Origin of the sequence: Streptomyces sp. NPDC002032 (assembly GCF_042890765.1) — a bacterium.
GTDB lineage: Bacteria > Actinomycetota > Actinomycetes > Streptomycetales > Streptomycetaceae > Streptomyces.
The window spans coordinates 234601-465286 of the sequence record NZ_JBIASM010000001.1; the positions used below are offsets into that span (position 1 = coordinate 234601).

Consider the following 230686-nt stretch of genomic DNA (forward strand, 5'->3'; position numbering starts at 1 on the left):
CGTCTCGATTCTGTTCTTCGCCCGAAGCTGGACGCGGCCTGGAACCTGCATGAGCTGACTCGTGACCGGGACCTGGCGTTGTTCGTGCTCTTCTCTTCGGCGGCCGGGGTGTTCGGTTCTCCCGGGCAGGGCGGGTATGCGGCGGCGAACTCCTTCCTCGACGCTCTCGCACAGGAGCGGCGCATCCAGGGGCTGCCCGGGCATTCTTTGGCCTGGGGGTTGTGGGCCGATCGCAGTGCCATGACGGGTGCGCTGGGCACGGCCGATCTGGACCGTATGCGTCGGGCTGGTATCAGGCCGCTCGCCACGGAGGAGGGCCTGGCGCTCTTCGATGCCGCGGTGCGCCTGCCGTATCCGTCTACCGTTCCGGTCCGCCTGGATCTGGGCATGCTGCGCGAGCAGCGGCCCTTGGATCCGTTGTTCCGCGCTCTGGTGCGCACGACGGTCAAGCGGGCTGCGGCGAACACTGCGGTGGGTAGTGGTGGCGGGTTGCGTGAGCGGCTTGCCGCGTTGGCTCCGGCTGAGCGGGAGCGTGAGCTGACGGAGCTGGTGCGTGGCCAGGCCGCCCTCGTCCTGGGCCATGGGACTGCGGGCGCGGTGGAGGCCGGACGTGCTTTCCGTGACATGGGCTTCGACTCGCTCACCGCCGTCGAGCTGCGGAACCGGATCGGCTCTGCCACGGGACTGCGTCTGCCGGTGACGGCTGTCTTCGACCACCCGACCCCCGCCTCCCTCGCTGCGGAAGTCGCCGTCCGGCTCGGAGTGGACGCGGGCGTCGCGCCGGTGCGCATCCTCCCGGCCGCCGTGGCTTCGGCCTCGGACGACGACCCGATCGTCATCATCGGCATGAGCTGCCGCTTCCCCGGCGGTGTCGGCTCGCCCGAAGAACTGTGGCAGCTGCTCAGCGACGAGCGCGATGCCATGGGCGACTACCCCACCGACCGCGGCTGGGATGCGGACGCTGTGTTCGACCCTGACCCGGACGGCGTGGGCAGCTCCTACTCCCGTACCGCCGGATTCATCGACGGCGTGGCGGACTTCGACGCGGAGTTCTTCGGGATCTCGCCGCGCGAGGCCCTGGCCATGGACCCGCAGCAGCGGCTGCTCCTGGAGGCCACCTGGGAGGCGCTGGAGCGGGCCGGCATCGACCCCGGCACCCTGCGCGCCACCCCGACCGGCATCTTCATCGGCGGCGCCGTTTCCGGCTACAGCACCGACCTGTTCACCACGGAGGACGGTCTCGACGGGCACCTGCTCACCGGCAACGCGGCCAGCGTGGCTTCCGGCCGCGTCTCCTACACGTTCGGGTTCGAGGGTCCTGCGGTGACGGTGGACACGGCGTGTTCGTCGTCGCTGGTGGCCCTGCACCAGGCGGTGCAGGCTCTGCGGCAGGGCGAGTGCACCCTGGCCGTGGCCGGTGGCGTCGCCGTCATGCCCACTCCTCGACTCCTCGTCTCCTTCAGCAGGCAGCGTGGACTGTCCCAGGACGGCCGCTGCAAGGCGTTCTCCGCGGACGCGGACGGGACAGGCTTCTCCGAGGGCGTGGGCCTGCTGCTGGTGGAGCGGTTGTCGGACGCGCGCCGCAACGGGCACGAAGTGCTCGCCGTGGTGCGGGGCTCCGCGCTCAATCAGGACGGCGCGTCCAACGGCCTGACCGCGCCGAGCGGTCCCGCCCAGCAGCGCGTCATCCGTCAGGCGCTCGCCAACGCCGGGCTCACCCCCGCCGATGTCGACGCCGTCGAGGCGCACGGCACCGGGACCTCGCTCGGCGACCCGATCGAGGCGCAGGCGCTGCTCGCCACCTACGGCCAGGACCGCCCGGAGGACAAGCCGCTGCTGCTCGGCTCGGTGAAGTCCAACATCGGTCACACCCAGGCCGCTGCCGGTGTCGCGGGCGTCATCAAGATGGTCGAGGCGATGCGGCACGGTGTGGTGCCGAGGACGTTGCACGTGGATGAGCCGACGCCGCATGTGGACTGGTCGTCGGGTGCGGTGGAGCTGGTTACGGAGAGTCGTGTGTGGCCGGAGACGGGGCGTCCGCGTCGGGCGGCCGTTTCCTCGTTCGGTATCAGCGGGACGAACGCGCATGTGGTGCTGGAGCAGGCGCCGGCCGATCTGGCGGTTGTGCCCGCCGACGCTTCTGGCGTCGAGTCGACGGGTGCGGTCGTGCCCGTGCCGTGGATGCTGTCGGCGCGTTCTGCTGCGGGGCTGCGGGGGCAGGCCGCGCGGCTGCGGGAGTCCGCGGCCGTGGCGGAGGCGTCCGACGCGGATGTGGCCTGGTCGCTGTTCTCCGCACGGTCCGCCATGGAGCACCGCGCCGTCGTGCTCGGCGGAAACCGCGCCGAGTTCCTGGCGGGCCTTGAGGCCCTGGCCGCCGGAGAGCCGGCCGGGAACGTGGTGCGCGACGTCACCGGGGGTGTCCGTCGCCTGGCTCTGGTGTTTTCGGGTCAGGGGTCTCAGCGGGTCGGTATGGGGCGTGAGTTGGTGTCTCTGCCGGTGTTCGGTGAGGTGTTCGAGGAGGTGTGCGGTGCTTTTGACGGGTTGTTGGAGGTGCCGTTGCGTGAGGTGTTGTGGGCCGGGGAGGGTTCGGACGCTGCGGCTCTGATCGATGAGACGGTCTATACGCAGACGGGTTTGTTCGCTTTTGAGGTGGCGCTGTTCCGGTTGTTGGAGCGGTGTGGGGTGCGTCCTGATTTTGTGATGGGCCATTCGGTGGGTGAGTTGGCTGCCGCGTATGTGGCGGGTGTGTGGTCGCTTGAGGATGCGGTGCGGGTGGTGGCCGCTCGTGGGCGTTTGATGCAGGCGTTGCCCGTGGGTGGGGTGATGGCCTCGTTGGAGGCGTCCGAGGAGCAGGCTCTGGAGTGGATCGCCGGGGCCGGCGTGGGTGGTTCGGTGTCGGTGGGTGCGGTCAACGGCCCTTCTTCGGTGGTTGTTTCGGGCGCCGAGGCGGCTGTGGGGCGGGTGGAGGAGCTGGCGGGGGCTGCCGGGTGCCGTATCCGGAGGCTGCGGGTGAGTCAGGCGTTCCATTCGCCGTTGGTGGAGCCGGTGCTGGAGGAGTTCGCGGCGGTGCTGCGCACGGTGTCCTTCAGTGAGCCGGGCCTGCCGGTGGTGTCGAATGTGACCGGTTCGCTGGCGGAGGCGGGGGAGCTGGCTTCGGTCGATTACTGGGTGCGTCATGCCCGGGAGGCCGTGCGGTTCGGGGACGGTGTGGAGTGCCTGGTCGGCCGGGGTGTGACCGAGTTCGTTGAGGTGGGTCCCGAAGCGGTGCTTTCCGGTCTGGTGCAGGGTCGTGGCGAGGGTGTCGTCGCGATTCCCTCGGTACGGGTGGGGCAGGGTGAGCTGGTCTCGTTCGTTCAGGGCCTGGCACGGCTGCACACCCGGGGCATGGCGGTATCGTGGCCGGGGCTGCGTTCCGGACGCCGGGTCGCGCTGCCCACGTACGCCTTCAGCCGACAGCGCTACTGGCCCCGGCGCTCCGCACCGGCAGGTGTGGACGCGGCCATCGGGTCCGTGGGCCTCGAAACCACAGGACACCCGCTGCTCGGCGCCAGGGTCGGCCTGGCCGCTGGCGACGGCGTGCTCCTCACCGGCAGGCTCTCGCCGGCGGAGCTGCCCTGGCTGGCCGACCACGCGGTGCTCGGCACCGTGCTCTTCCCCGGCGCGGGCTTCGTCGAGATGGCGCTGCGGGCCGGCGACGAGGTCGGCTGCGCCGGCATCGAGGAACTGACGCTGCACGCCCCGCTGGTGCTTCCCGAAGGCGTCACCGCGCGGGTCCAGCTGACGGCGGACGACGCGGACGAGGAAGGACGTCGCCCCTTCGCGGTGTACGCGAGGACCGGCGACGCCGGAGCCTGGGTCACCCACGCCACCGGTGTGCTGTGCCCGGCCCAGGCGGCACCGGAGCCGCTCCCCGCATCCGGGGCGTGGCCGCCGGAGGGCGCCGTACCCGCCCAGGTGGACGGCCTCTACGACACGATGAGGGAGGGTGGCTTCGCCTACGGCCCCAGCTTCCAGGGGCTCACGGCGGCATGGCGCCGCGGCTCCGAGGTGTTCGCCGAGGTGCGGCTGCCCGAGGGCGGCGACGCCGGTGACGCGGGCGACTTCTGCCTGCACCCCGCGGTGCTCGACGCGGCCCTGCACGGCGTGTCCCTGCTGGAGGGCTCCGGCGACAGCGAGTCGCCGCGCGGCCTGCCGTTCGCCTGGGAAGGCGTGCGCCTGTACGCCACGGGTGCGTCCGCCGTACGTGTAAGTCTCGCCCCGGCGGGTGCCGGCGGTGTCACGGTCACCATGACCGACGGTGCCGGGCTGCTGCTGGCCTCCGTCGACAAACTCGTCCTGCGCCCGGTCACCGGCGGCCAGCTGCGCGCCGCGCGCGGTCACAACGACTGGCTGTACCGCACCGGTTGGGCCGAGCTGCCCCCGGTCGAAGGCGACACCGCCCGGCACCGCTGGGCCGTCATCGGTGACGCCGCCGCCGCGCTCACCCGCGCCGCGGACGTCGACAGCGAGGTGTACGGGAATCTCGCGGACCTCGCCGCGGCGATCGACGCGGGAACCGCCGTGCCGGATACCGTCGTCGTCGCCTGCCCCGACTCCTCGGCCGACGTACCGGAGGCCACGAAGGCTGCCACCGGCTGGGCGCTGGAGACGGCGCGGGCCTGGCTCGACGACGACAGGTTCGCCCCGTCCCGGCTGGTGCTGCTCACCCGCAACGCGGCGACCCTCGCGACGGCCACCGACGGACGGGGCCCCGACCCGGCGCATGCCGCGGCCCGCGGTCTGCTGCGCTCGGCCCAGTCCGAACACCCCGACCGCATGGTGCAGTTCGACTTTCCGGCCGGTCCCGCCGATTCCACCGATGGCGCGGCGGCGCTCCTGGTACCGGCTTTCCGGACCGCCCTCGCGGCGGGCGAACCCGAACTGGTCCTCCGCGACGGCGCGTTGTGGGCGCCCCGGCTCGCCCGCGTGGCCCCGGCTGCCCCCGCCGAGCCGACCGAGGACGAGGCGGCCCCGGCCTGGGACCCGAACGGGACCGTCCTCATCACCGGCGGTACCGGCGTCCTCGGCAGTGCCGTGGCCCGTCACCTGGCGGGCGAGCACGGCGTACGCCATCTGCTGCTGCTCGGCCGCCAGGGCCCGCGGGCCGCGGGTGCGCAGGAGCTGGTGGCCGAACTCGCCGCTCTCGGAGCCGAGGCCACGGTCACCGCCTGCGACGTGGCGGACCGGGACGGCCTGGCCGCCGTCCTCGGGGACATCCCTGCCGGGCGGCCACTGCGCGGCGTGGTCCACGCCGCGGGCGTCGTGGACGACGGGGTCATCTCCTCGCTGACCCCCGAGCGGGTCGACACCGTCCTGCGGCCCAAGTCGCAGGCCGCCTGGAACCTGCACGAACTCACTTCGGACCTGGATTTCTTCGTCCTGTTCTCCTCCGCCGCCGGCATCCTCGGCGCGGCCGGCCAGGCCAACTACGCCGCGGCCAACACCTTCCTCGACGCCCTGGCCGCGCACCGCAGGGCCCGAGGGCTCCCCGCGCACGCGCTGGCCTGGGGCCTGTGGGAGCAGCGCAGCACCATGTCGGGCGGCATGAGCGAGCAGGACCTCGCCCGCGCCTCCCGCGGCGGCATGTCGGCCCTGTCCGTCGAGGACGGCCTCGCGCTGTTCGACGCGGCCCTCGCCACGGGCGAACCGGCGCTCGTCCCGATGGCGTTCGACCCGGCCGCCGCCCGTGGTGACGCCGCTGGCATCCACCCGGTGATGCGCGGACTCGTCCGTGCCACCACCCGGCGGGCCACGGGCGCCGAACCCACCGGCGGGCTCCGCCACCGGCTGCGCGCACTGTCCGCCGCCGCCCGCGAAGAGGCGCTGTTGCAGCTGGTGCTGCGGCACGTCACTGCCGCACTCGGCTACGCGCCCGACAGCGGCCTGGACTCCGGCCGGGCCTTCTCCGAGCTCGGATTCGACTCGCTCACCGCGGTGGACCTGCGCAACCAGCTGGCCACGGCCACCGGGGTGCGGCTGCCCGCCACCCTCGTCTTCGACTACCCGACGCCGGTGGCGCTCGCCCGCCACCTGCGCGCCGAACTCCTCGGCGACGAAACCGACGCGGCGGCCCCGGCACCCGTGGCGCCGGTGGCGTCCGGCGAAGACGACCTGATCGCCATCATCGGCATGAGCTGCCGCTACCCCGGCGGCGTCCGCACCCCCGAGGAGCTGTGGCAGCTGGTCGCCGAGGGCAGGGACGGCGTCACGCCGTTCCCGGAGGACCGCGGCTGGGACGTGCGCGAGCTCGTCGACCGGGACGGCCGGCGCGCCAACACCAGCTATGTCGGCGAGGGCGGATTCCTGCACGACGCCGCCGATTTCGACCCCGAGTTCTTCGGGATCTCGCCGCGCGAGGCGCTCGCCATGGACCCGCAGCAGCGGCTCCTCCTGGAAACCACCTGGGAGGCGTTCGAGTACGCGCACATCGACCCCGCAGCCGTGCGCGGCAGCAGGGTCGGCGTGTTCGCCGGGCTCATGTACCACGACTACGCCGCCCGGCTGCACTCCGTCCCCGAGGAGCTCGCGGGCTTCCTCGGCAACGGCAACACCGGCAGCATCGCGACCGGCCGCATCTCCTACACGTTCGGCTTCGAGGGTCCTGCGGTGACGGTGGACACGGCGTGTTCGTCGTCGCTGGTGGCCCTGCACCAGGCGATGCAGGCGCTGCGGCAGGGCGAGTGCACCCTGGCGCTGGCCGGTGGCGTCGCCGTCATGGCGACCCCGGACTCGTTCGTCGAGTTCAGCCGCCAGCAGGGCCTGGCGCCCGACGGCCGCTGCAAGTCCTTCGCGGCCGGCGCCGACGGCACCACCTGGTCGGAGGGCGTGGGCCTGCTCCTGGTGGAGCGGTTGTCGGACGCGCGGCGCAACGGACACGAGGTGCTCGCCGTGGTGCGGGGCTCGGCGGTGAACCAGGACGGCGCGTCCAACGGACTGACCGCGCCCAACGGCCCCTCGCAGCAGCGGGTGATCCGTCAGGCACTGGCCAGTGCGGGCCTGACGGCTGCCGAGGTCGACGTCGTCGAGGCGCACGGCACCGGTACCACGCTCGGCGACCCGATCGAGGCCCAGGCGGTCCTCGCGACCTACGGCCAGGACCGGGCCAGCGAACAGCCGCTCCTGATGGGCTCGTTGAAGTCCAACGTCGGTCACACGCAGGCAGCCGCAGGTGTCGGCGGCATCATCAAGATGGTGCTCGCCCTGCGGCACGGTGTGGTGCCGAGGACGTTGCACGTGGATGAGCCGACGCCGCATGTGGACTGGTCGTCGGGTGCGGTGGAGCTGGTTACGGAGAGTCGTGCGTGGCCGGAGACGGGGCGTGCGCGGCGGGCGGCGGTTTCCTCGTTCGGTATCAGTGGGACGAACGCGCATGTGGTGCTGGAGCAGGCGCCGGCTGATCATCCGGCGGTGCCGGCGGATGTTTCCGCCGTGGAGCCGTCGGGGGAGTCCTCGGGTGCTGTGGTGCCCCTGGTGCCTTGGGTGCTGTCGGCGCGTTCTGCTGCGGGGCTGCGGGGGCAGGCCGCGCGGCTGCGGGAGTCCGCGGCCGTGGCGGAGGCGTCCGACGGGGACGTGGCCTGGTCGCTGCTCTCCGCACGGTCCGCCATGGAGCACCGCGCCGTGGTCATGGGCCACAGCCGCCAGGAGCTCCTGCGCGGCCTCGACGCCGTCATCTCCGGCGAGCCCGACCCGCACACCGTCCTGGACCGCGCGAAGTCGGGTCGATCCCTGGCTCTGGTGTTTTCGGGTCAGGGGTCTCAGCGGGTCGGTATGGGGCGTGAGTTGGTGTCTCTGCCGGTGTTCGGTGAGGTGTTCGAGGAGGTGTGTGGTGCTTTTGACGGGTTGTTGGAGGTGCCGTTGCGTGAGGTGTTGTGGGCCGGGGAGGGTTCGGACGCTGCGGCTCTGATCGATGAGACGGTCTATACGCAGACGGGTTTGTTCGCTTTTGAGGTGGCGCTGTTCCGGTTGTTGGAGCGGTGTGGGGTGCGTCCTGATTTTGTGATGGGCCATTCGGTGGGTGAGTTGGCTGCCGCGTATGTGGCGGGTGTGTGGTCGCTTGAGGATGCGGTGCGGGTGGTGGCCGCTCGTGGGCGTTTGATGCAGGCGTTGCCCGTGGGTGGGGTGATGGTCTCGCTGGAGGCGTCCGAGGAGCAGGCTCTGGAGTGGATCGCCGGGGCCGGGGTGGGTGGTTCGGTGTCGGTGGGTGCGGTCAACGGCCCTTCTTCGGTGGTTGTTTCGGGCGCCGAGGCGGCTGTGGGGCGGGTGGAGGAGCTGGCGGGGGCTGCCGGGTGCCGTATCCGGAGGCTGCGGGTGAGTCAGGCGTTCCATTCGCCGTTGGTGGAGCCGGTGCTGGAGGAGTTCGCGGCGGTGCTGCGCACGGTGTCTTTCAGTGAGCCGGGCCTGGCGGTGGTGTCGAATGTGACCGGTTCGCTGGCGGAGGCGGGGGAGCTGGCTTCGGTCGATTACTGGGTGCGTCATGCCCGGGAGGCCGTGCGGTTCGGGGACGGTGTGGAGTGCCTGGTCGGCCGGGGTGTGACCGAGTTCGTTGAGGTGGGTCCCGAAGCGGTGCTTTCCGGTCTGGTGCAGGGTCGTGGCGAGGGTGTTGTCGCGATTCCCTCGGTGCGGGTGGGGCAGGGTGAGCTGGTCTCGTTCGTTCAGGGCCTGGCACGGCTGCACACCCGGGGCATGGCGGTGTCGTGGCCGGGGCTGCGTTCCGGACGCCGGGTCGCGCTGCCCACGTACGCCTTCGACCGACAGCGCTACTGGCTGGACGCCCCCGCCCCCACCGGTGAGGAGCACACCTCGGAGCTCGACCAGGCCTTCTGGTCCGCGGTGGAGGGCGAGGACATCGAGGTCCTGGCCCGCACCCTTGGTGTCGGCGAGGGTGAGCGACAGGAGCCGCTGCGGGAGATCCTGCCGGTCCTCGCCGACTGGCGCCGCAGGTCCAAGGAGCGTGCGGACCTCGGCGCGCTCTGCTACGACGTGACCTGGCGTTCCCTCGCCGAACCGGCCGCACAGCCGACCGGCACCTGGCTGAAGATCACCGCGGGCGGCACGGCAGCCGCAGCGTGTGTGGCGACGCTGGAGCTGGGCGGCCTCGACGTCGTGACCGTGGACGTCTCCGACGACCTGGCGGGCGCCACGGACCCCGACGCCCTCGCCGAGCGGCTCCGCGCAGTGGTCGCGGACACCCCCGTGCGCGGAGTGCTGTCCCTCCTCGCGCTGGCGCAGGACCAGGACGACGCCTGGCTGCTGGCCGCCACCCACGCGCTGGTGCGCGCCCTGGGCGAGGCGGACGTGCCGGCACCCCTGTGGTGCGTCACCCAGGGCGCCGTCGCCGTCGCCGCAGAGGAGACCAGGCCGGGCCAGGCGCAGGTGTGGGGCCTCGGCCGGGTGGCCGCGCTGGAGCACCCGGAACGCTGGGGCGGTCTCATCGACCTGCCCGAGGAGTTCGGGGCGCGGGACACCGCACGGCTGGGCGCCGTCCTGGCCGGGACCACCGGCGAGGACCAGGTGGCGCTGCGCGTCGGCGGAATCCTCGCCCGGCGACTGCGGCGCGCTCCCCTCCCGGTCGCGGTGGACGGCGCGGACTGGACCCCGCGCGGCACTGCCCTGGTCACCGGCGGCACCGGCGCCCTGGGCGCCCACGTGGCCCGCTGGCTGGCGCGCTCGGGCGTGGAACACCTGGTGCTGACCAGCCGCAGGGGCCGCCAGGCTCCCGGGGCCGCAGCCCTGGAAGCCGAACTGACCGGTCTTGGAGCCGCGGTGACCATCGCCGCGTGCGACGTCGCCGACCGGGGCGCGCTGGACGCTCTGCTCGGCGAGCTCGCCGCCGACGGTGTGCGCGTGACGTCGGTGCTGCACACCGCGGGCGTCTCCCAGTCCAGCCGCATCGACGGGACGCGGGCGCACGAGGTGACCGCCATCAGCGCGGGCAAGACCGACGGCGCACGCCACCTCGACGAAGCCTTCGCCGGCACCGAGCTGGACGCGTTCGTACTGTTCTCCTCCACGGCCGGCGTCTGGGGTGGTGCCGGACAGGGCGCCTACGGCGCCGCCAACGCCTACCTCGACGCGCTCGCCGAACGGCGCAGGGCGCGCGGCGCCGTCGCCACCTCGGTGGCGTGGGGGCCGTGGAGCGAGGGCGGCATGGCGGCCCAGGGCGACGCCGAGGCGCAACTGCGCCGACGCGGCGTGCGGGCGCTCGCACCCGACACGGCGCTGGCCCTGCTCCGGCACGCGATCGGCCGGCGGGTGACATGCCTGACGGTGGCCGACGTCGAGTGGGAGAAGTTCGCCCCGTCGTACACCTCGACGAGGCCCAGCACCCTGCTGTCCGACATACCCGAGGCCGTGCGGGCGCAGGCACCTGCCGAGCCCGCCGAGGACGGCGCCGACGAGCTCGTCCGACGCCTCTCCGGGCTCTCCGGCGCCGAGCGGCAGCAGGCGCTGACCGAGCTGGTGCGCACCCATGCGGCGGTCGTGCTCGGACACACGGGGATCGCGGCGATCGAGGCGGACAAGCCGTTCCGCGACGTGGGCTTCGACTCGCTCGCGGCGGTCGAGTTCCGCAACCGGCTGACCGGGGCCACCGGGCTCGCCGTGTCGGCCACCTCGATCTTCGACTACCCCACCCCGGCCGAACTCGCGGAGCACCTGCGCTCCCAACTGGGCGAGGGCGAACTGTCGGAGAAGTCGGTGCTCGCCGAGATCGACCGTCTCGAGGGAAGGCTCGCCGCGGTCGCGGCCCAGGCCGCCCCCTCACCGGACGTCCTGGCCAGGCTGACGGCCCTGGCGGAGCGCTGGTCCCCAGAGGCGCCCCGCGAGGCGGCGGCCGAGCACCTGCGGTCCGCCTCGCGCGACGAGGTCTTCGACTTCATCGAGAACGAGCTCGGCCTGTGAACCACGGCAGTCCGGGAGACACGAGCGGGCTGGCGCACGACGGCGGGCCCCCGAGCACGAACGAGCCGGCGCACCCCGGCAGCACCGCGCGCACCCGTGGCGAGCGGCAAGGACCGATCCGGCGCGACACACGAATGGGATCCACCATGGATGAGGACAAGACTCTCGACTACCTCAAGCGGGTCAGCGCCGACCTGCACAAGGTCCGCGGCCGGCTGCGCGAGGTCGAGGACGCCGAGCGGGAGCCCATCGCCATCGTCGGGATGGGCTGCCGGTTCCCCGGCGGCGTCGGCTCCCCCGAGGAGCTGTGGCAGCTGGTGCTCCAAGGGGCCGACGGCGTCACCGAGTTCCCCACGGACCGCGGCTGGGACCTGGCCGCGCTCTTCGAGGGCGCTCCCGGTCAGGAGGCGGGATCGGCCACCCGCGCCGCCGCGTTCCTGCACGACGCCCCCGACTTCGACGCGGACTTCTTCGGGATCTCGCCGCGCGAGGCCCTGGCCATGGATCCGCAGCAGCGGCTCCTCCTGGAGACCGCCTGGGAGGCCATCGAGCGGGCCGGGCTCGACTCCAGGGCGCTGCGCGGCAGCAGGACCGGTGTGTTCGTCGGCACCAACGGGCAGGACTACGCCACCTTGATGCTCGGCAACAACCAGCCCGAGCTGGCCGGTTTCATGGGCATCGGCAACGCCGCGAGCGTCGCCTCCGGCCGAATCGCCTACACCTTCGGCTTCGAGGGCCCGGCGCTCACCGTCGACACGGCCTGCTCGTCCTCCCTGGTCGCGCTGCACCTGGCCGCGCACTCCCTGCGCAAGGGCGAGTGCACGATGGCCCTCGCGGGCGGCGTGACGATCATGTCGACACCCAGCATGTTCACCGAGTTCACCAAGCAGCAGGGCCTCGCCTCCGACGGCCGCGTCAAGGCCTTCGCGGCCGCGGCCGACGGCACCGCCTGGGGCGAGGGCGTCGGCGTGCTGCTCGTCGAGCGGCTCTCGGACGCCCGCCGCCTCGGCCACCGCGTCCTCGCCGTGCTGCGCGGCTCCGCCGTCAACCAGGACGGCGCGTCCAACGGACTGACCGCGCCCAACGGTCCCGCGCAGCAGCGCGTCATCCGCCAGGCGCTCGGCAACGCCCGTCTGGCGGCCGCCGAGGTCGACGTCGTCGAGGCGCACGGCACCGGTACCACGCTCGGCGACCCGATCGAGGCCCAGGCCCTGCTCGCCACGTACGGCCAGGACCGCCCCGAAGGCCGCCCGCTGCTGCTCGGTTCCGTGAAGTCCAACATCGGCCACACGGCGGCCGCCGCGGGCGTGGCCGGCGTCATCAAGACCGTGCTCGCCCTCCGGCACGGCATCGTGCCGCCCACCCTGAACGTGGACGAGCCCACGCCGCACGTCGACTGGAAAACGGGTGACGTCCGCCTCGTCACCGAGGTCACCGACTGGCCGAGCACCGGGCAGCCTCGCCGCGCCGGCATCTCCGCGTTCGGCGTGAGCGGCACCAACGCCCACGTGATCCTGGAGCAGTTCGAGGAGGAGGCCGTCGAGGCCGGTTCCGCCGCGACGCCCTCCGAGTCTCCGGCGTCCCCCGCGATTCCCACGCCGCTCGTCGGGCACGGCGCCACCGTGCCGTGGGTCGTCTCGGGCCACACCCCCGGTGCGCTGCGTGCACAGGCCTCCCGGCTGCGCGAGTTCGCCGCCGCCGACCCCGCCGCGGACATCCTCGGCACCGGCCGCGCGCTCGCCCTGCACCGCACCGCGCTCCGGCACCGTGCCGTCATCCTGTCGGGGGAGCGGGACGGGCTGCTCGCCGGTCTCGATGCCGTCGCCCGGCAGGAGACCTCCGCGCACCTCACGCTGGGCGAGGCCGCCTCGTCCGACGCGAAGGTGGTGTTCGTCTTCCCCGGCCAGGGCTCCCAGTGGGCGGGCATGGCCATCGAGCTCATGGGCGCATCCCCGGTGTTCGCCGGGGCCATGCGCGAGTGCGCCGACGCGCTGGCCCAGCACCTCGACTGGGACCCCGTCGAACTGCTGCGCAGCGGCGAGAAGCTGGAGCGCGACGACGTCGTCCAGCCCGTGCTGTGGTCCGTGATGGTCTCCCTCGCGCGGCTGTGGCGCTCCCTGGGCGTCGTGCCCGCCGCCGTCGTCGGCCACTCGCAGGGCGAGATCGCCGCCGCCTGCGCGGCCGGCGCGCTGTCGCTGGCGGACGGCGCCCGCCTCGTGGCCCTGCGCAGCCGGGTGTTCAACGAGCACCTGTCGGGCAAGGGCGCCATGTACGCGCTCTCCGCGACGCCCGAGCGGGCCGCCGCGCTCATCGGGGGCCGGGCCGGAGTGTGGATCGCCTCGGTCAACGGCCCCGAGTCCACCGTCGTGGCCGGCGACCTCGATGCGCTCGCCGAGGTGAACGCCGAGGCCGAGGCCGCCGGGCTGCGGCCGCGGAAGGTCGGCATCGAGTACGCGTCCCACACCCCGCACACCGAGCGGGTGCGCGAACAGCTCCTCGACCTCGCCGCGCCCGTCGCCCCGCGCGCCGGGGACACCCCGATGTACTCGACCGTCACCGCCGGACCCGTGCCCGGCGAGATGCTCGACGCCGAGTACTGGTACCGCAACCTGCGCGAGCCCGTCCGCTTCCAGGAGACCATCCAGCTGCTCCTGGACGAGGGCAACACCGCCTTCGTCGAGGTCAGCCCGCACCCGGTCCTGATGACGGCGGTCCAGGACACGGTCGCGAACCAGCCGGCGGGCGCCCGCGCCGCCACCGTCACCGCCACCCTGCGCAGGAACGACGGCGGCACCCGCAGGCTCCTGACCTCCCTGGCCCAGCTGTGGACCGGCGGCGTCCACGTCGACTGGGACGCGGTGTACGCCACCGGCGCCACCGGCGTGGTCGACCTGCCCACCTACGCCTTCCAGCGACGCCGCTACTGGCTCTCCGCGGGCACCGGCGGCGCGGCCGACGTCTCCGGCGCCGGGCTCTCCCTCGTGGGGCACCCGCTGCTGTCCGCGGGCGTCGAGGCCGCCGACGGCGACCGCTACGTACTCACCGGCAGGATCTCCACCCGCACCCATCCCTGGCTCGCCGACCACCAGGTCCTCGGCCGGGTCCTGGTGCCCGGTACCGCTCTGGTCGAACTGGCCCTGCGTGCGGGTGAGTACACGGGCTGCGACCAGGTCGCCGAACTCATCCTGGAGACTCCGCTGGCCCTGGCCGCCGAAGGGCCCGGCGTCGACGTCCAGGTCACCGTCGGCGAGGCCGACCAGGCCGGTGCCCGTCAGGTGCGGATCTTCTCCCGCCCCGCCGACGGCCACGCCGGCGCGCAGGAGTGGACGGGCCACGCCAGTGGCACCCTGACCGCGGAGCCCGCCGCCGCTGCCGTGGCCGAGCAGTCCGAGCAGTCCGAGCAGTCCGTCTGGCCGCCGGCCGACGCCACGCCGGTTCCGGTCGAGGGCCTGTACGAGCGGCTGACCGAGTGGGGCTTCGCCTACGGCCCCGTCTTCCAGGGGCTGCGCGCCCTGTGGCGGCGCGGCGACGAACTCTTCGCCGAGGTCGCCCTGGACGAGCGGGGCGGCGCGGACGCAGCCCGCTTCGGCGTGCACCCGGCGCTGTTCGACGCGGCCCTGCACAGCCAGATCGCCACCGCCCTCGGCCAGGACGGCGGCGTCGAGCCGAGGCTGCCGTTCTCCTTCGCCGGGGTGCGCCTGCACGCCACCGGAGCCACCGCGGCCCGCGTCCGGCTCACCCCGAACGCGGCCGGCTCCCTGTCCCTGACGATGACCGACTCCGCGGGTCTGCCCGTGCTCACCGTCGACGAGCTCACCTCGCGGCCCGTGGCCGGCGCCGACATCCGCGAACGGCCGCGCGTGGAAGACCTGTTCCGCCTCGATTGGGTCACCTTGCCCGAGGCCCCCGCACCGTCCCCGCAGAGCCCGGCCGTGCTCGGGAGCGCGGGCGATCTCGCCGCGGGCGCCGAGGGAGCCGTCCGGTTCGCCGACCTCGCCGCGCTCCGAGAGGCCGTACGCGCCGGCGGGGAACTGCCCGGCGTGGTGCTGCTGCCCGTACCCGCGGGAGGCGACGACACCTTGGCCGCCACCCGCGAGGTGACCGGCGCCGTCCTCGACGCGCTGCAGGCCTGGCTCGCCGCCGAGGAGACCGCGGCCGCCACCCTCGCGGTCGTCACCCGTGGCGGAGCCGCGGCCCTGCCCGGCGACAACATCGACCCGGTGCAGTCCGCGGTCCGCGGCCTGGTGCGCTCGGCCTGTTCCGAGCACCCCGGCAGGATCGTCCAGATCGACCTGGACGGCGACGCCCGCTCGGCCGCCGCCCTGTCCGCCGCCGTCACCGCCGCCGTGGCCGCGGGGGAGACGGAGAGCGTGGTGCGCGCGGGCGCCCCGCTGGTGCCCCGGCTCGCCCGCGTGGTGCCCGCCGACACCCTCACCCCGCCCGCCGGCGGCGCGTGGAGCCTCGACGTGGACGGCAGCGGCACCCTCGAAGGACTGCGACTCGTGTCGTGCCCGCAGGCCGAGGCGCCGCTGGCCGACGGCCAGGTACGCGTCGAGGTCCGGGCGACCGGCGTGAACTTCCGCGACGTCCTGCTCGCCCTCGGCGTCGTCGACGTCGCCAAGTCCTTCACCGAGATGGCCTTCGGCTCCGAGGGCGCGGGCTTCGTCGCCGAGGTCGGCCCCGGCGTCACCGGCCTGCGGGTCGGCGACCGGGTCATGGGCCTGTTGAACGGCTCGTACGCGGGACCGCTGGCCGTCACCGACGCCCGCACCATCGCGCCGATCCCCACCGGCTGGTCGTTCGCCCAGGCCGCCGCCGTGCCCACCGTGTTCCTCACCGCCTACTACGCGCTGCAGGACCTCGCCCGCGTCAAGGAGGGCGAGTCGCTGCTCGTCCACGCCGCGGCCGGCGGCGTCGGCATGGCCGCCGTCCAGCTCGCACGCCACTGGGGCATCGAGGTGTACGCCACCGCCAGCGAGCCCAAGTGGCCGACGGTTCGGGCCTGCGGCATCCCCGCCGAACGCCTCGCCTCCTCGCGCACCCTGGACTTCGCCGAGACCTTCCGCGCCGCGAGCGGCGGCCGGGGCGTCGACGTCGTCCTCAACTGCCTGGCACGGGAGTTCACCGACGCCTCGCTCGACCTCCTGGTCCCCGAGGGCCGGTTCATCGAGATGGGCAAGACCGACATCCGTGAGCCGGAGGCCGTGGGCGCCTCCTGGCCCGGCACGTTCTACCGCTCCTTCGACCTCGGTGAGGCCGGCGCCGAGCGCATCGGCGAAATGCTCACCCACCTCGCCCGGCTCTTCGAGGAGGGCGTCCTCTCCCCGCTGCCGGTGACCACCTGGGACGCCCGCCGGGCGCCCGAGGCCTTCCGCTACCTCAGCCAGGCCAAGCACGTCGGCAAGGTCGCCCTCACCATCCCCACGGCGACCCTGGACGGCACCGTCCTGGTCACCGGCGGCACCGGCTCCATCGGCGCCTCCGTGGCCCGGCACCTGGCCGAGCGGTACGGAGTCACGGACCTGGTGCTCACCAGCCGCCGCGGCCCCGAGGCGCCCGGCGCCGCCGCACTCGTCGAGGAGCTCGCCGCACTCGGCGCCACCACCCGCGTCGTGGCCTGCGATGTCGCCGAACGCGCCGACCTCGTCAGCCTGTTGGAGGGCATCGACGACCTGCGGGGCGTGGTGCACGCCGCGGGCGTCATCGACGACGGAGTGATCACGGCCCTGAACCGCGAGCGGTTCGACACGGTGCTGCGCCCCAAGGCCGACGCCGCCTGGCACCTGCACGAACTCACCCGGGGCAAGGACCTCGCCCTGTTCGCGCTGTTCTCCTCCGCCTCCGGAGTGTTCGGCGCGCCCGGCCAGGGCAACTACGCCGCGGCCAACGCCTTCCTGGACGGCCTCGCGCACCATCGCCGCCGCCTCGGACTGCCCGCCCAGTCCCTGTCCTGGGGGCTGTGGGCGCAGGCCGGCGGAATCACCGGCGAGCTCGGCCAAGCCGACCTCGACCGGATGGCACGTACCGGCGTACGCGCCCTGTCCACCGCCGACGGTCTCGCCCTCTTCGATGCCGCCACCGGCGACAACCACACCCACACCGTCCCCGTGCAGCTGGACCCCGCCAAGTTCACCGGCGACGTCGCGCCCCTACTGCGCGGCCTGGTCAAGGCCCCCGCCAAGCGGACGGCGTCCGCCGCCGCCGACACCGGGGCGGGCGGCGGATTCGCCGAGCGACTGGCGCGGCTGTCCCCGAAGGAGTGCGAGGAGCTGCTCACCGAGGAGGTGCGCCGGCAGGCCTCGGTGGTCCTCGGCCACGAGGACATCGAGACCGTGGGCGCCGAGCGGCCGTTCAAGAACCTCGGCTTCGACTCGCTCACCACCGTCGAGCTGCGCAACCGGCTCAACGCCGCCACCGGTCTGCGGCTCTCGGTCACCGTGCTGTTCGACCACCCCACGCCCGCGGCCGTCGCAGCCCACCTCAAGCAGCAACTGCTCCCGGAGATCGACCCGGCAGCGCTCGCCACGAGCCGGCTCACCGCCCTGGAGGAGCTCCTCGACGAGGTCGCCGAGGACGACCCGAGGCGCGCGGACCTCACCGTGCGGCTGCGGTCGGTCCTCACGAAGTGGACCGGGCGCGAGGCCGTGGGCGAACCGGTCAGCCTGACCGACGCGAGCGACGCGGAACTGTTCGAGCTCATGGACAACAAGCCATGGTCCAGCTGACCGGCAGGCGGGCCACCCCGCCGCCATGTGAACCCACCTGCTGACTGAATTTGCCGGACCGGAAGAGGACTGGATGTCGAACGAGCAGAAGCTCCGCGAGTACCTGAAGCAGGCGGTTGCCGACGCCCGCGACTCCTACGCACGGCTGCGCGCCGTCGAGGAGGCCGCCCGTGAGCCGCTCGCCGTCATCGGCATGAGCTGCCGGTTCCCCGGTGGGGTGCAGACCCCCGAGGACCTGTGGGAGCTGGTCGCCGAAGGGCGCGTGGGCATCGCGGACTTCCCCGCGGACCGCGGGTGGGACCTGGGGGCCCTCTACGACCCGGAGGGACTGCGCCCGCGCAGCTCGTACATCCGCAAGGGCGGATTCATCGACGGAGCCGCGGACTTCGACGCCGAGTTCTTCGAGATATCCCCGCGCGAGGCGCTCGCCATGGACCCGCAGCAGCGGGTCCTCATGGAGGCCTCCTGGGAGGCGTTCGAGCGGGCCGGGATCGACCCCGGCACGCTGCGCGGCGAGAGCGCGGGGGTCTTCGTCGGCGGCGTCCTGTCCGGCTACGGCTCGAACGTGGCCAGCACGCAGGACAGCGAGGGCTACCTGCTGACCGGCAGCGCCTCCAGCATCCTCTCCGGCCGCCTCTCCTACGCGTACGGGTTCGAGGGGCCCGCCGTCACCGTCGACACCGCCTGTTCTTCCTCGCTGACCGCGCTGCACCTCGCCGCGCAGTCGCTGCGCAACAAGGAGAGCTCGTTGGCCTTGGTGGGCGGCGTGATGGTGATGGCGACGCCGGACGCCTTCACCGAGTTCAGCAAGCAGCGCGGGCTCTCCCAGGACGGCCTCGTCAAGGCGTTCGCGGCCGCGGCCGACGGCACCGCCTGGGGCGAGGGCGTCGGCGTGCTGCTCGTCGAGCGGCTCTCGGACGCGCGCCGCAACGGCCACCGCGTCCTCGCCGTCATCCGCGGCTCCGCCGTCAACCAGGACGGCGCCTCGAACGGCCTGACCGCGCCCAACGGTCCCTCCCAGCAGCGGGTCATCCGCTCGGCCCTCGCCGGTGCGGGGCTCGCCGCCTCCGACATCGACGTCCTGGAGGCGCACGGCACCGGCACGACCCTGGGCGACCCGATCGAGGCGCAGGCGCTCCTCGCCACCTACGGCCAGGACCGCCCGGAAGGCCGCCCGCTGCTGCTCGGTTCGGTGAAGTCCAACATCGGCCACACGCAGTCGGCGGCTGGTGTCGCGGGCGTCATGAAGATGGTGCTCGCCCTCCAGCACGGCGTGGTGCCGCCCACCCTGAACGTGGACCGGCCCACCCCGCACGTCGACTGGTCGGCGGGCGCCGTCGAGCTGGTGACCGAGGCCGTCGCCTGGCCCGAGACGGTCCGGCCGCGGCGGGCAGCGGTGTCCTCGTTCGGCATCAGCGGAACCAACGCCCACGTCATCCTCGAACAGGCCCCCGAAGCCCCCGAAGCCCCCGAGGCCGAGGAGCCGCAGGCCGCAGAGCCGTCCGCGGGCGACGCGGCGGCCCCGGTGCTCACCGGCTTCCCCGCCCCCTGGCCGCTGTCCGCCAAGAACGCCGCCGCGCTCTACGACCAGGGCGGCAGGCTGCGCACCTTCCTCGCCGACGCGGGCGCCCCCGACGCGGACGCCGTGGCCGCCGCCCTGGTCCGCACCCGCGCCTCCTTCACCCACCGCGCCGTCGTCTTCGGCGACGAGCGCCCCGCGGCCCTCGCCTCGCTCGCCGACGGCACGGCGGACGCGCCCGGCCTGGTCCACGGCATCGCACGCCCCGGCGCCAAGGTCGCGTTCGTCTTCCCCGGCCAGGGCTCCCAGTGGACCGGCATGGCTACCGGACTCCTCAAGGCCTCGCCGGTCTTCGCCGAGGCGATGCGCGCGTGCGCCGACGCGCTGGCGCCGCACGCGGACTGGAACCTGCTCGACGTCCTCGGCGACGAACAGGCCCTGGAACGCGTCGATGTGGTGCAGGCCGCCCTGTGGGCCGTCATGGTCTCCCTCGCCAAGGTCTGGCAGGCCGCGGGCGTCACGCCCGATGCCGTGGTGGGGCACTCCCAGGGCGAGATCGCCGCCGCCTGCGCCGCCGGAATCCTCTCCCTCGATGACGGGGCCCGCCTGGTCGCGCTGCGCAGCCGCACCATCGCCGAGGACCTCGCGGGGCAGGGCGGCATGGTCTCCCTGGCGGCCTCCGCCGAACGCGCCGCCGAACTCCTCGCCGGACGCGACGGCGTGTGGGTGGCCGCCGTCAACGGCCCCGGCGCGACCGTCGTCGCCGGCGCCCCCGAAGCGCTCGCCGAGGTCTCCGAGGCCGCCGGGGCCGCGGGTGTCCGTGCCCGCACCATCCCGGTCGACTACGCGTCCCACACACCGCACGTCGAGAGCATCCGCGACCGGCTCCTCCAGGTCACCGGACCCATCGCGCCCCGCGCCGGGTCCGTACCGATGTACTCGTCGGTGACCGTGCAGCTACTCGCCGGGGACAGCGCCGACGCGCAGTACTGGTACCGGAACCTGCGCGAGCCCGTGCGGTTCGCCGAAACGGTCACCGCCCTCCTCGACCGCGGCATCGACACGTTCGTCGAGATCAGCCCGCACCCGGTGATCGCCCCCGCCATCGAGGACCTCGCGGCCGCGGCGGGCCGCGACGACGTGGTGGCCTCCGGGACGCTCCGCCGGGACCAGGACGAAAGCACGGCCCTGACCCGCGCCGCCGCCACCCTGTGGACCCGCGGCGCCGGCATCTCCTGGGACACCTTCCTGGAGGGCGCGGCCGCCACCGCGACCCCGGCCGGCCTGACCGACACGGCCACACTGCCGACGTACCCGTTCCAGCGGCGCCGGTTCTGGATCGAGGGCCCCGCCAACACCGGGGACGCCGCGGGCATCGGGCTCGACCCCGTCGCCCACCCGCTGCTCGCCGCCGCCACGATCCCCGCCGAGTCCGGCGCGGCCGTCTTCACCGGCAGGATCTCCCTGCCGACGCACCCCTGGCTGGCCGACCACGTCCTCCTGGGGACCGTGCTCCTTCCCGGCACCGCCTTCCTCGAACTCGCGCTCGCCGCAGGCCGGGAGAGCGGCTCCGGCCGAGTGCGGGAGCTCACCCTGGAGCGCCCCCTCACCCTGACCGCAGACGCCGGCGTCACCCTCCAGGTCCAGGTCGCCGAGGCCGACGAGTCCGGCGCGCGGACCGCCACGATCCACTCCAGGACCGGCACCGCCGACCAGGCGGAGCCCGCCGAGTGGATCCGGCACGCCACCGCCACCCTCACGGCCGAAGAGCCGCTGCACTCGCGGGAGTTCGGTGACCTCCAGGGCGCCTGGCCGCCCCCCCGCGCCACCCCCGTGGAGAAGGGCGACTTCTACGGCGCGCTGTTCGAGAGCGGCTACGAGTACGGCCCCGCCTTCCAGGGCCTGCAGTCCGTCTGGCGCCGCGGCGGTGAGGTCTTCGCCGAAGTGGCCCTGCCCGAGGAGGCGGCCGCCGCCGACTTCCTCGCCCACCCCGCTCTCCTCGACGCCGCCCTCCACGCCATGGGCCTCGGCGGCCTGTTCGGGGACGAGGGCGCCGTACGCCTCCCGTTCGCCTGGTCCGGCGTACAGACCTGGACCGACGGCGCCACCTCGCTGCGCGTCCGGCTGACCGCGGCCGGTGGCGACGGCGTACGCCTGCTGGCCACGGATGCCGTGGGCACGCCCGTCGCCTCCGTGGACGAGCTCGTGCTGCGCCCGCTCTCCGCCGCCGACGTGCGCGCGGCGGACCCCAGCCGGTCGCTGTACGTGCCGCGCTGGGACGCCTGGCAGCCCGCGACCGCGCTCGCTGCCGCGCCTCTCACCGTCCCCTGGCAGCCGGGCGCCGCGCTCGCCGAAGTCCTGGCCGACGATCCCGAGTTGGTGCTTCTCGACTGCGCCGTCCAGGACGCGACCGGCGGCGACGACGTACCGGCCGCCACCCACGCCTTGACCGGCGTCGTGCTGGCCCGGGCCCAGGAATGGCTCGCCCGGGAGGCGCCCGCCCGCGCCCGGCTCGTCGTGCTGACCCGCGGCGCCGTCGGCATCGAGCCCGAGGAGCTGCCCGACCCGGTGCAGGCCGCTGTGCGGGGGTTCTTGCGTTCGGTGCAGTCGGAGCATCCTGACCGGTTCGTGCTGGTGGATGCGGATGCGGATGCGGGTGCGGATGGCGGCGTGGCCGGTGTTGTTGCTGCGGCTGTTGCTGCGGGGGAGCCGGAGGTGGCTCTGCGGGGTGGGGATGTGTATGTGCCCAGGCTGGTTGTGGTCGGGGCGGATGCGGCCAGGGCTTCGGGTGGTGGTGTGCCGTGGTCGGGTGGCGGTGCGGTGTTGGTGACGGGTGGCACGGGTGTGGTGGGTGCTGCGGTGGCGCGGCATTTGGTGGCTGTGCATGGTGTGCGTGATCTGGTGCTGGTGAGCCGGCGTGGGTCGCAGGCGCCGGGTGCTGCCGAGTTGGTGGATGAGTTGGTGGGGCTGGGTGCCGTGGTGCGGTTGGTGGCCTGTGATGTGGCTGACCGTGGTGCGGTGGGGGAGTTGGTGGCGGGGGTTTCTGGCCTGCGTGGTGTGGTGCATGCGGCGGGTGCGGTGGATGACGGTGTGGTGACGGGGCTGACGGCGGAGCGGTTGGTGTCGGTGCTGCGGCCGAAGGTGGATGCGGCGTGGTATCTGCATGAGGCGACGCGTGGTCTTGGGCTGGAGTTGTTCGTGTTGTTCTCGTCGGCTGCGGGTGTGTTCGGCTCGCCCGGTCAGGCCAACTATGCGGCGGCCAACGTCTTCCTGGATGCGCTGGCGGTGCGCCGTCGTGCTGAAGGTCTTGCGGCCCAGTCTCTGTCGTGGGGTCTGTGGGAGGAGACCAGCGAACTCACCGCCACCCTCGGCGCAGCCGACAAGGCCCGGCTCGGCCGCGGCGGACTGCAGGCCCTCGGCACCGAGGAAGGCCTCGCCCTCTTCGACCGGTCGCTGGCCCTCGACGCCCCGCACCTGGTTCCCGTACGCCTCGACCTGTCCCGCGCACGCGCCGAAGGCCGGCAGGTGCCCCCGCTGTTGAGCGCCCTCGTCCGCACCCCCGCGCGCCGCGCCACCGGCACCCCCGGGGGCCGAGGCTGGCGTGCGCAGTACGAGGCGATGCCCGAGGACGGGCGGGAGAGCATGCTCGTCGACCTCGTCCGGGCCCAAGTGGCCTCCGTCCTCGGCCACTCCGGCACGGAAGCGGTCCCCGTCGAGCGCGGCTTCAAGGACCTCGGCTTCGACTCCCTGACCGCTGTGGAGCTGCGCAACCGGCTGAACGAACTCACCGGCAAGCGCCTGCCCGCGACCCTGGTGTTCGACTACCCGACACCGGCCGCGCTCGGCGCCCATCTGCACGGTCTCCTGGCCGGCACGGCCGCGCGGCGGCACAGCGAGGTGGCGCGGGTCGTGGCGGACGACGAGCCCATCGCGATCGTCGGCATGAGCTGCCGTTTTCCCGGCCACGTCGACTCGCCCGAGGAGCTGTGGCAGATGCTCGCGGACGGTCGGGAGGGCATCAGCGGCTTCCCGACGGACCGCGACTGGGCCCTCGACTCGTTCTTCGACCCCACCGGCGAGCGCCCCGGCACCTCCCTGGTGGACCAGGGCGGATTCCTGCACGACGCCGCCGACTTCGACGCCTCCTTCTTCGGGATCTCCCCGCGCGAGGCCGTGACCATGGACCCCCAGCACCGGATGCTCCTGGAGCTGTCCTGGGAGGCCATCGAGCGCGCGGGCGTCGACCCGACGGAGCTGCGCGGCAGCAGGACCGGCGTGTTCTCCGGCCTGATGTACCACGAGTACGCGGCACGCCTGCGCTCCGTGCCCGAGGACGTCGCCGGCTTCCTCAGCAACGGCAACGCGGGCAGCGTGGCCACCGGCCGGGTCTCGTACACCCTCGGCTTCGAGGGCCCCGCCGTGACCGTGGACACGGCCTGCTCCTCGTCGCTCGTCGCGCTGGACATGGCCGTCAGCGCCCTGCAGCGCGCCGAGTGCGACCTGGCACTTGCCGGCGGTGTCACCGTGATGTCGACCCCGACGATCTTCGCCGAGTTCACCCGGCAGCGCGGCCTCGCGCACGACGGCCGCTGCAAGGCGTTCTCCGACGCGGCCGACGGCATGGGTGTCGCCGAAGGCGCGGGCGTGGTCCTCGTCGAGCGGCTCTCGGACGCCCGGCGCAACGGCCACCGCGTCCTCGCCGTCATCAAGGGCTCGGCCGTCAACCAGGACGGTGCGTCGAACGGCCTGACGGCGCCGAACGGCCCGTCGCAGCAGCGGGTCATCCGGCAGGCGCTCGCCAACGCGGGTCTTGCCGCGTCCGACGTGGACGTGGTGGAGGCGCACGGTACGGGTACGTCCCTGGGCGACCCGATCGAGGCGCAGGCGCTGCTCGCCACGTACGGGCAGGAGCGGGGCGGCAACCAGCCGCTGCTGCTCGGCTCGGTGAAGTCCAACATCGGTCACACCCAGGCCGCCGCCGGCATCGCGGGCGTCATGAAGATGGTGCTCGCCCTGCGGCACGGCACCGTGCCCCGGACCCTGCACGCCGAGCGGCCCAGCGAGCACATCGACTGGACGGCGGGCGCCGTCGAGCTGGTGACCGAGGCCGTCGCCTGGCCCGAGACGGGCCGGCCGCGGCGGGCAGCGGTGTCCTCGTTCGGCATCAGCGGAACCAATGCCCACGTCATCCTCGAACAGGCCCCCGAGGCCGCGGAGGCCCCGGAGCCGGAGCCGGGTGCGGAGCGGCCCCAGCCCGTGCTCGCCGCCGCCACCGAAGGCGCCGTACTGCCGTGGCTCGTCTCGGCCAAGTCCCCCGCCGCGCTGCGCGGCCAGGCCGAGCGGCTGCGCGCCTTCGCAGCCGCAGGGGCCGAGCCCGCGGCGACGGCCGCCGCGCTCATCGGCGGCCGTACCGCCTTCGACGAGCGCGCGGTCGTCCTCGCCGCCGGCCCCGGGGGCTTCGCCGAAGGGCTCGCGGGCCTGGCCCGTCAGGACGCCGAGGTCCCCGGGCTGGTCTCCGGGACCGTGCGCCCCGGCGCCAAGGTCGCGTTCGTCTTCCCCGGCCAGGGCGCCCAGTGGACCGGCATGGCGCTCGGCCTGATGGAGTCGTCGCCGGTGTTCGCCGGGGCCCTGCGCGAATGCGCCGACGCGCTGGCGCCGCACGCGGACTGGAACCTGCTCGACGTCCTCGGCGACAAGCAGACCCTGGAGCGCGTCGATGTGGTGCAGCCCGCCCTGTGGGCCGTCATGGTCTCCCTCGCGAAGGTCTGGCAGCACTCCGGCATCACGCCCTCCGTGGTCGTCGGCCACTCCCAGGGGGAGATCGCCGCCGCCTGCGTGGCCGGTGCCCTGACCTTGGCCGAGGGCGCCCGCCTCGTGGCCCTGCGCAGCCGCGTCATAGCCGAGGAACTCGCCGGGCGCGGCGGCATGGCCTCACTGACCGTGCCCGCCGAGGAGGCCCAGGTCCTCATCGACCGGTACACGCACCCCGACGGCGCCGCCGAAGCCGCCACCGGCGTGGTCATCGCCGCCGTCAACGGCCCCGGCGCGGTCGTCGTCGCCGGTGACGAGGGACCGCTGCGACAGCTCCTGGACGGCTGCGAGGCCGACGGGATCCGCGCCCGCCGCATCCCCGTGGACTACCCCTCGCACGGCCCCCAGGTCGAGCTCATCAAGGACCGCCTCCTCAAAGAGCTCGGTGACATCAGCGCGGCGCGGCCCCAGGTGACCTGGCGCTCCACCGTGACCGGTGAGGACGTGCGGGACGGGGAGGCCGGCACGGAGTACTGGTACCGCAACCTCCGTCAGCCGGTGCGCTTCGCGCAGGTCGTCGCCGACCTCCTGGAAGGCGGCATCGACACCTTCGTCGAGATCAGCCCGCACCCGGTCACCACCGCGGCCGTGGAGGACGCCGCGCTCCGGGCCGGGGGCCGGGAGGTCGTCGTCACCGGCACCCTGCGCCGTGACGAGGACGAGCGGACCGCCCTGCTCCACAACGCCGCCGTCCTGTGGACCCGGGGCCTCGGCGTGGACTGGGCCGCTCTCACCCCGGCCCCGGACGAGCGGGCCGCCGCCGTCGACCTGCCGACCTACGCCTTCCAGCGGGAGCGCTACTGGCTCGACGCGCCGAACGACTTCGGGGACCCGGGCGGTGTCGGCCAGGAGGCCACCGGCCACCCGGTGCTCGCCGCAGCCGTCGTCCCCGCCGGGACCGACAGCATCCTGTTCACCGGCAGGCTCGCCGCCCCGGCCGCGGCCTCGCCCGCGGCCCACACCGTGCTCGACACGTCCGTACTGCCCGGGGGCGCCCTGCTCGACTGGGCGCTGTACGCCGCCGACCGCCTCGGCCTGCCCGGCGTCGCGCACCTGGAGCAGCACGAACCGCTGCTCCAGGCTCCCGACGGCGCCGTCCGCGTCCAGGTGATGGCCGCAGAGCCCGACGACTCCGGGCACCGTCGTCTCACCGTCCACGCGCAGCACGACGGTGACGCCACCGCGGAGTGGACCCTGCACGCCACCGCCGAGCTGCACCCCGGGGCCGAGGAGACCGACGAGGCGTACGCACGGCTCGCGGGCAGCTGGCCGCCGGCCGACGCCGTCCCGGCGGACACGGCCGGGCTCTACGGCGCACTCTTCGCCGCGGGACTGCAGTTCGGACCAGCCCTCCAGGGGCTGCGTGGCGCCTGGCGCACGGGCGACGACATCTACGCCGAGGTCGAGCTGCCCGAGCAGGCCGTCGAAGGGCTCGCGCCGCGCGCCGCGCTCCTGGAGTCCGTCTGCCACGCCTGGCGTCTGGCCGACGCGGACGGCCCCGGTACCGCCGGAGCCCTGCAGCCCGCCGTCTGGCAGGGCGTGCGGATGCGGGCCGGCGGCCTCGACGCCGCCACCGGCCGGGAGGCGGTCGACGGCGCCCGGATCGTACGGGTCCTGCTGTCCCCGGCCGGCGACGGAGCCCTGCGGGTGCGCGTCACCGATGCCGTGGGCATCCCGCTGCTCGGCGCCGACCGGGTCGAGCTGCGTCCCGTCACCGAGGCCCGGCTCCGCTCGGCAGGTGCCACCGCGGCGCGTTCGCTCTACGAAGTGAGCTGGGAGCGCCGTGCGTTCGATGAGCCCGCGCAGACGCCGCGTTCGATCCTGTGGGACGGCACCCGGTCGGTGGAGGAGATCGAGGCCGCCGTCGCCGACGGTGTGCGGCTCGTCCTTCTGGACGCGACCGCGCTCGACGCCCCCGGGCAGCGGGAGGGCGACGCCGAGCACCTGCCCCAGCGGGTCCGCGAGGCGCTGACCGCCGCCCTCGCGCGCGTGCAGCAGTGGCTCGCCGACGAGGCGCTGGCCGACGCACGGCTCGCCGTGGTCACCCATGGCGCCGTCGCCGTGCCGGGCACCGGCGCGGTGGACCTCACGCAGGCCGCTGTGCGGGGGTTCTTGCGTTCGGTGCAGTCGGAGCATCCTGACCGGTTCGTGTTGGTGGATACCGATGGTGGGGTGGTCGGTGTTCCGGCGTCCGTTGTTGCTGCGGCTGTTGCTGCGGGGGAGCCGGAGGTGGCTCTGCGGGGTGGGGATGTGTATGTGCCCAGGCTGGTTGTGGTCGGGGCGGGTGCGGCCAGGGCTTCGGGTGGTGGTGTGCCGTGGTCGGGTGGCGGTGCGGTGTTGGTGACGGGTGGCACGGGTGTGGTGGGTGCTGCGGTGGCGCGGCATTTGGTGGCTGTGCATGGTGTGCGTGATCTGGTGCTGGTGAGCCGGCGTGGGTCGCAGGCGCCGGGTGCTGCCGAGTTGGTGGATGAGTTGGTGGGGCTGGGTGCCGTGGTGCGGTTGGTGGCCTGTGATGTGGCTGACCGTGGTGCGGTGGGGGAGTTGGTGGCGGGGGTTTCTGGCCTGCGTGGTGTGGTGCATGCGGCGGGTGCGGTGGATGACGGTGTGGTGACGGGGCTGACGGCGGAGCGGTTGGTGTCGGTGCTGCGGCCGAAGGTGGATGCGGCGTGGTATCTGCATGAGGCGACGCGTGGTCTTGGGCTGGAGTTGTTCGTGTTGTTCTCGTCGGCTGCGGGTGTGTTCGGCTCGCCCGGTCAGGCCAACTATGCGGCGGCCAACGTCTTCCTGGATGCGCTGGCGGTGCGCCGTCGTGCTGAAGGTCTTGCGGCCCAGTCCCTGTCGTGGGGTCTGTGGGAGGAGACCAGCGAACTCACCGCCACCCTCGGCGCAGCCGGGCTGCGGCGGATGAATGCCGGCGGTGTCCTGCCGCTCAGCACGGAGGAAGGACTCGCCCTCTTCGACCGCGCGATCGCGAGCGGCCTGCCGCACTCCGCGCCGGTCCATCTGGACCGCGCCCTGCTGCGCGGCGGCGAGGACACGCCCGCTCTGCTGCGTGGCCTGGTGTACACCGCGCCGCGCCGCGCCACGGCGCCGGACGACGCGCAGGCGCTGCGCAGCCGCCTCTCGGCGCTGCCCGCGGCCGAGCGGCAGGAAGCCCTCCTGGAGACGGTGCGCGACCAGATCGCCGCCGTCCTCAAGTACGGCACGGGCGACCAGATCTCGGCCACCCGGCCGTTCACGGAGCTCGGCTTCGACTCGCTGACCGCCGTCGAACTCCGCAACCGCCTGGCCCGGACGGCCGGTACGAGGCTGCCCACCACGCTCGTCTTCGACTACCCCACGCCCGAGGCGCTCACCGGCCACCTCCTCACGATCCTGCTGCCCGGGACGGAGGCCGAGGAATGGGGCCGGGAGACCGTCGACCGTCTTGAAGCCATGCTCGACGACGAGCGCGACGAGGCCGAGGTCAACAAGCTGACGGCCCGTCTGGAGACCCTGCTGCTGCGCTGGCGGGAACGCTCCAGGACGCTGGCCGGCACCGCGCCGGGCGGCGGCCGGGCCCAGGACGCGGGGGCCGACGAGCTGAGCGAGGTAAGCGAGGAAGAGCTGCTGCGCTACATCGACGACGAGATCGGGCTGAGCTGATGCAGGTACGGCAGCACGCACGGCCCTTAAGCACGTTCTGCACGACGAGGGGTTTCGGACATGGCTGAGAAAGAGCAGATCGTCGAGTACCTGAAGCGGGTGACGGCGGACCTGAAGCGCACCCGGGGCCGAGTCCGAGACCTGGAGGAGGCCGAGCGCGAGCCCATTGCGATCGTCGGCATGGGCTGCCGGTTCCCGGGCGGGGCCGGTACACCCGAGGAGTTCTGGGACCTGCTGCACGACGGTGTCGACGCCATGAGCGACTTCCCCGACGACCGCGGCTGGCAGCAGTTCGAGGGCGGGACCCGTCCGCAGGGCGGCTTCCTCGACACGGCCACCGCATTCGACGCCTCCTTCTTCGGCATCTCCCCCCGCGAAGCCCTGGAGATGGACCCGCAGCAGCGGCTGCTCCTGGAGACGTCCTGGGAGACCTTCGAACGCGCGGGCATCGACGTCACCGGCATGCACGGCAGCAACGCCGGCGTGTTCATCGGCGTCAACGGAGCCGACTACCCCGGCATGCTCAACCAGGCGGGACACGAGTCCCTCGGTCACCTCCTGACCGGCAACGCCCCCAGCGTCGTCTCCGGCCGCATCGCCTACACCCTCGGCTTCGAGGGCCCTGCCGTGACGGTCGACACCGCCTGTTCGGCCTCCCTCGTGGCGCTGCACCTCGCGGCCCGCGCGCTGCGCGCCGGCGACTGCCCGCTGGCCTTGGTCGGCGGCATCACCGTGATGTCCACCCCCGGTGTGTTCGCGGAGTTCGGCAAGCAGGGTGGTCTTGCCGTCGACGCCCGGTGCAAGGCCTTCGCCGAGGGTGCGGACGGCACCGCGTGGGGCGAGGGCGCGGGGATGCTCCTGGTGGAGCGTCTTTCCGATGCCCGCCGTAACGGGCACCGTGTTCTTGCCGTGGTGCGGGGCACCGCGGTCAATCAGGACGGCGCGTCGAACGGCCTGACCGCGCCGAACGGCCCCTCGCAGCAGCGGGTCATCCGGCAGGCGCTCGCCAACGCGGGTCTTGCCGCGTCCGACGTGGACGTGGTGGAGGCGCACGGTACGGGTACGTCCTTGGGTGACCCGATCGAGGCGCAGGCGTTGCTCGCCACGTACGGGCAGGAGCGGGCCGGCAAGCAGCCGTTGCTGCTGGGCTCGGTGAAGTCGAACATCGGTCACACCCAGGCTGCGGCTGGTGTGGCGGGTGTCATCAAGATGGTGCTGGCGATGCGGCACGGGGTGGTGCCGCCGACGCTGCATGTGGATGAGCCGAGCAGTCATGTCGACTGGGCTTCGGGTGCAGTGGAGCTGGCGACCGAGCGGTTGGCGTGGCCCGGGCAGGGTGTGCGGCGTGCGGGGGTGTCCTCCTTCGGGATCAGTGGGACGAACGCCCACGTCATCCTGGAGGAGGCTCCGCGGGAAGTTTCCGTGGACGTGGCCGAGGAGGGGGGCTCGGCCGGGCGGGAGGCCGTGGGTGTGCTGCCGTGGGTGCTGTCGGCCAAGTCGCCGGTGGCGTTGCGGTCCCAGGCGGCGCGGTTGCGGCAGCACGCCGTGGCGCGGGATGCGGATCTGGCGGGGACGGCGGTCGCGCTGGCCACGGCCCGTACCGCCTTCGAGTACCGTGCTGTCGTCCTCGCCGAGGACGCCACCGGCTTCACCACCGCCCTCGACACCCTCGCCGCCGGGGGCGCCGCGGGCCGCCACCTCGTCCGTGGCACGGCGCGGCCCGGCGCCAAGACGGCCTTCGTCTTCGCGGGACAGGGCGCGCAGTGGGCGGGCATGGGGGCACAGTGGTACGAGCAGCTCCCCGTGTTCGCAGCGGCGTTCGACGCCGTCTGCGAAGCCGCCGACCCGCAGCTCGACGTACCGCTCGCGGCTGTGGTGCTCGCCGGCTCCGCGGGCCGCCCCGCGGACCACGCGGACCTGATCCATCGGACGCGCTACACCCAGATCGCCCTCTTCGCCGTCGAGGTCGCGCTGTTCCGCACCCTGGAGGCGTGGGGCGTACGCCCGGACGTCGTCCTCGGTCACTCCATCGGTGAGATCGCCGCCGCCCATGTGGCCGGAGTGCTCTCCCTTCAGGACGCGGTCACGCTGGCCGTGGCCCGCGGCGACCTCATGCAGCAACTCCCGCACGGCGGCGCCATGCTGGCCCTCGACGCCACCCGGGCACAGGCCGACGCATGGCTGCGCGCCCTGCCCGAGCAGCACCGGCGGCAGGTGACGATCGCCGCGGTCAACAGCCCCTCCGCCGTCGTCGTGTCCGGTGCGGCGGACGCCGTCGACCAGGTGGCCGAGGCCGCCTCCCGGGCCGGACGGCGGCATCGCAGGCTCCAGGTCAGCCACGCCTTCCACTCGCCGCTCATGGAGCCGATGCTCGACGCGTTCCGCTCCGTGCTCGCGCGCCTCACCTTCTCCCGCCCGGCTCTCCCGATGGTCTCCACCGTCACCGGCGAGTTCGCGGCGGACGACATCACCTCACCGGACTACTGGGTGCGGCACGCCCGCGAGGCCGTCCGCTTCGAGGACGCCGTGCGCGCCGCGGAGCCGCGCGTGGACGCCTTCCTGGAGATCGGCCCGCACACCGTGCTCTCCCGGCCGCTGGAGGAGAGCCTCTCCGCGGACCACACCGCCACCGTCACCTCAGTCGCCCACCGCGAACGGCCCCTGGTCGCGTCCCTGCTGAGGGCGGTCGGCGCCCTGTGGGCCGGTGGCGCCGACGTGGACTGGCGCGCGCTGCTGCCCGCCGTACCCGCAGGCCAGGACCTGCCCACGTACCCCTTCGAACGGCAGCGCTTCTGGCCCCGCGTCTCGCCGCACCGCGCGGGCGATGTGAGCGGCGCCGGACTCGCCGGACTCGACCACCCGCTGCTGGGAGCCGCCGTCAGCGTCGCCGACGGCAGCTCCGCCGGCGGCTCCGTGCTGACCGGCCGCCTCTCGCTCACCACCCACCCCTGGCTCGCCGACCACGCCGTCATGGGCGCCGTGCTCCTGCCGGGCACCGCCTTCGTCGAACTCGCCCTGCGCGCGGCCCAGAACGTGGGCTGCGGCCTGATCCGCGACCTCACCCTGGAGACCCCGCTCGTCCTCACCCCCGAGGACGCCGTGCAGATCCAGGTCGGCGTGGGCCCCGCCGACGACGAGGGTCACCGCCACGTCGTCGTGCACTCGCGCCTCGAACCGTCCGACGACGGGACGAGCGGCGTGGAGACCGGATGGGTCCGGCACGCCCAGGGCGTGGTCGCCCCCCTGGACCAGGACCCGAACGCCGACGACTTCGGCGCGGTCAGCGGCGCGGTGTGGCCGCCCCGCGGTGCGGCCCCGGTCGGGATCGAGGACTTCTACCCCGCCCTCGCCGAACAGGGCTACGCCTACGGCCCCACCTTCCAGGGGCTGCGCAGGGCCTGGCGGCGCGGCACCGACCTCTTCGCCGACGTGGAGCTGCCCGAGGCCGCGGCGGACGACGTCGCGGCATTCGGCGTCCACCCGGCCCTGCTGGACGCCGCCCTGCACGTCATCGGCCTCGGCGGCGCGGCCGACGGCGCCGAGAACACCTCGCGGGTGCCGTTCTCCTGGTGCGGCGTACGGCTGTGGGCGAGCGGCGCCCGCACCGTCCGCGTCTGTCTGACGACCGTGGGCACCGCCGCCGTCCGCGTACGGATCGCCGACGGCACCGGCGCCCCCGTCGCCGGCATCGACGAACTCGTGCTGCGGCCCGTCTCGGCGACCCCCATGAGCCCGAGGGCCGCCCTGCTCGCGGAGTCCCTGTTCACCGAGGCCTGGCACCCCCGCAAGGCGGGGCCACAGGACGCCGCCGGGGCAGCGGCTCCGCAGGTCTGGGGGCCGGACACCGGTCTCGAAGAGCTGACGGCCGCCGACACCGTGCTCCTGGACTGCGCGGAAGGCGGCGACACCGACACCCCCGAAGGGGTACGGGCCCACGTGGGCCACGCCCTGGCCCGCATCCGTGCCTGGCTCGCGCACGACGGCATCGCCCCGGCCCGGCGGCTGACCGTCCTGACCCGGGGCGCCGTCGAAGTGCATCCCGGAGAGGGCGCGGACCCGGTCCAGGCCGCGGTGCACGGCCTGGTGCGCTCGGCGTGCTCCGAGCACCCGGAGCGGTTCGCACTGCTCGACCTGGCCCCCGGCACCGGGCCCGCCGACGTCCCCTGGCCCGCTGTGCGCGCCGCGCTCGCCGACCAGGAGACCGAGATCGCCGTGCGCGGCGCAGGCGTCTTCGTACGGCGGCTGGTGCGCACCGCCACCGGCGCCGACGCTCCCGCCGCTTACACCGGGCAGGGCACCGTCCTGGTCACCGGCGGCACCGGCGTCATCGGGTCCGCCGTGGCCCGCCACCTGGTCACCGCCCACGGCGTCCGCGACCTGGTGCTCACCGGGCGGCGCGGCGCCGACGCGCCGGGAGCCACCGAACTCGCCGAGGAGCTGCGCGCGGCGGGCGCCGAGGTGCGCCTCGTCGCCTGCGACGTCTCGCAGCGGTCCGCGCTGGCCGAACTCGTCTCGTCCCTGCCCGAGTTGCGCGGCGTGGTGCACGCTGCGGGCGTCCTCGACGACGGCATGGTCACCGCGCAGACCGCCGAGCGTCTGGACACCGTACTGCGGCCCAAGGCGGATGCCGCGTGGTACCTGCACGAGCTCACCCGGGAGCGGAACCTCGACCTGTTCGTCCTGTTCTCCTCGGCCGCCGGCGTCTTCGGATCCCCGGGCCAGGCCAACTACGCGGCCGCCAACGCCTTCCTGGACGCGCTCGCCCGGCACCGCCGCGCGGCGGGGCTGCCCGCGCACTCGCTCGCGTGGGGCCTGTGGGCCGATCTCAGCACCATGACGGGGACGCTCACCGACACCGACATGGGCAGGCTCAACCGGGGCGGCCTGCGCGCCATGAGCGCCGACGAGGGTCTCGCCCTGTTCGACGCATCGGTGCGGCTCGAAGAGCCGGTCGTGGTTCCCGTACGCCTGGACCTGCGCGGCCAGGCCGACCCGCCCGCGCTGCTGCGCTCCCTGGTCAGGTCCGCCCCACGCCGTGCCTCCGATGCCCCTGCGGCCGCCTCCTCGGCATGGCACGAGAGGCTGCTCGGCCTGTCGGCGGCCGAGCGCTCCGCCGCCCTCGTGGACCTGGTGTGCGAGTACGTCGCCACCGTCCTCGGCCACACCACGGCCGAGGGCATCGCGCCCGACCGGTCGTTCAACGAGCTCGGCTTCGACTCGCTGACCGCCGTCGAACTCCGCAACCTCCTGGCCGAGTTCACCAAGGTGCAGCTGCCCACCACCCTCGTCTTCGACTACCCGAGTCCCGAGGCGCTCGCCGGCTTCCTGGGCGAGACCCTCGCGGAGCCCGCGGAGCGCTGCGCACGCGTCGTCGAGGTGCGGACCACCGACGACGACCCCATCGCGATCGTCGGCATGGCCTGCCGCTACCCCGGCGGCGTCGGCACGCCCGAAGAGCTGTGGGACCTGGTCGTGGACGGCCGCGAGGGCATCGGCGGCTTCCCCGCCGACCGCGGCTGGGACCTCCAGCGGCTTTACAGCCCCGAGCCCGGCCGCACCGGATCGACATATGTCCGGGAGAGCGGATTCCTTTACGACGCGGCCGAGTTCGACGCGGGATTCTTCGGCGTCTCGCCGCGCGAAGCCACCACGATGGACCCGCAGCACCGGCTGCTCCTCGAAACCTCCTGGGAGGCCATCGAGCGCGCGGGCATCGACCCGACGAGCCTGCGGCGCAGCAGGACCGGCGTGTACGCGGGCCTGATGCACCACGACTACGTGGCACGCCTCCAGGAGATACCCGAGGAGATCGCCGGGTATCTCAGCAACGGCACTGCGGGCAGCGTCGCCTCCGGCCGCATCGCCTACACCTTCGGCTTCGAAGGCCCCGCCGTGACGATCGACACCGCGTGCTCCTCGTCCCTCGTCGCCCTGGACATGGCCGTGTCCGCGCTGCGCAGCGGCGTGTGCGACCTGGCGCTCGCGGGCGGCGTGGCCGTGATGTCGACCCCCACCGTGTTCGCGGAGTTCGGCAAGCAGGGTGGTCTTGCCGTCGACGGCCGGTGCAAGGCGTTCGCCGAGGGTGCGGACGGCACTGCGTGGGGCGAGGGTGCGGGGATGCTTCTGGTGGAGCGTCTTTCCGATGCCCGTCGTAACGGGCACCGTGTTCTTGCCGTGGTGCGGGGCACCGCGGTCAATCAGGACGGCGCGTCGAACGGTATGACGGCGCCGAACGGCCCTTCGCAACAGCGCGTGATACGCGAGGCGTTGGCGATCGCGGGTGTGGATGCCGCCGATGTCGATGTGGTGGAGGCGCACGGTACGGGTACGTCCTTGGGTGACCCGATCGAGGCGCAGGCGTTGCTCGCCACGTACGGGCAGGAGCGGGCCGGCAAGCAGCCGTTGCTGCTCGGCTCGGTGAAGTCGAACATCGGTCACACCCAGGCTGCGGCTGGTGTGGCGGGTGTCATCAAGATGGTGCTGGCGATGCGGCACGGGGTGGTGCCGCCGACGCTGCATGTGGATGAGCCGAGCAGTCATGTCGACTGGGCTTCGGGTGCGGTGGAGCTGGCGACGGAGAAGGTTGCGTGGCCCGGGCAGGGTGTGCGGCGTGCGGGGGTGTCCTCCTTCGGGATCAGTGGGACGAACGCCCACGTCATCCTGGAGGAGGCCCCGCGGGAGGTTTCCGCGGTCGTGGCCGAGGACGGGGGCTCGGCCGGGCGGGAGGCCGTGGGTGTGCTGCCGTGGGTGCTGTCGGCCAAGTCGCCGGTGGCGTTGCGGTCCCAGGCGGCGCGGTTGCGGGAGCATGCCGTGGCGGGGGATGTGGATCTGGCGGGGACGGCGGTCGCGCTGGCCACGGCCCGTACCGCCTTCGAGTACCGTGCTGTCGTCCTCGCCGAGGACGCCACCGGCTTCACCACCGCCCTCGACACCCTCGCCGCCGGGGCCGTTCCCGGTGACGGCGCCGCGCGCGGCATGGCCCGTACATCGCTGAAGACCGCGTTCGTCTTCCCCGACCGGGCCGAAGGGCTGGCCGACGCGGCACGCGAACTCCTGGACAACTCGCCGGTGTTCGCCGCCGCCATGGCCGAGTGCGCCGCCGCCCTTGCCCCGCACGCCGGCTTCGCCCTCCTCGACGTCCTGCGCGACGAACCCGGCAGGCTCGCCGACCCGGCCGTCGCCCGCCCCGCCCTGTGGGCGGCCACGGTCTCGCTCGCCGCGATGTGGTCGGCCGTCGGCATCACCCCGGTCGCCGTCGTCGGCTTCGGCGGCGGCGAGATCGCCGCCGCCTGCGCCGCCGGCGTCCTGTCCCTCACTGACGGCGCGCTGCTCGCCGCCGGACAGGGACGCCTGCTCGCCGAGCACAAGCACGAGAACGAGAACGAGCAGATGAGGGCTCTGGCGGCCCGGGTCACCGCGGGCGACGGACGCGTACGGATGTACTCGGCCGTCACCGGGGCACGCCTCGCCGCCGGCGACCTGGACGCCGAGCACTGGTACCGCACCCTGCGCGAGCCGGCCGGCCCTGACGCCGCCGTGAAGGCGCTCCTCGGCGACGGCGTCGAGGCCATCGTCGAGCTGGGCACCCTCGTCTCCTCGGAGACGACCACCGCCGTCGAGGAGGCCACGGCGGCCGAAGGCCCCGACGTCCTGGTCACCGCCGCCCTGCGGCAGGGCCAGGCGGCGCGCACCGCACTGCTGGCGACCGCCGCGGCACTGTGGGCGCGCGGCGGCACCATCGACTGGGCGGCCCTGCTGGACTCGTCGGCGCGCCCCGCCGACGTACCCACGTACGCCTTCCAGAACCACCGCTACTGGCTGGACATCGCCCCGCCCGCGGGCGACGCGGGAACCGTGGGGCTCACCGCCGCCGGCCACCCGCTCCTCGCCGGCGTGGTCGAGCCCGCGGAGAGCGACACGGCCCTGCTCACCGGAAGGCTCGCGCCGGCCACCCACCCCTGGCTCGCCGACCACACGATCGCTGACACCGTCGTGCTACCCGGCAGCGTCCTGCTCGACTGGGCGCTGTACGCGGGAGACAGGCTCGGCTGCGCCCAGGTGGCCGAACTCGCCCTGGAAGCACCGCTCGTCCTGGATCCGGACGCCGCCGTGCACGTCCAGGTCCAGGTCGGTGCGGCGGACGAGGCGGGTCTGCGCGCCCTGACCGTGCACTCCAGGCCCGAACCCGCGACCGGCGAGGCGACGGGGGAGTGGACGCGCCACGCCCGCGCCGTCGTCGCGCCGGTCCTGCCGGGCCCCGTGGACACCTCGGAGTTCCGCGCACTGTCCGGTGCCTGGCCGCCGCCCGGCGCCCGGACCCTCGAACCCGCCGTCCTCTACGCCGCGTTGGAGGAACGGGGCCACGTCCACGGACCCGCCTTCCGCGGTCTGCGCTCCGCCTGGCGCAGCGGCGCCGACATCCTCGCGGAGGTGGCGCTGCCCGACGAGGCCTTCGCCGCGGGGCACGGCTTCGGCGGCCTGCACCCGGCCCTGCTCGACGCCGCGCTGCACGCGCGCACCGCCGAGCGGCCGATGGACACGAACACGGACGCGGATGCGGACGGCACGCAGGTGTGGCTGTCCGCCGCCTGGGGTGGGGTACGGGTCTTCGACGCCACCGGTACCACGAGCCTGCTCGTACGGCTGTCCGACGCGGGCGACGGCGCGCTGGCCCTGCACCTGGCCGACACCACGGGGCGGCCGGTCGCCGAGGCCCGCGAACTGACGCTTCGGGCGGTGCCCACCGCCGGCTTCCGGCGCGCCCGGGACGCCGAGGCCCCCACCCCGCGGGAGGCCGCCCGGCAGCCCGCCGCCCGCCCCGCGCGGTCGGGGCAGGGCGCCGTCGCCCGAATCTTCGCCGCCGAGCCCGACCAGCGGGCCCGGCTCGTCGAGGACCTCATCCGTACGGAGCTCGCCGCGGTCCTCGGGCACGGCGACGCCGAAGTCATCCACGTGGACGCCGAGTTCCTCGACATGGGCGTCGACTCGATGGCGGGCATCGACATACGCACCAGGCTCGGCTCGCTCCTGCGCGTGGAGCTCGCCGCGGCCACGCTCTTCGAGCACCCGACCACGGCACTCCTCGCCGCGCACCTCGTCGACCTCATCGGCACCGCGCCGGAGCCGGGCGACGCGGGCATCACCGGCACGACCGCCCCCGCCTCGCCGTCCGACAGCCTGGAGGCCCTCTACCGGCAGTCCCACGCCCTCGGCCGGGCGGGCTCGGCCGGCATGGACCTCATCCGGGCCGCGGGCCGGCTGCGGGCCGTCTTCGGCCACGAGAGCGCGGCGGAGCACCTACAGGAGCCCGTCCGTCTCGCCAGGGGCGACGAGGGCCGTGCGGCTCTCGTCTGCGTCCCGGCCATCACGGCGACCGCGGGACCGCTCCAGTACGTCGGGCTCGCCCAGCAGATCCAGGGCGAACGCGATGTGATGGTGCTGGTCAACCCGGGCTTCAGGGAAGGGGAGTTGCTGCCGGAGTCGTTCGAGGCGTACCTCGCCCTCCAGGTCGAGGCGCTGCGCTCGGCCGTGGGCTCGCGGCCCTTCGTACTCCTCGGGCACTCCGCGGGCGGCCTGATCGGCCACGCCCTGGCCGCGCAGGCCGAGCGGGAGGGGCTCGCCCCCTCGGGTACCGTCGTCCTGGACACCTTCCAAGCCGGTACGCAGTTCTCAGCCGAGCTGAGCCGCGCCATGCTGGAGGGCCTCTTCGCCCGCGAACACCTTTTCGGCAGCGGCGCGTTGAGCGGCGTACGCCTCAGCGCGATGGGGCACTACCACACGCTGATGGACGAGTGCGAGCTCACCGAAACCAAGGCTCCGACCCTCTTCGTGGGCGCCGAGAAGCCCCTGCCGCACCAGGCTGACGGCTTCGACGACGACAACTGGCGGGCCGCCTGGTCCCTTCCGCACACGCTCGTCACCACACCGGGCGACCACTTCACGCTCATGGAGGAGCACATCGCCACGACCACCGCCGCGATCCGTGGATGGCTCGCGGAACGGGACATCTGAACCACCGCGGGGCAGAGCGCAGCTCTGCCCCGCCCCTCCCACCGGCCATACCCCTCGGCCGCACCTATCGGCCACCCCATGACCAACGCGGTTCACAGAGATCCGTGTTCCAGAGGAGACAGCGCAGTGATAGTTCTTGGCTACAACGGTTTCTCCCGCGCCGCCGAGCTCTTCGGCAAGCTCTTCGGCTATACGCAGGACAGCGTCGACCGGCACAGCTTCCTCGGCCACGATGCGGCCGCGTCCCTGTTCATCGACGGCAAGCTGGTCGCCGCCGTCGAGGAAGAGCGCATGAACCGCCAGAAGAAGACCACCGCCTTCCCGATCAACGCCATGCGCTGGGTCCTGGACCAGGCGGGACTCGACTTCGCCGACGTCGACTACTACGCCTTCGGCTGGCGGTTCACCCCGGAGTTCGCCGACACCGCCATATCCAAGATCGCCGGTGCGCCGATTCCTCCCGAGTACAAGTTCCAGGCCATCTCCGACTTCGGCGAGCTCTACACCGGCATGCTCGGCAAGACCGCGATCCTCCAGGACTTCGCCCGCAACACCGGGTTCGAGCTGACCGAGGACAAGCTCATCACCGTCCCGCACCACCGCGCACACCTCGACTGCGGCCGCGCCTTCGCCGGCTTCGACGACGCCGCCTTCCTCATCAGCGACGGCCAGGGCGAGGCGGACAGCGCCATCATGGGCGAGGTCCGCGACGGCGAGGTCAAGGTTTTCGAGCAGTTCACGATCGACTCCCAGAACTCGATCGCCCAGCTCTTCGCCGAGATCACCCGATACCTCGGTTTCACCCCGAACAACGACGAGTACAAGGTCATGGGCCTCGGCGGATTCGGCGAGCCGCCGGCGCGGGAGGACAACCCGATCCTGAACCACGTCGTCACCCTCGACGGCCCCGGGCGCTACTCACTGGCCCTGGCCAACGACCCGCGTGGCCCCCGCGCCTACCTCGCCCTCTTCGACGAGATCTTCGGCGGCAACGACGACAACCGCGGTGAGTTCGAGTTCCAGGTCCGGGTCGCGAGCGCCGCCCAGCAGGCCCTCGAAGTGGTCACCGCGCACCAGCTCCGCGCCCTCGCCGACGTCACCGACCTGCGCAACCTCATCTACGAGGGCGGTGTGGCGCTCAACTGCGTCAACAACACCAAGCTCCTGGAGGACCTGCCGTTCGAGCGCGCCGACGTCAGTTTCGGTGCCAGCGACCCGGGCATCTCCATCGGCGCGGCCGCCCACGTCGTCCGCGAGCAGAACGTCCCGCTCGTGCCCGTGAAGACGCCCTACCTCGGCCCCGAGTACACCGCCGAGGAGGTCCTCGCCACTCTGGACGCCTATACCGACCGCGTCACCTGGGAGGAGCACACCGACGGCGCGATCGTCGAGAAGACCGCCGAACTGCTCAGCGGCAAGACCGTCATCGGCTGGTTCCAGGGCCGCACCGAGTACGGCCCGCGCGCACTCGGCAACCGCTCCATCCTGGCCAACCCGTCCCACGCGGACATGAAGGACATCATCAACACCCGGGTCAAGCACCGCGAGCCGTTCCGCCCCTTCGCCCCGATCGTCCTGGAGGAGAACGCGCCGAAGGTCTTCGAGATGGGCAAGAAGGAGCGCTCGCCGTACATGACCTTCGTGTTCCCGGTGAAGCCCGAGTACACGCAGACCATCGCGGCCGCCACGCACGTCGACGCCACCTCGCGCATCCAGACCGTGACGGACGACAGCAATCCCCGGCTGGCCGCTCTGCTGCGCGCCTTCACCGCGCGCACCGATGTGCCGTGCCTGGTCAACACCTCCTTCAACGTCGCGGGCGAGCCGGTCGTCAACTCCCCGAAGGACGCCGTCGAGTGCTTCCTCGGCACCGACATCGACTACCTGGTCCTCGGCGATTACCTGGTCACCAAGCGATGAGCGCACCCACCGGAACCGTCTGGCGCGCCCGTACGGCGCTCGTCCTGGAAGCGGCCGGGGCGGTGGCCACGGTCGGCCCCGTCCTCGCCGTCATCGAGGTGTGCAGGGAACTCCTCGACGGCGACCCCGACGGCGGCAGGATCGGCCGGCTCGTCCTCGCGGTCGCCGCCGCGGCGGTCGTCGGGTTCGCGGCCCAGCTGGTGGGCCGTGTCCTGAGCAAGGAAGCGGGGGCACGCACCCGGGACACGCTGCTCCTCGCGGTCACCGGCAGGCTGCGCGGCGCCCGCGCGGCCCGGCCGCTGCACGCAGCCTGGAAGGAGCACGGCACCACGCTGGGCCGTGACATCGTCTCCACGGGCGTCATGGTGGGCCGGGCCCAATCGGAACTCCTGTCGGCGTGCCTGGTGTTCGTCCTGTCGATCGGCTACCTGTTCTGGATCGACTGGTTGATGGCACTCATCACCCTGGCTCCGATCCTGATCGGCTTCGCCGTCTTCGGCTTCATCTCCGCGCGCTTCTTCCGCGAGATGGCGAGCGACTACGCGGCGAGCATCAGCGGCATCGACGCGGTACGCCCCACCGTGGGCCTGCCGCGCCGCATCAACCCGGCCGGCACGCGGGCCCGCACCGCCGCCGCGACCCGGCACTCCGCCGCCCGACTGGCCGATGTCACCGATGAGTTCAGCGAGTTCTTCCGGATCCGCATCGGCTCGCTGCTGGGCGGCCGGGCGCTGGCCGAGATCGCCTTCTCGCCCCTGACCGTGCTCGTCTTCGTCCTGTGCGGGGGAGCCCTGCTGACCCGCTCGGAGTGGCTGGCCCCCGCCGACCTGATCCCGTTCCTGCTGGTCGGCGCGGGACTGGCCGCCCCTCTGCTGGCCATCACCTACTTCGTCGAAGAAGTGGGGGAGGGAAAGAAGGCTGCGGCACGCCTGGGCCGGTTCGCGTCCGGGAGCGTGCCGCCGCCCGCGGCGGCCCCGGCGGGCTCCGTGGCCGAGGCGGCCACGTCCGCCGCCGCGGCCGGCGCGGGAGCATCCGGCACCGCAGCCGGTGTGGCACCGGAGGCCGGGCCGGTCCCGGGCCCCGGCCCCGCCTTGGAGCTACCCGAGCGCGGGGTGCTGACCGTCGTTGCCACCACCGACGCGGGCGCGGACTCGGTCATCGACCGGCTGCTCGCCGACACCCCCGCGGAGCGGCTCGCCGCGGTGGAGGCCGACCCGGCCGTCGTGATCGGCCCCATCGGCGCGTACATCACCGCCGACCGCACGGACGGCAGCACCGCGGAGGCCGAACGCGCCGCGCGCACCGCCGGCTGCCACGACACGATCGCCGCGCTGCCCCGGGGCTACGACACGATCGTGGGCTCCGAGGCGCCGCAGTCCTACCCCGAGCTCCAGCGGCTCGCGCTCGCCCGGCTGCTCGCCGGGGACCGCGAGGTCGTCCTGCTCGACGAGCGGGCCTTCCCCGGCTCCCCGGACACCGTCCGGACAGCGGTCGCCGAACTGCGCGGCCGGGCGGCCGTGGTGGTCGTCGCCACCGGCCCGCCCGCGGTCGTCGACGGCGCGCTCGTGGTGACCGAAGCCGGGAAGGTGGTGGCAGCGGGCACCCACGAGGAGCTGACCGGTCCCGGCAGCCCGTACGCCGGGTTCCTCGACGTCGGGGAGCCGCGCCGTGCTGCGGACCCCGTGGCCCTGTCCACCGGGTCCGCAGGGTCCCCCGCGTTCCAGGAGGTGCCCCGATGAGGACCGTGCTCGCTCGTTTCCTTCAGGTCTCCGGGAAACGGGGACTGACGTCGCTGTGCCTGTTCCTGCTCCTGGGCGCCGTCATCCAGGGTGTCGCCTTCACCTTCGTGGTGCCCATCACGGAGGACCTGCTCACCCCCGGTGCGCAGGCGCCCTGGGCCTGGATCGCCGCTCTCGCGATCGTCGGCCTGGTGTACGCCGTACTGCACTACCGCAGCGTCCCCCTCGGCAACGAGCTGGGCGCCGAACTGGTGACCACCCTCCACCGGGAGGTCGCCGAGCACACGGCGAAGCTGCCCAACCGTGAACTGGGAGTGAGCCGTTCCGACCGGCTGGCCGCGCTCGACGGCACCGCGGTCGTGGTCCTGATGGGGCTTCCCGCACATGTCATGCGGCCGATGGTGGCCGCGGCCGCCACCCCGCTGACCGTGATCGCCATCACCGCCTTCGTCAACCTGAAGATCGCTCTGACGCTGGCGGCGGGGCTGATCGTGCTGGCGCTGTGCTCCCTGCTCGTGGCCCGGCTGCTGTCCCGCAGCGAGGAGTCCGACGGGGCGGAGTGGCTCCGCAGGAGTTACGAGCAGCAGGGCGCGGGACGCCCCGGCGGCTTCCTGCCGAGCGCCACCGGCGAGGTGTTGCTGTGGCGGGCGGCCGAACTCGCCGCGTGCGCCGCTGTCGGCGCCTGCGCGGCGGCCGTCTCCGGCGACGGGCTCTCGGGGACCAGGGGCGTCGCGCTGATCGTGCTGTCGGTCCTCACGTACCGGCCCATGATGGAAGCCGTCCTGCTGACCAGCACCGTCATGAACGCACGGGAAGTGCTGGCCACCATAGGCAAGTTGCTGGACACCGGGCAGTCGCAGGAGGTCCGGCCGGGCGCCGACTGGCCCGTCGGCACCGACCTCGTCTTCGACGGCGTCAGCCTGCGGGTGGAGGGCACGACCGTGCTCGACACGGTCTCGTTCGAGATCCCGGGCGGTACGACCACGGCGCTCGTCGGAACCCCCGACGGCACCCGGCTCCTGCTCGGCGACCTGCTGACCGGCGACGTCACGCCCACGTCCGGGCAGGTGCGCATCGGCGGGGTGGACGTGACCGCCCTCGCCCCGTCCGTCGTGGAGCGGCACATCGCCCGGGTCTGCCCGCAGGACCCGGGGCACACGCGGGAGGAGGCGAGCCGGCTGCTCGACTCCTTCCCCGACCGGCTGGCGGACCGGCCCGGTGTCCAGGACGGGCTGAACCGGCTGCGCGCCGCGGTGGCCGAGCAGGACATCGCCTCCGAGTCGCTGACCGAGCCGCTCTCCTCGGAGGACCGCTGGCGGCTGGCGCTGTTGCGTGCCCTGGCCGGCGAGCCTTCCCTGGTGGTGGTGGACGCGACGGCCGGTACGGACCCGTTCGAGGCCGACCCCCAGCTGGCCGCGCTGTTCACCGGGCTCTCCCAGGACCGCACGTGCTGGCTCCTGACGGGCATCGGAGGCGAACTCCTCTCGTGCGACCGCCTGGTGGAGGTCTCTGGGTCCCGGTCCGGCGCACGCGTCGCAGTGTCGAGCTGAAAGGAAAGAGGGGGCCGGGCCACAGCCTTGACGGCTGTGGGCCGGTCCCCTCTTCGTGAAGCGGGGCGGGACTACGCGGCGTTCTGCCAGAGGCCGTGGTGGCGGCGGTACCAGTCGACCGTCGCCGCGAGGCCCTCGTCGAACGCCACCGCGGGCCGGTAGCCCAGGGTGTCCGAGATCTTGGAGATGTCCATCGCGTACCGCCGGTCGTGACCCTTGCGGTCAGCCACCCGTTCCACCATCGAGCCGCCCGCGCCGAGCAGTTCGAGCAGCCGCTCGGTCAGCGCGAGGTTGGTCAGTTCCGTGCCGCCGCCGACGTTGTAGATTTCCCCGGACTTTCCGCCCGCGGCCACCAGTGCAATGCCCCGGCAGTGGTCGTCGACATGCAGCCAGTCACGAATGTTCTCACCGTCCCCGTAGAGCGGAACCTTCCGGCCGGAGAGCAGACGGGAAACGAACAGCGGAACAATCTTTTCCGGGTACTGGTACGGGCCGTAGGTATTGGATCCCCGAGTGAGGCACACTGGCAGCCCGTGGGTGCGGTGGAAGGCGAGCACCATGAGGTCGGCGGACGCTTTCGACGCGGCATAGGGAGAATTCGGGGCGAGGGGCTCCTCTTCCGTCCACGGCTTTTCGTCGGCGCCCAGGGAGCCGTACACCTCATCGGTCGACACATGGACGAATTTACCGACCCCGGTGTCTGATGCGGCGCTCAGCAGCGCCTGCGTCCCCAGCACATTGGTCCGTACGAATTCCCCGGCCTCGGCTATGGAACGGTCGACATGGGACTCGGCGGCGAAATGCACGACGAGATCCATGCCCCGCATCGTTTCCGACATCAGCCGCGTGTCGCAGATATCGCCTTCGACGAAACGCAGGCGAGGGCTCGCGGACACCGGTGCGAGGTTTTCTCTTCTTCCCGCGTAGGTCAGTTTGTCGACCACCGTCACCTCGGATCCGGCCAGCTCCGGGTAATTATTCTGCACGGTCTGCCGGACGAAGTGGGAGCCGATGAACCCGGCACCCCCGGTGACAAGTATGCGCATGGGCCACCTCTCGGTATGGAGTCAGGAGGGGGGATGAGAAATCAGTTGGGGCGGGAAATCTCCATCAGATATGTCCCGTAGTCCGTCTTCGCCAGCTGACTGCCGAGTTCGTGACACGCCGCGGCGTCGATGAAGCCCATGCGGAAGGCGATCTCCTCCAGGCACGCGATCCGGACTCCCTGGCGCTGTTCCAGCGTCTGGACGAACTGGGAGGCCTGGAGCAGCGAGTCGTGGGTGCCGGTGTCCAGCCAGGCGAATCCGCGCCCGAGGTTGACCATCCTGGCCCTGCCCTGCTCCAGGTAGGCGCGGTTCACATCGGTGATCTCCAACTCGCCGCGGGGCGAGGGACGCACGTTCTTGGCCACGTCGACCACGTCGTTGTCGTACACGTACAGACCCGTGATGGCCAGGTCGGACCTGGGTGCGGCCGGCTTCTCCTGGAGGGAGATCAGCTGCCCGTCGGCATCCACCTCGCCGATGCCGTAGCGCTCGGGGTCACGGACCGAATAGCCGAACAGCACACAGCCGTCGAGATTCTGCATCTCCGCCTGGAGCAGTCTGCCGAACCCGGGGCCGTGGTAGATGTTGTCGCCCAGTACGAGCGTCACGGGATCGGATCCGATGAAATCGGCTCCGATGAGAAAGGCCTCGGCAATGCCGTTCGGCTCCGCCTGCTCGGCGTACTCGATATTGATCCCGAGCTGGCTGCCGTCTCCCAGCAGTTCCCGGAAGGCGCCTAAGTACTGGGGCGAGGAGATGATCAGGATGTCCCGGATCTTCCCCAGCATCAGTACCGAGAGTGGGTAATAGATCAACGGCTTGTTGTACACCGGAAGCATTTGCTTCGAGACGGCGTGTGTTAATGGATATAATCGGGTGCCGGTGCCTCCGGCCAGAACTATGCCCTTCATGCGACCACATTTCCGTAAGTGGCTGGAGTAATGAGGGTAGGGAAAGTCGGCCCAGTCCGCATGGGGTGCCGCAGCTGACGAAGTCTGTCAAGGCGGCGTAATATGCTCAGAGCGACTTGATCTTCCGTTGCTTGAATGCGAGCGTAGAGTTCCGGCTCGTCGCTGTCAACGTGACCTTGGACTCTTTCCCTGTGCCCCGTGCGGCGCCAATCGCGCCTAAATTTTCGGCAGTGTGACGGCGGTCACGATGAGGCCGTTGCGGACCAGCCAGCGTCCTGAAAAGCCCCTCAATTTCCGCCCGCCCACCACGGGCCCGGCGGGGACCAGCCGTGCGGAGAAGGCGCCCTTTTCGGGGTCCATCGTGATTTCTGCCTCCTCGAACTCCAACTCCAGCCCGGTCAGCGGATACCAGGCCTTGAACACGCTTTCCTTGGCGCTGAAGAGGAGCCGCTCCCAGACCACCCCGGGCTCACGGGCCCCCAGCTCGCGTATCCATTGCCGTTCCCGCGGCAGCGAGATGGACGGGAGGACCCCCGCCGGCAGCGGTCGGTGCGGCTCCGCGTCGATGCCGATGGCGAAGGTGTCGGTGGATCTGGCCACGGCCGCCGCCCGGTACCCGTCACAGTGCGTCATGCTGCCGAGGATGCCGTCCGGCCACTGAGGAGCCCCGCGCCTGTTGGGCACCACCGGCACGGCGGGCACGCCCAGCCGGGACAGGGCGCGTCGGGCGCATACGCGTACGGTCGCGAACTGCTGCTGCCGCAGGGGTGTGGCCAGGGCCACCACTTTCGCCTCCTCCGGGAACAGCCCCGCACCCGGCCCCAGTTGTTCGAGTACCCGGTCGTCGAAGGCCTCCGCCGAGACGACTCCGGCGGGAAGGATTTCCTCGATCACGGGTTCCCCGTCGTCCTCGGCTCCGTCCCCTGCTGCGGCTGCGGAAGGATGCGGCGCAGCGGACCGCGCGGTGGTCTGGGCCGCCACTCCCGGGGATAGCCGACGGAGACCTCCTCGAAGCGGACCCCGTCCTCCGAGGTGACCCGGGGAATGTGCAGATGCCCGTACACGACGGCGGCGGCCCGGAAACGTACGTGCCAGTCGGCGGTCAACTCGGTACCGCACCACTGCGCGAAGAGCGGATAGCGCAGGACGCGGGTGGGGAGGCGGGTCAACGGGAAGTGGTTGACGAGGACCGTCCGCACGGAGGGGTCGAGCGCGGCCAACCGCCGCTCCGTCGCCGCCACCCGGGCGCGGCACCAGTCGTCCCGCGTCGGATAGGGGTCGGGGTGCAGATGGAACTCGTCGGTGCAGACGATCCCGGCGTCGTGGGCCAGCCGCAGCGACTCTTCCTTGGTACGGGCACCCGGAACCCGGAACGAGTAGTCGTACAGCAGGAAGAGCGGAGCCACCGTCGCCGGGCCGCCCTCCCCGTGCCACACCGGGTACGGGTCCTCGGGTGTGGAGATGCCCAGTCCGCGACAGAGCTCCACGAGGTGCAGGTAGCGTTCCTCGCCGCGCAGATCGACCGGGTCCTCGGGATGAGTCCACAGCTCGTGGTTGCCCGGCGCCCAGATCACCTTCTCGAACCGGCTGCTGAGAAGCGTCAGTGCCCAGGCGACGTCCGCGTACTTCTCCGCGACATCGCCCGCGACGATCAGCCAGTCGCCCTCCGACCGGGGCCGTAGCGACTCGACGAGCGCGCGGTTTTCCTCGTAGGCGATGTGCAGGTCACTGACGGCGAGCAGCGTGCCGGTCTCCACATTTGACCCTCCGTCGACGGTTTCGTACGGCCAGCCTGCCTGCCCTCGCGGCGAATGGAAAGGGTTGCCTGGTGCGGGGTGTCATGATCACCCCCTCAAGATCCCGCAACGCCTCGATCGGGGGTTCCGGCACCTCGGGGCCGACCCAGGTGCTTCGTCGGGACAGGGTCGTGACGGCTCAGTCTGCGAGACGCTGTTCGATCAGGGCGAGGCCCGAACGCAGGCCCGTCAGAAGCCTGCTGCCGGCTTGGGGGACGGAGCTCCAGCCGGGCCCGGCCATCAGAAGCGTGGAACGGGACCTCGCCCCCCTGACCCCCCACCTCACTCCCTCGACCGCGTCCACCAGTTCCGTCGCGGCAGCGGGACGGGCCTGGGCCCACACCACTACCAGCGAAGGGCCGACCCGCCGTACCGCCTCGACCAAGGCTTCCGCCGGAAAGGCCGGACCGAACATCTTCACCGGCAGCCCGCGCTCAACGAGGGCCGCCCACAGAGCTTCCAGCGGAAGGCTGTGGAGTTCCTCCGGCGCGCAGGCCAGTACGATCGGCCGGACCCCCTCGCGGGTGGGCAGCCGAGGCTCGTACCGGCGCCGCAGCGTTGAGGAGACGAGCCACGACAGCAGGTGCTCGACCTCGATGTACCGTTCGCCGGCGGAGGCCCACTTGCGGCCGGCCGCGTGCAGTGCCGGGGCGATGATCTCCTCCCACGCCGCCACACAGCCGTGGTCCTCGATCGCCCGGTCCAGGAGGGCCTCCACCGCGTCCCCGTCAAGTCTCACCGCTGCCCGGGCGAGGCCGCGGCATTCGGCCCGGACCGGCCCCAGTGGCAGCGCCGCGGGTCCTCCAGGAGCCCGCCCCCCGGTTGCGGGCGCGTCCTCCTCCGCCCCCTCCTCGAACCTTCTTGCGGCCTTCGCCCAGGCGGCTCGCGCGGCCTCCGCCGGCGGTACCCCCTGTGCGGTCAGACGGCACATCTCCTCCAGACGCGCGATGTCCTGCGGCATCCATCGCCGATGCGTGCCCGCGATGTGGACGGCGGGCCCGATCGCATAACGCCGCTCCCACGAACGCAGCGTTCCCGCCGCCACTCCGAGACGCTGCGCCACGGCTCCCGTACTCATGCCGACCACCGGAGGGGACAGGGGTTGCTCGTCGGTCTTCACGGGTTCAGCTGCCAGATCGCCGCGTTGAGGACGGTCGCGAAGCACACCCACAACAGGTACGGGACGAGCAGGAGCGCGGCGGTGCGGCTCAGCCGTCGGAACAGGACGACCGTGGTGGCGAGCGCGGCGAGCAGCAGGACGATGTCCAGCAGGGCGAGCCCGTACCGGCGGGCCGCGAAGAAAAGCGGCGTCCAGGCGAGATTGAGGGTGACCTGCACGGACCACCACATGCGGGCCCGCCGCACGCGCAGACGATTCGGTTGGCGCTCGACCAGCCAGGCCGCGATCGCCATCATCCCGTACAGCACCGTCCAGACGGGCCCGAACAGCCAGGCCGGCGGGGCCCAGGCGGGCCGGGCCAGCGCCGCGTACACCTCACCCGCATCGGCGGAGGCCAGGGCTCCCAGTGCCGCGACGCCGTAACTCACGGCGAGGAAGCCCACGAGGGCCCGCCACCGCCTCGATCCGTGCGGGCGGGCCGGGGGCGGCATCGGTGCTGGTGTCGCGGAATGGGCCACGGCCGGCTCCCGGTGTACTCGATGGCTTCTGACGCGCAGCGCTACCTGCCTCCGCCGCGGCCGGCATCCTCTCCGCACGGCCCCGGCTCCGTTGCTGCCCGGCTCCTCTTCTCCTTCCGTGCCGCCGGCGGATGCGCAAGTCCGTCCCCCGGCAGCGGTGTGGGCGGGCATCACCACCCCCGCGTCCCCGGCGGGCCCTTGAAAGGCCCGTTGATCCCGGAGGTGATCCAGCCCCCGTAGAAGTCGCCCGGCTGCGCGACCACCTCCTCGTCCCCGACTCGGCAGCGGTCGACCCGGGAGGGGTAGAAGGCCAGGAATCCGGCGATCGCGGCGAACCCGGGGGACGGGTCCTCGTAGCTCCACGCCACGTCCGGGACACCGGCCCTGCCTCGGATGCACAGGTCCCAGTACGTGGCTGTGCCTTTCCACTCGCACCAGGTCCGGGCAGCGGACCGCCGGAACAGCTCTTGGCGCGTGTCGCCGGGTGGAATGTAGAAGACCGGGGGGTGGCTGGTCTCCAGCACCCGGACCGAGCGGCGGGTGTCGGCGATGCGGACCCCGGCGAACTCGACGACCACATGACGTCCGTCCGCTTCGAGTCGCGGCGGCCGGGGATAGTCCCAGACGGATTCGGCGGGTCGGCCCGAGGCCCCTGTCGCGTTCACGGCCACTCCTTGCAGTCACCGCGCGGGGGGAGCCGCGCCCTCGAGCTGGTCGACCAGGGCTCGTACGGCTGCGGCGGGATCGCCGCCCCGGGGGAGGGCGGGCGGCCGTCCGGCCACAGGCCGGTCGGAGAAACCCGTCTCCAGGTGGGGGAGACGGAAGTCGAACACCCTCAGCCGCCGCGCCCGCACCTCGCGGGTCACGACACCGAGCCAGCAGCTCAGGGCCGTTTTGGCCGCCGCGTAATCGGCCGTGCCCAGCATCGGTTGGCCAACGACGGCTCCCGTCACGGCGGCGAGGAACCCGCCGTCCGCCACGCGGGCGACCGCGCCGCGCAGTACTGCGGCCGGACACAGCACGTTGATGGCGAACAGGTGCTCGACGACTGCGTCGGGCACCTCCTCCACCCTGCCGAACCCGGCCACCCCCACCGTGACCAGAACACCGTCCAGACCCCCCAGTTCCCGCGCCGCCCACGCGGCGAGGGCGCCACAGCTGTCGAGGTCGTACGCGTCGAGCCGCCGGAACGGAGCCCCGCCGAGCTCGCCGGCCACGCCGGCCAGCCGGTCCGGATTCCTCCCGGCGAGTGCGACCACGGCGCCGCGGGCCTTCAGCTCACGAGCCGCGAGCCCGCCGAGGACGCCGCTGGCTCCTGCGACGAGCACGCGGCCCGTACCCGCTGCCGATCCAGCCGCTCCGCCGTCCCCGTCCACGTCGGTTCCCCTCTCTCGTCCTACAACCCGGCGATCCGTGCCACGAAGAAGCCCGCCACGAGGATGGCGCCGACCACGATCAGGCCCAGGAAGAACCACGGGTGCTCCCAGATGCCGCCGTCAGGTCGTTCCTGGTGCGCTTCGGCCGTGGAACCCTCCACCTGCGGTGTTTCCTGCGGCACAACAGGATGGGCGCTCATGGTGCCTCCTTCGCCGGACGAGGTCGTACCTTCTCTTCGAGCGTCCGCCGCCGGCCACCCGGCCGCATCTTGCAGCGTTCGTGCACCGTTTGAACCCCGCCCGCGCGATCAGAGGTCGGCGGCGGAAGCCAGTTCCGGCCCGTGCCCGGCCGGCTCCCCGCCGTCTTCCCAGGCCTCGGGTCAGGACATCAGCGCGCTCAATAGCCGAGCGGCTCGTCGTGGGCCTCGCAGACCCACGCTCCGGCGTAGATCTTCGAGGCGGCCGTGCCGGGGGATGTCCAGGAGGGCTGAGACCGCCCGGCCCGCTCTCTGGGGGTCCAGCTGGTGCGGGTCGAGGCAGAGGCCTGCGCCGGACCTTTCGGCGTCGTGGGCGACGGAGAACTGATCGCTGGAGAAGGGCAGCACGAGGGCGGGTACGCCGGCCGCCACACATTCGGTGAAGGAGTTGTTGCCTCCGTGATGGACCATGGCGTCGACCTGCCGGAGCAGCGCCTGCTGCGGTACGGTCGCGGCCACCGCGACCCGGGGGCCTGCCAGACCTGCCAGTGCCCCGGCCTGGTCCCCGGCTGCGAGGATCACCGAAGTATCCGGGCGCTCGGCGAGAATGCCCCGTGTCACCGACTCCAGTACGTCGCTCCGGGCCGAAAGGAACGTCCCCAGTGCGACTAGCACCAGATGCCGGCCGGCCCGGCGCAGCCGGCTCACTTCGGAGCTCCAGAAGGGGCCCGGATCGAGTGCGCCGGTGGGGGTGAGGTGCCCGCTGAACACGTAGGCGGGCCCTTCGGGGCGTGGAGGCAGCCAGTTCAAGCGGGGATAGTTCAGCACGACGGCGTGCGGAGAGCACAGGGCGAACGCCCGGCGGGGCACAGGCCGGTGTGGAGCGTGGCGGGCGATGAACCGTGCGAACAATGCCGTGAAGGAGAGGTCGTTCACCTGCGCCTCTCCACGTAGCGTCTGCAGGTCCGCGGCGGTCGGCCGGACCGCCTGGGGCCATGCGTAGGGAACTCCGAACAGGGCGCCCGGTTCGGAGGGCAGATAGCTGGGATGGCCGGGGCAGAAGGTCGCGTACGGCAGGTCCAGACAGTGCAGGGCCAGTGTCACGGCGTAGCTCAGCTGATCCACCACGTACCAGTCCGCCGGGCGCCGGGCATGCAGCACCCGCAGGTCCGCGAGGACCCGTTCCGGTTCGGCGAGCATGTCTGCCCGGCGGTGCCGAGCCTGGACCAACAGGGCGGCGATGGCGCCGGCCCGGGTCGCCTCCAGGAACTCCTCCAGGCGTCTGGCCTCACCGTCGGCCTGGGCCGTGTGCCGCGCGATTCCCGTGTTCGCGTTGCGGCCCACCCTGAGCGGTGTGAATTCCACCCCCGCGGTCTCGGCCAGGTGTGCGAAAGCCTCCGCGCAGGCGAACGTGACGTCGGACCCCGCCGCGCGAAGCTCGCCTGCCAACACGGACAAGGGAGCGGCGTGCGAATGGAACGGTGGAGCTATCACGGTGACGCGCGGCATGAGGGACCCACTTCCGGCAGAGGACTGTCACGTCTGCTTCGGCCGCGGCCCCGGATCCGGAGGCAATGGTGGAACGGACATCTGTCCGCATCCGAAGCCGTGGGCACGGCGGAAGGGGAGGTGACCATCTGCCCGAGCGAGAGCAGCGCCCCATGGACGCAAACACCCCGCAGGACGGGACCGACCCTTTCGTAGCGGCCCGTCAGAGCTTTTGGGCTCGCACGACAGCGCCAAGGATCTCCTTCGCCCCGGGCACTTTGTCGTCCTTCCTGCACGCCGAGTATTTTCCGGGGCGCCACGAGCATCCGGCCGTTCCCCTGACCGATCCCCGCGACAAGAGAATCGCTTCACTGCGCCGTGACCTGAGGCTCCGCAGGGCGCTCGTCCCCGAAGAACTCCTGGCCGCCTCGCTGAGCGGAGACCACCGCCTGCGCAGCACGGTCGCGGAGGCTTGGCCCCTGTCGCTGCCCCTCCATGACACCGAACGGGTCCGCCGCGGACTCCGCGACGAGATCCTGCGCTGTACGGACCCGGGCACCCTGGCCCACCTGATCGACCTGGCCACCGCTGGGCGCCTGCACGTGCTGGACCCGCTCCAATGGGCTGATATGGCCCGCAGGAAGCCCCTCGACACCAGGCAGGCCAGACTCGCCCTGTGGCGCCACATCGCGGGCCGCACCGACCTGCGCCATATTCTTCCGCCGCCCGAGACGGGCGACGACGCCTACGAACGCCTGCTGCTCGCGGCCGCCGGCGGCGGCCGATTGTTTGAATCCCCCTTCGCCCTTCCGAACGGCGACGGCCTGCTGGTGGTCCAGTCGATGCTGCTCGGCGAGTTGGACAGCCCGGGGGAGGGGAGCAGCGGAGGTCTGGGAGTCCTGCTCGCCGGCCTGGGCGACGCACTCGCGCGCACGCGGGGTATCGATGCGGTGATCACTCTGGTGACGAAGGACGCGCGGGAACTGGGTGAGGAGCCCGACCTCTTGCGCGGCCGGGGAGCCGGGCACTGGACGCTCACCCTGCCGACCGCCCCCCACGACAACGCCACCGCCGGGATTCCCGCCGGTACTGCCCTGACCTGGTGGACGAAAAGGGTTCTCGAGGGGTTGGGCCGACGACCGGACCTCGTCCACGTCAGGTACGCGGACGAAGGGTCCCTCGCGGTGGCCGAAGCCGCCCGGCAACTGGGCGCACGTCTGATCTTCACCGCGACACCCGATCCACACCGCCGCGTCAGCGAACGGCACGCCGGACGCGCGGCGGCCAACGAGACCGAAGCGGAGGAGCTGCGCCAAGACCTGCACCGCGTCTTCGCGGCGGACAGACTCGTCGACCGTGCCGATGACGTGGTCGGTATCCCCGGCCGGGGCGGCACGGACGAGTTGATCCGCTACTTCCCGCAGCTCGCCGCGGTCAGGGGTGGGGAAGGCCCCAGCGCACCTCAGGAGGGGATCACCGCCTACCGGTCGTCCGCCGACGAACCGGCGCGACGGAAGAGACTGCTGGAGGGCCTCTTCGCCGCCGGACTCCCGTCGGCGGTCGACCCGGCCGCGCGCGGTATGCCCCTTCTGCTCACCGTGGGACGCCTGCACCCTCTCAAGCAGCAGCACGTCCTGGTCCGCGCGTGGCTCGAATCCGGCCTGCACCTGCGCTCGTCGCTCGTCGTGGTGGGCGGGTCCGCCCGGGCGGAGGGGAGGGACCCGGGGGAGCGGGCGGTGCGTTCGGCCATCGCCGATCTGATCGGCGAGCATCCGGATGCCGCCGCACGCCTGGCACTGGTGCCGGCGATGCCCAACGACGCGGTCCGGTGCCTGGAGCGGGCGTTGGCGGGCCCGGGGAACACCGGTCGGGCTCATTACGTCTGCCCCAGCGCGAAGGAGGAGTTCGGCATTGCCGTGCTGGAGGCCATGGACGCGGGCCTGCCCGTCGCGGGCACCGGTCGAGGCGGCATTCCGCACTACGTGGAGGACGCGGTCAACGGAATCCTCCTGGACACCACGTCCTCGGAAACCCTGGCCGAAGGGCTGGAGCGGTTGTTGGGGCTGGATCCGGCGGTTGTCGATGCCATGACCCGCCGTGCCCGCGCCACGGTCCGGGCGCGCTATTCCATTGACGCGGCAGCCTCCGCGTTCGCCTCCGTCTACACCAGGCTGCCGCGGACCGGAACGGCGGCACGTCGTACGTGAGCCGAGCCGGTACGCCCAGGTCCGAATCGACCCCTCCTACCGTCGCACCCGGCCTTCACCACGCACTCCATCCCGGACGCGGCCGCCCCCGGCCCGCTGGAGGACCACACGCAGAACGGCACGGGACCACGCGCCGGAGCGGGCGGCGACGGAGCGCGGTGAGACCCGTAGCCGCAGGTGTCCGGGGAACGCGGTATCACGACGCGTTCCCCGGACGGTCACCGCGAGCTTTCGGCCGGGTCGAGACAGCTCGTCGTGGCCGCGGGTGAGGTGCGAGCGCGCGGCCCCCGACCTGCGAGAGCGGGGCGTGCCCGCGAGGACCGGCCTGTTTCCCGGTCCGTGTGGCGGCTCTGCCAATACGGGTTGTCGTGGGGGAGCTTGCTCGAGACGCGGCCGTACATCCCGAAGGTCATGATGATCAGCCCCATGACGAAGCTGAACATCACGTTGGTCATGCCGAAACCGAGGACGTTGGCGTCCTTGTCGAGCACGAAGATGTGCGCGAAGCCGCTGAGCAGGAACAGGGCTCCTACCGTGATGTTGAGGGTGGAGGCAAAGTTGCCGCCGACGAACGCGCCCGCGGCAAGTGCGAGACCGACCACCACGGAAATGGTGCTGAGGGTCGTGTTGGTGGTCATCCCCGCGATCGTCCTGCCGCGGGTGTCGAACGGGCTCAGGGCATCCGAGAAGCCCAGAATCCCGAAAACGATCAGGATCAGGCCGCAGAGCAGGGCACCGTACCGGTAGACGGTGGCGAGGTGGTGATCGACGGGTAGCTCGTCACTCAGCTTCATGTCGCCTCCTACGGGAGATCGTTTCGGTGCACCGGTCACTTTTCGTAGTGAGCGAGGGCCAGGCCGAGGCCGAAGAACGTGGGCGCCCACTCCCCGACGAAGATGCCCCACCGGTCAGCACGCTCGATGTCCTCGCGGCTGTTGGAGGCGAGCCACGATGCCAGCGACAGGCCGATGGACAAGGTGGCCGCCAGATAGGCGTGCTCGCTCTTTACGCCCGCGTCGTGCAGCTTCTTGACGATCATGACGAAGTCTCCTTCCGATCATCCCGGGAGAGGCGCCCGAGCCCCGAGAGGTATCTGACGGGCCGAACCTATGCGCGGTGCACCATGACGGCTATTTGCACCCTTTATGCATCACTTCGGGCTGCGTGTACTGCGTAACCCCTGTGGTGAGAGGAACGCGAGGGATTGACGTAGTGGCTCAGGATTTCGCCAGGTCGCAGGTGTAGGGCGTGCTTCCCGAGCCCTGGAAAGCATCCAGCTCGACGTAGTAGGTGCCGCTTCCCGTGGCTGTCCTGGTGAAGGTGAGGGACTCGTCCGCGCCCACGCCGTCGTTCACGGACCTGGCGACCGTGCTCCCCGCGGAGTCGAGGAGGTAGAGGTCTGCGTCGTAGGCGCCGTCAGGTATGGCGCAGCTGATGCTGATGCGTTCGTTCGCGGCGAAGGAGACGCGAAAGTAGTCGCGGTCACTGGTGGACTTCATGGTGCCGGTGAGTGTGAGGGGATGGGCCAGGGTGCTTGCGTCATCGGCGGTGGCGAGGGTGTCGTTGTTTTCGCTCTCGGCCAGGGCCGTGGTGTTTCCGGAGCTGCCGCAGGTGCTCTGGGGCGTCCCGGTGTACAGGTTGGTGTCGGGGACGCCGCCTGTGACGCTGCGGAGGTAGTAGCCGCAGGTGGGGCGGTTCTTGAAGTCGTAGCTCTGGCCGGGGCCGAGGCGCCAGATCTTGTATCCGGAGAAGGTCAGGGGCTTGCCCGCGGTGGCCTGCTCGGGCTGGTGGTCGCCGAGGACGACGAAGGCTTCCTTGCCGTAGAGGGTGGCCCGGCCGTTCTTGTCGAGGAGCAGCGAGCTGCCTTCTTCCACTCCGACGCCCCAGGCTTTGCCGCCTGAGGTCCGGCCGTCCCTGATGGCGCGGGCGATGAAGGCCATGGTGCGGCCCATCCGGTCCCGGGTGGTGAAGTGGGAATCGTTGATGACGCCGGCGTAGTTGGGCCAGTCGAACATGCCGGTGGTGAAGGTGATGTGGCTGTCGTACGGGTTGGCGAGGGCTTCCGGACTGGTGACGCTTCCGTTGCAGGCGTCGTAGACCACGGGGCTGTTGATGTGGTGGCCGGCGCTGCCGCCGCCCGAGCCGCCACCCTTGGCGACCACCGATTCCACGGATGCCTCTAGCGAGGTGCCCTTCCAGGCGGCGTAGCGGCATTGGTCACCGCCGGCGAAGTAGACGAATTCCGCGTTGCGGATGTCGGTGTTGACCTGGCTGTTGTTGCCGTCCGCCGCGGTGGTCAGGGTCCAGGTGGTGCAGGAGTTGACGCCAGGCAGCGCCATGGCGGCGTCACATTCGGGGGTGGCGCTGCCTGAGGTGGGGACGGAGCCGGCGAGGACGACGACATCCAGGCTGCCGGTGCCGCCGCGTATGGCGTCGATGGCGGCTGACATGGACCCGGGGACGATTTTGCCGTCGCCGTTCATGGTGAAGGCAGGGCCCTGCCAGGAGGCGCGGCTGACGTCCGAGGTGCTGCCCGCGCGGACTCGCGTGGCGGCTGCCTCGGCGCTTGCGGTCGCGGTGAGAGTGGCGGCAAGCGTGAGCAGGGTGACGGCAGCCGAGGCCAGGGAGGCATGCCTGAAGCGTGTGCTCATGGAACTCTCCGAGGGGTGGGGGAGACAGGTGCGCCGTCATGCGGGTGCGGCAGTAGCGGAACTTACAAGCCAACGAGGTGGAGCGGTAGATGTAGCGCAAAAGAGTGGGGAGTTGTGGGTGCGGTCAGATCGGAGTCCTGCTTGTGAGCCTCTCGCGATCAGGTGGGTGACCGTTACGGCAATGAAACATGCGATACATCTAGCCAAGTGATGGGCCGTTCTGTAATTTCCGTGTTGCAGTCGACGGCGAGCACCCCGTCGGCCCGAAGACCGGAGAGGCCCACGCCTGATGAACACCCCTCTGTCCCGAAACCTGATCGCGGCGCTGACGGCCGCAGCCGCGCTGGCCACACTCACTTCCTGTTCCGACTCCGCTGCCGACTCGTCGGCCAAGACCACCGGCGGGCAGCGGACCACCGTCGCAGGTGTGGTCATCACGAAGGACGACGGCCTGCACGCGGCGCTCCCCGACACGGTCAAGCAGTCGGGGACGGTACGCGTGGCCACGGACCTGCCCTACGCGCCGTTCGAGATGTTCGTGGCCGAAGGCAAGCCGGAGCTCACCGGGCTCGACTACGACCTGGGGCAGGCGCTGGGAGCCAAGCTGGGAGTGAAGTTCGCCTTCTCACCGCAGAAGTTCGACGGGATCGTGCCGGCCATTCAAGCCGGGAAGTTCGACGCGGCGATGTCGGCGATGACGGACAACAAGGAGCGCCAGGCCGTCGTCGACTTCGTCGACTACTCCGTCTCCGGTTCCGGGATCATGGTGGTCAAGGGCAACCCCGAGAAGATCACCACCCTCGATGACCTGTGCGGCAAGAAGGTCGCGGTCCAGGCGGCGACCAACCAGCTCGACCTCCTCAAGGAACACCAGGCCAAGTGCAAAGCCGCCGGGAGCGAGATCGACATCCAGACCTTCCCCAAGGACTCTGACGCGCAGCTCGCCCTGCGCTCCGGCAAGGTCGGTGCCCAGGTGCAGACCAAGCCCGCCGCGGGCTGGACCGCCAAGACCGCCGACGCCGGCAACGCCTTTCAGGTCGTGGACGATCCGGCTGCCGCGGGCGGCTACGGAGCCTCACCCAATGGAATCGCGGTCTCCAAGAAACTGCCCCAGCTCACCGACGCGATCCACAAAGCCTTGCAGGCCCTGATCGACGATGGAACCGCCGCCAAGATCTTCGACAAATACGGTGTCGCCTCCATCGCCGTCAAGGAGGCAACCAAGAACGCGGCGGTGAACTGAAAATGACCACCGCCACAGCCCCCGCCGACACGGACCGACCGGCCCCCGAGCAACTCACCGTCGTGCCGCTGCGCCACTACGGCCGCTGGATCTCAGCCGCCGTGGCTGTCTCCGCGCTCATTGGCGTCGCCGGATCACTGGCCAAGAACGGCAATCTCCACTGGGAGATCATCAGGCACTTCCTCTTCGCCGATCTGATCTTCACCGGACTCGTCACCACCCTGTGGCTCACCGTCGCGGCCATGGCGCTCGGACTGGTGCTGGGCACGCTGGTCGCGGTGATGCGCCTGTCGTCCAACCCCGTCCTCTACGGCATGTCCTCACTGTTCGTCTGGTTCTTCCGCGGCACTCCGCTGCTGGTCCAGATCATCTTCTGGGGATACGCCGCCGCCCTCTACCAGTACGTGAAGATCGGCATCCCGTTCACCACCGTCACCTTCTTCCAGATCGAGACGAACTCGCTCCTCACCCCGGCCGTCGCCGCCTTGCTGGCCCTCGGGCTCAACGAAGCCGCCTATGCCTCGGAGATCGTCCGCGCCGGCATCCAGTCGGTGGACCCCGGCCAGACCGAAGCCGCGCACTCCCTGGGCATGCGGCCCGCACAGACGATGCGCAGGATCGTCCTGCCCCAGGCCATGCGGGTGATCATCCCGCCGATGGGCAACGAGACGATCAACATGCTGAAGATGACCGCCCTGGTATCGATCATCTCCGCGCACGACCTGATGTCCAACATCCAGGACGTATACGCGCAGAACTACCAGGTCATCCCCATGCTCGTCGTCGCCAGCCTCTGGTACCTGGGTCTGGTCACCCTGCTCAGCGTCCCGCAGGCATGGCTGGAGCGCCGCTACGGCCGAGGTTCCGACCGCGGCGGCCGCGTCTCACCCCTGCGCCGCATGCTCACCGGCGCGCCGGCCCAGCCCGCCCGCAGGAAAGAGAAGACCAAGGAGGCGGCCGCGTGAACGTTCCCATGGTCCACGCCCAAGGCGTACGCAAGCACTTCGGCAAACTCGAAGTCCTCAAGGGCATCGACCTGACGGTCGAACGCGGCCAGGTGTGCTGCCTGCTGGGCCCTTCCGGCTCGGGCAAGTCGACCTTCTTGCGCTGCATCAACCACCTCGACCGAGTCGACGGCGGGAAACTCGCGGTCGACGGCGATCTGGTCGGCTACCGCCAGAGCGGATCGCGACTCCACGAACTGCGCGAAAAGGAAGTCGCAGCCCGACGACGCGACATCGGCATGGTCTTCCAGCGCTTCAACCTCTTCCCCCACATGACGGCCCTGGACAACGTCATGGAAGCCCCCGTGAATGTCTGCAAGACCGACAAGTCACAGGCCAGGGCCGAGGCCCACCAGCTGCTGGAGCAGGTGGGCCTCGGGGACCGGGCCGGCCACTACCCGGCCCAGCTCTCAGGGGGGCAGCAGCAGCGCGTCGCCATCGCGCGAGCCCTGGCGATGAAACCCAAGCTCATGCTCTTCGACGAGCCCACCTCCGCGCTCGACCCGGAACTGGTCGGAGACGTCCTGGACGTGATGCGCCGGCTCGCGGCGGATGGCATGACGATGGTCGTGGTGACCCACGAGATCGGCTTCGCCCGCGAGGTCGCGGACACGGCCGTCTTCATGGACGACGGCGTCGTCGTCGAATCCGGTGACCCGCGCCAGGTCCTTGTCGAGCCCCGGCAGGAACGCACCCGCGCGTTCCTCTCCAAGGTCCTGTGACCGCCCCCTCCCGGGAGCAGCTCCATACCGACTCGCTGCTTCCGCATGCCGAAGCCCGCCTGGAGGGCTACCTCGCGGACCTTGCCGACCTGGTCGCCATCGACTCGGGCTCCTACAGCCCCACCGGCGTCGACCAGATGGCCGCCTGGACACAGAACCGGCTGCTGCGCCTCGGCTTCGACGTCGAACGAGTCGCTCCCGAGCCCACCCACGGACATGCCGTCGGCGATGTGATCGTAGCCCGCAAAGCCGGATCCCTTCCCGTCGAACGGGGCGGACGCCGCCTCTTGCTCGTCGCCCATCTCGACACGGTCTTCGACGACGGAACAGCCGCGGCCAGGCCCTTCCACCTCGACGGCCACACAGCGCGCGGCCCCGGTGTCAGCGATGACAAGGCCGGCCTGCTGGCAGGCATCACCGCCCTGGAGATCCTTGAAGAGACCGGGGCGGGCCAGTACGCCGAAATCGCCTTTGTGGCCACTCCGGACGAGGAGATCGGTTCACCGGCGAGCCGCCCGATAACCGAAGCGGCAGCCCGAGGAGCCCATTTCGCGCTGGCCCTCGAGTGTGCCCGGGAAAACGGAGACCTGGTCATCGCCCGCAAAGGTGTCGCCGACTTCCGTGTGAGCGTGACCGGCCGGGCGGCGCACGCCGGCATCGAGCCGGAGCGCGGCGCGAACGCAGCTCTGGCCGCCGCCCACTTGGTCGTTGCCCTGCAGGCCCTCAACGGCCACTGGGACGACGTCACCGTCAACGTGGGCGTCCTACGGGCGGGCACCCGCACCAACATCGTCTGCCCCGAAGCCGAGCTGCGCGTCGAGGTCCGTTCGGCCACCGCCGCCGGACTCGCAGCAGCCCACCGCGCTATCGAGGCGGCCGCCGCCCGGCCCGCGGTGACCGGCACCACGGCGAGCGTCGAGCAGCTGGACCTGTGCCCGCCCATGGAGGACACACCCGCCTCACGCCGCATGTTCCACCGAGCAAGAGGCATCGCCGCAGGCCTGGGAATCAGCCTGGCAGGCGCGGCGACCGGCGGCGTCGGGGACGCCAACTTCATCGCGGGCCTCGGCGTGCCCACCCTGGACGGCCTCGGCCCGGTCGGCGGCGCCGACCACACCCCGGAGGAATGGCTCGACACCTCCACCGTCCCCGCCCGCGTCGCGCTCCTGGCCTCCCTCATCGTCGGCCTCGGCGACAGCCGCACCGGCTGAACCCCCACAGACGTCCCGTACCGGTTCGAACGCGCCATTGCCCGGTACGGGACCCCGGACCCGGCAGCCCCTGCGACCACGCACCGGGCTGCCGGCTCTAGCCGGGACCGCAGCGGCCACACGCTGCCGCGGTCCCGGCCATCACCCGCCCCCACCCAAAGGAGACATCCATGCGTGTCCCCACCGGAGCCCGCCGTACCGCACTGGCGGGCAGCACCGCTCTCCTCCTCGCCCTCTCCCTCGCCCCGGCCGCCCACGCCGGCGCCGCCACACCGGCCGGCGGCCGTGGCTCGCTCGTCCTGATCGGCGGCGGCCTGAAAGCAGACAACACACAGGTGTACGGCGAGATCATCAAGCGTGCGGGCGGATCGAAGGCCCGTATCGGTGTCCTCACCGCCGCCTCGACCCCCGCGAGCGCGGACCCTGACGCAGGCGACCCCGAGAACTGCAGCAACTCCGCCTGCAACGGCGCCTATTACGCCGGACTCTTCAAGCAGCACGGCGCCGCCGACGCCCAATGGATCCCCGTCGACCTCGACCACATCGGCAATGCCGACTCCGACGAGGCCGTACGGCAGGTCAACTCCATGACCGGCTTCTTCTTCGGAGGCGGTGACCAGTACCGTTACGTCACCACCCTGCTCCATGGATCCGCACACACCGACTCCAAGGTGCTGGCCGCCATCCGGGCGAAGCTCGCCACCGGCGCCGTCGTCTCCGGATCCAGCGCCGGAGCGCAGATCGCGGCCGGAGCCGACATGGTCACCGGAGGCGACTCCTACGAAGCACTGCGCGACGGCAGCAGCCCCGGCTACTTCGACGACCCGACCCGGCTCGGATACCTCCCCGAAGGCGGCTTCGCCTTCCTGCGCTCAGGCCTCATCGACACCCACACCGGCGCGAACGGACGCGAAGGCAGAGCCCTGCGCCTGGCCGCCGACACCGGACACGACCGCGTGTACGCGCTCGAAGAGAACACCGCACTCGTCGTCGACGACCCCGGCAGCCCCCGCGAGCGCATGCGCGTTCTCGGCCCGCAAGGCGTGGCCGTCCTCGACCTCCGCCAGAGCCGGACCAGCGGAAATCCACAGGGTGGATGGGCACTGACCGGCGCCCGCTACACCTACCTCTCCGACGGCGACCGCTACGACCCCAACCGCTGGCAGACCCTGCCCGCCGGCGGCAAGCGACCTCTGATCCCTTCGGCGGCCGCGACGATCCCCGCCAATCCAGACGTGTTCGACTCCCCGGCCGACCCCGCCGGCGCCCCCTACTCCTTCCTGAACACCGCGCGCGCCCTCGCCGCCGGCACCCGGCGCACCACCACCGCCGGCACATTCGAGAGCGGCCCCCGATTCACCGTCACCTTCAGCAAGCAGCCCGGATTCACCGCCTGGACCAGCGACGGCGCCACCGCGCAGACCGTCATCGGCCTGCGGATAGCCGTCGCCCCGGAGTGACTGCGCCCTGACGCGCTCCCGGCGACGGGGCCGGCCGGAATCGAAGGGTTCCGGCCGGCCTCACCGAGCCACGATCGACAGTAGGCTCGACCACTGACCTACCCGGCCCGCACACGAAGGAAGACGCAGCGCATGGCCCCTGGCACGCTCGCCGACGAGATCCGCCTCAAGCTGGGCGACGCCAGCCCCGCCGAACGCAAGGTCGCACGCGTGCTGCTCGCCGGCTACCCCGCGGCCGGCTTCGAAACCATGGCCGTCCTCGCGGAACGCGCCGCCGTCAGCACCCCCACTGTCCTGCGCTTCATCAACCGGCTCGGCTACCGCGGCTTCCCTGACTTCCAGACCGCGCTCCGCGCGGAGCTCGACGAACGCAACGCTTCTCCCCTCTCCCTCTACGAGGCGACCGACTACGGACGGAGCCAGGACGGCGTCGAGGACCTGTCCCTCCTCCAGCGCGGCAGCAACGTCTTCAGCGCCGCTGTGGCGCAGACCCTCGCCGAACTGCCGCCGCACGATTTCGAGCACGCGATCGCCCTGCTCTCGGACGGCAAACGCCGCATCACCCTGGTCGGCGGGCGGTTCACGAACCTGTTCGCCCAGTATCTCGGCCTGCACCTCATGCAGGTACGCGACGACGTACGGTTCCTGCCGGACCGGGACGTCGAACGGACCGCGCAGCTCGCAGCGGTGAACCGACGTGATGTCTTTGTGCTGTTCGACTACCGGCGCTACGAGCCGGACAAGGTTTCCATGGCCGAACTCGTCCAGGAACAGGGTGGCAAGGTCATCCTTTTCACCGACGTGTGGCTTTCACCGGCGGCCGCGCACGCTCAGGTGGTCCTGCCCAGTCAGGTAGCAGCACCATCCCCCTATGACAGCCTCGTCCCCACCCTCGCTGTCGTCGAAACCGTCGTGGCCGGTGTGCTCACCGCCCTGGGCGAGGGTGCCCACCAGCGGATGCAGCACGGGGAGAACACCGCTCGCCGAATGGGCCTGTACTGAGCCCGTGACCCGTGGGTGAAGAAAGGCAGTACCGGGGCTCCGGGGAGCCACGGGTTACCGCGCACGGCGCAAGCCGCCCGGCAGCCGCCCGCCTGGGCCTTCGGCCTCGTCCGGACCCCGCTGTACGCCACGATCGCCTGGGCGCGGGCCGACCCGTATCCGCCGCCCCGCTGACCCGTACCGGGTGAACCACCACGTCGGCCGGGCAGTGACACGGGTTGGCAGGGCGACGGGTCCGCACGTGCGTTCCGGGACTGCCGTCCGGCCGTGCCTGCCGCCGTCGGCTCGTTCCGTATTGGTTGGATGCGGGGATGAGCTCAGTGCACTGGTTGTTCGGAGACCAACTCGGTCCGCACTTCACGGCCACCGCCGCAGGCGGGACACCGAGGAACACCCGGTGGCTGCTGATCGAGTCCTTGGCCGTGCTGCGGCGGCGCCGGTTCCACCGCGCCAAGGCCCATCTGGTCCTCAGCGCCATGCGCCACCGGGCGGCCGAACTGGGCGATAGCGCCCAATACGTCACGGCTGAGACCTATCGGGAGGGACTGGCGCGGGCCGTGGGCGACTCGCCCGTTTCCGTGCACCACCCGACCTCCCGCGCGGCCCTCGCGCTGGTGACGTCGCTGCCACAGGTCACGGTCCACCCGGCTCGCGGGTTCGTGGTCGGACACCGGGAGTTCGCCGACTGGGCAGCACGGCAGAAGGGCCACCGGCTCCTGCAGGAGAACCTCTACCAGCACACGCGCCGCACCCACGACATCCTCATGGAGGGCGACCGGCCGATGGGAGGGCGGTGGAACCTCGACCAGGACAACCGGGAACCCCCGCCGCGCGGCTGCGCCACCCTGGGCGCGCCGCCGCCGTACCGGCCGCGCGAGGACGAGATCGACGACGGGGTCCGACGGGACCTGGACCGCTGGGAACGCGAGGAGGGCATCACCTTCGTGGGGCGCGACGGTCCGCGCCTCTTCCCCGCGAGCCGCCGTGAGGCGCTCGCCGCCCTCGACCACTTCGTCACCCACCGGCTCGCCGGGTTCGGCGCGCACGAGGACGCAGTGCTCGCCGCCGACCCCATCATGAGCCACAGCCTGCTGTCCTCCTCCCTCAACCTCGGCCTCCTCGACCCATGGGAGTGCGTGATCCGGGCGGAGGGAGCCTTCAAGGCCGGGCTGGTGCCGCTCAACAGCGCCGAGGGGTTCATCCGGCAGGTCTGCGGCTGGCGCGAGTACGTGTGGCACCTCTACTGGCACCTCGGCGAGGACTACCGGCACCGCAACGACCTCCGCCACACCGCACCGGTCCCCGCCTGGTTCGCCGAGCTGGACGCGGACGCGGTGGGGGCACGCTGCCTGTCCACGGTGCTGGCGCAGGTACGGGACACGGGATGGACGCACCACATCCCCCGCCTCATGGTCCTCGGCAGCCATGCACTCCAGCGCGGCTGGGACCCGGCGCAGGTCACGGACTGGTTCCACCGGAGCTTCGTGGACGGCTTCGACTGGGTCATGCTTCCCAACGTGGTGGGCATGTCCCAGTACGCGGACGGCGGCCTGATGACCACCAAGCCCTACACGTCGGGCGGGGCCTACATCCACCGGATGAGCGACCTCTGCGGGGGCTGCCGGTACCGGCCCACCGACCGCACCGGAGAACGGGCCTGCCCGTACACGGTCGGCTACTGGTCCTTCCTCGACCGGCACCGCCCGCGCCTGGCGGGCAACCCCCGCATGGCGCGCGCCGTACAGGGCCTGGACCGGATCGGCGACGCGGCCCAGGTCGCCCGCGCACACCGGGACGCGGGCGACACTCCGCCCTGAGAGCGGTTCGGTCAGCCGGTGCGGCCCCGCGACCGCGCCATCCGCCCACCCGCACGGTGAGCGCGGTGTGGTCCGTGACCGGTCCGGAACAGCCTGGCGCGCCCGGCCCTCCGGGGTGACGGAGGGCCGGGCCCAGGTCAGTTGTCCATGCCGAAGTAGCGGCTGAGGTAGTCGATGATCTCCGTGGAGTGGGGGAGGAGCTCGGGCAGCTGGGCGGCCAGGGCCGCGCGGGTGGCGGTGGCGAGGGCGCCGGTGCTGGTGGCGGCGGGGCGGACGTACGGTTCGAGGCGCTTGATCAGCTCGTAGTTGCTGTCGATGTTCTCGGCGCGCATCGCCTTCTCCAGGGGCGGCGCTCCGGGCGGCGGGACGGGTGCGAGCACCCGGCTGACGTAGGTGACGCGGTGCAGGATCCGCCAGCACGGGGGCTTGGCCGAGTTCTGGCGGGTCTGCCGCAGGGCGGCGGCGTCGGGGGCGTCGCTGCCCGACAGCCAGGTGGGGTCGACGACCTTGTGGTAGAAGTCGTCGAAGTTGGCGCTGTTCTCGCCGAGGTAGAAGGTGAGGAAGCGGTAGGCGTCGACCTTGCCCGGCACCAGAACGGGCTTGCCCGCCGTGTCGTAGACGGGCTTGCCGTCCTTGTCACGGCGCTGCAGGTCGCCCGGCGGCGCGCACTGGACGTCGAGGCCGAAGGAGCGGGAGGCGTCCTTGCCCTTGGCCCGGGTGACGCTGAAACCGCCGCCCACGGAGGCCTCGAGCTGGCCGTAGAAGTTCACACCTTTGAAGCCGAAGTTGCCCCCGTAGGTGCCGCCGATGCTGCCGCTGAGCGCGTAGGAGCCGGAGGTCGTCTCGCTGACGGCGTCGGTGGCCTCGGTGGTCTCGGCGAAGAAGCCTCCCTGGGCCGTCCAGACGTAGGTGTTGACCAGGTCCCGGTGCGAGAAGCCGGTGGCGGCGGCGCTGCCGGCGGTGCTGCGCCCGGTCTCCTGCTGCTCGACGGACATGCCCATCGAGCGCAGGAGCGCGTTGGCCTGTCCCTGGGTCGGGTCCGGGCGGTGGGTCTCGGTCGAGACCGATTCGTAGAAGGCGTGCAGCCGCTGCTGGTCGCGGGTGATCCGGCGCTTGAGCGCGTAGGCGTCCCGCGGCTTGAAGTAGCTGTACTCGCCGTAGCCGGTGGCGGTGGGGTAGTCGGGGTCGGTGACCTTGCCGCGGTCGTCGAAGCCGACCGCGCCGTCCAGGGTGCCCTGCTTGGTGTAGCGGGGGTTGATCGGGAAGTGGATGAGGTTCCAGTCCGGCGGGATGTCCGGGTTGGGCAGCATCCGGTAGGCGACCAAGGCGCCGGTGTGCGCCAGGCGCAGCGCGAAGACGTCGGCGGTCTGGGACTGCACCAGCGCCATGCCGGTGTTGGCGGGCACGTACCGGCGGCCGACGGCGGAGTTCAGCACCTTCGCGGCGTCCTCGGTGTAGCCGGTCAGGGCCAGCTTGGCCTTGCGGGCGGTGTTGGTGCCCTGGCTGACCTTGGTGTCCTCGCTCCAGCTGTTGGAGAACTCCAGGCGGCCCGTCAGGCCGACCTTCAACTGGGCGTCGGCGAGCGGGGAGGCGATGCCGAAGCCGGCCGGAGCGGTGATCGACAGGACGCTGGCATCGGTCTCGAAGCCCACCGCGAAGCCGAAGGCGGCGTTGACGCTGCGGGTCTTGCTGGAGGACAGGCTCCGCACCACCTGGTTGGCCTCGGCGAACTCCACCGAGGAGGCGGCGGCGTAGCCGTCGGCCTTGTCGGTGAGGTTCTCCGAGGGGACCGGCGGGGCGCCCTCGATGTAGCCCATGAGTTGCGGGTCGAACTGGGCCTGGCCGACCCATTCGGTGGTCAGGTCGCCCACCTTGTAGCCGGTGACCAGGTGCCAGCGGCCGTCGCGGACGAAGCCGTAGCAGCGCTTGAGCACACCGAGCGTCTCGCCCTTCGCGTCGTACTGGAGGTCGGCGTACTCGGTGGCGCCGGGGGCGCCGGCGATGGTGTCGTGGAAGGGGGTGCGGACGTCGGCGAGGGCCGAGCGCACCTGGGCGGTGTCGGTGGACACGGGGGCGGTGGAGAGCAGGACGCGGGGCCGCTTCGCGGAGAAGGCGAGGTTGTTGCCGCGCAGGCCCTCGTCGCGCACCGAGGTGGTGCCGGGTTCGGTGGAGTCCCGGTCGAAGGGCCAGTAGCCGAGCAGGTCCCGCTTGTTCTCGCGCAGGCGGGTGAACAGGTTGTCGCTGATCTGCTCCCGGGTGCGGACGGTGCGCCAGATCCGCACCTCCTCCAGCGTTCCGGTCAGCAGCTCCGTCGGTTTGCCCCCTTCCAGGCGGGCGCCCAGGGTGAGCTGGGCATCGCCCCAGGAGGCGGTGTCCTGGGCGGTGACGGGGGCCTCGGACAGCGGCTCGCCGTTGCGGTACAGCCGCAGCGGGCTGGCCGTGGGGTCGACGTCGCGGGTCCAGCGGGCGCCCCGCAGCTTGGCCGGGAAGGAGCCGGAGACGTCGACGGTGACGTTCCCGGCGTTCTCGTTGAAGGGCCAGCGGGCCAGCAGCCCCTTCTCACGCGCGGTGACCGGCTGCCCGAGCTGGACGGCCGGCCGTGCGGAGTTCCACAGCCGCACCTCGCACAGGACACCGTGCAGCCCACGGCCGATCTCCAGCTCGCTGGAGTTGGACTGTGCACCAGGGCCGCTGTACAGGTGACTGCCGGCGGCTGCGCCGTCCAGGTAGAAGCGGATGTCCTGCTCGGACTGGACGCTCGCGTTCGCCTGGGCGGCGGCGGAGGTGTCGGGCTTGCGGCGCTGGCGCACCACGGTCACCCGCTGGAAGGCCCCGGCCGTCACGGGCCGGTCGGAGGTGTAGCGGACGGCCTTGCCGTCGGCCTCGGCGAAGGCGAACTCCACCCGGCCGTCGGCCAGGATGCCCAACTGGTACGGGATGCCGTCCCGGCCGCCGTCGACCACCGTGCCCTTGGCGAGCAGGCCCATCGGGGCGCCGAGCTTGTCGATCCGGACGAACGCCTCGATGGTGAGGTCCTCCAAAACGTCCAGCGAGTTCTGCGGTGCCACCGACAGGCCCGCGCCGCCGTTCAGGCTCAGGGCCCAGGACTGGGTGAAGGTGGCGGCCAGGTGCGCCCATTCGTTGCACGGGAAACGCTCCGCCGAGCGCACCACCCGGTCGCTCACCCGCGCGACCACCTGGTAGCCCTTGATCGGCGAGGGCGGGCCGCTCGGCCCGTCGAAGGTCCAGTGGCCGAGCAGGCCCGGTTCGCGGCCGGAGAGCCGCTGGTGGCGCTCGGAGGAGATCTCGTGCTGGGTGCGGGCCCGGCCGAAGACGCGGACCTCGTCGATCCGGCCGTCGAGGTAGTCGCCGGTGAAGGGGAAGTGGCCCAGGATCAGCGGGCCGTTGCCGGTGTAGGCCCCGTTGGAGGTGCGGTGGGCGACCTCGACGCCGTCCCGGTAGAGGATCTGCTCGCGGGTGGCAGTCTTGTAGACCGCGGCCCAGTGGTGCCACTCCAGGTCCGGGTAGGCCTGGGTGGTCTTCAGGTCGTCGCCGTACAGCGAGAAGTAGAAGGTCTCGTCGGGGTGGACCCACAGGTGCAGGGACTGGTCGACCCGGCCGTCCGTCGCACCGTGGAACAGCAGCGGCTCGACGCGGCCCCGGGACTGGTTGCGCTTGGCCCACAGCTCGATGGTGAAGTCCCGGTTCGCCAGGTCGAGCGAGGGAGTCAACTGGGCCTTGGTGCCGCCGACGAACTGCCAGGCCGGCAGGGCGGCCGGGGCGAGCGCCAGGGAGTAGCCCGATCCGTCCGTCCTGGCGTGGACGATCCGGCCTCCTCCGGCCTCGGGGTTGACCCAGGCCTCCAGGCTCAGGTCACCGGTCGGGGCGATGTTCTGCTGCTGGCCGGCGGGCAGGGTCAGGTACTGCTCCTTGCCGTCGAACAGGAAGGCCCGGCCGGGCATCTCGGCCCGCCAGCGGCAGCCGCGGCCGGTGATGGTCGCCTTGGCCGTGCCGTTGGGGACGGAGTCGACGCCGCCCGCGGTGAGCCCGATCAGGCGGGATCCGGCGGACAGCAGGACCCCGGCCCGGGTGGACTCCGCCCGGGCCCAGTCGTAGCCGACCAGGCTGACCTTGTCGCCGGGCTTGATCGCGGTGCCCGCCGTCGTGAGGGTGAGCGTCTTGGCGCCGGTGGGGTTGTCGGCCTCCGCGGCGTAGCCGGTGCTGCCGATCACGAGGTGGGCCTTGGCCGGGACCGGCACGGTGGTGGCCCCGGTCAGCTCCACGTTTCTGCCCGTCACCCGGGCGACCGCGCCGACCGTCACCGGCCGGCCGGGGCTCCCGGCCAGGGCGGCGGTCATCAGGTCGGCCTTGCGCGGCAGCGACCGCCAGGTCTCGGTGTCGGAGCCGACGGTGACGGTCAGGTCGCAGCGGCCGGGCGCGTCGCCGTCGGCGACCTTGATGGTGGCGCTGTCCAGGGGAACGGCCGGGTCGCGGGCGACGAAGGTGAGCGTGCCGCCGTCCCCGGCGAGGGTCTGGGCGCCGCGGACGACGCCGGTGTCGTAGTACACGGCGAAGAACTGGTTCTCGGCGCCGCGGAAGTACAGCACGACGTTGCCGGTGCCGCTGTCCAGCAGTGCGGGCCGGTCGGTGCCCCGGGCGAATTCGAGCAGGCCGCCGGACAGGCTCAGACCGGTGGAGTCCACCGCCAGCAGCGGCATCGCCACCGTCAGGTCGTCGTCCCCCTGCAGGGCGGTCGACAGGCGGGCCAGCTGGTCCCGAGCGTCCTTGAGTTCGGCCTGCTTGGCGGCCAGCACGAGCTGCAGTTCGGCGACCCGCTGTTGGGCCGTGCGCGCCTCCTGGAGGAGCTGGCGCGCGGCGTCCAGCTTCTCCTTCGCCGCGAGGTACGCCACGTCCACACCCGAGCGCATGGACAGGCGCGTCATCTTGAACAGGCCCGAGTCCGCTGTGAGGCATTCGCTCGACTGGACCAGGTGGGGTAACTGGTACGTGGAGGGCGAACCGATCGCGAGCCGGCTGCCGCGGTTGACGATGCGGACGTACTCGCCCCCGGCGATCAGCTGGAACTGCGCGCTGACATTGCCCGGTTCGCGGACGATCGTGCTCAGCCGGGCGGTCTCGGACGTCGAGTTGCCGGTGACGCGCAGGTCCCGGTTGCGCTCGCGGGCGACCAGGAAGTAGCAGGGCCGGCCGTTCTGGCTCTGGCCGGTGTCGTCCAACCACCAGGTCGTCCGGGGGCCGTTGGGCGGGACGAACTGCACCCCGGCCTCGTACTCCGAGGTGAGGATGGCGAAGAGCGACTGCGCCAGGTGGCCGCTGGCCAGCTGGCGCGGTGTCTTGAGCTCCAGGTTGTAGGTCCAGGAGGTGACCAGGTCCTTCTCGGCGAGGTATCGCCGCTCCAGGTCGTCGAAGCCCGGCTTCAGCCGGTCGACTTCCGCCTGGTACTCGGCCACCCTGCCCGCGGTGCCGGCCAGCCGGGTCATCTCCGACTGAAGGGACGCGACCTCCGGCTCCAGCCGCTTGATCAGCTGCTGCAGGGCGCTGACCTGCTCCGAGTCCTGGCCCTTCGTCGGCCGCTTGAGCACCGCCGGGTCCAGCACGTCCGGCGCCTGGGCCAGCCGGCCGTCGCGGCCGACCGCGAAGTCCAGGCCCGCCAGGCACGGGTTCTGGCCGTACCTGGCGGCGAACGCCAGCAGCACCCGAGCCTGCCGCTTGGCGGGCTTGGGGTCGGGGCGGTACCCGGCGACCACGTTCTCCTGCTGGTGGTACAGCACGGCCGACAGGCCGGACACCACCGAGCGCCCCTTGAGGACGAAGCTGTCGCGCCGCACCCCGGGGTGGTCGCCGACCGGGGCCTCCGAGCCGGTCCACTTCACGCCGCCGCCGAGGGTGCCGTGCAGCGCCCGGTCGGTCTGGTCGTTCGCGGTGCTCCCCGTGCCCTCGTCGAACCGGTAGTAGGCCACCAATCCCGGCTCGTTGCCGATCAGCCGGTAGCTCATGTCCTCGGTGAGCTCGGCGGCGGAACGCACCCGGTCCCAAATCCGGAGCTCGTCGACGTCGCCCTTGAAAAGCTTGTCCGTACCGCCGGAGGAGCCCTTGCCGACCAGGGTGCTCACACCGGTGGCCGGGGTGAACGGCAGCGCCCCGCTGCCGGCCGGCCTGCCGTTGACGTACAGCTTCGCGGTGGTGCCGTCGAAGGTGGCGGCGATGTGGGTGTAGGCGTCCGTCGGCACCGACTCGGTGGACAGCAGCGGCGACGGCGCGCCCTGGTGGGTGAGGCTCACCAGGCCGGCGGCGTCCACCGCCAGCAGGTACTCCCCGCTCCTGGCCAGCACCGGACCGTCGAGGGCAGCGGGTTTGACCCAGGCCTCGATCGAGTACGCCTTGCCGCCGAACCGCAGCGCCGCCGGATCGCCCAGGTCGAGGTGGGCGTCGGTGCCGTCCAGCCGCAGGGCGGTCTCCGCACGCCCGTCGGCGCCCGTCACCGGTACCAGCTCGCGCCCGGTGAACGGGCAGCTGCCCGGGCTGCGCTCGAACACCGCGTCCCGGTAGAGCGGGTCGGGGCTGGTGTAGAAACGGGTGCCCCGGGTGTTGAACAGGCCCTGGGCGCCCTGCTCGACGCTGAAGGAGTCGACCCGCCCGGTGGCGTCGTTGTGGGCGAACAGCTGCCAGCGCTGCACGCCGCTGATCGCGGTGGGCACCAGCACGGCGGCGAACCGGCCCTGGGTCAGGTTCCGTACGAAGGACAGCTCCTGGGTCGGCTCGTGGAACGGGCGGCCCTCCATGTCCTCGGTGCCCGGGCTGTCCTTGGCCGACTCGGGACGGGTGGCGTGCCGGCTGCGCTTATAGCGGACCTCAAGCACCGGCTTGAGCTTGCCGTCCACCAGCAGGAACCGGTCGCACAGCAGGGTGTCGCGCACCAGCGGCACCTTCTTCGTACCGCTGAGCACGTAGTCCGTGCGGGACGCGCTGCCCGAACAGCCGCCGCCGGTCAGCTTGTACACCGCGTCGGAGTGCGTCTCGCCGACCGACTGCCGTAACACCACCACGTACGTGCCGTCGGAGACCACGTGGAACGGGGCGTCCGCCGTCAGCCGCGCGGTGGTGGACAGGAAGAGGTCGGTCTCCTGGGCCGTGGGCCGCTCGTCGACGGCCGCCTCGGCCCCGCCGCGCTTGACCGTCGGCATCGCCGTCGCGCCGACCACGGCGTACCCCACCTCGGCCAGCTCCCGGGGGAAGACCAGCTCGGCCGGGTTGTCGCTCCAGTACGCGGTGTCTGCCGCGCCCTTGGCTTGCGGGCCGGCCAGGTCCAACACCGAGTAGACGATCCGGCGGGACGCGTCCATCGCGAACGCGACGGTGGTGCCCTGGTGCCGCGCCATCGTCACGTGCCGGTACGACCGGTCTCCGTAGATCTTGAGCAGGGATTCCTGCGGTGCCACTGCTTCCCCTCCCGCGAGCATGGCCGCCGACCCCGGTCCCACACGCTCCGGAGCGGCGATGGACGTGCGGATCACTCCTGACGGAGCGTTGGCCAGTCTGCACCCACGGCTACGATCGCGGGGAAGTTGTGGAGCCACTCGCCCGGCGCACGGCTTGAACGCCACGCCGGGTGGCCGGACTTCGCCGTCCGGCGACCGTTGTCACGGCCGACATGCGCTCCAGGAGCATGGGGGCTGCCGGTGGGGCGCGCTGAGTTCCGGAGTTCCTACCGTAGCCACGTGGGGTGGGGGTGTGGATCGCGGAAACATCGCTAGTTCTGATGAACATGATGGTGCATCAGTTTGCCCATCGCTGACCTGATCATGATGTCGAGCGATATCCGTTCAGAGCAAAGGTGGTTTCCGAATGACCAGTGGCCAGACTCCCTCGGTCACCGAAGCGACGCTCACTGACATCGCCACCAACGGCATCTGGGGCCCCGGCCACAGCGTCAGCGAGGCCGTCGTCGACGTGTCCCGGGCGCTGCTCGCCTCCCTCCAGGGTGAGGAGGGCGTCGAGCTCCCGCCGGAGCTCGCGGAGCTGGTGGCCGCGGTGCGGCGGATCGCCACGATCGCGCTGCCCCGCATCACCACGCACGACGGTGTCCGGCTGTCGGCGTTCAGCATCAAGCTGAAGGACGACGCCCCGCGCCCCGTGGTGATCGTGCCCGCCGGGTGGAACCCGTACGGCTGGCTGCCGTTCCTCTACGCGTACCTCAAGCTGGCGCAGCGCGGCTACCACGTGCTCGCCTACTCCCCGCGCGGCATCGGCATCAAGGGCTGGCTGTCGACCTCCGAGGGCTTCGTCAACGTGGCCGGGCCCGACGACTGGGCCGACGGCTCGTCCGTGATCGACTACGCGCAGGAGGCCCTCGACCCCAGCCGGATCGGCTTCCTCGGCGAGTCCTACGGCTCCGGGATCAGCCAGCTGGTCGCCGCGCACGACCCGGCCGGCCGCGTCTCCACCGTGGTCGCGCTGAGCACCTGGGGCAACCTCGCCACCAGCCTGTACAACAACGGCACCCGGCACCTGGCGGCCGTGGAGGCACTGATCGCCTTCACCGGCGGCCCGCTGGAGGAGAAGTTCGACGAGGGCTCCCAGCAGCTCCTGAAGGACTTCCTGGCCGGCCGGAACCTCGACGCCGTGGTCGAGTGGGGCACCGAGCGCTCCCCGGAGACGTACGTCGACCAGACGAACGCGCGGGGCATCCCGACGTTCATCTCGAACACCTGGCACGAGACGCTGTTCCCGGTCAACCCGGTGCTCGACCACTTCGAGCGGCTCACCGTGCCGAAGCGGCTGAACCTGTGGATCGGCGACCACGGCGCCCCCGAGGGCCCCGGCCTGGCCGGGCTGGTGACCGGCCTGCCGTTCCCCGGGCTGGCGGAGCCGACGCGGGAGGCCTACGAGTGGCTGGACCACCACCTGCTCGGCGTCGACAACGACGTGCCGAACTGGTCGGTGGTGAAGAGCCAGAGCATGTTCACCTACAAGACGATCGCGATCCCGGGCGGCTCCAACCTGATCACCGTCCCGGCGCACCGCGAGACGCACGACTCCTGGTCCGAGGCCACCACCGGGAGCGAGTCGTGGTACCTCACCGGTACCGGCGGCTCCGGTGACGGCGCGCTGACCGACAAGCCGACCAACGGGTGGTCGCGGGACTTCCAGGCCGGCGCCCTGACCTCCTCCCACGCGGGCGAGCTGCTCAAGACCGGGCAGCGGGAGTGGTTCGGCAACCCCAACAAGTACACCCTCGCGGACTTCGAGCGCACTCAGCTGCTGGTCTGGACGACCGACCCGCTGACCGGCCCCGGTGAGGTGGCCCGCCGGATCCGGGGCGCCGCCACCGTGCGGCTGTCGGTGCGCAGCAGCGTCGATGCCGCCACCGTGATCGCGTACCTGTACGACGTCGCCCCGGACGGCGCCGCCCGGATCATCACCCACGAGCCGTACACGGCCACCGGCCTGGCCCCGAAGGCCGACACCACCATCACCTGGTCGCTCCAGGCCGCGTCCTACGACCTGCCGGTCGGGCACCGCCTCGCCTTGGTGGTCAACAGCCGCGACCCGCTGTACTCCTACGCGGGCTCGGACCTCCCGGCCCTCACCACCACCACGGTCGGCTCCGTGAGCGGGAGCGAGGCCCGGCTGGAACTGCCGCTGAGCTGACACCCAGGGCGCCACCGCCCGTGCGGCAGCCCGCCGATCGGCGTACCGCGGGCTGCCGTACGGGTGCGGTCGGGGCCGGGCGGGAACGGCAACGGCTCTGAGTGAGTTGACGTACCAGGCCAGGCTCACGGCCGACTGGGTGGCCGCCAGCCTCACTCCGGGCGGGGAGTCTGGTCCGTGACTGGTCCGGGAGGCGCGACTGAGCCGCTCCATCCCGCACTTGGCGTGGTGACTCCGTGCTGATGGGTGAGGCTCCGCGGCTGACTTCAGGAGGGTAATTTCCCTTCCTGGAGCTCGACTTGGTTCTCTAGAAGAACCCAACTGCCTTCGGGGAATAGCTGCAATAGATGTTCTTCGTCTGCTGGTAGTGCTCCAGCATCATCTTGTGCGTCTCGCGGCCGATGCCCGACTGCTTGTAGCCGCCGAAGGCGGCGTGCGCCGCGTAGGCGTGGTAGCAGTTCGTCCAGACGCGGCCCGCCTGGATGGCGCGGCCCGCGCGGTACGCCGTGTTGATGTCGCGGGTCCAGACGCCGGCGCCCAGACCGTACGCCGTGTCGTTGGCGATGCGGACCGCGTCGTCGAAGTCCTGGAAGGAGGTCACCGACACCACCGGGCCGAAGATCTCCTCCTGGAAGATCCGCATCCGGTTGTCCCCCTCGAAGACGGTCGGCTGGACGTAGAAGCCGCCCGCCAGGTCACCGCCGTGGTCGATGCGCCCGCCGCCCGTCAGCACCTTCGCGCCCTCCTGCCGGCCGATCTCCACGTACGACAGGACCTTCCGCAGCTGCTCCTCGGAGGCCTGGGCGCCGATCATCGTGTCCGTGTCCAGCGGGTGGCCCGGCACGATCAGTTCCGTGCGGGCGACGGCCGCGTCCAGGAACTCCCCGTACCGGCCGCGTTCGATCAGCGCGCGCGACGGGCTCGTACAGACCTCGCCCTGGTTCAGCGCGAACATCGTGAAGCCCTCCAGGGCCTTGTCGCGCAGGTCGTCGTCGGCCGTCCAGATGTCGTCGAAGAACAGGTTCGGGCTCTTGCCGCCGAGTTCCAGGGTGACCGGCTTCAGGTGCTCGGCCGCGTACTGCATGATCAGGCGCCCCGTGGCGGTCTCCCCGGTGAAGGCGACCTTCGCCACGCGCGGGCTCGACGCGAGGGGTTTGCCCGCCTCCTCGCCGAAGCCGTTGACGATGTTCAGCACGCCCGGCGGCAGCAGGTCGGACACCAGGCTCAGCCAGTAGTGCACCGAGGCCGGCGTCTGCTCGGCCGGCTTGAGGACCACCGCGTTGCCCGCGGCGAGCGCCGGGGCGAGCTTCCACACGGCCATCAGGATCGGGAAGTTCCACGGGATGATCTGGGCGACCACCCCCAGCGGCTCGTGGAAGTGATAGGCCACCGTGTCCTCGTCGAGCTGGCTGAGCGCCCCCTCCTGGGCGCGCAGCGCGCCCGCGAAGTAGCGGAACTGGTCGATCGCCAGCGGCAGGTCCGCGGCGAGGGTCTCGCGCACCGGCTTGCCGTTCTCCCAGGTCTCCGCGACCGCGAGGGCCTCCAGGTTCTGCTCCATCCGGTCCGCGATGCGCAGCAGGACGGTGGAACGCTCGCCCGCCGAGGTGCGCCCCCAGCCCGGGGCGGCCGCGTGCGCCGCGTCCAGGGCCCGTTCCACGTCCTCCGCCGTGCCCCGCGCGACCTCCGTGAACGGCCGGCCGGTGACGGGGGAGGGGTTCTCGAAGTACTGCCCCCGCGCCGGCGCGACGTACTCGCCGCCGATGAAGTGGTCGTAGCGGGACGCGTACGTCATCAGCGCGCCCTCCGTACCGGGCGCAGCGTAACGGGCCATGGTGTGCCTCCCCTTGCCGGGCGCCGGCCGCCGTCGGACAGCGCTCGGAGGAGGCTAGGAGCGGGTGGGTTGCGGATACGTTGCAACCGGCGCCGCCACCCCGCGCCCCGGCCCCCGCCCCGGCGCCGCCCCCGGCCCCGTGCCCAGCTCCGCGTCGAGGGCCCGTACGCGGGCCAGCGCGGCCGGCCGGTCCCGCGGCGGCAGGGCCGCGGCCAGCGCCCGCCACACCGCCGGGTCCTCCGCGCCCCACGGCCCGCACACCCAGTCGGCGAGCAGCCCGGCGTCCGCCCGCGCGATCACCGCCGCCCGCGCCTGGTCCTCGATCCGCCGCCGCAGCCGTACGATCCCGGGCGCGGCGGAGGCCGGCAGCAGGGGGCCCGGGTACCGGGTGAGGGCGGCCGACACGGCCCCCGCCGCCAAGTGCCGGGTCACGGCCGTGAAGTCGGCCTCCAGCGGGACGGCGGTCCGGTAGGGGCGGGAGAGCAGGATCCCGGCGCCCAGCAGGGAGCGCAGCCGGGACACCTCCGCCCGCAGGGTCACCGCGGAGACGGACTCGTCCTCGTACAGGGCGAAGGCGAGTTCGGCCCCCGACAGGCCCTCGGGATGGTGCGCGAGCAGGGCCATGATCTCGCTGTGCCGCCGCCCCAGCGGGATCCGGCGCCCGCCGAGCACGAGCAGCGCCTCATCACGGCCCAGGGCCGTCAGGGTGTTGCGCCCGGCGGACTCCTCGGGCGGTGCGAGCAGCGCCAGTTGGGCCTCCGCGGCCCGGGCCACCGCCTGGACGAAGGCCAGCGAGTGCGGGTGCGCCAGCCCGTCGCCGCCGGTGATGTCGACCGCCCCCAGCACCCGGCCCGTGGCGGGGTCGCGCACCGGGGCCGCCGCGCAGGTCCAGGGGTGCACGAGCCGGCTGAAGTGCTCGGCGCCGAAGACCTGCACGGGCTGCCCGAGCGCGACCGCCGTGCCCGGCGCATTGGTTCCCATCGCGGTCTCCGCCCAGCGCGCCCCCGGTACGAAGCCCAGCCGCTCGGCCCGCCGCAGCGTGGCCGACTCCCCCTCGACCCACAGCAGCCCGCCGCGCGCGTCGCACACCGCGAGCAGGTGCGCCCCCTGCGCGGCGAACGCCCCCACGAGGTCCCGGAAGAGCGGCATCACCCGGGACAGGGGATGCTGCTCGCGGTAACCCCGCAGGTCCGCCTCCGCCAGCGCCGGCCCGGGCGCGCACTCCGGGCTGACCCGCGCCCGCGCGCACCGCCGCCACGACTTCGCGATCACCGTCCGGACCGGCGGTCCGACCAGGCCGTCCCGGGTGAAGGCCTCGTGCGCCCGTCGCAGCACCCGCGTGCGTTCCACGGGGTCGGCCCCGCCCGGCAGCGCCAACGACGGGTCGCCCATGTCGCCCTCCCGGGGGGTCGTGGTGCCCCGGAACGCGGAGCGCCCCCATCGTGGTGCGGCCCCCGGCCCCGGGCAAGCGCTGTGTCGGCCACCCCGCGCCGAAACCCGCTCCGGGCCGGGCGGGGCAGCCGCTTCCGCAGTGGGGCGGGGTGAGGCGGGCTCCGGCGTGCTGCCCCGGCGTGGGGGCTATGGCCGGGGGTCCCGGCGGGCGGGTCCAGGGAGGCCGGCGCCGATGCCGGGTCCGGGGCCGACGGGCCCGCCAGGTGCCGGCGGCCCGGCTCGCGGCGCAGCGGCCACCAGCGGCCGTGCCGGTTCAGCCGCAGCCGGCCGTTGCCGTCCGGGGTCGTCCAGCGGGCCCGGACCCGGCGCAGCTCCGGAGCGGCCTCGTCCGGCCAGGCCGCCGCCAGGGCGGAGCGGGCCCGGGCCAGGGCCGCCCGGTCCGGCGTCCAGTCCTCCTCCAGCGCCTCCAGGGCGGCCGCCCCGCCGAAGCCCCAGGCCCCGTACGGCCCGTTCCATCGCCGCCCCGTCGCGACCGGCGGCCACCGACAGGCGGAACCGGACCCGGAAGTCACCGGCCTCCGCGGCGAGCCGTACGGCGTCTTCCGCCACGGTCAGGGCCGGCTCCGCGGCGCGCTCCGCATGGCCCGGAGCCAGCGCCAGCGCCCCCGCGAGCAGCCGGTACGCCTCGGACGCGGCCGCCTGCGCGAGGAACTCCACCGCGTCCACGTCCCGCCCCTCCGGCTCCGTGTCGGTGTCCAGCGAGGGCGGCCGGCCCGGCTCGTCCGGCCGCGAGGGCAGCGGCGGCAACCTCGGCAGGCCCCGCCGCGCCGCCGCGAACACCTCCGCGGCCGGCCTCCCCGGGTCCGCCGCGGCGGATTCCGCTTCCGGCTCGGCGCCCGCCGCGTCCCGCTCCTCCAGCGCGTCCAGCAGCCGCCGCCGCGTCCGCCCGCGCAGGAGCAGCAGCAGGAACGGGTCGCCGTCAGAGCGCCGCCGTGTGGGGGCAGTGGTCCCACTCGCCGCAGTCGCAGCGCGGGTCGAGGTCGCAGAGCCCGGGCAGCGCAGCAGCGGGCCGGACATCTCGGTGCGCGCGAGCTCCCTGGATTCGGGCTCGGGGGAACGGGGCGGCCGAGAGCAGCCCGCCCGACGGGCCCCCGGGCCCGTGGGGGCGCGGCGACCCGGATCACGTCACGGGCGACGTGGACGGCCACCCCGGTAGCCCCTCCGGTGGCCGGGAACGTACGCTCCGGACCGCACGTTGTGCAGATGACGGACGTGGTGACGCGTCGGAGAAGTCGGGGCAGTCGAAGAAGTCGAAGAAGGAGGTGTCCGCGGATGTCGAAGAACGCGAAGATCGCGGTCGGCGCTGTGGTGGCAGCCGTCGTGCTGTACTCCCTGCTCGGATTCTGGGCGGGACTGGCGGTTCTGATCGGGGTTCCGGTCGCGGCCTATCTGCTGCTGGACTCCTCCCAGAAGCGTCGCCTGCGGGGCATATCCAGGAAGCAGCTCGGCCGCTGAGGTCGGCAGGGGGGACGTTTCACATGAACAGCGCTCATGGGGGCACAGGGCGGATCGCCGCGGTCAGCAGCAACGGCGAGTACTCGTTCACCAAGCCCAACCGGCCGAGCATCACGCTGCTCGCCGGACTGGGTGTGGAGGGCGACGTGCACGCGGGCGTCACGGTCAAGCACCGCTCGCGGGTGGCGGCGGATCCGACCCAGCCGAACCTCCGGCAGGTGCACCTGATCCACCGCGAACTGTTCGACGAGGTGGCCTCGGCGGGCTTCAGCGTCGAACCGGGCGAGCTCGGGGAGAACGTGACGACGGAGGGCATAGACCTGCACGCCCTGCCGACGGGGACGCTGTTGCGCCTCGGCCGGGAGGCGGTGGTGGAGGTGACGGGCCTGCGCAACCCGTGCCCGCAGATCAACGCCTTCCAGGACGGGCTGCTCAAGCAGGTCGTCGGCCGGGACGAGCAGGGCCGGGTGGTCCGCAAGGCCGGGATCATGGGCGTGGTCCACCAGGGCGGCACCATCCGCCCCGGCGACACCATCGAAGTCACCCTGCCGGCGCCGCCGCACGTCCCGCTCGACCGTGTCTGACCCCGGCCGGATCCGGCCCGACCGCGCTCGACGCGGTTCGGGTCGCCAGGCGGCGTCCGACGCCGCTTGATGCCGCCCGGCGCCCTCAGACGGAGTCTGGCCAACGGCCCAGTGTCGGGAGGCCCGGAGCCGGAGGCCGCCCGGCGCCGGCAGCCCGTCCCGGGCCGGCGCGGCCCGGCGCGGGCTGCCGCTCGGGTTCAGGCCGGACGGATGGCGACGCGGTCCAGCGCCGCCAGCAGTTCCGGGAGCCCGGGGAAGTCCGCCGGTTCGGGACCGCCCGCGCGCGGGACGGCCAGGACCTCGCCGGGCTCCTCGTCCAGCAGCACGAAAGCCGCGTCGTCGGTCCGGGCCACCAGCGACCAGCCGGGCCCGTCGGCCCGGAGCGTCCGCGCGCCCTCACCCGCGAAGGCGGAGCGGACCCGGCCCGGCGGCGGCGCCTGGCGCGTGTACGCCGCGGCCTCCCGCAGCGCCCGCGCCAGCCCGGGATGCGCCGCGGCCGCCGCCCCGCCGTCCTCCGCGACGCGCTCGCGCCAGTCCGTCCACTCCCGGGCGATCTGGTCCGCGCCCAGGCGCCGCTGGACCGGCCCCCACACCCGCGCCGATGGCGGAGCCAGCGGCACCCGGCCGGTCCCGTCCGCGCCCTGCTCCGGATCGTGCGGCGCGGGCACGTCCGGCGCCGCCACCGTCAGCTCCAGCGGCCAGCCCGCCAGCGAGGCCACGACCGTCCGCTCGTCGGGAGACAGCTCGTACTCCATGCCGCAGTCCCAGGAGGCGATGGCCGTGGCCACGAGCGAGACGTCGTCCACGACGACCGTCCAGCGCGCGCCCTCCTCGTCCTGCCCGAGCACCAGCCCGTAGCCCTCGGCGGACGGCTGCACGCCCAGCAGGGCGCAGGCCTCGGGGAAGTCGTCGCCGAACACCGCCGGGAACTGCGTGGGGGTCAGCAGTACGGCGGTCAGCACGTACAGCGAGCCCCCGTCCTCCTCGTCGGACACGTGGCCTCCCGATCGCTCTGTCGTCGGCGCACCTTAACCAGCGGGTAACACGCACGTCGAGAGCCCGCGCGCACCGATTTCCAAGGCCGCCACCTGCACGTAGAGTTGGGCACCCGCCACAGAAAGGGACACCGGTGCAGCGTTACGACCGGCTCAGGGAGATCCTCCGCCTCGATCCCGACAAGGACTTCCTGGCCATCTACCGGCTCACCGCCACCTACGAGTTCCCCTGGGACTTCACCCGCGCCCTGGAGCTCGCCCTCTTCCGGACCTACGCGGTCCCCGCCATCGGCGGCCTGCTCGCCGAGACCGGCGAGTTCACCGAACGCACCCAGAAGCGCTACGACGACACCGCACTGCTCCTCGACGCGGTCGTCGAGCACGGTTTCGACAGCGATACGGCGCGCACCGCGATCCGCCGCGTCAACCAGATGCACCGCGGGTACGACATCTCGGACGACGACATGCGCTACGTCCTGTCCACGTTCGTGGTCATCCCCGCCCGCTGGATCGACGCCTACGGCTGGCGCCCGCTCACCCACCACGAGCGCCGGGCCTGCGCCGCCTACTACGCCACCCTCGGCCGGCACCTCGGCATCAAGGACGTCCCGGGATCGTTCGAAGAGTTCGAGACCACCCTGGACGCCTACGAGCGGGAGCACTTCGGCTGGGACGAGGGCGGCCGGAAGGTCGCCGACTCCACCCTCGACCTGATGGCGTCCTGGTACCCGGCCCCGCTGGCCCCCGCCGTGCGCCGGGCGAGCCTGGCCCTGCTCGACGAGCCGCTGCTGAGCGCCTTCCGCTACGAGTCCCCGCGCCCCGCCCTGCGCCGGCTGGTCCGCGGCGCCCTGTGGCTGCGCGGCCGCGCGGTGCGGCTGATGCCGCCCCGCGACACCCCGCACTACGCCCGTCAGAACCCGGAGATCAAGGGCTACCCCGACGGCTACGACGTCGGCGAGCTCGGTACGTTCCCCGTGGCCGGCGCGGGCGGCTGCCCCGTGCCGCACCCGCGCCGGCCGGCCGGAGCCGAGGCCCAGCCGCCCGCGTAGCCCCCGGGTGCCGCGGGATCCCGGCGCGCGGGCCGACGTACGAGGGGGAGACCTCAGGGGCGGCGGGCCGCCAGGACCAGGAAACGGTGGTCCTCATCGGCGTACGAGGTCATCTCCCAGCCCGAACCGGCCAGCAGGGGCCGGAGGTTGGGCTCGGCCCGCAGGTCGTCCGGGGTCAGCTCGCGGCCGTGGCGGGCGGCGAGCGCGGCCCGCCCGATCGGGTGGAAGAGCGCGAGCCGGCCGCCGGGTCGGACCACGCGGGCGAGCTCGCGCAGGTTCGACTCCGGGTCGGCCAGGTGCGCGATCAGCCCGGCGGCGAACACCGCGTCCAGGGCCCCGTCGCGCAGCGGCAGCCGGGCCACGTCCGCGCACAGCAGCGTGCCGTCGGCGTCCCGCCCGGCCTCCCGGGCGGCGGCCAGCATGCCTTCGGTGAGGTCCACGCCGAGGACGGTCCCGGACGGTCCGACCGCCGCGCGCAACGGGGTCAGCGCCCGGCCCGTCCCGCACCCCGCGTCGAGCACCCGATCGCCCGGACCCACGCCGAACTCGCCGACGGCGGTCGCGAAAGCGGGTCCGTCCCCGGGGAACTTGCGGTCCCAGTCGGCGGCGCGCGCTCCGAAGAACTCCTGCACGCGCGTGCGGTCCTCGTTCGTACGGTTCACAGTGCTCATGCCCCCATGATCCCGCACCGGCACCACCTGCGGGGCGTGTGCAAGGTGGTACGCGGTGTGATCGGAGATGAACGTAGCTCTGTCATATTCCAGCAGTTCCAGCGGCTTTCGAAATGCTTCCCGTGTTCGCGGCCTCACCCGGACTAGCGTCCCGTGGCCATGGGACACCTGGACCACGCCGCCTATGGCTGGCTGACACCCGCACTGTCGTACGTGATGGCGTCGATCGGCGCCGCCCTCGGCCTGAGCTGCACCGTCCGCGCGCTCGCCGCGACCGGGGCCTCCCGCCGCAACTGGCTCCTCACGGCGGCCTCCGCCATCGGCACCGGCATCTGGACGATGCACTTCGTCGCGATGCTCGGCTTCCACGTCACCGGCACCGACATCCGCTACGACGTGCCGCTGACCGTCCTCAGCCTGCTCGGCGCGATGCTCGTCGTGGGCGCCGGAGTCTTCGCCGTCGGTTACGGCAGGGCGCGCGGCCGCTCCCTCGTCATCGGCGGCCTCACCACCGGACTCGGGGTCGCGAGCATGCACTACCTCGGCATGGCCGCCCTGCGCCTGCACGGCGGGATCAGCTACGCGCCGGCCGCCGTCGGGCTCTCGGTGGTCATCGCCGTCGTCGCGGCGACCGTCGCCCTGTGGGCCGCCTTCACCATCAAGTCCCCGGCGGCCGTCACCGTCGCCTCGCTCGTGATGGGCCTGGCCGTCAGCAGCATGCACTACACCGGGATGCTGGCCGTCTCCGTCCACGTCACGCCTTCGGACCGGCCGCTGCCCGGAGCCACCACCCTGCAGTTCATCTTCCCGCTCGCGGTCGGGCTGGGCTCCTACCTGTTCATCACCGCCGCCTTCGTGGCGCTGTCGCCGACCGCCGACGAGCGGGCTGCGACGGCCGCGGCCGCCGCCTCGCGCCCCGCGCCGGGGGGCGCGCCAGGGGGCGCGGCGGTTGGCGCGCCGGGGTCTGGGGCGGTGCCCGGGGCGGTGCCCGGGGCGGCGTCACCTTCCGCCCCGGGCAGCCCGGGCCGGGGCACCGTGCCCGCCCACTGACCCCGCGCCTCCCGCCCGCCCCGCCCGCCCCGTCGTCCACCCTCACCCCACCCGCCATCCCCGCCCCACCCGTACCGCCCGGAACGAGGAGTCCATGCGCACACCCCGCAGAAGACCGGAAGCAGCGGTCCCGCAGCCGCCCCTGCCCCCGGCGCGCGGCCGTCGGGCGCACGCCGGTCCCCCCGCCGAGGAGCCGCCGGCCCCGGACCCGCGCCCCTCCCCGCCCGGGGGCGCTCCGGCCGCCGCGCGCCCCTGGCAGCGGCAGCGGCTGCGGGTTCGGCTGCGGCCCGGCACCGTCCGGGCGAAGATCCTCTCCCTGCTGATGGTCCCGGTCGTCTCCCTGCTCGCCCTCTGGGCCTTCGCCACCGTCAGCGCCGCCCAGGACGTCGCCCTCCTCAGCCGTGTCCGGCAGGCCGACGCCGAGATCCGCACCCCCGTCGCCGCCGCCCTCACCGAGCTCCAGGCCGAACGCCGCGCCGCCGTCCGCTTCCTGGCCGATCCGGCCTCCGACCAGGCGGCCGCCCTGGAACAGCAGGCCCGCCGCACCGACGAGGCCGTGCGGCGCCTGCGCCTCGGCGACCGGCACACCGTGGCCGAATCCGGCGACTACCGCCCCGACGTGGTCACCCGGCTCGGCGCCTTCGTCAGCGGAGCGGAAGGGCTCGCCGCCGCCCGCCGGGACGTCACCGACCGCCGTGCGACCCCGGAGGGCGCCTACGAGACCTACACCCGCCTCGCCGATTCCGCCCTCGCCGTCGAAGGCGCCCTGGACGGCGACCGGGAGGGGGCAGCCGCCGGTTCCGACGCCCGCGTCCTGCTGGAGTTCGCCCGCGCCGGCGAGATGCTGGCCCGCGAGGACGCGCTCCTCGCCCTCCCCGGACCGCGCACCGGCGACGCGCTGCGCCGCCTGACCGGTGCCGTCGAAACCCGTCGCGCGCTGACCGCCGCCACCGCGGGCGACCTGCCCGCCCCCCAGCGGGCCGCCTGGGCGGCGGTGGCGAAGGGCGCCGCCTACGCCGAGCTCACCAGCGCCGAGGACAGGGCACTGGCCCCCGCCGGCCCCGCCCCCGCGCCCGTCCTGGCCCTGGCCCAGGGGACGGCGCCCGCGAACTGGGAGGCCGCGTACACGAGCGTCAGCGGCTCGGTGCGCGAGATCGGGGAGGCCGCCCGGGCCGCGGCCGCGCCGCGCACTGACCCGCTCACCGACGCGCTGCTCAGTCCCGCCGGGGCCGCCGTGCTGCTGGGCCTGGCCGCCGTCGCCGCCTCGCTCGTCATCTCGGTCCGCATCGGCCGCGCCCTCGTGGTCGAACTGGTCTCGCTGCGCAACGCCGCCCTGGAGATCGCCCACCGCAAGCTCCCGCAGGCCATGGAACGGCTCCGGGCCGGGCAGGCCGTCGACGTCGAGGGCGAGGCCGGGTCCCCCACCGGGCCGCCCGCCGGGGACGAGGTCAGCCAGGTCGGCGACGCCCTGTCCACCGTCCACCGGGCCGCCCTCAGCGCCGCCGTCGAACGCGCCGAACTCGCCAGCGGGGTCAGCGGGGTCTTCGTCAACCTCGCCCGCCGCAGCCAGGTCCTGGTCCACAAGCAGCTCACCCTGCTGGACTCGATGGAGCGGCGCGCCGACGACCCCGGTGAGCTCGGCGACCTCTTCCGGCTCGACCACCTCACGACCCGCATGCGCCGTCACGCGGAGAGCCTGATCATCCTCTCGGGCGCCGCGCCCGGCCGGGCCTGGCGCATGCCGGTCCCGCTGACCAACGTGGTGCGCGCCGCCGTCTCCGAGATCGAGGACTATCCGCGCGTCGAGGTCCGCGGACTCGCCGAAGCCGCCGTCGTCGGCGCCTCGGTGGCCGACCTCACCCACCTCCTCGCCGAACTGATCGAGAACGCCGCCCAGTTCTCCCCGCCGCACACCAAGGTCCGCGTCAGCGGCGAGCCCGTCGGCGCCGGATACGTCCTGGAGGTCGAGGACCGCGGCCTCGGCATGGGGCGCGAAGCCCTCGGCGCGGCCAACCGTCGGATCGAGCACTCCGAGGACCTCGACCTGTTCGACAGCGACCGCCTCGGCCTCTTCGTCGTCAGCCGCCTCTCCGCCCGCCACGGGGTACGGGTCCACCTGCGCACCTCCCCCTACGGAGGCACCACGGCGGTCGTCCTGCTGCCCAACTCCCTCCTCCAGAGCGCCATCGAAGCCCCCGCCCCGGACGGGACCACGGCCCGGGCCGCCGGAGAGGAGCAGCCGCGCCGTTCCCCGGCCGACAGTCCTGTACGGGAGACCGTGCCCGGCGTCCCGTCGCCCGGCCGGCCATCCGTCCCGGCGTCCGTCCTCCCCCCGGCCCCCGTCCCGGCCGCGGAGCCCGCCCCCGTACGGCAACCGCCGTCCCCCGCCCCGGTGGCCCCCCTCCGGCCGCGCGGCCCCGGTGGCGCGGGCACCCGTACGCACCCGGCGCCCGCACCGGCGCCCGCCCCCGCCGCCCCCGCCGCCGGGTCGGTGACCGAACTGCCGCGCCGGGTCCGCCAGGCCAGCCTGGTCCCGCAGCTGCGCGAGGCGCCCGCCGCGAAGGTCGACCCCGACGGCAGCCGGCCCGAAGGCGCGCCCCGGGGCCGCAGCCCCGAGCAGGCGCGGGAACGGATGGCGGCCTTCCGGGACGGCTGGGCGCGCGGGGCCCGGGAGACCTCGAAGGCGCACGGCGGCGTCCCCCACGCAGGCAACGAAGGAGAAGTGTGATGATCGAACAGCACAGGACCGACCCGGGCCTCGACGGCCACCCAGAGCTCGACGCGGGCCGCCGGCCCGGCGAACCGGACTGGCTGCTGGACGACCTGGTGACGCGGGTCCGCGAGGTCCGGCATGCCGTGGTCCTGTCCAACGACGGTCTGGCCGTCGGCTCCTCGCACGCGCTGAGCCGGGAGGACGCCGAGCACCTGGCGGCCGTGGCCTCCGGCTTCCACAGCCTCGCCAAGGGCGCCGGCCGGCACTTCCACGCCGGGGGCGTGCGCCAGACGATGGTGGAGATGGACGAGGGCTTCCTGTTCGTCGCGGCCGCCGGTGACGGCTCCTGCCTGGCCGTCCTCAGCGAGGCGGGCGCCGACATCGGGCTGATCGCCTACGAGATGGCGCGGCTGGTCAAGCGGGTCGGCGAGCACCTGTACGCCCCGCCCCGGTTCGCGGCCCGGCCGCCGGCCGCCGGGTGAGGGCGGCGGTCCGGCGGATGGACGCCCAGCAGGCCGAGGGCCCGCAGGTGGAGCCCCCGCAGGCCGGGGACGCGCAGGTGAAGCCCGAGCCGCCGGGGGAGGCGCGGGCCGGGAACGCGCGGGCCGGGAACGCGCCCCCCGGGGATGCGCAGCCCGGGAACGCGCAGCCCGGGGACACTCAGCCCGGGGAGGGGCAGGTGAACGGCCGGCAGGCGGCGGGCCGGTGGTACGACGCCGAGGCGGGTCCGCTGGTGCGTCCGTACGCCGTGACCGGCGGCCGGACGAAGCCGGGACCGCACGGAGTGCGCTTCGACCTCATCGCACTGGTCGTGGTCGATCCGGCGGCGGGCCCGGGGGAGGAGTCGCTGCTCGGCCCGGAGCACCGGGCGCTGCTCGGACTCTGCCGGGACGAGACGCAGTCGGTGGCCGAGCTGGCCGCCGACGCCGACCTGCCGGTGGGGGTGGTGCGGGTGCTGCTGGGGGACCTGCTGGAGGCGGGGCACGTCAAGGTCAGCCGTCCGGTGCCGCCGGCCCAGCTGCCGGACGAACGGATTCTGCGGGAAGTCATCGAAGGATTGCGAGCGCTGTGATGGGACTGCACGACGACGGGGCGGACGGGGAACTGGCCGCGCTCGCCTTGAAGATCCTGGTGGCGGGCGGCTTCGGGGTCGGCAAGACCACGCTCGTGGGAGCGGTCAGCGAGATCCGGCCGCTGCGCACCGAGGAACTGCTGAGCGAGGCGGGCGAACGCGTCGACGACACGGACGGGGTCGGTCAGAAGACCACGACCACCGTCGCCATGGACTTCGGCCGGATCACCATCCGGTCCGGTCTGTCGCTGTACCTGTTCGGGACGCCGGGCCAGGACCGGTTCTGGTTCCTGTGGGACGAGCTCGCGCAGGGTGCGCTCGGAGCCGTCGTCCTCGCCGACACCCGGCGGCTGGAGGACTGCTTCCCCGCGGTGGACTACTTCGAGCGCCGGCGGATCCCCTTCGTGGTGGCCGTCAACTGTTTCGCCCATGCCCGCCGTTACGGCTCCGACGAGGTGGCGCGGGCCCTCGACCTGGAGCAGGGGACGCCGGTGGTGCTGTGCGACGCACGGGACAAGGACTCGGGGAAGGAAGTGCTGATCCGGCTCGTCGAGTACGCCGGGCGGGTGCACACCGCCCGGCTGCTCGATTCGGTCGGACCGCAGGCCGATCCCGTGTGAGGTGCCGTCAGCCTGCGCCGGGGCGAACGAGGGGCCGGGCAGGCGAGCGGCCGGGTGTCCGGCCGGGCGGTCAGTCGGCGATGCCGGCCACGGCGATCACCTTGTCGATGGGGACGCGGACGAGGAGTTCGCCCGGTACGGCGTTGCGGCGGCCGAAGGCCTCCCCGCGTTCCCCGCCCATGTAGCGGGCGCCGATCCGCGTCGCCCAGGGGAGCATCTCCTCCAGGTCGTCGCTGATCTCGGCGCGCCCCTGGAGGACGACGTAGGAGAAGGGTGGCCGGTCGTCGTCCACGCAGAGGGCGACCCGGCCGTCGCGGGCCAGATTCCGCCCCTTGACGGTGTTCCTCCCCGTGTTGAACACGAAGGAATCCCCGTCGAGAACGAACCAGATGGGAGCGATGTGAGGGCTTCCGTCCTCGCGGACCGTGGAGAGCTTTCCGGTGCGGGTGGAGTGCGAGACGAAGGCCCGCCATTCCTCTTGAGTCATCTTCTGTGCCATGGGCCCATCCTCCTTGCCGGAAAGGCCCTGGTGGGGAAGGCTTGCGCCACGACTACGCGGGGTGGGGCGCGGCCACGTCGGCCGCGTCGACGGGGAGGGGCTGGAAATGGCACTGGACAAGCAGCTCGACTGGTTGCTGGACGACCTCACGCGCAGGGTCCCACAGGTCCGCCACGCGGTGGTGCTGTCGAACGACGGGCTGGTCACGGCGGCCAGCGCCGGGCTGGCGCGGGAGGACGCGGAGCACCTCGCGGCCGTGGCTGCCGGGTTGCAGAGCCTCGCGAAGGGCTCCGGACGGCACTTCCGGGCGGGCGAGGTGCGCCAGACCATGGTCGAGTACGACGAGGGGTTCCTCTTCGTCGTCGCGGCGGGTTCGGGCAGCTGCCTGTGCGCGCTGAGCGCGGCCGAGGCGGACATCGTGCAGGTGGCGTACGAGATGACACTGCTGGTCAACCGGGTCGGTGAGCACCTCGGGGTGGCGGAGCGGCGGATCACCGGGGGCTGAGGACCGGCGGACCGGCGGACCGTGGCGGAAGTTATCCACAGGCCTCGCACGGGATCGTCGCGCTGAGTTACGGTCTTCACACAGAGTGATCGCCACTCGTGGGGGAGGACCGTGATGAAGGTGCAAGCGCTGGAGCGTGCGTCGGTATCGGCCGACGAGGAATTCCGGGAGGATCCCGGACCGGACCCCCGTCCGGAGCCACGGGGAGACGCGCGGCCGCAGGAACTGCTGGGCGGTCTGCGCGCGGCCGGGGAACTGGGCCTGCGTCGAGGTGAGTTCGCCCGGGCCGTCCAGCTGGGACTGGTGCGCGCCGGACCCCGGGCGCCGAGCGGCGCCGCCCGCTTCGCCCGCGCCGAACTGGAGCGGGTCAGGGCGCGGGAGGGCTTCCCGCAGGCCCTGCGGGAGCAGGTCGAGACCGTGGCCGGCGCCGACGCCGGAGCGGGAGTGCTGGGGATCGGACCGAGCCGCTTCACCCGGCTCGCGCGCTGCGGACACCTGATCCCCGTCGGGTACCGGGTCAACCGCTACCGGGCCGTCGTCTGGATCTATCTGACCGCGGAACTACGGGAGTTCGCCGCCAAGGAGCCGGGGACGCTGACCGGGGCGGCGCCCCCGCAGGACCGGGAGCTGGTGTTGGCCGGCGCGGATCTGCGGCCCCGCCGGTGGCGGGGGCGGCATGTGGGGCTGCTGCTGAGACGAACCGCCGACCCCTGGGAGCGGGCCGCCGTGCTGGCCTCCGTACTCCCCGGCTCCGAGGTGCGTCTGGCCGTTCCCGACCCGGCGGAGCGGATCGTGCTGGCCGCCCTCGCGCCACCCCCGCCCTACGGACACCCCCAGGCCCCGGCCGCCGCCGCCGTGGCGGACCGGCTGCTGCTGGCGGAGCCGCCGGACGAGGTCCACTGGTACCGCACCAGCCTGGACTTCGCCCTGACCGGGGCGCGGGGTCAGTCGAACTCGACGGGGGAGAGGGGGCCGACGTAGACCCAGGCCCCGTCCTCGCGGGAGAAGGCGCTGTGCTCGCGCAGCGAGCCCGTGTGGCCGCCCTCCCGGTAGTGCGCCCGGAACTCCACCGAACCCTCCGTCTCGAACATGCCGCCGCGCTCCGTGGCGAGGATCTCCAGGCGCTCCCAGAGCTGTTCCGGGTCCAGGTCGAGCCGGGCCGGGCGGGTCGAGGAGTGCCAGGACCGCAGGAGATAGGCGGTGTCACCGACGGCGAAGGCGCTGAAGCGCGAGCGCATCAGCAGTTCGGCGGTGGGTGCCTGGCGGCCGCCGGAGTGGAAGCGGCCGCAGCACGCCGGATAGGCGGCGGGCAGCCCGCAGGGGCAGGGGAGCTCGGGGGTGGGCATGTGCGCTCAGCTCTTCGGTATGCCGGGCCGGGGCTCTTCGGGCCGGGGCTCTTCGTGCCCCGGCGCTCGGGGCTCGGGCGGGGAGGGTGCGGAACTACTGCGGGGACACGGCAGGCCTGGCCGAAGCGGCCGGGTACGGGCGGAAGAGGCCCTCCTGGACCACGGAGACCAGCAGCCTGCCCTCCAGGTCGTAGATCCGGCCGCGGGCCAGACCGCGGCCGCCGTGCGCGATGGGTGCCTCCTGGTCGTACAGGAACCACTCGTCCGCCCGGAACGGCCGGTGGAACCACATGGCGTGGTCCAGCGAGGCCATGTCGAAACCGCGCATGCCCCACAGCGGTTCCACGGGGATGCGCACGGCGTCGAGGAGGGTCATGTCACTGGCGTAGGTGAGGGCGCAGGTGTGCACGAGCGGGTCGTCGCCCAGCGGGCCGACCGCCCGCATCCACACCGCGCTGCGCGGATCGGCGTCCTTGAGGTCCTCCGGGGTCCAGCGCAGCCGGTCCACGTACCGGATGTCGAAGGGCTGGCGGCGGGCCATCCGCTCCAGGGCCTCGGGCAGCGCGCCCAGGTGCTCTCGGATCTCGTCCGCGACCTTCGGGAGCGAGTCCGGGTGCGGGAAGTCGAGGCGGGGCGGCAGCTGGTGCTCGATGCCGCCCTCCTCCGGATGATGGAAGGAGGCGGTCAGATTGAAGATGGTCTTGCCCTGCTGGACCGCGGTGACCCGGCGCGTGGTGAAGGAACGCCCGTCGCGCACCCGCTCCACCTGGTACACGATCGGCACCCCGGGGATCCCGGGGCGCAGGAAGTACGCGTGCAGCGAGTGGACCGGCCGGTCGCTCTCGGTGGTGCGGCCGGCCGCCACCAGCGCCTGGCCGGCGACCTGCCCGCCGAACACGCGCTGGAGGGACTCCTGGGGGCTGGCCCCCCGGAAGATGTTGACCTCGATCTGCTCCAGGTCGAGCAGATCGACCAGTCTCTCGGCGGGGTTGGTCATCAGGGCTTCTCCACGGTCGGGTCCGGCGGGTGCGCCCCGGCCGGCGGTTGGCGGGGTGGGGTCAGAGTGCGCCGAGCTCACCGACCGAGGTGACCCGGATGACGGCCCGGCCCTCCTCGTCGGACGCGGCGAGGTCGACCTCGGCGCTGATGCCCCAGCCATGGTCGCCGTTCGGGTCCGCGAAGGTCTGGCGGACGCGCCACAGCCCGTGCGCCGCGTCCTCCTCGATCTGGAGCAGCTTGGGGCCGCGGGCATCGGGGCCGGTGCCGAGGTCGTCGTACTCGTCCCAGTAGCCGTCCATGGCGTCGCCCCAGGCGTCGGCGTTCCAGCCGGCGTCGCCGTCGAGCTCGCCCAGGACGTTGACGTGGTCCAGGGCCGCCAGCTCCACCCGGCGGAACATCGCGTTGCGGACCAGGACGCGGAAGGCGCGGGCGTTCGCCGTGACGGGCTTGACCTGGTCGGCCTTCTCCTGGGCCTGCTCCGCCGTCTCCACCTCGGGGTTCGCCAGCTGCTCCCACTCGTCGAGCAGGCTGGAGTCGACCTGGCGGACCAGCTCGCCCAGCCAGGCGATGAGGTCCTGGAGATCCTCGGACTTCAGGTCGTCGGGGATCGTGTGGTCCAGGGCCTTGAAGGCACCGGCCAGGTAGCGCAGCACGATGCCCTCGGTGCGGGCCAGCTCGTAGAAGGAGGTGAACTCGGTGAAGGTCATCGCGCGCTCGTACATGTCGCGGATGATCGACTTGGGGGAGACCGGGTGGTCCCGGACCCACGGGTGGCTCTTGCTGTACACGTCATAGGCGTGCAGCAGCAGTTCCTCCAGGGGCTTGGGATAGGTGACGTCCTGGAGCCGCTCCATGCGCTCCTCGTACTCGATCCCGTCGGCCTTCATCGCGCCGACCGCGATGCCCCGCTCCTTGTTCTGCTGGGCGGCCAGGATCTGGCGGGGGTCGTCCAGGGTGGACTCGACCACCGAGACCATGTCCAGGGCGTAGGAGGGGGACTCCGGGTCCAGCAGGTCGAAGGAGGCCAGCGCGAAGGTGGACAGCGGCTGGTTCAGCGCGAAGTCCTGCTGGAGGTCCACGGTGAGCCGGATGGTGCGGCCCTCGGCGTCCGGGGTGTCCAGCTTCTCCACGACACCCCCGTCGAGCAGCGAACGGTAGATCGCGATGGCCCGGCGGATGTGCCTCAGCTGTGCCTTGCGCGGCTCGTGGTTGTCCTCCAGCAGGTGACGCATCGCCTTGAAGGCGTCCCCCGGCCGGGCGATGACCGACAGCAGCATGATGTTGGTGACCTTGAAGCGCGAGGTCAGCGGCTCCGGGTCGGCGGCGATGAGCTTCTCGAAGGTGGTGTCCGACCATGCCACGAAACCCTCGGGGGCCTTCTTGCGGACCACCTTGCGGCGCTTCTTCGGGTCGTCCCCCGCCTTCGCGAGGGCCTTCTCGTTCTCGATGACGTGCTCGGGCGCCTGGGCCACCACATAGCCCGCCGTGTCGAAGCCGGCGCGGCCGGCCCGGCCGGCGATCTGGTGGAACTCGCGGGCGCGCAGCGTGCGGACCCGGGTGCCGTCGTACTTGGTCAGCGCGGTGAACAGCACCGTGCGGATCGGGACGTTGACGCCCACGCCGAGGGTGTCGGTGCCGCAGATGACCTTCAGCAGACCGGCCTGGGCCAGCTTCTCCACCAGGCGCCGGTACTTGGGCAGCATGCCCGCGTGGTGCACGCCGATGCCGTGGCGGACGTAGCGGGAGAGGTTCTGGCCGAACTTCGTGGTGAAACGGAAGTTGCCGATCAGCTCCGCGATCTTGTCCTTCTCCTCGCGGGTGCACATGTTGATGCTCATCAGCGACTGCGCTCGCTCGACCGCCTGGGCCTGCGTGAAGTGCACGATGTAGACCGGCGCCTGCCGGGTCTCCAGCAGCTCGGTGATGGTGTCCGTGATCGGCGTGGTCACGTATTCGTACGACAGCGGAACGGGCCGGCTCGCGGAGCGGACCACCGAGGTGGGGCGGCTCGTGCGCCGGGTCAGGTCCTCCTCGAACCGCTTCATGTCGCCGAGGGTCGCCGACATCAGGACGAACTGCGCCTGCGGCAGCTCCAGCAGCGGGATCTGCCAGGCCCAGCCGCGGTCCGGCTCCGCGTAGAAGTGGAACTCGTCCATCACGACCTGGCCGATGTCGGCGTACTTGCCGTCGCGCAGGGCGATGGAGGCCAGCACCTCGGCGGTGCAGCAGATCACGGGGGCGTCCGCGTTCACGGAGGCGTCCCCGGTGAGCATGCCGACGTTCTCGGTGCCGAAGAGCTTGCACAGGTCGAAGAACTTCTCCGACACCAGCGCCTTGATCGGCGCGGTGTAGAAGGTGACCTTGTCCTGGGCCAGCGCCGTGAAGTGCGCGCCCGCCGCCACGAGGCTCTTGCCGGAGCCGGTCGGCGTCGACAGGATCACGTTCGCACCGGAGACCACCTCGATCAGTGCTTCCTCCTGCGCCGGGTACAGGGTGATGCCCTGGTCCTCCGCCCACGAGGAGAAGGCCTCGAAGAGGGCGTCGGGGTCGGCGTTCGGCGGGAGCTGATCAATGAGGGTCACACCCCCCATCTTGCCTGGCTTCCGGCCGGAAGAGGGAACCGGCGGCCGGAAGGAAGATCATCACGGGTACGCTGTGCCGTCGACGCGGCCCGACCGAACCGACTCGACGGGGCCCGAGCACACAGCACCGGGGCGGGGAACAGACATGATGGGTCCGGCTCACTCACTGTCCGGGGCGGCCGCCTGGCTGGGGGTCGGCGCCGCGACCGCGGCCGCCGGGGAACCGATGCCGTGGCCCGTCCTCGTCGTCGGTGCGCTGATCTGCGCCGGGGCCGCCCTCGCCCCCGACCTCGACCACAAGTCGGCGACGATCTCGCGCGCCTTCGGCCCGCTGTCCCGGGGCCTGTGCGAGGTGGTCGACAAGATCTCGTACTCCGTCTACAAGGCCACCCGCGCGCCGCGCGACGCCCGCCGCAGCGGGGGCCACCGCACCCTCACCCACACCTGGCTCTGGGCGGTCCTGATAGGGGCCGGGTCCTCCGCGCTCGCCGTGACAGTCGGCCGCTGGGGCGTGCTCGCGCTGCTCTTCGTCCACCTGGTCCTGGCCGTCGAGGGGCTGTTGTGGCGGGCCGCCCGGATGTCCAGCGACGTCCTGGTCTGGCTGCTCGGCGCGACCAGCGCCTGGATCCTCGCCGGTGTGCTCGACCAGCCGGGCAACGGCGCGGGCTGGCTCTTCACCGGCCCCGGCCAGGAGTACCTGTGGCTCGGCCTGCCGATCGTGCTCGGCGCCCTCGTCCACGACATCGGCGACGCGCTGACCGTGTCCGGCTGCCCGATCCTGTGGCCGCTGCCCATCGCGGGCAAGCGCTGGTACCCGATCGGGCCGCCGAAGATGATGCGGTTCCGCGCCGGCAGCTGGGTGGAGCTCAAGGTGCTGATGCCGGTCTTCATGCTCCTCGGTGGCGTGGGCGGCGCGGCGGCCCTCGGCTTCATCTGACCGGCCGCCGGCCCGCCCACCCGCACACGGGCCGCCGGCCCGCCCCCGCAGACGGGCCGGCAGGCCGGCAGGCCGGCGGGCCGACCGGCGGCGCCGGCCGTCAGCCGTGCCAGGAGCGCCACAGGGCGGCGTAGGCACCGTCCGCCGCGACCAGTTCCTCGTGCGAACCCAGCTCGCTGATCCGGCCGGCCTCCACCACCGCGATCACGTCCGCGTCGTGCGCGGTGTGCAGCCGGTGGGCGATGGCGATGACCGTACGGCCGTCCAGCACCCGGGCCAGCGAACGCTCCAGGTGCCGGGCCGCCCGAGGGTCCAGCAGCGAGGTCGCCTCGTCGAGCACCAGCGTGTGCGGATCCGCCAGCACCAGCCGCGCCAGCGCGACCTGCTGGGCCTGCGCCGGAGTCAGGGCCGTCCCGCCCGAACCCACCTCCGTGTCCAGCCCCGCCTCCAGCGCCCGCGCCCAGCCCTCGGCGTCCACCGCGCCCAGCGCCTCCCACAGTTCGGCGTCCGCCGCACCCGCCCGCGCCAGCCGCAGGTTGTCCCGCAGCGAGCCGACGAACACGTGGTGCTCCTGGTTGACCAGCGCCACGTGCTCCCGCACCCGCTCCGCCGGCATCCGCGACAGCCGCGCCCCGCCGAGGGTGACCTCACCGGTCCGGGGCGCGTAGATGCCCGCCAGCAGCCGCCCCAGCGTCGACTTGCCCGCGCCCGAAGGGCCGACCAGCGCCATCCGGGTGCCCGGCGGCACCGACATCGACACCCGGTGCAGGACGTCCACGCCCTCCTTGTAACCGAAGTGGACCTCGTCGGCCCGCACCGCCCGGCCCCGTGGGGCGACCGTCGCGTCCCCCGCGTCCGGCTCGATCTCGTGCACGCCGACGAGCCGGGCCAGCGACACCTGCGCGACCTGGAGCTCGTCGTACCAGCGCAGGATCAGACCGATCGGATCGACCATCATCTGCGCCAGCAGCGCCCCCGTGGTCATCTGCCCGACCGACATCCAGCCGCGCAGCACGCAGTAGCCGCCGATCATCAGCACGGAGCCGAGGATCACGATGTACGTGACGTTCACGACGGGGAAGAGGACCGTCCGCAGGTAGAGCGTGTACCGCTCCCAGGCCGTCCACTCCTTGATCCGCTGCTCCGACAGCGAGATCCGGCGCCGCCCGAGGCGGTGCGCCTCCACCGTCCGGCCCGCGTCCACGGTCTCGGTCAGCGCCGCCGCGACCGCCGCGTACCCGGCAGCCTCCGAGCGGTAGGCCGACGGCGCCCGCCGGAAGTACCAGCGGCAGCCGATCACCAGCACCGGCAGCGCCAGCAGGGCCGCCAGCGCCAGCGGCGGGGCGGTCACCGCGAGCGCCCCGTACAGCAGCCCGGCCCACACCACGCCGATGGTCAGCTGCGGTACGGCCTCGCGCATGGCGTTGCCCAGCCGGTCGATGTCGGTCGTGATCCGCGAGAGCAGGTCGCCGGTGCCGGCGCGCTCCAGCACGCCCGGGGGCAGCCCGACGGAACGCACCAGGAAGTCCTCGCGCAGGTCCGCCAGCATCTCCTCGCCGAGCATCGCCCCGCGCAGCCGCACCAGACGCGTGAAGAACGTCTGGACGGCCAGTGCCAGCGCGAACAGCAGGGCCACGCGCCCCAGATGGAGCTCGCGGGCCCCCGAGGAGAGCTCGTCGACCACCCGGCCCAGCAGGGCGGGCCCGGCCATGGAGGCGATGACCGCGACCGCGTTGACCGCCACCAGCGCCACGAAGGCGCGCCGGTGGCGGCGCAGCAGGCCGCGCACGTAGCCCCGTACGGTCGCCGACGAGCCCACGGGCAGCGTCGCGGCCGTCTCGGGGGCCGCCGGATCGTGTTCCGGGGGCGCCAAGCCGATCATGCGGACTCCTCGATCTCTGTGAGTTCCCCGGCCGGAGCCGCCAGGCCGATCCCGGCGCGCCGCTGTTCCTCGTCCGTCTCGCGCGTGACGACCGCCCGGTAGCGCGGCTCGGCCCGCAGCAGCTCGCGGTGCGTGCCCGCCGGGAGGGCGCGGCCCTCGTGGACCAGGACGACCCGGTCGGCACGGTCCAGCAGCAGGGGCGAGGAGGCCAGCACCACCGTCGTCCGCCCGGCGCGCAGGGCCGCGATGCCCTCGGCGATCCGTGCCTCGGTGTGCGAATCGACCGCCGACGTCGGCTCGTCCAGGACCAGCACCTCCGGGTCCGTGACCAGGGACCTGGCCAGCGCCAGCCGCTGGCGCTGGCCGCCCGACAGCGAGCGGCCGCGCTCGGTGATCCGGGCGTCCATCGGGTCGTCCACCCCCTCGGGGGCCGATTGCAGCAGCGCGTCCAGGACGTCGTCGCACCGGGCGGCCGCCAGCGCCTCCCCGGCCGTGACGCAGCCGGAGGCCGGTACGTCGAACAGCTGGCGCAGCGTGCCGGACAGCAGCACTGGATCCTTGTCCTGTACGAGGACCAGCTCGCGCGCCGCGTCCAGCGGGAGTTCGTCCAGCGCCACCCCGCCCAGCAGGGCGGAACGGACCCCGGCGGCGGCGTCCATCGGATGGCCGCCCAGCCGCTCGGCCAGCCGGCCCGCGAGGTCGGAGTCCCCGCACACGACCGCCGTGAACCGGCCGGCCGGAGCCAGCACCCCGGTCTCGGCGTCGTACAGGTCCCCGCCCGGCGCGGGCGGGGAGACCACCGCACCGGAGCCGGCGGTGGTGGCGGTCTCGGAGTCGGAGTCGGTGCGGGTCAGCGACAGCACCCGGGCCGCGCGTGCGGCGGAGGGCCGGGAGAAGGAGTACGCCATCGCGATCTCCTGGAAGTGCCGCAGCGGGTACAGCATGGTGCTCACCGCGCTGAAGGCCGCGACCAGTTCACCGACCGCCAGCCGCTCGTCGAGCACCAGCACGGAGCCGTACCAGATCACCGTGATCAGCAGCGCGCCCGGCAGCAGCACCTGGACGGCGGCGATCAGAGCCCACATCCGCGCGCTGCGCACAGCGGCCCGGCGGACCTCCTGCGAGGCCTCGCGGTAGCGGCCCAGGAACAGTTCCTCCCCACCGATGCCGCGCAGGACGCGCAGGCCCGCCACGGTGTCGGAGGCCAGCTCCGTCGCCTTGCCCGCCTTCTCGCGCTGGAGGTCCGCGCGCCGGGTGGCGCGGGGCAGCAGCGGCAGGACGGACAGGGCCAGCACGGGGACGCCGACGGCGACGACCACACCGATGGCCGGGGCGTAGAACAGCAGGCCGACGCAGATCGCGACGACGGTCAGGGCGGCGGCGAGGAAGCGGGAGACCGCCTCGACGAACCAGCCGATCTTCTCGACGTCGCCCGTGGACACGGCCACCACCTCACCGGCCGCGACCCGGCGGGTGAGGGCGGAGCCCAGCTCGGCGGTCTTGCGGGCCAGCAGCTGCTGGACCCGGGCGGCGGCGGTGATCCAGTTGGTGACGGCGGTGCGGTGCAGCATGGCGTCACCGACGGAGATGGCCACGCCGAGGAGCAGGAGCAGCCCGCCGACCTGGAGCAGCCGGGCACCGTCGCGCCGGACGACCGCGTCCACGCCCAGTCCGACGGCGTAGGGCAGTCCGGCGACGCCGCCGAAGTGCACCAGGCCCCAGGCGAGACTGCGGGCCTGGCCGCCGAGCTGGCCGCGTCCGAGCCACCGCAGGAACGCCGGTCCTGAGCGTGCGTCGGGTCGTCCTGGGTCCGCATACGGAAGATCGCTGATCTGCATGACGCCCCATGACTGGTCGAGTAGCCGAACCACGCAAGGTTCGTCTTCCGGACCCGGCCCCGGCAATCGATTTTCCGGTGCGGCCGGGAGCGCGCCCGCGCGTAACGCGGGGCGCTCGGGGGCGTGCGGGATGCGTCCGGGCTGCTGGGGAGGCCGCCCGACGCGGGGTCAGGGCGTCGTGGGACGGGTGGCGCGTTCCAGCGCGAGCAGCGCCGAGGAGTAGGCGTGGCCGGTGGCCCGTTCCATGCCCACCTCGCACATCCGGTTCGCGGACAGGTGCGCCTCGTACGGCCGGGACGTCACCTCCGCCGCCTCGCGGGCCGTCGCCGCCGCCGTCAGTTCCGGGTGCAGCATCCCCCGGTCGCCGGCGAAGGCGCAGCAGCCCGCGTCGTGCGGGACGACCACCTCGTCGGCGCAGGCCCCGGCCACCGCCCGGAGCGCGGCGACGTCGTCCAGCCGGAGCATCGAGCAGGTGGGATGGAGGACCGCGGAGCCGACCGTGCGCAGGACCTCCAGCCGGGGCAGCAGTTCGTCCGCCGCCCAGACGACGGAGTCGACGACCCGCAGTCCGGCGTGGAGGGCGCGATTGTCCTCGGTCAGGTACGGGACCACCTCGTGGGCGATCCCCAGGGTGCAGGAGGAGGCGTCGACCACCAGCGGGAGCCGGCCCCCGGCCGTCCACCCCCAGGCGGCTTCCACGATCCGGTTGGCCATCACCCGGTTGCCGTCCTCGTACCCCTTGGAGTGCCAGATGGTGGCGCAGCAGGTGCCGGTGACGTCGCGGGGGATCCACACCGGCCTGCCGGCCCGCTGCGACACGGCGACCACGGCCTCCGGCAGGGAGGGCCCAAAGTCGCCGTGGGGGCCGCCGAAGATGCGGTTGACGCAGGCCGGGTAGTACACGGCGGCCGCGCCCGCCCGCCGGGTCGCGGGGAGCGTACGGGCGGCGGCGCCGGGGATCTGGGGCAGCCAGCGGGGCACGAGGTCGGGGTTCACGGCCTTGCGGGCGGCCGCGGTCACCGCGGTCAGGGGGCCGTCGCCGACGCGGGCGGTGATCGCGCCGGCCGCGGCCACGGCCAGCCGGGCGGCGGCCTCCACGCCGCGGAACCGCTTCGCGGCCAGGGCGGCGGCGCGTTCCTCGCGCGGCCCGTGGCGGCGGTGGCGGAAGTCCCTCATCAGGGCGCCGGTGTCGATGCCGACGGGGCAGGCGAGCGCGCAGACGGAGTCGCCGGCGCAGGTGTCGACGGCGTCGTAGCCGTAGGAGTCGAGCAGGCCGGCGAGGACGGGGGAGCCGGGCCGCTGGCGCACCATCTCGCGGCGCAGCGCGATCCGCTGGCGCGGAGTGGTCGTCAGGTCGCGGCTGGGACAGACCGGTTCGCAGAACCCGCATTCGATGCAGGGGTCGGCGACGGCCTCGATCCGGGGGATCGTCTTCAGCCCGCGCAGATGGGCCCGCGGATCGCGGTCGAGGAGGATCCGCGGGGCGAGGACGAGGTCCGGGTCGACGGTCCGCTTCGTGCGCCACATCAGCTCGGTGGCCCGGGGGCCCCATTCCAGTTCGAGGAAGGGGGCCATGTTGCGGCCCGTGGAGTGCTCGGCCTTCAGCGAGCCGTCGAACCGTTCGACGGTGAGCCGGCAGAAGGCCTCCATGAAGGCCGCGTACCGGTCGACGTCGGCGGGCACGGAGGCGTCGAAGGCGAGCAGGAAGTGCAGGTTGCCGTGGGCGGCGTGGCCGGCGACGGCCGCGTCGAAACCGTGCTCGGCCTGGAGGACGAGGAGCGCCGCGCAGGCCTCGGCCAGGCGTGAGGGGGGTACGGCGAAGTCCTCGGTGATCAGGGTGGTGCCGGGCGCGCGGGCGCCGCCGACGGCCGTGACGAAGGCCTTGCGGGCCTTCCAGTAGCCGGAGATGACCGCGGGGTCCCCGGTGAAGGCGTTGGTGACGGAGGCGACCGGGGCGACGAGCTCCAGCCCGGCCAGCACCCCGGCCGCCCGGCGCTCGCACCGCGCGCGGCCCGCCGCGTCCGGGGCCCGGAACTCCACCAGCAGCGCGGCCGTCTCCTTGGGCAGGTCCGCCCAGTCGGCGGGCACGCCCGCGACGCTGACCGAGGCGCGCAGGGTGTTGCCGTCCATCAGCTCCACGGCCAGGGCGCCCGCCTCGTTGAACAGCGGTACGGCGGCGGCAGCGGCGGTCAGGGAGGGGAAGAAGAGCAGGGCGGTGGTGAGTTCGCGGTCCAGGGGCAGGGTGTCGAAGACGACCTCGGAGATGAAGCCGAGGGTGCCCTCGGACCCGACCAGCAGGCCGCGCAGGATCTCCACGGGCGTGGTGCCGTCGAGGTAGGCGTCGAGGCGGTAGCCGGTGGTGTTCTTGATCTCGTACTTGGCGCGGATGCGGGCGACGAGTTCCGGGTCGGCCTCGATCTCCCGCTTGATCTCCAGCAGCCCCCGGCAGAGGGCCGGCTCGGCGCGGGCCAGTTCCTCGTCGGCGAGCGGGTCGGCGGTGTCGACCACGGTGCCGGTCGGCAGCACGAGGGTGAGGGAGGAGAGGGTGCGGTACGAGTTCCTCGTGGTCCCCGCCGTCATGCCCGAGGCGTTGTTCGCGACGACCCCGCCGAGGGTGCAGGCGAGGGCGCTGGCCGGGTCGGGCCCCAGGATCCGGCCGTGCCGGGCCAGGGCCGCGTTGGCCCGCAGCACGGTGGTGCCGGGCCGGATCCGGGCACGGCGGCCGCCGTCGAGGACCTCGATCCCGGCCCAGTGGCGGCGCACGTCGACCAGGATGTCCTCGCCCTGGGCCTGCCCGTTCAGCGAGGTCCCGGCGGCGCGGAAGACCACCTCTCGCTGCTTTCCGTGGGCGTACGAGAGCACGGCGGAGACGTCGTCGATGTCCTCGGCGACCACCACGACCTGCGGTACGAACCGGTACGGGGAGGCGTCGGTGGCGTAACGGACCAGGTCGGATACCTTCCACAGCACCTTCTCGGCGCCGAGCAGCTCGGTCAGGTCGGCCCGCAGCCCGGGCGGGGTGCCCGCCGCCAGCCGGTCGGGGACCCGGTCGGGGGCCGGGGCGCCGGGGCCCCGCGGGCGAAGGGCGTCCGGCCTCGGTTCCAGCAGCGGCATGTCGGGGCCCTCCTCGTCGCGGTCCGTCCGTCCGGACGCCGGTGGGGGCCCGGCCCGGCGCCCGTGGCCGCCTCAGCAGCCGCGTTCCGCCGGGATCCCCGCCGGGGCGTCCGCCAGCGCGTTCAGCAGGCCGCCGAGCACCTCGCGCTGTCCGGCGGTCAATGGAGCCAGGATCTCCTCCGCGGCGCCGGTCCGCGCGTTGCGCAGACGGCGCAGCGTGGCGCGACCGGTTTCGGTGAGCTCGATCCGGATGACGCGGCGGTTGGCGGGGTCCGGTACGCGGCGCACGCAGTCGGCCGTCTCCAGGCCGTCGACGAGGGTGGTCACGGCGCGGGGCACGACCTCAAGGCGCTTGGCGAGATCGGCCATTCGGGGCGGCTGTTCGCCGCCGTGGTGCGCGACGAGCCGGAGCAGCCGGCCCTGCGCCGGGGTGATCCCGAGCGGCTCCAGGTGGCGCTTCTGGATGCGGTGGAGCCGCCGCGTGAGGCGCAGCAGCTGCTCGGCGAGGACGCCGTCGGTGGAGTCGGGGGTGTCGGTCTCGGAACCGGTGCTCATACTGGGGAACAGTACCAGGACCGGATTCATTGTGAGTATAGGTAACAATGAGCTATGCTCACCGGAGTCTCGTCAGAAGGAGGCCCATGCGCCCCGAAGAACCGAAGTGGACCCCATCGAACGAAGCCCTCGACCCCAGCCGTCCGGCCCCCTCCGAGCGCCCGCGCGAGCTGCGGCGGATCCTCGGCCTGTTCCGTCCCTACCGCGGGCGTCTCGCGGTGGTCGGGGCACTGGTCGCCGCGTCCTCGCTGGTCGGCGTCGCCTCGCCGTTCCTCCTCAAGGAGATCCTGGACGTCGCGATCCCGCAGGGCCGCACCGGGCTGCTGAGCCTGCTCGCGCTCGGCATGATCCTGACCGCCGTCGTGACCAGCGTGTTCGGCGTCCTCCAGACCTTCATCTCCACCACCGTCGGCCAGCGCGTGATGCACGACCTGCGCACCGCCGTCTACGCCCAGCTCCAGCGGATGCCCCTGGCCTTCTTCACGCGCACGCGCACCGGTGAGGTGCAGTCCCGCATAGCCAACGACATCGGCGGCATGCAGGCCACCGTCACCTCGACCGCGACCTCGCTCGTGTCGAACCTGACCGCCGTCATCGCCTCCGTCGTCGCGATGCTCGCCCTCGACTGGCGGCTCACCCTCGTCTCCTTGCTCCTGCTGCCCCTCTTCGTGTGGATCAGCCGCCGCGTCGGCCGCGAGCGCAAGAAGATCACCACGCAGCGGCAGAAGCAGATGGCCGCGATGGCCGCCGAGGTCACCGAGTCCCTCTCCGTGAGCGGCATCCTGCTGGGCCGCACCATGGGCCGTTCCGAGTCGCTGACCAAGTCCTTCGCCGAGGAGTCCGAGAAGCTGGTCGGCCTGGAGGTGCGCTCCAGCATGGCCGGGCGCTGGCGGATGTCGACCATTGGCATCGTCATGGCCGCCATGCCCGCGCTCATCTACTGGGCCGCGGGCATCGCCCTGCAGACCGGTGCCCCCTCGCTCTCCGTCGGAACGCTCGTCGCCTTCGTCAGCCTCCAGCAGGGCCTGTTCCGGCCCGCCGTGAGCCTGCTGTCGACCGGTGTGCAGATCCAGACCTCGCTCGCGCTGTTCGCCCGCATCTTCGAGTACCTGGACCTGCCGGTGGACATCACCGAGCGCCCGGACCCCGTCCGGCTGGACCGGGCCAAGGGTGAGGTCCGCCTGGAGGACGTGCACTTCGCCTACGAGCCCCAGAACGGCCCGACGCTCACCGGCATCGACATCACCGTCCCCGCCGGCGGCTCCCTCGCCGTGGTCGGCCCGACCGGCTCCGGCAAGAGCACCCTCAGCTATCTCGTGCCGCGGCTCTACGACGTGACCGGCGGCCGGGTCGCCCTCGACGGGGTGGACGTGCGCGACCTCGACTTCGACTCGCTGGCCCGCTCCATAGGCGTGGTCTCCCAGGAGACCTACCTCTTCCACGCCTCGGTCGCCGACAACCTGCGCTTCGCCAAGCCCGACGCCACCGACGAGGAGATCACCGAGGCGGCCCGGGCGGCCCAGATCCACGACCACATCGAGTCCCTGCCCGACGGGTACGACACCCTGGTCGGCGAGCGCGGCTACCGCTTCTCCGGCGGCGAGAAGCAGCGCCTGGCCATCGCGCGCACGATCCTGCGCGATCCGCCGGTGCTCATCCTCGACGAGGCCACCAGCGCCCTGGACACCCGCACCGAGCACGCGGTGCAGCGGGCCATCGACAACCTCTCCCGGGGCCGCACCACCATCACCATCGCGCACCGCCTCTCCACCGTCCGGGATGCCGATCAGATCGTGGTCCTGGACGCGGGCCGCATAGCCGAGCGCGGGACGCACGAGGAGCTGCTGGGCGCCGGCGGGCGCTATGCGGCGCTGGTCCGCCGGGACCGGGACGCCGCAAAGGCCACCCCCGCCGTACGGGAGCAGGGGCCTTGGGAGGAGCCGCTGCCGACTCCCGTGAAAGTGTGATCGTATGACTTAAATGGGAGCGGTAAGGCATGTAATGCCGGAAATGCAAGGAAGTGCGGGCTAGCGTTCCCGCATGCGTCAAGAAGACCTGCCGTCATCGCGCCGCTCCCGGCTCACCCGCCGAGGCCGCCTGGCGCTCTTCCTCGGCATACTGCTCGCGCTCGGAACCGCCGTGCTGATCCCGCTCCTGCCCGGCGAGGCGCCGCCCGAGCAACCACGCCGGCTGCTGATCCCCGAGGGCTGGCGGGCTCCCCAGGTCTACGCCGCCGTCGACCGCGAACTGAAGCTCCCCGCCGGCACCACCCGGAAGGCCGCCGCCACGGCCGCGCTGCCCCTGCCGGCGGAGGCCAAGGGCAACCCGGAGGGCTACCTCTTCCCGGCGACGTACCCGGTGACCTCCAAGTCCACCCCGGTCGAGCTGCTCACGTACATGGTGGAGACGGCGAACCGGAAGCTCGCCACGAAGCCCGTCGCCGACGGCGGCAAGGCGCACGGCATGACCCCGTACCAGACGGCCACCCTCGCCAGCATCATCGAGGCGGAGGCCGACACCCCGGCGGACATGGGCAAGGTCGCGCGCGTGGTGCACAACCGGCTGGCGAAGTCGATGCCGCTCCAGATGGACTCCACCATCAACTACGCCCTGGGCCGCACCACGGTCGACACCACACTCAGCGACACCCGCATCGACCACCCCTTCAACACCTACGAACGCCAGGGCCTGCCCCCCACCCCGATCGACAGCCCGGGCCTGCGCGCCATGGCGGCGGCGGTCGCGCCGACCCCCGGCGACTGGCTGTTCTTCGTCACCGTGAAACCGGGTGACACGCGCTTCTCGGCGACCTACGAGGAACACAAGCGGAACGTGGCCGAGTTCAACCACCATCGCGCGGCCGCGGCTCCGCCCGCTCCCCGGACGCCCTAACCGCGGACGCCGGACGGGGTGCGGGCCAGGAAGCGGCGCAGTTCCCGGGCGGCGGCGGCGCCGGCCCGGTTGGCGCCGACCGTCGACGACGACGGGCCGTAGCCGACCAGGTGGACGCGCGCGTCCCGGACCGCCCTGGTCCCCTCGACCCGGATGCCGCCGCCCGGCTCGCGCAGCCGCAGGGGGGCCAGGTGGTCGACGGCGGCCCGGAAGCCGGTGGCCCACAGGACCACATCGGCCTCCACGCGGGAGCCGTCCGCCCAGGTGGCCCCCGTCGCGGTGAGGTGGTCGAAGGCGGGCCGCCGCTCCAGGACCCCCGAGGCCAGCCCCGCCCGTACCGCCTCGTTCAGCGGCAGGCCGGTCACACTGACCACGCTCTGCGGCGGCAGCCCGCGCCGGACCCGCTCCTCGACCAGCGCCACCGCCGCCCGGCCCTCGGCCTCGCCGAAGGTCCCCTCGCGGAACACGGGCGGCCGGCGGGTGACCCACGTGGTCTCCGCCGCCACCTCGGAGATCTCCAGCAGGTGCTGCACCGCCGAGGTGCCGCCGCCGACGACGATGACCCGGGACCCGGCGAACTGCTGCGGGCCCGGGTAGTTCGCCGTGTGCAGCTGGCGGCCCCGGAACAGCTCCTGGCCCGGGTAGCGCGGCCAGAACGGCCGGTCCCAGGTGCCGGTGGCGTTGACCAGCGCCCGCGCCGACCAGGTGCCCGACGAGGACTCCACGAGCAGCCGTCCGGCCGGCCCGCCCCCGCCGCTGTCGCCGCCGTCGCGTACCGCGCTCACGTCCACGGGCCGGCGTACGCGCAGGCCGAAGCGCTCCTCGTACGCCGCGAAGTACTCCCCGACCACCTCGGACGAGGGCCGCAGCGGATCCGCGCCGACCAGCTCCATGCCGGGCAGCGCGTGCATCCCGTGGACCTTGCCGTAGGTGAGCGAGGGCCAGCGGAACTGCCAGGCGCCGCCCGGCCGCGGCGAGTGGTCCAGCACCACGTGGTCGATCCCCGCCCGGGCCAGGTGGTAGGCGCTGGACAGGCCCGCCTGGCCCGCCCCGACGACCACCACGTCCACCTCTGCCACGTCCCGCGCCACTTCGTTCACGGTTCTGCCAACCCACGGGGAGCGCGGGATCTTCCCCCCCCCACGCTCCTGCGCGCCTACCCCCCTACGCCAGCAGGCCGCGCGCCGCCAGCTCCGGGGTCACGCCCTCCCCGAACCAGTACGCCTCCTCCAGGTGCGGGTACCCCGACAGGACGAAGTGCTCGATCCCGAGCGCGTGGTACTCCTCGATCCGGTCCGCCACGTCCCCGTGGCTGCCCACGAGCGCCGTCCCCGCACCGCCCCGGACCAGGCCCACGCCCGCCCACAGGTTCGGCGAGATCTCCAGCCCGTCCCGCGAGCCGCCGTGCAGGGCCAGCATCCGCTGCTGCCCCACCGACTCGCTCACGCCCAGCAGCGACTGCGCGGTGGCGATGTCCGCGTCGGACAGGTCCCCGAGCAGCCGGTCGGCCGCCCCCCACGCCTCCTTCGCGGAATCCCGCGAGATGGTGTGCAGCCGGATGCCGAACCGCACCGTGCGCCCCCGCTCCTCGGCCAGCCCACGGATCCAGTCGATCTTCTCCTTCACCTGCTGCGGCGGTTCGCCCCAGGTCAGGTACACATCGGCGTGCTCCGCCGCCACGGGCCCGGCCGCGGCCGAGGACCCGCCGAAGAAGATCTCCGGCAGCGGGTCGGGCGGCAGCGCCGTCAGCCCGCCCTCGACACGGTAGTGCTCGCCCTGGAAGTCGTAGGGCCGCCCGCCCCACACCCCCCGCACGACCGACAGGAACTCGGCGGTCCGTTCGTAACGCCGGTCGTGGCCGAGGTGGTCCCCGAACCGCCGCTGCTCCGCCCCGTCCCCGCCCGTCACCACGTTGAGCAGCAGACGCCCGCGGGTGATCCGCTGGTACGTCGCCGCCATCTGCGCGGCCAGCGTCGGCGAGATCACCCCGGGCCGGAAGGCGACCAGGAACTTCAGCCGCTCGGTGTGCTGCGCGAGGGCCACGGTGGTCAGCCAGGCGTCCTCGCACCAGGTCCCGGTCGGGGTCAGCACCGCCTCGAAACCGAGGCGCTCGGCGGCCTTCGCGATCTGGGCCAGGTACTCGATGTCGGGCGCGCGCACCCCGGCCGCCGCCGTGTTGTGGGCGTACGCGTGCCGGTCGACGAGGGTGCGGCCGTCGCCGCCGGTCGGCAGGAACCAGTGCAGCCGGACGGTCATCAGGAGTCCTTCCCGAACGCGCGGGGCGCGGTGGTGGAGGGCGGCAGGGAGCCGTTGAACCGGGTGTCGACGTAGTCCTTGAAGACGACCTTGCCGGGGATCAGCTTCAGCTCGGCGAAGGTGTCCGCGATCTTCTGCTCGGAGGCCACCGCCGCATCGTCCACCGCGACCGGCACCCGGGTCCCGGTGCTGCGCTTCACCGAGTCGAGGGCCACCTCGTACGGCAGACCGGTCTCCTTCGCCCAGGCCTTGGCCCACTCCTCCGGGTGCGTGAACACCCACTCCTGGGCCCGCTGGAGGCGCCGCACGTAGTCCGCGACGGCCTTGCCCTTCGCCGGGTCCTCCAGTGCGGACGGCGCCGCGACCTGGAAGCCCAGACCGTTGACGATCCCCTCACCGGAGGTGAGCACGCGCGCCCCGGCCCGCAGCACCTGCGAGGTGTACGGGTCCCAGACCGCCCAGGCGTCGACCTTGCCGCTGTTGAACGCGGCGAGCGCGTCCGCCGGCTGGAGCAGGGTGATCTGCACGTCGGAGGGGGTCAGGCCGGCCTGCTGGAGGCTCGCGATCAGCTGGAAGTGCGCCGAACTGCCCTGCGCCACGGCGATCTTCTTGCCGCGCAGGTCGGCGGGGGACTTCAGCGGGGAGTCCTTGGGCACGAGGATCGCCTCGCCCGCGGAGGAGCCGTGCGTGGCGGCCACCACCGCGATCTTCGACTTGGCGGCGGCGGCGAACACGGGCGGGGTGTTGCCCACCGCGCCGATGTCGACGGCCTTGGCGTTGACCGCCTCCAGCAGCGGCGGCCCGGAGGTGAAGGTGGACCACTTGATCGTGTAGTCGAGGTTCTCCAGCTCCCCGGCCGCCCGCAGCAGCGACTCGGAGCCGCCCTTCTGGTCCCCGACGCTGAGGGTGACCTTCGCACCGGCCGCCGTAGCCCCGTCCCGGGAGGAGCCCGGACCGCTGTCGGCGGCGGAGCTGCCGCCGCAGGCGGTCAGCGCCAGGGACAGCGGAACGAGGGTGGCGAGCAGGGACAGGGACAGGGAGTTGCGTCTCATGGCGTTCTCTTCGGTCTCTCGTGCGCGGTTATGCGGAAGGAAGGGGGAGGGGGAAGGATGGGGGAGGGGGAAGGAAGGGGGAGGGAGGAAGAAAGGGGGCGGGTCAGCCGACGCCGAGTTCGGCGAGCAGCAGCGCGCGCAGCCGCGCGAACCCCGCATCGCCGACCGCCCGCGGCCGCTCCAGCTCGACCTGCGTGTCGTGGGCGATCCTGCCCTCGTCCATCACCAGGATCCGGTCGGCCAGCAGCACCGCCTCGTCCACGTCGTGCGTGACCAGCAGGACCGCGCAGCCGCGCCGCTGCCACAGCTCGGCGACCAGCCGCTGGGCCTTGATCCGCGTCAGCGCGTCCAGCGCCCCGAACGGCTCGTCCAGCAGCAGCAGATCGGGTTCGCGGACCAGCGCCCGGGCCAGCGACGCGCGCTGGGCCTCGCCGCCCGACAGGGTCTTGGGCCAGGCTTCGCTCCGGTGTTCCAGCCCGACCTCGGCCAAGGCCCGCTCGGCACGCTCCCGTTCGGGGCGCCCGGGCAGTCCGAGCAGCACGTTGCGCCAGACCCGCTTCCACGGCATCAGCCGGGGCGCCTGGAACGCGACCGCCCGCCGCTCCGGGACCAGTACCTCGCCCTCGATCTCCCGGTCCAGGCCGGCCAGGATCCGCAGCAGCGTGGATTTGCCGCAGCCGCTGCGTCCCAGCAGGACCGTGAACTCGCCCGCGCGCAGGGTCAGGTCGAGCCCGTCGATGACGGCCCTGCCGCCGAAGGACCGGGTCAGCCCGGCCACGCGCACGGCGGCGGCGGTGGTGGGGGCCGGCGGGATCACTGCCCCTTGAAGGTCGGTCGCCATTGCAGAAGCAGCCTTTCGAGAGCGCGGACGAGGAGGTCGGCGGACAGGCCGAGGAAGGCGTAGACGACGAGGCAGACGACGATGACGTCGGTACGGAAGAACTCGCGGGCCTGGTTCATCAGGAACCCGATTCCGGCGTCGGCGTTGATGGACTCCCCGAACACGAGGGCCAGCCAGGCGGTCGCGAGCGAGTAGCGCAGCCCGGTCATGAACCCGGGCAGGGCGCCCGGCAGCACCACGTGCCGTACGAGGCCCCACCCGCCGAGCCCCAGCGAGCCGCCCGCCTCGATCAGCTGCTCGTCCACGCCGCGGATCCCGGCGTACACGTTCAAGTACAGGTGGAAGGCGGTGCCGAGCGCGATCAGGGCCACCTTGGGGGCCTCGCCGATGCCCATCCAGATGATGAACAGCGGAATGAGACCGACCCACGGAACGGTACGGAGCATCTGCACGCTCGCGTCGATCAGGTCCTCGCCGAGCCGCGACAGTCCCGAGAGCAGCGCGAGCGCGGTACCGGCGGTGCCGCCGATCAGCAGGCCGATCGCGACGCGCTGGAGGGAGATCCCCATCGCCGAGGGCAGGGTCCCGTCCCCGATCAGATCAGCGCCCGCCCGGGCGATCGTCGACGGCGGGGCGAGTGCGTCGACAGGCAGCATCCCGAAGGTGCTGGCCAGTTGCCAGAGGGCGAGCAGGAGCAGCGGGCCGGCGGTGCGCCGCGCCCAGCGCGGTACGGACCGGCGGCGCGCGGAGGCCGGTACGACGGGCACCAGGGCGGGCGCGGAGGCTGCGGCGGTCGTGGCAGTCGCGCCGGTCGTGGCGGTCGTAGCGGCGGGCGTGGCGGGGAACGGAGCGGCCGGTTCGGATCCCGCTATGGGGGATATGTCGGGCGGCGCATGGTCGATGCTCATGAGGGCTCCACGGAAACGGAGAGGGGGGAGAGGCAAGGAGGGAGGGGGAGGAGGCGTCAGCCCGGCCCACGGTCGCCCGTCCGCAACCGTGCCCTGCCGACCCGCCGATCGGCGGGCGCGGTCAAGGAAGACGCGTTCAAGGAAGGGGCGGGGGAGGGTGATTCAGGGTGCGCCGGAAACGAGCGCGCGGCGCTCGTGACGGGTGGAGAAGAAAGCGGGAGAGGGCGTCAGCAGCCGCGGCGACACGCGGCGGAGGCCACCCGCAGCAGGTCGATGTGACCGCGCGTGGTGAGAAGGGCTGAACGCAACATGCGGCAGAAGGTAGCCATCCGACCGGAGGCCGGTCAATGGTGTCTCGCCCACTGGACGGAGCGTCTTCGATACCGGGACGCGGCGGGAACGCGGAAGCCCCCGTCCGGCGACGGGGGTTTCCGCCGGGCGGGGGTCTCGCTTTCTGTGCCGGCCGGGCTCGGTCAGGCGGACTCCCTGATCCAGGCGGCCAGTTGCTCCGGGGTGGTGGACGGGTCGGCCACCAGGGTGGCGAGTTCGTCCTCCCGGAAGGTGGCCGTGGTGACGGCCGGGCAGCGGTGGCAGGCGGAGACGCCCGACTGCTGCCACCACTGGCACCGGGAACGCAGGTGGCACCGCGGGACCGCGCGGGCGTCCGCCGTGGCCGCGGGCAGGGTCAGGACCCGTTCCACCAGGGCGCAGTCGTCGCCCCGCCGGTTGACGCAGGCGGAGACGCAGTGCGAGGCGAAGCGCAGGACCCGGGTCGGTTCGATGCCCTCGGGAACGCTGCCGAGCACCTCGGCCGCCGGGACCGGATCGGCGAGGTAGACCACCTGGCCGTCCGTCGCCGAGCGGACGCCGAGGACCACGGACTCGGGGGCCCGGGCTTCGCCGCTCGGGCACCAGGTCGCCGGGGACGCCGGGGGCACCGGCGACGAAGCCGTCCGGTCGCCTGCCGTCCGGTCGCCTGCCGTCCGTTCGCTGGCCGTCTGGTCGCTTCCCACGGTGCTCACCCGGCCCGTCAGCCCTCTACGGCGTCGCTCGACGCCAGGACCTCACGGCCGACGGGGTCACCGAGGGTGCCCTGCAGGCCGAGGGCCTGCTCCTGCGCCACCGCCTGGGACAGGTTGTGGTGCAGCTGCTCCACCGAGGTGATGCGCGCGCCGCCCGGGGCCGCGTTCGCCGTGCCGACCGCCGTCATCGCGATCCCCGCCGCCATCACGACGGCGGCGCCGCCGGCCGCCAGCTTGTTCCTGTTCATGTCCATCAAGCCCTCTCCTGCGTCAGGGCGGCGTGCTCTCCCGCCGCCGCCGAGGCCCGAGCGTAGGAGCGTGAGCACCGCCAAGGGGGCAGTTCCCAGGGGCAGTTCAGGCCGATCTCGCGGCATCGCGAGCGCGCACGGGTGCCTCCGGGCTCAGGCGGTTTCGTGCGACAGCAGCCAGTCGTAGGCCGCGTCCGCGCTGAATTCGGCCTGTCCGCCCGCGAAGAGCAGGCCCGCCGCGGCGAAGGCAGGGTCGTCGGCGGTGTCCGTCACGTAGGGGATCGCCACGCAGTGCATCCCGGCGGCGAGTGCGGCCCGGGCGCCGGGCGCCGCGTCCTCGAGGACCACGCAGTCGGCCGGCGCGGCGTCGAGCCGGCGGGCCGCCTCCAGGAACACGTCGGGGGCGGGCTTGCCCCGCGCGACCTCCTCGGCCGATACGACCGTGCTCAGCAGCGCGTCCAGTCCGGTGCCCGCCAGGACGGCGTCGATCGCCTCGCGCGAGGAGCCGGAGGCCACCGCCATCGCCGTGCCCCGCGCGTGCAGCCGCTCGACGAACTTCCGCATCTCCGGGTAGGCCTCGGTACGGGTGCGGGCGAGCTCCAGATAGCTGGCGTTCTGCTCCGCGAGCAGTTGTCCGACGGGAGCCCGCAGGCCGTAGCGCTCCTTCAGGATCTCCAGCGTCTCCAGGGTGCCGATGCCGATGAAGCGGGAGTGCTGCTCCCACGTGAAATCGGTGACCCCGTGGCGCTCCAGGGTGAGGCGGCCCGACTCGTAGTAGTTCGGTTCGCTGTCCACGAGGGTGCCGTCGAGATCGAATATGACGGAAATCATCCGTTGTGCCCGTCCTGCCGGTCGTGTACGTGTCCCTACCATCCTGTCAGGGTTTGCGGGTCTCCCTTGCCGCCTGTGCCTCCCGTTCCTCCCGTGCCGCCCGCGTCGCCTGACCCGCCCGTGCCGCCGCGTCCCGGCCCACGGACTCCACCAGCGGCAGCAGCCGATGGGGCACCCGCTCGCGCAGGGCCACTTCGGTACGGGTGCGGACCACGCCCGGCAGCCGGATCAGCCGCTGGATCACGTCCTCCAGGTGGGCGTTGTCCCGGGCCGCCACCCGGGTCAGCAGGTCCCCGCCGCCGGTGATCGAGAAGGCCTCGATGATCTCGGGCACGGCGGCGAGGGCCTCGCCGGCCTCGTCCAGATGCCCCTGGGTGACCTCGATGTGGACGAAGGCGAGCACCGGGTGGCCCAGCGCCGCGGGGGAGAGCGCGGGGCCCGTCCCGGTGATCACTCCGGTCCGCTCCAGCCGGTCCAGCCGGGCCTGGAGGGTGCCGCGCGCCACCCCGAGGAGCCGGGCGTACTCGCGGACGCTGGTGCGGGGCCGCTCGATCAGCAGGCGCAGGATCAGGGTGTCGAGTTCGTCCACCGGCATGGCCGGACTGTACCAATGGCCCGGTTCACCCGCTTCCGGGGCGTCCGTCCCCCGCGCCGCTTCCGCCCCCGACGCCGCTCCGGGCGCCCCGGCCCGGCGGCCACGGCAGGAAACCGCTGGTCCGGGCCCGGTACGCGGCGTAGCCCGGCCGGCCGGCCATGTGCCGCTCCAGCAGGCGCTTCCCGCTGCCCGCGATCAGCAGGTACGACATCAGCAGCGGCGAGAGCACCGACACGGCGGCCGCCTCGACCGACCCGCAGGCGATCAGGAACAGCCCCCACCACACGCAGAAGTCGCCGAAGTAGTTGGGATGCCGGGTCCACGACCACAGCCCCCGGTTCATGATCATCCCCCGGTGGGCGGGATCCGCCTTGAACCGGGCCAGCTGGTGGTCGCCCACCGCCTCGAAGACGATCCCGCCGAGCCACAGCACGCCCCCCGCCACCACGAGCGCGCCCGCCGGACCCGCCGTGAGACCGCCGGGCCGGGCGACCGCGTACGTCCCCGCCACCACGGGCAGTGACACCAGCCACACCAGGGCCCCCTGGAGCAGGTACACCATCCGCAGGGCGTACAGGCTCCGCTTCCCGGGAGCCTTCGCCAGCATCCGCTCGTACCGCGGATCCTCGCCGTGCCCCCGCCCGCGCCACGCGATGTGCCCGGCCAGCCGCAGCCCCCACACCACGGTGAGCACCATCAGCAGCAGCCGGCGCCCCCCGCCCCCGCCCGAGAACCCGTACGTCGCCACCGCGACGGCCGCGAAGCCCAGCCCCCACGCCACGTCGACGCCCCGGTGGATGCCCCGCCGCACCCCCACCGCGAAGGCGAGCAGCATCACGGCGAGCGCCGCCCCCGCCGCGACCGCCAGTCCGGCCCCGAAGGCACCCCAGTTCACCGCCCGTCACCCCCGTCCCGCGTCAGCAGGAACTGGTGGACGTCCAGGTAGCCGGAGGCGAACCCGGCCTCGCAGTAGGCGAGGTAGAAGGTCCACATCCGCCGGAACCGCTCGTCGAAGCCGAGCTCGGCCACCCGCTCCGCCCGTTCCTCGAAGCGCTCGCGCCACAGCCGGAGCGTCTGCGCGTAGTGCGCCCCGTAGCCCTCGCAGCGCACCACCCGCAGCCGGCCGTGCGCCCGGGCCGTCTCCTCCACCGCCCGCACCGACGGGAGCATCCCGCCGGGGAAGATGTACTTCTGGATCCAGGTGTACGTGTCCTTCGTGGCCAGCATCCGCTCGTGCGGCATGGTGATCGCCTGGAGCGCCACCCGCCCGCCCGGCTCCAGCAGCCGGTCCAGCGTGCGGAAGTACACCGGCCAGTACTCGGCGCCGACCGCCTCGATCATCTCGACGCTGACGATCGCGTCGTACCAGCCGCGCGCCTCCCGGTAGTCGCAGAGCCGCACCTCCACCCGGTCCGCCAGGCCCGCCGCGGCGATCCGCTCGCGCGCCAGCTCCTGCTGCTCGCGCGAGAGCGTCAGGGTCACCACCCGGGCCCCGCGCCCGGCCGCCCGGATCGCCAGCTCTCCCCAGCCGGTGCCGATCTCCAGCAGCCGGACGTCCGGCCCCACCCCGGCCAGGTCCAGCAGCATGTCGATCTTGCGGTGCTGGGCCGCCGCGAGATCCGCCGGCCGCGCGGGAAGGGCCCGGAACACCGCCGAGGAGTAGCTCATCGTCGGGTCCAGGAACTCGGCGAACAGCTCGTTGGACAGGTCGTAGTGCCGCTCGATGTTGCTGCGCGAACCGCTGCGGGTGTTGCGCTGCTCCACCGGCTGCCGGGCCGCCCACAACCCCCGCAGCCGCTGGAGCGGGGCCGGCACCAGCGCCGAGACGTGCCCGGCCAGGACGGTCAGCACCGCCACCGGATCGCGGGCGTCCCACTCCCCGGCGACGTACGACTCGCCGAAGCCGATCAGCCCCTCGGCCGCGATCCGGCGTTCGAAGGCGGCCGGATCGTGCACGGCCATCGCCGGGCCGCCCCGGCCCAGCACCCCGTCGGGTCCCATCCGGACCTGTAGGGGCAGCCGGTCCAGGGCCCGGCGGATGATCAGCCGCCCGACGGCCGCCCTCGTCCGGGAAATGGGCGGTACGGCCGGAAGCGTCGTCAGCGTCACTTCACACCCTCCTGGGGTACGTGCTCCGGCCGCGGCTGCACGGGCAGCCCGCGCAGCCACAGCCGGATGCCGTGGAAACGGATGCCCACCGACACGGCGGCGGTGGACCAGGGATGGCGCAGTGCGGCGCGCAGCAGTCCGCGCGCGCCCCCGGGGCGGCGCCGGCCCCGTACGGTCGCGGTCAGCCGGGCCCCGTCGGCCCCGCCCGCCAGCCGGACCGTCAGATCGAGCCGCTCGCCGGGCTCCGGCAGCCGCATCAGGTAGTCCCCGTCCACCTCCAGGAAGGGGGAGACGTGGAACTCCTTCGGGACGCGTCCCTCGCGGGCGGCCTCCGGTCCGAGGAGGTAGCAGTGCCGCTCCCCGTACGTGTTGTGCACCTCGGCGACGATCTGCCGCAGGGCCCCGTCCGGGCCGTGGCACCAGTACACCGAGAGCGGGTTGAAGACGTACCCGAACACCCGCGCGTGCGCCAGCATCAGCACCCGCGACCCGGCGGGCAGCGCCGCCCCGCGCGCCGCGAGGAACCCGTCCAGGCCCGCCCGGATCGTCGGCAGGCCACCGCCGAAGTGGTCCCGGGCCTCGAACCGGGCCAGCACCCGCAGCGGGGCCGGCAGCCGCGGCGGCGCGTCCAGGTCCACCAGCCACATGTACGTGCGGTGGCGCAGGGAGTACCGGTGCCCTCCGCCGCGCCCGTGCCGGACGTCGGCCTCGTACAGGGCGCCGCCCGCCGCCGGCCAGGCCCCGCGCGGGCCGCCGGCCCTCACCAGACCACCCCCAGCGCGGCCGCCGCCGCCACGCCCGAACGGCAGCCGTCCTCGTGGAACCCCCAGCCGTGGTACGCCCCCGCGAAGGCCGTCACCGGCCCCGAAAGCCCGGGCAGCCGCTGCTGGGCCGCCACCGACTCCGGCGTGTACAGCGGGTGTTCGTACACCATCTCGGCCAGCACCCGCTCCGGCCGCACCCGGCCCGCCGCCGCGTTCAGCGTCACCACGTACGCCTCCGGCCCCGACAGCCCCTGGAGCCGGTTCATGTCGTAGCTGACCTCCACCGGCGCCCCGGCCGGCCGGCACCCGGACAGCCGGTGGTTCCAGCAGCCCCGCGCCCCCGACGCGCGCGGCAGCACCGAGGCGTCGGTGTGCAGCACCGTCCGGTTGCGGGAGTAGCGGAAGGCGCCGAGCACCGACCGCTCGGTGTCGCTGGGGTCGGCCAGCAGCCGCAGCGCCTCGTCCGCGTGGACGGCGACCACCACCGAGTCGTACGCCGCCGGAACCCCGTCGGCGGTGGTGATCCACACCCCGCCCGCCGTGCGGGAGACCGACCGCACCCGGGCCCCGGAGCGGACCGTGCCCGCGCCCAGCGCGTCCCGGAGCCGCTCCACGTACCGCGCGGAGCCGCCCTCGACCGTGCGCCAGCGCGGCGAGCCGCCCACCGAGAGCATCCCGTGGTGGTCGAGGAAGCGGAACAGGTACCGCGCCGGATAGGCCAGCGCGTCCCCCGGCGGACAGGACCACACCGAGGCCACCAGCGGCACCGCGAAGTGCCCGGTGAAGTACGGCCCGAAGCCGCCGCGCTCCAGGAACTCGCCCAGGGTCGGCTCGGGCGTCTCGGCAGGCCCGGCCAGCAGCCGCCGGGCCTGCCGGTGGAACTCCGGCACCCGCGCGAGCATCCGGAGGTAGGCGGGCCGCAGCGCGCACCGCGGCCGGGCGAACAGCCCGCGCGGCCCGCGCGCCCCCGCGTACTCCAGCCCGCAGCCCTCGCAGTGCACCGACAGGCTCATGGTGGTGGGCCGGGTCGCGACCCCCAGCTCGCCGAAGAGCCGCAGCAGGTGCGGGTACGTACGGTCGTTGTGCACGATGAAACCGGAATCGACGGCCCGGACCCGGCCGTCGGGCCCCTTCACCTCATGGGTGTGGGCGTGGCCGCCCAGCCGGTCGTCTGCCTCGTACAGGGTCACCTCATGGCTGCGGGCCAGCACGTACGCCGCCGTCAGCCCCGAGACACCCCCGCCGACCACGGCCGTACGCGGTCGTCCTCGCTCGCTCATCTCGCTCCCTCCTTCGCCGCTCACCGTTACTTCGGAGCCGGAGGGGGTCTCGGATGTGTCGTGGGGCGAACCGGTACCGGGACCGGCATGGTGGATCCCGGAGACCGGGCCGCCGCATCCGATCGCACCGGCCCGCCCGAATCCCTTCCGGGGCCACCGAACGCCCCCGGGGCGGGGGGAACGACGAGCGGAGGACGCACATGCCCGGCCAGCACTGCCTGGTCACCGGTGCCACCGGCTACATCGGCGGCCGCCTGGTGCCCGAACTCCTGGACGCCGGACACCGCGTCCGCTGCCTGGCCCGCTCCCCGGAGCGGCTGCGCGACCACCCCTGGGCCGGCCGCGCCGAGGTGGTGCGCGGCGACGTCACCGACCCGGCGTCGGTCGGGGCGGCCCTGGAGGGCATCGACGTCGCCTACTACCTCGTCCACGCCCTCGGCACCGGATCCGGCTTCGAGGACCGGGACCGCGCCGCCGCCCGGATCTTCGCCGAGCAGGCCCGCGCGGCCGGCGTCGGCCGGATCGTCTACCTCGGAGGGCTGATCCCCCTCGACGTCCCGCGCGAGGAGCTCTCCCCGCACCTGCGCTCCCGCGCCGAGGTCGGGGAGATCCTGCTCGCCTCGGGGGTGCCCACCACCGTCCTGCGCGCCGCCGTCATCATCGGATCCGGCTCGGCCTCCTTCGAGATGCTGCGCTACCTGACCGAACGGCTGCCCGTGATGGTGACCCCCAGCTGGGTCGGCACCCGTATCCAGCCCATCGCCGTCCGGGACGTCCTGCGCTACCTGGTCGGCAGCGCCGGCATGCCGCCCGAGGTCAGCCGGTCCTTCGACATCGGCGGGCCGGACGTGGTCACGTACGAGGAGATGATGCGCCGCTACGCCGCCGTGGCGCAGTTGCCCAGACGGCTCATCATGCGGGTCCCCATGCTGACGCCGAGGCTCTCCAGCCACTGGATCGGCCTGGTCACGCCGGTACCGCGCTCGCTGGCCCGGCCGCTCGCGGAGTCCCTGCGCCACGAGGTGGTCTGCGACGAGCACGACATCGCCGCCTACGTCCCCGACCCGCCGGGTTCCCCGATCGGCTTCGACCAGGCCCTCGCGCTGGCCCTCCAGCGGGTCCGGGAGGCCAAGGTGACGACCCGGTGGTCCTCCGCCTCCCTGCCGGGCGCGCCCAGCGACCCGCTGCCCACCGACCCCGACTGGGCGGGCGGCAGCCTCTACGCCGACGAGCGGGAACTGGCCGTCGACGCCCCGGCCGCCGCGCTGTGGCGGGTGGTGGAGGGCATCGGCGGGAAGAACGGCTGGTACTCCTTCCCGCTGGCCTGGGCCGTACGGGGCTGGCTGGACCGGCTCGTCGGCGGCGTCGGCATCCGGCGCGGCCGCCGCGACGCCGACCGGCTGCGCGTGGGCGACTCCCTCGACTTCTGGCGGGTGGAGGAGATCGAACCGGGCCGCCTGCTGCGCCTGCGCGCCGAGATGCGCCTCCCGGGCCTGGCCTGGCTGGAACTCCACGCGGACCCCGCCGACGGCGGCCCTTCCGGCGGCGGTCCTTCCGGCGGCGGCTCCTCCGGCGGCGGTCCTTCCGGCGCGGGGTCCGCAGGCGCGGGTTCCGCCGGAACGGCCCCGGCCCCGGCCTCCGGCGGCGCGCCTCCCGGCCCGGGCCCCGGCCCCGGCTCCGGCGGCAGCCGGGCGGTGTACCGGCAGCGGGCGCTGTTCCACCCCCACGGACTGCTCGGCCACCTTTACTGGTGGAGCGTCTCCCCCTTCCACGCCATCGTCTTCGGCGGCATGGCCCGCAACATCGCCGGCGCCGCCGAACGCGCCGCATCCGGCGCGGCCCCCACCGCCGAAGAACCCCGTGACAGCCGCCCCCCACACCTCTGACGCGGAGCCGAGAACCATGAACACCGCCGTGGTCCTGTACACCTCCGACCTGCGCGTGCACGACCATCCGCCGCTGCGGGCCGCCCTGTCCTCCAGCGACCGGGTGGTCCCGCTCTTCGTCCGCGACCGGGCCATCCAGGATTCCGCGTTCGCCGCCCCCAACCGGCTGGCCTTCCTCGCCGACTGCCTCGCCGACCTGGACGCCGCGCTGCGCGAGCGCGGCGGCCGCCTCGTGCTGCGCTCCGGGGACGTGGTCGCCGAGGTCTGCGCCCTCGTCCAGGAGGCCGACGCCGACGAGGTCCACATGGCCGCGGGCGTCAGCGGCTACGCCCACGCCCGCGAGGAACGCCTGCGCGAGGCCCTGGAGGCCCAGGGGCGCAGGCTCTACGTCCACGACACGACCATCACCGCGGTGGCCCCCGGGGCGGTCCGCCCCTCCGGTTCGGGCTCCGACCACTTCTCGGTCTTCACCCCCTACCTGCGCCGCTGGGCGGAGCTCCCGCCGCGGCCCGTGGAACCCGCCCCCCGCGCCGTACGGGTCCCCGACACCCTCGGCTCGGAGGAGCCGCCCCGCCGCTCCGCCGTCGCCGGGGTCTCCCCGGGCCTGGCGCGCGGCGGTGAGGGCGAGGCCCGCCGCCTGCTCACCCGCTGGCTGCGCGCCGGGATCACCCGCTACGACGAGTCCCACGACGACCTGGCGGGCGACGCCACCTCCCGCCTCTCCCCGCACCTGCACTTCGGCACCCTCTCGCCCGTCGAGGCCGTCTTCCGGGCCCGCACGACCGGCGGCCCCGGGGCCGAGGCGTTCGTCCGGCAGCTGTGCTGGCGCGACTTCCACCACCAGGTCCTCGCCGCCCGCCCCGCCGTCGCGACCGAGGACTACCGCACCCGCGGGGACCACTGGCGCACCGGCCCCGACGCCGAGGAGGAGGTGCGGGCGTGGCAGGAGGGCCGCACCGGCTATCCGGTCGTCGACGCCGCCATGCGCCAGCTCGCCCACGAGGGCTGGATGCACAACCGGGGCCGCCTGCTGGCCGCGAGCTTCCTCGCCAAGACCCTGTACGTGGACTGGCGCACCGGCGCCCGGCACTTCATGGAGCTCCTCGTCGACGGGGACGTCGCCAACAACCAGCTCAACTGGCAGTGGGTGGCCGGCACCGGCACCGACACCCGCCCCAACCGGGTCCTCAACCCCGTCCGCCAAGGCCTGCGCTACGACCCCGACGGCCGCTACGTGCACCGCTGGGTGCCCGAACTCGCCGACCTGCCCGCGCCCCGCGTCCACGAGCCCTGGCGGCTGCCCGGCCTCGAACGGGCCCGCTTCGACTACCCCGACCCCCTCGTGGACCTCGCCGACGGCCTCGGCCGCTTCCGCGAGGGGCGGCCCGGCGCCGTATCGTGAGCCGGGTGGACCCCGCGGCGCCGCCCCCCGAACCCGCCCTGAGCACGGGCGCCGTCGCCCGCCGCCTCGGGGTGTCCCCGACCACGCTGCGGTCCTGGGAGCGCCGCTACGCCATCGGCCCGGCCCGCCGCGAGGACGGCAGGCACCGCCGCTGGACCCCCGGGGACATCGCCCGCCTCGAAGAGATGTGCCGGCTGACCGCGCGGGGCGTGCCCCCGTCCGAGGCGGCGCGGGCCGCGCTCGGCGCAGCACCCGCCGCCCGCGCCGGGGGCCGGGCGGCGGCCGTGACGCCGGGCGGGCCCGGTGCCCTTCCCCTCGGGGAGGTGCGGCCGGAAGCCAGGGGGCTCGCGCGGGCCGCCGTACGCCTGGACGCGCCGGTGGTGGCGGAACTGCTGGAGGCCGCCCTCGCGGACTGCGGCGTGGTCACCGCGTGGGAGGAGGTCATCGCGCCGACCCTGCACGCGGTGGGCCGCAAATGGGCCTCGGCGGGGGAGCGGTACGTCGAGGTGGAGCACCTGCTGTCCTGGCAGGTCTCCGCCGCCCTGCACCGCGTCCGGCCCGCGCCCGAGCGGCCGGACACGCCCCCGGTGCTGCTCGCCTGCGTGCCCGGGGAACTGCACAGCCTGCCGATCGAGGCGCTGGCGGCAGCCCTCGCGGAACGCGGCGTACCGGTACGGATGTTCGGCGCGGCCCTGCCCGCCGAGGCGCTGTGCGACGCGGTCCGGCGTACGGGGCCGCGGGCCGTGGTGCTCTGGTCGCAGTCCCGCGCCACCGCGGACCGGGCCCTGGTCCGGTCGGTGGCCGGCATCGAATGGGGGCTGCGCGGGGCCCGCGGCCACTCGGCGCTGCTGCTGGCCGGACCGGGCTGGGACGGCCGTTACCGGGAGCCGCGCACCGAGCGGCTGTTCGGGCTGCGGCCGGGCCTCGCCCTCATCGAGGCGCTGGCAGCCGGACCCGCCGCGGGGCCGGAGCCGGGGGCCCGCCCAGGGACTGCCGCAGGACGTGCAGCGCCCGCCGCATGTGGCTCTTGACGGTGCCCAGCGGGAGGCCGGTGCGGGCGGCGATCTGGCTCTGGCTGAGATCGGCGTAGAAGGCCAGCCACAGCACGCGCCGCTGCGCGGACGGCAGCCGGGCCAGCTCCCCCGTGATCAGCACCCGGTCCAGGACCTGCTCGGGCCCCGGCCACCCGGCCGCGCCCGACGTCCCCGGGTGCGGGCCGAGCCCGTGCGGGCCGTCCAGTACCGCGGCGGCGGCCACCGTACGGGCCCGCCGGGACCGGGCCTCCAGCGCGTCGGCGACCTTGTGGCGGGTGATTCCGGTGAGCCAGGCGCCGAGCCCGCCCGGGCCGGGCCGGTAGCCGCCCCGGCCGCGCCAGGCGGCGAGGAAGACCAGCTGGGTCACGTCCTCGGCCTCGCGCTCGTCGCCCAGCGAGCGGCGTGCGAGCGCCAGTACCAGGGGCCGCCAGCGCCGGTAGACGGCCTCCACGGCCCCCTCGTCCCCTGCCGCGAACCCGGCGCAGAGGGCGGTGTCCCGATCGGTGGTGGGGGAAGCCTTGTCCATGGGACGAGCCTCGCCACGGACGGGGCCGCGGCCAAGTTGCAGCGTTTCCGCAGCGAATCGACGCAAGGCGGGCCGGGCCGTCCCCGACGGCCGTGCAGCCTCGGCAGCGGGGTCCGGTGCACCACCGCCGCCACGACCACCGCGGCGGGCAGCAGCAGCTCGCCTACGCAGGTGCGGGCCCCCGGGCCGCCGAACCTCGGGGCCCCATCCGCCCACGGCCGCGGCCGGGATCAGCAGGGTCTCCGCGCACGGGCCCACGCTCATCCGGCGCCGGCCCCGCGGCCCCGCGGCCGACTCCGTCCGCGCCCCGCAGGGCCGGCAGGAGCCCCCCGGGCTGGGCCGCAGGGCCCCGGCCCCCCTCCGGCGCGTGCTCACGTCCATTGACGCCCGACCCTGGCCCGCGCCCCGGCCCGGCCGGCAGCGACATGCGGGAGGGCGGGGGGAGTCAGCGGGCATGCCCTAGGGTCCGGAGCATGAGTGATCTTCTACTGGTGAGGCACGGCGAGACCGCCTGGAGCGCGGACGGCCGGCACACGGGCCTGACCGACGTGCCGCTGACCGCGCGCGGGGTCGAGGAGGCCATCTCCCTGGCCCCCTTCTTCCGCGACGAGAGTCCCGCCCTGGTGCTGACCAGCCCGCTCAGCCGGGCCGTCGCCACCGCCCGGCTCGCCGGGCTCTCCGACGGGGTCCCCGACCCCGACCTGCACGAATGGGACTACGGCGGCTACGAGGGCATCACGACCGCCCAGATCCGGCAGACCGTGCCGCAGTGGTCGCTGTGGACCGACGGGGTGCCGCCCGGCGACGCCCACCACCCCGGGGAGCAGGCCGCCCAGGTCGGCGTCCGCGCGGACCGGGTCCTGGCCCGGGCCGCGCAGGCACTGCGCGCCGACCGGGGCGACGTGGTGCTCGTCGCGCACGGTCACTTCCTGCGCGTGCTGACCGCCCGCTACCTCGGCCTGGCCCCCGAGGACGGCCGGCTCTTCCTGCTGCGCACCGGCACGGTCAGCGTCCTGTCCACGGAGCACGGACTTCCGGTCGTGGCCGGCTGGAACACCCGCCCCTGAGACGGACCGGCCCCCCGGCCGCTCCGTGGGCCGGTCCGTGGCCCGCCGACGGGCCGGTCCGTGGCACGCCCCGCCCGGCCCGCCCGCCTCGCGCGCGCGGGCCGGGTGCGTGACGATGCGTACATGGACGACGGCGACCGCGGCACACCGGGCGGCACGATGCCGGGAACCGCTCCCGAGGCGAGCCTCAAGGCCAACGCCATCGGGTTCCTCGACGCCCTGGTGATCGGCCTGAACTCCACCTCGCCCGCATACTCCCTGGCCGCCGTGATCGGACCGATCGTGGCCCTCGTCGGGATCTACGCGCCGGGCGTGATGCTGGCGTCCTTCGTCCCGATGCTGCTGATCGCCGCCGCCTTCTACTACCTCAACAAGGTCGACCAGGACTGCGGCACCACCTTCTCCTGGGTGACCCGCGCCATGGGCCCCTGGGCGGGCTGGCTCGGCGGCTGGGCCATCACCATGACCGGCGTCCTCGTCATCGGCTCCCTCGCGGACGTGGCCGTCCACTTCGGCCTGCTCGCCGCGGGCCTCGACGGCTGGGCCTCCAACCAGCTGGTCCGGCAGGGGCTGAGCGTCGTCGTGATCCTCGCGATGACCGCCGTCTGCGTCATCGGCACCGAGATGTCCGCCCGCCTCCAGGACGTCCTCATCCTCGCCCAGGTCTTCTTCCTGCTCGTCTTCGCGGTGGTCGCCATCTACCGCGTCTACGCCGGCACCAGCAGCCTGGACGGCACCCCGCCCTCCTTCTCCTGGCTCAACCCCTTCGGCGCCGGCGGCAGCGCGCTCACCGGCGGCCTGCTGCTCGGCGTGTTCATCTACTGGGGCTGGGAATCCGCCGTGAACCTCACCGAGGAGGTCGAGGACTCCGCCACCGCCCCCGGCAAGGCGGGCATCTGGTCGACCGTCGTACTGCTGGTGACCTACCTGTCCGTCGGCTACGCCGTCGTCGCCTACGCCGGGACCAAGTTCCTCGCGGAGAACGCGGGCCAGGAGGAGGCCGTCTTCGCGATCCTCGCCCACGAGGTGATGGGCGGATGGGACTGGATGGTGCTGCTCGCCGTCTGCACCTCCGCCCTCGCCTCCACCCAGACGACGATCATCCCCGCGTCCCGCACCGCCCTGTCGATGGCCCGCCGCCACGCGCTCCCGCCGCACCTGGCCCACATCCACCCGCGCTTCCGCACCCCGGACGTCAGCACCTGGTGGGTGGCCGCCATCGCCATCGCCTGGTACCTCGTCGTGAACCAGATCAGCGAGAACGCCCTGCTCGACTCCCTCACGGCGCTCTCCCTGCTGATCGCCTTCTACTACGCGCTCACCGGCGTGGCCTGCGCGGTCTACTACCGCCGCCACCTCCTGGAGAACGCGCACAACTTCCTCCTCATCGGCCTCGGCCCCCTGGCCGGCGCCGGGCTGCTGGCCTGGCTGCTGGTGGAGTCCGTGAGCGACATGTCCAACCCGGGGAACTCCGCCAGCGGGGCCTCCTGGTTCGGTCTCGGCCCGCCCCTGGTCATCGGCATCGGGATCGCGGTGGCCGGCGTCCTGCTGATGTGCTTCTGGCGGGTCCGCGACGGCAGGTTCTGGCAGGAGCGGCGGGGCGTGGTCGACCCGGCCCTCGTGCACGGCGGGAAGTCCTGAGGAGGCCGGATGTCCGTGGTCCTGGGGTACGACGAATCACCCGGCGCGGAACGCGCCCTGCGGGTGGCGCTGGAGGTGGCCACCGCCTTCGGGGAGCCGCTCGTCCTCGTCTACGGAGCCGCCGCGCCCGGACCCACCGGCGAGGAGTACCGCGCCCACCGCGAGGCCGTCCTCCAGGCGGGCCGCAGCGCCCTGGCGCGGGCCGTCGAGGCCGCCGACGAGGCCGGGGTCCCCTCCACCGTCGAGGTGGTCGACGACAAACCGGCCCAGGCGCTGCTGGACGCGGCCGAACGCCACGACGCCCGGGTCATCATCGTCGGCAGCTGGGGCGACAGCCCGATCCGCGGCGCCCTCCTCGGCTCCACCCCGCACAAGCTCCTGCACCTGTCACCGGTGCCGGTGCTCTGCGTCCCGACCGCGGACGACCCGTACGGTTCGCCCTCAGCCTGACGGTCCCTCCGCGAAGATCCCCGACAGGTACGCGCTCAGACCGGCGGCCGTCGGCGGGGTCAGCCGGGCGCCGAGGTAGCCGTCCGGGCGGACCACGAAGGCCGTCGGCTCCCGCACCCCGTAGACGCGGGCGAAGTCGCCCCGGCCGTCGAGGAACACCGGCAGCGGGGCCCAGGCGGGCGCGGTCCCGCCCTCGGTGAGGACCGCGTACGCCGTGAACCGTCCCGCGGGCAACCCGTCCGTCAGTGCGGCGAGTTCGGGGACGCCAGGGGAGTCCGCGCGCGGGGCGCAGACCAGCAGTACGTGCTCGCTGCCCCGCAACAGCTCGTGCAGGCGCAGGGGGTGGGCCTCGATCCGGCCGGTCAGCCCCTCGCAGTCGGGCGCGCGGTCGCCGGGGCGCGGGCCCGGGGAGGCGCCGTCCGGCTCCGCCCGCAGCACGATAGGACTTGCGGGGTAGCCGAGGAGGAGCTGCGCCTCGCGCAGGAGCAGGGTCGCCCCGTCCCCGTCCCCGTCGCCGGGACCGGCCCGCACACCCTCGGCGGCGTGCCGGACGGTCCGCCCGACGACCTCCTCGCCGACCGGCCGGCGCTCGGCGTCGTAGCTGGCGAGCAGACCGGGGGAGGCGTCTCCGGCCACGGCCAGGGCCAGCTTCCAGGCCAGGTTCCAGGCGTCCTGGATCCCGGTGTTCATGCCCTGCGCACCGGTCGGGGGATGGATGTGCGCGGCGTCTCCGGCGACGAAGACGCGGCCCTCCCCGTACCGGTCGACGATCCGGTGGCTGATCCGGAACACGGAGGACCAGCGCAGCCCGGAGGCCGTCACCGGCCGGGGCGACAGCCGGTCCAGGACCGCCTGCACGTGCGGGAGCTCCGGGCGCGGGCCGCCCTCCAGCCCGTGCGCGACCCCGTCCGGCCCGGCCGACGGCGACGACAGCTCCGGCGGCGCCGGCATCGACACGCGGTACCGGCCCGCCCCGGGCAGCGGGATGCACACCAGCACGTCGTCGGGCCGGCCCGCGGCGTCGTGGTGCGTCGAGCGGACCGCGTACCCGTAGGGCAGGTCCCAGTCCAGCACCACGTCCGCCAGCATGTACGCGTCGGCGAACGCCCCGCCCCCGAAGGCGAGCCCGAGTCCCTTGCGGACCAGGCTGTGCGCCCCGTCGCAGCCCACGAGGTAGCGGGCGCGCACCTCCTCCTCGCCGTGCGGGCCGGCCAGCCGGCAGGTCACGCCGTCGGCGTCCTGGGCGAAGGAGACCAGCTCGGTGCCCCGCTCGACGGCCGTCCCGGACCGGGCGAGGAACTCCTCCAGGATCCGCTCGGTCTCGTACTGCGGCAGCGCCGCGAACCCGTACGGGATCCCGGGCGGCACCCGCATCTCCAGCCGGGCCGTCTCCACGCCGTCCGAGTAGGCCAGCTGCCCGTACAGCGGTGCGGCCGCGTCCAGCGCGGACCGTACGAGGCCCATCCGGTCCCACAGTTCCAGGGTCCGCGGCTGGATGCCCACGGCCTTCGCGTACGGCAGCCGCCGCGGCAGCCGGTCCACGATCCGGCAGCCGGTCCCGCGCCGGCGCAGTTCCACCGCCGCGGTCAGTCCCACCGGACCCGCTCCGGCGACCAGTACGTCCACCGGTTCGTCGCGCATTCCTCCATCGTCGCCGGGCGGCCGTCGCCCGGCGACCGGGAGGCGCGACTCAGGCCTGGTCCGCCAGCCCGATGGCCTTCTCCAGTTCGCGGGCCGCCCGGCCCGGTTCGCCGCGCTGCGACTCCAGCAGGGCGGCGGCGATGGCGTCGAGCTTGCGCTGGATCGCGTGCTCGGCGCGCCGTTCGGCGTTCTTCAGCAGGGCCAGCAGCAGCAGGGAGACGGCTCCCATCGCGTCGCCCGCGAGGTGCTGCCACTCCATGGACAGCCCGGCCACGTGGACCGTCACGAAGGCGGCCACCAGCAGCACGCACAGGCCGGAGAAGAGCGCCGAGCTGGTGAAGTTGGAGGCGAGCTCGGCGAGCTTGCCGAAGCGGCCGATCCGGCCGTCCCCGTGTCTTTCGGCGGGATGTTCGAGGCTCATGGGTGTCCGCCGCGTCAGTCGGGGGGCTCGGGGACCGAAGGACGCTCCGACGGCTCCGGTGGGGGTGGTGACGGCTTCGCGGGGGCGGGGCGGGGATCGTGCGGTTTCGGCCGGGGGCGGGGCTCGGCGGGCTCCGGATCACGCGGAACCGGCTGGGGGGACGAGGGGACGGGGCCCGGACCTTCGGGTTCCGGATCCGCCCGCGTCATCGTCGCCGTCGTCGCCGTCGCCGGTGTGGCGTCCGGCGCGGTCCTGCGTTCCATGTGCGTCACCTCGCTGTGCGTGGTTCCCGTCCGGCGGCGGCGCCGCGCGCCGCCGTGCCGAGGGGGTGCGCGGCCTGTTCCGCGCCCCCTGCGCCTGCCCTCGGTCACGCCCCTCATGCGGGGGCGGATTGCCCGCCGCCCCGGCCGGGTAGCCGGTCCGGGAGACGACGGACCGCAAGGAGGCCCCGTGACCGCGCTGGATCCCTTCACCGACGGGCTCGACGTGCCGATGTACGTGGTCACGGCCGAGGCCGGCGGCGCCCGGGCCGGCTGCCTGGTCGGCTTCGCCTCGCAGTGCTCCATCGACCCGCCCCGCTTCTTCGTCTGGCTGTCCACCGCCAACCACACGTACCGGGTCGCGCGCACGGCGGCGTACCTCACCGTGCACGCGCTCGAACGCGATCAGCGGGACCTCGCGGAGCTCTTCGGCAGCCGGACGGGCGACCGGACCGACAAGTTCGCCCTGACCGGCTGGCGGCCGGGGCACGGGGGCAGCCCGGTCCTGACGTCGGCGCGCACCTGGTTCACCGGCCGGGTCGAGCGCAGCGTCGAGGGCGGGGACCACGTGGGCTTCCTACTGGCGCCCGTCGAGGTCTGCCCGCCGCGGGAGGGGCCGCCGCCCGAGCCGCTGCGGCTGAGCGACGTCGAGGACCTGGAGCCGGGACATCCCGCCTGAGGGGTCACCGGGCGGGGCCGGCCCGTGCCATCCTCGGAGCATGGAGAGCGACGCCCGGTCCGCGGGCGAGGGTGCGGCACCCGAGGTGCTCGCGCTGGCCAAGGTGGTGGCCCGGCTGCGGCAGGAGATCGAGGACCTGGAGGGGGTCGCCGCGACCACGGCCGTCGTGGAGCGGGCCAAGGGCATGCTCATGGCCCGGCTGGGCCTCTCCGCCGACGCCGCACACGAACGGCTCGCCCAGCACGCCGCCGAGCACGGGCGCAGCCTCCTGGAGGAGTGCTGGATCACCCTGGGCGGGGCGGGCGCGCTCGGCCGGCCGCCGGCGTCCCCGCTCTCCCCGCCGCCGTCCACACCGCCCTCGCCCGCGCCGACGCCCATCGCGTCGGCGGTCCGTACGCGGGTGGCGCCCGTCGCGGACCCCGAACCGGCCGGTGATCCGGCCGGTGACCCGGCCGACGGGCCCGCCCCCGCCGCGGCGCACCGCCGGATCCTGGCCCGGCTGGCCGAGGGGCTGTCCGCCGTGGGCTCCGGCGACGACCTCGCCGAGCTGCTGAGGTCGCGACTGGACGGCGCCGCGGGCGTGGACGGCGTCATGGTCTACGCCGCCACCCCCGGCGGCAGCCTGGAACTGACCGGCCACGCCGGGGTGGGCGGAGTGGTCGCCGGCCAGTGGCGCCACGTCCCGCCGCTCAGCGGCATCGCCGCACTGGAGGCCCTCGCCGCGTGCGGGCCCCTCTGGCTGGAGGACCCGGTGGGCGATGCCCGCCGCTACCTGCTGATCGGGGATCCGCCCGAGCGCTGGCCCTCCCGCGCCTGGCTGCCCGTGCCGGGCGACGGGGCCCCGAGGGCCGTCGTCGGCTTCCTGCGGACGGCGCCGGGCCCCTTCGATCCGCCCACCCGCGACCTGCTGCGGCGCGCCGTGCGGCTCTGCGCCGGACCGCTCGGCGCGCTGAACGGCCGCGCCCCCGTGGCCGCGGGCGCCGACGGGAGCCGCGCGGAGGTCGATGCCGTCCAGCAGGTCCTCGACGCCCTGTCCGGACCCGCCATCGTGCTCACCCCGCTGCGCTCGCCGTCGGGCGAGGTCGAGGACTACCGGATCGACGCGGCGGCCCCCGAATCCGTCGACGTGGCCGGGCGGCGCGGCACCGAACTCGTGGGCCGGCGGGTCCTGGAGACCTACCCCACCGTGGCGGGCTCGGCCCTGTGGGACGGCTACCTGGCCGTGCTGCGGACCGGGAGGACGTACGAGGGCGAGCCCTTCACCTACGAGGAGGTGGTCGCCGGGGTCCAGCGCCGGTCCGTGTACTCCGTACGGGCGACCCCGCTCGGGGAGCGCCTCGTCGTGTCCTGGATCCGCCACGACATCAGCGACCGCGAGGTCCGGCGGCTGGCCGACATGCAGCGGCTGGGCAACCTCGGCTGGGCGGCCTGGAACCTGGTGGCGGACACCGCCGTCTGGTCCGACCAGCTGTACGCCATCTTCGACCGCGACCCCGCGCTCGGGCCCGTCCGGCTGGACGAACTGCCCCGGTACCTGGTGGCCGCCGACCTGCCGAGGATGAGCGCGGCCGTGCGACGGCTGATCGGCGAGGGCGGCCCCGTCGACGAGGCCTTCCGCGTCGCCACCCCCCAGGGCGTGCGCCACGTACGGATCGTCGCCGAGGCCCAGACCGACGCCGACGGCACCCCCATCGAGGTGCACGGGCTCCTCCAGGACGTCACCGCGCAGCAGAACGCCGAACTCGCCCTGCGCGAGAGCGAACGCGACGTCCTGATCCAGCGCGGCATGCTCAAGGCCGAACGCCTGCTCGCCGCCCGGCTCCAGGACGCGCTGCTGCCGATCCCGGAGCAGTCGCTGGACCTGGCGGGCCTGCGCGTGGACGTCGCCTACGTACCCGCCGACAGCGGCATCAACGTCGGCGGCGACTGGTACAGCGCCATCGAACTCCCCGACGGGAGCGCCCTCTTCGTCGTCGGGGACGTCGCCGGGCACGGCCTGCCCGCCGTCGGCACCATGGCCCAGCTGCGGTTCACCACCAAGGGCATGACCATCACCGGCTCGGCCCTGCCCGACGTCCTGGGCCGGCTCAACGCGCTGCTGATGCACACCGCCACCGATCCGGCCGGGAGCGCCACCGCCACCATGGTGATGGGCCGCTACCGGCCCGGTGACCGGCGCCTGACCTGGGTCCGGGCGGGCCACCTGCCGCCCCTGCTGATCCGCGGGGACGAGGCGGTCTTCCTGCCGCAGCCGGCCGGCCCCCTGCTCGGCGCCGCCTTCCGGGCCGCGTACGGCCAGAGCACGGTCGACCTGCTGCCGGGGGACCACCTGCTGCTCTACACCGACGGTCTCGTGGAGGAGCCGGGGGAGGACATCGAGGCCGGGCTGGCCCGGCTCGCGACGACCGCCCTGCGGCTCCTGCGGGAAGGGCGTCAGGAGACCCTCGCCCGCACCCTGGCCGCGCTGCGGCGGGGCCACCGCGACGACATCTGCGTCCTGCACGTGCACGTCCCGGACGGCGCCTGACGCCCCCCGCCCCCCTGCCCCCCCCCGCCGGACACGGGCGTGGTCCCGGACACCGGGAACTCCGGCGCCCGGGACCACCACGACGAGCGGCCGGGCCCGTCGGCCGGCTACGCGGCCTCGGGCCGCAGCTCCTTCTCGGCATGGGCCTGCACCGCCGAGCGGAAGGCGCCCATGCAGTGGGTGCAGTAGCGTTCCGCGGTCGTCCCGCCGGTCTCGGCAGGGGTGCTGACCGGGGGCGGCGCGTGGCGGCCGCAGAGGGTTCCGGAAGAGGGCTCCTTGGCGAGGACGTGCCACAGGAGTTCACCCCCGCCGTCCGGGGATTCAGCGCGCATTTCGTACATGTGGACGCCTTTCCGCGCTTGCGTGGGTGGGCGGGGAACCGCCCGCTGTCCCATGAGAGCCCGCCATCGGCCAGACGGCCACCGGGCCTCGGCCGACCGGGCGAATTCGCCGCGCCGGAGGTTTGGAGCGCGTCGTGCGGATCCGGCGGGTGCGGCCGTGGCGACGGGGCGTCAGACGGCGACTCCGGCCGGCAGCAGGTCCTCCGGCGGGGGCGTCGCGGGGAGCGCGGCGAGGCGCAGCCGGGCGGCGTGGAGGGCTTCGTGGGCCGTGGGGCGCCCCAGCAGAACGCACAGCGTGTACGTGGCGTCGTCCATCGCCCGGCGGGCCCGCGCCTCCCCGGGCGCCGCCCGCAGCCGGGCCCGGCACGCCCGGAAGCGGCCGAGGGCCTCTTCGGTCCGGGCCCGGCTCGGCACCAGGGGCCGCGCCGGGGCGACCCGGGCCTGCGCCGGCCCGGCCGTCCTGGCCGCCACGACCGCCCGCCGCAGGGCCCGTTCCACACCCTTCGGCAGCCCCTTGCCGCGCGGGCCGGCGGCCGCCAGGGCCACGGCCAGCTCCTCGGCGGTGACGCGCGCGGCGGCGGCAGCGGCCGCCAGGACCCGGTGTGCGTCCCGCTCCGCACAAGGGGTCATCACCATCACCACCCCCACCGCCCACTCGGCCGCGCACGGGGCGGAGGCTTCGCCACCGCCGGTCTGAGGAATGCGAGGAGACGCCACCGGATGATCCCTTCAACCCAAGGTCGAGCGCGCCAATGTCCGCACGTATGAAAGGTATGCCCGCCTCGAAACGCCCGGCTCCCGCTGTCCGCCGCCGCCCGCGCGCGCCGCCCCGCTGCGTCCGATCGGGCGGGGCCTGCCGAGCCTCACCGCCGCCGCGTCCCGCCGGGGCTACGGTGGGCCGGTTCCGTCCGCCGCGCGGCAGAGGAGACGTGCAAGCCGTGTCGACATCCAGCCACGCACTCGCGGGCGCACCCTGCTGGGTCAGCCTGATGACCCGGGACCTGCCCTCGGCGCAGCGGTTCTACACAGCCGTGATGGGGTGGGAGTTCCGCGACACGGGAGACGGCCTGTCGGTGGCTTTCCTGGACGGCACGCCCGTCGCGGGCATCGGCGCCCCGGCCGCGTCCCCCGGCCTCCCCGTGGCCTGGACCCCGTACTTCGCCGTCGACGACGCGGACGTGGCCGCCGCCCGGGTGCGCGAACGCGGCGCCACCGTGGCCGTGGGCCCGCTGCCCTTCGGGACGGGCCGTGCCGCCCTGGCGGCCGACCCCGACGGCGCGGTCTTCGGCTTCTGGGAGGGCGGGGTCATCCCCGACTGGAGCGTGGCGGGCGACGGCGCCCCCGCGTGGCTGGAACTGCGTACCCGCGACGCCTTCGCGGCGGCCATCTTCTACGGTCAGGTCCTCGGCTGGGCCGACGGGAGCCCCGGCTGTTGCAGCGTCTCCTACGAGCACGACCGGGTGGTGCTCCGCCACGGCCGTGACACCGTGGCCCGGATCAGCGGCGGCGCGGTCGAGGCGGACCCCGACCCGAACGTCCGGCCCCGCTGGCACACCCACTTCCACGTGCCCGACCTGGAGGCGGCCGCCGACCGGGCGACGGCGCTCGGCGGAACCCTCGCGTCCCCGGTCCGCACCACCGCGGCCAGCCGCTCCCTGACCCTGCGCGATCCCGACGGCGCGTTCTTCACCGTCGTGGCCCCCAACGCTCCCTGACGGCGGGCCGGTGTCGACGGCGGACTGATGTCGGGGTGCGGCCCCCGTCGCAGCCCCTATGGCCAGAGCCGCACCCCGTGTGATGCACGTACCCGTCCGGTACGCGTCCACGCGCGGGGCGTGTCTCCATCGGGGCCGGCTGGTCCGCTGGCGGATTCCCGGTCGGATCCGGCCCCCCTCGGCTGTGCCAATGGCTCAGTGGTGGCCCCTCCGGTTGAGCCAGTGGGCCTCCGGATGGTTATCTGTGTCTTATCCATGTACTTACGGCGCCACGCAGCGCCGGACGGCAACGAGGCCGGTCCGGACCGTGGCGCCTTCGCCGTGCCCCCACACCGCCCACCACCCCCGGGCGGGAGGCGGCCCGGCGTGCGCCATCACGAGGGGGGCGGCACACCGCCGTGAAGAGAATGTTCGTGGCTCCGGACCCGGGCCGTACGAGGCTCAGGAACTCACTGCGCGCGGTCGTCGGCGTGGCACTCGCCGTCACCGTGGCCGAACTGGCGGGGCTCTCCCAGACCGCCTCCATCACCGGCGGCCTCGCGGCCCTGCTGGCGCTCTTCACCGTCCTGGACGCCGACGTGCGCGCCCAGCGGATCACCACCGCGCTGCTGCCCGTCGCCGGATTCCCCGTCCTCGCGCTGGCCACCTCCCTGCACGGGCTGCCGCAGGCCCGCGACGCGGCCTTCCTCGCCGTGGTCTTCGCCGGGGTGTACGCCCGCCGCTGGGGACCGCGCGGCCATGCCCTCGGCATCTTCGGCTTCATGATGTTCTTCGTCACCCAGTTCCTGCACGCCGTGCCCGCCCAGCTCCCCGAACTGTTCGCCGCCGTCACGCTGGCGCTGCTGTCGGCCGGGGCCACGCGCTTCCTGCTGTGGCCCATCGAGCGCCGTACCCCGCCGGCCACCGCCCCGCCCGGACTGCCCGGCGCCGGCCTCGCCCGGCCCACCACCCGGCAGGCCTTCCAGGCCACCGCCGCCTGCGGCTTCGCCCTCGCCATCGGGCAGGCGCTGTCCGAGGACCGCTGGTACTGGGCCGTCGGCACCGCCTGGTGGATCTTCGTCAACACCGCCTCGCGCGGGGAGACCCTGGTCCGCGGCTTCCGCCGGGTGCTGGGCACCGTCCTCGGCATCGCGGCCGGGCTGCTGATCGCCGTACCGCTGCACGGCGCGCCCGTGCCCACCGCCGCCCTCGTCGCCGTCTGCGTCTTCGGCATCTTCTACACGGCCGCCCCCTCCTACTCCTGGATGATGTTCTTCGTCACCGTCATGGCGGGGCTGCTCTACGGGCTCCTCGGCGTCCTCCACCCGGGTCTGCTGCTGCTGCGCTTCGAGGAGACGGCCGTCGGCGCGCTGGGCGCATCGCTCGCCGTCATCCTCGTCCTGCCCGTCACCACGCACGCCGCCAACGACGCCTGGATCCAGCGCGCACTGCACTGCGTACGGGCCTCCACCGCGGCCTCCCTCGACCGGCTCGCCGGGGACCCGGCCGCCGACCCCGCCCCGCATGCGGCCGAGCTGGAACTGCTGCTCGGCCGGGTGCGGATGGCGCTGGCCCCGCTCGTCCATCCGCTGAGCCCGCTGCGCGCCCGCAAGGCCCGCGCCCGCCAGGTCCTGGCCCTGCTCGACGACTGCGCCCGCGAGGTGCACGGGCTCGTGCTGGTGGCCGCAGACCCACAGGCCTCCCACGACGCCCGGCTCGCCGCCGCCTGCTGGCGGGTCGAGGCGGCCGTCGAGGCGCTCACTGCCCCCCAGGGCGGCCCGCAGCCGGCCACCGCGCAGGCCCCGGCCCATCCGGCCGCCGCCGAACCGGCCCTGGCCCACCTCCACGGGTTGGAGCAGGCGTTGACCGCCCTCGCGGCCCCCCTGCGCACCGACCCGCGCGCCCCGCTCACCGCGGCGGCCTGACGCCCCGCGTCCGTACCGCCGCCCGGCCGGGGACCGGACGCAGCCCCGACCGCCGCGCATGATAGGGCAGTCCGGCCCTCTCCCGCAGGACTTCGTGAGAAGATCACTCGGAGGAGTGTTCACTCCTCCGAGTGGCTGCACCGCTGATCACCGCCCTGTACAACGGGTGACCTGCATGTGCGCATTTTCATCCGGTGCCTACGGGGTGGATCCGGTCGGACGGGGGCTTACGGGGCGCAATGGACATACTCCAGCAGCACGCCAGCACCGCTCAGGTGGCGGAAGAAGCCGAGGACTTCATCCGGCTCTTCCACCGCGAGAACCCGGCGGCGGGCGATCCGCGGGCCCGGATCGCCGCCGTCCGCGCCGAGCTGGCCGAGACCGGCACCTACCGCCACACCCCGCAGGAGCTGGTCCACGGGGCCCGCGTCGCCTGGCGCAACAGCAACCGCTGCATAGGGCGCCTCTACTGGAACTCGCTGCGCGTGCGCGACCGGCGCATGCTGACGGAGGCCGAGGACATCGCGCGGGAGAGCTTCGAGCACCTGCGGGAGGCCACCAACGGCGGCCGGGTCCGCCCCACCATCACCGTCTTCGCCCCGGACGCCCCCGGCCGCCCCGGCCCGCTGATCTGGAACGAGCAGCTGGTGCGCTACGCCGGCTACGGCGACCACCACTCGGTCACGGTGGGCGACGCCCGCAACGCGCCGCTCACCGAGGCCCTGCTGAGGCTCGGCTGGCCCGGCGGCCCGGGCACCCCCTTCGACCTCCTCCCGCTGGTGGTCCAGGGCGTGGACGACAAGCCCCGCTGGTTCGAGACCCCCGCCGACGCGGTGCTGGAGGTGCCCGTGCGGTATCCGGACGGGCGGGACGACTGGGGCGACTGGGACCTGCGCTGGCACGCCGTGCCCGCCATCTCCAACATGTGCCTGGAGATCGGCGGCGTCCACTACCCCGCCGCCCCCTTCAACGGCTGGTACATGGGGACCGAGATAGGTGCCCGCAACCTCGCCGACACCGACCGCTACAACCTCCTGCCCGCCGTGGCCCGCCGCCTCGGCCTGGACACCTCCACCGACCGCTCGCTGTGGAAGGACCGGGCGCTCGTCGAACTCAACCGGGCGGTGCTGCACTCCTTCGACGCCGCCGGTGTGACCATCGCCGACCACCACACCGAGTCCCGGCGGTTCCTCTCCCATCTGGAGCGGGAGGAGGGCAAGGGCCGTGCGGTGGGCGCCGACTGGTCCTGGATCGTCCCCCCGATGTCCGGATCGGCGACCCCGGTGTTCCACCGGACCTACGAGGACCGGCCGAGCGCGACGGCGTACGTCCACCATCCCGGGGCGCAGGAACGCGCCAGAGGTGAGGATTTGGTCTAGACCTTCTGTTACCGTCGGCTCCGTACGGATCCGGGACGGCGGAGAAGGGGCATCCGTGGGCGACGCGGACAGCAGGGACCAAGGCGGCGCGCACCGTGCCTACATCGGCTCGTTCACCTCGGGGGGCGGCCGCGGTGTCACCACCGCGGCCGTGGATCCGGCCACCGGGGCGCTGACCCCGCTCGCGGCCGACGCGTCCCTGCCCGATCCCTCGTACCTCACGCTCGACCGGGCCGCCGGGGTGCTCTACGCCGTGAGCGAGACCGACCGCGGTGCGGTGGGCGCCTTCCGTGTCACCGCCGGGGGACTGGAGCCGATCGGGGCGCCCGCGCCCGTCGGCGGCTCGGGCCCCACCCACCTCTGCCTGGCCGGGAGCCGGCTGGTCACCGCCAACTACACCTCCGGCAGCGTCAGCAGTCTGCCGGTCGGCCCGGACGGCGCCCCGCACGGGCCCGCCGCCGTCCTCGCCCTGCGCGGCGCCGGCCCCGACGCCGAGCGCCAGCGGGCCCCGCACGCCCACCAGGTGCTGCCCGACCCCACCGGCCGGTGGGTGCTCGGCGTGGATCTGGGCTCCGACGCGGTACGGGTCTGCGCGCTCGATGCGGCCACCGAGGCCCTCCGGGTACACGCGGAAGTGCCCCTGCGGGCCGGCGCCGGACCGCGCCACCTCGCCTTCCACCCGGCGGGCGGAGTGGTGTACGTACTGCACGAGCTGGAGCCGCAGCTGACCGTGTGCCGCTGGAACGCCGCGTCGGGGCACCTGGAACCGGTCCGTGAGGTTCCGGTCGCGCCGGCGGGTGCTCCGGGCGCCGCGCGGCCCTATCCCTCCGCGATCGTGGCCTCGCCCGACGGGCGCTTCGTCTGGGCCGCCGTGCGCGGCACCGACACCCTGGTCACCTTCTCCCTGGCCGCGGGTCCGGAGGAACCGCTGCTCATCGGCACGGTCGGCTGCGGCGGCCGCTGGCCGCGCGACCTCGCGGCCGATCCGGCCGGACACCGCCTCTACGCGGCCAACGAACGCTCCGGCGACGTCACCTGGTTCGAAGTGGACCGGCGCACCGGCGAGCCGCGCCGGGCCGGCTCGGTCCCCGTACCGGCGGCCTCGTGCGTGGTCTTCGGCTGAGCCCGTCCGCCGCCGGCGCCCGGATCGCGGCCCGGATCGCGCCCCGGGCGGCGCCCCGCGGACACGGCGAGGGCCCGCCCCCGGAATCCGGGTGAGCGGGCCCTCTTCGCGTTGGGGCGGGACTCAGTGGGAGGCGGCGCCCAGCGTGATCCCCAGGGCGGCGCTGTACTGGGCGACGGCCAGCTTGCCGAGCGCGGGGTAGGACCCCAGCACGTCGGCGGCGGCGCAGTCGGCCTCCTTGCAGGCGGTGTCCAGCAGGCCCTCGGCGGCCTCCGGGCCGATCAGGTAGGGCGCCAGCGCCAGCTGGGCGGAGCCCGAGCCGCGCAGCTCGGCGGCGACGGCGGCCACCGAGCCCTCCTGGTCCAGGGCGGCGGCCATCACCGGCACCGCGAGGCGGGCGGCCAGCAGCATGCCGGTGATCCCGGCCGCCTGGACGGCCTCCTCGCCGCCGGTGGTGGCCAGGATGATGCCGTCGGCGGCGGTGGCCACGGTGAACAGACGGGCGCGGTCGGCGCGGGCCAGGCCGGCCTCGGAGAGCCGCACGTGCAGGCCCTCGGCGAGCAGCGGGTGCGGGCCGAGTACGTCGGCCAGCTCGGCGGCGGCGGAGGAGTCCATCAGTGCCTGGCGGACCCGGCGCAGCAGGTCCCCGTCGGGGCCGGCCAGCAGGGGCACGACCACGGCGTCCGGGCCGGTCGGCGCGGGCACCTCGTGACCGGCGGCGCGGGCGAACTCCGCGCGTGCGGTCCGCTCGGCGACGACGGAGTTCAGCACGCTGCGGAGCGAGGGGAACTCGGCCCCCTCGGCGTCGTCACCGTCGAGGTGGCCGATGCGGGCGTCCAGGCCCGGCAGCTCGGAGCGGCCGATGCTGATGATCTCTTCCGCGAGCCCCCGCGAGGCGGCCGAAGGGGCACCGGGCACGGCGAGCACCAGCGCGGGCGCGCCCTCGGGCGCCACCGCGGGCTCGGGCCGGCGGTGCCGTCCGGTCTGGCGGGGTCGCGGCATTCGTACGGGCAGGCCATTTGCGGGCCCAGTGGGGGAGCTCATGGCGCCGCATGCTACTGGCTTATCGGAACCTGGTGTTCGGGCAGGGCCTGTCCGGGCGGCATCTGTCCGTATTTATCCATTGAATGTCGTAGTTCAATGTCATATACCGTTCAACCGACGGTCGGGAGCCGCCAGTCGACGGGCTGTGCACCCTGGCGGACCAGCAGGTCATTGGTCCGGCTGAACGGCCGGGACCCGAAGAAGCCGTTGGCGGCGGACATCGGGGACGGGTGCACCGACTCCACCGCCGGCAGGTCGCCCAGCAGGGGCCGCAGATTGCGCGCGTCGCGCCCCCACAGCACCGACACCAGCGGCTTGCCGCGCGCCGCCAGGGCCCGGATCGCCTGCTCGGTGACCGCCTCCCAGCCCTTGCCGCGGTGGCCGCCGGTCTTGCGCGGGGCGGTGGTGAGCGAGCGGTTCAGCAACAGCACGCCCTGCCGGGTCCAGGGGGTCAGGTCGCCGTTGACCGGGCGGCCGGTCCCGATGTCCGCGTGCATCTCGCGGAAGATGTTGTCCAGGCTCGGCGGCCACGGGTCCACCTCGGGCGCCACCGAGAAGGACAGGCCCATCGCGTGGCCCGGGGTGGGGTAGGGGTCCTGCCCGACGATCAGTACCTTCACCTCGTCGAAGGGCTGCTGGAACGCGCGCAGGACGTTCGCCCCGGCGGGGACGTACGTCCGACCGGCCGCGATCTCGGTGCGCAGGAAGTCGCCCATGGCGGCGATCTGCGCCGCCACCGGCTCCAGAGCGCGGGCCCAGCCCGGCTCGACGATCTCGTTCAACGGTCGTGCTGCCATGGGTGATCACTCTACTGGCCCACACCGACAGCCGGTTCCGCTTCAGTGCAGTACGGCAGCCCGCACGCACAGCACGTCCGGCAGGTGGGCGGCCAGCAGCCGCCAGCTGTCGCCGTCGTCGTGGCTGGCGTACAACTCGCCGTTGCGGTTGCCGAAGTAGACGCCCGCCGGGTCCGCGTCATCGGTGCACAGGGCGTCGCGCAGCACCGTGCCGTAGTGGTCCCCGGACGGCAGGCCCCTCGTGAGGGGCTCCCAGTGCGCGCCCGCGTCCCCGGTGCGGAAGACCCGGCAGCGGTGCTGCGCCGGGACCCGGTCGGAGTCGGCGTTGAGCGGGAAGACGTAGGCGGTGCCGGGGCGGTGGGGATGGGCGGCCACGGCGAAGCCGAAGTCGGAGGGCAGTGCGGCCCCGATGTCGCTCCAGGTGTCGCCGGCGTCGTCGCTGCGGTACACGCCCCAGTGGTTCTGCAGGTAGAGCCGGTCGCGGTTCCCGGCGTCCTGGGCGATCTTGTGGACGCACTGGCCGAACTCGGGGTGCGGATCGGGCAGGAACACCGCCGCGACACCGTGGTTGGACGGGGTCCAGCCGGCCCCGCCGTCCCGGGTGCGGAACACTCCGGCGGTGGAGACGGCGACCGTCACCGCGGCCCGGTCGGCCGGGTCGGTGATCACCGTGTGCAGGCCCTCGCCCCCGCCGCCCGGCACCCACGCGGAGCGGGTCGGGTGCTCCCACAGCGGGCGGACCAGCTCGAAGGAGGTGCCGCGGTCGGTGGAGCGGAACAGGGCGGCCGGCTCCGTACCGGCGTAGACCACGTCCGGGGCCTCGGGCCCCGCCGGGTGCAGCTGCCAGACCCGTTCCAGCGAGGCCCCGGTGTCCCGCGGGAACCTGATGGCGGGCGCGGCGGGTTCCTGCCAGGTGGCCCCGAGGTCGTCGGAGGAGAAGACGGACGGCCCCCAGTGCGCGCTGTCCCCGCCCGCCAGCAACCGCGGCGCCGGTCCCCGTCCGTCGATCGCCACGGCCGAGACGGCCTGCGCGTTGAAGTGGGGCCCTTCGAGCTCCCAGGGGCCGGAGCCCCGGCGGCGGCCGATGAACAGCCCCTTGCGGGTTCCCGCGAGCAGCAGCACCTCGTTCATGGCCGGCACCTCCGGACGTCCTCGGCTCCACGACGGCTTCCGGCCAGTCTGCACCCGCCCGACGGTTGTACGGGAAGTCTCGTACTACGAGAGATTTCGTAGTACGGTGCTTCTCGTACTTAGCGTTTCTCGTCCTGAGCGCCGATCCCCGGCGCGCGTCCGGTGACATCTGGAGAGCCCCATGAGTGCCGCAGCCCCCGCCGCCCTTTCCGCCCTGTTCCAGCCGTACGCGCTGCGGTCGGTGACCATCCCGAACCGGGTGTGGATGGCGCCGATGTGCCAGTACAGCGCCGCGCCCGACGGCCCGGCCGCCGGGGTCGCCACCGACTGGCACTTCACCCACTACGCGGCCCGCGCCACCGGCGGCACCGGACTGATCCTCCAGGAGGCCACGGCCGTCTCCCCGCACGGCCGGATCAGCCCCTACGACCTCGGCATCTGGAACGACACCCAGGTCGCGGCCCTGCGCCGGATCACCGACTTCGTGAAGTCCCAGGGCGCCGTCCCCGGCATCCAGATCGCCCACGCCGGCCGCAAGGCCTCCACCGAGCGGCCCTGGAAGGGCGGCCGCCCCGTCGGGCCCGAGGCCCACGGCTGGACGCCGCTCGCGCCGAGCGCCGTACCGTTCGCCGAGGGCGACCCGGTCCCGCACGCCGTCACGGTCGAGGAGATCGGCGAGGTCACCGCCCTGTTCGCCGCGGCCGCCGCCCGCGCGCTGGCCGCCGGGTACCAGGTGCTGGAGATCCACGGCGCCCACGGGTACCTGATCGGCCAGTTCCTCTCCCCGCACAGCAACACCCGCACCGACTCCTACGGCGGCTCGTTCGAGAACCGCACCCGCCTCGCCCTCGAAGTCGTCGACGCCGTACGGGCGGTGTGGCCCGAGGAGCTCCCGCTGTTCTTCCGGATCTCGGCCACCGACTGGCTGGAGGAGCAGGGCTGGACCGCCGACGAGACGGTCCGGCTGGCCGGACTGCTGGCGGAGCACGGGGTGGACCTGCTCGACGTCTCCACGGGCGGTCTCGCCCCGCACGTGAAGATCCCCGTCGGCCCCGGCTACCAGGTGCCGTTCGCGGCCCGCGTCAAGGCCGAGACCGCCCTCCCCGTGGCCGCCGTCGGCCTGATCACCGAGCCGGAGCAGGCCGAGAAGGTCCTGGCCAACGGCGAGGCGGACGCGATCCTGCTCGGCCGGGAGCTGCTGCGCGACCCCTACTGGGCCCGCCGCGCCGCCGCCGAACTCGGCGGAGAGCTCCGCATGCCGGTCCAGTACCACCGCTCCTGGTGAACCGGGGTGCGGCGCGGGAGTTCCCCACGCCCCGCCGCACCCCCCCCGCGGCACCCTTCGCCGGTGCTACGACGGTTCTCGTACGATGGGGGTCCGCCGGCCGGCGGGCGCAGCCGATCCGACGAGTGGAGCCGGACATGACGGAACGGGACACGGCCCGCGCCCTCGCCCACCCCGAGCCCGGGGAGATCCGCCTCGAAGCGGTGCTGCACGCGCTCTCCGACCCGGTCCGGCTCTCCATCGTCCGCGACCTCGCCGCCACGGAAGCCGAACTGGCCTGCTCGTACTTCGACCTGCCGGTCACCAAGTCCACGACCACGCACCACTTCCGCGTCCTGCGCGAGAGCGGTGTCGTACGCCAGACCTACCGCGGCACCACCAAGCTGAACGGCTTGCGCCGGGCCGAGCTCCAGGGCCTCTTCCCCGGGCTCCTGGACACCGTCCTCACGGCCGCCGCGGCCGAAGCCGCCCGCCTCACGGCGACGGCCGCGCCCGCCGGTCAGTAGCCCGCGCGGGCGGGGCGGCTCAGACCAGGCCCGCCGCCGCGCGCAGGCCCGGCCAGTCGGGGATCTTCACCGAGCGGCGGCCCAGGGACCGGCCGAGTTCCGCCTCGGCCGCCTCGATCGCCAGCCAGCCCGGCCACCGGACGGGACGCAGCCCCGCCGCGCACAGCGCCTCCAGCGGGTCGCCCGGGCGCTCGCGGCGGGCCAGCGCTCCCGCGTCCTGGAGCAGCGAGGACACCGTCTCCTTGGCGCACGGCCGGTTGGTGCCGATCACCCCGGTCGGGCCGCGCTTGATCCACCCCGCCACGTACTCGCCGGGCGAGGCCCGGCCCCCGCGCACCACCCGGCCCGCCGCGTGCGGCACCGTCCCGGTGACGGCGTCGAAGGGCAGCCCGGTGAGCGGCACCCCCCGGTAGCCGACCGAGCGCAGCACCAGCTCGGCGTCGAGCTCCTCGTACGTGCCCGTGCCGCGCACCCCGCCGAGGCCGTCCGGCGCGGTCCGCTCGCAGCGCACCGCGCGCACCCGGCCCCGCGGCCCGCCGAGCAGTTCGACGGGGCGCAGGTAGAAGCGCAGGGAGATGCTCCGGCGCGCTCCCGGGGCCAGAGCGGCCGCCGCCCAGCCGCGCAGCACCTCCAGGTTCCGCCGGGCCGCGGCGGGCAGCGCCGCCGCCGCGGCCGGGTCGGCGCAGGCGGGGTCGAGGGCCAGCTCGGCGGCTTCGGCCCGGGCCTCCACCCCCGCCAGGGTGCCCAGTTCGCGGAGTTCCTTGGTGGTGAACCTGGCCTGCGACGGGCCGCGCCGGGCCACCATCGTCACCGTCCGCAGCCCGCTCCCGGCGAGGACCCCGAGCGCGGGCTGGGGCATGTCCGTCGGCTCCAGCTCGGGCACGCCCCGGGCCAGGATCCGGGCCACGTCCACGGCGACGTTCCCGGCCCCGACCACCACCGCCGAGCGCACCCCGGCGAGGTCGAAGGCGGCCGCGTCGGGGTGCCCGCTGTACCAGGACACGAACGCCGTCGCGGAGTGCACCCCGGCCAGGTCCTCGCCGGGGATGCCCAGCGTCCGGTCGCGCGCCGCGCCCACGCAGTACACCACCGCGTGGTAGAGCTCCGAGAGCCGTGCGGTGGGCAGGAGTGCGCCACCGACCTCCACGTTGCCGAGGAAGCGGATCCGCTCGTCCTCCAGCACCGACCGCAGGCTTCCGGTCAGCGACTTGATCTTCTCGTGGTCGGGGGCCACCCCGTACCGCACGAGCCCGTACGGCGCCGGCAGCCGGTCCAGTACGTCGACCCGTACGCCCGGCACCTCACGCTGCTGGACCAGTGCCTGAGCGGCGTAGACCCCGCTGGGGCCCGAACCGACGACGGCGACACGAAGCACGGCGGAGCTCCTCCCGCAGGTGCTCCCAGCATGCCACCGGCGCCCGGGACCGTCAGCCCATCGCGCGCATCCGGTGGATCTCGGCGGTCTGGGTCGCCACGACCTCGGTGGCCAGCTCCTCGACGGCGACGTTGTTGCCCCCGGCCAGCGCCTCGGCGGCCATCTTCACGGCGCCCTCGTGGTGGGCGGTCATCAGTTTCAGGAAGAGCCGGTCGAAGTCGGCCCCCCGGGCCGCGGTCAGCTCCGCGAGCTGCTGCTCCGTGGCCATGCCGGGCATCGCCGCGTGATCGTGGGCCGTCGCGCCGGGGCCGGGGGAGGGGTGGAGGGCGACCCACTTGTCCATGGCCGCGATCTCGGGTCCCTGCGCGGCCGCGATGCGTTCGGCGAGGCGCGTGACCGCGTCCGATGAGGCCCGGCCGGGGGCGAGGGCGCTCATGGCGAGGGCCTGTCGGTGGTGCTCGGTCATGTGCCGCACGTAGGCGTGGTCGGCGGCGTTGGGGGTGTCGTCGGGACGTTCCTTCGCGGCCTGCCCGGGGGAGAGGGTGCGGGCCTGCTCGCCCGGTCTGCCGGGGGCCACCACCACCGCGCCGTCCCCCGTGGCCCGGGCGCCGGCGCCCCCGCCGCCGTCCTGGCAGCCGGTGAGCGGGAGGAGGAGGCCGGCGGCCAGCGCCGCCCCCAGGAATCGGCCGAGTAACGCGTTTGCCATGTCCATGGAAAGGAAGATACTGCCGGGGTCCAGGTTCCGTTCCCCGGTGGAACGGAACGCGCGGGCCCCCACGGGAGGAACAGTGACCACGTTGCACACCACCAGAGTGCGCCGCCGGAGCCTGGGAGCGGCCCTGGCCGCCGCCGGGCTCCTCACTACGCTCCTGGCCACCGCCGGCCCGGCGGCCGCCACCCCCGACCCGGGCGACCTCTCGCCCGCAGCCGGTTCCCGGCAGAGCGCGGGCCTCGCCCCGGACCGTGAACTCGCCCCCGGCGAGATACCCGGCCAGGACGAGATCGTGCACAGCCGCAACATCAAGCCCCTGGCCAACGTCCCCAGCGCCAACCCCGCCGCCATCAACTCCGACCTGGCGTTCCAGGGGAACTTCGCCTACGCGGGCAACTACGACGGCTTCACGATCTACGACATCGCCAACCCCAAGTCCCCCAAGGTGGTCACCCGGGTGCTGTGCCCCGGCGGCCAGAACGACATCTCCGTCTCCGGCGACCTGCTCTTCCTCTCCACCGACTCCTCGCGCAGCGACGACTCCTGCAACAGCGTCTCGCAGCCCGCCACGGAGAAGTCCTCGTGGGAGGGCATCAAGATCTTCGACATCAAGGACAAGAAGAACCCCAAGTACATCAAATCCGTCGAGACCGCCTGTGGTTCCCACACCCACACCCTGGTGCCGGGCGACCGCGACATCTACCTCTACGTCGCCTCCTACTCGCCCAGCGAGGCCTTCCCGGACTGCCAGCCGCCGCACGACGGCATCTCGGTCGTCAAGGTGCCCAAGAAGGCCCCGACCCGGGCCGCCGTCGTCGCCTTCCCGGTCCTCTTCCCGGACGGCGGCAACCCGGGCGCGCCCACCAACCCCGGGGTCTCCAAGACCACCGGCTGCCACGACATCACCGTGCTGCCGTCCGAGGACCTGGCCGCCGGCGCCTGCATGGGCGACGGGATCCTCTTCGACATCAGCGACCCCGAACAGCCCCGGGTCATCGACCGCGTGCAGGACAACGTGAACTTCGCCTTCTGGCACTCGGCGACCTTCAACGAGCGCGCGGACAAGGTGGTCTTCACCGACGAGCTGGGCGGCGGCGGCAGCGCCACCTGCAACGAGGCCACCGGCCCGAACCGGGGAGCCGACGGCATCTACGACATCACCGGTAGCGGCGACCAGCGCAAGCTCGTCTTCAAGGGCTACTACAAGATCCCCCGCCACCAGGCCGACACCGAGAACTGCGTGGCCCACAACGGCTCGCTGATCCCGGTCGGCGGCGACCGCGACATCATGGTCCAGGCCTGGTACCAGGGCGGGGTCTCCGTCTGGGACTTCACCGACTCCACCCGCCCCAAGGAGATCGGCTACTTCGAGCGCGGCCCGCTGACCACCGACAAGCTCGGTCTCGGCGGCTCCTGGTCGGCGTACTACTACAACGGCCACATCTACTCGAACGACATCACCAAGGGCCTCGACGTGCTGAGGCTCGACGACTGGCGCACCGAGGCCGCCAAGTGGGTCCGGATGGACCGGCTCAACGTGCAGAGCCAGCCCGAGTACCACTGAGGCGCGCGGCCGGCTAGGGCCGATCGCGGGGAAACGTTCCGCCGGGCGGTCCGCCGTCCGGCGGGACCCCCAGCTCCCAGTCCAGCCCGTACCGCTGGAACAGCTCCGCCCGCAGCCGGGACGCGGGCATCGGCGCCCCCGGCAGCAGGACCGCCACCACCGCCCCCATCAGCAGCGCCCGCAGCAGCGGATAGTCCCGGTCCACGTCCGGCGATCCGTACCGCTCCACGGTGTCCCGCAGCAGCGCGGCGAGCCGCTGCTGCTCCGGGCACCGGATGAACCCCTCCGCCTGAAGGATCCCCGCCATGTGCGTGCGCATCAGCCGCGGGTGGTCGCGCGCCAGCCCGAGGACCGCGTCGATCGCCCGGGCGAGCCGCTCGCGGCCGTCGTCGCTGCGCGGCTCCCGCTCCAGCCCCGCCTCCAGCGCCAGGTGCATCAGCCGGTGCACGGCCGACTGCAACAGCTGGCGCTTGCCGGGGAAGTAGTACGAGACCAGTCCGCGGGCCGCGCCCGCCCGGTCGGCGATGTCGCCGAGCTTCGTCGCCTCGTAGCCGCGCTCGGCGACCAGTTCGACCGTCGCCTGCAGCAGCCGCTCCCGGGAACGTCTGCGCAATTCTTCATTGACCGATGCGCTGCGCGGGGACATGCTTACTCCTGCGTTGACTGGCTTCGAGCCAATATACTCAGCGCACGGGACCGTCTGCTCGGGGTGACGCGGGGGATCACCCCGAGCAGGCACCCCCTCCGGCCGCACGCCGACTCGGCGCAGCGGGCCGCGGTCCGCCCCGGCGACTACGCCAGCGCGCTCAGACCCGGTACGAAGGCCACCACCAGCGGCACCGCCGGCACCAGGGTGGCCAGCGCCGTCAGCCGCAGCCGGCGCCCCGCCGACAGCCGGGGCGCGGGCGACAGCAGCCGCCGCACCCGCTGGGGGACGTGCGCCCGGGTCGGGCAGGGGCCGAAAACGCCCCGGTCCTCGTTCAGCCCGACCAGGGCCAGCGCGATCGTGAGGCGCCCGTAGCGCCGGGACGCCACGTCATCGGCGGCCAGCTCCACCAGCCGGTGCATCTCCGCCTCGAACGCCGCGAAGACCGGCACCTGCGGGAACCCCTGCGCCAGCGCCCGCGAGCAGTGCAGCAGCCAGTCGTGCCGGGCCGCCACGTGCCCCTGCTCGTGCGCCAGCACCGCGTCCAGCTGACTGCCCTTGAGTCGGCCCAGCGCCGCCGTGGTCACCACCAGCCGCGGCGCCGACCCCGGCTGCCACCAGGCTTCCGGGCGGGGGCCCTCCAGCACCACCAGCCGGGCCGCCGCCGGGTCCTCGCCGGGCAACAGTGGGGCGCGGCGCAGCAGTTCGGCCCCGCTCGTACGCCGCCGGGCCCGCGCCCGCAGCACCTCCCGGGTCAGCATCGCGCCGGTCCACAGGCCCCCGCAGGCCAGCGCCAGGGCCGTGCCGGCGGCCCAGGGCCCGCTCGCCGCACCCAGCGCGTACGCGTCGGCCACCCCGTGCGGGGCCCCCGCGAACAGGCCGCCGCGCACCGCCTGCCAGGCGGCGGCCGCACTGAGCAGCATCGACAGCGCCAGGCACAGCAGGGTCGCACCCACCACGCACTGCCACACCCACAGCGCGACGACGGGTTCACGGTCGGGCCACTGGGCCCGGGCCAGCAGACGGGGCGCGAGGACCGCGGTCAGCGCGCCGAGCATCAGGAGGGCGGCGGGGACCATCATGTCCGCCAGCCTATGAGCGCCGGTCCGCCCACGGGTACGGTCCCGGGACATTGGTGACGCAGGACACGTTCCACCCCTCCGGGCGCCGCCTCACATGATCAGCAGCATCGCCAACATCCCCGTCGCCATGGCCAGTCGGCAGGCCCGCGTCAGCTCGCCGGCCGCCGCCGCACCCGGGCCCGCCCCCGGCACGGCGCCCGCACCCGGCAGCGCGGCGCCGGCCGCCGTCACCAGCCGGGCCCCGCCCAGCAGTACGTACCCGGCGTAGTAGACGAGCAGCGCCCCCGTCACCAGGGGCAGCCCCGGCCCGCCGTGCCCGTGGCCGCGCCCCGCCCCGGCGGTCACCTCCAGCGCCATGTAGGCCATCGCCAGCGAGCCGACCAGGTGGTGCGCGTGGTGCGCCCCGCCGCGCAGCAGCCACAGCGCGTGCAGCGCGGCTCCGCAGAAGACCGCCAGCAGGATCGGCGGCCCCCAGGCGCCGGTCCCGGAGGGCACGGCCATGGCCGCCATCCCCAGGCCCATCACCGCCTCGCCCGCGGCCGCGCCGCGCGTGCGCCGGTCCGCTCTGCGCGCCCGCAGCAGACAGTACGTACCGCTCACGGCGCAGAGCAGGACCAGCAGCCAGGCGCTCACGGCGGCGGCGGAGAAGGGGGAGAGGGACATCGCGGGTCCGTGCACGGCGGAACCTCCCGGTTCGTCGGCGTCACGGAAGGAATGCCCGCCGTACGGCCCTCTCACGCCGCCCGCACCCCGCCCCGGCTGCGCACCGGGTTAGGCTCTCCTTGCCGCACGCGGCACGCCCCGTGCCGCCGCACCGAACGGAGCTGCCCCGATGCCGACCGCCCACTCCGCCGCCCTGAGTTACCGCAGCGCCGTGGAGGCCGACGTTCCGGAACTGGTGGCCCTGGTCGAGTCCGCCTACCGCGGCGACGCCAGCCGCTCCGGCTGGACCACCGAGGCCGACTTCCTCGACGGTCAGCGCACCGACCCCGACGGCGTCCGGGAGGTCATCGCCAACCCGGACGGGATCCTCCTCGTCGTCGAGCGGTCCGGCGAGCTGATCGCCTGCTGCCAGCTCGAACACCGCGGGGACCACGTCTACTTCGGCATGTTCGCCGTCCGCCCCGGACTCCAGGGCGGCGGCCTCGGCAAGGAGATCATGGCCGAGGCCGAGCGGCGCGCCCGCGAGACCTGGGGCGCCAAGCAGATGCGGATGACGGTGGTCAACGTACGGGAGGAGCTCATCGCCTACTACGTGCGCCGCGGCTACGAGCGCACCGGCGAGCTGAGCCCCTTCCCCTACGGCGACGCGCGCTTCGGCGTGCCGCTCCGCGACGACCTGGCCTTCGAGCTGCTCGTCAAAACCCTCTGACCCCGCCGGAGCCTCCGTGCCGTCCGAGGGCCCGGCCGCTCATGCCGTGAAGCGGCCCGTGCTGCGGATCTCCGGGAAGTCCGTGGCGGCGCCGTCCAGCTGGAGCGCCCGCGCGAGGCGCAGCTGATCCAGGGTGTTGACCGTCCAGCCCGTCACCCGCAGCCCCGCCGCGTGCGCCGTCTCCACCGTCTCCAGGGCGATCCGGCGGATGTCGAGCGCCAGGGTCTGCGCGCCGGCGGCCAGGGCCAGCTCCACGACGCCCTCCCGGTGCCCGGGCACCCGCAGGACCGTCCGGACGCCCGGCGCCCGCCCGGCGACCGAGGCGATCAGGCCCCCGTCGATGGAGGACACCTCCAGCCGCGAGGTCAGGTCGAGGCGCACCACCAGTTCCGCGAGGGCCTGGGCGGCGCCCCGGTCGTGGACCGCCACCTGGAGCGGGGTCCGGACGGCGTCCAGCACTTCTTCCAGGAGCGGGACGCGTTCGCCCTCGCCCGCGTCCAGACCGCGCAGTTCGGCCAGGGTCAGGTCGGCGACGGCACCCGCGCCGTCGGTGGTGCGGTCCACCTCGGCATCGTGCAGGACGACCAGGGCGCCGTCCTTGCTGAGGCGGACGTCCAGTGCGAGGGAGTCCATCCCGGAACGTTCCGCCCGGGCGAACGACCGCAGGGTGTTCTCCGGTTCGACGCCCATGACTCCGCGGTGACCGATGGTGAGGAAAGTCAAGGTTCTCTCGCTTCCGTCGACGGCGGCTCGGCGCGCGGTCGCGGTGTCCCGACCGGCCGCGCACGGTGAGGACGCATGCTAGTGCGCCCCGCCCGCGAGGGGACCGGTCGTGCGAGGGCTCGCGGAAGCTCCCCGGCCGCTTCCCGTCAGGGCCGTGCGCGCCGTGCGGCGGCGCGGCCGCCGTGCCGCGTCACCCGGGCGTGGGCGCGTCCCCGTCGGCTTGACGGACGGTCCCGGCGGGGGTCCCGGCGCCGTCCCCGGCGAGGCTCCGCACCTCGGCCAGGTCCGCCAGCAGGGCGTCGGCCAGCTCCAGTTCCGCCAGGTGCCGGCGCTCGCTCCAGCGCAGGGCGATGACGGGGAAGGCCCACTCGGGGACCTCCGCCGCGTGCGCCATGGCCTCGCGCACGGAAGCCAGTTCGGCCAGGGTCCGCTCCCGGTGCTCCTCCACCATCGCGCACAGCCGCTCCGGCTCGGACAGGTGGCCCAGCCAGATCCGCAGCAGCAGCCCGTGCTTGAGGACCGGCGGGCCGGCCTCGGCCGTGTCGCGGGCCCAGCCGGCCAGCGCCGTGCGCCCCGCGTCGGTGATCGCGTACCGGCGCTTGGCGCGGGCCTCCTCGGGCCCCGAGCGTGCGGAGGCCGCGTAGCCGAGGTCCTCCAGCCGCCGCAGTTCCGCGTAGATCTGGCTGATCGCCGGTGACCAGTAGAAGAAGCGCAGGGAGGAGTCCGCCCACTTCTTCAGCTCGTACCCGGTGCGCTCGCCGGGGAACGAGAGCAGGCCGAGGACCGCCCACGCGGTCGGCGGAAGCTCTTGCTTGTTCGACGTCTGACTACTAGTCATATTTCGAATAGAAGTGAGTCCGGGCAGTGGACGCATCCCTGGAGGCATCGTGAAGTTCTCCGTCATCTTCGAAGCTCAGCTCGCCGACCCGACCGTGGAACGGGAGCACCAGGTGATCCGCGACTGCGTCGAGCAGGCCGTGCTCGCCGAACGCATGGGATTCGACCGGATCTGGGCCGTCGAGCACCACTCCCTGAAGTGGTACGCCCACATGTCAGCTCCGGAAATCTTCCTGACCTGGGTCGCGGCCCGGACGAACACCATACGCATCGGTCACGGCGTCGTGTGCATGCCCTTCAATTTCAACCATCCGGTGCGGGTCGCCGAGCGGGCCGCCATGCTCGACCTGCTCTCCGGCGGGCGCCTCGACCTGGGGGCCGGGCGCGGGGGCACGGAGCAGGAGACCTCGCTGTGCGGCGTGGACCGGGAGCGCGCCACCGCCGAGGTGGAGGAGGCGCTGCGGATCATCGGGAAGGCCTGGCGGGAGGAGGAGCTGGAGCACCACGGCCCGCTGCTGGACATCGCCCCGCACCCGGTCCTGCCGCGCCCGGCGCAGACCCCGCACCCGCCGCTCTTCCTGGCGTGCAGCCGGGCCGAGACCCTGGTGCGGGCCGCCGAGCTGGGGGTCGGGGCGCTGGTGATGGGCTTCGCCGGGCCGGAGTCGGTCGCCGCGATGCGGTCCGCGTACGACGCCGCGCGCGCGGCCCGGGACGGGAGCGCCTTCGTCTCCCCGGTGGTCAACGACCACTTCTCGGTGCTCTGCCCGACGATCGTGCTCGACGATCCCGAAGAGGCCCGGCGGATCGGGGTGCGGGGGCAGCGGTTCTTCGCGCAGTCCATCGCCCACTGGTACGGGGGCGCCGGCGTCCCGGACGAGGCGGTGGTGGCGGGCGCCGACGAGGGGGCGGACATGCGCCGGGCCGCCGAGCAGGCCGTCGCCCGGCTGCACGAACTGGACATCCCCGTCCGGCCGAACTCCACCGCCACCTTCCACGCGGACCACGCCTACGGGAGCGCGGACGAGGCCATCGCGTACGTGGAGCGGCTGCGGGAGGCGGGCGCGGACGAGGTGATGTGCCTCGTCCAGATGGGCACGGTGCCGCAGGAGGCCTGTCTGGAGACCCTGCGCCAGTGGGGGGAGAAGGTGATCCCGCACTTCTCGGGGATCCCTCGTGTCAGGTAGGCGGAGTGGTGGCTTCCACCCGTAACGACGGGAAGACTTTCGGTGGAGCAGGGGGTGGAGCAGGATATTTTCCCGCGTTAACTCTTGAGGTCGAGACCCTTACATGCATACGCTGTCTTGACGTGAGGTTCTCCTGTGGAGGAAGTGACATGACGGAAACTCTTGTGCCGGGTGCCGGCGGTGCCGTGATAACCGCTGGGGCGCGGGTGGTCGACCACCCCGCATGGCCCGAGCTCAAGGCCGCCGTGGAGGAGATCCGCCCCTGGCAGGCCAAGGACGGTTCGATCGACTTCGAGGCCGAGGGCGCGCCCGCGCCGGCCACCGTCGAGGCCGCCGTGGAGCGCGTGGCCGCGGCCGTCGAGGTGCTCTCCCCCCTGCTGCCGCACGCCCGGGCCTACCACCACGCGCTCGTCGCCGACCTGCGCAAGTGGGTGGCCGGCGGCTTCGGCGTGCCGGACTTCCTCGACTCCCTGCTGGCCTTCCACCCGGCCGGCGGCCGGGAGGACGGGCTCCAGCACCTCGTCGTCTTCCCCATGTACACCCAGAACGGCAACCCGGACCGCAACTTCGAGGCCGTCGTCCTGAAGATGGTGTGGCCCGAGTGGCTCTCCGAGCTGGAGCGCACCCGGTACGACAACCCGCTGTTCCTCGGCATCACCTTCGAGGACTTCACCCCGGGCTACGACACCCACTCCGCCGTGCTCTTCCCGGAGACCATCGCCGTCCGCGAGGCCCCCGAGCGCTTCACCTGGGGCGGCATCTTCTGTGACCGCGAGGCCGCCCGCTACCGCAAGGTGACCGCGGCCGCCGTCGACATCCTCGGCATCGAGCTGCCCGAGGACATCGCCCGCATGGTCGAGGACCAGGAGCGCTGCGAGAAGGCCTTCGTCCTGTGGGACATGGTCCACGACCGCACCCACAGCCACGGTGACCTGCCGTTCGACCCCTTCATGATCAAGCAGCGCCAGCCGTTCTGGATGTACGGCCTGGAGGAGCTGCGCTGCGACCTCACCGCCTTCAAGGAGGCCGTGAAGCTGGAGTCCGAGGGCAACGAGCACGGCCGCGACGTCCAGTACGCCGTCCTCTTCGACCGGATGTTCCGCTTCCCCGTCTCCGGCGACCGCAACCGCAACTACGACGGTCTCGGCGGCCAGCTGCTCTTCGCGTACCTCCACAAGCACGATGTCGTGCGCTGGACGGACAACACGCTGAAGATCGACTGGATGCGCGCCCCGCAGGTCACCAACCAGCTGTGCGCCGAGATCGAGGACCTCTACCGCGCGGGCATCGACCGCCCGAAGCTGGTCCACTGGTTCAAGGCGTACGAGCTCGTCTCCACCTACCTCGCCCCGCACCCGGGGTCCAAGTGGGCCAAGGGCCCCGACGCCCTCGACCTGACGCAGCCGCCGCGCAAGCTCGTCGACGACGTGCTCGCGGACGAGTTTCCGCTCAGCATGTTCTACGAGGCCCTCGCCAAGAAGCTCAAGGGTGTGATCGCCTCGACCAAGGGCATCACCGCCCTGAACGCCGAAGCGGCCGAGCGGGCCGCCGCGTGAGCACTCGCCCTCAGGAGGCTGCACAGATGAACGGCTCCGGGAACGGCAACGGCAGGCTCCACGGAGCGGTGGTCGCGGTGGCCGGGGCGGGCGGTCCCGCGGGGCGCGCGGTCCTGCTCCGCCTCGCCGAGGCGGGAGCCGTGGTCGTCGCCTCCGACGCCGATCCGGCACGGCTCGCCGAGGCCGTCGACGCGGCCCGCTACGCCCACGGCGGCGCCACCGTCACCGGTGACACCGTCGACCTGCTCGACCTGGCGGCCACCAAGGCCTGGGCCGAGCGCACCGAGAAGGAGTTCGGCCGGATCGACGGGGTCGTCCACCTGGTCGGCGGCTGGCGCGGCAGCAAGACCTTCACCGACGTCGACCTCGCAGACTGGGACTTCCTGGAGAAGCTCCTCATCCGCACCGTCCAGCACACCTCGCTCGCCTTCCACGACGGCCTGCTGCGCAGCGACCGCGGCCGGTTCGTGCTGGTCAGCCAGTCCGGCGCGCACAAGCCGGTCGCCAACAACGCCGCGTACAACGCGGGCAAGGCGGCCGCCGAGGCCTGGACCCTCGCCATGGCGGACTCCTTCCGCAAGGCGGGGGGCGAGGACGGCCCCGGCGCGGCGGCTGCGATCCTGGTCATCAAGGCACTGGTGCACGACGCGATGCGCGCCGAGCGCCCCAGTGCGAAGTTCGCGGGCTTCACCGACGTCAAGGAGCTGGCCGAGGCCATCGCCGGCGTGTGGGAGCGGTCCGCCTCCGATGTGAACGGACAGCGTCTGTGGCTCACCCCGCAACCGTGAGGACCGGGACCGGCAAGACCGACGCCCGGCGCCACCACGACCCGGCCGTGCGCGGATTCGCCAGCGACAACTACGCCGGCGTGCACCCCGAGGTGCTCGCCGCCGTGGCGCTCGCCAACGGCGGCCACCAGGTCGCGTACGGCGAGGACGAGTACACCGAACACCTGCAGAAGATCTTCCGCAGCCACTTCGGGCCGTACGCGCAGGCCTTCCCGGTCTTCAACGGCACCGGCGCGAACGTCACCGCCCTCCAGGCGATGACCGACCGCTGGGGCGCGGTGATCTGCGCCAAGAGCGCCCACATCAACGTGGACGAGGGCGGTGCGCCCGAGCGGATGGCGGGCCTCAAGCTGCTCGCCGTCCCCACGCCGGACGGCAAGCTCACCCCCGAGCTGATCGACCAGGAGGCCTGGGGCTTCGAAGACGAGCACCGGGCCATGCCGCAGGTCGTCTCGATCACGCAGAACACCGAGCTCGGCACGGTCTACACCCCGGACGAGATCAGGGCCATCTGCGAGCACGCCCACGGCCTCGGCATGAAGGTGCACCTCGACGGCGCCCGCATAGCCAACGCCGCGGCCTCGCTCAACGTGCCGATGCGCACCTTCACCAACGCGGTCGGGGTCGACGTGCTGTCGTACGGCGGCACGAAGAACGGCATGATGTTCGGCGAGGCCGTGGTGGTGCTCAACCCGGACGCGGTCCGGCAGATGAAGCACATCCGCAAGATGTCGATGCAGCTGGCCTCGAAGATGCGGTTCGTGTCGGTCCAGCTCGAAGCGCTGCTCGCGAAGGACCTGTGGCTGCGCAACGCCGCCCACGCGAACGCGATGGCGCAGCGGCTCGCGGCGGGCGTGCGCGAGACCGACGGGGTGGAGATCCTCTACCCGGTGCAGGCGAACGCCGTCTTCGCGCGGCTGCCGCACGAGGTCACGCGCCGGCTCCAGCAGCGCTACCGCTTCTACTTCTGGGACGAGGCCGCCGGTGACGTCCGCTGGATGTGCGGCTTCGACACGCAGGAGGAAGACGTGGACGGCTTCCTCCAGGCGCTGAAGGAAGAGCTCGCCCGGTAATTCGATAGTCATGCTGAAGCATGCATAGGTATGCTCCTGGATCATGGAAATGATCCAGGAGCGTTCCGACCTGTCCGCCTACCTCGCGGTGGACGAGGCGGTCGACCACGACCATCCGTACGTCCGCGAAACGGCCGACGCCCTCTGGACGGCCACCGGCGACGCCCTCGGCTACGCCGAAGCCGCCTTCGAGTTCGTCCGCGACGCCGTCGCGCACTCCGGCGACTCGGGGGACGACCGCGTCACCTGGCGGGCCTCCGACGTGCTGAGCACCCGCACCGGCATCTGCTACGCCAAGGCGCACGCCTTCGCCGCGCTGCTGCGCGCCCGGGGCATCCCGGCCGCCCTCTGCTACCAGCGCCTCACCGAGGACGACGGCTCCGACCCGGTCGTCCACGGCCTCGTCGCCCTCAAGCCGCCCGGCGCCGACCGCTGGTCGCGCGTCGACCCGCGCGGCAACAAGCCCGGCGTCGACGCCCGGTTCAGCCTGGACCGCGAACGCCTCGCCTTCCCCGTCCGCCCGGAACTCGGCGAGTGCGACTACCCCGCACTGCACGCCGCCCCGCACCCCCGCGCGCTCAGGGCGCTCCAGGAGTCCGCGGACCGGCGGGAGCTGTGGCGGAACCTGCCGACCGCCCTGTAGACAGTGCCGCCGCCGGCGCACCCGGCACCCGGACCAGCGCGTGCAGCGCCGCGGCCGCCAGCTGCAGCCCGGCGATCCCGAGGAGCAGCGACCGCGGCGGCGCGGACGCCGCCAGTCCCACCAGGGCCGCGCCCGCCGAGGCCGCCGTCAGCTTGAGCCCCGCCCCCAGGGTGAACACCTGGGCCCGTACCCCGTCCGGGGCGTGCGCCGAACGGATCCGCAGCGTGGCCGTCAGGAGCGGCCCGTCGCACACCCCGGCCGCCGCGAACGCCGCCGCCGTCCAGCCGACGCCGGGCGCGTAGGCCGCCGCCGCGAGCGCCAGCCCGGTGCCGGCCAGGGCCCAGCGGGCCAGCCGGGCGGGCGCGACGGACGTGATCCGGCCCAGCGTCAGCGAGCCGGCCAGCGCGCCCACCGCGAAGGCAGTCATCAGCACCCCGCCCGCGCCCGGACTGCCCAGACCGGCGGCCAGCAGGACCGAGGTGGTGGTCAGCGACCCGATGCCGACGAAGGCCAGGGTCGTCGCCGAGGTGATCGCCCGCAGCTCCCGCACCCGCCACAGGGCGGCCAGCCCCGCCCCCGGTCCGGCGCGCGGGGTGTCGCGGGGCGCGTCCGCCCGCGGGGCAGCGCCGTCCGCGTGGGAGGCCTCGTGCGGGGCCCCGTACGGGAGGGTGGCGGCCAGCGCCGCCGAGAGGGCCGCCGAGGCCGCCAGCACGGCCATCGCGTACGCCGCCGAGACGGGCGCCGCCACCAGGCCGACGGCCGCGGGGGCGGTCACCGCCGCCGCGTTGTAGGTGGTGGCGTCCCAGGCGTACGCGCGGTCCTGCTCCGGCCCCGCCGGGACCAGGGAGGCGACCAGGCTGGAGAGCCCGCCCGTCACGGTCGGCCCGCAGCCGCCGCCGAGCACCGCCACCGCGAGCACCACCGGCGTCGGAGCCCGGCCCAGCAGGACGGCCAGCGCCGCCACCGCCGCCGTGAAACCGGCCAGCGAGCCCGCGTAGAACAGCCGTGGCCGGCGCACCCGGGAGGCCAGGGTGCCCGCCAGCGGCGCGGCCAGCACGTGCGGCGCCAGCCAGGCGGTCAGTACGAAGGCCCCGTGCGCGGCGCTCCCCGTCCGCTCCAGCGCGAGCAGCACCACCGCCAGCCCCATGCCCTCGGAGGCGAAGCGCGCGGCCAGTGCCGCCGCCAGGTACCGCCCGAACCCGCCCACCGGCCAACCCCCTCCGCGCCGTACGGCCCGACGGCCGCACCCGACGCTACGCCGGACGGCCGCGCGACGGAAAGAGCGAGAAGAGCGCGAAGGGCGGCGGGATCAGCCCGCTTCCTTGACCTGCGCGGCGGTGGGGGCGGTGCCGCCCAGGTGGGCCGGCAGCCACCAGGAGTCCTCGGGACCCTTGGGCCGGGCCGGATAGGCGGCCTGGGCCGCATCCAGCAGCTCCTGCACGCGCTCGCGCAGGCGGCGGGTGATGGCGCCGGCGAACTGGTCGGCGGGGGCCTCCATGGGCTCACCGATGCGCATCGTCACCGGAATGTGGCTGCGCTTGAGGTCCTTGGGGCGGCCCTTGGTCCACAGCCGCTGGGTGCCCCACAGCGCCACCGGGATCAGCGGGACGCCGGCCTCCTGCGCCATGCGCGCGGCACCCGACTTGAAGCTCTTGAGGGTGAAGGACTGGGAGATCGTCGCCTCCGGGAAGACCCCGATGATCTCGCCGGAGCGCAGCGCGTCCAGCGCGTGCTGGTACGCCGTCTCACCCTGCTTTCGGTCCACCGGGATGTGCTTCATCGCCCGCATCAGCGGCCCGGAGACCTTGTGGCGGAAGACCGACTCCTTGGCCATGAAGCGCACCAGGCGCTTCTGCGGCCGCGCGGTCAGACCCGCGAAGATGAAGTCGAGGTAGCCGATGTGGTTCGACACCAGGACCGCCCCGCCCTTGCGCGGGATGTTCTCGGTGCCCGACATGTCGATCCGGATGTCCAGCGCGCGGAACAAGGTGTGCGCGGCGCCGATCACTGGGGGGTAGACGAGTTCAGCCATGCTGGGGAGACCCCGCTTTCTGCCTGGGGAGGTGCTCCCGGCCGGAAGTTACGGCAGCGTAGGTACGCGACCATGGGGATCGTGCCCCAAACACGGCCCGCTGACCAGTTCACAGGAGCGTGCCCGGGGAGATCCTCGTCACGCGGGGAATGCGCGACGCCGGGATGGTGCTGCGAACAGGGTACGTACAGGCGGACGGAGCAAGGGGGAGCGGGCGTGCCGGGAGGCGAACGGGGTGGTCGGACGGCGGACGCGGCGGCCGCTCACCCGGCGGACGCGGCGGCTCGCACGGCGGCCGGGCACGGGCCGCTGGGCGCGGCGGAGCTGGGCGGCGAACCGGGGGAGCGGGCCAGCCTGGTCCAGTTCTCCAGCGCGTTCTGCCAGCCCTGCCGGGCCACCCGCCGGATCCTGGCCGAGGTCGCCGCCCTGGTGGAAGGGGTCGCCCACATCGAGATCGACGCCGAACGCAACCTCGGGCTCGTGCGCGCCCTCGGCGTGGAGAAGACCCCGACCGTGCTCGTCCTGGACGCCGCCGGACGCATCGTGCGGCGCGCGGAGGGCATGCCTCGCAAGGCGGACGTGATCGCCGCCCTGGGGGCGGCCCTGTGACGGACGCGCCGGTGCGCGCGCCCGCACGCAGCGTGACGCGCCCGACATCTGACCGCCTTGGCTTGACTGTGTACACGGGAGATCGCCAGGCTGGCGGCATGCGGTATGAACTCCTGCTCTACGGGCGGGTCCACGTGGACCTCGTCCGCCACGCGAGCGCGCGCTGTCGGGATCACTGAACGCCTCCGAGCACCGATCCCCGATCCCGACCGCGCCCGCGACTCCCGCGGCAGAAGGAAGCCCTCCCATGACGGCCCCGACGCTCCCGACGGCCCCGTTCACCCCCTCCTCCGGCGACGGCCCGGACCACCCGGACCACCCGGCCCGCTCCGCCGGCGCCGCGCGCGCCACCGGCGCCCTGCCCGGGTCGCCCGATCTGCTCCGCTCCGTCTTCCGCCGGCACGCCGCCGGGGTCGCTGTGATCACCGCGGAGCAGGGCGGCCGCCCCGCCGGCTTCACCGCGACCTCGCTCAACTCCGTCTCCGCGGAACCGCCGCTGCTCTCCTTCACCATCGGCACGGGCGCCTCCAGCTGGCCCGCCGTACGGGACTCGGAGCACCTCGGCGTGCACATACTCGGCGAGCACCAAAGGGAGCTGGCCGGGCTCTTCGCGCGCAGCGGGGCCGACCGCTTCGGTCCCGGTACCGACTGGACGGCGGGGCCGCACGGCGTTCCGCTGCTCGACGGGGTGCTGGCGTGGCTGGTGTGCCGGGTGGTGGCCCGGGTGCCCGCCGGGGCGCACCGTGTGATCATCGCGGAGGTGGTGGCGGGGGACCCGGCCGGCGAGGGCCGCCCCCTGCTCTACCACCAGGGTCGCTTCAACGCGTTGCGCGACTGAATCGTCCCTGCTGGGGCGGGTTCGGGCGGCGTTGGCCAGATCACAGTTCGGCGGCCTTGCAACCTGTGGGGACCCGTTGTGTACTGACGAGTAACATTCCCTTCGGAGCGCGGGCCGCCCCGACCGGGATCCGCCCCAGAAGGCGCCTATGCTGCCTGCACAAGGCGGTACCAGTAAAAGACGATGCGGTAGGAGAGCCGGCGTGAGCCTGAGGATCGTTGTCTGTGTGAAGTACGTGCCCGACGCCACCGGTGACCGGCACTTCGCCGATGACCTGACCGTGGACCGCGACGACGTCGACGGCCTGCTGTCGGAGCTCGACGAGTACGCCGTCGAGCAGGCGCTGCAGATCGCCGACGAGGCGGACGACGCCGAGATCACCGTCCTGACGGTCGGCCCCGAGGACGCCAAGGACGCGCTGCGCAAGGCGCTGTCGATGGGCGCCGACAAGGCCATCCACGTCGAGGACGACGACCTGCACGGCAGCGACGTCATGGGCACCTCGCTGGTGCTCGCCAAGGCCATCGAGAAGGCCGGTTACGACCTGGTCATCACCGGCATGGCCTCGACGGACGGCACCATGGGCGTCCTCCCGGCGATCCTGGCCGAGCGCCTGGGCGTCCCGCAGGTCACCCTGCTGTCCGAGGTCAAGGTCGAGGACGGCACCGTGACGGGCCGCCGCGACGGTGACTCCGCCAGCGAGCAGCTCCAGGCCTCCCTCCCCGCGGTCGTCTCCGTGACCGACCAGTCGGGCGAGGCCCGCTACCCCTCCTTCAAGGGCATCATGGCCGCCAAGAAGAAGCCGGTGGAGTCCTGGGACCTGGAGGAGCTGGAGATCGAGTCCGACGAGGTCGGCCTCGAGGGCTCCTGGACCGCGGTCGACTCCGCGGCGCAGCGTCCGGCCCGCACCGCCGGCACCGTCGTCAAGGACGAGGGCGAGGGCGGCAAGCAGCTGGCCGAGTTCCTGGCCGGCCAGAAGTTCATCTAGAACTTCAGCCCCCCTTCACACGCCCCCAGACACTTCGCAATAGCAGGAGAGCAGTCCCATGGCTGAAGTTCTCGTCTACGTCGACCACGCGGACGGCGCCGTCCGCAAGCCCACCCTCGAGCTCCTGACGCTGGCCCGCCGCATCGGCGAGCCCGTCGCCGTCGCCCTCGGCGCCGGCGCGGAGGCCACCGCCGCCGTCCTGGCCGAGCACGGTGCCGTCAAGGTCCTCACCGCCGACGCCCCCGAGTTCGCCGACTACCTCGTCGTACCGAAGGTGGACGCGCTCCAGGCCGCGTACGACTCCGTGTCCGCCGCCGGCTCCCTCGCCGCCGTGCTCGTCCCGTCCTCCGCCGAGGGCAAGGAGATCGCGGCGCGCCTCGCCGTGCGCATCGGCTCCGGCATCATCACCGACGCCATCGACCTGGAGGCCGGTGACGAGGGTCCGGTCGCGACGCAGGCGGCCTTCGCCGCGTCGTTCACCACCAAGTCCCGCGTCTCCAAGGGCACCCCGGTCATCACGGTGAAGCCCAACTCCGCCGCGGTCGAGGCCGCCCCGGCCGCCGGCGCCGTCGAGGCGCTCGCCGTCACCTTCGGCGCCCTGGCCACCGGTACCAAGGTCACCGCGCGCACCCCGCGCGAGTCGACCGGCCGTCCGGAGCTGACCGAGGCCGCGATCGTCGTCTCCGGCGGCCGTGGCGTCAACGGCGCGGAGAACTTCCACCTCATCGAGGACCTCGCGGACTCCCTCGGTGCGGCGGTCGGTGCCTCCCGCGCCGCCGTCGACGCCGGCTGGTACCCGCACACCAACCAGGTCGGCCAGACCGGCAAGTCGGTCTCCCCGCAGCTGTACATCGCCTCCGGCATCTCGGGCGCGATCCAGCACCGGGCCGGCATGCAGACCTCGAAGACCATCGTGGCCATCAACAAGGACGCCGAGGCCCCGATCTTCGACCTGGTCGACTACGGCGTCGTCGGCGACCTCTTCGAGGTCGTCCCGCAGCTGACCGGCGAGATCAAGGCGCGCAAGGGCTGAACCCCCCGGGTCACTGCCTGACCTGCGTACTCTCCGCCTCCGGGGCCGTGTGGTGTTTGTCACCACACGGCCCCGAGTCGTTTGTCCAGGAGGGCGGGGGGACCATTGACGGAGCGGAACCCCATGGCTAAATTCTGCTATGCGGATCTAAGCTTCCGTGAAGCGGAAAAGAGGAGAGTGCACGATGGGTCAGCAGGAGAAGGTGGCGACGAGCCTCGCAGGCGCGGTCAGCGAGGGCATCAGCGCTTCCCTGGCGCCGGTGGACGCGGAACTCGCGCGGCACTACCCGGGCGACCCCGGCACCCGTCAGCCCATCCACACGGTCTACGTTCCCGGTGACGTCTTCGCGGCCGACACCATCCGCTCCTGGGGCGACCAGGCCCTCGCCGCCCTCGACGAGCACGCCCCGGACGCCGCGACCTTCGCCAAGGTCCTCGGCATCTCCGACGAGCTGGCCGTACCGGTCTACGACCGTGTCCGCGCCAAGCTCCTGCGCGAGCCGATCGAGGACCTCCGCGTGGACTTCGAGGACGGCTTCGGCGTCCGCTCCGACGAGGAGGAGGACCAGGCCGCCGCCCGCGCCGCCCGCCTCGTCTCGGAAGCCTTCGCCAACGGCACGAACGCCCCGTACATGGGTGTCCGCATGAAGTGCATGGAGTCCAACGTCCGCGACCGCGGCATCCGCACCACGGACATCTTCCTGTCCGGGCTGCTCGCACACGGCGGCCTGCCCGAGGGCCTGGTCCTGACCCTGCCGAAGGTCACCTACGCCGAGCAGGTCAGCGCCTTCGTCAAGCTGCTGGAGGCCTTCGAGATCACCCGCGGCCTGCGCCCGGGCCGGATCGGCTTCGAGATCCAGATCGAGACCAGCCAGTCCATCGTCGCCTCCGACGGCACCGCCACGGTCGCCCGGATGATCGAGGCCGCCAAGGGCCGCGCCACCGGGCTGCACTACGGCACCTTCGACTACAGCGCCTGCGTCGGGGTCTCCGCCGCCTACCAGTCGAGCGACCACCCCGCCGCCGACCACGCGAAGGCCATCATGCAGGTCGCGGCCGCGGGCACCGGCGTACGCGTCTCCGACGGCTCGACCAACGTCCTGCCGATCGGCACCACCGAGCACGTCCACGAGGCCTGGAAGCTCCACTACGGCCTCACCCGCCGCGCCCTGGCCCGCGCCTACTACCAGGGCTGGGACATGCACCCGGCCCACCTCCCGACCCGCTACGCGGCCGTCTTCACCTTCTACCGCGAGGGCCTGGAGACCGCGGCGGCCCGTCTGAAGGCGTACGTCGCCAAGATCGAGGGCGACGTCATGGACGAGCCCGCCACGGCCAAGGCCCTGGCCGGCTACCTGGTCCGCGGCCTCGACTGCGGCGCGGTCGGCGCCGACGAGGTCACCGCCCTCACCGGCCTCACCCGCGCCGAACTGGACGCCTTCGCCATCCCCCGCCGCTCCGCCACCCTGACGGCCACCGCCTGATCACCCGTCGCCCGCCCGGCCCGTCCCCGCGTCACCGGGGGGCGGGCCGTCGGCGCGTACGGTGCCGGCGGATCCGGCACGCGGACGGAGCGGGCCGCGCGGGCTCACCCGGTGATCGGCGGGAGTTCGCCCGAGCCGCGGGGGACGAGGCGGGTGGGGAGTTCGATGCGGGCCGGGGGGAGGGCGGCGCCGGCGAGGCGCTGGAAGAGGCGGTCCGTGGCCACCCGGCCCAGGGCCGCCGCGTCCTGGGCGACGACCGTGACGCCCGGCCGGAGCAGATCGGCGAGCTCGAAGTCGTCGAAGCCCACCAGGGCGACGGGGTGCGGGTGTTCGGCCAGCACGCGGACCACCGTGACCGTGACCCGGTTGTTGCCCGCGAAGAGCGCCGTGACCGGGTCGGGACCCGTCAGCATCGCGCGGGCCGCCGCCGCGACGCGGGCCGGGCCGGTGGAGCCGAGGGAGACCCAGGACCCGTTCACGGGCAGGCCCGCCCCGGCCATCGCGGCGCGGTAGCCGCGCAGGCGCTCCGTCGCGGTGTGGATGCGGGGGTGATCACCGATGAAGCCGATGCGCCGGTGGCCGCCCGCGATGAGGTGCGCCACCCCGTCCCGGGCACCGCCGAAGCTGTCCGACAGGACGACGTCCGCGTCGATCCGGCCCGCCGGGCGGTCCACGAACACCGTCGCCACGCCCGCCCGCATCTCCGGCTCCAGGTAGCGGTGGTCGTCCCCGGCGGGGATCACGATCAGCCCGTCCACCCGGCGCGCGCACAGCGCGAGCGCCAACTCCCGCTCGCGGTCCGGGTCCTGGGCACTGGAACCGTTGATGAGCAGCGCCCCGTGCGTCCGGGCCACCTCCTCCACGGCCCGGTTGAGCGGCCCGTAGAAGGGGTCGGCGAGGTCCTCCAGGACCAGGCCCACCGTCGCGGTGCGCCCCTTGCGCAGGACGCGCGCGCTGTCGTTGCGGCGGAACCCGAGGGCCTCGATGGCCTCCTGGACCCGCCGTTCGGTGTCGGGGGTGACCCCAGGCTCGCCGTTGACGACCCGTGAGACGGTCTTCAGGCCCACGCCCGCCCGGGCCGCCACGTCCTTCATGGTCGGCCGGTTGCCGTAGCGGGGCTCGGACGGCTGACGGGTCTGCGGCACGGCGGGGAGACCTCCTGGGACGACGGCGGCGCGGCTTTGATCCCGGCCCTGACCTTGAGGATAAGCACTCGGCCGGAGAGCGGGTTTCCGTGGCAGGGTGGGGCGGGCAAGCCACAGGGGGCTTGGGAGCCGAGCCCTGGGGAGAGGGGTAGACGTGATTGTCTGGATCAACGGCACGTTCGGTGCCGGGAAGACCAGCACGGCGCGCGAACTGGCCGGACTCCTGCCGGACGGAACCCTGTACGACCCGGAGCTCATAGGTGACGCGGTGCGCCGGCTGCTGCCGCGCAAGCGCCTCGCCGAAGTGAGCGACTACCAGGACCTGCCGAGCTGGCGGCGGCTCGTCGTGGACGCGGCGGCGGCGGTGCTCGCGGAGACGGGCGGGGTGCTGGTGGTGCCGATGACGCTGCTGCGCCAGGACTACCGGGACGAGATCTTCGGCGGTCTGGCCGCGCGCCGGATCCCGGTGCGGCATGTCCTGCTGGCCCCGGAGGAAACGATCCTGCGCGAGCGCCTGGCGAAACGCCGCCGGGAGGAACCCGAGCCGGCGGACCCGCGGGACCTCACCTGGGGGGTCGACCACATCCCCCGCTACCTCCAGGCGCTGTCCTGGCTGACCGGTGACGCGCACGTCATCGACAACGGGCGCCTGACGCCGCGCGAGACCGCCGAACGGATCGCGGAGGCCGTCCGCACCGGCACCGCGGCCGTCTGCGACATCGTGCAGACCCCGGAACCGACGCGGGAGACGGTGGCGGCGGGGGTGCTGCTCTTCGACGACCGGGACCGGGTGCTCCTGGTGGATCCGACGTACAAGCCGGGCTGGGAGTTCCCGGGCGGGGTCGTCGAGGCCGGTGAGGCCCCCGCGTGCGCGGGCGTACGGGAGGTCGCGGAGGAACTGGGCCTGACCCTGGACCGGGCGCCCGGTCTGCTGGTGGTCGACTGGGAGCCGCCCCGCTCACCGGCGTACGGGGGCCTGCGGCTGCTCTTCGACGGCGGCCGGCTCGGCGCGGCGGACACCGGACGGCTCCGGCTGCCCGGCCCGGAGCTGCGCGCCTGGCGGTTCGTCACCGAGGAGGAGGCCGCCGGGCTGCTGCCGCGCCAGCGCTACGACCGGCTGCGCTGGGCGCTGCGGGCCCGCGAACGCGGCCGCCCCCTGTACCTGGAGGCGGGCCGCCCGACCCCGTGACCGGCCGGCGTCAGCGCGCCGGGCGGGTGCCGGTGAAGACGGTGACGGCCGACAGGAGGAAGACGTCGGGCCGCCGCAGGATGCCCTCGGCCGCCTCCGGGTCGGTCAGGACGTCGAGGGTCGCCAGGTCCTCCGCGTCCAGCTGACCGGTCATCGCCTCCCGCAGCCGTGTCAGCTGGGAGTGCAGGAACGCGCGGCCCGGACCGGGGAGCGGGGCGGGCAGATCGAGGAGGGAGGTGAAGGAGCCCACTCCGGTCAGTCCGGCCCGGCCGAGCATCGCGGGCCAGTCCTCGCGCACGCGGACGCTGTCGGGCAGCCCGGCGCGCATGGCCTGGAACCGCTCCTCTTGGGCGGCGTCGAGCCGGGCCTGGAGCCCCGGGCGGCCCAGACCGATGTCGCGGGGGAGGTACCGCATCGGCAGACCGCCCTCCGCCACCGCGAGCAGGCCGCCCGGGCGCAGGAGGCCGGCCAGCGCGTCCAGGGCGCCCTGCTGGTCACCGATGTGGTGCACGGCCTTGCTGCTCCAGATCAGGTCGGCGGGGCCGGGGCCGGACTCGCCCGCCAGGGCCGCCAGGTCCTCGGGCAGCCGGGCGTGGCGGACCGATACGCGGCCGCCGGTGAGGCCGAGCCGCTCGGCGCGGGCCAGGGCGCGGGCCAGCAGGGCGGGGGTGCCGTCCACGGCCACGGCTTCGGCGTGCGGGAAGGTCTCGGCGAAGACGCCGGTCATCACTCCGGGCCCGCTGCCGATGTCGAGGACGCGCCGGACCGGGTGGCCCGGGCCGAGCAGCGCGCGCAGCCGGGTCGCCGTGTCGCGGTAGGCGGGGAGGTGCAGTTCGGCGCCGGTCTCCAGGTGGGTGGCCAGGGTCTCCCAGTCGGCGTCGGTGGCGGTGTGACCGTGACCTCCGTGATCCCCGTGGCTCCCGTGACCCTCATGGCTCCCGTGACTCCCCTGGCCCTTGGGGGTGTCGTGGCGTTCGTGGGCGGGGGTGTGTGCGCTCATGCCGAGGAGGGTGCGGCGGGGAGGAGGGGAATGGCAACTTGTGTTGCCGATTCCGGGAAACCGGAGTGGAATGCCCGGATGGAGACACCGCCGGAAACACCGCACGACACGCCCCCGGACACACCCCCGGACACACCCCCGGAAGCCCCGGCCCCCTACCGGACGGTCCTCGACGAGGTGGCCCCACGGCTGAAGCGGCTGCGCGCGCAGCGCGGCCTCACCCTCGCCGCCCTCTCCGAAGCGACCGGCATCTCCAAGAGCACCCTTTCCCGGCTGGAGTCGGGACAGCGCCGCCCCAGCCTGGAACTGCTGCTGCCGCTCGCCGGGGCCTACCGGGTGCCGCTCGACGACCTGGTCGGGGCGCCCGAGGTGGGGGACCCCCGGGTCCGGCTCAAGCCGCACCCACTGCCCCACGGCGGTTCGTTCGTCCCGCTGACCCGTGGCCCGGGCCCCCTCCAGGCGTACAAGATGATCATCACCGACCGGGGTTCGGAGCCCGATCGCCGTACGCACGAGGGCTACGAGTGGCTCTACGTGCTCCACGGCAAGCTGCGGCTCGTCCTCGCCGAGCACGACCTGGTCCTCGGGCCCGGCGAGGCCGCCGAGTTCGACACCAGGACGCCCCACTGGTTCAGCAGTGCCGACGGGCAGCCCGTCGAGGTGCTGAGCCTCTTCGGCAGGCAGGGCGAGCGGATGCACGTACGGGCCAAGCCCCAGGCGTGAGCCGGGGCCGCGGCCGGGGCTCCGGTCAGCCGGTGGGCGCGGTGGCGGCGTCCGCAGCCGCCCGGAGGGTGGCCGCGGTGTCCGTCACCCACGGGTCGCCGTGGCCGAAGCAGGCCACCTGCGGTTCGAGGGCGGCCAGGCGCCGGAAGGAGTCCAGGGCCCGGGCGCGGTCGACGTTGAACACCCCGAGCATCACCTGCCCCACACCGGCCACGCAGTCACCGGTGAAGAGCACCCCGTGGGCCGGCAGGTGGACGCCGATGCTGCCCGGCGTGTGTCCCGGGGCGTGGACCACGACCGCTCCGTCCCCGAAGGGCAGGACGTCGCCGTCCTCCAGCTCCCGGTCGACCCGGGTCGCCGGGGCCTCGGGCGTCGTCAACCCGTGCGCGTACAGCGGGATCTCCCAGTCCAGCAACACCGGTTCGGGCACCGGCAGTTCGCCCCGGATGACGGGGGCGTCCAGCCGGTGGGCGGCCACCTCCGCCCCCCGGCGGGCGGCGAGTTCACCGGCCGCCCCGACGTGGTCCCGGTGACAGTGGGTCAGGACGATCCGCTCCAGCCGCTCCGGCACGAGCCCGAGGGAACGCATCGCCCCCTCGATGGCGTCGGCGGACCCGGCGTGGCCGGCGTCGATCAGGGTCACCGCTCCGCCGTCCTGCCAGAGGTAGGCCTGGCCGATGGGGAAGCGCAGCATGTGGAGGCGCTGGGGGAGTACTTCGACGATGTCCATGCCGGGGAGCCTAGGCACCGGCTCCGCCCCGGCGGCCGTGACTTCGCGGCGGGCGAAGTGCGCGCACAGCGCAGTACGCCGGACGCGGAAAGGGACGCGGAAACGGGACCCGGGACGCACGACGCCCGGGACGTCTCGCGTCCCGGGCGTCGTGCGTCGTGCGTCGTCGTGCTCCGGCCTGCGCCGTGCGGCCTGCGTCGTCGGGCCGGCCGGCCTCAGGCGCGCTTGGACTCCGCGTAGTTGACCAGGAAGAGGGCCTCAGCCACCGACAGGCGCTCCAGCTCCTCCGGGGAGACGCTCTCGTTCACCGCGTGGATCTGCGCCTCCGGCTCGCTCAGACCGATCAGCAGCATCTCCGCGTCCGGGTACAGGGACGTCAGCGTGTTGCACAGCGGGATCGACCCGCCCATGCCGCTGATCTGCATCTCCTGGCCGTCGTACGCCTCCCGCAGGGCCGCCGCCATCGACGCGTACGCCGGGCTGGTGGTGTCCGCCTGGAAGGGCTGGCCCTGTCCGACGACCTCCAGCTCCAGCTTCGCCTGCCACGGCGTGTGGGCGACCAGGTGGGCCTCCAGCAGCTTGATGGCCTCGGCGGTGTCCACGCCCGGCGGCACGCGCAGGCTGATCAGCGCACCCGCGCTCGCGTGCACCGACGGGGTCGCGCCGATCACCGGCGGGCAGTCGATGCCGAGCACGGTGACGGCCGGACGGGCCCACAGCCGGTCCGCGATGGTGCCCTCGCCGATCAGGCCGACACCGTCCAGGACCTTGGCGTCGGAGCGGAAGTCGGCCTCCGGGTACTGCAGGCCCTCCCACACCGCGTCCGAGGCGAGCCCGTCCACGGTGGTCGAACCGTCCGCCGCGCGCAGCGAGTCCAGCAGCCGGATCAGGGCGGCGAGCGCGTCGGGGGCCACGCCGCCGAACATGCCGGAGTGCAGGTTGCCGCCCAGGGTGTCGATCTTCACCTTGACCAGCGTCATGCCGCGCAGGGTGGCCGTGACGGTCGGCAGGCCCAGGCGGAAGTTGCCCGCGTCGCCGATGACGATGGTGTCGGCGACGAGGAGCTCCGGGTGGGCCTCGGCGTACTGCTGGAGGCCGCCGGTGCCCTGCTCCTCCGAGCCCTCGACGATCACCTTGACGGAGACGGGCACCCCGCCGTTCGCCTTCAGCGCACGCAGCGCCAGCAGGTGCAGGATGAAGCCGCCCTTGCAGTCGGCGGCGCCGCGCCCGTACCAGCGGCCGTCGCGCTCGGTCAGCTCGAACGCGGGGGAGATCCAGGCGTCGTCGTCCAGCGGCGGCTGCACGTCGTAGTGCGCGTAGAGGAGGGCGGTCGGCGCGCCCTCGGGTCCGGGCAGGAAGCCGTACACGGACTGGGTGCCGTCGGGGGTGTCGAGCAGCGCCACGTCCTGGAAGCCCTCGGCGCGCAGGGCGTCGGCCACCCAGTTAGCGGCGCCCTCGCTCTCGCTCCGGGGGAACTGGGCCCAGTCCGCGACCGACTGGAAGGCCACCAACTCGGCCAGCTCCGCCTTGGCGCGGGGCATCAGCGAGGCGACGGTCTCGGCGATCGGATTCTGGGACATGGGCACGCTCCTCGTGGGTGCGACGTTTATGTGGGTGCCGGGTAAGGCGAAAGCAAGGTGAAAGACAGTGCCGATCCTCGCACAGAGGGGCGAGGCGACTCTGCCCGTAGGATTTCCACGGCATCGGAGCAACCGCGTGATCAGGAGCAGCAGCACATCGTGAGCAGCGACGACGACGTTAACGGCGCAATCGCAGGGCAGGCCGCTCGGGGGGCGGACGGCGACGGGACGGCGGCCGCCGCACCGGAAGGACGCGCGGAACGCGCGGAACACGCGCGGGAGCGGGCCCAGGAGCCCGCGCAGGTGGACGAGGAGGCCGGAGGGGCCGGGGCGGCCGCCGTACCGGCACCGGCCGGGAGCCCGGAGGAGGTTCCCGGGGGATCCGGTGAGGTGTGGGACGTCGTCGTGGTGGGCGCCGGACCGGCCGGGGCCTCGGCGGCCTACGCGGCGGCATCGGCGGGGCGGAGCGTCCTGCTGCTGGAGAAGGCCCGACTGCCCCGGTACAAGACCTGCGGCGGCGGCATCATCGGCCCCTCGCGCGACGCCCTGCCGCCGGGCTTCGTGCTGCCCTTCAAGGACCGCGTCCATGCCGTCACCTTCTCCCACAACGGGAAGCTGACCCGCACCCGGCGCTCGAAGGGGATGCTCTTCGGGCTCGTCAACCGGCCGGAGTTCGACGCGGCCCTGGTCGCCGAGGCGGAGAAGGCCGGCGCCACGCTCCGTACGGGGACGGCCGTGACCCGCGTCGAGCAGCACGGTACGGCGGTGCCCGACCGGCGTACGGTCGCGGTGGTCCTCGCGGACGGCGAGACGGTGCTCGCCCGGGCCGTGGTCGGCGCGGACGGCAGCGCCAGCCGGATCGGCGCGCACGTCGGGGTGGAGATGGACCAGGTCGACCTGGGTCTGGAGGCGGAGATCCCCGTCCCGGCGACGGTCGCCGCGGACTGGAAGGGCCGCGTCCTGATCGACTGGGGTCCGCTGCCCGGCAGTTACGGCTGGGTCTTCCCCAAGGGCGACACCCTCACCGTCGGGGTCATCTCGGCGAAGGGCGACGGCGCCGCGACCAAGCGCTACCTGGACGACTTCATCGGGCGGCTGGGCCTGGCCGGCTTCGAGCCGGAGATCTCCTCCGGGCACCTGACCCGCTGCCGCAAGCCCGACTCACCGCTCTCGCGCGGCCGGGTGCTGGTGGCGGGCGACGCGGCCGGTCTGCTGGAGCCGTGGACCCGGGAGGGTATCTCCTTCGCGCTGCGCTCGGGGCGGCTCGCGGGGGAGTGGGCCGTGAAGATCTCCGAGGCGCAGGACGCGGTGGACGCGCGGCGTCAGGCACTCAACTACGCCTTCGCGGTCAAGGCGGGGCTGGGCGTGGAGATGGGCGTCGGCAAGCGGATGCTGACGGTGTTCGAGTCCCGCCCGGCGATGCTGCACCTTGCCATCACGGGTGTGCGGCCCGCGTGGCTGGCGTTCGCCCGGATCACGCGCGGGTCGATGACGCTGGCCGACCTGGTGCGTACGTACCCGCTCGCGCGCAAGGCCCTGCACCTGCTGGACGCCCGCCAGGCCCGAGGCGGCCGGAGCTAGGCCGTCTCTTCCGGATCTTGCCTGGCCCGCGCTGCCCGGCACCGCACCTCGCCGCGTTGTCGGGGCACCCGGGTACGCCCAGTACACGGGCGCCCCTCTGCCGTGCGAGGCACGGCACCGGACAACGCGGGCAGGGCCGACAAGAGCCGAAGGAGACGTCCTAGCCGGACCGGGCCCCGGTGCGCCGTGGCGTTCCGCGTGGCGGGTGCCGGCCCGAGTGGTCGGCGCCCGGCGGCGCGGGTCGCCACGGCGCACCGGGGCTCCGTCGTGCCCGCGTGGCGTCCGCTCCCGGAGGTCAGTGGGCGACCGTGATGCGGAAGACGGGGTGGTCGGCGGCGGCCGCCCGGAGTTCGGTGTCGGAGGAGTTCGCCGTGACGCCCTGGAAGAACCGGTTGACCTCCCAGCCCCACTTCTCCAGGTAGGCGCGCAGTACGGCCGCCTTCTCCGCCGGGTCGGTCAGCTCCGTGACGGTGAAGGCGCGGACCTTGCGGCCCACGCGCAGCTCGCCCCCGCCCGCGGCCCGCATGTTGCGGACCCACTGGGAGTGGCCGCGGGCCGAGACCAGGTACTGGGCGCCCTCGTACGTGTGCGGGTTGACCGGGATCCGCTGCATCTGCCCCGACGTCCGGCCGCGCACCGACAGTTCGGCGGTCCCGGCGAAGCTGATGCCGAGGCGGGCGAGCTTGCCGAGGAGGGCGTTGAAACGGACGCCGACCGGGCCGGCCTGGACGTAGTAGGGGGTGGGCGCGTTCATGGTGGCCTCCGGGGCGGACCGGGAGAGCGGTGCTCTCGCTTGAGAACAGTGTGCACGGATCGCCGCACCAAAACAAGAGCAGTGCTCTCGCATCAGAGCGGCGATCCTGTCTTTGTGCACTGCTCCAGCCTTATGGCACCCTGAGGCCCATGAGCACCGTGCGAGGGGCCAGGGAACGGGCCCGCATCGAGGTCACCGCCGCCATCAAGGACGAGGCGCGCCGCGCCCTGGCCGCCGAAGGCGCCGCCAAACTCTCGCTGCGCGCCGTCGCGCGCGAGCTGGGCATGGTCTCCTCCGCCCTCTACCGCTACTTCCCGAGCCGCGACGAGCTGCTCACGGCGCTGATCATCGACGCCTACGACAGCCTCGGCGCCGCCGCCGAGGCGGCCGACGCGGCCGCCCTCACCGCCGGGGATCCGCCCCGTGCCCGCTGGACCGCGGTCTGCCGGGCGGTCCGCGCCTGGGCCCTGGCCCACCCCCACGAGTACGCGCTCGTCTACGGATCCCCGGTCCCCGGGTACAGCGCGCCGCCGGACACCATCGGCCCGGCCTCCCGGGTCGCCTTCGTCCTCATCGGCATCCTCCGCGCCGCCCACGCCGGCCGCGGCCTCGCCCTGCCGCCGCTGCCCGCCCCCCTGCGTCCCGAAGCCACCCGGATGGCCGCGGACTTCGCCGAGGGGCTGCCGCCCGAGGTGGCCGCCGCCCTCGTCGCCGCCTGGGCGCAGCTCGTCGGGCTCGTCTCCGCCGAGCTGTTCGGCCAGTTCAACCGGGTCGTCGAGGAGCGGGACGCGTTCTTCGCGCACGCCGCGGACCAACTGGCGCACGCGGTGGGGCTGCCCGCCGTCTGAGGGGCGCCGGGCGGTGCGCCGGGGCGGTGCGCCGGGGTGCGGGCGGCGTCCGTCCGGGACGGCCCGTCCGGCGGCCCATCAGATGACGAGGTGACAAGTCGCTTGTCTGTTCCTCCCATCAATGTGGGTGGTTCGCCTTTCACCGACTTGCCGCGCGTCTACTGTTCGTCGGGTCGCCCCCCCGCCCGCCCGGAGGAACAGCCATGTCCCGCGCCCGCGCCGTGAAGGCCCTGTACGCCGCCCTGGCGACGTGGTTGCTCGCCGCCTGCGCGCCCGCCGTGACGGGCCCGCCCGAGGCGCCCCGCGGCGCGCGCAGCCCGGCCGCGTCCTCCGCCGCGACCGCCGCGCCCGCGCCCGTACCCGCGTCGGCCCCGGTCCCCGCGCCCGTCCCCGCCGCGAGCGCCGCCCCGGCCCCCGCGCCCAGACCCCGGGCGCCGGGCGTACGGGGCCTGGACATAGCCGTGCCGGCCTACGTCTGGGCGGGCGACCGGCTCCTGGCCGACCTCACCGCCGCCGGCCCGGCGGCCTCCGTCGTCGTCCTCAACCCCGGCAACGGCGACGCCCCCTTCGACGCCGCCTGGCGGGCCCGCGCGGACGCGCTGCGCGCCGGGACCACCGCCACCGGCGAGCGGACCAAGGTCCTCGGCTACGTCCACACCGACCACGGCGACCGGGACCCGGCCGCCGTGCAGGCCTCCGTCGACAACTACCTCAAGCCCGCCGGTGACACCGGTGGCCGCCTCCACGTCGACGGCATCTTCTTCGACGTCGTCAGCCGCGACTGCGGCCCCGGCAACGCCACCCGGGACCGTTACGCCGCACTGCGCCGCTACGTCCAGGAGACGATGAACGCCGTGGCCCCGGGCGCCGACGAGCTCGTCGTCGACAACCCCGGCACGGCCATCGCCTCCTGCTACCTCGAACCGGGCCACCGCACGGCCGACGTCTTCGTCACCTTCGAGGACTCCTACGCCGCCTACACCTCCACCGGCTGGCTCGGCGGCAACGTGTTCGACCCCGCCGGCGACTACCGCCCGGGCACCGAACTCGACCCGGCCGGCACCGCGTTCTGGCACCTCGTGCACGACGTCCCCGACGAGGAGGCGATGCGCACCACCCTGAGCACCGCCTTCGCCCGCGGCGCCGGTTACGCGTACGCGACCAGCGCGGCCATGCCCAACCCCTGGAACGCCGCACCCGAGTGGGAGTTCAGCCCCCAGACCCGCTACGCGGCCACCCTCGGCTGAGGCCCGTGGCGATGGCCGCCCCCGCCCCCGCCCCCGGAGCCGAAGTTGCCGTCGCCGTGAGGAAGCCCGCGCCGTCAGACGCGGCCGGTCTCCTGCCACAGCGCGGCCAGCGAGGCGTCGCCCGACACGCCCGGCCCGGCCAGCGGGATCCGGTTCCACAGGGCCGCGTACAGCCAGGCCGCCTCACCGGTCAGATCGCAGTCCGCCGCGTCCCCGGTGTCCCCGACCACCGTGCGGGCGGGTTCCCGCGACAGGTGCACCGTCCACACCGCCCCGGTGTCCGCCGCCCGCACGCGCAGCGTCTTCGGCTCCTCGGTACGCACCCGGCTGCGCGGCCGGGCGTGGAAGCCGGTCAGCAGCTCGTCCACCCCGTCCTCCGCGAACTCCGGGCCCACCGGCGTGCAGGCCGGCCCCAGCGCGGACTCGGCGTCGAAGCGGTGCACGGTCGTCTCGTGGGCCTGCCGGCGGGCCCAGAACGCCAGCGCCGAGGGCGCCGCCGTCGGCAGGAAGGTCCAGCACACCAGGTCCGCCGGCGCCTCCGTCAGGACCCGGACCAGCTCCGCGTGGCCCTCCCGGAACCAGGCCAGCAGCTCCGCCCCGGCCAGCTCGGGGGCGTCCGGGAACGGCACCGGGTCCACCAGGGCGCCCGCCACGAATCCGGTGGCCCAGCGGTGCACCGCGCCCGTGTGCCGCAGCAGGTCGCTCACCCGCCACCCCGGACACGTCGGCACCGGTGCCTCCGTACCCGCCCGCCCGGCCGCCTCGGCGAGCAGCCGGCCCTCCCGGTCGAGCGTCTCCACGTATTCGATGATCTTCATACCGCGAGTCTGCCAGCGCCGCCGCGACAATGGAGGGGTGGACGGAGAACTGTTCCCGCGCGAGCGGGCCGAGATCGCACCCGGCGCCGTGCACCTGCCCGACTGGCTCGGGCCCAGGCGCCAGCGGGAGCTGCTCGCGGCCTGCCGGGAATGGGCCCGGCCGCCCGCCGGACTGCGCACCGTCCGCACCCCGGGAGGCGGGACGATGACCGCCCGGCAGGTGTGCCTCGGACTGCACTGGTACCCGTACGGATACGCGCGGACCGCCGTCGACGGCGACGGGGCTCCCGTGAAACCGATGCCCGGCTGGCTCGCCGAGCTGGGCCGGCGGGCCGTCGCCGACGCCGGAGCCGTCGCCGGTGCCGCCGCCGGGACCCTGGAGCCCGGGGAGGAGTACGACATCGCCCTGGTCAACTTCTACGGCGGCGACTCCCGGATGGGCATGCACCGGGACGCCGAGGAGCGCTCCGCCGCCCCGGTCGTCTCGCTCAGCCTGGGGGACACCTGCCTCTTCCGCTTCGGCAACACCGTCTCGCGCGGCCGCCCGTACCGGGACGTCGAGCTGCGCAGCGGGGACCTGTTCGTCTTCGGCGGCCCGGGCCGGCTGGCCTTCCACGGGGTGCCGAAGGTCCTGCCCGGCACCGGGCCGCCCGGCCTGGGACTGACCGGGCGGCTGAACATCACACTGCGGGTCGGCGGTCTCGGCCCGTAGCCGGGCGCCCGACACCTCCCGATCATGCGAGGATCCATCTCATGAACGGCAACGGGGCCCCGCCGCGGGTGGGGGATGTGACCACGGTGTCCACGGCTGCGGCCACGGCTGCGGCTGAGGCGACGGCTCCGGATTCGGCCTCGGCGGCCGCCTCGGCCTCGGCGCGGACCAAGCTGGAGCGCGGCCGGGGCGCGCTCGGCCCGGCGCTGGAGCTGGTCCACACCGGCCGCGCCCCCACGCGCGCGGTCCTGACGGCCGAGCTGGGCGTCACCCGCGCCACCGCCGGCGCCGTCGCCGCGGAACTGGAGGCGCTCGGCCTGATCCGCGTCGACTCCCGCCCCGGCGGCGCCGGCGGAGCGCAGGGCCGCCCCTCGCACCGGCTGGCCGTCGACGAGAACGGACCGGTGGCGCTGGCCGCGCAGGTGCACCCGGACGGGTTCCGGGCGGCCCTGGTCGGCCTCGGCGGCCGGATCGTGGCGACGGCACCCGGCAAGGTCACCGTCTCCGCCGACCCCGCCCAGGTGCTCGGCGCGGTCGTCGAGGCGGGCGCCGCCCTGCTCGCCGAATCCGGACGGCGCTGCGTCGGGGCGGGCCTCGCCGTCCCCTCGGCGGTCGCGGAGCCCGAGGGCACGGCGCTCAACCCGCTGCACCTGGCCTGGCCGGCCGGCTCTCCCGTACGGGCCATCTTCGCGCAGTGCGTGAAGGCGGCCGGGATCGACGGACCGGCCCTGACCGGCAACGACGTCAACCTGGCCGCCCTGGCCGAGCACCGGCACGGGGCGGGGCGCAGCGCGCAGCACCTGCTGTGCGTGGCGACCGGCCACCGGGGCGTGGGCGGGGCGCTGGTCCTGGACGGCCGGCTGCACAGCGGGAGCGCGGGCCTGGCCCTGGAGGTCGGCCACCTCACCGTCAACCCGGAGGGACGCGCCTGCCACTGCGGGAGCCGCGGCTGCCTGGACGTGGAGGCCGACCCGCTGGCCTTCCTGACCACGGCGGGCCGTACCCCCGGCCCGGAGGTCTCGCTGCTCCAGCAGGCCCGTGACCTGCTGCGCACCGAGTACGCGGAGCCCGGCGTGCGCGCCGCCGCCGAGGAGCTCATCGACCGGCTCGGGCTGGGCCTGGCGGGCCTGGTCAACATCCTGAACCCGGACCGGATCATCCTCGGCGGCCTCCACCGGGAGCTGCTGCACGCCGATCCGGAGCGGCTGCGCGCGGTCGTCGCGGACCGCAGCCTGTGGGGGCGCAGCGGGGGCGTACCGATCCTGCCGTGCACCCTCGACCACAACAGCCTGGTCGGCGCGGCCGAGCTGGCCTGGCAGCCGGTGCTGGACGACCCGCTCGGGGCCCTGGGCGCGGCTGCCTGACCGGCGGGTCCGCCACGGCTTCCGGTACGCGGGCCCGCGCGGCGGCGCCGGGTACCGGACGCGGCCGCCGCGGGGCGGCGCGCCCGGGCCTCCGGGGGGTCAGCCGGGCCCGGTGCCGACCGGGACGGCCACCGGCACGCTGTCGCGGCCGGCCCGCGCGTCCACGGCGGCGAGCACCGGCCGGGCGGCCTCCCGTACCGGCTTGTTCACGCCGATACGGACCGTGGCGGCCGGGGCGGCCGGGGCGGGGGCGGCCCGTAGCGAGAACCACACCACCTTGCCGGGCCCGTCCGGCTGCGGCCGGACCCCCCAGGCCTCGCTCACGGCCTCCACCAGCGCCAGCCCGCGCCCGCTCGTCTCCAGCGTGCCGGCCTGCCGCAGTACGGGCAGCCGGGGATCGCTGTCGCGGACCGAGACGGTCAGCCGCCCCAGGCGGAGTTCGATCTCGACCGTGCAGACCTTGTCGGGCTGCGCGTGGCGGTGGACATTGCTGAGCAGTTCCGTCACGCCGAGCGCAGCCCGGTCTATGAGCGGGTCGAGCTGCCAGTGGCGCAGTTGCGCGGAAACGATTCTGCGGACCTGGCCGATCCGCCCGGGCAAGGCCTGCAGTTCGACCACGCAGTGCCTGCGGGAATGACTGATCACGGCTGCGACTCCCCGACATCAGTGTTACGGGTGCTGCACCCTCGGTAGCGCACCACCAGAGTCACCCACGGTGGCGCCGCCTGCAACCGAGCGCGACCGAAAGCGATCCGCATAGAAACCCAAAGTAACCATTTGTGCAGGTGGGAGGGGTACATTGCGAAAGCAGGGGGTCAGGGACCGACAAAGGAGCAAGGCGCATGAGCACCACCGGCACCACCGGTACGACAGCCGCGGGCGCGGCCCCGGCCGGGGCCGCGGGCACGGTCATGACGACGGTCGACGTCGACCACAGCGACGCCGACTACCGCGCCTGGCTCAAGGAAGCCGTGCGCAAGGTCCAGGCGGACGCCAACCGCTCCGCCGACACGCACCTGCTGCGCTTCCCGCTCCCCGAGGCCTGGGGCATCGACCTCTACCTGAAGGACGAGTCCACGCACCCGACGGGCTCCCTCAAGCACCGCCTGGCCCGCTCGCTGTTCCTGTACGCGCTCTGCAACGGCTGGGTCCGCCCGGGCCGCCCCGTCATCGAGGCCTCCAGCGGCTCCACCGCCGTCTCCGAGGCCTACTTCGCCAAGCTGATCGGCGTCCCGTTCATCGCGGTGATGCCGAGGACCACCAGCCCGGAGAAGTGCCGCCTCATCGAATTCCACGGCGGCGAATGCCACTTCGTCGACGACCCGATGAAGATGTACGAGGAGTCCGCGGACCTGGCCGCCCGCACCGGCGGCCACTACATGGACCAGTTCACCTACGCCGAGCGGGCCACCGACTGGCGCGGCAACAACAACATCGCCGAGTCGATGTACCAGCAGCTGCGCCTGGAGCGGTACCCGGAACCCACCTGGATCGTGGCCACCGCCGGCACCGGCGGCACCTCCGCGACCATCGCGCGCTACGTGCACTACATGCAGCACGACACCCGCATCTGCGTCCCGGACCCGGAGAACTCCTGTTTCTTCGACGGCTGGACCCGCAACGACCCGCACGCCAGCAGTGACTGCGGCTCGCGCATCGAGGGCATCGGCCGGCCGCGGATGGAGCCGAGCTTCGTGCCGGGCGCCATCGACCGCATGATGCGGGTGCCGGACGCGGCGTCCGTCGCCGCCTGCCGCGCCCTGGAGCAGGCCATAGGGCGCAAGGCGGGCGGCTCCACCGGCACCGGACTGTGGAGCGCGCTGAAGATCGTCTCCGAGATGGTGTCGGAGGGGCGCACGGGCAGCGTCGTCACCCTGCTCTGCGACCCGGGCGACCGCTACCTCGACAAGTACTACTCCGACGAGTGGCTGGCGGCGCAGGGCCTCGACATCGCCCCGTACGCGACGACCCTGCGGACCCTCCTGGAGACGGGGGAGTGGCGCGAGCCGGGGGCCTGAGCCCGCGGTCGTCCGCCAGCCGGCCGCCGGGGCCGCTGGGGTTGCCGGGGCCGCCGGGGCGTCGCGTCAGACGCGGCCGGCGGCCGCCAGGCGGGCGTCGAGAGCACGCACCGCCGTGCGGAAGGAGTGGCCGAGGGCCGGCCGCGCGGCGGTGAGCGCCAGGCGGAAGACGGCCGGGCCGTCGGCCGCGAAGGTCCAGCGCACGAGCGTGCCGGAGGAGTCGGCCGTCGGCATGAGGCGCCACTCCTCCAACAGGGCCCGCAGGCCCGGCGCGTTGGTCTCGTCGACCCGGTAGGCGTAGCGCAGCCCGTGATCGGCGGCCATGACCGTCTCCTGGAAGCGGACGCCGCCCGCCAGCCGCACCTCCCGTCCCGCGCCGCCGCGGGTGGGCCGGGCCAGGGTCACGGCCCCGAACCAGTCCGGCCAGCCGGTCACCTCCTCGGCGAGCGCCCGGTACACGGCCCCGGGCCCGGCCGAGACCCGGGCCCCGAAGACCAGGCGGACGGGGGCGTCGTCGGCGAAACCCAGCCCCACGGGTCGGAGTCGGCGGGTCATGGGGGTACCTCCTGGGTGCGACGGGTGCGACGGGTGCGACGGGTGCGACGGGTGCGACGGGTGCGGCGGGTCGGCAGCGCGGGTCGGGCAGGCCGGGCGGCCGGTCTCGGGGGCGCGACGCCACCGGTCGGGGCGCGTGCCGCGCCACCCTAGCTGGCCGCCCGTCAGATGTCCCCGCCGGTACGGGTTCACACGCAAGGGGCCTGGCCGGCGGGACCGTCGGGCGGGATGCTGGAGGGGCCGCCCCGCGCCCCACCCCCCCACACCCGCGGAGGCCCCGTGCCGGATCCGCTGTCCCTCGAACTCCTCGTCCACGGAGTCGCCGGAGCCCCTCCCGGGGAGCTGCTCCGGGACCCCCACCCCGTCCGCGTCACCGGCGACTCCACCGCCGCCGTGTTCCGCCGCGCCGAGGACGCCGACGCCGAGGCCCACCCCGGGCGTTACGCCGGCCGTCCCGTGCGCGAGGCCTACTGCTGGTCCCGGCTCACCTCCGGCAACGGCGCCCGCGCCCTGTGGCTGCTGCTCCTGCCCTTCATGGTGGTCAACCTCGCCCACTGGGCCCGGCCCGCCGCCCCGGCCGGCGCCGAGGCCGCGCCCCGGGCGGTGCGTACGTACGGGCTCCTCGTCCGGGTCCTCGCCCTCAGCCTCACCGTGCTGCTGGTCGCCGCCGCCTGCGAGGTCGCCCTCGATCTGCTCGCCTGGCAGTGCGCGGGCAACCCGGCCTGCACCGCGTCCCGTTCCTGGCTCGGCTTCGCGGAGCCCGGCCGCTGGTGGGGCCAGCCCGGGCGGCGCCTCGCGCTCGGCGCCCTGGTCCCGGCCGCCCTGACCGGCCTGCTCTGGTACCTCTCGAACCGCACCTGGAGCGCCTACGAGTCCCAGCCGCCCCCCGCCGCCGAGCCCGACGGCGGGGCTCCCGTCGGCGGGGCGGGAGCCGTCGGCGGGGCGGGAGCCGGCGGGGCTGGAGCCGACCGCGAGCCGGCGGGCCCGCTCGGGCGCCCCGGCTTCTGGTACGGCCGGCGCATCGTGGCCCGGCTGCGGGCCGCCCACACCGCCGCCGGGCTGCTCACCGTCGCGGTGGCCGTCGCCGCGCCCACCGTGCGCTACGACCGGGCCTCCGCCGCCACCGCCCCGGCACTGCGCGCCACGGGCTGGGCCGTCGGGGCGCTGCTCGCCGCCGGGGCCGTCACCGTGCTGTGGGTCGTCTGCCGGCGCGGCCGCAGCGAGGCCCGGCCCGACCACCGGCTCGACCGGGCCGCGATCACCCTGCTGCCCGGCGGGGCCCTCGCCCTGCTGGCCGCCGTCCTCCTCTACGCGGGCTGGTCCCGCCCCGGCTGGGTGGCGGCCGGGCGGCTCCCGGGGGACTTCACCTTCGGGGTGCTGATGCTCGGTCAGGGCGGCTGCGTGCTGGCCCTCGCCCTCGTCGCCCGCCGTCTGCACCGCGGCGCGCCCCACACCGGAGCCGCCCTGCGGGGCCTGGGCGGCCCCGCCGTCGCCATGCTCGGCTGCGCCCTCGGCGGGGTCATGTCCGGCGGGGTGGCCCAGCGCGTCGCCGACTGGATCGACGGCGGCGCCACCCCCGGCATGCCGCCCGGGGCCGCGTTCCCCGGGCCGCCCGTGCTGCTGTCCTGGCAGGCCGCCGTCCTGCCGCCGCTGCTGATCGCCCTCGGGCTGCTCGCCGCCGGGGTGGGCTCCCGCGCCGCCCTCGTGCGGCGCCGGATCGCCGCCACCGTCGCCGCCGAGTACCCCGGGGAGCCGCCCGACGCCGACCGCAGCCGCCGGATCGCCGGGGCGCGGGCCGCCGCCGCGCTCACCGACTCCGCGCCCTGGTTCGTGGGGGCCGTCTCCGGGATCACCCTGCTGCTCGGCGCCGGCGCCCTCGCCGGGGCCTGGCTCAGCGGCCGGGTTCCGGGGGAGGCCGCCCGGGGCACCCAGCCGCTGCTGGCGGCCGCCGCCCGCGCCGCCCAGGACACCGGCTCATGGCTGATCGGCATCGGCATCGCCGCCTTCGCGGCCTGGGGCCGCCGCGCCTACCGCGACCCGGCGGCCCGCCGCACCATAGGCATCCTCTGGGACGTCGGCACCTTCTGGCCCCGCGCCGCCCACCCCTTCGCCCCGCCCTGCTACGCCGAGCGGGCCGTGCCCGACCTGGCCTGGCGGATGACCGCCTGGACCGCCCGTACCGGCGGCCGCCTCGTCATCTCCGGGCACTCCCAGGGCAGCGTCCTCGCGGCCGCCGCCGTCTGGCAGCTGCCGCCCGCCACACGCCGCCGCGTCGCGCTGCTGACCTACGGATCCCCGCTGGCCCGGCTCTACGGGCGCTGGTTCCCCGACTGCTTCGGCCCCGGGCCGCTCGCCGCCCTGCACCGGGACCTCGACTGCTGGCGCAACCTCTGGCGGTCCACCGACCCCATCGGCGGCCCCATCGGCGGCCCGGTGGGCGCGGGCCCCGGGGAGCGGGAGCCGGTGGACCGGGGCCCCCTGCGCGATCCGCTCGCCTACGGGCGCAGCCCCCGCCACCCGCTGCCCGCGCCGATCCTCCGCCACGGCGACTACCAGGCCGATCCTGCCTTCGACGCCGAACGCGACGCACTGCTGGCACGGCTGGCCGCCGCCGCGCGGGCCGACGTACACGACACGAGGGACCTTCCCGGCCCGCGGGTCAGTGCGCCGCGGCCGGAGCGGGCAGATCCGCCGGGAACAGGAGCGTGAGGTCGTCCGTGCTCGGCTCGGCCAGCTGCGCGACCCGCCCCGCGTGCCGTTCCACCATCGACTCGAAGGTCTGGCGCGCGGTGCGGCCGTTGCCGAACGCCGGGCCCTTCGGCAGCTCCGTGAAGTACGCCAGCAGCGCCTCCCCGGTGCCCTCGCCCAGCCGGTACTCGTGCTCCTCCGCCTGCTGTTCCACGATCCGCAGCAGCTCCCGCGGCCCGTAGTCGCCGAAGGTGATGGTGCGGGAGAAGCGTGAGGCCACCCCCGGATTGACCGTCAGGAAGCGGTCCATCTCCTCCGTGTACCCGGCGACGATCACCACCACCGCCTCCCGGTGGTCCTCCATCAGCTTCACCAGCGTGTCGATCGCCTCGCGGCCGAAGTCGCGCCCCGAGTCCTCCGGCGCCAGCGCGTACGCCTCGTCGATGAACAGCACCCCGCCGCGCGCCCGGTCGAAGGCCTCCTGCGTACGGATCGCCGTGGACCCGATGTGCTCGCCGACCAGGTCCACCCGGGACACCTCCACCAGGTGGCCGCGCTCCAGCACCCCGAGGGAGGCCAGGATCTCCCCGTACAGCCGGGCGACCGTGGTCTTGCCGGTGCCGGGGGAGCCCGTGAACACCAGGTGGCGGCGGACCGAGGCGGCCTTCAGGCCCGCCTGCTGCCGTCTGCGGCCGACCTCGATCATGTCGGTGAGGGCCCGCACCTCGCGCTTGACGCTGTCCAGGCCCACCAGCGCGTCCAGCTGCCCCAGCACCTCGCCCGAACCCCGGGCCGCGGGCGGCCCCGCGGCGGCGCCGGAGCCGTCGGCGGCCGGCGGTCCGGGCGGGGCCGCGGACCGCTGCCCGGGTACCCCGTCGGCCCGGTCCGCGAGGCCCTGCGCGGCCGTCACCGTACGGATCCCGGGCTGCGCCCCCGCCCCGGCGCCGGCCGCCGCCTGGGCGGCGAGGCGGGTACCGGACTCGTCGCTGGTGCACTCCTCGGCGAGCGGGCCGTCCTCCGCGAACTCGTAGCCCCCGCGCGCGCAGCGCTCGGTGTGGCAGCGGGTGAGGGTGGTCCGGCAGCCGTCGATGACGTGGAAGCCGAAGCCGGAACTGCCGCTCACCCGGCAGGCCGTGAAGGTGCCCCGGCCGCCCGCCGACACGTAGAAACCGGCCTCGGCGGGGGAGCTGACCGTGCACCGCTCCAGCACCGGATCGGCGCCCTTGGTGACGATCACGCCCGTCTGCACGCCGTCGATGGTGCAGTTGGCGAGGGTGCCGCCGCTGCCGTGGTCACGGAACCACGCCCCCGTGCCCGCCTCGCGGATGCGGCAGTCGTCGAGCTGCGCGCTCGCGCCGTCGCTGACCGAGACGGCCGTGTTGCGGACCTGCGAGAGGTCGCTGTCGACGACGTCGACGCGCGAACCGCGGTCCAGCACGAACAGCGCGTCGGGCACGTCGTGCACCCGGCAGGAGTCCAGGGAGGCGCTCGCCCCGTCGCTGATCCACACCGCCGGGTAGTCCCCCGTACTGTCGTGGATCTCGCAGGACTCGGCATCGACCCGGGTCCCCGGGTCCCACACCGACAGCCCGTTGCGCCCGAACCGGCGGACCGTGGTGCGGCTGAGCGTCAGCACCGAACGGGAACGCAGGTCCACCGCGTTCTCCGGGATGTCGTGGATGTCGCAGCCCGCGAGGGTGAGTACGGCGTCGGTGTCGAGGGTGACCCCGTCGGCCGAAGTGCGGTGCACCGAGCAGTCGGTGAGCCGGGCCACGGCGCGCGCCGCGATCTGCACCCCGGTGCCCTTGATCTCGTACACCTCGCAGCCCAGCGCCTCCAGGCCCGAGCCGTCGCCGGTCACCGCGATGCCCGCGCCCGTGGAGTGGTGGATCCGGCAGCGCTCCAGCCGGGGGTGTCCGCCGCGCACCGACACGCCGGCCTGCCCGGCGGCCACCACCTCGCACTCCTCGAACACCCCGCCGCCGCCGTCCAGGACGGAGATCCCGACCCCGGCCGGATTCTCCACCGTGCACCGGCGGACCAGCGGCCGGGCCCCGCCGCGCACCTCGATGCCGGCCGCGGAACGGGTGTGCACCCGCAGGTCGCTGAGCTCGGGACAGCCGTCCTCCACGAGCAGCGCGGGCGCCGCCCGGTCCGCGCCCTCCAGGTAGAGGTCCTGGACCACCGCAGAGGCGCGCACCGTCAGCGCGACCCCGTCGAGCGGGGCGATCCGCACCGACCCGGCGACGGCACCCTCCGGCCCGCGCAGGGTGACGGCATGCCGCAGGACCAGGTTCTCCCGGTAGGTGCCGGGGGCGATGGACAGCACGTCGCCGTCGCCCGCGACGGCGAGCGCGGCGCTCAGCGTCGGATACTCACCGGAACGCCGCCGCCACCGCGAGGCCCCGCCGTGCGTCACCTGGACCGTGCCCTGAGCCATGGCGTTGTCGTGCCCCCACCCTCGTACTCGCGTTGTCGAAGCGGCCGGAGCGGCGAGAGCCGCACGGTGCGGCCGGAGCGCCGACCGGCCTCCGGCCCCACCGTAGCGCGCGCGGGGCCGGTGAGTTGCCAGGTCAGCTGCCCGCGCCCGCCCGGCCCCAGTCGGGTCCGGCCGCGGCCCACGCACGGTCCAGACGGATGTACCGCCGATGCATGAGCCGGCGTACGACGAGCCGCCGGACCGTCTCCGCCAGCGCGGCCGCGGTGAGCGCCGCGGCCAGGCCCGCCGCGCCCGCGTGGAAGGAGGCGGCGGCCGGGTCGAGCGGCTGCCCCACCAGCCGCCCCTCGATGTCGGTCCATATGCGGAACCGCTCCCCGGGCCGGGGCGGTTCCTGCGCCGCCGGGACCGTGCCCCGGTGGCTGCTGCCGTCCGGCGCCGTCCACGAGGCCACGACCGGGGTCCGCTCCGGGGCCTGCCGCTGCGCGCCGGGATCCGTGGCCGCCCCGGCGACCGGTCCCGGCGCCGGGGCCACCACCACCGCCGGGACGAGATACCGCTCGTGCCGCTGCTCGCGCGCGGCCCGCTGTAGCGTGCCGTCCACCCTCAGGCCCGCCGCGCAGCCGACGGCCGGGGCCACCAGCAGCACGCACACGAGCGCCGCGAAGGCCACCCACGCCTCGAAGAGGTCGGTCGGCCGGCGTAGCGGATTGCGCCGCCAACGCCACACTCCCATTGCTGTTCGCACGGTCCCGGCTCCCCCTACTTGCGCCGCCATCCGTCTGCCTGCGCGTTCCAGCCTTCCGCATGTCCGGTGAACGCGCATTCCGGGACATGCGGGACGAGTGTCACCCGATCCGGTGTTGCCGGTCGCGGTGCGTGGTCACCCGTCCGCATGCTCCAACGGCCCCGCGTGGCCCGTTGGTTCCTGTGGACGCCCGGAGCCCCTCGAAGGTGTTGTTCCACCTTGCTTCCGCCCGCCGTGGTCAGTGGCGTGCGGTCCCGGCCGGGCGCCGCGGGGCGCCCGCGCTCACTCCAGGACGCGCACCTCGTCGCCCACCCGCACCGTGCCCAGCACCACCGGCACCAGCTGCCGCCCGAAGGCGAGCGACTTGCCGATCCTGCGGTGCGCGGCCAGGGTCTTCAGCGGCTCGCGGCCGCGCAGGGCCGTCTCCTGGTCGGTGGTGGTCACGATGCAGCGCCCGCACTCGCGCACGCCCCGGAAGACGGCGTCGCCGACCGCGACGCGCCGCCAGCCGTCCTCGGCCCAGGCCGGCGCCGGACCGCCGACCACCAGGCTCGGGCGGAAGCGGTTCATGGGCAGCGGCCCCTCCTGGGGGTGGTCGCCCCGGGCGATCAGCGCGTTCAGGGCGTCCAGGGAGGCGGTGGTGGTCAGCAGCAGCGGATAGGCGTCGGCGAGGCTGACCGTTTCGCCGGGCAGGGCGTAGTCGGGGTCCACGGGCCGGCGCACGGCCGGATCGTCGAGGTGGACCAGCCGCGCGGGCTGCCCGAGGTAGGCGCTGAACCAGTCGGCGGCGGTGCGCGCCGCGAGGACCGTCTCGATCTTCTTGCCGAACAGGACGGCCGGTTCCAGGGGGCCCGGTTCCGGCACGTCCACGGCCAGGTCCGCCATGCCCGGCGCGGACAGCAGGACGCGCCCGCCGTCGAGCGGGCGCGCCGAAGCCAGCGCGAGGCGCGCCTGCTGGCGTTGGGTGATGACCGTGCCCGCCGGGTCGACCACGGCCCACCGGCGGTCGCCGGCCAGCCCCCAGGGCTCCACGGCCACCTCGTCGGGAGCGGTCCCCGCCACCGATTTGACGGGATGGACGTGGAGCGACTGGACGTACAGGTTCGACATGGACTCCATGGTGCCAGCCGCCCGCGCCGGACTCCCAGCGCATTGCGCGCGGGGCGCGGTGGCCGGGGGCCCGTCAGTAGCCGCGCCCCTGGTACTGGCGGCCGTACGGGTCCTCGTACGAGGGCACCTGCGCGGGCGTCGGCACCGGCCGCGGGGCCGCCGGGCGCATGGCCTCGTACCCGGTGCCGGCCGCGACGGGCCGTGGCTGCTGGGGCTGGGGCTGGGGAACGTATCCCGCGCGGGCGGCCATCGGCTGCTGCTGCGGGATGTACGGCGCGGGCGCGGCCTGGAGCGGCACCGGCATCTGCATGGGCTGCTGCTGCGGGGCGGTCTGCTGCGGGTACGCGTACCCGTACCCCGGGCCGCCCTGCTGCTGCGGCATGGAGGGCGCGGCCGGCAGGGCGGGCAGCGCGGACGGCAGGGCCGGCAGGTAACCACCGCTCGAGTAACCGGCACTGGGGGACTCGTACGCGGCCGGAACGCGGATCGGGGCGATCTGCGGGGTGCCGCGTTCGGCGACGAGGGAGTCGTAGATGGGGGTGTCCGTGAAGGAGGGCGCGGAGTAGTAACCGCCGCCATAAGTGGAGCGGGGGGAGGTCATGGGACCTAAGTTAAGCCCACGACTTCACCGGGTCCATAGCGAGGTGCCGTCAACACCGCCCTGACCTGCATATTCGCAGGTCAGGGCCTCAGCTTTCACTTGGCGTTCACCTGCACGATTCACCACTTGCGTCCCGTCTTGTTCCTACTCGTACTCACCGGTTGGGTGTTGCACCTATCTGCCGCTGACGCAGCGTCACAATGCGGTGACCTCGGATGACGTCCCCTCAGCCCGGGCGCGGCCGGGCTGAGCTACCGGCCGAGCAGCCCGTTCAGGCGTCGGTCGGGCGGCCGTAGGTGCGCCCCTTCCACGCGGCGCCGCGCCCCCGGTAGTGCCGCACCGCGGAGTCCACGGTCATCAGCAGGTACAGCAGGGCCGTAAGCGGAAGCAGCGCGGCGAGGACCGCGGGCTGGCGGTAGTAGCGCAGCATCGGCAGGTACGTGCCCGCCATCAGCAGCCAGGCCAGCCCGCCGGCCCAGGCCACCGCAGGCCGCCCGGCCGCGAGACCCGCCAGCAGCGCGCCCGGCGGCACCAGGTAGACGAGGACCAGCCCCGCCACCGTCCCCGCCAGCAGCATCGGCCGGTGGCGCAGTTGGGCGTACGCGCTGCGCGACACCATCCGCCACAGGTCCCCGAGCGCGGGGTACGGGCGCACGCTGTCCACCCGCTCCGCCAGCCCGAGCCAGATCCGCCCCCCGGAGCGCTGGACCGCGCGCGCCAGGGAGACGTCGTCGATGACGGCCTGGCGGATCGAGTCGGGGATCCCGGCCCGGACCGCCGCCCCGGTGCGCAGCAGGACGCAGCCGCCCGCGGCCGCCGCGGTCCGGGCGGCGGGACGGTTGATCCGGCGGAAGGGGTACAACTGGGCGAAGAAGTATACGAACGCCGGTACCACGAGCCGTTCCCACGGGCTGACGACGCGCAGCCGGGCCATCTGGGAGACGAGGTCGAGGCCGGCGGAGGTCGCCGCGGCCACCAGCTCGCGCAGGCTGTCGGGCTCGTGCGCGATGTCGGCGTCGGTGAGCAGCAGGAACTCCGGCGCGCCCGCCCCGGCCTCCTCGCCGGGACCGGCGCTCCCGTCGACGCGGGCGGGGAAGAGACCGGCACGGGCGTGGGCGATGCCGTGGCGCAGGGCCCACAGCTTGCCCGTCCACCCGGGCGGCGGGTCCCTGGGGGAGACGACGGTCAGCGGCAGCCCCGGCTGCTCGGCGGCCAGGCACGCGGCGAGGTCGGCGGTGCCGTCGGTGCTGCCGTCGTCGACGAGGACGATCCGCGCCTCGCCGGGATAGTCCTGCGCGAGCAGGGACGGCAGGCTGAGCGGGAGCACCCCGGCCTCGTCCCGGGCCGGTACGACGATGGCGACGGAGGGCCAGCGGGCGGGGGCGGTGCGCGGCGGGAGACGGACGTCGGTGCGCCAGAACATGCCCTGGGCGAGGGTCAGCCAGAGCCAGGCGGCGAGGGAGGCGTAGGCGGCGATGAGGAGGCCCATGCCCGCAGTGTGCCGAACCCCGAGAGCCCTGTCGCCCACCTCGCCGGTGCGGCGCGATCGGCCCGGACGGGGTGGGCCGGCCGCCCCGGTCGATTAAGGTGACCAGGTGAAGATCGCCCTGATGGACTCCGGAATCGGCCTCCTCGCTGCGGCCGCCGCCACGCGCCGGCTGCGGCCGGACGCCGATCTGCTGCTGTCCTCGGATCCCGACGGGATGCCCTGGGGGCCGCGCACGCCCGCCGACCTGACCGAACGGGCCCGCGCCGTCGCACGGGCCGCCGCCGCGCTGCGCCCCGAGGCGCTGATCGTGGCCTGCAACACCGCCTCCGTGCACTCCCTGGAGACCCTGCGCGGCGAACTGGAGCCCGGCATCCCCGTCATCGGGACGGTGCCCGCGATCAAGCCCGCCGCGGCCGCCGGCGGCCGCGTGGCGATCTGGGCCACCCCCGCCACCACCGGCAGCCCCTACCAGCGCGGGCTGATCCGCGACTTCGCCGCCGGGGTCCCGGTCACCGAAGTGCCCTGCCCCGGTCTCGCCGACGCCGTCGAGGCCTGCGACGAAGCCGCCGTCGTGCGCGCCGTCGCCGCCGCGGCGGCGCTCACCCCGCCCGACGTCACCGACGTGGTGCTCGGCTGCACCCACTACGAGCTGGTCGTGGAGCCGATCCGGGCCGCGCTGGCCGCCCGTACCGGCGGCGCCGCGCTGAGGTACCACGGCTCCGCCGAAGCCGTCGCCGTCCAGGCCCTGCGCCGCATCGGAGCCGAGCCCGCGCCGGGGCTGCCCCGTACCGGCGGGCTGACCGTCCTGCACAGCGGCCGGACGTCCACGCTGCCGCGGGCCGCCCTCGGATACGCCGAAGGCAGGCTGCTGGCGGGACACGAGCACGAAGTCCCCGTGGGCCTGTAGGGACCCGGGTCCCCGGGTCCCCGGGGGTGAGGGCGCGGTGTGGGCGAGGCAGCCGCGGCCGCCCTCCGAGTCCCTCCCGTCACCCGTGTCACGGGCCGGGCCGTGCCGGACCGTGCCGGACCGTGACGAAATCTCCGTTCCCCCCTGCCCGGCGCCCTCGCATACTGGCCGCGTGACTGCCTACGCCAAGCACCTGCCCGCGGGGGCGACACCGGCAAGTGGCATGGCCCCGTGGGGAGTTGAGGCGGCCGCCCGTTGGCGCGGCGCGCGCCCGCCCGCCGTCTTCGCCCCCGGCCCCGGAAGCCGGCTCCTCGCCGTCCTCGTCGCCGCCTCCCTCACGCTGATCCTCTGGAACGAGGCCCCCGGCCCGGCCGGCGGCACCGCCTGGCGGGCCTACCCCGACGCGGTCGTGCTGGTGGCCCTGCCGCTCTGGTACCGGTTCCTGCCGGGCGCGGCCGCCGTGTCCGCCGCGCTGCTCGCCGTGGAGGCGGCCGTCGCCCTCCCGGGGACCGCCGGTTCCGACGCCGCCGCCCGGACCGGGCTGGTCCTCGTGTGCCTGCTGTCGCTGTGGGCGCTGGCCGGGGCGCTCCTGCGCCTGCGGGCCCGGCGCGCGCAGGCCCGGCTCGCCCTGGCCGCGGCCGGCCCGGCCCGGTACCCGCTCCCGCGGCTGCTGCCCCCCGGGCACGACCGGCGCGGCAACATGCCCCTGCTGACCGGCGGCTTCCTCTGCCTCGTCGGCGCGTGCATCCTCCTCGACGGGATCCTCGGCGACCTCGGCGGCCGGGCCCCGTACGACGCCGTCGGCCAGCAGCGCGTCGCCCTGCCCCTGCTGGTCGCCGGCGCCACGCTGCTGGGCCGGGGCTGGACGGCCGACCTGGCCGCGCGGCGGCTGCACCGGGAGCCGCAGCCCGCGCTGGTGGTCGGCGTACGGGTGGCGCCGTCCGGGCACTTCTGGCTCTACCCGGACGCCGACTCGCCCGCCGGGACGCCCCTGATCGGCTACCGGCCGGGCCGCGGGGACACGCGGGACGGCGTACGGCTGCTGGCCCGGGCGGTGGACGGGCGCTACCCGCGCGGACTGCACGACATCGACGCCCGGGCCGAGCCCTTCGAAGCGGTGGTCCACGGCCCGCTCCACGAGGGCGCCGAGATCGTCGTCGAGTACGCCGTCCACGGCGGGGGCGGCATCTCGGCCGGCGTCGCGGCGGCCCCGCTGCTGCCGAGGCTCCGGTCGGGGCTGGACGGGTGGGTCCCGGCCGGGGTCTCCCACCGGGAGACGCAGGAGCGGCGCCGGGAGCGCGCCCGTACGTACGCGCCGCCGCCACCGCCGCCCAAACGGCGCTCGGCGACCACCCACGGCACGGCGGCCGCCACCGGCACGGGCGCCGCGACCACCGGCGGCGGCTGTGGCGGCGACGGCGGGTGCGGCTCGGGCTGCGGCGGTTGCGGGGGCTGCGGCTGCGGCTGACCCACCGGGGCCGGCCTGGCCGGACCGGTCAGCGCCGCGGGCCCACGGCCAGGTCCCGGGCCAGGGCGCGCAGGGCCCCCGCGTCCAGGATCCGCGCGGGGGCGCGGCCGCGGACGGGGGCCGGGCCGGGCAGGGGCACGTGCAGCGGGTCCGTCCACCGTGCGGGGACCGCACCGGCCCCGTACACCGCCCCGGCCAGCGTCCCCGTCACCGCCGCCACCGTGTCGGTGTCCCCGCCGAGGTCCACGGCGGCCCGTACGGCCTGCGCGAAGCCGGAGGTCGTCCGCAGCGCCCACACCGCCGAGCCCAGGCACGGCCATACCGCCCCGTTGAACTCGGTGGCCCGCTCCGGATGCCACCCGGGGTCGAGCACGCGGGCCCACCGCTCGCGGTGGGCCGGGTGCACCTCGTCCAGCACCGACGGCAGCGCCGCGAGCGGATCGCCCCCGCCCAGGGCCACCCGTACGAGTTCGTGCAGGACGGCGGTGCCCTCCCAGGCGGCGGCGTCGCCGTGCGTGAGCGCGGCGATCCGCCGGGCGGCGTCCATGGTGGCGGCCCGGCCCGCGGGCGCGAACCAGACGGCCGAGGTGGCGGCGCGCATCAGGGAACAGTTGCCCGCCGCCCGCGCGTTGACCTGGAAGTGCAGGGCGGCGGCCAGGTCCCAGGGCTGCCCGTTGGTCAGCACGTCCTCGGTCTGGAGGCCGATGTCCTTGGGGCCCCAGGCCGCCCACTCCTGGAACCGCCGGAAGACGTCAGGGAGTTCGAGCCCGCCGTGGGCGAGGAGCGACTCCCCGAGGAGGACCGCCATCTGCGTGTCGTCGGTCGCCTCGCCCGGGTCCCAGCCGCCGCCCCCGCGCATCTCCTCGCCCCGCGCCGACAACAGGCCCGCCGGGCCGAACTCGTACGGCGCGCCGAGCGCGTCCCCGGCCGCCGAGCCCAGCACCGCCCCCACGGCCCGTTCCAGCCACTGCGCCGAGCCGTCGTCACGCTTCACGCGTTCCCCTTCCCCCACACCCGCACCCGGCCGTCCACGTTCCCCTCGCCCGGCAGGTCCCGTCGCGGTTCCCGCAGACGGGGGGCTCCTCCCGCACGACGTCGAGCCTGCCGCAGGCGGGGCGGCGCCGGAAGAGCCCCTCGCGGGTGACGCGTCCGGCCCCCGCAGGCGTCCGTGCGCCGACTGGCCGAAGCCGGGTGGTGGGGGAGCGGAACGTGGGTACGCTGCTGGACATGACGGTTCACCCCCCTGGTCCGCTCTGGACGGGCCGGGCCTCCAACCGGGTGCAGTGGCTGCTCGCCGCGGCCGGTGCCGCCTGCCTCGCGCTCGGCATCGAGCTCGCCGTCGACAACGCCTGGACCTCCGGCATGGTGCCCCTGCTCATGTCCGTGATCGGCTGCCTCGCGGCCGGGCTGCTCATCCTCTTCGGCACCCTCGCCTTCGTGCACGTGCAGGTCACCGTCGACTCCGAGAACCTCGACGTCCGCTGCGGGCACATCGGACTGCCGCGCCGCACGATCCGGCTCTCCGAGGTCACCGCCGCCGAGTTCCGGCCCCGCATCACCCCGCAGCAGTGGGGCGGCTGGGGCTACCGCTGGCGCCCCGAGAAGGGGACCGCGATCATCGTCCGGCGCGGTGAGGGCGTCGAGCTGCGGCTCGGCGACGGCAAGCTGTTCACGGTCACCGTCGACGACGCCGAGAACGCCGTCCGCGTCATCCGCACCCACCTGCGCGCCCTCGCCCGCTAGCCCGTCGCGCCGAACCGCTCCGCCGGCCGTCCCGCCGAACCGTCCCGCTCGGCCCTCCCGCCAGACGGTCCCCCCTGCCCGTCCCGCCCCCGGCGCCGGTGGCTCCTTACCGGCCCTTGGGGTACGGGGACGTACACTCCGCCAGATGAGCAGCAGTGTCACCCGCGCCGCCGAGAGCGAGCCCCCGATGCCCGCCGGACCGTCCCGGACCTCCACCGGTGCGGCCGACGCCGTCCCGGAGCCCGGGAAGCGCAGGGGCGCCCGGCTGGTGCGGCCCCTGCTCGCCGCCGCCGCGGGCGTGCTGCTCTACCTCAGCTTCCCGCCCCGCCCCCTGTGGTGGCTGGCCCCCTTCGCGCTCGCCCTCCTCGCCGGCTGCCTGCGCGGCCGTCGCGCCCGGGCGGGCTTCGGGCTCGGCTTCCTCTTCGGGCTCGGCTACCTGCTGCCGCTGCTCGTCTGGACCAGCGAGGGCGTCGGCCCGGTGCCCTGGATCGCCCTCGTCACCCTCGAAGCCCTCCTGATCGGCCTCACCTGCCTCGGCATCGCCCTCGTCAGCCGCCTCCCCGGCGCGCCGCTGTGGGGCGCCGCCGTCTGGGTCGCGGGCGAGGCCCTGCGCGCCCGGGCCCCCTTCGGCGGCTTCTCCTGGGGCAAGCTCGCCTACGGGCAGGCCGAGGGAGTCTTCGTCCCGCTCGCCGCCCTCGGCGGCACCCCGCTGCTCTCCTTCGCGGTGGCCCTGTGCGGATTCGGGCTGTACGAGGCCGTACGCGTCGCCCGCAGCCACCCCGGCCGCACCACCGCCGCGCTGGCCGTCCTCACCGTCGTCGCCCCGGTCGGCGCGGCCCTCGCCGCCCGGCCGCTGGTCTCCGACGCCGCCGAGGACGGGACGGCCGTCGCCGCCGTGATCCAGGGCAACGTGCCGCGCGCCGGCTTCGACTTCAACGCCCAGCGCCGCCAGGTCCTGGACAACCACGCGAACCGCACCCTCCAGCTCGCCGAGGACGTCAAGGCCGGGCGAGTCCCCAAGCCCGACTTCGTGGTGTGGCCGGAGAACTCCTCCGACATCGACCCCTACACGCAGCCCGACGCCTACGCCGTCATCGACCGGGCCGTCAAGGCCATCGGCGTGCCCGTCGCGATCGGCTCCGTACTGGCCCCGGAGACCGGTCCGCTGCGCAACACGATGATCCTGTGGGACCCGGTCAAGGGCCCCACCGACACCTACGACAAGCGCAAGATCCAGCCCTTCGGCGAGCGGATCCCGATGCGCTCGTTCGTCCGCCTCTTCAGCTCCGACGTGGACCGGGTCCGCCGCGACTTCGGCCCCGGCAAGGAGCCCGGCGTCTTCGACATGGGCGGCAGCGGGATCGGCATGGTCACCTGCTACGAGGCCGCCTTCGACGACGCCGTCCGCTCCACCGTCCGGGCCGGGGCCCAGGTCATCGCCGTGCCCAGCAACAACGCCACCTTCGGCCGGACCGAGATGACCTACCAGCAGCTCGCCATGGACCGGATCCGGGCGGTCGAGCACAGCCGCAGCGTCCTCGTCCCCGTCACCAGCGGGGTCAGCGCCGTCATCCGCCCCGACGGCTCGGTCGTCTCCCAGACCAAGATGTTCACCGCCGACGCGCTGGTGGAGGAGATCCCGCTGCGCTCCACCCAGACCCCGGCGACCCGCTTCGGCCCGCTGCCCGAGTACGCGCTGCTCCTGGTCGCCGCGGGCGGGCTGGGCGCGGTCGCCCTGCGCCGGATTCGCGCCCGCCGGGCCGCATGACGACGGTGACCGGCGCGCGCCCTCGTAAGGTCGGGGCATGACCACACCCGAATTCATCCGCGCGATCCGGGCCGGGGCCGGACAGCTGCTGCTCCTGCTGCCCGGAGTGACCGCCGTCGTCTTCGACGACCGGGGCAGGGTCCTGCTCGGCCGCCGGGCCGACACCGGCCACTGGTCCGTGATCGGCGGGATCGCCGAGCCCGGGGAGCAGCCCGCCGAGACGGCGGTGCGCGAGGTGTACGAGGAGACGGCCGTGCGGTGCGTGCCGGAGCGGGTGGTCCTCGTGCAGATGCAGGAGCCCGTCACCTACCCCAACGGCGACGTCTGCCAGTTCCAGGACATCACCTTCCGGTGCCGCGCGACCGGCGGCGAGCCCCGGCCCGCCGACGGGGAACTGCTGGAGGTGGCCTGGTTCGAGCCGGACGGGCTGCCGCCGCTGGACCCGTTCGCCGTGGACCGCGTACGGCGGGCCCGGCGCGAGGAGCCCACCTGGTTCGAGCCCCCGGGCAGCGGCGCCGAGGCCGGCGCCGAATCCGGAGCCGACAGCGGAGCCGGATCCGAGCCCGGATCCGAGCCCGGAGCCGGGGCCTGACGGAGGCTCCTCGCGCCGTCGTCAGGAACGCGCGAGCCGGGCCGCGAGGCGGGCCGCGAGGTAGGGCGCGGTGGCGCTGCGGCGGGCCCTCGCCACCTTGGCCGGCGGGCCCGCCGCGACCACCCGCCCGCCCGCGTCGCCGCCGCCCGGCCCCAGGTCGATGACCCAGTCGGCGGTGGCGATCGTGTCCAGGTCGTGCTCGACGAGGACGACCGTGTTGCCGGCGTCGACGAGCCGGTGCAGCTGTCGCAGCAGCAGCGCGACGTCCGAGGGGTGCAGCCCCGCTGTCGGCTCGTCGAGCAGGTAGAGCGCGTGGCCGCGGCGGGCCCGCTGCAGTTCGGTGGCCAGTTTGATGCGCTGCGCCTCACCACCGCTGAGTTCCGTCGCCGGCTGCCCCAGCCGCAGGTACCCCAGTCCCACCTCGCGCAACGTCTCCAGACTGCGGGAGGCGGCCGGGACGGCGGACAGGAACGTGGCGGCGGCGTCGACGGACAGCCCCAGCACTTCCGCGATGTTCTTGCCGCGGTAGGTGACTTCCAGCGTTTCGGCGTTGTACCGGGCGCCCCGGCAGGTCGGGCACGGTGCGTAGGTGCCGGGCAGGAAGAGCAGTTCCACCGCGACGAATCCTTCGCCCTGGCAGGTCTCGCACCGTCCTTCGGGCACGTTGAAGGAGAACCGCCCGGCCGAGTAGCCGCGCGCCCTGGCCTCGTCCGTCGCCGCGTACAGCTTGCGCACCGCGTCGAACATCCCCGTGTACGTGGCCAGGTTGGAACGTGGAGTCCGGCCGATGGGCCGTTGGTCGACCCGGACCAGCCGGTCGAACGACTCGACCCCCGACGCGTCCTGGACCTCGACCACCAGCTGCGCCTCGTCGGGCTCCTCGGGTACGAGTCCGAGGTGGCCGCGGACGACCTCGGCGAGCACCTGCGTCACCAGTGTCGACTTTCCGGAACCGGACACCCCGGTCACCGCCGTCAGTACGCAGAGCGGTACGTCGACGGACACGTCGTGCAGGTTGTGGCGGGAGACGCCGCTCAGGTGCAGCCAGCCGTGCGGGGTGCGCGGGCGGTGGTCGAGCGGCTTGGCGCGCCCGAACAGGTACTGGCTCGTGGCCGACTCCGCCACCCGCTCCAGACCGGCGACCGGGCCGCTGTACAGCACGCGGCCGCCGTCCTCGCCCGCTCCGGGGCCGATGTCGACCACCCAGTCCGCCCGCCGTACGACGTCCATGTCGTGTTCCACGACGAACAGCGAGTTGCCCGCCTCCTTGAGGCGCTCCAGCACGTCCAGCAGCGGTTCCGCGTCAGCCGGGTGCAGGCCCGCGGAGGGCTCGTCCAGGACGTAGACGACGCCGAACAGCCCCGAGCGCAGCTGGGTGGCGATCCGCAGGCGCTGCGCCTCGCCGGGCGACAGGGTCGTCGAGCGGCGCCCGAGGCTGAGATATCCGAGGCCCAGGTCGAGCAGTACGCCGACCCGCGCGACCAGATCGCCGCAGATCCGGACCGCGACCTCGGTCGTCTCCCCGGACCGGGCCGTCGACGTGGTGGCGTCGGCCCCGGACCGCCCCGCGACGGGCCGCAGCACTCCCACGACCTCGGTGAGCGGCATCGCGTTGATCTCGGCGATGGAACGTCCGGCGAAGGTCACGGCGAGCGCCTCGGGCCGCAGTCCGCTGCCGTGACACGCGGGGCAGGGCACACTCCTGACGAACCGGAGCGCCCGTTCGCGCATCTTCTCGCTCTTGGAGTCGGCGAGGACGTGCATGACGTGCTTGCGGGCGCTCCAGAACTTGCCCTGGTAGCCGTAGTCGATGCGGTCCTCCTCCGGCTCGATGTACACGGAGGGCTGCTCGTCCGTGTACAGCAGCCAGTCCCGGTCCTTCTTCCTGAGCCTGCGCCACGGCCGGTCGATGTCGATCCCCAGGCCGTTCACGACACTGCGCAGGTTGGCTCCCTGCCAGGCGCCCGGCCAGGCGGCGATCGCCCCCTCCCGGATGCTCAGCGAGGGGTCGGGGACGAGCAGGTCCTCGGCGACGTCGTGCACGACACCCAGTCCGTGGCACTCCGGGCAGGAGCCGGCCGCGGTGTTGGGCGAGAACGACTCGGCGTCCAGCCGTGCGGCCCCGGGCGGATAGGTGCCGGCGCGGGAGTACAGCATGCGCAGCAGATTGGACAGCGTGGTGAGGGTGCCGACCGTCGAGCGCGAGCTGGGCGACCCGCGCCGCTGCTGCAGGGCCACGGCCGGGGGCAGCCCGGTGATCTCCTGCACGTGCGGTGCGCCGACCTGGTGCAGCAGCCTTCGGGCGTACGGTGCCACGGACTCGAAATAGCGCCGCTGGGCCTCCGCGTAGAGCGTGCCGAACGCGAGCGAGGACTTGCCCGAACCGGAGATGCCGGTGAAGGCGACCATCGCGTCCCGCGGCACGTCGACGTCGATGTTCCGCAGGTTGTTCTCACTGGCGCCCCGGACATGCACGAAGAGGTCGGTCGGGTCCTTGTTCACCCTTCCTGCTTACCCGATAGCACCGGGAACCGCGCGATCAGGCGCTGCGAGATCAGGCGCTGCCGCGTATCCATGGGGCGGCCCCGCTGCCGCGCCCGGCGAACACCCCCGGCTCAGCCGGCCGGGACCGCCGCCTCGCGGTAGAGCTCCAGGGCCTGGTCGCCCATCACCGCGCTGTAGGAGACCTCCGGGACGGTGCCGCCGCCTTCGTAGCCCCCGAGGACCCCGGCCAGCGCGCCGTCGGCCAGCCAGGGGCTGCCGCTGGTGCCGCCGCTGAGGTCGGGGCAGTCGATCCGGCGCTGCGTCGGCGAGAACAGGCCGGTGGCGTTGGAGCAGCGCAGCGGGGCGTCCAGGGTGCTGGGGTAGCCGAGGACGGTCACCGTCACGTCGTCGGGCTGTTCGGTGGCGACGGGGAAGCCGCCCACGACGTCCTCGATCCGCACCCCGTCCTGCCGGGCGACCGTCGCGAAGGCGATGTCGTCGTCCGGGTTCCGCCCGTCCGTCCAGTCCGGGGCCACGTTCACGTCCGTCAGCCGCCACACCCCGTACGGGGCCTCGCCGTCCCGGTAGCCGGGGGCGAACACGGTGGTGTCGGGGTGGTCGAGGCAGTGCGCGGCCGTGGCGATCACGTCGCGGTCGGCGCTGCGGACCACGGCGGCGGTGCAGAAGTGGCCGCCGTCCAGGTCGTCCGCGAACAGCGCGCCCACCCGGGCCAGCCCCGCGTCGGGCAGGGCCGTGGCGGTGACGCCGAGCGGGGGCACGGCCGCCGCGTCGGGCATGTCCACGCTCAGCAGGGCGGCCATCGCCGCCACCGCGAGCAGGATCCGGGACGCCCGCCGGGCGCGGGGGCGGCCGGCCTGTCGGAGGAGGATGCGGTGGATCATGTGCCGAGCCTTCCCGGCGAAACTGTGTCCGGACCACGGAAGTCTGTATGAATCCGCTGTGAATCCCGTACGGGCTCCCGCGCGAGCCCCGCACCGGCCCCCACGGGGGCCCGGCACCGCCCCCCGGCACCGCCCCCCGCACCGCCCCCGGCCCGGCGGAGTCTATGGCCGCCGCGGTGGGTTTCGGGCCCGGCTGTTGTGCACCGCGGTGCGTGATCGCCGGGGCCGCCCGCGCCTAGCCTCGCCGCAGGAGCACGAACGAGGGGCGGTACCCGGTGAACTGGCTGATCCACGACTACCGCGAGAGCGATCTCGCAGCGGTGGTCCACCTCATCGACACCACGGCGGAACTCGGCCAGGAGTCGGTCTTCTCCCTCGCCGAATGCATCGGCGCCCTCACGGACCGGCAGCCCTGCGTGGTCGCCGTCCACCAGGGCGTCCCGATCGGCGCGGCCCTCGCCTGCGTGACGGGGGAGCGGGCCTGGGTGATGCGCATCGCCATCGCCGCCGGATGGCGCGGCCGGGGCCTGGCCAGCGCGCTCCTCGTGGAACTGGAACGCCGGCTGATCGCCGCCCGCGTCGGGCGGATCGCGTACGTCCTGCCCGAGGAGGACCTGCTCGGCGAGGGCCTCCTCAACGCCGGGTACACGCGGCAGCCGGCCGTCGCCTACTTCGAGAAGACCGAGCCGCTGCACGGGCCCGCCGCCGGGCTCCTCGACGACCTCGGCGGCCGGTTCCTCCCGAGCGACCTGTGGGACAAGGTCGCCGGCATGGAACGGGAGAAGGACCTCATCGAGCGGCGCGTGGTGCTGCCGCTCGCCGAACCGGAGCGGGCCGCCGCGCACGGCGTCCGGCCGCCTCGGGCCATCACCCTCTTCGGGCCGCCCGGCACCGGCAAGACCACCTTCGCCCGGGCCATCGCCTCGCGGCTGGGCTGGCCGTTCGTCGAACTCCTGCCGTCCCGGCTCGCCGACGAGGGGAACCTGGCCGCCGCGCTGCGCGACGCCTTCGCCCGGATCGCCGAGCTGGAGCGGGTGCTCGTCTTCATCGACGAGGTCGAGGAGATCGCCCCCGTACGCACCGAGCCCGCGCAGCCCGGCGGGATCCACGGGGTGACGAACGAGCTGCTCAAGCTGATACCCGGCTTCCGGGAGGGCGGCGAACGGCTGCTGGTCTGCGCGACCAACTCCATCCGCTCCCTGGACCCGGCCTTCCTGCGGCCCGGCCGCTTCGACTACCTGATCCCGATCGGCACCCCCGACGCCGGGGCGCGCTCCGCGATCTGGTCGCGGTACACGGCGGGCCGCGCGGACGTCGACGTGGCCGCGCTGGTGGCGGCGACCGAACTGTTCACCCCGGCGGACATCGAGCACGCGGCGCGGATCGCCGCGCAGGTGTCCTTCGAGCGGGACCTGGAGGCGGTGGGCGCGCGCGGCGCGGCGGCCTCGCAGCTCGGGGCGGCCACGGCGGACTACCTGGCCGCCGTCGCCCAGTGCCGCCCGACGGTGACCCCGGCGATGACGGGCGAGTTCGAGGCGGACATCGACGCCCACGCCCGCTTCTGAAACCCCGTCCCCCGGTTGCGGCGGGGGACGGTCGGCCGTGCGCCCGCCGCCGGGAGCGCGAAATGGCCCGCAGTCACTCCCCAAAGCGACTGCGGGCCTCCCGCGCGGACTTGGCATCCGTGCGGGACGGCCACGTTCCGGTTGGGGTGTCGCCGGCTGGAACGTGGCACGCAGGGGTGCCTGAGGGCGTCCTGTACGCCCTCGTCTACGTCTACGAGTCAACCAGCGGGCCGCCGGGCGCCGCTTCGGCCGGACGGCCACGCCCGGTCGGCCGGAAGGACGAGCCGCGCGGAAGGGCGAGCCGCGCGGACCCTGACGGGCGGGGGGTGGTCCTCGACGGCGGCAGCGCCGTGATCCGGCCGCCCGCTACGGGCGGCAGCTGTAGGTGAACTCCGCCGCGGCGGACCGCACGGCCGGTGAGATCAGCTGGAGTTCGGCCCGCGCCGGGTAGCTGCCCGTCCCCTTGAAGGTCCACAGCAGGTGCAGCGTGGCCTCCCCGCGCCCGCTCGGCACCCGTTCGGTCAGCTCGTCCGACCGGGTGCCGTCGCTGCGGACCCAGCGGTAGGTGAGGGTCCCGGGCCGCCCGTTCGTGTGTACGACGGCCACCACATCGGCGGCCGCATCGCAGCCGGGACCCGCCGGGTCGGTGGTGACCGCCACGTGCCGGACGACGACCGACGGCCCGAACCGCTGCCAGCCCAGCCAGGCCAGCACCAGCGCGAGCACCACGGCCGCGAGGGTGTACCGGCGCCAGCCGCCCCCCGGCCGCCGGACCCGCCGGGCCACGACGGGCGCCACCGGGAACGGGGCCGGCATCGCGGCCGTCACCCCCGGCCCGAAGCGCAGGACGGACCCCTCCACCCGGTCGGGCGCGGCGTCCTCGGGCGGCGGCGGCCCGGTGAACCAGTGGCTGCCGAGGACGGTGGCGCTGTACCCGTCGTCGTCGCCCGCGGCGGCCGGCTGCGGCGCGCGGGGCCCGCTCATCGCGGCACCTCCTGGTCCTGGCAGCGCGGCAGCGGCTGAGAGTCGGAGGCGGCACCGGTGGCGGCGGCCGGCTGCGTGGTGACGCGGACGCCGCCGAAGCAGCCCCGGCCCCGGGAGAAGGAGTGCGAGCGGACCACCGGGGCGAGGGACCCGGCCTGCACGACGAAGGTGTCCGTGCCGTCGGGCACCGCGTAGGAACCCTGTGCGGAGCCGAGGTACCACTGCAGGACCACGGTGACCGGCCCGCTGCCCCGGGCGGTGACGGAGACGGCGGCGTCGCCCCGGTAGACCCCGGGCTTGAGGGAGACGTCCACGCCGGTCACGCGCAGGGTGGGGGAGGGCGTCGGCGTGGGCGTCGGCGACCAGGACACGGTCGGCTCGCCCGTCGGCGTCGGCGAGGGGCTCGGACTCGCCGGGTGCGGGGGCGTCGGCGACGGGGAGAGCGAGGGCCCGGGGGAGACCGGGGGGCTCGGGGAGGCGCCGGGGGAGGCGGACGCGGAGGCCGACGGGGACGCGGACGGCCCCGGGGCGGGCGCCGCCGGCCCCGGCGGGGCCGCGCTGGTGGTGGCGAACGCGCTGAGCGCCGAGGCCCCGTCCGGGGTGCCCCCGACGGCGTCGGTGGTCAGCACCAGCACCGCGCCCAGGACGAGGGCCAGCCCGGCCGCGAACCACCCGGCGCGGCCCGGCTCCCAGCCGGCGGCCCGTCCGACCGAGGTGGTGGCCACGGCCGTGGTGCCCGCCCCGGCGGCGCCCGCCGAAGGGAACAGCAGGGGCAGCAGCGCCGCCAGCGCGGCCAGTTTGCGCTGCCCGCGCTCCTCCCACGCGGGCCCGTACGCGGCCACCGCCAGCGCCTCCAGCTCCGTCACGAAGGCCTCGGCGTTCTCCGGCCGCTGCTCGGGCCGCTTGGCCAGGCCCCGGCGGATCAGCGGCCGCACCGGCTCGGGGGCCTCGGTCTCCGGGACCGGGGCCTCGATGTGCTGGACGGCCAGCTCCGCGAAGTTCTCCCCGTCGTAGGGCTTGCGCCCGGTCAGGCACTCGAAGAAGGTCGCGGTGGCCGCGTACACGTCGGCGGTCGGCGAGGCGGGCTGCCCCTGCCACTGCTCGGGCGCCATGTAGGCGGGGGTGCCGGCCACGCCGGGGGTGGTGCCGCGGCCCGCCGCGATGCCGAAGTCGACCAGCTTGGAGGAACCGTCCGGGGCGACCAGCACGTTCTCCGGCTTGTAGTCCCGGTGCACGACCCCCGCCCGGTGGGCCGCGGCCAGCCCGAGGAGGGAGCCCTTCAGCACCACCAGCGCCGCTTCCGGCTCCGCCCGGCCCGATTCCCGCAGGACCGCGCGCAGCGAGATCCCGTCGACCAGCTCCATGACGATCGCGGCGCCGCCCGGCGCCTCCACGTACTCGTACAGGCCCACCACGTACGGGGATCCGAGCCCGCCCAGCAGCCGGGCCTCCGCCCGGAACTCGCGGACGAAGGCGGGGTCCCGGCGCAGCCGCTCGGACAGGTACTTCACCGCGACCGCCGTGCCGGTGGCCGCGTGCACCGCGAGCACGACGCGGCCGCTGCCGCCCGCGCCGAGCTCCCGTACCTCGGCGTAGCCGGGCACCGTCCAGCCGTTCTCCATCGTCCGCCCCCGTCCGTGGCGTCGCCGGCCCCCGAGGGCGGCCGCCGGTCGTCCCCCGACCGGCACCCCACAGGACACGGTTTCCGACACGGCCGGTTCCCAACCCCGCCGGGCGTCCGGCACCCGGACACCCGCCGGTGGTCAGGCCGCGGCCGAGACCGCCCCGATCATGGTGTGCAGCCGGTCGGCGGCCGCCCGCCCGAAGGCCGGGTCGTTGATGTGCGTGTCGTAGTCGTAGAGGCGGGCGGTGCTCCCGCGCAGCCCCTCGCGCAGCGCCGTGAACAGCGCCCGGTCCGCGCCGGGATCGTGGTACGGACCGCCCGGCGCGCCCAGCGTGGACAGCCCGCGCAGGGGCAGGCAGACCGCCGTCGGCCCGGTGGCCGCGCGCAGCTTCGCGGCGACCCGGCGGCCGAGTTCCGCGCATTCGGACTCCGTCGTACGGATCACCGTGATCGACGGGTTGTGGATGCGGACCCGGCGGTAGCGGGCCCGCTCGGGCAGGCTCTCCAGCGGCCCGAACTTCACCATGTCCAGCGCCCCCAGGCTCACCACCTGCGGTATTCCGGCCCGCCCGGCCGCGCTGAGCCGGTCGGGACCGGCGGTGAGGATGCCGCCGCACAGGTCGTCGGCGAGCTCGCTGAGGGTCAGGTCCAGCACCCCGGCGAAGATCCCCTGCCCGGCCAGGGTCTCCAGGGTGCGCCCGCCGGTGCCGCTGGAGTGGAAGACCAGCACCTCGTAGCCGAGTTCGGTCAGCCGCTCCCGGGCCGCGTCCACCCCGATCGTGGTCACGCCCGCCATGCTCGCCGCGACCAGCGGCCGCGCGCCCGCCCCCAGCCGGGCCGGCCGGCGCAGTTCCATGGAGGCGCGCTGGAACCCCTTGGCCATCCCGGCGACGGCCTCCACGGCGTTCGCCAGGACCGGGGCCGAGACGCTGTTGATCCCCGCGATGTCCACCACGCTGTACATCATCGTGATGTCCGCGGATCCGACGTACGGGGCCACGTCCCCGGACGCCATGGACGAGACCATCACCTTCGGTACGCCGAGCGGCAGTGCCCGCATGGCCCGCGTCGCGATCGAGGTGCCCCCGCTGCCCCCGATCGCGAGCACCCCGTGCAGGCGGCCCTCGGCGTGCAGGGCCAGCAGGGCCGCCTCGGCGCCCCGGGCCATCGTCGTCACGGCCGCGCCCCGGTCGGCGGCCGCCCGCAGCCGGGCCAGATCCGTACCGGCCGCCCGGGCCACCTCCTCGCGCGGCACGTCGGCGCTCACCCGGGGCTCTCCCATGATCCCCGTGTCGACCAGTACCACCTCGACGCCGGCGCGCAGCAGCCTCTCGCGCAGCCAGCCGTACTCGACACCCTTGGTGTCCAGGGTTCCCACCAGCACGACGCTCGTCATATGTGCAATGTCCATGCAGGTGGGGTTTGTTGGCAAGTAAAGGTCAGGTCAACCCTCCAGCAGGGCCAACAGGCGCTCCAGGAAAGGAATCTGACCGGTAATCAGCTTGTTTCGGGCCATGGGTGGAGCGAACCAGGCCACCCGGTCCAGCTCCGGGAACTCCTGCTCCCGCCCCGAGTGCGGGGGCCACTCCATGGTGAAGGTCCCCGGCACCATCAGGGCCGGGTCGAGGTCCGCCTCGACCGCCCAGACGGTGACCAGCTTCCCGCTGCCGAGCCGCAGCTCGCCCAGCGGCAGGTACTCGCCCTCCGGAGGCGGCAGCCCGATCTCCTCCGTGAACTCCCGGCGGGCCGCGTCCCGCGGTGTCTCCTCGGGCCCGTACTCGCCCTTGGGGATCGCCCAGCCGCCCGCGTCCCGGCTCGCCCAGAGGGGGCCGCCCATGTGCCCGAGCAGCACTTCCACGCCTGCCGCGGAAGACCCGGTCGCGCCGTCCGTGGCGCCTGGGCCGTGCGTGCGGCGGAACAGCAGCAGGCCGGCGCTGCGCTTGTGCCTCTTCGGCTCCGTCATGGGTTCATGTATGCCCCGCCGGGCGCCGCTCAGTGCGCGTGCGGGCCCTCCCGGTGCACCGGACCGTGCGCGTCCGCGCAGTGCGGGTCCTCACCGCCCGGCTCCTCGCCCGCCCGGCCGACCGACAGCAGCGGCTCCTGCCGGTGGTCCACCTGGAGGGTGGTGTGGGTGACCCCGTACTCCTTCTCCAGCAGCCGCTCCAGGTCCCGGCGCACCGCGTGGCAGTCGCCGGCCGGCTCCACCAGCACGTGCGCGGACAGGGCCGCCTGCCCCGAGGTGATCGTCCAGATGTGCAGGTCGTGCACCTCCGTGACCGGCGGGTGTCCCACCAGGCGGTCGCCGACCGCGTCCGGGTCCATGTGCGCCGGGGCGGCCTCCAGGAAGATCCGCCCGGACTCGCGCACCAGCTCGTAGCCGGCCTTCACCATCAGCACCACCACCACGAGCGTGGCGATCGCGTCCGCTTGCGCGAAACCGGTGGTGAGCACGATCAGACCGGAGACGGCCGTCCCGATGAAGGCGTACAGGTCGTTCAGGATGTGCTGGTAGGCGCCCTCCACGGCCAGGGAGGACCGGTTGGCGCGCGAGATGCACCAGGCCGCCGCGACGTTCACCACGATCCCGGCCAGCGCCGTCACCAGCACCAGCCCGCCCTCGACCTGGGGCGGGTCGATCAGCCGGCGCACCGCCTCGTACGCCAGCCAGACCGCCAGCAGCAGCAGGGTCAGCCCGTTCGCCTGGGCGGAGAGGATCTCGGCCCGCTTGAGGCCGTACGTGAACCCGCCGCGCGCCGGCCGGGCCGCCAGCCGCATCGCGATCAGGGCGAGCACGATCGAGACGGCGTCGGTGAGCATGTGCGCCGCGTCGGAGATCAGGGCCAGCGACTGGGCCATCACGCCGATGACCACCTCGATGGCCATGAAGCCGCCGATCAGGGCGAGCGCGATGCCCAGCCAGCGGCGGTCGGCGTCCGGGCCGACACCGTGGCTGTGCCCGGCGTGCCCGTGGCCCGCGGCGCCGTCCTCGTGCGTGTGCGCGTCCGCCCGGTCGTGCCCGGTCATGGCATTCCCCCGTCTGTTCGGTTCCGACGCGTGAAGTGAAGCGCACCGCGGCGCGATCGGCAAAGGCTGCAACGGGGACCGTTGTCATTCCCTTTAAGCCCCCTCTGACCTGCGGAGACGCTGCCCGTGCCGGACGGGGCCGGCCGTGGGAAAATCAGCCCATGGTGCAGCGCCCCGGTGCGGACACCGCGCCCGAACTCGTCCTCGAAACCGCCAGGGGCTCGACCGACATGAGCCCGGGCCGGACCTACCACGTCGGCCGCGACCCCCTCTGCGAGATCTGCCTCGACGACGCCCGCGTCTCCTGGCACCACGCGGTCCTGCGCCCCGAAGGGGACCACTGGACCGTCGAGGACGAGGACAGCACCAACGGAACCTGGGCGGACGGCCACCGCGTGCACGCCTGGACGGTCGGCCCCGGCAGCGAGCTGCGCTTCGGCAGCGCCCTGGACGGCCCCCGCGTCGTCCTGTCGGCCCGCGCCACCACCCGCGCTGCGGCCCGCACAGCCGTCCGCGCCTCCGCACGGCCCGCGGCCCCCGTCCCGCACCCCGAGCGGACCGGCACCTTCCGGCGGCCCACCAGCGTCCGTCCGGTCCCCGCCCGCACCACCCTGCGGATCGGCCGCGACCCCGCCGGCGACCTCGTCGTCGAGGACCTGACCGTCTCCCGCCGGCACGCCGAACTGCGCTCCCTTCCCGACGGCAGCTACGAGATCGCCGACCTCTCCAGCCACAACGGCACCTTCCTCAACGGCGTCCGCGTGGACCGGGCCCCCGTCGCGGAGGGCGACATCGTCGGCATCGGCCACTCGGCCTTCTGCCTCGTCGGCGACCAGCTCCAGGAGTACGTAGACACCGGAGAGGTCTCCCTCGACGTACAGGACCTCGCCGTGGCCGTCGACCACGGCCGCAAGACCCTCCTCGACCACGTCTCCTTCCCCGTCGGCGCCTCCTGCCTGCTCGCCGTCGTCGGCCCCAGCGGCGCCGGGAAGTCCACCCTGCTCGGCGCCCTGACCGGGCTGCGCCCCGCCGACCACGGCAGCGTCCTCTACGACGGGCGCGACCTCTACCGCGACTACGCCGAACTCCGCGGCCGCATCGGCCTCGTCCCCCAGGACGACATCCTGCACGCCCAGCTCACCGTCCGCCGGGCCCTCGGCTACGCCGCCGAACTGCGCTTCCCGCAGGACACCGGCAAGGCCGAACGCCGGTCCCGCGTCGAAGAGGTGATCGGCGAACTCGGCCTCGGCCAGCGCGCCGACCAGCCCATCCACACCCTCTCCGGCGGACAGCGCAAGCGCGTCTCCGTCGCCCTGGAACTGCTGACGAAACCCTCCCTGCTCTTCCTCGACGAGCCCACCTCCGGCCTCGACCCCGGCATGGACCGCTCCGTCATGCACATGCTGCGCGGGCTCGCCGACGACGGGCGCACCGTCATCGTCGTCACCCACAGCGTCCTGAGCCTCGACGTCTGCGACCGGCTGCTGGTGCTCGCCCCCGGCGGCCGCGTCGCCTGGTACGGGCCGCCCGCCGACGCCCTCGGCTTCTTCGGCTTCGACCAGTGGCCCGAGGCCTTCGAAGCCTTCGAGAACGAGCGGGACCGCGACTGGGCGGGCCGCTACGCCGCCTCCCCGCAGCACCGGACCTACGCGGCCGCCGCACCCCGTACGCCCCTGCCCGGCGGCGGCGCGCCCGGCCCCGCGGGCACCGCCCCCGAGCCCGCCGCGCCGTCCGCGCCCCCCGCACCGCCCAAGGCGCAGAGCTGGGGCTCCCAGCTCTCCACCCTGGTCCGCCGCTACGCCGCCGCGCTCGGCGCCGACCGCACCTTCCTCGCCATCATGGTCGCGCTGCCGTTCGTCATGGGCGCCATGGCCCGCGCCCTGGCCGGCAGCGCCTTCACCCGGGAGACGGCGATCAACGCCCTGCTCATCCTGTGCGTGGGCGGCGTCCTCACGGGCGCCGCCAACGCGGTGCGCGAGCTGGTCAAGGAGCGGGCGATCTACCGCCGGGAACGGGCCGTCGGACTGTCGCGGTCCGCGTACCTGATGTCCAAGGTGGTGGTGCTGGGCACGATCACCGTGGCCCAGGCCGTCGTCCTGACCCTCGTCGGACTCTTCGGCGTCCGGCTCGGCCCGCCCGGCAGCACCGGGGTGTTCCTGCCGCCGCTCGCCGAGATCACCCTCGCCGTCGCCCTGCTGTCCTTCACCGCCATGATGCTCGGCCTGCTCGTCTCCGCCCTGGTCGGCAAGGAGGAGGTCACCATGCCGCTGCTGGTCCTCCTCGCCATCGTGCAGGTCGTCTTCTGCGGCGCGCTGCTCCGGCTCGACGGCGTACCGGTGATCGAACAGCTGGCCTGGCTGGTCCCCTCCCGGTGGGCGCTCGGCGCGATGGCCGGCACGGTCGACCTCCGCCGGATCGTGCCCGGCCCGCTCACCGACGACCCCCTCTTCGCGCACTCCGCCGGGGTCTGGCTGCTCAACGTGGGCATGCTCGTGGCCCTGTCCGTCCTGTTCGGGGTGCTGGTCGCGCGGCTGCTGCGGCGGCACGAGCCCGCGGTCATGCGGAAGTAGGCCCGGGCGATGACCACCCCGGACGGCGGCCCCGACGCCGCGTTCCACCCCACGCACGTGGTCCCGCAGGACGGCCTGCCCGCCTGGGAGGCACCCGGCGCGGACCGGCCGACCGCGCCCCTGGACCCCCTCCTCCCCGTGCGCCTGCTCTCCCGGCAGGGGGACTGGGGGGAGGTCCTCTGCTCCAACGGCTGGTCCGCGTGGGTCGACGGCCGGCTCCTGGTGGCCGTGCCGCAGCCCCCGCCCACCGCGGGCCGCCCCCTCGACCGGACCGAGGACCCCGAGCCCCTGCTCGCCGGCACCGCCGACGCCCTCGAACGCTACCGGCAGGCCGCGGGCGGGCCCGCCGACGGGTTCCGCGGCGCCGTACGGGGCCTGCGGGCCGGGGTCGTGATCGACGGGGAGTCGGTGTGGGTCTACGACGCCGCGGCGGGACGGTGGATGTACGGGGAGGGGGGCCGCCTCGGCACCTACGCCGTCGACGCGGGACCGGGAGCTCCGCCCGCGCCGCAGCCGCCGCCGGGGGAGGGCGACGCCGCGCCACGGGCCGGCGTACGGGAAGAACCGCATCCGCCCACGCGCGTGGTGGACCCGCCCCGCCCGGGCGGCCCCTGATGGGCGCCGCCGATCTGCTCGGCCGGCCGATCGCGGGGTACCTGCCGGAGGCCGAGATCGGGCGCGGCGGCATGGCCGTCGTCTACCGCGCGCGCGACCTGCGCCTCGACCGCACCGTCGCGCTGAAGGTGCTGGCGCCGGAGCTGGCCCGCAACGACACCTTCCGGCAGCGCTTCGCGCACGAGTCGAAGGTGGCGGCCGCCATCGACCACCCGCACATCGTGCCGGTCTTCGAGGCCGGTGAGGCCGACGGGCTGCTGTACATCGCCATGCGCTACGTCCCCGGCCGGGACCTGCGCGCCCTGCTCGACGGCACGGGGCCGCTGCCCGTGGCGACGGCGGCGCGGATCGCGGCCCAGGTTGCCTCGGCGCTCGACGCCGCCCACGCGCACGGCCTGGTCCACCGGGACGTCAAACCCGGCAACGTCCTCGTCGCGGAGGGCACCGACGGCGAACACCCCGAGCACGTGTACCTGACGGACTTCGGGCTGACGAAGAAGTCCCTGTCCCTGACCGGGTTCACGACGGTCGGCCAGTTCGTCGGGACCCTGGACTACGTCGCGCCCGAGCAGATCTCCGGGAAGCCGGTGGACGGCCGCTGCGACGTGTACGGCCTGGGCTGCGTGGTGTACGAGATGCTCACCGGGAGCCCGCCGTTCCGCCGCGACGACGACCTGGCCCTGCTCTGGGCCCACCAGTACGACCCGCCGCCCCCGCCGACCTCCCACCGCCCGGACCTGCCGCCCGCGGTGGACGGGGTCCTGGCGAAGGCCCTCGCGAAGGCCCCGGACGACCGCTGGCCCACCTGCCTCTCCTTCACCACGGCCCTGCGCCACACGGCCGCGCCCCCCGCCTGCCCCCCACCCCCGCACTGGGCCCTGCCGGTGTTCCGCGGGCGGCCGTAGGGCGGGGCGTCCGCCCTCAGGGCCGGTCCGGTTCCGGGTCGGGTTGCCGGTCGGGTTGCCGGTCGGGGGCGCGGCGGCGGGTGGCCAGGGCGCCGAGGCAGCCGGCGGCGGCGCCGGCGAGGAGGGCCAGGGCGGTGGTGCGCCAGAGGTCGGCGGTGAGTTCCACCGTGCCGCCGAGGGCGGACGGATCGCCGATGCCGAGGACGGAGAGGCCGAAGCGGGCCCGGACCCCGGCCAGCAGGCAGACCGTCAGGGTGGCCAGGGCCAGGGCCGCCCCGAGGCGGAGCGCGTGCTGCCAGGGCCGTACGCGGGCCGGGGAACGCAGGGCCGCCAGGACGCCCGTGCCGAGCAGCAGGACGACGGTCACCGCGACCAGCCACCACGCCCGGGGGTCCTGCCGGGCGAGCGAGGCCACGTCCACCTGGGACGGGCCGGGGCCGCGCAGGACCCGGTCCAGCAACTGCGGCACCGGAAGGCCGAACGGTCCCTCCACCCGGCCGTGCCAGGCGCCGCCGAATCCGAGGGTGAGCGCGGGCCAGGCGAGGTTGGGCAGGCCGAGCAGGAGCACCGCCAGGGTGCGGGCGGCGTGGCCTTGGGTGGCGGCCGTCACCAGGCCGACGGCCAGCCCGAGGCCGACGCAGGCGAGCAGCAGCACGGCGGTGGCGTGGGCGGACGGGCGCACCGCCGTGTGGAAGCGCACCAGGCCGGTGGGCAGCGGGGCGCGGCGCGAGACCAGCAGGGTGATCAGCAACAGGCCCAGGATCCAGAGGAGTCCGAGGAGCAGGGTGGCGGGCAGCGCGGTCCGGAAGCCCACGGTGGGGGAGGCGTCCAGGAGGTCGCCGAGGTCGCCGAGGTCGCCGAGGTCGCCGAGCGGGGACACGGCGAAGGTCCACCGGGCCAGGAGTCCGAAGAGGGTGAGCAGCACCAGCCAGAGCAGGGCCAGCCGGCCGGCCCGCAGCAGCAGTTCCCGGGACTCCGCCACCGCCCGGCCGCGCAGCGGGCGCAGGAACAGCGGGCCGGTGGTGAGCGCCCCGGCGAGGGTGACCGACAGCGGCATCACCGACAGGTCCGCCTGCGCCCCGCCCAGCACTCCGGCTTGGCCCGAGACCTCGACGGTGCCGCCCGCCGCCATCACCACGACCGCCGCGACCACCCGGGGGAACGCGCCCCCCGGCAGGCCGCCCGCCCCGGCACAGGCCAGGCCGGCCGCGGCCACCGCGGTCATCGCCGCGAAACCCGCCACGGCGGCGACGAGCGCGTCACGCCAGGCGTGCGGAGAGGTACGGCTCACCCGCTCACCGTGACACCTCCGGCTTGCGGCAGCCACCGGGCGGACGCACACAATGGTCCGCAAGAGCGAGCGAACCAGTTGATTCCGGACAGTCGGCGAGTAGAACCACCGGGTTCCGCCGCTCGGGGAGGAGAGCCCGTGACCACCCAGCCCTCCGGCGAACGGCCGCCGCAGCCCCACCAGCCGCCCCGGTCGCAGCCGCCGTCGGGCGGGCCCGCGTCCGGGCGACCCAGCGGGCCGCCCTCCGGTCCGCTCTCGGACGGCGGGCAGAGCCCCCCGGGCGCTCCGCCGCCGCCCGCGCCGCCCGGCGGACCGGGCGGCGGCGGACCGCCCGGAGGGAAGCCGCCGGGAGGGCCCGGGCCGTGGTGGCGGTCCGGCCCCCGGCTCGCGGCGGCGGTCGTCGCGCTCGCCGCGGTGGCCGCGCTGGTCGTGGTGCTGACCCGGCCCGGCGGCGGGGGATCCACCCAGAAGGCGGCGGCCGAGGTGTTCCTCCAGCCGGCCGCCGAGCCGGGCCGTGATCCGTTCACGGAGTCCACCGCCGCGCGGCAGAACCTCCCGCCCCCGCAGGGCCGGAGCCCGGCCCCCACCCCGACGGGCACCGGCCCGAGCGTCACGCGCAGCGTCAGCGGCGCCGCGCCGGGCCTCTACGGCGGCACCAAGGACCTCGCCAGCTGTGACGTGGAGCGGCAGATCCGGGCGCTGTCCGCCCAGCCCGCCAAGAACGCCGCGTTCGCCGCGGCCCTCGGCATCGCCCCGGCCTCCGTACCCGGCCACCTGCGCGCCCTGACCCCCGTCCAGCTGCGGACCGACACCCGGGTCACCAACCACGGCTTCCGCGACGGCCGGGCCACCCCGTACCAGGCGGTGCTCCAGGCCGGGACGGCCGTACTGGTGGACGACCGGGGGGTCCCGAGGGTGCGCTGCGCCTGCGGGAACCCGCTCGGCGCCCCGGTCGCCCTGCCCGCGGACCCGAAGCGGTCCGGGCAGCCCTGGCCCGCGTACCGGCCGTCGCAGGTCGTCGTGATCGCACCGTCGGTGACGGTCGTGCAGAAGATCGTGATCTACGACCCCCGGAACCACCGCTGGTACGAGCGCGACCCGGGCGCCGCCCCGAAGCCGGACCGGCCCGTTCCGCCGCCCCCGGCCCCGTTCACCCCGTCGCCGCCGGCCCCGCCGACCGGCACGCCCTCGACCCAGCCGCCCTCCACCGCCACCTCGCCCCCCGGCACCGGCACCCCGACCGGCACGCCGGACGACACCGCGACGGCGACGCCCCCCTCCGAGAGCCCCCCGGACACCCCGAAGCGCCCGCTCGCCCCGGACGGCCCCGCCACATCACCCGGGCCGGACACGGGCCCGCCCGACACGGGCACGCCGAGCGGGCCGGCGACCCCGGCCGGCCCGTCCACGGCTCCGCCCACCGGCCCGTCGGCCGGTCCCTCCACCGGCCCGCCCGCCGCCCTCGAACCGTCCTCCCCGCCGGTGCCCCCGGCCGGCTAGGCGACCGGGCCCGGGCCGGAGCCACGGCGCGCCGGGTACGGGGTATCGGTGAGACCCTTGTCTGCATGGACCAGCGGGGACCCACCCCCGAGGTCGACTGGCCCGCGCGGCCCGATCTGAGCCTCGCGCTCAACCGCATGGGCACGTTCGACTGGGACCTCGACAGCGAGCGGATGCACCTGGACGCCACCGCGCTCGAGGTCCTCCACCTGCGCCCGGAGGAGTTCGACGGGACGTGGGAAGGACTGCTGGCCCGGGTCCTGCCGGGCGAGCGGCCCCGGCTGGAACGGCGCGTGGAGCGGGCCCTCGAGAACGGGCGCAGCCACTACGGGGCCTACTTCCGCAGCGTCCGCCGCGACGGCGCCGCCGCCTGGACCCACGTCCAGGGAAGCGTCCTGCGGGATCCGGACGGACGCCCGTACCGCGTCATCGGGATCCTCCGCGACGCCGCCGAGGACCCTGGCGAGCCGGGCGCCGCCGGGGAGCGGGACGAGGGACGCCGCCGGATGACCGGGGTCGTCGAGCGGACCACCGCGATCCTCGCCCACGCCCGCACCGTCAACGACGTGACCGACGTCCTCAAGGACCCCGAGGCCCTGGGCCACCTCGGCGCCGTGAGCGTCATGCTCGGCGTCGTCGACGGCGCCCGCATCCACCTGGTCGCGGAAGGCCGGCTGGGCTCGTACGTACCCGAGACCGAGTACACGCGGATCGACGCGCAATTCCCGATGAGCGAGGCCGTACGGAACCTGCGGCCCGTCTTCATCGCCTCGCGCGAGCAGTTCCGCCGCCGCTACCCGGAGCTGTGGCCCTACATCGAGCCGCTCGCCGTGCGCAGCGGGGTGTACCTGCCGCTGATCGCCCAGGGCCGGGCCGTCGGCGCCCTCGGCCTGCTCTACACCCGGGAGGGCGACTTCACCGACGAGGAGCGCAACCTCCTCGTCGCCCTGGGCAGCGGCATCGCGCAGAGCCTCCAGCGGGCGATCCTCTTCGAGCAGGAGCACGACCTCGCCGAGGGCCTCCAGCGGGCCATGCTGCCGCGCCGGATCCCGGAGGTGCCGGGCGCGCGGATCGCCGTACGGTACCGGGCGGCCCGGATGGGCCGGGACATCGGCGGCGACTGGTACGACGTGATCCCCCTCGGCGAGGGCCGGGTCGGGGTGATGATCGGCGACGTCGAAGGACACGACACCGACGCGGCGGCCGTCATGGGCCAGCTGCGGATCGTCCTGCGCGCGTACGTGCTGGAGGGCCACACGCCGGGTACGGCGATGGTTCGGGCCTCCGCCTTCCTGCGCGACCTGGCCACCGAACGCTTCGCCACCTGCACGTACGCCGAGGTGGACCTGACCACCGGTGCGCTGCACCTGGTCCGGGCCGGCCACCTCGACCCCGTCGTGCGGCGCGGCGACGGCAGCTGCCACCGGCTCCAGGTGGCGGGCGGCCTCCCGCTCGGGCTGCCGCCGCGCGACGAGCCGGGGACCGGCTCCGGCTATCCCGTCACCAGCCTGGAACTGCACCCCGGCGACACCCTGCTGCTCTGCACGGACGGGCTGCTGGAGCGGCACGGCGCGGACGCGGAGACCGGCATGCGGGAGTTCCTCGAAGCCGCCCGCGAGGGGCCCACCGACGTCGAGGAACTCGCCGACGTGCTGTGCGACCTCGTCGGCGACGCGGGTGGCGGGGACGACATGGCCCTGCTCCTGCTCCGGCGCCGCGGCACCCCCGCCCCGCGCGGTGGCGGCCCGCTGTCCCAGCACCTCACGCCCGGCGACCCCGCCGGCCCGGCCATGGCCCGGCACCTGGTGCGGGCGGCGGCGGCGGCCTGGGGCGCCCGGGAACGCGCCGACGAGATCGTGCTGGCGGCGGACGAACTGATGACCAACGCCCTCGTGCACACCGACGGCGGCGGGACGCTGAGCCTGCGGCTGACCGCGGAGGGCCGCATCAGGGTCCAGGTCGAGGACCTGAGCAGCGCCCTGCCGCGCCGCCGTGAGGCGGACGACTGGTCGGTGTCCGGCCGCGGCCTGCTGCTGGTGGACCGGCTCGCGGACGACTGGGGCGTGGAGCCCCGGGGCGGGGGGAAGTCGGTGTGGTGCGAGTTCGCCGTCCCGGAGCGGGAAGCCCCGCCCGCACGGGCCTGAGCCCCCCGCCCGTCAGACGGGCCGTCAGGCGTCCCGTCAGACGGCGGCGTACGGGCCCTGTGCCGCCTTCACGCTCTGCAGGGCGGTCAGCTTCAGCACGAAGACGATGCCCATCACGGCCGCCGCGACCGACGTCAGCCCGGTGAACGCGCCCAGGGCGGACACGGTGCCGAGGGCCTCCGGGTTCTCCGCCCGGCTGCCGAGCGCGGTGCCGACCGCGTCGAGGACCCGGGAGAGGACCCACAGGACCCACCAGGCGGTCAGCGGGGCCGTCGAGTACCGCCGGAAGGAGCCGTCGGGGCCGAGCTGCACGCTCGCCGCCCAGGTCTGCGCGGCGATCCCGTAGGGCAGGAAGAGGTTCCCGACGGGGATGAACCAGGCACCGATGGCCCAGCCGCTCGACCGGGTGAAGGCGCCGGGGTTGAAGATCTGGCCGTTGACCCGCACCCGGTGGAACCAGATGACGAACACGACCGCCGTGGCGAGCAGCGCCAGGCCCTGGAACCCGCCGGCGAGCGAGGTGAGGACGTCGGCGCCCTCCAGGGTGCTCTGCGCGACTTTGAAGGGGTCGGCCCGCACGTCCTTCATCAGCGACCACGTGTACAGGTCGGCCGCGGTCCCCAGCACGGCGGTCAGCGCCGCCACGCCGAGCAGGACCGCCACGGTGACCGCGAGACCCCGGGGGGAGCGCAGCACCTCGACGGCGGGCGGCGGGGAGGGGTACCCGTAGGGCGCGGGCCCGGCCGGGTACGGAGCCCCGTACACCGGCGGAGCGGACGGCGCGGCCCCGTACGGCGCGGCGCCGTACGCCGGCGGACCGGCCGGAGGCTGCGGGGGCGGTGAGCCGGGCGCGCTGAAGGACATGACGGAGGACCCCCCACGGGAACGGACGGAACGGCAGCGGACTGATCGGGCACGGGCTGATCGGGCACGGGCTGAACGGGCACGGGCCTTCGCGGACGGGAGCCCGGGCGGCCGCACCGAACATATGCCAGTCCCGAGCCCCCGTCCAAAGCGTTGCGTCCGTGTTCCCGCAGGCCGGAGACGGTCTAGAGAGCCACGAGGGTGATCTCGGTGGCCTTCACGCTCGTCCAGAGCCCGGCGCCGTCGGCCACGCCCAGTTCGGCGGCCGATTCCGGGGTGATCTCCGCGACCAGGTCGGGGACCTCCGCCGAGCCGACGAGCACGCGCAGCCTGCTGCCGACCGAGGTGATCTCCCGTACGGTGCCGGGCCAGACGTTGCGCGGACTGCCGCCCGGGCGCTCCCGGTACAGCGACACGGCCTCCGGGGGGATGATCGCCAGCGCCCGGGTCCCCTCGGGCAGGGCCTCCGCCACCACCAGCCGGCCGCCCGCCGCGAGCCGGAGGCCGTCCGGGGTGGCGGTGCCGGGCCAGGCGTTGCGGCCGAGCATCCGGGCCACCCACGGGGAGCGGGGGTGGCGGGTGACTTCGGCCGGAGCGGCGTCCTGGAGGGTGCGGCCGTCGGCGAGTACGAGGACCCGGTCGGCCAGGGAGACGGCTTCGACGGGGTCGTGGGTGACGATGAGGCAGACCCCGCCGAAGCCCGCGAGGTGGCGGCGCAGGGTGTGCCGGACGTGGGCCCGGGTCGTCTGGTCGAGGGCGGCCAGGGGTTCGTCGAGCAGCAGCAGCCGGGGCCGGGCGGCCAGCGCCCGGGCGAGGGCCACCCGCTGCGCCTGCCCCCCGGACAGCTGGGCGGGCTTGCGGTGGGCGAGGTCGCCGACGCCGAGCCGGTCCAGCCAGGCGCGTGCCTCACGGCGGGCCCCGGCGCGCCCGACGCCACGGGCGCGCAGCCCGTACGCGGTGTTGCCCAGCGCCGTCAGGTGCGGGAACAGCGCACCGTCCTGCGGCACCCACGCCACCTGGCGGCGGTGCGGGGGCAGCGCGGTGACATCGGTGTCCCCGAGGCGCAGCTCGGCGTGGGCGCGCGGGGTCAGGCCGAGCAGGGCCCGCAGCAGGGTGGTCTTGCCGGCCCCGTTCTCGCCGACGACGGCGATGGTGGTGCCGGGCTCCGCGTCGAGGGTGAGCTCGTTGAAGCCGGTCACCTCGGCGTGCAGGGGCCAGCGGCCGTCCGTGTCCGCCGGGCGGCCCGCGGCGTCCGTGCCGTCCGTGCCGTCCGTGCCGTCCGTGCCGTCCGTCACCGGGGGCAGCGGCGGGTCCTCCTGGGCCCCGGCCGGCCGCGCGGCGCCCGCGTCCCGGCCGGCGAGGGGGGTTCCGGTCCAGCGGCCGCGCAGGGCGACGAGCACGCCCATGGCGATGGCGAGCAGCAGCAGGGAGACCGAGGTGGCGGCCTCCGGCTTGTCCTGGAGGAGCAGGTACACCTGGAGGGGCAGGGTCTGGGTGGTGCCGGGCAGGTTGCCCGCGAAAGTGATGGTCGCGCCGAATTCGCCCAGCGCGCGGGCCCAGGTGAGGGCCGCTCCGGCGATCAGGCCGGGGGCCACCATGGGCAGGGTCACCGTGAAGAACACCCGGACCGGCGAGGCGCCGAGGGAGGCCGCGGTCTCCTCGTAACTCTGCTTGAGCCCGCCGAGCGCGCCCTCCAGGCTGATGACCAGGAAGGGCATCGCCACGAACGTGGCCGCCACGACGGCGCCGGAGGTGTGGAAGGGGAGGGTGATGCCGAAGGTGTCCTCCAGCCAGGGGCCGAGCAGCCCGCGCCGGCCGAAGCCCAGCAGCAGGGCCACACCGCCGACGGTCGGCGGCAGCACCATCGGCAGCAGCACCAGGGAGCGCACCAGGGCCTTGCCCTTGAACTCGACCCGGGCCAGCAGCCAGGCGAGCGGCACGCCGAGCAGCAGGGAGAGCCCGAGCGCCCAGAGGGACACCAGCAGCGACAGCTTGAGGGCCTGGACCACGTCCGGGCTGCCGAGGTGGCTGCCCAGATCCCGCCACTCGGTACGGGTGAGGATCCCGATCAGCGGCAGCAGCAGGAACGCGACGGCGAGCAGCGCGGGGAGCGCGAGCGTCAGGGGCGGACGGGTGCGGGTGCGGGGTCTGCTCATGGGGCCGGTTCCTGATCGGGGCGGCGCGGCGGCGCGCGGGGGCACGTCCGGGGGAGGGCGGGCGCGCGGGAACACGCGCACGCCCGACGCGGCGATGGGGGCTGCCCGTCCCCCCGGACCGGGCAGCCCCCTTGGCCGTCGGGGCGGTTACGCCTTCTGGAAACCGGCGTCCTGGAGGATCTTCTGCGCCTCGGGGCTGTTCAGCCAGGTCACGAACGCGGCGGCGGCCTCGGCGTTCTTGGAGGACTTCAGCGTGGCGGCCGGGTAGGAGGCCACGGCGTTCTGGTCGTCCGGGATCTCGACGCTGACGACCTTGTGGCCGGACTTGGCGGAGTCCGTCTTGTAGACGAGACCGGCGTCGGCCTCACCCAGTTCGACCTTGGACAGGACGGCGCGGACGTTCGGCTCCTGCGAGACCGGCTTCACCTCGATCTTCTGGGCGTCGAGGATCTGCTTGCTGTAGCGGCCGACGGGGACCTCGGGCGCGGCGAGGACGACCTTCAGCTTGGGGTCGGCCAGGTCCTTCAGCTCGTCGATCTTGAACGGGTTGCCCTTGCCGGCCGCGATGACCAGACGGTTCTTCGCGATAACGGTGGCGTCGTTCGTCTCGGCCTTGAGGCCGTCCATGGTCTTGGTGTCGGCGGTGACCAGCGCGTCGGCCGGGGCCCCCTGCTTGACCTGCGCGGCGAGCTCCTGCGAACCGGCGAAGGAGAAGGTGACCTTCGTGCCCGGGTGGGACTTCTGGTACGCCTCGCCGGCGGCCTTGAAGACGTCGGTGAGGGAGGAGGCGGCGAGGACGGTGAGGTTCGCGGCCTTCGCCTCGGGCGAGGCGGGGGCGGACGCGGACGGCGAGGTCGCGGCGCCGTCCTTCTTCTCGCCGACGCTGCCGCTGTCGTTGCCGCAGGCGGACAGGGGGACCAGCAGGGCGGCGGTCAGCACGGCGGCGGCGCAGCGGCGGTTCAGTATCGCGGGCATGGGTCGGGCTCCTCGGTCGGGTCGGCGGTCCGGCCGGGTGCCGGAACCGCGTGGTGGTGACCCGCGCCGGGGACGGGCGGAGCGGGTGGGAACGAGCGGAAGGATGGAACGCACGAAGATGGGGAGGGCGCGAAGGTGCGAAGGGTGCGAAGGGGCGGGCCGGATCAGGTGCGGTCGATGTGCACGCTGGTCGACTTCACGCGGGCGGTGGCCCGCATGCCGACTTCCAGGCCGAGTTCCTCGACGGCTTCCCGGGTGAGCAGCGAGACCAGGCGGTGGGGACCGGCCTGGATCTCGACCTGGGCGGCCACGTCGCCGAGCTTGACGGCCGTGACGATGCCGGGGAAGGCGTTGCGGGCCGAGGTGTAGGGCTCCCCGTCCTCGGTGTGGGCGCCCTGCCCCACCTCGACGGAGAAGGCGGCCAGATCGCGGCCGTTGATCAGGCGGCGTCCGCCCTCGTCGCGATGGGTCGCGACCCGGCCGGCGTCGGCCCAACGGCGGGCCGTGTCCGGGCTGACGCCCAGCAGACGTGCCGCCTGTCCGATGGTGTAGGACTGCATGAGCGCCAAGGTAGGGGCATTTATCGCGCATTTGCAATTCGTTTGGGAGGATCTCCATCGCAGATGCCGTGCCTGTTGTCTTATCCGCCAAAAGTCGTTCCGCTACGGCGAGGCGGCCCGGCGCTGCGGATCGGTAGGGTCTGGGCATGGCTGATGCAGTGAGGGAGACGGGAAGCGCCCGGGTGGACGCCTGGATCTGGGCGGTCCGTCTGACGAAGACCCGGTCGGTCGCGGCCACCGCCTGCCGGGCGGGCCACGTGAAGGTCAACGGGGAGCGCGCGAAGCCGGCGCAGCCGGTGCGCGCGGGGGACGAGGTACGGCTCTTCCACGCGGGCCGCGAACGGATCGTCGTGGTCCGGCGGCCGGTGGCCAAGCGGGTCGGGCCCCCGGTGGCCGCCGAGTGCTTCGTCGACAACAGCCCGCCGCCGCCCACCCGGGTGGAGGCCGCGGTGGTCGGCATCCGCGATCGGGGCGCGGGCCGGCCGACCAAGCGCGAACGCCGCGAGATCGAAACCCTCCGCGGCCGCCCGTAGCCCCTGACGGGACCTGACGGGACCCGACGGGACCTGACGGGACCTGACGGGAGCCCCTGACGGGAGCCGGGCGGCACGGCGGCGCCCGGCCCCGCCGGGGTGCGGTCAAGCCTTGCGGTAGCCGTAGGCCTCCGCGGCGGCTGCCGCCACCGCGTCGGCCGGGGCTCCGGCCGAGGCGGCCACCACCGCCGCCACCGCGCCCTCCAGGAAGGGGGCGTCCGCGAGGCGGGAACCGGGCGGGAGCTCCTCGTCCGCCAGCAGCGCCTTGACGGTCAGCACCGAGCTGCCCAGGTCCGCGAGGAGCACGACCCCGGCTCCCCGGTCCACCGCCGAGGCGGCCGCGAGGACCAGTTCCGCGTTCGTCCCGAGGCCGCCGTCCGGGCCGCCGCCCGCCGCCGCCACCGGGGCCACGGCCCCGCCGGCCGCCAGCCCGCGGGCCAGCTCCGCCACCGACTCGGCGACAGGCGCGCTGTGCGACACCAGGACGATCCCGACCACGGGCCCGGCGTTCACGCGTCGCCGTCCGCGGTCGCGGCGAGGGCGCGCAGCAGCAGCGCCGACGAGGTGGCCCCCGGGTCCTGGTGCCCGACGCTGCGCTCCCCGAGGTAACTGGCGCGGCCCTTGCGGGCCAGCATCGGGGTGGTCGCCAGCGCGCCGTTCTCGGCCGCGTCCGCGGCGGCGTCGTAGGAGGTGCTGAGCGCCGCAACCCCCGGTACCAGCGCGTCCAGCATGGTCTTGTCGCCGGGCGCCGCCCCGCCCAGCTGGGCCACGGCGCCCACGCCCGCGTACAGGGCCTCGCGCAGGGCTTCGTCCGAGACCTCGGCGGCGTCGCCGAGCTCCTTGCCCGTGCGGCGCAGCAGGGTTCCGTACAGCGGCCCGGAAGCACCGCCGACGGTGGAGATCAGCGTCCGCCCGGCCAGCTGGAGCAGGCCGCCCGGCGGCGTCACCCCGTCGGCCGCGCCCAGTGCCGCGCGGACGGCCACGAAGCCGCGCAGCAGGTTGTTGCCGTGGTCGGCGTCCCCGATGGGGGAGTCGAGTTCCGTCAGCCGGTCGGCTTCCCGTTCCACGGCCACCGTGGCGGCCTCCAACCAGCGCCGGAAGAACTCTGCGTCACGCACCGGATCTCCTCGTCTCGCACCCGCTCGGACGGTCCCACCCGCCACCCTACGCATCGCCGGCCTCAGCGGCCCCAGCGCAGCGCGGGCGTCTGCACCGGCGCGTCCCACAGCCGCAGCAGTTCGTCGTCGGCGCGGCACAGGGTCACCGAGCAGCCCGCCATGTCCAGCGAGGTCACGTAGTTGCCGACGAGCGCCCGCGCCACCGGCACGCCGCGCGCCTCCAGCACCCGGGCCACCTCCGCGTGGAACCCGTACAGCTCCAGCAGCGGCGTCGCGCCCATCCCGTTGACGAGGGCCAGGACCGGCCCCTCCAGCGGACCTGACTGCGCGAGGTCGTCCAGTACGGCGCCCACCGCCACCTCCGCGATCTCCCGCGAGGTCATCATGGCCCGCCGCTCCCGGCCGGGCTCGCCGTGGATGCCGATCCCCAACTCCAGTTCCCCGTCGGGGAGGTCGAAGGTCGGGCTGCCCTTGGCCGGGGTGGTGACGGCGCTGAGCGCGACGCCGAAGCTGCGCGAGGACTCGTTGACCTGGCGGGCGACCGCCGCGACCCGGTCCAGCGGGGCGCCCTCCTCGGCGGCCGCTCCGGCGATCTTCTCGACGAAGAGGGTGGCCCCGGTCCCGCGCCGGCCGGCGGTGTAGAGGCTGTCGGTGACGGCCACGTCGTCGTTGACGAGGACCCGCTCGATCCGTACGCCGTCCTCCTCGGCCAGTTCCGCGGCCATCTGGAAGTTGAGGACGTCCCCGGTGTAGTTCTTGACGACGAACAGCACGCCCTGCCCGGACTCGACGGCGCCCGCCGCCCGCAGCATCTGGTCCGGCACGGGCGAGGTGAACACCTCGCCGGGGCAGGCGGCCGACAGCATCCCGTACCCCACGAACCCTCCGTGCAGGGGTTCGTGGCCGGAGCCGCCGCCGGAGACCAGTCCGACCCGGCCGCCGCCGCGCGCGTCGCGCCGTACGATGACCCGGTGCTCGACGTCCACGTCGAGGTCGGGGTGGGCGGCCGCCATCCCGCGCAGCGCGTCGGCGACGACCGTGTCCGCGGTGTTGATCAGCATCCTCATGGTTGTCTCCCGGTGAGATCGAGGGGCCCGACACGACCGGCTCCCGGTCACGTTCCCACCTATACCGGACGCCGTACCCACTCGAAGTGTAGGCCGCGGGGCGCGAGTGACGCGGGGTATGCCGCTCGCATATTCGGGGCGAATACACTTTCGGTATTTTCCGGATTAATTCATCTTCTCCTCTCGTCCTACATTGACAGTACGCTGCGGGCTGCGAGTTAATTAGTTCAACGGTGGCCTGATGTGGTCGTGCGTCGGCGGGATCTGGTCGCTCCATGACCGGTTTCATTTCGACAGCCGCATCTCGCTGCCGCGACAATGCCGCAGCAGAGAGGTCTCTTCACGCGGTCGCGACGGTCGCGATCGTATAGGTGAGCGGGTATTGGCGAATCGGACTCTTTCATGGGGGGATCAATGACCCGGCTCGACTCTTTCACCGTTCCCGATTTTCACCTTCCGTTCGGGAACTCCAAGCATCCACAGGCCGCGCGGGCCAACGCGGAAGCCACCACCTGGGTGGTGCGCCACGAACTCGTCACCGACGCGGTCGAACAATTCGCGGGGATCGGCTTCGGTCACCTCGCGGGACGCGTGAGCGGTGAGGTGCCCTTCGAGAAGGTCGTCCTGCTCGCCGAGTGGATGGCGTGGTCGTTCGTCCTCGACGACCAGCACGACCACCTCATCAGGACGGGTGAACTCGCCGCCTGGCGACCGGTGGTGGACACGATCACCACCTATCTGGAGACGGGGACGGCCGACGGCGCCCCGGCCCGCCGCAACCCGCTCGTGAGCGGGTTCATCGACCTGTGCGACCGCATTCTCGACGGCATGCCCGAGGGCCCCGCGGCCCGCTACCGGGCCCATGTCCCGCTCATGCTGCAGTCTTTGGACCAGGAGGCGGGCAACCGCGGGGCGGGCGGACGCCCCACGGTCCAGGACTACGTGCTGATGCGTCGGCACAGCTCCCAGATGTTTCCGATGATGGACATGGTCGAGGCCGGACTCGGCCTGGACGTGCCCCAGCGCATCCACGACCTGCCCGAGTACCGTGCGCTCATCGCGAGCGCGGTGGACGTCATCTCCTGGGGCAACGACGTCTTCTCCCTGCCCAAGGAGTACTCCTGCGGGGACAACAACAACCTCGTCTCCCTCATCTCCTCCTGGGAGGGCTGCTCGCTCCCCGAGGCGGTCCGCGAGGTCGAGGGCCGCATCCAGGCCAGGATCGAGGAGTACCTGGCCGGCGAACGGCTGCTGGAGGAGACCCTGGAGGCCCGTGGCGAGACCGATCCACAGGTGCGCGCGGCCGTCTCCCGGTGCGTGCGCAGCTACGAGGACTGGATCATCGGCGCGGATCTGTGGCAGCGTTACGAGTGCACGCGGTACAGCGACGAACGGTTCGCGGCCGGGCTGGAGTCTGCGTACACCCGCCCCGGCCTGGTTTCGGTGGCATGACAGGGAGTCGGTCCATGGCACAGGCGGAGCATCCCGGTCCGGTGGTCGATGCCCCCGTCGCCCCCGGGCGGTTACCGGTCCTGGGCCACGCGCTGCAGCTGTGGCGGCAGCCGATCGCGTTCCTGGAGTCGCTGCGGGACCACGGCGGGATCGTGCGGCTCGACATCGGCACCTGGCCCGTGCACGTCCTCACGGACCCCGACCACGTCCACGCCGTACTCGTCCAGCAGGCCCAGCGGTTCGGCCGCGGCCGGGTCTTCGACCGGCTCCGCCCGATGTTCGGCAACGGCATCGTGACGACCGACGGCGACTTCCACCGCAAGCAGCGCCGCATGATGCAGCCGGCGTTCCACCGTGGGCACATCACCGAGTACGCCGAGGTGATGGGACGCCAGGCGCGGGCGATGACCTCCACCTGGGTCTCGGGCCGCGAGGTCTCGATGGTCAACGAGACCCGGACGTACGCCCTTTCCTCGGTCGCCGAGATGATCTTCTCGGGGGACCTGAGCCGGCCCGCCGTCGAGGAGGTGCACCGCTCGCTGCCGATCGTCCTGGAGGGCATGCTGCTGCGCGCGGTGATGCCCAAGTCCCTGGACCGGCTGCCCGTTCCGCACAACCGCCGCTTCGACGCGGCGGCCGCGCGGCTGCGCGCGATCATCGACCAGGTGATCGCGCAGTACGGGGCGGCGGAGGAGGGGCGCCACGACCTGCTGTCGCTGCTGCTGTCCAGCGTGGACGCCGAGACCGGCGCCACGATGAGCCCCGAGCAGGTGCGCGACGAGGTGATCGCCATCATGTTCGCCGGTACGGAGACCTCGGCGACCACACTGGCCTGGATCTTCCATGAACTCGGCCGCCACCCCGAGGTGCAGCGGCGCCTCCAGGAGGAGGTCGACGAGGTGGTGGGGGAGGGGCCGGTCCAGGCGACGGACCTGTCCCGGCTGACCTACGCGAACCGCGTCTTCCAGGAGGCGCTCAGGCTGCACTCGCCGCTGCTCTTCACCCGGCGCGCCCTGGTCCCGCTCACCCTCGGCGGGATATCCATCCCCGCCGGCGCCGAACTGGCCTACAGTCCCTACGCGTTGCACCGGGACCCGGCCCTGTTCCGCGATCCGGCGGTCTTCGACCCGGACCGCTGGCGCGAGGACGCGGCCGACCGCCCGACGGACCACCGGTACGTCCCGTTCGGGGCGGGCCAGCACAAGTGCATCGGCGACACCTTCGCGGTGGCGGAGATCCTGACGGCGCTGGCGACGGTGGCTTCGCGGTGGGAGCTGACTCCGGCGCCCGGTGTCACGGTGCGTGAAGTTCCGGCGGGCATTCCCCAGCCGAGTGAACTGCCGATGATTCCTATAGCTCGCCGATGACGGAACGCGACCGATCCTGCCCGTATCAGGGTTGATCTTCGGCCGTTTTCGTCCGGTTCCCGTCAATCCTTTAGTGTCACACCGCAATGGAGCCCGCCGAGAGTACAGCATTGCTTCCGCAGGAGTGGCGAGATGCCGCAATATTAAGTTTAAGTAGCAACATCTCGCCCCCCGGGGTCGTACACTCGGCCGCACGCGCAGGAGGGGGCAGGAATGTCACATGTCACGGAACCGAGAGGAGGGGCCACGCAGCCCCTTCTCGAGCGGGAATCCGAAATTCTGGCGATCCACCGCGCGGTGGACGAACTCTTCGGAGTCTCCGACAGCGGTGCGGCCGCCCGTCGCGGCGGCGTCATGACCTTCGCCGGATCGGGCGGCATAGGCAAGACCACCCTGCTGGCCGAGGCCCGCCGGCACGCCGCCGAGCGGGGCTGCACCGTCCTGTCCGCCCGGGGCGGCGAGCAGGAGAAGCAGGTTCCGTTCCACGTGATGCGCCAGCTCATCCAGCCGGCCTTCGCGGCGATGAGCGAGGACGAACGCCGCGACGTGCTCGGCAGCTGGCACGGCATCGTCGCCCCGGCGCTCGGCCTGACCGCCTCGCGCAAGGGCCCGGCGGCGCCCGACCCGCAGGGCGTGCGCGACGGCCTGGACTGGGTCGTCACGCATTTAGCGGTACGCAGCGGAGCCCCCGTGGTCCTCGTCCTCGACGACGCGCACTGGGCCGACGCCGAATCCCTGGCCTGGCTGGCCGCCTTCGCGGCGCGGGCCGAGGAACTGGCCATGCTGATCATGGTGGCCTGCCGCCCGGACGAGATCCCGGCGGACGCCGCCCCGCTGCGCGCCCTGATGGGCCGCCAGGGGGCGCGCCCGCACGAGCTGGCCCCGCTCACCACGAGCGCGGTGGCCCGCATCGTGCGCGAGGCCCTGGGCGAGAGCGCCGACGACGTGTTCTGCCGCGAGTGCTGGGCGATCACCGGAGGCAACCCCTTCGAGGTCGTCGAACTCGGCATGAAGGGCCGCGACCGCGGCCTCAAGCCGCACCAGGACAACATCCCCCAGCTCCGCGACCTGGCCTCGGCCGTCAAGGGCAGCGGCCTGATCGAGCGGCTCGAACAGCTCGGCCCCTCCACCGTCCGGCTGGCCTGGGCCGCGGCCGTACTCGGCAACGCCGTCCCGGTCGGCATCGTCGGGAACGTCGCCGCCCTCGGCGAGGCCCAGGCCGCCGACGCCATCGACCAGCTGCGGTCCGCCCGTATCCTCACCGTCCTGACGAGCCTGCAGCGCAAGGCGGTCGTGGAGTTCTTCCACCCCCTCATCGCCACGGCGGTCTACCGCTCGATCCCGCCCGGCGTGCGCGTCGGCATGCACGGGATGGCCGCGCAGGCCCTCGTCGACGAGGGGCACGGCTCCTCGGCCGCCGCCCGCCACCTCCTGGAGATGCACCCCGAGGGCGACCCGTGGGTGGTCCAGCAGCTGCGCCGGGCCGCCCGGGAGAGCTTCTCCGCCGGCGCGCCCGACGCCGCGCGGCGCTATCTGGCGCGCGCCCTGCGCGAACCTCCGGACGCGGAACACCGGGCCGAGGTGCTCTTCGAACTCGGCTCCGCCAACCTCCTGCACGACCCGATGACCACCATCAACCAGCTCAGGACCGCCCTGGAGGAGCCCCGGACCGCGCAGGAACTGCGGGAGCAGATCACCTACCGGCTCGCCCAGGCCCTCGGCCACACGGGCCAGCTGGCCGCGGCGGCCGAACTCCTGGCCCAGGAGGCCCGCAACGCCTCGAACTCCCGGACCCGGCTGCGCATGCAGGCCGAACAGTTCAAGTGGAACTCCGTCCGGGTCGACGAGGAGAACACGCCGGCCCGCTCCCGGCTCCTGGCCCAGTTCGCCAAGCGGGTCGTCGGCCGGGGACTGGCCGAGCGGCACATCCTGGGCCTGCGCGCCTGGGACGCCACCGTGCGCGGCGAATCGGCCGCCACCGCCCTGGAGTACGCGGAGCAGGCCCTCGACGGCGGCATGAGCTGGACCGACCAGGACTTCGGGTTCGAGGTGCCCGCCGTGGTGGCCCTCACCCTCATGTACTGCGACCAGCCGGGCCGCGCCGAGGAGCTCTTCAACACCGGCATCATCGAGTTCGAGGCGAAGGGCTGGCGCGGCGCGCACCTGTCGTTCGTCTACACCCTGCTCGGCTACGTCCGCTTCCGGCGCGGACGTCTCGCCGAGGCCGAGGACTTCGTGCGCAACGGCCTGCAGATCGCGGACCGCATCGGCCAGAACATCCCGGCCCAGTGGTACGCCATCGGCACCCTCATCGAGACGCTGCTCGCCCGGGGCAACGTCTCCGAGGCCAAGCAGGTCGCCCGCACCTACCGGCTGGCGGACGGCTTCCCGCAGGCGGTCGTCTACCCCGACCCGCAGGCCGCGTACGGAAAGCTGCTGCTGGCCCAGGGCCGGATCGACGAGGCCGAACACCACCTCACCGCGGCGGGCAAGCGCCTCGACCTGCGCGGCACCCGCAACCCGTCGTGGAGCCCCTGGCAGCTCGACCTGGCCCTCGCCCAGGTCACCCACGACACCGAGCAGGCCCGGGCCACGGCCGCCGAAGCCCTCTCGCGGGCCCGCGCGTTCGGGGCGCCCAGCATCATCGGGCACGCCCTGCGGGTCGCCGCCGCGGCCTCGGACCCGTCGCGGGCGGCCGTGTTGCTGAAGGAGGCGGTGGGGTACCTCGAACAGTCCCCGGCCGCCTTCGAACTCGCCCACGCGCTGATCGACCACGGGGCGGCCCTGCACACCCTCGGCGATCCGCACCAGGCCGCCCAGCAGCTCTACCGGGGCATGGAGACCGCCTCCGCCTGCGGCGCCGACGCGCTCGCCAACCGGGCCCGCGCCCAGCTGGCGTCCGCCGGCCTGCGCCCGCGCCGGCTCTACACCGCGGAGGAGGAGTCCCTGACCGTCGCGGAGCACCAGGTGGCGCGCCGTGCCGCCGAGGGCCTGGACAACGCGGCCATAGCCAAGGAGACGCGGAGCGACGCCCAGACGGTCTCGGAGCTGCTGTCCGCGGTGTTCACCAAACTGGGCACCGACCGGCAGGGACTCGCCCGGGCCCTGCGGGGCTGAGCGGACCGGGGGCGGGGGGGGGGGGGGGGGGGGGGGGGCGCCGCCCCCCCCCGCCCGTTACCCCGCCCGTTTGCCCCAAGTGACAGCTCCCCCGCAGCCGGCGGCCATCGCCGCCTCCGGGCGGGCGACGTCAAGCGACAGCCCGGTTCTCACCCGGTCGGCTGAATGACCAATCCGCCGGCCGAGCGGCCCCGAAGACCAGGTGTGAGCATCGACCGCGGCGCTACCGCCCCGGTTTCCGGCTCCTGTCGATCACTTGGGAGAAATACGTCATGAACACGAACAAGATTCGGTTCCGTCGCACCGCCGTCGCCGTCGCCGCCGCCGCGGTGCTGCCCTTCGCGCTGGCCGCCTGTTCCTCCGATTCCGGTACGGACAAGGCTTCTGGGAGCACCGCCACCGCCGCCGGCGACGCCTCCCCCAGCAGTGCCGCCTCCTCGCCCGCCGCCATGGCGGACCAGCCGTTCGGCCCGGCGTGTGCCGGAGTGCCGAAGGAGGGCGCGGGCAGTTTCGACGGCATGGCCAAGGACCCCGTGGCCACCGCCGCGTCCAACAACCCGGCGCTGTCCACGCTGGTCGCCGCCGTCAAGAAGGCCGGACTGGTGGACACCCTGAACAACGCCAAGGACATCACCGTCTTCGCCCCGACCAACGACGCGTTCGCCAAGATCCCGAAGGCGGACCTGGACAAGGTGCTGGCCGACAAGGACACCCTGACCAAGATCCTCACCTACCACGTCGTCGGGCAGACGGTCACGCCCGGACAGCTGGCCAACGGTTCCTTCGACACCCTGGAGAAGGGCAAGATCACGACGGCCGGTTCGGGCGAGTCCTACAAGGTCAACGGCACCTCGAACGTGGTCTGCGGCAACGTCCCGACCGCGAACGCGACCGTGTACATCGTCGACACCGTCCTGATGCCGAAGTAGCCGGAAGGGCGGCGGTGCGGGCGACCCGCCGTCAGGCGGCCCGGTCGGCGGGCCCCTTGGCGGCGGTCGCGGCCGCGTGCAGCGAGCGCAGCGCGAGCAGCAGCACGCCGATGTCGTCGAGGTACACCGGGTCCGGGATCAGGTCCACGGGCGAGATCGTGTACGCGACGGCCACCCAGAACAGCGCCTTGTCGCGCAGCGGGATCCCCGCGTCCAGCAGCAGCCGGCGCGCGGCGAAGACCCGTACCAGCAGTACGGCGGCGATGACGGCAAGGGCGAGGGCCAGCACCGCGATGAGGATGAGCCAGGCTTTTCCGTCCATGGGGGCCTTCTACCCCGTCAGGCGCCCTGTTCGCGCAGCCGGCGGCTGACCTCGCCGAGGCCGGCGGCGAGCGCGTCCAGTTGCGCGGGGGTCAGGACGTCGACGAGCACCTCGCGGACGGTGGCCACGTGCCCCGGCGCGGCCGCCTCCAGGCGGGCGAGGCCCGCCTCGGTGAGGACGGCGAAGACCCCGCGGACATCGGAGGGGCAACTGCGGCGGCGGACGAGCCCGGCCTTCTCCATCTGCGTGACCTGGTAGGTCAGACCGCTCTTGGAATTGATCAGGCCATTGGCGAGTTCCGTCATCCGCAGTTCGCGGTCGGGTGCCGCGGCGAGCCGCACGAGGATCTCGTACTGCGGATGGGACAGGCCGGAGTCGTCCTTGAGCTGTTGGTCGAGGCGCCGGTTCACCAGGGCGGACGCGGCCAGGAAGCCGCTCCAGGCCCGCATCTCGCGGTCGTCCAGCCATCTCGTTTCAGCCATGAGTCCAGCCTACACGGGTTGTTCCAATTTGAATCAGTGGTTAGGGTCGGGGAGGTCGGTTCGAATTTGAACTACTCCCCTCGGGCCGTCCCGACCGGAAGGAACCCCCCCATGACCAGCGCCTCCGCCACCACGACGAAGGCCCAGGCCACGGCACCGGCCGTGCAGTCGCCCGCCTCCACCGCCCCGGCCGTCTCCACCGCCCCGCACGACGCCGGCCTGCTGCTCCTGCGCGTCGTCCTCGGTCTGACCGTGGCCGCCCACGGAGTCCAGAAGCTCTTCGGCTGGTTCGACGGCGGCGGCCTCAGCGGCACCGGCCAGTTCTTCACCGCCAGCGGATACCCGGCCGGCGAGACCATGGCCGCCGTGGCCGGCCTGACCGAGACGCTGGGCGGCCTCGCCCTCGCCGTCGGCTTCCTCACGCCGCTCGCCGGCGCGGCCGTCCTCGGCACGATGATCAACGCCGCCGCCGTCCACGGCCCCGGGTCCTTCTTCGCCCCCAAGGGCATGGAGTACGAGTTCCTGCTCGCCGCAGCCGCCGCGGCCCTCACCCTCACCGGCTCCGGCCGCTACGCCGTCGACCGCCTGCTGCCGGTCCCGGCCCTGCGCACCCACCGACTGTCCCTGGGCGCCCAGGCCCTGGCCCTCGGTGTGGTCCTCGCGGCCGTGACGCTCCTCGTCCGCGACTGACGGCCGGACCCTCCGCGGCCGACGGCCGGACCTCCGCGCCACCCCCGTTCCGGCAGGCGTCACCCTCCTGCCGGAACGGCCGGGCCGTCAGCCGGTGGATCAACGCCGGACAGACTGATTCGCCCCGGGGAATCGGGGGAACAGCGGAGAAATGACACAACCCATCGAAGACTACGCACTCATCGGCGACCTGATGACCAGTGGACTGGTCGGCCGTGACGGGTCCATCGACTGGCTGTGCCTGCCCCGCTTCGACTCGGCCGCCTGCTTCGCGGCCCTCCTCGGCGACGAGGAGAACGGCCACTGGCGCATCGCCCCGAAGGGCGCCGCCGCGGGCGAACCCTGCACCCGGCGCGCCTACGTGGAGGGCACCCTGGTCCTGGAGACCTTCTGGGAGACCGACGAGGGCACGGTCAAGGTCACCGACTTCATGCCCCAGCGCGACACCGCCCCCGACGTGATGCGGATCGTCGAGGGGATCTCCGGCC

At 73.8% G+C, this 230686-nt stretch carries 170 protein-coding genes (2 of these 170 running past the window's edge); 82 read left to right on the top strand and 88 right to left on the bottom strand.

The window, feature by feature from the left end:
- The 7 genes from ACFYYT_RS00960 to ACFYYT_RS00990 form a co-directional block, all read left to right on the top strand.
- A protein-coding gene (locus ACFYYT_RS00960) for a type I polyketide synthase (RefSeq protein WP_388606720.1) crosses the window boundary here: on the top strand, positions 1–10938 show its 3' portion. Its footprint begins 5592 nt before the window's first position; the window shows 10938 of its 16530 coding nt (coding positions 5593–16530); the start codon falls outside the window, past its left edge; its stop codon occupies positions 10936–10938.
- Between the two features lie 116 nt (positions 10939–11054).
- Positions 11055–17663 carry an SDR family NAD(P)-dependent oxidoreductase gene (locus tag ACFYYT_RS00965; RefSeq protein WP_388606883.1) on the top strand — a complete coding sequence of 2203 codons (6609 nt, stop codon included), beginning with the start codon at positions 11055–11057 and terminating at the stop codon, positions 17661–17663.
- 187 nt (positions 17664–17850) lie between these two features.
- On the top strand, positions 17851–28638 hold the full coding sequence (locus tag ACFYYT_RS00970) for a type I polyketide synthase (protein ID WP_388606885.1): 10788 nt from the start codon (positions 17851–17853) through the stop codon (positions 28636–28638).
- Between the two features lie 60 nt (positions 28639–28698).
- The gene (locus tag ACFYYT_RS00975; protein WP_351821873.1) at positions 28699–38649 is read left to right on the top strand and encodes an SDR family NAD(P)-dependent oxidoreductase; all 9951 of its coding nucleotides are present in this window, start codon (positions 28699–28701) and stop codon (positions 38647–38649) included.
- A gap of 126 nt (positions 38650–38775) precedes the next feature.
- Positions 38776–40569, top strand: coding sequence for a carbamoyltransferase C-terminal domain-containing protein (locus ACFYYT_RS00980; protein ID WP_351821870.1), 1794 nt, complete (start codon positions 38776–38778; stop codon positions 40567–40569).
- Positions 40566–42308, top strand: a complete 1743-nt coding sequence (locus ACFYYT_RS00985; protein ID WP_351821867.1) for a hypothetical protein — start codon at positions 40566–40568, stop codon at positions 42306–42308. The genes ACFYYT_RS00980 and ACFYYT_RS00985 overlap by 4 nt, the downstream gene beginning before the upstream one ends.
- A complete protein-coding gene (locus ACFYYT_RS00990) occupies positions 42305–43858 on the top strand; it encodes an ATP-binding cassette domain-containing protein (protein WP_351821864.1) in 1554 nt (517 codons plus the stop codon). Before ACFYYT_RS00985 ends, ACFYYT_RS00990 begins: the two co-directional genes overlap by 4 nt.
- Positions 43859–43929: 71 nt before the next feature.
- On the opposite strand, the gene rfbB is transcribed toward ACFYYT_RS00990, so the two are convergent.
- The 10 genes from rfbB to ACFYYT_RS01040 all read right to left on the bottom strand — a co-directional run bounded on the left by rfbB (position 43930) and on the right by ACFYYT_RS01040 (position 52331).
- Positions 43930–44904: a dTDP-glucose 4,6-dehydratase gene (gene rfbB, locus ACFYYT_RS00995; protein ID WP_351821861.1), complete on the bottom strand. Its 975-nt coding sequence runs from the start codon at positions 44902–44904 to the stop codon at positions 43930–43932.
- 41 nt (positions 44905–44945) lie between these two features.
- On the bottom strand, positions 44946–45815 hold the full coding sequence (gene rfbA, locus ACFYYT_RS01000; protein ID WP_351821858.1) for a glucose-1-phosphate thymidylyltransferase RfbA: 870 nt from the start codon (positions 45813–45815) through the stop codon (positions 44946–44948).
- Between the two features lie 216 nt (positions 45816–46031).
- Complete coding sequence (locus tag ACFYYT_RS01005; protein ID WP_351821855.1) at positions 46032–46709, bottom strand: 4'-phosphopantetheinyl transferase superfamily protein; 678 nt, start codon at positions 46707–46709, stop codon at positions 46032–46034.
- A complete protein-coding gene (locus tag ACFYYT_RS01010) occupies positions 46706–47572 on the bottom strand; it encodes a metallophosphoesterase (RefSeq protein WP_351821852.1) in 867 nt (288 codons plus the stop codon). Before ACFYYT_RS01010 ends, ACFYYT_RS01005 begins: the two co-directional genes overlap by 4 nt.
- A gap of 178 nt (positions 47573–47750) precedes the next feature.
- The gene (locus ACFYYT_RS01015) at positions 47751–48731 is read right to left on the bottom strand and encodes a MerR family transcriptional regulator (protein ID WP_351821849.1); all 981 of its coding nucleotides are present in this window, start codon (positions 48729–48731) and stop codon (positions 47751–47753) included.
- A complete protein-coding gene (locus ACFYYT_RS01020) occupies positions 48728–49249 on the bottom strand; it encodes a TspO/MBR family protein (protein WP_351821846.1) in 522 nt (173 codons plus the stop codon). The genes ACFYYT_RS01015 and ACFYYT_RS01020 overlap by 4 nt, the downstream gene beginning before the upstream one ends.
- 170 nt (positions 49250–49419) lie before the next feature.
- Entirely contained in the window at positions 49420–49914 is a 495-nt protein-coding gene (locus ACFYYT_RS01025; RefSeq protein WP_351821844.1) for a DUF427 domain-containing protein, read from the bottom strand.
- Positions 49915–49929: 15 nt separating this feature from the next.
- Positions 49930–50577: an SDR family oxidoreductase gene (locus ACFYYT_RS01030; protein WP_351821841.1), complete on the bottom strand. Its 648-nt coding sequence runs from the start codon at positions 50575–50577 to the stop codon at positions 49930–49932.
- A 68-nt stretch (positions 50578–50645) separates the two neighbouring features.
- Complete coding sequence (locus ACFYYT_RS01035; RefSeq protein WP_351821888.1) at positions 50646–50900, bottom strand: DUF6480 family protein; 255 nt, start codon at positions 50898–50900, stop codon at positions 50646–50648.
- A 105-nt stretch (positions 50901–51005) separates the two neighbouring features.
- On the bottom strand, positions 51006–52331 hold the full coding sequence (locus ACFYYT_RS01040; protein ID WP_351821839.1) for a glycosyltransferase: 1326 nt from the start codon (positions 52329–52331) through the stop codon (positions 51006–51008).
- A 152-nt stretch (positions 52332–52483) separates the two neighbouring features.
- Between ACFYYT_RS01040 and ACFYYT_RS01045 the strand changes: the two genes are divergently transcribed.
- Positions 52484–54517, top strand: coding sequence for a glycosyltransferase family 4 protein (locus tag ACFYYT_RS01045; RefSeq protein ID WP_351821836.1), 2034 nt, complete (start codon positions 52484–52486; stop codon positions 54515–54517).
- Between the two features lie 218 nt (positions 54518–54735).
- Here ACFYYT_RS01045 and ACFYYT_RS01050 read toward each other — a convergent pair whose 3' ends face one another.
- From ACFYYT_RS01050 to ACFYYT_RS01060, 3 genes are all read right to left on the bottom strand, one after another.
- Positions 54736–55311 carry a DUF4383 domain-containing protein gene (locus tag ACFYYT_RS01050; protein ID WP_351821833.1) on the bottom strand — a complete coding sequence of 192 codons (576 nt, stop codon included), beginning with the start codon at positions 55309–55311 and terminating at the stop codon, positions 54736–54738.
- A gap of 35 nt (positions 55312–55346) precedes the next feature.
- Positions 55347–55556 (bottom strand): hypothetical protein, encoded by a 210-nt coding sequence (locus tag ACFYYT_RS01055; RefSeq protein WP_351821831.1) that lies wholly within the window; start codon positions 55554–55556, stop codon positions 55347–55349.
- Positions 55557–55734: 178 nt separating this feature from the next.
- Positions 55735–57168 carry a pre-peptidase C-terminal domain-containing protein gene (locus ACFYYT_RS01060; RefSeq protein WP_351821828.1) on the bottom strand — a complete coding sequence of 478 codons (1434 nt, stop codon included), beginning with the start codon at positions 57166–57168 and terminating at the stop codon, positions 55735–55737.
- A gap of 289 nt (positions 57169–57457) precedes the next feature.
- Between ACFYYT_RS01060 and ACFYYT_RS01065 the strand changes: the two genes are divergently transcribed.
- The 7 genes from ACFYYT_RS01065 (at position 57458) to ACFYYT_RS01095 (ending at position 65627) form a co-directional block, all read left to right on the top strand.
- Positions 57458–58411: an ABC transporter substrate-binding protein gene (locus tag ACFYYT_RS01065; protein WP_351821825.1), complete on the top strand. Its 954-nt coding sequence runs from the start codon at positions 57458–57460 to the stop codon at positions 58409–58411.
- A gap of 2 nt (positions 58412–58413) precedes the next feature.
- The gene (locus tag ACFYYT_RS01070; protein WP_351821822.1) at positions 58414–59376 is read left to right on the top strand and encodes an amino acid ABC transporter permease; all 963 of its coding nucleotides are present in this window, start codon (positions 58414–58416) and stop codon (positions 59374–59376) included.
- Positions 59377–59384: 8 nt separating this feature from the next.
- The gene (locus tag ACFYYT_RS01075) at positions 59385–60137 is read left to right on the top strand and encodes an amino acid ABC transporter ATP-binding protein (RefSeq protein ID WP_351821885.1); all 753 of its coding nucleotides are present in this window, start codon (positions 59385–59387) and stop codon (positions 60135–60137) included.
- Positions 60134–61348: a M20/M25/M40 family metallo-hydrolase gene (locus ACFYYT_RS01080; protein ID WP_351821819.1), complete on the top strand. Its 1215-nt coding sequence runs from the start codon at positions 60134–60136 to the stop codon at positions 61346–61348. The genes ACFYYT_RS01075 and ACFYYT_RS01080 overlap by 4 nt, the downstream gene beginning before the upstream one ends.
- A gap of 170 nt (positions 61349–61518) precedes the next feature.
- Complete coding sequence (locus ACFYYT_RS01085) at positions 61519–62808, top strand: cyanophycinase (RefSeq protein WP_351821816.1); 1290 nt, start codon at positions 61519–61521, stop codon at positions 62806–62808.
- 132 nt (positions 62809–62940) lie between these two features.
- The gene (locus ACFYYT_RS01090) at positions 62941–63810 is read left to right on the top strand and encodes a MurR/RpiR family transcriptional regulator (protein ID WP_351821813.1); all 870 of its coding nucleotides are present in this window, start codon (positions 62941–62943) and stop codon (positions 63808–63810) included.
- Positions 63811–64121: 311 nt separating this feature from the next.
- A complete protein-coding gene (locus ACFYYT_RS01095; protein ID WP_351821810.1) occupies positions 64122–65627 on the top strand; it encodes a cryptochrome/photolyase family protein in 1506 nt (501 codons plus the stop codon).
- A gap of 137 nt (positions 65628–65764) precedes the next feature.
- Here ACFYYT_RS01095 and ACFYYT_RS01100 read toward each other — a convergent pair whose 3' ends face one another.
- Positions 65765–73087, bottom strand: coding sequence for a LamG domain-containing protein (locus tag ACFYYT_RS01100; RefSeq protein ID WP_351821807.1), 7323 nt, complete (start codon positions 73085–73087; stop codon positions 65765–65767).
- 406 nt (positions 73088–73493) lie between these two features.
- Here ACFYYT_RS01100 and ACFYYT_RS01105 point away from each other — a divergent pair, with 406 nt between their 5' ends.
- Positions 73494–75299, top strand: coding sequence for an alpha/beta fold hydrolase (locus tag ACFYYT_RS01105; protein ID WP_351821804.1), 1806 nt, complete (start codon positions 73494–73496; stop codon positions 75297–75299).
- 307 nt (positions 75300–75606) lie between these two features.
- Here ACFYYT_RS01105 and ACFYYT_RS01110 read toward each other — a convergent pair whose 3' ends face one another.
- Both ACFYYT_RS01110 and ACFYYT_RS01115 read right to left on the bottom strand, forming a co-directional pair.
- On the bottom strand, positions 75607–77130 hold the full coding sequence (locus ACFYYT_RS01110; protein WP_351821802.1) for an aldehyde dehydrogenase family protein: 1524 nt from the start codon (positions 77128–77130) through the stop codon (positions 75607–75609).
- 54 nt (positions 77131–77184) lie between these two features.
- The gene (locus ACFYYT_RS01115; protein ID WP_388606725.1) at positions 77185–78522 is read right to left on the bottom strand and encodes a GAF domain-containing protein; all 1338 of its coding nucleotides are present in this window, start codon (positions 78520–78522) and stop codon (positions 77185–77187) included.
- Between the two features lie 1332 nt (positions 78523–79854).
- Here ACFYYT_RS01115 and ACFYYT_RS01120 point away from each other — a divergent pair.
- The gene (locus ACFYYT_RS01120) at positions 79855–80037 is read left to right on the top strand and encodes a hypothetical protein (RefSeq protein WP_351826103.1); all 183 of its coding nucleotides are present in this window, start codon (positions 79855–79857) and stop codon (positions 80035–80037) included.
- Positions 80038–80060: 23 nt separating this feature from the next.
- The gene (locus ACFYYT_RS01125) at positions 80061–80621 is read left to right on the top strand and encodes an MOSC domain-containing protein (protein ID WP_351826102.1); all 561 of its coding nucleotides are present in this window, start codon (positions 80061–80063) and stop codon (positions 80619–80621) included.
- A 197-nt stretch (positions 80622–80818) separates the two neighbouring features.
- On the opposite strand, the gene ACFYYT_RS01130 is transcribed toward ACFYYT_RS01125, so the two are convergent.
- Positions 80819–81616, bottom strand: a complete 798-nt coding sequence (locus ACFYYT_RS01130; RefSeq protein ID WP_351826101.1) for a hypothetical protein — start codon at positions 81614–81616, stop codon at positions 80819–80821.
- Between the two features lie 134 nt (positions 81617–81750).
- On the opposite strand from ACFYYT_RS01130, the gene ACFYYT_RS01135 reads away from it, so the two are divergent.
- Positions 81751–82665, top strand: a complete 915-nt coding sequence (locus ACFYYT_RS01135) for an oxygenase MpaB family protein (RefSeq protein WP_351826100.1) — start codon at positions 81751–81753, stop codon at positions 82663–82665.
- Between the two features lie 53 nt (positions 82666–82718).
- Here ACFYYT_RS01135 and ACFYYT_RS01140 read toward each other — a convergent pair whose 3' ends face one another.
- Positions 82719–83336 carry a methyltransferase domain-containing protein gene (locus ACFYYT_RS01140; protein WP_351826099.1) on the bottom strand — a complete coding sequence of 206 codons (618 nt, stop codon included), beginning with the start codon at positions 83334–83336 and terminating at the stop codon, positions 82719–82721.
- Between the two features lie 159 nt (positions 83337–83495).
- Here ACFYYT_RS01140 and ACFYYT_RS01145 point away from each other — a divergent pair, with 159 nt between their 5' ends.
- The 5 genes from ACFYYT_RS01145 to ACFYYT_RS01165 all read left to right on the top strand — a co-directional run bounded on the left by ACFYYT_RS01145 (position 83496) and on the right by ACFYYT_RS01165 (position 88791).
- Positions 83496–84386 (top strand): MHYT domain-containing protein, encoded by an 891-nt coding sequence (locus ACFYYT_RS01145; RefSeq protein WP_351826098.1) that lies wholly within the window; start codon positions 83496–83498, stop codon positions 84384–84386.
- A gap of 94 nt (positions 84387–84480) precedes the next feature.
- Positions 84481–87114, top strand: coding sequence for a nitrate- and nitrite sensing domain-containing protein (locus tag ACFYYT_RS01150; protein WP_351826097.1), 2634 nt, complete (start codon positions 84481–84483; stop codon positions 87112–87114).
- Positions 87114–87581, top strand: coding sequence for a roadblock/LC7 domain-containing protein (locus tag ACFYYT_RS01155; protein WP_351826096.1), 468 nt, complete (start codon positions 87114–87116; stop codon positions 87579–87581). Before ACFYYT_RS01150 ends, ACFYYT_RS01155 begins: the two co-directional genes overlap by 1 nt.
- Positions 87582–87778: 197 nt before the next feature.
- Entirely contained in the window at positions 87779–88171 is a 393-nt protein-coding gene (locus tag ACFYYT_RS01160; protein ID WP_351826109.1) for a DUF742 domain-containing protein, read from the top strand.
- Entirely contained in the window at positions 88171–88791 is a 621-nt protein-coding gene (locus tag ACFYYT_RS01165) for an ATP/GTP-binding protein (RefSeq protein ID WP_351826095.1), read from the top strand. Before ACFYYT_RS01160 ends, ACFYYT_RS01165 begins: the two co-directional genes overlap by 1 nt.
- 70 nt (positions 88792–88861) lie before the next feature.
- On the opposite strand, the gene ACFYYT_RS01170 is transcribed toward ACFYYT_RS01165, so the two are convergent.
- Positions 88862–89290 (bottom strand): PPOX class F420-dependent oxidoreductase, encoded by a 429-nt coding sequence (locus ACFYYT_RS01170; RefSeq protein ID WP_351826094.1) that lies wholly within the window; start codon positions 89288–89290, stop codon positions 88862–88864.
- A gap of 106 nt (positions 89291–89396) precedes the next feature.
- Between ACFYYT_RS01170 and ACFYYT_RS01175 the strand changes: the two genes are divergently transcribed.
- Positions 89397–89795 carry a roadblock/LC7 domain-containing protein gene (locus ACFYYT_RS01175; RefSeq protein WP_351826093.1) on the top strand — a complete coding sequence of 133 codons (399 nt, stop codon included), beginning with the start codon at positions 89397–89399 and terminating at the stop codon, positions 89793–89795.
- A gap of 114 nt (positions 89796–89909) precedes the next feature.
- A complete protein-coding gene (locus tag ACFYYT_RS01180) occupies positions 89910–90776 on the top strand; it encodes a DUF6397 family protein (RefSeq protein ID WP_351826092.1) in 867 nt (288 codons plus the stop codon).
- Here the strand turns inward: ACFYYT_RS01180 and ACFYYT_RS01185 are convergent.
- From ACFYYT_RS01185 to ACFYYT_RS01195, 3 genes are all read right to left on the bottom strand, one after another.
- Positions 90740–91141 (bottom strand): YchJ family metal-binding protein, encoded by a 402-nt coding sequence (locus ACFYYT_RS01185; RefSeq protein WP_351826091.1) that lies wholly within the window; start codon positions 91139–91141, stop codon positions 90740–90742. The genes ACFYYT_RS01180 and ACFYYT_RS01185 overlap by 37 nt on opposite strands.
- 94 nt (positions 91142–91235) lie before the next feature.
- Positions 91236–92138, bottom strand: coding sequence for an acyl-CoA thioesterase II (locus ACFYYT_RS01190; protein ID WP_351826090.1), 903 nt, complete (start codon positions 92136–92138; stop codon positions 91236–91238).
- 61 nt (positions 92139–92199) lie between these two features.
- On the bottom strand, positions 92200–94722 hold the full coding sequence (locus ACFYYT_RS01195) for a DUF3516 domain-containing protein (RefSeq protein ID WP_351826089.1): 2523 nt from the start codon (positions 94720–94722) through the stop codon (positions 92200–92202).
- A gap of 145 nt (positions 94723–94867) precedes the next feature.
- Between ACFYYT_RS01195 and ACFYYT_RS01200 the strand changes: the two genes are divergently transcribed.
- Positions 94868–95659: a metal-dependent hydrolase gene (locus ACFYYT_RS01200; RefSeq protein WP_351826088.1), complete on the top strand. Its 792-nt coding sequence runs from the start codon at positions 94868–94870 to the stop codon at positions 95657–95659.
- A 100-nt stretch (positions 95660–95759) separates the two neighbouring features.
- Here ACFYYT_RS01200 and ACFYYT_RS01205 read toward each other — a convergent pair whose 3' ends face one another.
- The 4 genes from ACFYYT_RS01205 to ACFYYT_RS01220 all read right to left on the bottom strand — a co-directional run bounded on the left by ACFYYT_RS01205 (position 95760) and on the right by ACFYYT_RS01220 (position 103048).
- Positions 95760–97541, bottom strand: coding sequence for an ABC transporter ATP-binding protein (locus ACFYYT_RS01205; RefSeq protein ID WP_351826087.1), 1782 nt, complete (start codon positions 97539–97541; stop codon positions 95760–95762).
- Positions 97538–99379 (bottom strand): ABC transporter ATP-binding protein, encoded by a 1842-nt coding sequence (locus tag ACFYYT_RS01210; protein ID WP_351826108.1) that lies wholly within the window; start codon positions 99377–99379, stop codon positions 97538–97540. Before ACFYYT_RS01210 ends, ACFYYT_RS01205 begins: the two co-directional genes overlap by 4 nt.
- 168 nt (positions 99380–99547) lie before the next feature.
- Positions 99548–102493, bottom strand: a complete 2946-nt coding sequence (locus ACFYYT_RS01215; RefSeq protein WP_351826086.1) for an FAD-binding and (Fe-S)-binding domain-containing protein — start codon at positions 102491–102493, stop codon at positions 99548–99550.
- 72 nt (positions 102494–102565) lie between these two features.
- Positions 102566–103048 carry a MarR family transcriptional regulator gene (locus ACFYYT_RS01220; protein WP_351826085.1) on the bottom strand — a complete coding sequence of 161 codons (483 nt, stop codon included), beginning with the start codon at positions 103046–103048 and terminating at the stop codon, positions 102566–102568.
- 86 nt (positions 103049–103134) lie between these two features.
- Here ACFYYT_RS01220 and ACFYYT_RS01225 point away from each other — a divergent pair, with 86 nt between their 5' ends.
- Positions 103135–105015, top strand: a complete 1881-nt coding sequence (locus tag ACFYYT_RS01225) for an ABC transporter ATP-binding protein (protein ID WP_351826084.1) — start codon at positions 103135–103137, stop codon at positions 105013–105015.
- Between the two features lie 73 nt (positions 105016–105088).
- Complete coding sequence (gene mltG / locus ACFYYT_RS01230) at positions 105089–105940, top strand: endolytic transglycosylase MltG (RefSeq protein ID WP_351826083.1); 852 nt, start codon at positions 105089–105091, stop codon at positions 105938–105940.
- Here mltG and ACFYYT_RS01235 read toward each other — a convergent pair.
- The 14 genes from ACFYYT_RS01235 to ACFYYT_RS01300 all read right to left on the bottom strand — a co-directional run bounded on the left by ACFYYT_RS01235 (position 105937) and on the right by ACFYYT_RS01300 (position 117846).
- Positions 105937–107040 carry an FAD-dependent oxidoreductase gene (locus ACFYYT_RS01235; RefSeq protein WP_351826082.1) on the bottom strand — a complete coding sequence of 368 codons (1104 nt, stop codon included), beginning with the start codon at positions 107038–107040 and terminating at the stop codon, positions 105937–105939. The two genes, mltG and ACFYYT_RS01235, sit on opposite strands and share 4 nt — an antisense overlap.
- A gap of 64 nt (positions 107041–107104) precedes the next feature.
- Positions 107105–108196 (bottom strand): LLM class flavin-dependent oxidoreductase, encoded by a 1092-nt coding sequence (locus ACFYYT_RS01240; RefSeq protein ID WP_351826081.1) that lies wholly within the window; start codon positions 108194–108196, stop codon positions 107105–107107.
- Positions 108196–109248, bottom strand: a complete 1053-nt coding sequence (locus tag ACFYYT_RS01245) for an ABC transporter substrate-binding protein (protein WP_351826080.1) — start codon at positions 109246–109248, stop codon at positions 108196–108198. Before ACFYYT_RS01245 ends, ACFYYT_RS01240 begins: the two co-directional genes overlap by 1 nt.
- A gap of 103 nt (positions 109249–109351) precedes the next feature.
- Positions 109352–110089, bottom strand: a complete 738-nt coding sequence (locus tag ACFYYT_RS01250) for an ABC transporter ATP-binding protein (RefSeq protein ID WP_351826079.1) — start codon at positions 110087–110089, stop codon at positions 109352–109354.
- Positions 110062–110997 (bottom strand): ABC transporter permease, encoded by a 936-nt coding sequence (locus ACFYYT_RS01255; protein WP_351826078.1) that lies wholly within the window; start codon positions 110995–110997, stop codon positions 110062–110064. The genes ACFYYT_RS01250 and ACFYYT_RS01255 overlap by 28 nt, the downstream gene beginning before the upstream one ends.
- A 227-nt stretch (positions 110998–111224) precedes the next feature.
- On the bottom strand, positions 111225–111326 hold the full coding sequence (locus tag ACFYYT_RS01260; protein ID WP_362127536.1) for a putative leader peptide: 102 nt from the start codon (positions 111324–111326) through the stop codon (positions 111225–111227).
- 144 nt (positions 111327–111470) lie between these two features.
- Entirely contained in the window at positions 111471–112019 is a 549-nt protein-coding gene (locus ACFYYT_RS01265; RefSeq protein ID WP_351826077.1) for a hypothetical protein, read from the bottom strand.
- Between the two features lie 8 nt (positions 112020–112027).
- Complete coding sequence (locus ACFYYT_RS01270) at positions 112028–112273, bottom strand: hypothetical protein (protein WP_351826076.1); 246 nt, start codon at positions 112271–112273, stop codon at positions 112028–112030.
- A 147-nt stretch (positions 112274–112420) separates the two neighbouring features.
- Complete coding sequence (locus tag ACFYYT_RS01275; protein ID WP_351826075.1) at positions 112421–113098, bottom strand: HAD family phosphatase; 678 nt, start codon at positions 113096–113098, stop codon at positions 112421–112423.
- A gap of 46 nt (positions 113099–113144) precedes the next feature.
- A complete protein-coding gene (locus ACFYYT_RS01280) occupies positions 113145–113693 on the bottom strand; it encodes an Lrp/AsnC family transcriptional regulator (protein WP_351826074.1) in 549 nt (182 codons plus the stop codon).
- Positions 113694–113718: 25 nt separating this feature from the next.
- On the bottom strand, positions 113719–114528 hold the full coding sequence (locus tag ACFYYT_RS01285) for a DUF1295 domain-containing protein (RefSeq protein WP_351826107.1): 810 nt from the start codon (positions 114526–114528) through the stop codon (positions 113719–113721).
- Positions 114529–114584: 56 nt separating this feature from the next.
- On the bottom strand, positions 114585–115913 hold the full coding sequence (locus tag ACFYYT_RS01290; RefSeq protein WP_388606888.1) for a class I SAM-dependent methyltransferase: 1329 nt from the start codon (positions 115911–115913) through the stop codon (positions 114585–114587).
- Positions 115799–116566: a DUF1365 domain-containing protein gene (locus tag ACFYYT_RS01295; protein WP_388606734.1), complete on the bottom strand. Its 768-nt coding sequence runs from the start codon at positions 116564–116566 to the stop codon at positions 115799–115801. Before ACFYYT_RS01295 ends, ACFYYT_RS01290 begins: the two co-directional genes overlap by 115 nt.
- On the bottom strand, positions 116563–117846 hold the full coding sequence (locus ACFYYT_RS01300) for an FAD-dependent oxidoreductase (protein WP_351826073.1): 1284 nt from the start codon (positions 117844–117846) through the stop codon (positions 116563–116565). Before ACFYYT_RS01300 ends, ACFYYT_RS01295 begins: the two co-directional genes overlap by 4 nt.
- Before the next feature lie 200 nt (positions 117847–118046).
- Between ACFYYT_RS01300 and ACFYYT_RS01305 the strand changes: the two genes are divergently transcribed.
- The 3 genes from ACFYYT_RS01305 to ACFYYT_RS01315 are packed head-to-tail and all read left to right on the top strand — an operon-like array spanning position 118047 to position 122165.
- Positions 118047–119732, top strand: coding sequence for an SDR family oxidoreductase (locus tag ACFYYT_RS01305; protein ID WP_351826072.1), 1686 nt, complete (start codon positions 118047–118049; stop codon positions 119730–119732).
- 16 nt (positions 119733–119748) lie between these two features.
- Positions 119749–121134 (top strand): deoxyribodipyrimidine photo-lyase, encoded by a 1386-nt coding sequence (locus ACFYYT_RS01310; protein ID WP_351826071.1) that lies wholly within the window; start codon positions 119749–119751, stop codon positions 121132–121134.
- A 5-nt stretch (positions 121135–121139) separates the two neighbouring features.
- Positions 121140–122165, top strand: a complete 1026-nt coding sequence (locus ACFYYT_RS01315) for a MerR family transcriptional regulator (protein WP_351826070.1) — start codon at positions 121140–121142, stop codon at positions 122163–122165.
- Here the strand turns inward: ACFYYT_RS01315 and ACFYYT_RS01320 are convergent.
- On the bottom strand, positions 122065–122694 hold the full coding sequence (locus tag ACFYYT_RS01320) for a sigma factor (RefSeq protein WP_351826069.1): 630 nt from the start codon (positions 122692–122694) through the stop codon (positions 122065–122067). The genes ACFYYT_RS01315 and ACFYYT_RS01320 overlap by 101 nt on opposite strands.
- 473 nt (positions 122695–123167) lie before the next feature.
- Here ACFYYT_RS01320 and ACFYYT_RS01325 point away from each other — a divergent pair, with 473 nt between their 5' ends.
- From ACFYYT_RS01325 to ACFYYT_RS01335, 3 genes are all read left to right on the top strand, one after another.
- A complete protein-coding gene (locus tag ACFYYT_RS01325) occupies positions 123168–123761 on the top strand; it encodes a histidine phosphatase family protein (RefSeq protein ID WP_351825774.1) in 594 nt (197 codons plus the stop codon).
- Between the two features lie 123 nt (positions 123762–123884).
- Positions 123885–125402, top strand: a complete 1518-nt coding sequence (locus ACFYYT_RS01330) for an APC family permease (protein WP_385316761.1) — start codon at positions 123885–123887, stop codon at positions 125400–125402.
- Between the two features lie 9 nt (positions 125403–125411).
- Positions 125412–125852 (top strand): universal stress protein, encoded by a 441-nt coding sequence (locus tag ACFYYT_RS01335; protein ID WP_351825776.1) that lies wholly within the window; start codon positions 125412–125414, stop codon positions 125850–125852.
- Here the strand turns inward: ACFYYT_RS01335 and ACFYYT_RS01340 are convergent.
- Complete coding sequence (locus ACFYYT_RS01340; protein WP_351825778.1) at positions 125844–127493, bottom strand: FAD-dependent monooxygenase; 1650 nt, start codon at positions 127491–127493, stop codon at positions 125844–125846. The genes ACFYYT_RS01335 and ACFYYT_RS01340 overlap by 9 nt on opposite strands.
- Before the next feature lie 49 nt (positions 127494–127542).
- On the bottom strand, positions 127543–127914 hold the full coding sequence (locus tag ACFYYT_RS01345) for a hypothetical protein (RefSeq protein WP_351825780.1): 372 nt from the start codon (positions 127912–127914) through the stop codon (positions 127543–127545).
- A 450-nt stretch (positions 127915–128364) separates the two neighbouring features.
- Here ACFYYT_RS01345 and ACFYYT_RS01350 point away from each other — a divergent pair, with 450 nt between their 5' ends.
- Both ACFYYT_RS01350 and ACFYYT_RS01355 read left to right on the top strand, forming a co-directional pair.
- The gene (locus tag ACFYYT_RS01350) at positions 128365–128853 is read left to right on the top strand and encodes a flavin reductase family protein (protein ID WP_351825782.1); all 489 of its coding nucleotides are present in this window, start codon (positions 128365–128367) and stop codon (positions 128851–128853) included.
- A gap of 40 nt (positions 128854–128893) precedes the next feature.
- Complete coding sequence (locus ACFYYT_RS01355; RefSeq protein ID WP_351825784.1) at positions 128894–131380, top strand: SpoIIE family protein phosphatase; 2487 nt, start codon at positions 128894–128896, stop codon at positions 131378–131380.
- 107 nt (positions 131381–131487) lie between these two features.
- Here ACFYYT_RS01355 and ACFYYT_RS01360 read toward each other — a convergent pair whose 3' ends face one another.
- A complete protein-coding gene (locus tag ACFYYT_RS01360; RefSeq protein WP_351825786.1) occupies positions 131488–131712 on the bottom strand; it encodes a hypothetical protein in 225 nt (74 codons plus the stop codon).
- Positions 131713–131892: 180 nt separating this feature from the next.
- A complete protein-coding gene (locus tag ACFYYT_RS01365; protein WP_351825788.1) occupies positions 131893–132438 on the bottom strand; it encodes a DUF5133 domain-containing protein in 546 nt (181 codons plus the stop codon).
- 272 nt (positions 132439–132710) lie between these two features.
- On the opposite strand from ACFYYT_RS01365, the gene ACFYYT_RS01370 reads away from it, so the two are divergent.
- The 4 genes from ACFYYT_RS01370 to ACFYYT_RS01385 all read left to right on the top strand — a co-directional run bounded on the left by ACFYYT_RS01370 (position 132711) and on the right by ACFYYT_RS01385 (position 137842).
- Positions 132711–133436, top strand: a complete 726-nt coding sequence (locus ACFYYT_RS01370; RefSeq protein ID WP_351825856.1) for a VOC family protein — start codon at positions 132711–132713, stop codon at positions 133434–133436.
- Positions 133437–133843: 407 nt separating this feature from the next.
- Positions 133844–135340, top strand: a complete 1497-nt coding sequence (locus tag ACFYYT_RS01375) for an FUSC family protein (protein WP_351825857.1) — start codon at positions 133844–133846, stop codon at positions 135338–135340.
- 239 nt (positions 135341–135579) lie between these two features.
- Complete coding sequence (locus tag ACFYYT_RS01380) at positions 135580–136719, top strand: nitric oxide synthase oxygenase (RefSeq protein ID WP_351825790.1); 1140 nt, start codon at positions 135580–135582, stop codon at positions 136717–136719.
- A gap of 55 nt (positions 136720–136774) precedes the next feature.
- Positions 136775–137842 (top strand): lactonase family protein, encoded by a 1068-nt coding sequence (locus ACFYYT_RS01385; protein ID WP_351825792.1) that lies wholly within the window; start codon positions 136775–136777, stop codon positions 137840–137842.
- Between the two features lie 123 nt (positions 137843–137965).
- On the opposite strand, the gene ACFYYT_RS01390 is transcribed toward ACFYYT_RS01385, so the two are convergent.
- The 3 genes from ACFYYT_RS01390 to ACFYYT_RS01400 form a co-directional block, all read right to left on the bottom strand.
- Entirely contained in the window at positions 137966–138886 is a 921-nt protein-coding gene (locus ACFYYT_RS01390; protein WP_351825794.1) for a hypothetical protein, read from the bottom strand.
- Positions 138887–138996: 110 nt separating this feature from the next.
- The gene (locus ACFYYT_RS01395; protein WP_351825796.1) at positions 138997–139683 is read right to left on the bottom strand and encodes a uracil-DNA glycosylase; all 687 of its coding nucleotides are present in this window, start codon (positions 139681–139683) and stop codon (positions 138997–138999) included.
- A gap of 42 nt (positions 139684–139725) precedes the next feature.
- Positions 139726–140814 carry an exo-alpha-sialidase gene (locus ACFYYT_RS01400; RefSeq protein ID WP_351825797.1) on the bottom strand — a complete coding sequence of 363 codons (1089 nt, stop codon included), beginning with the start codon at positions 140812–140814 and terminating at the stop codon, positions 139726–139728.
- A gap of 181 nt (positions 140815–140995) precedes the next feature.
- Between ACFYYT_RS01400 and ACFYYT_RS01405 the strand changes: the two genes are divergently transcribed.
- Complete coding sequence (locus ACFYYT_RS01405) at positions 140996–142099, top strand: NADH:flavin oxidoreductase/NADH oxidase (protein ID WP_351825799.1); 1104 nt, start codon at positions 140996–140998, stop codon at positions 142097–142099.
- Positions 142100–142236: 137 nt separating this feature from the next.
- A complete protein-coding gene (locus ACFYYT_RS01410; RefSeq protein ID WP_351825801.1) occupies positions 142237–142605 on the top strand; it encodes a helix-turn-helix domain-containing protein in 369 nt (122 codons plus the stop codon).
- Between the two features lie 19 nt (positions 142606–142624).
- Here ACFYYT_RS01410 and ACFYYT_RS01415 read toward each other — a convergent pair whose 3' ends face one another.
- Positions 142625–143980 (bottom strand): FAD-dependent oxidoreductase, encoded by a 1356-nt coding sequence (locus ACFYYT_RS01415; protein ID WP_351825803.1) that lies wholly within the window; start codon positions 143978–143980, stop codon positions 142625–142627.
- Positions 143981–144032: 52 nt separating this feature from the next.
- Positions 144033–144692: a DUF305 domain-containing protein gene (locus ACFYYT_RS01420; protein WP_351825805.1), complete on the bottom strand. Its 660-nt coding sequence runs from the start codon at positions 144690–144692 to the stop codon at positions 144033–144035.
- Positions 144693–144768: 76 nt separating this feature from the next.
- On the opposite strand from ACFYYT_RS01420, the gene ACFYYT_RS01425 reads away from it, so the two are divergent.
- The gene (locus tag ACFYYT_RS01425; protein ID WP_351825807.1) at positions 144769–146256 is read left to right on the top strand and encodes a hypothetical protein; all 1488 of its coding nucleotides are present in this window, start codon (positions 144769–144771) and stop codon (positions 146254–146256) included.
- A 13-nt stretch (positions 146257–146269) separates the two neighbouring features.
- Here ACFYYT_RS01425 and ACFYYT_RS01430 read toward each other — a convergent pair whose 3' ends face one another.
- The 3 genes from ACFYYT_RS01430 to ACFYYT_RS01440 all read right to left on the bottom strand — a co-directional run bounded on the left by ACFYYT_RS01430 (position 146270) and on the right by ACFYYT_RS01440 (position 148662).
- On the bottom strand, positions 146270–146902 hold the full coding sequence (locus tag ACFYYT_RS01430) for a helix-turn-helix domain-containing protein (RefSeq protein WP_351825809.1): 633 nt from the start codon (positions 146900–146902) through the stop codon (positions 146270–146272).
- Positions 146903–147048: 146 nt separating this feature from the next.
- On the bottom strand, positions 147049–147984 hold the full coding sequence (locus tag ACFYYT_RS01435) for a M56 family metallopeptidase (protein WP_351825811.1): 936 nt from the start codon (positions 147982–147984) through the stop codon (positions 147049–147051).
- A 90-nt stretch (positions 147985–148074) separates the two neighbouring features.
- A complete protein-coding gene (locus ACFYYT_RS01440; protein ID WP_388606741.1) occupies positions 148075–148662 on the bottom strand; it encodes a DUF5134 domain-containing protein in 588 nt (195 codons plus the stop codon).
- 154 nt (positions 148663–148816) lie between these two features.
- Here ACFYYT_RS01440 and ACFYYT_RS01445 point away from each other — a divergent pair, with 154 nt between their 5' ends.
- Complete coding sequence (locus ACFYYT_RS01445; protein WP_351825813.1) at positions 148817–149356, top strand: GNAT family N-acetyltransferase; 540 nt, start codon at positions 148817–148819, stop codon at positions 149354–149356.
- A 39-nt stretch (positions 149357–149395) separates the two neighbouring features.
- On the opposite strand, the gene ACFYYT_RS01450 is transcribed toward ACFYYT_RS01445, so the two are convergent.
- Together ACFYYT_RS01450 and ACFYYT_RS01455 are read right to left on the bottom strand one after the other, a co-directional pair.
- Positions 149396–150079, bottom strand: coding sequence for a glycerophosphodiester phosphodiesterase family protein (locus tag ACFYYT_RS01450; protein ID WP_351825815.1), 684 nt, complete (start codon positions 150077–150079; stop codon positions 149396–149398).
- Positions 150080–150269: 190 nt separating this feature from the next.
- A complete protein-coding gene (locus ACFYYT_RS01455; protein ID WP_351825817.1) occupies positions 150270–150917 on the bottom strand; it encodes a PadR family transcriptional regulator in 648 nt (215 codons plus the stop codon).
- A 49-nt stretch (positions 150918–150966) separates the two neighbouring features.
- On the opposite strand from ACFYYT_RS01455, the gene ACFYYT_RS01460 reads away from it, so the two are divergent.
- From ACFYYT_RS01460 to ACFYYT_RS01480, 5 genes are all read left to right on the top strand, one after another.
- Positions 150967–152100 carry an LLM class flavin-dependent oxidoreductase gene (locus ACFYYT_RS01460; RefSeq protein WP_351825818.1) on the top strand — a complete coding sequence of 378 codons (1134 nt, stop codon included), beginning with the start codon at positions 150967–150969 and terminating at the stop codon, positions 152098–152100.
- A gap of 149 nt (positions 152101–152249) precedes the next feature.
- Complete coding sequence (locus ACFYYT_RS01465; RefSeq protein WP_351825820.1) at positions 152250–153656, top strand: DUF6421 family protein; 1407 nt, start codon at positions 152250–152252, stop codon at positions 153654–153656.
- Positions 153657–153682: 26 nt separating this feature from the next.
- A complete protein-coding gene (locus ACFYYT_RS01470) occupies positions 153683–154444 on the top strand; it encodes an SDR family oxidoreductase (RefSeq protein ID WP_351825822.1) in 762 nt (253 codons plus the stop codon).
- The gene (locus ACFYYT_RS01475; RefSeq protein ID WP_351825824.1) at positions 154423–155517 is read left to right on the top strand and encodes a low specificity L-threonine aldolase; all 1095 of its coding nucleotides are present in this window, start codon (positions 154423–154425) and stop codon (positions 155515–155517) included. The genes ACFYYT_RS01470 and ACFYYT_RS01475 overlap by 22 nt, the downstream gene beginning before the upstream one ends.
- A 43-nt stretch (positions 155518–155560) precedes the next feature.
- Entirely contained in the window at positions 155561–156160 is a 600-nt protein-coding gene (locus tag ACFYYT_RS01480) for a transglutaminase family protein (protein ID WP_351825826.1), read from the top strand.
- On the opposite strand, the gene ACFYYT_RS01485 is transcribed toward ACFYYT_RS01480, so the two are convergent.
- Both ACFYYT_RS01485 and ACFYYT_RS01490 read right to left on the bottom strand, forming a co-directional pair.
- Positions 156096–157367: an MFS transporter gene (locus ACFYYT_RS01485; protein ID WP_351825828.1), complete on the bottom strand. Its 1272-nt coding sequence runs from the start codon at positions 157365–157367 to the stop codon at positions 156096–156098. The two genes, ACFYYT_RS01480 and ACFYYT_RS01485, sit on opposite strands and share 65 nt — an antisense overlap.
- A 102-nt stretch (positions 157368–157469) precedes the next feature.
- On the bottom strand, positions 157470–158192 hold the full coding sequence (locus ACFYYT_RS01490; protein WP_351825830.1) for a lysophospholipid acyltransferase family protein: 723 nt from the start codon (positions 158190–158192) through the stop codon (positions 157470–157472).
- 216 nt (positions 158193–158408) lie between these two features.
- Between ACFYYT_RS01490 and ACFYYT_RS01495 the strand changes: the two genes are divergently transcribed.
- The 5 genes from ACFYYT_RS01495 (at position 158409) to ACFYYT_RS01515 (ending at position 163143) form a co-directional block, all read left to right on the top strand.
- Positions 158409–158801: a TlpA family protein disulfide reductase gene (locus ACFYYT_RS01495; protein WP_388606745.1), complete on the top strand. Its 393-nt coding sequence runs from the start codon at positions 158409–158411 to the stop codon at positions 158799–158801.
- Between the two features lie 247 nt (positions 158802–159048).
- Positions 159049–159639, top strand: a complete 591-nt coding sequence (locus ACFYYT_RS01500; RefSeq protein WP_351825832.1) for a flavin reductase family protein — start codon at positions 159049–159051, stop codon at positions 159637–159639.
- A 202-nt stretch (positions 159640–159841) separates the two neighbouring features.
- Positions 159842–160627, top strand: coding sequence for an electron transfer flavoprotein subunit beta/FixA family protein (locus ACFYYT_RS01505; protein ID WP_351825834.1), 786 nt, complete (start codon positions 159842–159844; stop codon positions 160625–160627).
- Positions 160628–160685: 58 nt separating this feature from the next.
- A complete protein-coding gene (locus tag ACFYYT_RS01510) occupies positions 160686–161660 on the top strand; it encodes an electron transfer flavoprotein subunit alpha/FixB family protein (RefSeq protein ID WP_351825836.1) in 975 nt (324 codons plus the stop codon).
- A gap of 184 nt (positions 161661–161844) precedes the next feature.
- Entirely contained in the window at positions 161845–163143 is a 1299-nt protein-coding gene (locus ACFYYT_RS01515) for a DUF6986 family protein (protein ID WP_351825838.1), read from the top strand.
- A gap of 104 nt (positions 163144–163247) precedes the next feature.
- On the opposite strand, the gene ACFYYT_RS01520 is transcribed toward ACFYYT_RS01515, so the two are convergent.
- On the bottom strand, positions 163248–164237 hold the full coding sequence (locus ACFYYT_RS01520; RefSeq protein WP_388606890.1) for a LacI family DNA-binding transcriptional regulator: 990 nt from the start codon (positions 164235–164237) through the stop codon (positions 163248–163250).
- A gap of 205 nt (positions 164238–164442) precedes the next feature.
- On the opposite strand from ACFYYT_RS01520, the gene ACFYYT_RS01525 reads away from it, so the two are divergent.
- Complete coding sequence (locus ACFYYT_RS01525) at positions 164443–165477, top strand: NUDIX domain-containing protein (protein ID WP_351825842.1); 1035 nt, start codon at positions 164443–164445, stop codon at positions 165475–165477.
- Positions 165478–165487: 10 nt separating this feature from the next.
- Here ACFYYT_RS01525 and ACFYYT_RS01530 read toward each other — a convergent pair whose 3' ends face one another.
- Entirely contained in the window at positions 165488–166477 is a 990-nt protein-coding gene (locus ACFYYT_RS01530) for a class I SAM-dependent methyltransferase (RefSeq protein WP_351825844.1), read from the bottom strand.
- A gap of 78 nt (positions 166478–166555) precedes the next feature.
- Between ACFYYT_RS01530 and ACFYYT_RS01535 the strand changes: the two genes are divergently transcribed.
- Positions 166556–167200 carry an XRE family transcriptional regulator gene (locus tag ACFYYT_RS01535; RefSeq protein WP_351825846.1) on the top strand — a complete coding sequence of 215 codons (645 nt, stop codon included), beginning with the start codon at positions 166556–166558 and terminating at the stop codon, positions 167198–167200.
- Between the two features lie 25 nt (positions 167201–167225).
- On the opposite strand, the gene ACFYYT_RS01540 is transcribed toward ACFYYT_RS01535, so the two are convergent.
- Both ACFYYT_RS01540 and ACFYYT_RS01545 read right to left on the bottom strand, forming a co-directional pair.
- The gene (locus ACFYYT_RS01540) at positions 167226–167930 is read right to left on the bottom strand and encodes an MBL fold metallo-hydrolase (RefSeq protein WP_351825847.1); all 705 of its coding nucleotides are present in this window, start codon (positions 167928–167930) and stop codon (positions 167226–167228) included.
- Positions 167931–168145: 215 nt separating this feature from the next.
- Positions 168146–169510, bottom strand: a complete 1365-nt coding sequence (locus ACFYYT_RS01545) for a dipeptidase (protein ID WP_351825849.1) — start codon at positions 169508–169510, stop codon at positions 168146–168148.
- A 390-nt stretch (positions 169511–169900) separates the two neighbouring features.
- On the opposite strand from ACFYYT_RS01545, the gene ACFYYT_RS01550 reads away from it, so the two are divergent.
- Entirely contained in the window at positions 169901–171091 is a 1191-nt protein-coding gene (locus ACFYYT_RS01550; protein ID WP_351825860.1) for a geranylgeranyl reductase family protein, read from the top strand.
- 295 nt (positions 171092–171386) lie between these two features.
- Here the strand turns inward: ACFYYT_RS01550 and ACFYYT_RS01555 are convergent, their stop codons facing one another.
- Positions 171387–171845, bottom strand: coding sequence for a nitroreductase/quinone reductase family protein (locus ACFYYT_RS01555; protein WP_351825851.1), 459 nt, complete (start codon positions 171843–171845; stop codon positions 171387–171389).
- Positions 171846–171994: 149 nt separating this feature from the next.
- Here ACFYYT_RS01555 and ACFYYT_RS01560 point away from each other — a divergent pair, with 149 nt between their 5' ends.
- A complete protein-coding gene (locus ACFYYT_RS01560) occupies positions 171995–172693 on the top strand; it encodes a TetR/AcrR family transcriptional regulator (protein ID WP_351825853.1) in 699 nt (232 codons plus the stop codon).
- Between the two features lie 203 nt (positions 172694–172896).
- On the top strand, positions 172897–173940 hold the full coding sequence (locus ACFYYT_RS01565; RefSeq protein ID WP_388606747.1) for a spherulation-specific family 4 protein: 1044 nt from the start codon (positions 172897–172899) through the stop codon (positions 173938–173940).
- 74 nt (positions 173941–174014) lie between these two features.
- Here ACFYYT_RS01565 and ACFYYT_RS01570 read toward each other — a convergent pair whose 3' ends face one another.
- Positions 174015–174758, bottom strand: coding sequence for a maleylpyruvate isomerase family mycothiol-dependent enzyme (locus tag ACFYYT_RS01570; RefSeq protein WP_351829641.1), 744 nt, complete (start codon positions 174756–174758; stop codon positions 174015–174017).
- A 37-nt stretch (positions 174759–174795) separates the two neighbouring features.
- On the opposite strand from ACFYYT_RS01570, the gene ACFYYT_RS01575 reads away from it, so the two are divergent.
- A complete protein-coding gene (locus ACFYYT_RS01575; protein WP_351829638.1) occupies positions 174796–175470 on the top strand; it encodes an alpha-ketoglutarate-dependent dioxygenase AlkB in 675 nt (224 codons plus the stop codon).
- A gap of 41 nt (positions 175471–175511) precedes the next feature.
- Positions 175512–176834, top strand: coding sequence for an ROK family protein (locus tag ACFYYT_RS01580; RefSeq protein WP_351829636.1), 1323 nt, complete (start codon positions 175512–175514; stop codon positions 176832–176834).
- Between the two features lie 99 nt (positions 176835–176933).
- Here the strand turns inward: ACFYYT_RS01580 and ACFYYT_RS01585 are convergent, their stop codons facing one another.
- Positions 176934–177479, bottom strand: a complete 546-nt coding sequence (locus ACFYYT_RS01585) for an ATP-binding protein (RefSeq protein ID WP_351829635.1) — start codon at positions 177477–177479, stop codon at positions 176934–176936.
- Between the two features lie 197 nt (positions 177480–177676).
- Between ACFYYT_RS01585 and ACFYYT_RS01590 the strand changes: the two genes are divergently transcribed.
- A complete protein-coding gene (locus tag ACFYYT_RS01590; protein WP_388606750.1) occupies positions 177677–178852 on the top strand; it encodes a PLP-dependent cysteine synthase family protein in 1176 nt (391 codons plus the stop codon).
- Positions 178853–178918: 66 nt separating this feature from the next.
- On the opposite strand, the gene ACFYYT_RS01595 is transcribed toward ACFYYT_RS01590, so the two are convergent.
- Positions 178919–179407 carry an SRPBCC family protein gene (locus tag ACFYYT_RS01595; RefSeq protein ID WP_351829634.1) on the bottom strand — a complete coding sequence of 163 codons (489 nt, stop codon included), beginning with the start codon at positions 179405–179407 and terminating at the stop codon, positions 178919–178921.
- Between the two features lie 228 nt (positions 179408–179635).
- Between ACFYYT_RS01595 and ACFYYT_RS01600 the strand changes: the two genes are divergently transcribed.
- Positions 179636–182116 (top strand): hypothetical protein, encoded by a 2481-nt coding sequence (locus tag ACFYYT_RS01600; protein WP_351829632.1) that lies wholly within the window; start codon positions 179636–179638, stop codon positions 182114–182116.
- Here the strand turns inward: ACFYYT_RS01600 and ACFYYT_RS01605 are convergent.
- The 5 genes from ACFYYT_RS01605 to ACFYYT_RS01625 form a co-directional block, all read right to left on the bottom strand.
- Entirely contained in the window at positions 182067–184535 is a 2469-nt protein-coding gene (locus tag ACFYYT_RS01605; RefSeq protein ID WP_351829630.1) for a right-handed parallel beta-helix repeat-containing protein, read from the bottom strand. The genes ACFYYT_RS01600 and ACFYYT_RS01605 overlap by 50 nt on opposite strands.
- A 133-nt stretch (positions 184536–184668) precedes the next feature.
- A complete protein-coding gene (locus ACFYYT_RS01610) occupies positions 184669–185280 on the bottom strand; it encodes a hypothetical protein (protein WP_351829627.1) in 612 nt (203 codons plus the stop codon).
- Between the two features lie 282 nt (positions 185281–185562).
- On the bottom strand, positions 185563–186390 hold the full coding sequence (locus ACFYYT_RS01615) for an MOSC N-terminal beta barrel domain-containing protein (protein ID WP_351829625.1): 828 nt from the start codon (positions 186388–186390) through the stop codon (positions 185563–185565).
- Between the two features lie 73 nt (positions 186391–186463).
- Entirely contained in the window at positions 186464–186991 is a 528-nt protein-coding gene (locus ACFYYT_RS01620) for a DUF6643 family protein (protein WP_351829623.1), read from the bottom strand.
- 271 nt (positions 186992–187262) lie between these two features.
- Positions 187263–188480: a glycosyltransferase gene (locus ACFYYT_RS01625; RefSeq protein WP_351829620.1), complete on the bottom strand. Its 1218-nt coding sequence runs from the start codon at positions 188478–188480 to the stop codon at positions 187263–187265.
- 106 nt (positions 188481–188586) lie between these two features.
- Between ACFYYT_RS01625 and ACFYYT_RS01630 the strand changes: the two genes are divergently transcribed.
- Together ACFYYT_RS01630 and ACFYYT_RS01635 are read left to right on the top strand one after the other, a co-directional pair.
- Positions 188587–189387 carry an aspartate/glutamate racemase family protein gene (locus ACFYYT_RS01630; protein WP_351829617.1) on the top strand — a complete coding sequence of 267 codons (801 nt, stop codon included), beginning with the start codon at positions 188587–188589 and terminating at the stop codon, positions 189385–189387.
- A gap of 172 nt (positions 189388–189559) precedes the next feature.
- Positions 189560–190855 (top strand): hypothetical protein, encoded by a 1296-nt coding sequence (locus ACFYYT_RS01635; protein WP_351829614.1) that lies wholly within the window; start codon positions 189560–189562, stop codon positions 190853–190855.
- A gap of 28 nt (positions 190856–190883) precedes the next feature.
- On the opposite strand, the gene ACFYYT_RS01640 is transcribed toward ACFYYT_RS01635, so the two are convergent.
- The gene (locus ACFYYT_RS01640; RefSeq protein WP_351829611.1) at positions 190884–191849 is read right to left on the bottom strand and encodes an ADP-ribosylglycohydrolase family protein; all 966 of its coding nucleotides are present in this window, start codon (positions 191847–191849) and stop codon (positions 190884–190886) included.
- Between the two features lie 233 nt (positions 191850–192082).
- Here ACFYYT_RS01640 and ACFYYT_RS01645 point away from each other — a divergent pair, with 233 nt between their 5' ends.
- From ACFYYT_RS01645 to ACFYYT_RS01655, 3 genes are all read left to right on the top strand, one after another.
- Positions 192083–192598, top strand: a complete 516-nt coding sequence (locus ACFYYT_RS01645; RefSeq protein ID WP_351829609.1) for a hypothetical protein — start codon at positions 192083–192085, stop codon at positions 192596–192598.
- Positions 192599–192743: 145 nt separating this feature from the next.
- The gene (lnt, locus tag ACFYYT_RS01650) at positions 192744–194366 is read left to right on the top strand and encodes an apolipoprotein N-acyltransferase (RefSeq protein WP_351824914.1); all 1623 of its coding nucleotides are present in this window, start codon (positions 192744–192746) and stop codon (positions 194364–194366) included.
- Positions 194367–194403: 37 nt separating this feature from the next.
- The gene (locus ACFYYT_RS01655) at positions 194404–194958 is read left to right on the top strand and encodes an NUDIX domain-containing protein (protein ID WP_388606754.1); all 555 of its coding nucleotides are present in this window, start codon (positions 194404–194406) and stop codon (positions 194956–194958) included.
- Positions 194959–194979: 21 nt separating this feature from the next.
- On the opposite strand, the gene uvrA is transcribed toward ACFYYT_RS01655, so the two are convergent.
- Complete coding sequence (uvrA, locus tag ACFYYT_RS01660) at positions 194980–197460, bottom strand: excinuclease ABC subunit UvrA (RefSeq protein WP_351824911.1); 2481 nt, start codon at positions 197458–197460, stop codon at positions 194980–194982.
- 113 nt (positions 197461–197573) lie between these two features.
- Complete coding sequence (locus ACFYYT_RS01665; protein WP_351824908.1) at positions 197574–198344, bottom strand: trypsin-like serine protease; 771 nt, start codon at positions 198342–198344, stop codon at positions 197574–197576.
- A 275-nt stretch (positions 198345–198619) separates the two neighbouring features.
- Between ACFYYT_RS01665 and ACFYYT_RS01670 the strand changes: the two genes are divergently transcribed.
- Positions 198620–199909: a bifunctional GNAT family N-acetyltransferase/ATP-binding protein gene (locus tag ACFYYT_RS01670; RefSeq protein WP_351824906.1), complete on the top strand. Its 1290-nt coding sequence runs from the start codon at positions 198620–198622 to the stop codon at positions 199907–199909.
- A 366-nt stretch (positions 199910–200275) separates the two neighbouring features.
- On the opposite strand, the gene ACFYYT_RS01675 is transcribed toward ACFYYT_RS01670, so the two are convergent.
- From ACFYYT_RS01675 to ACFYYT_RS01695, 5 genes are all read right to left on the bottom strand, one after another.
- The gene (locus tag ACFYYT_RS01675; protein WP_351824903.1) at positions 200276–200893 is read right to left on the bottom strand and encodes a hypothetical protein; all 618 of its coding nucleotides are present in this window, start codon (positions 200891–200893) and stop codon (positions 200276–200278) included.
- Entirely contained in the window at positions 200890–202515 is a 1626-nt protein-coding gene (locus tag ACFYYT_RS01680) for a serine/threonine-protein kinase (protein WP_351824901.1), read from the bottom strand. The genes ACFYYT_RS01675 and ACFYYT_RS01680 overlap by 4 nt, the downstream gene beginning before the upstream one ends.
- 141 nt (positions 202516–202656) lie before the next feature.
- Positions 202657–203913, bottom strand: a complete 1257-nt coding sequence (locus ACFYYT_RS01685; protein ID WP_351824898.1) for a Tm-1-like ATP-binding domain-containing protein — start codon at positions 203911–203913, stop codon at positions 202657–202659.
- A 48-nt stretch (positions 203914–203961) separates the two neighbouring features.
- Positions 203962–204480 carry an NUDIX domain-containing protein gene (locus ACFYYT_RS01690; protein ID WP_351824895.1) on the bottom strand — a complete coding sequence of 173 codons (519 nt, stop codon included), beginning with the start codon at positions 204478–204480 and terminating at the stop codon, positions 203962–203964.
- A 29-nt stretch (positions 204481–204509) separates the two neighbouring features.
- Entirely contained in the window at positions 204510–205541 is a 1032-nt protein-coding gene (locus tag ACFYYT_RS01695) for a cation diffusion facilitator family transporter (protein ID WP_351824894.1), read from the bottom strand.
- Positions 205542–205702: 161 nt separating this feature from the next.
- Here ACFYYT_RS01695 and ACFYYT_RS01700 point away from each other — a divergent pair, with 161 nt between their 5' ends.
- The 3 genes from ACFYYT_RS01700 to ACFYYT_RS01710 are packed head-to-tail and all read left to right on the top strand — an operon-like array spanning position 205703 to position 209631.
- Positions 205703–208111: an FHA domain-containing protein gene (locus ACFYYT_RS01700; RefSeq protein ID WP_351824891.1), complete on the top strand. Its 2409-nt coding sequence runs from the start codon at positions 205703–205705 to the stop codon at positions 208109–208111.
- Positions 208112–208120: 9 nt separating this feature from the next.
- The gene (locus tag ACFYYT_RS01705; RefSeq protein WP_351824888.1) at positions 208121–208726 is read left to right on the top strand and encodes a hypothetical protein; all 606 of its coding nucleotides are present in this window, start codon (positions 208121–208123) and stop codon (positions 208724–208726) included.
- Complete coding sequence (locus ACFYYT_RS01710; protein ID WP_351824885.1) at positions 208726–209631, top strand: serine/threonine-protein kinase; 906 nt, start codon at positions 208726–208728, stop codon at positions 209629–209631. Before ACFYYT_RS01705 ends, ACFYYT_RS01710 begins: the two co-directional genes overlap by 1 nt.
- Before the next feature lie 16 nt (positions 209632–209647).
- Here ACFYYT_RS01710 and ACFYYT_RS01715 read toward each other — a convergent pair whose 3' ends face one another.
- Positions 209648–210922 (bottom strand): streptophobe family protein, encoded by a 1275-nt coding sequence (locus tag ACFYYT_RS01715; protein ID WP_351824882.1) that lies wholly within the window; start codon positions 210920–210922, stop codon positions 209648–209650.
- A gap of 138 nt (positions 210923–211060) precedes the next feature.
- Here ACFYYT_RS01715 and ACFYYT_RS01720 point away from each other — a divergent pair, with 138 nt between their 5' ends.
- Complete coding sequence (locus ACFYYT_RS01720) at positions 211061–212422, top strand: DUF6777 domain-containing protein (protein ID WP_351824879.1); 1362 nt, start codon at positions 211061–211063, stop codon at positions 212420–212422.
- 65 nt (positions 212423–212487) lie between these two features.
- On the top strand, positions 212488–214566 hold the full coding sequence (locus ACFYYT_RS01725; RefSeq protein ID WP_351824876.1) for a SpoIIE family protein phosphatase: 2079 nt from the start codon (positions 212488–212490) through the stop codon (positions 214564–214566).
- A 36-nt stretch (positions 214567–214602) separates the two neighbouring features.
- On the opposite strand, the gene ACFYYT_RS01730 is transcribed toward ACFYYT_RS01725, so the two are convergent.
- The 4 genes from ACFYYT_RS01730 to ACFYYT_RS01745 form a co-directional block, all read right to left on the bottom strand.
- Positions 214603–215430, bottom strand: a complete 828-nt coding sequence (locus tag ACFYYT_RS01730; protein ID WP_351824873.1) for a DUF4328 domain-containing protein — start codon at positions 215428–215430, stop codon at positions 214603–214605.
- A 185-nt stretch (positions 215431–215615) separates the two neighbouring features.
- A complete protein-coding gene (locus tag ACFYYT_RS01735; RefSeq protein WP_351824870.1) occupies positions 215616–217586 on the bottom strand; it encodes an ABC transporter permease in 1971 nt (656 codons plus the stop codon).
- Between the two features lie 147 nt (positions 217587–217733).
- Complete coding sequence (gene modA, locus ACFYYT_RS01740; protein WP_351824867.1) at positions 217734–218561, bottom strand: molybdate ABC transporter substrate-binding protein; 828 nt, start codon at positions 218559–218561, stop codon at positions 217734–217736.
- Between the two features lie 164 nt (positions 218562–218725).
- Entirely contained in the window at positions 218726–219121 is a 396-nt protein-coding gene (locus tag ACFYYT_RS01745; protein ID WP_351824864.1) for a helix-turn-helix transcriptional regulator, read from the bottom strand.
- A 146-nt stretch (positions 219122–219267) separates the two neighbouring features.
- Here ACFYYT_RS01745 and ACFYYT_RS01750 point away from each other — a divergent pair, with 146 nt between their 5' ends.
- On the top strand, positions 219268–219654 hold the full coding sequence (locus tag ACFYYT_RS01750) for an RNA-binding S4 domain-containing protein (RefSeq protein WP_351824861.1): 387 nt from the start codon (positions 219268–219270) through the stop codon (positions 219652–219654).
- A 105-nt stretch (positions 219655–219759) separates the two neighbouring features.
- Here the strand turns inward: ACFYYT_RS01750 and ACFYYT_RS01755 are convergent, their stop codons facing one another.
- From ACFYYT_RS01755 to dhaK, 3 genes are all read right to left on the bottom strand, one after another.
- The gene (locus tag ACFYYT_RS01755) at positions 219760–220167 is read right to left on the bottom strand and encodes a PTS fructose transporter subunit IIA (RefSeq protein ID WP_351824858.1); all 408 of its coding nucleotides are present in this window, start codon (positions 220165–220167) and stop codon (positions 219760–219762) included.
- The gene (gene dhaL, locus ACFYYT_RS01760) at positions 220164–220772 is read right to left on the bottom strand and encodes a dihydroxyacetone kinase subunit DhaL (RefSeq protein ID WP_351824856.1); all 609 of its coding nucleotides are present in this window, start codon (positions 220770–220772) and stop codon (positions 220164–220166) included. The genes ACFYYT_RS01755 and dhaL overlap by 4 nt, the downstream gene beginning before the upstream one ends.
- A gap of 62 nt (positions 220773–220834) precedes the next feature.
- Complete coding sequence (gene dhaK / locus ACFYYT_RS01765) at positions 220835–221839, bottom strand: dihydroxyacetone kinase subunit DhaK (RefSeq protein WP_351824854.1); 1005 nt, start codon at positions 221837–221839, stop codon at positions 220835–220837.
- Between the two features lie 414 nt (positions 221840–222253).
- Between dhaK and ACFYYT_RS01770 the strand changes: the two genes are divergently transcribed.
- The 4 genes from ACFYYT_RS01770 (at position 222254) to ACFYYT_RS01785 (ending at position 228704) form a co-directional block, all read left to right on the top strand.
- Positions 222254–223291, top strand: a complete 1038-nt coding sequence (locus ACFYYT_RS01770; RefSeq protein WP_351824851.1) for a lyase — start codon at positions 222254–222256, stop codon at positions 223289–223291.
- Between the two features lie 14 nt (positions 223292–223305).
- The gene (locus ACFYYT_RS01775) at positions 223306–224658 is read left to right on the top strand and encodes a cytochrome P450 (RefSeq protein ID WP_351824848.1); all 1353 of its coding nucleotides are present in this window, start codon (positions 223306–223308) and stop codon (positions 224656–224658) included.
- Between the two features lie 213 nt (positions 224659–224871).
- A complete protein-coding gene (locus ACFYYT_RS01780; protein WP_385322566.1) occupies positions 224872–227775 on the top strand; it encodes an AAA family ATPase in 2904 nt (967 codons plus the stop codon).
- 272 nt (positions 227776–228047) lie between these two features.
- Positions 228048–228704 (top strand): fasciclin domain-containing protein, encoded by a 657-nt coding sequence (locus tag ACFYYT_RS01785; RefSeq protein WP_351824843.1) that lies wholly within the window; start codon positions 228048–228050, stop codon positions 228702–228704.
- Positions 228705–228735: 31 nt separating this feature from the next.
- Here the strand turns inward: ACFYYT_RS01785 and ACFYYT_RS01790 are convergent, their stop codons facing one another.
- Positions 228736–229026, bottom strand: coding sequence for a YkvA family protein (locus ACFYYT_RS01790; protein ID WP_351824840.1), 291 nt, complete (start codon positions 229024–229026; stop codon positions 228736–228738).
- Between the two features lie 17 nt (positions 229027–229043).
- Entirely contained in the window at positions 229044–229508 is a 465-nt protein-coding gene (locus tag ACFYYT_RS01795) for a MarR family transcriptional regulator (RefSeq protein ID WP_351824837.1), read from the bottom strand.
- Between the two features lie 111 nt (positions 229509–229619).
- On the opposite strand from ACFYYT_RS01795, the gene ACFYYT_RS01800 reads away from it, so the two are divergent.
- Both ACFYYT_RS01800 and ACFYYT_RS01805 read left to right on the top strand, forming a co-directional pair.
- Complete coding sequence (locus ACFYYT_RS01800) at positions 229620–230198, top strand: DoxX family protein (RefSeq protein ID WP_351824834.1); 579 nt, start codon at positions 229620–229622, stop codon at positions 230196–230198.
- Between the two features lie 151 nt (positions 230199–230349).
- Positions 230350–230686: the 5' portion of a glycoside hydrolase family 15 protein gene (locus tag ACFYYT_RS01805; RefSeq protein ID WP_351824831.1), read on the top strand. The gene runs 1472 nt beyond the window's last position; 337 of the gene's 1809 nt are visible here — the first part of the coding sequence; the start codon lies at positions 230350–230352; its stop codon lies beyond the right edge, outside the window.

Bases quoted from the DNA above. Each gene is read 5' to 3' on its own strand.
- ACFYYT_RS01560 (WP_351825853.1), top strand. From the start codon at position 171,995: ATGAGCACCGTGCGAGGGGCCAGGGAACGGGCCCGCATCGAGGTCACC.
- ACFYYT_RS01685 (WP_351824898.1), bottom strand. From the start codon at position 203,913: ATGACGAGCGTCGTGCTGGTGGGAACCCTGGACACCAAGGGTGTCGAG.
- ACFYYT_RS01165 (WP_351826095.1), top strand. From the start codon at position 88,171: ATGGGACTGCACGACGACGGGGCGGACGGGGAACTGGCCGCGCTCGCC.
- ACFYYT_RS01345 (WP_351825780.1), bottom strand. From the start codon at position 127,914: ATGAGCCTCGAACATCCCGCCGAAAGACACGGGGACGGCCGGATCGGC.
- ACFYYT_RS01540 (WP_351825847.1), bottom strand. From the start codon at position 167,930: ATGGACATCGTCGAAGTACTCCCCCAGCGCCTCCACATGCTGCGCTTC.
- ACFYYT_RS01140 (WP_351826099.1), bottom strand. From the start codon at position 83,336: ATGAGCACTGTGAACCGTACGAACGAGGACCGCACGCGCGTGCAGGAG.
- ACFYYT_RS01205 (WP_351826087.1), bottom strand. From the start codon at position 97,541: ATGATCGGCTTGGCGCCCCCGGAACACGATCCGGCGGCCCCCGAGACG.
- ACFYYT_RS01500 (WP_351825832.1), top strand. From the start codon at position 159,049: ATGACGGCCCCGACGCTCCCGACGGCCCCGTTCACCCCCTCCTCCGGC.
- ACFYYT_RS01040 (WP_351821839.1), bottom strand. From the start codon at position 52,331: ATGCCGCGCGTCACCGTGATAGCTCCACCGTTCCATTCGCACGCCGCT.
- ACFYYT_RS01115 (WP_388606725.1), bottom strand. From the start codon at position 78,522: ATGGGCGACCCGTCGTTGGCGCTGCCGGGCGGGGCCGACCCCGTGGAA.
- ACFYYT_RS01620 (WP_351829623.1), bottom strand. From the start codon at position 186,991: ATGACCTCCCCCCGCTCCACTTATGGCGGCGGTTACTACTCCGCGCCC.
- ACFYYT_RS01190 (WP_351826090.1), bottom strand. From the start codon at position 92,138: ATGACCAACCCCGCCGAGAGACTGGTCGATCTGCTCGACCTGGAGCAG.
- ACFYYT_RS01335 (WP_351825776.1), top strand. From the start codon at position 125,412: ATGTCCGTGGTCCTGGGGTACGACGAATCACCCGGCGCGGAACGCGCC.
- ACFYYT_RS01785 (WP_351824843.1), top strand. From the start codon at position 228,048: ATGAACACGAACAAGATTCGGTTCCGTCGCACCGCCGTCGCCGTCGCC.
- ACFYYT_RS01510 (WP_351825836.1), top strand. From the start codon at position 160,686: ATGGCTGAAGTTCTCGTCTACGTCGACCACGCGGACGGCGCCGTCCGC.
- ACFYYT_RS01075 (WP_351821885.1), top strand. From the start codon at position 59,385: ATGGTCCACGCCCAAGGCGTACGCAAGCACTTCGGCAAACTCGAAGTC.
- ACFYYT_RS01545 (WP_351825849.1), bottom strand. From the start codon at position 169,510: ATGTCCCAGAATCCGATCGCCGAGACCGTCGCCTCGCTGATGCCCCGC.
- ACFYYT_RS01105 (WP_351821804.1), top strand. From the start codon at position 73,494: ATGACCAGTGGCCAGACTCCCTCGGTCACCGAAGCGACGCTCACTGAC.
- ACFYYT_RS01200 (WP_351826088.1), top strand. From the start codon at position 94,868: ATGATGGGTCCGGCTCACTCACTGTCCGGGGCGGCCGCCTGGCTGGGG.
- ACFYYT_RS01405 (WP_351825799.1), top strand. From the start codon at position 140,996: ATGAGTGCCGCAGCCCCCGCCGCCCTTTCCGCCCTGTTCCAGCCGTAC.
- ACFYYT_RS01145 (WP_351826098.1), top strand. From the start codon at position 83,496: ATGGGACACCTGGACCACGCCGCCTATGGCTGGCTGACACCCGCACTG.
- ACFYYT_RS01520 (WP_388606890.1), bottom strand. From the start codon at position 164,237: ATGAAGGACGTGGCGGCCCGGGCGGGCGTGGGCCTGAAGACCGTCTCA.
- ACFYYT_RS00985 (WP_351821867.1), top strand. From the start codon at position 40,566: ATGAGCGCACCCACCGGAACCGTCTGGCGCGCCCGTACGGCGCTCGTC.
- rfbA (WP_351821858.1), bottom strand. From the start codon at position 45,815: ATGAAGGGCATAGTTCTGGCCGGAGGCACCGGCACCCGATTATATCCA.
- mltG (WP_351826083.1), top strand. From the start codon at position 105,089: ATGCGTCAAGAAGACCTGCCGTCATCGCGCCGCTCCCGGCTCACCCGC.
- ACFYYT_RS01705 (WP_351824888.1), top strand. From the start codon at position 208,121: ATGACCACCCCGGACGGCGGCCCCGACGCCGCGTTCCACCCCACGCAC.
- ACFYYT_RS01445 (WP_351825813.1), top strand. From the start codon at position 148,817: ATGCCGACCGCCCACTCCGCCGCCCTGAGTTACCGCAGCGCCGTGGAG.
- dhaK (WP_351824854.1), bottom strand. From the start codon at position 221,839: ATGAGGATGCTGATCAACACCGCGGACACGGTCGTCGCCGACGCGCTG.
- ACFYYT_RS01530 (WP_351825844.1), bottom strand. From the start codon at position 166,477: ATGAGCGCACACACCCCCGCCCACGAACGCCACGACACCCCCAAGGGC.
- ACFYYT_RS01465 (WP_351825820.1), top strand. From the start codon at position 152,250: ATGACGGAAACTCTTGTGCCGGGTGCCGGCGGTGCCGTGATAACCGCT.
- ACFYYT_RS01170 (WP_351826094.1), bottom strand. From the start codon at position 89,290: ATGGCACAGAAGATGACTCAAGAGGAATGGCGGGCCTTCGTCTCGCAC.
- ACFYYT_RS01700 (WP_351824891.1), top strand. From the start codon at position 205,703: ATGGTGCAGCGCCCCGGTGCGGACACCGCGCCCGAACTCGTCCTCGAA.
- ACFYYT_RS01215 (WP_351826086.1), bottom strand. From the start codon at position 102,493: ATGCCGCTGCTGGAACCGAGGCCGGACGCCCTTCGCCCGCGGGGCCCC.
- ACFYYT_RS01060 (WP_351821828.1), bottom strand. From the start codon at position 57,168: ATGAGCACACGCTTCAGGCATGCCTCCCTGGCCTCGGCTGCCGTCACC.
- ACFYYT_RS01780 (WP_385322566.1), top strand. From the start codon at position 224,872: ATGTCACATGTCACGGAACCGAGAGGAGGGGCCACGCAGCCCCTTCTC.
- ACFYYT_RS01390 (WP_351825794.1), bottom strand. From the start codon at position 138,886: ATGAGCTCCCCCACTGGGCCCGCAAATGGCCTGCCCGTACGAATGCCG.
- ACFYYT_RS01595 (WP_351829634.1), bottom strand. From the start codon at position 179,407: ATGACCCGCCGACTCCGACCCGTGGGGCTGGGTTTCGCCGACGACGCC.
- ACFYYT_RS01085 (WP_351821816.1), top strand. From the start codon at position 61,519: ATGCGTGTCCCCACCGGAGCCCGCCGTACCGCACTGGCGGGCAGCACC.
- ACFYYT_RS01735 (WP_351824870.1), bottom strand. From the start codon at position 217,586: ATGAGCAGACCCCGCACCCGCACCCGTCCGCCCCTGACGCTCGCGCTC.
- ACFYYT_RS01120 (WP_351826103.1), top strand. From the start codon at position 79,855: ATGTCGAAGAACGCGAAGATCGCGGTCGGCGCTGTGGTGGCAGCCGTC.
- ACFYYT_RS01665 (WP_351824908.1), bottom strand. From the start codon at position 198,344: ATGATCCACCGCATCCTCCTCCGACAGGCCGGCCGCCCCCGCGCCCGG.
- ACFYYT_RS01490 (WP_351825830.1), bottom strand. From the start codon at position 158,192: ATGGCTGAACTCGTCTACCCCCCAGTGATCGGCGCCGCGCACACCTTG.
- ACFYYT_RS00975 (WP_351821873.1), top strand. From the start codon at position 28,699: ATGGCTGAGAAAGAGCAGATCGTCGAGTACCTGAAGCGGGTGACGGCG.
- modA (WP_351824867.1), bottom strand. From the start codon at position 218,561: ATGCCCGCGATACTGAACCGCCGCTGCGCCGCCGCCGTGCTGACCGCC.
- ACFYYT_RS01775 (WP_351824848.1), top strand. From the start codon at position 223,306: ATGGCACAGGCGGAGCATCCCGGTCCGGTGGTCGATGCCCCCGTCGCC.
- ACFYYT_RS01400 (WP_351825797.1), bottom strand. From the start codon at position 140,814: ATGAACGAGGTGCTGCTGCTCGCGGGAACCCGCAAGGGGCTGTTCATC.
- ACFYYT_RS01325 (WP_351825774.1), top strand. From the start codon at position 123,168: ATGAGTGATCTTCTACTGGTGAGGCACGGCGAGACCGCCTGGAGCGCG.
- ACFYYT_RS01055 (WP_351821831.1), bottom strand. From the start codon at position 55,556: ATGATCGTCAAGAAGCTGCACGACGCGGGCGTAAAGAGCGAGCACGCC.
- ACFYYT_RS01240 (WP_351826081.1), bottom strand. From the start codon at position 108,196: ATGACCGTCCGGCTGCACTGGTTCCTGCCGACCGGCGGCGACGGCCGC.
- ACFYYT_RS01480 (WP_351825826.1), top strand. From the start codon at position 155,561: ATGGAAATGATCCAGGAGCGTTCCGACCTGTCCGCCTACCTCGCGGTG.
- ACFYYT_RS01675 (WP_351824903.1), bottom strand. From the start codon at position 200,893: ATGAGCGGGCCCCGCGCGCCGCAGCCGGCCGCCGCGGGCGACGACGAC.
- ACFYYT_RS01250 (WP_351826079.1), bottom strand. From the start codon at position 110,089: ATGGCGACCGACCTTCAAGGGGCAGTGATCCCGCCGGCCCCCACCACC.
- ACFYYT_RS01770 (WP_351824851.1), top strand. From the start codon at position 222,254: ATGACCCGGCTCGACTCTTTCACCGTTCCCGATTTTCACCTTCCGTTC.
- ACFYYT_RS01710 (WP_351824885.1), top strand. From the start codon at position 208,726: ATGGGCGCCGCCGATCTGCTCGGCCGGCCGATCGCGGGGTACCTGCCG.
- ACFYYT_RS01330 (WP_385316761.1), top strand. From the start codon at position 123,885: ATGGACGACGGCGACCGCGGCACACCGGGCGGCACGATGCCGGGAACC.
- ACFYYT_RS01690 (WP_351824895.1), bottom strand. From the start codon at position 204,480: ATGACGGAGCCGAAGAGGCACAAGCGCAGCGCCGGCCTGCTGCTGTTC.
- ACFYYT_RS01255 (WP_351826078.1), bottom strand. From the start codon at position 110,997: ATGAGCATCGACCATGCGCCGCCCGACATATCCCCCATAGCGGGATCC.
- ACFYYT_RS01580 (WP_351829636.1), top strand. From the start codon at position 175,512: ATGAACGGCAACGGGGCCCCGCCGCGGGTGGGGGATGTGACCACGGTG.
- ACFYYT_RS01455 (WP_351825817.1), bottom strand. From the start codon at position 150,917: ATGACTAGTAGTCAGACGTCGAACAAGCAAGAGCTTCCGCCGACCGCG.
- ACFYYT_RS01600 (WP_351829632.1), top strand. From the start codon at position 179,636: ATGCTGGAGGGGCCGCCCCGCGCCCCACCCCCCCACACCCGCGGAGGC.
- ACFYYT_RS01110 (WP_351821802.1), bottom strand. From the start codon at position 77,130: ATGGCCCGTTACGCTGCGCCCGGTACGGAGGGCGCGCTGATGACGTAC.
- ACFYYT_RS01150 (WP_351826097.1), top strand. From the start codon at position 84,481: ATGCGCACACCCCGCAGAAGACCGGAAGCAGCGGTCCCGCAGCCGCCC.
- ACFYYT_RS01795 (WP_351824837.1), bottom strand. From the start codon at position 229,508: ATGGCTGAAACGAGATGGCTGGACGACCGCGAGATGCGGGCCTGGAGC.
- ACFYYT_RS01380 (WP_351825790.1), top strand. From the start codon at position 135,580: ATGGACATACTCCAGCAGCACGCCAGCACCGCTCAGGTGGCGGAAGAA.
- ACFYYT_RS00990 (WP_351821864.1), top strand. From the start codon at position 42,305: ATGAGGACCGTGCTCGCTCGTTTCCTTCAGGTCTCCGGGAAACGGGGA.
- ACFYYT_RS01305 (WP_351826072.1), top strand. From the start codon at position 118,047: ATGCCCGGCCAGCACTGCCTGGTCACCGGTGCCACCGGCTACATCGGC.
- ACFYYT_RS01180 (WP_351826092.1), top strand. From the start codon at position 89,910: ATGAAGGTGCAAGCGCTGGAGCGTGCGTCGGTATCGGCCGACGAGGAA.
- ACFYYT_RS01225 (WP_351826084.1), top strand. From the start codon at position 103,135: ATGCGCCCCGAAGAACCGAAGTGGACCCCATCGAACGAAGCCCTCGAC.
- ACFYYT_RS01570 (WP_351829641.1), bottom strand. From the start codon at position 174,758: ATGAAGATCATCGAATACGTGGAGACGCTCGACCGGGAGGGCCGGCTG.
- ACFYYT_RS01095 (WP_351821810.1), top strand. From the start codon at position 64,122: ATGAGCTCAGTGCACTGGTTGTTCGGAGACCAACTCGGTCCGCACTTC.
- ACFYYT_RS01625 (WP_351829620.1), bottom strand. From the start codon at position 188,480: ATGGGCCTCCTCATCGCCGCCTACGCCTCCCTCGCCGCCTGGCTCTGG.
- ACFYYT_RS01300 (WP_351826073.1), bottom strand. From the start codon at position 117,846: ATGAGCGAGCGAGGACGACCGCGTACGGCCGTGGTCGGCGGGGGTGTC.
- ACFYYT_RS01430 (WP_351825809.1), bottom strand. From the start codon at position 146,902: ATGTCCCCGCGCAGCGCATCGGTCAATGAAGAATTGCGCAGACGTTCC.
- ACFYYT_RS01175 (WP_351826093.1), top strand. From the start codon at position 89,397: ATGGCACTGGACAAGCAGCTCGACTGGTTGCTGGACGACCTCACGCGC.
- ACFYYT_RS01185 (WP_351826091.1), bottom strand. From the start codon at position 91,141: ATGCCCACCCCCGAGCTCCCCTGCCCCTGCGGGCTGCCCGCCGCCTAT.
- ACFYYT_RS01565 (WP_388606747.1), top strand. From the start codon at position 172,897: ATGTCCCGCGCCCGCGCCGTGAAGGCCCTGTACGCCGCCCTGGCGACG.
- ACFYYT_RS01470 (WP_351825822.1), top strand. From the start codon at position 153,683: ATGAACGGCTCCGGGAACGGCAACGGCAGGCTCCACGGAGCGGTGGTC.
- ACFYYT_RS01730 (WP_351824873.1), bottom strand. From the start codon at position 215,430: ATGTCCTTCAGCGCGCCCGGCTCACCGCCCCCGCAGCCTCCGGCCGGT.
- lnt (WP_351824914.1), top strand. From the start codon at position 192,744: ATGAGCAGCAGTGTCACCCGCGCCGCCGAGAGCGAGCCCCCGATGCCC.
- ACFYYT_RS01680 (WP_351824901.1), bottom strand. From the start codon at position 202,515: ATGGAGAACGGCTGGACGGTGCCCGGCTACGCCGAGGTACGGGAGCTC.
- ACFYYT_RS01645 (WP_351829609.1), top strand. From the start codon at position 192,083: ATGACGGTTCACCCCCCTGGTCCGCTCTGGACGGGCCGGGCCTCCAAC.
- ACFYYT_RS01745 (WP_351824864.1), bottom strand. From the start codon at position 219,121: ATGCAGTCCTACACCATCGGACAGGCGGCACGTCTGCTGGGCGTCAGC.
- ACFYYT_RS01340 (WP_351825778.1), bottom strand. From the start codon at position 127,493: ATGCGCGACGAACCGGTGGACGTACTGGTCGCCGGAGCGGGTCCGGTG.
- ACFYYT_RS01395 (WP_351825796.1), bottom strand. From the start codon at position 139,683: ATGGCAGCACGACCGTTGAACGAGATCGTCGAGCCGGGCTGGGCCCGC.
- ACFYYT_RS01245 (WP_351826080.1), bottom strand. From the start codon at position 109,248: ATGAGACGCAACTCCCTGTCCCTGTCCCTGCTCGCCACCCTCGTTCCG.
- ACFYYT_RS01355 (WP_351825784.1), top strand. From the start codon at position 128,894: ATGGAGAGCGACGCCCGGTCCGCGGGCGAGGGTGCGGCACCCGAGGTG.
- ACFYYT_RS01280 (WP_351826074.1), bottom strand. From the start codon at position 113,693: ATGCCGGTGGACGAACTCGACACCCTGATCCTGCGCCTGCTGATCGAG.
- ACFYYT_RS01535 (WP_351825846.1), top strand. From the start codon at position 166,556: ATGGAGACACCGCCGGAAACACCGCACGACACGCCCCCGGACACACCC.
- ACFYYT_RS01045 (WP_351821836.1), top strand. From the start codon at position 52,484: ATGGACGCAAACACCCCGCAGGACGGGACCGACCCTTTCGTAGCGGCC.
- ACFYYT_RS01605 (WP_351829630.1), bottom strand. From the start codon at position 184,535: ATGGCTCAGGGCACGGTCCAGGTGACGCACGGCGGGGCCTCGCGGTGG.
- ACFYYT_RS01695 (WP_351824894.1), bottom strand. From the start codon at position 205,541: ATGACCGGGCACGACCGGGCGGACGCGCACACGCACGAGGACGGCGCC.
- ACFYYT_RS01420 (WP_351825805.1), bottom strand. From the start codon at position 144,692: ATGGACATGGCAAACGCGTTACTCGGCCGATTCCTGGGGGCGGCGCTG.
- ACFYYT_RS01555 (WP_351825851.1), bottom strand. From the start codon at position 171,845: ATGAACGCGCCCACCCCCTACTACGTCCAGGCCGGCCCGGTCGGCGTC.
- ACFYYT_RS01655 (WP_388606754.1), top strand. From the start codon at position 194,404: ATGACCACACCCGAATTCATCCGCGCGATCCGGGCCGGGGCCGGACAG.
- ACFYYT_RS01615 (WP_351829625.1), bottom strand. From the start codon at position 186,390: ATGTCGAACCTGTACGTCCAGTCGCTCCACGTCCATCCCGTCAAATCG.
- ACFYYT_RS01370 (WP_351825856.1), top strand. From the start codon at position 132,711: ATGACCCGGGACCTGCCCTCGGCGCAGCGGTTCTACACAGCCGTGATG.
- ACFYYT_RS01750 (WP_351824861.1), top strand. From the start codon at position 219,268: ATGGCTGATGCAGTGAGGGAGACGGGAAGCGCCCGGGTGGACGCCTGG.
- ACFYYT_RS01285 (WP_351826107.1), bottom strand. From the start codon at position 114,528: ATGCTGCTCGCCTTCGCGGTGGGGGTGCGGCGGGGCATCCACCGGGGC.
- ACFYYT_RS01260 (WP_362127536.1), bottom strand. From the start codon at position 111,326: ATGGCTACCTTCTGCCGCATGTTGCGTTCAGCCCTTCTCACCACGCGC.
- ACFYYT_RS01435 (WP_351825811.1), bottom strand. From the start codon at position 147,984: ATGATGGTCCCCGCCGCCCTCCTGATGCTCGGCGCGCTGACCGCGGTC.
- ACFYYT_RS01515 (WP_351825838.1), top strand. From the start codon at position 161,845: ATGGGTCAGCAGGAGAAGGTGGCGACGAGCCTCGCAGGCGCGGTCAGC.
- ACFYYT_RS01375 (WP_351825857.1), top strand. From the start codon at position 133,844: ATGTTCGTGGCTCCGGACCCGGGCCGTACGAGGCTCAGGAACTCACTG.
- ACFYYT_RS01050 (WP_351821833.1), bottom strand. From the start codon at position 55,311: ATGAAGCTGAGTGACGAGCTACCCGTCGATCACCACCTCGCCACCGTC.
- ACFYYT_RS01270 (WP_351826076.1), bottom strand. From the start codon at position 112,273: ATGGACATGAACAGGAACAAGCTGGCGGCCGGCGGCGCCGCCGTCGTG.
- ACFYYT_RS01210 (WP_351826108.1), bottom strand. From the start codon at position 99,379: ATGCAGATCAGCGATCTTCCGTATGCGGACCCAGGACGACCCGACGCA.
- ACFYYT_RS01220 (WP_351826085.1), bottom strand. From the start codon at position 103,048: ATGAGCACCGGTTCCGAGACCGACACCCCCGACTCCACCGACGGCGTC.
- ACFYYT_RS01090 (WP_351821813.1), top strand. From the start codon at position 62,941: ATGGCCCCTGGCACGCTCGCCGACGAGATCCGCCTCAAGCTGGGCGAC.
- ACFYYT_RS01155 (WP_351826096.1), top strand. From the start codon at position 87,114: ATGATCGAACAGCACAGGACCGACCCGGGCCTCGACGGCCACCCAGAG.
- ACFYYT_RS01310 (WP_351826071.1), top strand. From the start codon at position 119,749: ATGAACACCGCCGTGGTCCTGTACACCTCCGACCTGCGCGTGCACGAC.
- ACFYYT_RS01360 (WP_351825786.1), bottom strand. From the start codon at position 131,712: ATGCGCGCTGAATCCCCGGACGGCGGGGGTGAACTCCTGTGGCACGTC.
- ACFYYT_RS01790 (WP_351824840.1), bottom strand. From the start codon at position 229,026: ATGGACGGAAAAGCCTGGCTCATCCTCATCGCGGTGCTGGCCCTCGCC.
- ACFYYT_RS01070 (WP_351821822.1), top strand. From the start codon at position 58,414: ATGACCACCGCCACAGCCCCCGCCGACACGGACCGACCGGCCCCCGAG.
- ACFYYT_RS01590 (WP_388606750.1), top strand. From the start codon at position 177,677: ATGAGCACCACCGGCACCACCGGTACGACAGCCGCGGGCGCGGCCCCG.
- ACFYYT_RS01125 (WP_351826102.1), top strand. From the start codon at position 80,061: ATGAACAGCGCTCATGGGGGCACAGGGCGGATCGCCGCGGTCAGCAGC.
- ACFYYT_RS01725 (WP_351824876.1), top strand. From the start codon at position 212,488: ATGGACCAGCGGGGACCCACCCCCGAGGTCGACTGGCCCGCGCGGCCC.
- ACFYYT_RS01275 (WP_351826075.1), bottom strand. From the start codon at position 113,098: ATGATTTCCGTCATATTCGATCTCGACGGCACCCTCGTGGACAGCGAA.
- ACFYYT_RS01065 (WP_351821825.1), top strand. From the start codon at position 57,458: ATGAACACCCCTCTGTCCCGAAACCTGATCGCGGCGCTGACGGCCGCA.
- ACFYYT_RS01410 (WP_351825801.1), top strand. From the start codon at position 142,237: ATGACGGAACGGGACACGGCCCGCGCCCTCGCCCACCCCGAGCCCGGG.
- ACFYYT_RS01320 (WP_351826069.1), bottom strand. From the start codon at position 122,694: ATGGACAAGGCTTCCCCCACCACCGATCGGGACACCGCCCTCTGCGCC.
- rfbB (WP_351821861.1), bottom strand. From the start codon at position 44,904: ATGCGCATACTTGTCACCGGGGGTGCCGGGTTCATCGGCTCCCACTTC.
- ACFYYT_RS01800 (WP_351824834.1), top strand. From the start codon at position 229,620: ATGACCAGCGCCTCCGCCACCACGACGAAGGCCCAGGCCACGGCACCG.